Annotated in this window: 211 protein-coding genes, 2 tRNA genes, 6 pseudogenes, 1 riboswitch and 1 other annotated feature (2 of these 221 cut by a window edge); of the genes and pseudogenes, 195 read left to right on the forward strand and 24 right to left on the reverse strand. The window is 42.2% G+C overall.

The window, feature by feature from the left end; genetic code table 11:
• The 11 genes from glgB to budA all read left to right on the forward strand — a co-directional run.
• Positions 1 to 1,573, forward strand: the 3' portion of a protein-coding gene (gene glgB, locus I872_RS02400; protein ID WP_015604565.1) for a 1,4-alpha-glucan branching protein GlgB. The gene continues 341 nt to the left of window position 1, outside the view; the window shows 1,573 of its 1,914 coding nt (coding positions 342-1,914); the start codon falls outside the window, past its left edge; its stop codon occupies positions 1,571 to 1,573.
• A gap of 3 nt (positions 1,574 to 1,576) precedes the next feature.
• Positions 1,577 to 2,719, forward strand: coding sequence for a glucose-1-phosphate adenylyltransferase (locus I872_RS02405; RefSeq protein ID WP_015604566.1), 1,143 nt, complete (start codon positions 1,577 to 1,579; stop codon positions 2,717 to 2,719).
• Positions 2,709 to 3,848: a glucose-1-phosphate adenylyltransferase subunit GlgD gene (gene glgD, locus I872_RS02410; RefSeq protein ID WP_015604567.1), complete on the forward strand. Its 1,140-nt coding sequence runs from the start codon at positions 2,709 to 2,711 to the stop codon at positions 3,846 to 3,848. The genes I872_RS02405 and glgD overlap by 11 nt, the downstream gene beginning before the upstream one ends.
• Positions 3,845 to 5,275 (forward strand): glycogen synthase GlgA, encoded by a 1,431-nt coding sequence (gene glgA / locus I872_RS02415; RefSeq protein WP_015604568.1) that lies wholly within the window; start codon positions 3,845 to 3,847, stop codon positions 5,273 to 5,275. The genes glgD and glgA overlap by 4 nt, the downstream gene beginning before the upstream one ends.
• Before the next feature lie 302 nt (positions 5,276 to 5,577).
• Positions 5,578 to 6,078, forward strand: coding sequence for a phosphatase PAP2 family protein (locus tag I872_RS02420; protein ID WP_015604569.1), 501 nt, complete (start codon positions 5,578 to 5,580; stop codon positions 6,076 to 6,078).
• Between the two features lie 146 nt (positions 6,079 to 6,224).
• A complete protein-coding gene (gene manA / locus I872_RS02425) occupies positions 6,225 to 7,166 on the forward strand; it encodes a mannose-6-phosphate isomerase, class I (RefSeq protein WP_015604570.1) in 942 nt (313 codons plus the stop codon).
• A gap of 289 nt (positions 7,167 to 7,455) precedes the next feature.
• Complete coding sequence (locus I872_RS02430; protein ID WP_015604571.1) at positions 7,456 to 8,625, forward strand: AI-2E family transporter; 1,170 nt, start codon at positions 7,456 to 7,458, stop codon at positions 8,623 to 8,625.
• The gene (locus I872_RS02435) at positions 8,618 to 9,847 is read left to right on the forward strand and encodes a tetratricopeptide repeat protein (RefSeq protein WP_015604572.1); all 1,230 of its coding nucleotides are present in this window, start codon (positions 8,618 to 8,620) and stop codon (positions 9,845 to 9,847) included. Before I872_RS02430 ends, I872_RS02435 begins: the two co-directional genes overlap by 8 nt.
• A gap of 78 nt (positions 9,848 to 9,925) precedes the next feature.
• The gene (locus I872_RS02440; RefSeq protein WP_015604573.1) at positions 9,926 to 10,231 is read left to right on the forward strand and encodes a DUF4298 domain-containing protein; all 306 of its coding nucleotides are present in this window, start codon (positions 9,926 to 9,928) and stop codon (positions 10,229 to 10,231) included.
• 115 nt (positions 10,232 to 10,346) lie between these two features.
• Positions 10,347 to 11,096 carry a PHP domain-containing protein gene (locus I872_RS02445; protein WP_015604574.1) on the forward strand — a complete coding sequence of 250 codons (750 nt, stop codon included), beginning with the start codon at positions 10,347 to 10,349 and terminating at the stop codon, positions 11,094 to 11,096.
• Positions 11,097 to 11,211: 115 nt separating this feature from the next.
• On the forward strand, positions 11,212 to 11,931 hold the full coding sequence (gene budA / locus I872_RS02450) for an acetolactate decarboxylase (RefSeq protein WP_015604575.1): 720 nt from the start codon (positions 11,212 to 11,214) through the stop codon (positions 11,929 to 11,931).
• A 168-nt stretch (positions 11,932 to 12,099) separates the two neighbouring features.
• On the opposite strand, the gene fbpA is transcribed toward budA, so the two are convergent.
• Positions 12,100 to 13,749 (reverse strand): Rqc2 family fibronectin-binding protein FbpA, encoded by a 1,650-nt coding sequence (gene fbpA / locus I872_RS02455; protein ID WP_015604576.1) that lies wholly within the window; start codon positions 13,747 to 13,749, stop codon positions 12,100 to 12,102.
• Positions 13,750 to 14,279: 530 nt separating this feature from the next.
• On the opposite strand from fbpA, the gene trpX reads away from it, so the two are divergent.
• The 9 genes and pseudogenes from trpX to I872_RS02505 all read left to right on the forward strand — a co-directional run bounded on the left by trpX (position 14,280) and on the right by I872_RS02505 (position 23,829).
• The gene (gene trpX / locus I872_RS02465; protein WP_015604578.1) at positions 14,280 to 15,287 is read left to right on the forward strand and encodes a tryptophan ABC transporter substrate-binding protein; all 1,008 of its coding nucleotides are present in this window, start codon (positions 14,280 to 14,282) and stop codon (positions 15,285 to 15,287) included.
• 312 nt (positions 15,288 to 15,599) lie between these two features.
• The gene (gene pheS / locus I872_RS02470; RefSeq protein WP_015604579.1) at positions 15,600 to 16,646 is read left to right on the forward strand and encodes a phenylalanine--tRNA ligase subunit alpha; all 1,047 of its coding nucleotides are present in this window, start codon (positions 15,600 to 15,602) and stop codon (positions 16,644 to 16,646) included.
• A 166-nt stretch (positions 16,647 to 16,812) separates the two neighbouring features.
• A complete protein-coding gene (locus tag I872_RS02475) occupies positions 16,813 to 17,325 on the forward strand; it encodes a GNAT family N-acetyltransferase (RefSeq protein ID WP_015604580.1) in 513 nt (170 codons plus the stop codon).
• 141 nt (positions 17,326 to 17,466) lie between these two features.
• On the forward strand, positions 17,467 to 19,872 hold the full coding sequence (pheT, locus tag I872_RS02480) for a phenylalanine--tRNA ligase subunit beta (RefSeq protein WP_015604581.1): 2,406 nt from the start codon (positions 17,467 to 17,469) through the stop codon (positions 19,870 to 19,872).
• 113 nt (positions 19,873 to 19,985) lie between these two features.
• Positions 19,986 to 20,708, forward strand: a complete 723-nt coding sequence (locus I872_RS02485; protein ID WP_015604582.1) for a hypothetical protein — start codon at positions 19,986 to 19,988, stop codon at positions 20,706 to 20,708.
• 123 nt (positions 20,709 to 20,831) lie between these two features.
• The gene (locus tag I872_RS02490) at positions 20,832 to 21,224 is read left to right on the forward strand and encodes a YbgA family protein (RefSeq protein ID WP_015604583.1); all 393 of its coding nucleotides are present in this window, start codon (positions 20,832 to 20,834) and stop codon (positions 21,222 to 21,224) included.
• A 144-nt stretch (positions 21,225 to 21,368) separates the two neighbouring features.
• A pseudogene (locus tag I872_RS02495) lies at positions 21,369 to 21,838 on the forward strand (SP_0198 family lipoprotein).
• Positions 21,839 to 22,101: 263 nt separating this feature from the next.
• Positions 22,102 to 23,163, forward strand: a complete 1,062-nt coding sequence (locus tag I872_RS02500) for an ABC transporter permease (RefSeq protein WP_015604585.1) — start codon at positions 22,102 to 22,104, stop codon at positions 23,161 to 23,163.
• Positions 23,164 to 23,829, forward strand: coding sequence for an ABC transporter ATP-binding protein (locus I872_RS02505; RefSeq protein WP_015604586.1), 666 nt, complete (start codon positions 23,164 to 23,166; stop codon positions 23,827 to 23,829).
• Positions 23,830 to 24,123: 294 nt separating this feature from the next.
• On the opposite strand, the gene mnmE is transcribed toward I872_RS02505, so the two are convergent.
• The 3 genes from mnmE to I872_RS12165 all read right to left on the reverse strand — a co-directional run bounded on the left by mnmE (position 24,124) and on the right by I872_RS12165 (position 26,254).
• On the reverse strand, positions 24,124 to 25,497 hold the full coding sequence (mnmE, locus tag I872_RS02515; protein WP_015604588.1) for a tRNA uridine-5-carboxymethylaminomethyl(34) synthesis GTPase MnmE: 1,374 nt from the start codon (positions 25,495 to 25,497) through the stop codon (positions 24,124 to 24,126).
• A gap of 140 nt (positions 25,498 to 25,637) precedes the next feature.
• Positions 25,638 to 26,084 carry a hypothetical protein gene (locus I872_RS02520; RefSeq protein WP_015604589.1) on the reverse strand — a complete coding sequence of 149 codons (447 nt, stop codon included), beginning with the start codon at positions 26,082 to 26,084 and terminating at the stop codon, positions 25,638 to 25,640.
• Positions 26,045 to 26,254, reverse strand: a complete 210-nt coding sequence (locus I872_RS12165) for a hypothetical protein (RefSeq protein ID WP_234702203.1) — start codon at positions 26,252 to 26,254, stop codon at positions 26,045 to 26,047. Before I872_RS12165 ends, I872_RS02520 begins: the two co-directional genes overlap by 40 nt.
• A gap of 226 nt (positions 26,255 to 26,480) precedes the next feature.
• Here I872_RS12165 and rpiA point away from each other — a divergent pair, with 226 nt between their 5' ends.
• From rpiA to csm6, 16 genes and pseudogenes are all read left to right on the forward strand, one after another.
• Positions 26,481 to 27,158 (forward strand): ribose-5-phosphate isomerase RpiA, encoded by a 678-nt coding sequence (gene rpiA, locus I872_RS02525; RefSeq protein WP_015604590.1) that lies wholly within the window; start codon positions 26,481 to 26,483, stop codon positions 27,156 to 27,158.
• A gap of 13 nt (positions 27,159 to 27,171) precedes the next feature.
• Positions 27,172 to 28,383 carry a phosphopentomutase gene (locus I872_RS02530; RefSeq protein WP_015604591.1) on the forward strand — a complete coding sequence of 404 codons (1,212 nt, stop codon included), beginning with the start codon at positions 27,172 to 27,174 and terminating at the stop codon, positions 28,381 to 28,383.
• Positions 28,384 to 28,408: 25 nt separating this feature from the next.
• On the forward strand, positions 28,409 to 29,221 hold the full coding sequence (locus I872_RS02535) for a purine-nucleoside phosphorylase (RefSeq protein WP_015604592.1): 813 nt from the start codon (positions 28,409 to 28,411) through the stop codon (positions 29,219 to 29,221).
• Positions 29,222 to 29,223: 2 nt separating this feature from the next.
• Complete coding sequence (locus I872_RS02540) at positions 29,224 to 30,507, forward strand: chloride channel protein (RefSeq protein WP_015604593.1); 1,284 nt, start codon at positions 29,224 to 29,226, stop codon at positions 30,505 to 30,507.
• A gap of 481 nt (positions 30,508 to 30,988) precedes the next feature.
• On the forward strand, positions 30,989 to 31,696 hold the full coding sequence (gene deoD / locus I872_RS02545) for a purine-nucleoside phosphorylase (RefSeq protein ID WP_015604594.1): 708 nt from the start codon (positions 30,989 to 30,991) through the stop codon (positions 31,694 to 31,696).
• A 2-nt stretch (positions 31,697 to 31,698) separates the two neighbouring features.
• On the forward strand, positions 31,699 to 32,475 hold the full coding sequence (locus I872_RS02550) for a hypothetical protein (RefSeq protein WP_015604595.1): 777 nt from the start codon (positions 31,699 to 31,701) through the stop codon (positions 32,473 to 32,475).
• Positions 32,468 to 33,205, forward strand: coding sequence for an NAD-dependent protein deacylase (locus I872_RS02555; protein ID WP_015604596.1), 738 nt, complete (start codon positions 32,468 to 32,470; stop codon positions 33,203 to 33,205). Before I872_RS02550 ends, I872_RS02555 begins: the two co-directional genes overlap by 8 nt.
• Before the next feature lie 49 nt (positions 33,206 to 33,254).
• Positions 33,255 to 34,273, forward strand: a pseudogene (gene cas1 / locus I872_RS02560) (CRISPR-associated endonuclease Cas1).
• Positions 34,260 to 34,586 (forward strand): CRISPR-associated endonuclease Cas2, encoded by a 327-nt coding sequence (cas2, locus tag I872_RS02565; protein ID WP_015604598.1) that lies wholly within the window; start codon positions 34,260 to 34,262, stop codon positions 34,584 to 34,586. Before cas1 ends, cas2 begins: the two are co-directional and overlap by 14 nt.
• Positions 34,587 to 38,064: 3,478 nt before the next feature.
• Positions 38,065 to 38,799, forward strand: coding sequence for a CRISPR-associated endoribonuclease Cas6 (cas6, locus tag I872_RS02575; RefSeq protein WP_015604600.1), 735 nt, complete (start codon positions 38,065 to 38,067; stop codon positions 38,797 to 38,799).
• Positions 38,780 to 41,077 carry a type III-A CRISPR-associated protein Cas10/Csm1 gene (cas10, locus tag I872_RS02580; protein ID WP_015604601.1) on the forward strand — a complete coding sequence of 766 codons (2,298 nt, stop codon included), beginning with the start codon at positions 38,780 to 38,782 and terminating at the stop codon, positions 41,075 to 41,077. Before cas6 ends, cas10 begins: the two co-directional genes overlap by 20 nt.
• 130 nt (positions 41,078 to 41,207) lie before the next feature.
• Positions 41,208 to 41,597, forward strand: coding sequence for a type III-A CRISPR-associated protein Csm2 (csm2, locus tag I872_RS02585; RefSeq protein WP_041826870.1), 390 nt, complete (start codon positions 41,208 to 41,210; stop codon positions 41,595 to 41,597).
• A complete protein-coding gene (gene csm3, locus I872_RS02590) occupies positions 41,594 to 42,304 on the forward strand; it encodes a type III-A CRISPR-associated RAMP protein Csm3 (RefSeq protein WP_015604603.1) in 711 nt (236 codons plus the stop codon). Before csm2 ends, csm3 begins: the two co-directional genes overlap by 4 nt.
• An 11-nt stretch (positions 42,305 to 42,315) precedes the next feature.
• Entirely contained in the window at positions 42,316 to 43,224 is a 909-nt protein-coding gene (gene csm4 / locus I872_RS02595) for a type III-A CRISPR-associated RAMP protein Csm4 (RefSeq protein ID WP_015604604.1), read from the forward strand.
• The gene (csm5, locus tag I872_RS02600) at positions 43,221 to 44,339 is read left to right on the forward strand and encodes a type III-A CRISPR-associated RAMP protein Csm5 (protein WP_015604605.1); all 1,119 of its coding nucleotides are present in this window, start codon (positions 43,221 to 43,223) and stop codon (positions 44,337 to 44,339) included. Before csm4 ends, csm5 begins: the two co-directional genes overlap by 4 nt.
• 4 nt (positions 44,340 to 44,343) lie before the next feature.
• On the forward strand, positions 44,344 to 45,660 hold the full coding sequence (gene csm6, locus I872_RS02605) for a type III-A CRISPR-associated CARF protein Csm6 (protein WP_015604606.1): 1,317 nt from the start codon (positions 44,344 to 44,346) through the stop codon (positions 45,658 to 45,660).
• Between the two features lie 110 nt (positions 45,661 to 45,770).
• Here the strand turns inward: csm6 and I872_RS02610 are convergent, their stop codons facing one another.
• Positions 45,771 to 46,679 (reverse strand): LysR family transcriptional regulator, encoded by a 909-nt coding sequence (locus tag I872_RS02610; RefSeq protein ID WP_005589634.1) that lies wholly within the window; start codon positions 46,677 to 46,679, stop codon positions 45,771 to 45,773.
• A 111-nt stretch (positions 46,680 to 46,790) separates the two neighbouring features.
• Here I872_RS02610 and I872_RS02615 point away from each other — a divergent pair, with 111 nt between their 5' ends.
• The 12 genes from I872_RS02615 to nt5e all read left to right on the forward strand — a co-directional run bounded on the left by I872_RS02615 (position 46,791) and on the right by nt5e (position 59,820).
• On the forward strand, positions 46,791 to 47,606 hold the full coding sequence (locus I872_RS02615; protein ID WP_015604607.1) for a hypothetical protein: 816 nt from the start codon (positions 46,791 to 46,793) through the stop codon (positions 47,604 to 47,606).
• A gap of 162 nt (positions 47,607 to 47,768) precedes the next feature.
• Positions 47,769 to 48,614 carry a hypothetical protein gene (locus I872_RS02620; RefSeq protein ID WP_015604608.1) on the forward strand — a complete coding sequence of 282 codons (846 nt, stop codon included), beginning with the start codon at positions 47,769 to 47,771 and terminating at the stop codon, positions 48,612 to 48,614.
• Between the two features lie 27 nt (positions 48,615 to 48,641).
• Positions 48,642 to 49,607 carry a hypothetical protein gene (locus I872_RS02625; RefSeq protein WP_015604609.1) on the forward strand — a complete coding sequence of 322 codons (966 nt, stop codon included), beginning with the start codon at positions 48,642 to 48,644 and terminating at the stop codon, positions 49,605 to 49,607.
• A gap of 213 nt (positions 49,608 to 49,820) precedes the next feature.
• Positions 49,821 to 50,627, forward strand: a complete 807-nt coding sequence (locus I872_RS02630; protein ID WP_041826780.1) for a dihydroorotate dehydrogenase electron transfer subunit — start codon at positions 49,821 to 49,823, stop codon at positions 50,625 to 50,627.
• A 12-nt stretch (positions 50,628 to 50,639) separates the two neighbouring features.
• A complete protein-coding gene (locus I872_RS02635) occupies positions 50,640 to 51,578 on the forward strand; it encodes a dihydroorotate dehydrogenase (RefSeq protein ID WP_015604611.1) in 939 nt (312 codons plus the stop codon).
• Between the two features lie 204 nt (positions 51,579 to 51,782).
• Positions 51,783 to 52,475, forward strand: a complete 693-nt coding sequence (gene pyrF, locus I872_RS02640) for an orotidine-5'-phosphate decarboxylase (RefSeq protein ID WP_015604612.1) — start codon at positions 51,783 to 51,785, stop codon at positions 52,473 to 52,475.
• A gap of 68 nt (positions 52,476 to 52,543) precedes the next feature.
• Positions 52,544 to 53,173, forward strand: a complete 630-nt coding sequence (gene pyrE / locus I872_RS02645; protein ID WP_015604613.1) for an orotate phosphoribosyltransferase — start codon at positions 52,544 to 52,546, stop codon at positions 53,171 to 53,173.
• A gap of 112 nt (positions 53,174 to 53,285) precedes the next feature.
• A complete protein-coding gene (locus I872_RS02650; protein WP_015604614.1) occupies positions 53,286 to 54,812 on the forward strand; it encodes a glycosyltransferase family 39 protein in 1,527 nt (508 codons plus the stop codon).
• 59 nt (positions 54,813 to 54,871) lie between these two features.
• On the forward strand, positions 54,872 to 55,525 hold the full coding sequence (locus tag I872_RS02655) for a uracil-DNA glycosylase (protein WP_002897503.1): 654 nt from the start codon (positions 54,872 to 54,874) through the stop codon (positions 55,523 to 55,525).
• Between the two features lie 8 nt (positions 55,526 to 55,533).
• Entirely contained in the window at positions 55,534 to 55,998 is a 465-nt protein-coding gene (locus I872_RS02660; protein ID WP_002904550.1) for an NUDIX hydrolase, read from the forward strand.
• A gap of 12 nt (positions 55,999 to 56,010) precedes the next feature.
• Positions 56,011 to 57,279 carry a dihydroorotase gene (locus I872_RS02665; protein WP_015604615.1) on the forward strand — a complete coding sequence of 423 codons (1,269 nt, stop codon included), beginning with the start codon at positions 56,011 to 56,013 and terminating at the stop codon, positions 57,277 to 57,279.
• A gap of 291 nt (positions 57,280 to 57,570) precedes the next feature.
• Positions 57,571 to 59,820, forward strand: a complete 2,250-nt coding sequence (nt5e, locus tag I872_RS02670; protein ID WP_015604616.1) for a cell surface ecto-5'-nucleotidase Nt5e — start codon at positions 57,571 to 57,573, stop codon at positions 59,818 to 59,820.
• A gap of 179 nt (positions 59,821 to 59,999) precedes the next feature.
• Here nt5e and plsY read toward each other — a convergent pair whose 3' ends face one another.
• A complete protein-coding gene (plsY, locus tag I872_RS02675) occupies positions 60,000 to 60,644 on the reverse strand; it encodes a glycerol-3-phosphate 1-O-acyltransferase PlsY (RefSeq protein ID WP_041826781.1) in 645 nt (214 codons plus the stop codon).
• A 382-nt stretch (positions 60,645 to 61,026) separates the two neighbouring features.
• On the opposite strand from plsY, the gene parE reads away from it, so the two are divergent.
• From parE to I872_RS02770, 18 genes and pseudogenes are all read left to right on the forward strand, one after another.
• Positions 61,027 to 62,970 carry a DNA topoisomerase IV subunit B gene (gene parE, locus I872_RS02680; protein ID WP_015604618.1) on the forward strand — a complete coding sequence of 648 codons (1,944 nt, stop codon included), beginning with the start codon at positions 61,027 to 61,029 and terminating at the stop codon, positions 62,968 to 62,970.
• A 293-nt stretch (positions 62,971 to 63,263) separates the two neighbouring features.
• Positions 63,264 to 64,076 (forward strand): aminoglycoside 6-adenylyltransferase, encoded by an 813-nt coding sequence (locus I872_RS02685; protein WP_041826782.1) that lies wholly within the window; start codon positions 63,264 to 63,266, stop codon positions 64,074 to 64,076.
• Positions 64,077 to 64,861: 785 nt separating this feature from the next.
• Entirely contained in the window at positions 64,862 to 67,312 is a 2,451-nt protein-coding gene (parC, locus tag I872_RS02695; protein WP_015604621.1) for a DNA topoisomerase IV subunit A, read from the forward strand.
• Between the two features lie 140 nt (positions 67,313 to 67,452).
• Positions 67,453 to 68,478, forward strand: coding sequence for a branched-chain amino acid aminotransferase (locus I872_RS02700; RefSeq protein ID WP_015604622.1), 1,026 nt, complete (start codon positions 67,453 to 67,455; stop codon positions 68,476 to 68,478).
• A gap of 92 nt (positions 68,479 to 68,570) precedes the next feature.
• The gene (locus I872_RS02705) at positions 68,571 to 68,801 is read left to right on the forward strand and encodes a DUF2969 domain-containing protein (RefSeq protein WP_015604623.1); all 231 of its coding nucleotides are present in this window, start codon (positions 68,571 to 68,573) and stop codon (positions 68,799 to 68,801) included.
• A 50-nt stretch (positions 68,802 to 68,851) separates the two neighbouring features.
• Positions 68,852 to 68,932, forward strand: a tRNA-Tyr gene (locus I872_RS02710).
• 9 nt (positions 68,933 to 68,941) lie between these two features.
• Positions 68,942 to 69,013, forward strand: a tRNA-Gln gene (locus tag I872_RS02715).
• A 163-nt stretch (positions 69,014 to 69,176) separates the two neighbouring features.
• Positions 69,177 to 70,379: a 30S ribosomal protein S1 gene (rpsA, locus tag I872_RS02720; RefSeq protein ID WP_015604624.1), complete on the forward strand. Its 1,203-nt coding sequence runs from the start codon at positions 69,177 to 69,179 to the stop codon at positions 70,377 to 70,379.
• Between the two features lie 151 nt (positions 70,380 to 70,530).
• A complete protein-coding gene (locus tag I872_RS02725; protein WP_172456445.1) occupies positions 70,531 to 71,268 on the forward strand; it encodes a matrixin family metalloprotease in 738 nt (245 codons plus the stop codon).
• Between the two features lie 4 nt (positions 71,269 to 71,272).
• Positions 71,273 to 71,638, forward strand: coding sequence for a hypothetical protein (locus I872_RS02730; RefSeq protein WP_015604626.1), 366 nt, complete (start codon positions 71,273 to 71,275; stop codon positions 71,636 to 71,638).
• Between the two features lie 205 nt (positions 71,639 to 71,843).
• Complete coding sequence (locus I872_RS02735; RefSeq protein WP_015604627.1) at positions 71,844 to 73,739, forward strand: ABC-F family ATP-binding cassette domain-containing protein; 1,896 nt, start codon at positions 71,844 to 71,846, stop codon at positions 73,737 to 73,739.
• Positions 73,740 to 73,782: 43 nt separating this feature from the next.
• Positions 73,783 to 75,444, forward strand: coding sequence for a DUF2971 domain-containing protein (locus I872_RS02740; protein WP_148284581.1), 1,662 nt, complete (start codon positions 73,783 to 73,785; stop codon positions 75,442 to 75,444).
• Positions 75,445 to 75,737: 293 nt separating this feature from the next.
• Positions 75,738 to 76,601: an Rgg family transcriptional regulator gene (locus I872_RS02745; protein ID WP_015604629.1), complete on the forward strand. Its 864-nt coding sequence runs from the start codon at positions 75,738 to 75,740 to the stop codon at positions 76,599 to 76,601.
• Between the two features lie 78 nt (positions 76,602 to 76,679).
• Positions 76,680 to 77,891, forward strand: a complete 1,212-nt coding sequence (locus I872_RS02750; protein ID WP_015604630.1) for an MFS transporter — start codon at positions 76,680 to 76,682, stop codon at positions 77,889 to 77,891.
• Between the two features lie 410 nt (positions 77,892 to 78,301).
• Positions 78,302 to 78,706, forward strand: coding sequence for a PaaI family thioesterase (locus tag I872_RS02755; RefSeq protein WP_015604631.1), 405 nt, complete (start codon positions 78,302 to 78,304; stop codon positions 78,704 to 78,706).
• The gene (locus I872_RS02760; RefSeq protein ID WP_015604632.1) at positions 78,687 to 79,448 is read left to right on the forward strand and encodes an HAD family hydrolase; all 762 of its coding nucleotides are present in this window, start codon (positions 78,687 to 78,689) and stop codon (positions 79,446 to 79,448) included. The genes I872_RS02755 and I872_RS02760 overlap by 20 nt, the downstream gene beginning before the upstream one ends.
• A 161-nt stretch (positions 79,449 to 79,609) precedes the next feature.
• The gene (tpiA, locus tag I872_RS02765) at positions 79,610 to 80,368 is read left to right on the forward strand and encodes a triose-phosphate isomerase (protein ID WP_015604633.1); all 759 of its coding nucleotides are present in this window, start codon (positions 79,610 to 79,612) and stop codon (positions 80,366 to 80,368) included.
• A gap of 64 nt (positions 80,369 to 80,432) precedes the next feature.
• Positions 80,433 to 83,637: pseudogene (locus tag I872_RS02770) on the forward strand (GBS Bsp-like repeat-containing protein).
• 30 nt (positions 83,638 to 83,667) lie between these two features.
• Here I872_RS02770 and I872_RS02775 read toward each other — a convergent pair.
• Genes I872_RS02775 through I872_RS02790 form a run of 4 tightly spaced genes read right to left on the reverse strand, consistent with a single transcriptional unit; the run spans position 83,668 to position 88,245 of the window.
• Entirely contained in the window at positions 83,668 to 84,903 is a 1,236-nt protein-coding gene (locus I872_RS02775) for an aminoacyltransferase (protein ID WP_015604636.1), read from the reverse strand.
• Positions 84,904 to 84,917: 14 nt separating this feature from the next.
• Positions 84,918 to 86,132, reverse strand: coding sequence for an aminoacyltransferase (locus I872_RS02780; RefSeq protein ID WP_015604637.1), 1,215 nt, complete (start codon positions 86,130 to 86,132; stop codon positions 84,918 to 84,920).
• Complete coding sequence (yidA, locus tag I872_RS02785; RefSeq protein WP_015604638.1) at positions 86,132 to 86,941, reverse strand: sugar-phosphatase; 810 nt, start codon at positions 86,939 to 86,941, stop codon at positions 86,132 to 86,134. Before yidA ends, I872_RS02780 begins: the two co-directional genes overlap by 1 nt.
• Before the next feature lie 2 nt (positions 86,942 to 86,943).
• Positions 86,944 to 88,245, reverse strand: coding sequence for an HD domain-containing protein (locus I872_RS02790; protein WP_015604639.1), 1,302 nt, complete (start codon positions 88,243 to 88,245; stop codon positions 86,944 to 86,946).
• 117 nt (positions 88,246 to 88,362) lie between these two features.
• On the opposite strand from I872_RS02790, the gene I872_RS02795 reads away from it, so the two are divergent.
• From I872_RS02795 to ftsX, 5 genes are all read left to right on the forward strand, one after another.
• Positions 88,363 to 88,767: a YwiB family protein gene (locus I872_RS02795; RefSeq protein WP_015604640.1), complete on the forward strand. Its 405-nt coding sequence runs from the start codon at positions 88,363 to 88,365 to the stop codon at positions 88,765 to 88,767.
• Between the two features lie 191 nt (positions 88,768 to 88,958).
• Positions 88,959 to 91,655 carry a cation-translocating P-type ATPase gene (locus tag I872_RS02800; protein ID WP_015604641.1) on the forward strand — a complete coding sequence of 899 codons (2,697 nt, stop codon included), beginning with the start codon at positions 88,959 to 88,961 and terminating at the stop codon, positions 91,653 to 91,655.
• Between the two features lie 283 nt (positions 91,656 to 91,938).
• Positions 91,939 to 93,034 (forward strand): peptide chain release factor 2 gene (gene prfB, locus I872_RS02805; protein ID WP_111694517.1). Its coding sequence is split into 2 segments (ribosomal slippage): positions 91,939 to 92,010 and positions 92,012 to 93,034, totalling 1,095 coding nucleotides; the frame shifts between segments, so codons are not numbered across the junction.
• A gap of 54 nt (positions 93,035 to 93,088) precedes the next feature.
• Positions 93,089 to 93,781, forward strand: coding sequence for a cell division ATP-binding protein FtsE (gene ftsE / locus I872_RS02810; RefSeq protein WP_041826783.1), 693 nt, complete (start codon positions 93,089 to 93,091; stop codon positions 93,779 to 93,781).
• Positions 93,774 to 94,700 (forward strand): permease-like cell division protein FtsX, encoded by a 927-nt coding sequence (gene ftsX, locus I872_RS02815; protein ID WP_015604644.1) that lies wholly within the window; start codon positions 93,774 to 93,776, stop codon positions 94,698 to 94,700. The genes ftsE and ftsX overlap by 8 nt, the downstream gene beginning before the upstream one ends.
• Before the next feature lie 628 nt (positions 94,701 to 95,328).
• Here the strand turns inward: ftsX and I872_RS02820 are convergent.
• Positions 95,329 to 95,964, reverse strand: coding sequence for an MBL fold metallo-hydrolase (locus tag I872_RS02820; RefSeq protein ID WP_015604646.1), 636 nt, complete (start codon positions 95,962 to 95,964; stop codon positions 95,329 to 95,331).
• A gap of 132 nt (positions 95,965 to 96,096) precedes the next feature.
• Here I872_RS02820 and I872_RS02825 point away from each other — a divergent pair, with 132 nt between their 5' ends.
• The 11 genes from I872_RS02825 to I872_RS02875 all read left to right on the forward strand — a co-directional run bounded on the left by I872_RS02825 (position 96,097) and on the right by I872_RS02875 (position 109,241).
• Entirely contained in the window at positions 96,097 to 98,541 is a 2,445-nt protein-coding gene (locus tag I872_RS02825) for a bifunctional DnaQ family exonuclease/ATP-dependent helicase (RefSeq protein WP_015604647.1), read from the forward strand.
• 115 nt (positions 98,542 to 98,656) lie between these two features.
• Complete coding sequence (locus I872_RS02830; RefSeq protein WP_015604648.1) at positions 98,657 to 99,631, forward strand: YeiH family protein; 975 nt, start codon at positions 98,657 to 98,659, stop codon at positions 99,629 to 99,631.
• Positions 99,632 to 99,643: 12 nt separating this feature from the next.
• Complete coding sequence (locus I872_RS02835) at positions 99,644 to 100,876, forward strand: FtsW/RodA/SpoVE family cell cycle protein (protein ID WP_015604649.1); 1,233 nt, start codon at positions 99,644 to 99,646, stop codon at positions 100,874 to 100,876.
• Between the two features lie 36 nt (positions 100,877 to 100,912).
• Positions 100,913 to 101,485, forward strand: a complete 573-nt coding sequence (locus I872_RS02840) for a DJ-1 family glyoxalase III (protein WP_015604650.1) — start codon at positions 100,913 to 100,915, stop codon at positions 101,483 to 101,485.
• 98 nt (positions 101,486 to 101,583) lie between these two features.
• Positions 101,584 to 102,162, forward strand: coding sequence for an HAD-IA family hydrolase (locus I872_RS02845; protein ID WP_015604651.1), 579 nt, complete (start codon positions 101,584 to 101,586; stop codon positions 102,160 to 102,162).
• Between the two features lies 1 nt (position 102,163).
• The gene (gene gyrB / locus I872_RS02850) at positions 102,164 to 104,113 is read left to right on the forward strand and encodes a DNA topoisomerase (ATP-hydrolyzing) subunit B (RefSeq protein ID WP_015604652.1); all 1,950 of its coding nucleotides are present in this window, start codon (positions 102,164 to 102,166) and stop codon (positions 104,111 to 104,113) included.
• An 85-nt stretch (positions 104,114 to 104,198) separates the two neighbouring features.
• Positions 104,199 to 105,923, forward strand: a complete 1,725-nt coding sequence (ezrA, locus tag I872_RS02855; RefSeq protein ID WP_015604653.1) for a septation ring formation regulator EzrA — start codon at positions 104,199 to 104,201, stop codon at positions 105,921 to 105,923.
• A gap of 89 nt (positions 105,924 to 106,012) precedes the next feature.
• Entirely contained in the window at positions 106,013 to 106,681 is a 669-nt protein-coding gene (locus tag I872_RS02860) for a hypothetical protein (RefSeq protein WP_015604654.1), read from the forward strand.
• A gap of 123 nt (positions 106,682 to 106,804) precedes the next feature.
• A complete protein-coding gene (locus I872_RS02865; protein ID WP_051089034.1) occupies positions 106,805 to 107,419 on the forward strand; it encodes a hypothetical protein in 615 nt (204 codons plus the stop codon).
• Positions 107,420 to 107,454: 35 nt separating this feature from the next.
• The gene (serB, locus tag I872_RS02870; protein WP_015604656.1) at positions 107,455 to 108,102 is read left to right on the forward strand and encodes a phosphoserine phosphatase SerB; all 648 of its coding nucleotides are present in this window, start codon (positions 107,455 to 107,457) and stop codon (positions 108,100 to 108,102) included.
• 8 nt (positions 108,103 to 108,110) lie between these two features.
• Positions 108,111 to 109,241, forward strand: coding sequence for a glycerate kinase (locus tag I872_RS02875; protein WP_015604657.1), 1,131 nt, complete (start codon positions 108,111 to 108,113; stop codon positions 109,239 to 109,241).
• 122 nt (positions 109,242 to 109,363) lie between these two features.
• Here the strand turns inward: I872_RS02875 and I872_RS02880 are convergent, their stop codons facing one another.
• Both I872_RS02880 and I872_RS02885 read right to left on the reverse strand, forming a co-directional pair.
• The gene (locus tag I872_RS02880) at positions 109,364 to 109,723 is read right to left on the reverse strand and encodes a hypothetical protein (RefSeq protein WP_015604658.1); all 360 of its coding nucleotides are present in this window, start codon (positions 109,721 to 109,723) and stop codon (positions 109,364 to 109,366) included.
• Complete coding sequence (locus I872_RS02885) at positions 109,720 to 110,178, reverse strand: DUF1694 domain-containing protein (RefSeq protein WP_015604659.1); 459 nt, start codon at positions 110,176 to 110,178, stop codon at positions 109,720 to 109,722. The genes I872_RS02880 and I872_RS02885 overlap by 4 nt, the downstream gene beginning before the upstream one ends.
• Positions 110,179 to 110,362: 184 nt before the next feature.
• Between I872_RS02885 and eno the strand changes: the two genes are divergently transcribed.
• Positions 110,363 to 111,667, forward strand: coding sequence for a surface-displayed alpha-enolase (gene eno / locus I872_RS02890; RefSeq protein ID WP_015604660.1), 1,305 nt, complete (start codon positions 110,363 to 110,365; stop codon positions 111,665 to 111,667).
• Positions 111,668 to 111,817: 150 nt separating this feature from the next.
• Here the strand turns inward: eno and I872_RS02895 are convergent, their stop codons facing one another.
• Together I872_RS02895 and I872_RS10795 are read right to left on the reverse strand one after the other, a co-directional pair.
• Positions 111,818 to 112,981 carry a tyrosine-type recombinase/integrase gene (locus I872_RS02895; protein ID WP_015604661.1) on the reverse strand — a complete coding sequence of 388 codons (1,164 nt, stop codon included), beginning with the start codon at positions 112,979 to 112,981 and terminating at the stop codon, positions 111,818 to 111,820.
• A gap of 94 nt (positions 112,982 to 113,075) precedes the next feature.
• Positions 113,076 to 113,750, reverse strand: a complete 675-nt coding sequence (locus tag I872_RS10795) for a helix-turn-helix domain-containing protein (protein ID WP_015604662.1) — start codon at positions 113,748 to 113,750, stop codon at positions 113,076 to 113,078.
• Positions 113,751 to 113,920: 170 nt separating this feature from the next.
• On the opposite strand from I872_RS10795, the gene I872_RS02905 reads away from it, so the two are divergent.
• The 15 genes and pseudogenes from I872_RS02905 to I872_RS02960 all read left to right on the forward strand — a co-directional run bounded on the left by I872_RS02905 (position 113,921) and on the right by I872_RS02960 (position 122,136).
• Positions 113,921 to 114,109, forward strand: coding sequence for a hypothetical protein (locus tag I872_RS02905; protein ID WP_015604663.1), 189 nt, complete (start codon positions 113,921 to 113,923; stop codon positions 114,107 to 114,109).
• A gap of 234 nt (positions 114,110 to 114,343) precedes the next feature.
• A complete protein-coding gene (locus I872_RS02910; RefSeq protein WP_015604664.1) occupies positions 114,344 to 114,610 on the forward strand; it encodes a hypothetical protein in 267 nt (88 codons plus the stop codon).
• 73 nt (positions 114,611 to 114,683) lie between these two features.
• Complete coding sequence (locus I872_RS02915) at positions 114,684 to 115,115, forward strand: hypothetical protein (protein ID WP_015604665.1); 432 nt, start codon at positions 114,684 to 114,686, stop codon at positions 115,113 to 115,115.
• Positions 115,112 to 115,291, forward strand: a pseudogene (locus I872_RS12175) (hypothetical protein); the annotation flags it as partial. The gene I872_RS02915 and the pseudogene I872_RS12175, both read left to right, overlap by 4 nt.
• Before the next feature lie 101 nt (positions 115,292 to 115,392).
• A complete protein-coding gene (locus tag I872_RS11995) occupies positions 115,393 to 115,533 on the forward strand; it encodes a hypothetical protein (protein WP_167320506.1) in 141 nt (46 codons plus the stop codon).
• Between the two features lie 87 nt (positions 115,534 to 115,620).
• A complete protein-coding gene (locus tag I872_RS02920) occupies positions 115,621 to 116,343 on the forward strand; it encodes a DnaD domain protein (protein WP_231914051.1) in 723 nt (240 codons plus the stop codon).
• A gap of 15 nt (positions 116,344 to 116,358) precedes the next feature.
• Positions 116,359 to 117,183: an ATP-binding protein gene (locus I872_RS02925; RefSeq protein ID WP_015604667.1), complete on the forward strand. Its 825-nt coding sequence runs from the start codon at positions 116,359 to 116,361 to the stop codon at positions 117,181 to 117,183.
• Positions 117,184 to 117,488: 305 nt separating this feature from the next.
• Positions 117,489 to 117,935, forward strand: coding sequence for a hypothetical protein (locus I872_RS02930; protein ID WP_015604668.1), 447 nt, complete (start codon positions 117,489 to 117,491; stop codon positions 117,933 to 117,935).
• Between the two features lie 314 nt (positions 117,936 to 118,249).
• The gene (locus tag I872_RS12000) at positions 118,250 to 118,426 is read left to right on the forward strand and encodes a hypothetical protein (RefSeq protein WP_015604669.1); all 177 of its coding nucleotides are present in this window, start codon (positions 118,250 to 118,252) and stop codon (positions 118,424 to 118,426) included.
• Positions 118,427 to 118,504: 78 nt separating this feature from the next.
• Complete coding sequence (locus I872_RS02935; RefSeq protein ID WP_015604670.1) at positions 118,505 to 119,137, forward strand: hypothetical protein; 633 nt, start codon at positions 118,505 to 118,507, stop codon at positions 119,135 to 119,137.
• Between the two features lie 8 nt (positions 119,138 to 119,145).
• On the forward strand, positions 119,146 to 119,628 hold the full coding sequence (locus tag I872_RS02940) for a hypothetical protein (RefSeq protein ID WP_015604671.1): 483 nt from the start codon (positions 119,146 to 119,148) through the stop codon (positions 119,626 to 119,628).
• The gene (locus I872_RS02945; protein ID WP_015604672.1) at positions 119,609 to 120,019 is read left to right on the forward strand and encodes a hypothetical protein; all 411 of its coding nucleotides are present in this window, start codon (positions 119,609 to 119,611) and stop codon (positions 120,017 to 120,019) included. The genes I872_RS02940 and I872_RS02945 overlap by 20 nt, the downstream gene beginning before the upstream one ends.
• Positions 120,020 to 120,644: 625 nt before the next feature.
• Positions 120,645 to 121,010: a type II toxin-antitoxin system RelE/ParE family toxin gene (locus I872_RS02950; protein ID WP_015604673.1), complete on the forward strand. Its 366-nt coding sequence runs from the start codon at positions 120,645 to 120,647 to the stop codon at positions 121,008 to 121,010.
• Complete coding sequence (locus tag I872_RS02955) at positions 121,000 to 121,293, forward strand: helix-turn-helix domain-containing protein (protein ID WP_015604674.1); 294 nt, start codon at positions 121,000 to 121,002, stop codon at positions 121,291 to 121,293. The genes I872_RS02950 and I872_RS02955 overlap by 11 nt, the downstream gene beginning before the upstream one ends.
• A gap of 267 nt (positions 121,294 to 121,560) precedes the next feature.
• On the forward strand, positions 121,561 to 122,136 hold the full coding sequence (locus I872_RS02960; protein ID WP_015604675.1) for a hypothetical protein: 576 nt from the start codon (positions 121,561 to 121,563) through the stop codon (positions 122,134 to 122,136).
• 217 nt (positions 122,137 to 122,353) lie between these two features.
• Here I872_RS02960 and I872_RS02965 read toward each other — a convergent pair whose 3' ends face one another.
• On the reverse strand, positions 122,354 to 122,539 hold the full coding sequence (locus I872_RS02965; RefSeq protein ID WP_015604676.1) for a hypothetical protein: 186 nt from the start codon (positions 122,537 to 122,539) through the stop codon (positions 122,354 to 122,356).
• Between the two features lie 73 nt (positions 122,540 to 122,612).
• A complete protein-coding gene (locus I872_RS02970) occupies positions 122,613 to 123,623 on the reverse strand; it encodes a lactonase family protein (protein ID WP_015604677.1) in 1,011 nt (336 codons plus the stop codon).
• A gap of 239 nt (positions 123,624 to 123,862) precedes the next feature.
• On the opposite strand from I872_RS02970, the gene I872_RS02975 reads away from it, so the two are divergent.
• The 33 genes from I872_RS02975 (at position 123,863) to I872_RS03140 (ending at position 154,269) form a co-directional block, all read left to right on the forward strand.
• Positions 123,863 to 124,129, forward strand: a complete 267-nt coding sequence (locus I872_RS02975; RefSeq protein WP_015604678.1) for a hypothetical protein — start codon at positions 123,863 to 123,865, stop codon at positions 124,127 to 124,129.
• A gap of 28 nt (positions 124,130 to 124,157) precedes the next feature.
• The gene (locus I872_RS02980; RefSeq protein WP_015604679.1) at positions 124,158 to 125,423 is read left to right on the forward strand and encodes an efflux RND transporter periplasmic adaptor subunit; all 1,266 of its coding nucleotides are present in this window, start codon (positions 124,158 to 124,160) and stop codon (positions 125,421 to 125,423) included.
• Positions 125,410 to 126,084 carry an ABC transporter ATP-binding protein gene (locus I872_RS02985; RefSeq protein ID WP_015604680.1) on the forward strand — a complete coding sequence of 225 codons (675 nt, stop codon included), beginning with the start codon at positions 125,410 to 125,412 and terminating at the stop codon, positions 126,082 to 126,084. The genes I872_RS02980 and I872_RS02985 overlap by 14 nt, the downstream gene beginning before the upstream one ends.
• Before the next feature lie 74 nt (positions 126,085 to 126,158).
• Positions 126,159 to 127,313 (forward strand): ABC transporter permease, encoded by a 1,155-nt coding sequence (locus tag I872_RS02990; RefSeq protein ID WP_373279000.1) that lies wholly within the window; start codon positions 126,159 to 126,161, stop codon positions 127,311 to 127,313.
• Between the two features lie 21 nt (positions 127,314 to 127,334).
• Positions 127,335 to 127,991, forward strand: a complete 657-nt coding sequence (locus tag I872_RS02995) for a response regulator transcription factor (protein WP_015604682.1) — start codon at positions 127,335 to 127,337, stop codon at positions 127,989 to 127,991.
• Positions 127,988 to 129,391: a sensor histidine kinase gene (locus tag I872_RS03000; protein ID WP_015604683.1), complete on the forward strand. Its 1,404-nt coding sequence runs from the start codon at positions 127,988 to 127,990 to the stop codon at positions 129,389 to 129,391. The genes I872_RS02995 and I872_RS03000 overlap by 4 nt, the downstream gene beginning before the upstream one ends.
• A gap of 318 nt (positions 129,392 to 129,709) precedes the next feature.
• A complete protein-coding gene (locus tag I872_RS03005; protein ID WP_015604684.1) occupies positions 129,710 to 129,910 on the forward strand; it encodes a F0F1 ATP synthase subunit C in 201 nt (66 codons plus the stop codon).
• A 32-nt stretch (positions 129,911 to 129,942) separates the two neighbouring features.
• Positions 129,943 to 130,659: a F0F1 ATP synthase subunit A gene (gene atpB, locus I872_RS03010; RefSeq protein ID WP_015604685.1), complete on the forward strand. Its 717-nt coding sequence runs from the start codon at positions 129,943 to 129,945 to the stop codon at positions 130,657 to 130,659.
• An 18-nt stretch (positions 130,660 to 130,677) separates the two neighbouring features.
• Positions 130,678 to 131,172 carry a F0F1 ATP synthase subunit B gene (gene atpF / locus I872_RS03015; protein WP_015604686.1) on the forward strand — a complete coding sequence of 165 codons (495 nt, stop codon included), beginning with the start codon at positions 130,678 to 130,680 and terminating at the stop codon, positions 131,170 to 131,172.
• Positions 131,172 to 131,708, forward strand: coding sequence for a F0F1 ATP synthase subunit delta (locus I872_RS03020; RefSeq protein ID WP_015604687.1), 537 nt, complete (start codon positions 131,172 to 131,174; stop codon positions 131,706 to 131,708). The genes atpF and I872_RS03020 overlap by 1 nt, the downstream gene beginning before the upstream one ends.
• Positions 131,709 to 131,723: 15 nt before the next feature.
• Positions 131,724 to 133,229 carry a F0F1 ATP synthase subunit alpha gene (gene atpA / locus I872_RS03025; RefSeq protein WP_015604688.1) on the forward strand — a complete coding sequence of 502 codons (1,506 nt, stop codon included), beginning with the start codon at positions 131,724 to 131,726 and terminating at the stop codon, positions 133,227 to 133,229.
• Between the two features lie 15 nt (positions 133,230 to 133,244).
• Positions 133,245 to 134,123 carry a F0F1 ATP synthase subunit gamma gene (locus I872_RS03030; RefSeq protein WP_015604689.1) on the forward strand — a complete coding sequence of 293 codons (879 nt, stop codon included), beginning with the start codon at positions 133,245 to 133,247 and terminating at the stop codon, positions 134,121 to 134,123.
• A gap of 37 nt (positions 134,124 to 134,160) precedes the next feature.
• The gene (gene atpD, locus I872_RS03035) at positions 134,161 to 135,567 is read left to right on the forward strand and encodes a F0F1 ATP synthase subunit beta (protein ID WP_005589740.1); all 1,407 of its coding nucleotides are present in this window, start codon (positions 134,161 to 134,163) and stop codon (positions 135,565 to 135,567) included.
• 7 nt (positions 135,568 to 135,574) lie between these two features.
• Complete coding sequence (locus tag I872_RS03040) at positions 135,575 to 135,997, forward strand: F0F1 ATP synthase subunit epsilon (protein WP_095666415.1); 423 nt, start codon at positions 135,575 to 135,577, stop codon at positions 135,995 to 135,997.
• A gap of 241 nt (positions 135,998 to 136,238) precedes the next feature.
• Complete coding sequence (locus tag I872_RS03045) at positions 136,239 to 136,469, forward strand: DUF1146 family protein (protein ID WP_041826785.1); 231 nt, start codon at positions 136,239 to 136,241, stop codon at positions 136,467 to 136,469.
• A 68-nt stretch (positions 136,470 to 136,537) separates the two neighbouring features.
• Complete coding sequence (gene murA / locus I872_RS03050) at positions 136,538 to 137,818, forward strand: UDP-N-acetylglucosamine 1-carboxyvinyltransferase (protein WP_015604692.1); 1,281 nt, start codon at positions 136,538 to 136,540, stop codon at positions 137,816 to 137,818.
• Complete coding sequence (locus tag I872_RS03055) at positions 137,811 to 137,999, forward strand: DNA-directed RNA polymerase subunit beta (RefSeq protein WP_015604693.1); 189 nt, start codon at positions 137,811 to 137,813, stop codon at positions 137,997 to 137,999. The genes murA and I872_RS03055 overlap by 8 nt, the downstream gene beginning before the upstream one ends.
• 73 nt (positions 138,000 to 138,072) lie before the next feature.
• Positions 138,073 to 138,921, forward strand: coding sequence for a DNA/RNA non-specific endonuclease (locus tag I872_RS03060; RefSeq protein WP_015604694.1), 849 nt, complete (start codon positions 138,073 to 138,075; stop codon positions 138,919 to 138,921).
• 207 nt (positions 138,922 to 139,128) lie between these two features.
• Positions 139,129 to 140,088 (forward strand): ROK family glucokinase, encoded by a 960-nt coding sequence (locus I872_RS03065; RefSeq protein ID WP_015604695.1) that lies wholly within the window; start codon positions 139,129 to 139,131, stop codon positions 140,086 to 140,088.
• Positions 140,089 to 140,132: 44 nt separating this feature from the next.
• Positions 140,133 to 140,540 (forward strand): hypothetical protein, encoded by a 408-nt coding sequence (locus I872_RS03070; RefSeq protein WP_015604696.1) that lies wholly within the window; start codon positions 140,133 to 140,135, stop codon positions 140,538 to 140,540.
• An 83-nt stretch (positions 140,541 to 140,623) separates the two neighbouring features.
• Positions 140,624 to 141,463 (forward strand): thymidylate synthase, encoded by an 840-nt coding sequence (locus I872_RS03075; protein WP_015604697.1) that lies wholly within the window; start codon positions 140,624 to 140,626, stop codon positions 141,461 to 141,463.
• 135 nt (positions 141,464 to 141,598) lie between these two features.
• On the forward strand, positions 141,599 to 142,084 hold the full coding sequence (locus tag I872_RS03080; RefSeq protein ID WP_015604698.1) for a hypothetical protein: 486 nt from the start codon (positions 141,599 to 141,601) through the stop codon (positions 142,082 to 142,084).
• Between the two features lie 153 nt (positions 142,085 to 142,237).
• A complete protein-coding gene (locus I872_RS03085; RefSeq protein ID WP_015604699.1) occupies positions 142,238 to 142,750 on the forward strand; it encodes a dihydrofolate reductase in 513 nt (170 codons plus the stop codon).
• Between the two features lie 218 nt (positions 142,751 to 142,968).
• Positions 142,969 to 144,198 (forward strand): ATP-dependent Clp protease ATP-binding subunit ClpX, encoded by a 1,230-nt coding sequence (clpX, locus tag I872_RS03095; protein ID WP_015604700.1) that lies wholly within the window; start codon positions 142,969 to 142,971, stop codon positions 144,196 to 144,198.
• Between the two features lie 9 nt (positions 144,199 to 144,207).
• A complete protein-coding gene (gene yihA, locus I872_RS03100) occupies positions 144,208 to 144,795 on the forward strand; it encodes a ribosome biogenesis GTP-binding protein YihA/YsxC (protein WP_015604701.1) in 588 nt (195 codons plus the stop codon).
• 282 nt (positions 144,796 to 145,077) lie between these two features.
• Positions 145,078 to 145,776, forward strand: a complete 699-nt coding sequence (locus I872_RS03105) for a glucosaminidase domain-containing protein (RefSeq protein WP_015604702.1) — start codon at positions 145,078 to 145,080, stop codon at positions 145,774 to 145,776.
• 136 nt (positions 145,777 to 145,912) lie between these two features.
• Positions 145,913 to 146,860 (forward strand): homocysteine S-methyltransferase, encoded by a 948-nt coding sequence (gene mmuM, locus I872_RS03110; protein ID WP_015604703.1) that lies wholly within the window; start codon positions 145,913 to 145,915, stop codon positions 146,858 to 146,860.
• A 113-nt stretch (positions 146,861 to 146,973) separates the two neighbouring features.
• On the forward strand, positions 146,974 to 147,771 hold the full coding sequence (locus I872_RS03115) for a formate/nitrite transporter family protein (RefSeq protein WP_015604704.1): 798 nt from the start codon (positions 146,974 to 146,976) through the stop codon (positions 147,769 to 147,771).
• A gap of 127 nt (positions 147,772 to 147,898) precedes the next feature.
• The gene (locus I872_RS03120; protein ID WP_015604705.1) at positions 147,899 to 148,240 is read left to right on the forward strand and encodes a hypothetical protein; all 342 of its coding nucleotides are present in this window, start codon (positions 147,899 to 147,901) and stop codon (positions 148,238 to 148,240) included.
• A 58-nt stretch (positions 148,241 to 148,298) separates the two neighbouring features.
• Positions 148,299 to 148,433: a sequence feature (ribosomal protein L10 leader region), on the forward strand.
• Between the two features lie 38 nt (positions 148,434 to 148,471).
• Positions 148,472 to 148,972: a 50S ribosomal protein L10 gene (gene rplJ / locus I872_RS03125; protein WP_015604706.1), complete on the forward strand. Its 501-nt coding sequence runs from the start codon at positions 148,472 to 148,474 to the stop codon at positions 148,970 to 148,972.
• Between the two features lie 72 nt (positions 148,973 to 149,044).
• Entirely contained in the window at positions 149,045 to 149,410 is a 366-nt protein-coding gene (rplL, locus tag I872_RS03130) for a 50S ribosomal protein L7/L12 (RefSeq protein WP_001196967.1), read from the forward strand.
• Between the two features lie 1,340 nt (positions 149,411 to 150,750).
• Complete coding sequence (locus I872_RS03135; RefSeq protein ID WP_015604707.1) at positions 150,751 to 152,487, forward strand: ABC transporter ATP-binding protein; 1,737 nt, start codon at positions 150,751 to 150,753, stop codon at positions 152,485 to 152,487.
• Positions 152,488 to 152,496: 9 nt separating this feature from the next.
• Positions 152,497 to 154,269 (forward strand): ABC transporter ATP-binding protein, encoded by a 1,773-nt coding sequence (locus I872_RS03140; protein WP_015604708.1) that lies wholly within the window; start codon positions 152,497 to 152,499, stop codon positions 154,267 to 154,269.
• Between the two features lie 93 nt (positions 154,270 to 154,362).
• Here the strand turns inward: I872_RS03140 and I872_RS03145 are convergent, their stop codons facing one another.
• Both I872_RS03145 and I872_RS03150 read right to left on the reverse strand, forming a co-directional pair.
• Positions 154,363 to 155,046 carry a B3/B4 domain-containing protein gene (locus tag I872_RS03145; RefSeq protein WP_041826875.1) on the reverse strand — a complete coding sequence of 228 codons (684 nt, stop codon included), beginning with the start codon at positions 155,044 to 155,046 and terminating at the stop codon, positions 154,363 to 154,365.
• A 69-nt stretch (positions 155,047 to 155,115) separates the two neighbouring features.
• Positions 155,116 to 156,099 carry a YdcF family protein gene (locus I872_RS03150; protein ID WP_015604710.1) on the reverse strand — a complete coding sequence of 328 codons (984 nt, stop codon included), beginning with the start codon at positions 156,097 to 156,099 and terminating at the stop codon, positions 155,116 to 155,118.
• Between the two features lie 238 nt (positions 156,100 to 156,337).
• Here I872_RS03150 and brnQ point away from each other — a divergent pair, with 238 nt between their 5' ends.
• The 12 genes and pseudogenes from brnQ to sdbB all read left to right on the forward strand — a co-directional run bounded on the left by brnQ (position 156,338) and on the right by sdbB (position 168,985).
• Entirely contained in the window at positions 156,338 to 157,669 is a 1,332-nt protein-coding gene (brnQ, locus tag I872_RS03155) for a branched-chain amino acid transport system II carrier protein (RefSeq protein ID WP_015604711.1), read from the forward strand.
• 241 nt (positions 157,670 to 157,910) lie between these two features.
• Positions 157,911 to 160,114 (forward strand): annotated as a pseudogene (locus I872_RS03160) (SSURE domain-containing protein).
• A gap of 111 nt (positions 160,115 to 160,225) precedes the next feature.
• A complete protein-coding gene (locus tag I872_RS03165) occupies positions 160,226 to 160,891 on the forward strand; it encodes a response regulator transcription factor (protein ID WP_041826876.1) in 666 nt (221 codons plus the stop codon).
• Positions 160,888 to 161,922 carry a sensor histidine kinase gene (locus tag I872_RS03170; RefSeq protein ID WP_015604713.1) on the forward strand — a complete coding sequence of 345 codons (1,035 nt, stop codon included), beginning with the start codon at positions 160,888 to 160,890 and terminating at the stop codon, positions 161,920 to 161,922. The genes I872_RS03165 and I872_RS03170 overlap by 4 nt, the downstream gene beginning before the upstream one ends.
• A 142-nt stretch (positions 161,923 to 162,064) precedes the next feature.
• Positions 162,065 to 162,775, forward strand: coding sequence for a thiol-disulfide oxidoreductase-associated membrane protein CcdA2 (gene ccdA2 / locus I872_RS03175; RefSeq protein ID WP_015604714.1), 711 nt, complete (start codon positions 162,065 to 162,067; stop codon positions 162,773 to 162,775).
• 26 nt (positions 162,776 to 162,801) lie between these two features.
• Entirely contained in the window at positions 162,802 to 163,122 is a 321-nt protein-coding gene (locus I872_RS03180; protein WP_015604715.1) for a lipase chaperone, read from the forward strand.
• Between the two features lie 68 nt (positions 163,123 to 163,190).
• Positions 163,191 to 163,754 (forward strand): redoxin family protein, encoded by a 564-nt coding sequence (locus tag I872_RS03185; protein ID WP_015604716.1) that lies wholly within the window; start codon positions 163,191 to 163,193, stop codon positions 163,752 to 163,754.
• Between the two features lie 15 nt (positions 163,755 to 163,769).
• On the forward strand, positions 163,770 to 164,876 hold the full coding sequence (gene msrB / locus I872_RS03190; RefSeq protein ID WP_015604717.1) for a peptide-methionine (R)-S-oxide reductase MsrB: 1,107 nt from the start codon (positions 163,770 to 163,772) through the stop codon (positions 164,874 to 164,876).
• 59 nt (positions 164,877 to 164,935) lie between these two features.
• A complete protein-coding gene (locus I872_RS03195; protein WP_015604718.1) occupies positions 164,936 to 165,670 on the forward strand; it encodes a response regulator transcription factor in 735 nt (244 codons plus the stop codon).
• Positions 165,667 to 167,370, forward strand: a complete 1,704-nt coding sequence (locus tag I872_RS03200; protein ID WP_015604719.1) for a cache domain-containing sensor histidine kinase — start codon at positions 165,667 to 165,669, stop codon at positions 167,368 to 167,370. The genes I872_RS03195 and I872_RS03200 overlap by 4 nt, the downstream gene beginning before the upstream one ends.
• A 343-nt stretch (positions 167,371 to 167,713) precedes the next feature.
• The gene (gene ccdA2, locus I872_RS03205) at positions 167,714 to 168,421 is read left to right on the forward strand and encodes a thiol-disulfide oxidoreductase-associated membrane protein CcdA2 (protein WP_015604720.1); all 708 of its coding nucleotides are present in this window, start codon (positions 167,714 to 167,716) and stop codon (positions 168,419 to 168,421) included.
• 12 nt (positions 168,422 to 168,433) lie between these two features.
• On the forward strand, positions 168,434 to 168,985 hold the full coding sequence (sdbB, locus tag I872_RS03210) for a thiol-disulfide oxidoreductase-associated lipoprotein SdbB (RefSeq protein ID WP_015604721.1): 552 nt from the start codon (positions 168,434 to 168,436) through the stop codon (positions 168,983 to 168,985).
• Between the two features lie 336 nt (positions 168,986 to 169,321).
• Here sdbB and I872_RS03215 read toward each other — a convergent pair whose 3' ends face one another.
• From I872_RS03215 to I872_RS03225, 3 genes are read right to left on the reverse strand one after another with little or no spacing between them, the layout of a single operon-like run.
• The gene (locus I872_RS03215; protein WP_015604722.1) at positions 169,322 to 170,545 is read right to left on the reverse strand and encodes an NAD(P)H-dependent oxidoreductase; all 1,224 of its coding nucleotides are present in this window, start codon (positions 170,543 to 170,545) and stop codon (positions 169,322 to 169,324) included.
• Between the two features lie 22 nt (positions 170,546 to 170,567).
• Positions 170,568 to 171,176 carry an NADPH-dependent FMN reductase gene (locus I872_RS03220; RefSeq protein ID WP_015604723.1) on the reverse strand — a complete coding sequence of 203 codons (609 nt, stop codon included), beginning with the start codon at positions 171,174 to 171,176 and terminating at the stop codon, positions 170,568 to 170,570.
• 19 nt (positions 171,177 to 171,195) lie between these two features.
• Positions 171,196 to 172,125: an FAD:protein FMN transferase gene (locus tag I872_RS03225; RefSeq protein WP_015604724.1), complete on the reverse strand. Its 930-nt coding sequence runs from the start codon at positions 172,123 to 172,125 to the stop codon at positions 171,196 to 171,198.
• Between the two features lie 242 nt (positions 172,126 to 172,367).
• Here I872_RS03225 and nox point away from each other — a divergent pair, with 242 nt between their 5' ends.
• The 12 genes from nox to I872_RS03285 all read left to right on the forward strand — a co-directional run bounded on the left by nox (position 172,368) and on the right by I872_RS03285 (position 186,207).
• Positions 172,368 to 173,747 carry a H2O-forming NADH oxidase gene (gene nox / locus I872_RS03230; RefSeq protein ID WP_015604725.1) on the forward strand — a complete coding sequence of 460 codons (1,380 nt, stop codon included), beginning with the start codon at positions 172,368 to 172,370 and terminating at the stop codon, positions 173,745 to 173,747.
• A gap of 204 nt (positions 173,748 to 173,951) precedes the next feature.
• On the forward strand, positions 173,952 to 174,770 hold the full coding sequence (locus I872_RS03235) for a PrsW family intramembrane metalloprotease (RefSeq protein ID WP_015604726.1): 819 nt from the start codon (positions 173,952 to 173,954) through the stop codon (positions 174,768 to 174,770).
• A gap of 183 nt (positions 174,771 to 174,953) precedes the next feature.
• Positions 174,954 to 176,507: a ClC family H(+)/Cl(-) exchange transporter gene (locus I872_RS03240; protein ID WP_015604727.1), complete on the forward strand. Its 1,554-nt coding sequence runs from the start codon at positions 174,954 to 174,956 to the stop codon at positions 176,505 to 176,507.
• A gap of 125 nt (positions 176,508 to 176,632) precedes the next feature.
• Positions 176,633 to 177,505 carry an iron uptake system protein EfeO gene (gene efeO, locus I872_RS03245; protein WP_015604728.1) on the forward strand — a complete coding sequence of 291 codons (873 nt, stop codon included), beginning with the start codon at positions 176,633 to 176,635 and terminating at the stop codon, positions 177,503 to 177,505.
• Between the two features lie 4 nt (positions 177,506 to 177,509).
• Positions 177,510 to 178,718, forward strand: coding sequence for an iron uptake transporter deferrochelatase/peroxidase subunit (gene efeB / locus I872_RS03250; RefSeq protein WP_041826877.1), 1,209 nt, complete (start codon positions 177,510 to 177,512; stop codon positions 178,716 to 178,718).
• On the forward strand, positions 178,696 to 180,393 hold the full coding sequence (locus tag I872_RS03255; protein WP_041826787.1) for an FTR1 family iron permease: 1,698 nt from the start codon (positions 178,696 to 178,698) through the stop codon (positions 180,391 to 180,393). The genes efeB and I872_RS03255 overlap by 23 nt, the downstream gene beginning before the upstream one ends.
• Positions 180,386 to 181,093 (forward strand): twin-arginine translocase subunit TatC, encoded by a 708-nt coding sequence (gene tatC / locus I872_RS03260; RefSeq protein ID WP_015604731.1) that lies wholly within the window; start codon positions 180,386 to 180,388, stop codon positions 181,091 to 181,093. The genes I872_RS03255 and tatC overlap by 8 nt, the downstream gene beginning before the upstream one ends.
• Positions 181,093 to 181,278, forward strand: coding sequence for a twin-arginine translocase TatA/TatE family subunit (locus I872_RS03265; RefSeq protein WP_015604732.1), 186 nt, complete (start codon positions 181,093 to 181,095; stop codon positions 181,276 to 181,278). Before tatC ends, I872_RS03265 begins: the two co-directional genes overlap by 1 nt.
• A gap of 324 nt (positions 181,279 to 181,602) precedes the next feature.
• Complete coding sequence (gene guaC / locus I872_RS03270) at positions 181,603 to 182,586, forward strand: GMP reductase (protein WP_015604733.1); 984 nt, start codon at positions 181,603 to 181,605, stop codon at positions 182,584 to 182,586.
• Positions 182,581 to 182,678: riboswitch (purine riboswitch) on the forward strand. Its footprint overlaps the gene before it by 6 nt.
• 101 nt (positions 182,679 to 182,779) lie before the next feature.
• Entirely contained in the window at positions 182,780 to 183,361 is a 582-nt protein-coding gene (locus I872_RS03275; RefSeq protein ID WP_015604734.1) for a xanthine phosphoribosyltransferase, read from the forward strand.
• Position 183,362: 1 nt separating this feature from the next.
• A complete protein-coding gene (locus I872_RS03280; protein ID WP_015604735.1) occupies positions 183,363 to 184,628 on the forward strand; it encodes a nucleobase:cation symporter-2 family protein in 1,266 nt (421 codons plus the stop codon).
• 238 nt (positions 184,629 to 184,866) lie between these two features.
• The gene (locus I872_RS03285; RefSeq protein WP_015604736.1) at positions 184,867 to 186,207 is read left to right on the forward strand and encodes an MATE family efflux transporter; all 1,341 of its coding nucleotides are present in this window, start codon (positions 184,867 to 184,869) and stop codon (positions 186,205 to 186,207) included.
• A 206-nt stretch (positions 186,208 to 186,413) separates the two neighbouring features.
• Here the strand turns inward: I872_RS03285 and I872_RS03290 are convergent, their stop codons facing one another.
• Positions 186,414 to 186,596 (reverse strand): 4-oxalocrotonate tautomerase, encoded by a 183-nt coding sequence (locus tag I872_RS03290; protein ID WP_001117395.1) that lies wholly within the window; start codon positions 186,594 to 186,596, stop codon positions 186,414 to 186,416.
• A 167-nt stretch (positions 186,597 to 186,763) separates the two neighbouring features.
• Between I872_RS03290 and I872_RS03295 the strand changes: the two genes are divergently transcribed.
• The 38 genes and pseudogenes from I872_RS03295 (at position 186,764) to I872_RS03470 (ending at position 224,338) form a co-directional block, all read left to right on the forward strand.
• Complete coding sequence (locus I872_RS03295; protein ID WP_015604737.1) at positions 186,764 to 187,336, forward strand: thymidine kinase; 573 nt, start codon at positions 186,764 to 186,766, stop codon at positions 187,334 to 187,336.
• Positions 187,337 to 187,371: 35 nt separating this feature from the next.
• Positions 187,372 to 188,451 carry a peptide chain release factor 1 gene (gene prfA, locus I872_RS03300; RefSeq protein WP_015604738.1) on the forward strand — a complete coding sequence of 360 codons (1,080 nt, stop codon included), beginning with the start codon at positions 187,372 to 187,374 and terminating at the stop codon, positions 188,449 to 188,451.
• Positions 188,451 to 189,281, forward strand: coding sequence for a peptide chain release factor N(5)-glutamine methyltransferase (gene prmC / locus I872_RS03305; RefSeq protein WP_015604739.1), 831 nt, complete (start codon positions 188,451 to 188,453; stop codon positions 189,279 to 189,281). Before prfA ends, prmC begins: the two co-directional genes overlap by 1 nt.
• Positions 189,274 to 189,864: an L-threonylcarbamoyladenylate synthase gene (locus I872_RS03310; RefSeq protein WP_015604740.1), complete on the forward strand. Its 591-nt coding sequence runs from the start codon at positions 189,274 to 189,276 to the stop codon at positions 189,862 to 189,864. Before prmC ends, I872_RS03310 begins: the two co-directional genes overlap by 8 nt.
• Positions 189,865 to 189,911: 47 nt before the next feature.
• Positions 189,912 to 191,174, forward strand: a complete 1,263-nt coding sequence (gene glyA, locus I872_RS03315; protein WP_015604741.1) for a serine hydroxymethyltransferase — start codon at positions 189,912 to 189,914, stop codon at positions 191,172 to 191,174.
• A 1-nt stretch (position 191,175) separates the two neighbouring features.
• The gene (locus I872_RS03320) at positions 191,176 to 192,150 is read left to right on the forward strand and encodes a nucleoid-associated protein (RefSeq protein WP_015604742.1); all 975 of its coding nucleotides are present in this window, start codon (positions 191,176 to 191,178) and stop codon (positions 192,148 to 192,150) included.
• A complete protein-coding gene (locus I872_RS03325; protein WP_015604743.1) occupies positions 192,150 to 192,752 on the forward strand; it encodes a lysozyme family protein in 603 nt (200 codons plus the stop codon). Before I872_RS03320 ends, I872_RS03325 begins: the two co-directional genes overlap by 1 nt.
• A gap of 220 nt (positions 192,753 to 192,972) precedes the next feature.
• A complete protein-coding gene (locus tag I872_RS03330; protein ID WP_015604744.1) occupies positions 192,973 to 193,470 on the forward strand; it encodes a GAF domain-containing protein in 498 nt (165 codons plus the stop codon).
• Entirely contained in the window at positions 193,470 to 195,134 is a 1,665-nt protein-coding gene (dnaX, locus tag I872_RS03335; RefSeq protein WP_015604745.1) for a DNA polymerase III subunit gamma/tau, read from the forward strand. Before I872_RS03330 ends, dnaX begins: the two co-directional genes overlap by 1 nt.
• Positions 195,135 to 195,172: 38 nt before the next feature.
• Positions 195,173 to 195,364, forward strand: coding sequence for a DUF3272 family protein (locus tag I872_RS03340; protein WP_015604746.1), 192 nt, complete (start codon positions 195,173 to 195,175; stop codon positions 195,362 to 195,364).
• A gap of 212 nt (positions 195,365 to 195,576) precedes the next feature.
• The gene (gene aroA / locus I872_RS03345) at positions 195,577 to 196,860 is read left to right on the forward strand and encodes a 3-phosphoshikimate 1-carboxyvinyltransferase (RefSeq protein ID WP_015604747.1); all 1,284 of its coding nucleotides are present in this window, start codon (positions 195,577 to 195,579) and stop codon (positions 196,858 to 196,860) included.
• Complete coding sequence (locus I872_RS03350; RefSeq protein WP_015604748.1) at positions 196,853 to 197,329, forward strand: shikimate kinase; 477 nt, start codon at positions 196,853 to 196,855, stop codon at positions 197,327 to 197,329. The genes aroA and I872_RS03350 overlap by 8 nt, the downstream gene beginning before the upstream one ends.
• A complete protein-coding gene (pheA, locus tag I872_RS03355) occupies positions 197,326 to 198,174 on the forward strand; it encodes a prephenate dehydratase (RefSeq protein WP_015604749.1) in 849 nt (282 codons plus the stop codon). The genes I872_RS03350 and pheA overlap by 4 nt, the downstream gene beginning before the upstream one ends.
• Positions 198,171 to 199,646, forward strand: a complete 1,476-nt coding sequence (locus I872_RS03360; RefSeq protein ID WP_015604750.1) for an LCP family protein — start codon at positions 198,171 to 198,173, stop codon at positions 199,644 to 199,646. The genes pheA and I872_RS03360 overlap by 4 nt, the downstream gene beginning before the upstream one ends.
• A 182-nt stretch (positions 199,647 to 199,828) precedes the next feature.
• Positions 199,829 to 201,199 carry a 23S rRNA (uracil(1939)-C(5))-methyltransferase RlmD gene (rlmD, locus tag I872_RS03365; protein WP_015604751.1) on the forward strand — a complete coding sequence of 457 codons (1,371 nt, stop codon included), beginning with the start codon at positions 199,829 to 199,831 and terminating at the stop codon, positions 201,197 to 201,199.
• A gap of 350 nt (positions 201,200 to 201,549) precedes the next feature.
• Positions 201,550 to 201,660, forward strand: a pseudogene (locus I872_RS12470) (hypothetical protein); the annotation flags it as partial.
• 30 nt (positions 201,661 to 201,690) lie between these two features.
• Positions 201,691 to 201,942, forward strand: a complete 252-nt coding sequence (locus I872_RS12475) for a hypothetical protein (RefSeq protein WP_015604752.1) — start codon at positions 201,691 to 201,693, stop codon at positions 201,940 to 201,942.
• Between the two features lie 96 nt (positions 201,943 to 202,038).
• The gene (locus tag I872_RS03375) at positions 202,039 to 202,638 is read left to right on the forward strand and encodes a hypothetical protein (RefSeq protein ID WP_015604753.1); all 600 of its coding nucleotides are present in this window, start codon (positions 202,039 to 202,041) and stop codon (positions 202,636 to 202,638) included.
• Between the two features lie 205 nt (positions 202,639 to 202,843).
• On the forward strand, positions 202,844 to 203,527 hold the full coding sequence (locus I872_RS03380; protein WP_015604754.1) for a hypothetical protein: 684 nt from the start codon (positions 202,844 to 202,846) through the stop codon (positions 203,525 to 203,527).
• 300 nt (positions 203,528 to 203,827) lie between these two features.
• On the forward strand, positions 203,828 to 203,995 hold the full coding sequence (locus I872_RS03385; protein WP_006153932.1) for a hypothetical protein: 168 nt from the start codon (positions 203,828 to 203,830) through the stop codon (positions 203,993 to 203,995).
• A gap of 139 nt (positions 203,996 to 204,134) precedes the next feature.
• The gene (locus tag I872_RS03390; protein WP_015604755.1) at positions 204,135 to 205,796 is read left to right on the forward strand and encodes a hypothetical protein; all 1,662 of its coding nucleotides are present in this window, start codon (positions 204,135 to 204,137) and stop codon (positions 205,794 to 205,796) included.
• A 151-nt stretch (positions 205,797 to 205,947) separates the two neighbouring features.
• Positions 205,948 to 206,292 carry a hypothetical protein gene (locus I872_RS03395; protein ID WP_001127479.1) on the forward strand — a complete coding sequence of 115 codons (345 nt, stop codon included), beginning with the start codon at positions 205,948 to 205,950 and terminating at the stop codon, positions 206,290 to 206,292.
• 75 nt (positions 206,293 to 206,367) lie between these two features.
• Positions 206,368 to 207,651 carry a hypothetical protein gene (locus I872_RS03400; protein ID WP_015604756.1) on the forward strand — a complete coding sequence of 428 codons (1,284 nt, stop codon included), beginning with the start codon at positions 206,368 to 206,370 and terminating at the stop codon, positions 207,649 to 207,651.
• Positions 207,652 to 208,010: 359 nt separating this feature from the next.
• Positions 208,011 to 208,691 carry a hypothetical protein gene (locus tag I872_RS12180; protein ID WP_234702204.1) on the forward strand — a complete coding sequence of 227 codons (681 nt, stop codon included), beginning with the start codon at positions 208,011 to 208,013 and terminating at the stop codon, positions 208,689 to 208,691.
• A gap of 59 nt (positions 208,692 to 208,750) precedes the next feature.
• Positions 208,751 to 209,080, forward strand: a complete 330-nt coding sequence (locus I872_RS12185) for a hypothetical protein (protein ID WP_234702205.1) — start codon at positions 208,751 to 208,753, stop codon at positions 209,078 to 209,080.
• Between the two features lie 23 nt (positions 209,081 to 209,103).
• On the forward strand, positions 209,104 to 210,273 hold the full coding sequence (locus I872_RS03410; RefSeq protein WP_015604757.1) for a hypothetical protein: 1,170 nt from the start codon (positions 209,104 to 209,106) through the stop codon (positions 210,271 to 210,273).
• Positions 210,274 to 210,735: 462 nt separating this feature from the next.
• Positions 210,736 to 211,110: a hypothetical protein gene (locus I872_RS03415; RefSeq protein WP_015604758.1), complete on the forward strand. Its 375-nt coding sequence runs from the start codon at positions 210,736 to 210,738 to the stop codon at positions 211,108 to 211,110.
• Between the two features lie 240 nt (positions 211,111 to 211,350).
• Entirely contained in the window at positions 211,351 to 213,117 is a 1,767-nt protein-coding gene (locus I872_RS03420) for a glycoside hydrolase family 13 protein (protein WP_015604759.1), read from the forward strand.
• A 156-nt stretch (positions 213,118 to 213,273) separates the two neighbouring features.
• Entirely contained in the window at positions 213,274 to 213,585 is a 312-nt protein-coding gene (locus tag I872_RS03425) for a hypothetical protein (protein WP_015604760.1), read from the forward strand.
• Positions 213,586 to 213,885: 300 nt separating this feature from the next.
• Positions 213,886 to 214,785, forward strand: a complete 900-nt coding sequence (locus I872_RS03430) for a DUF4300 family protein (protein WP_015604761.1) — start codon at positions 213,886 to 213,888, stop codon at positions 214,783 to 214,785.
• Positions 214,786 to 214,986: 201 nt separating this feature from the next.
• A complete protein-coding gene (locus I872_RS03435; RefSeq protein WP_015604762.1) occupies positions 214,987 to 215,442 on the forward strand; it encodes a hypothetical protein in 456 nt (151 codons plus the stop codon).
• 134 nt (positions 215,443 to 215,576) lie between these two features.
• Positions 215,577 to 216,089, forward strand: coding sequence for a DUF6630 family protein (locus I872_RS03440; RefSeq protein ID WP_015604763.1), 513 nt, complete (start codon positions 215,577 to 215,579; stop codon positions 216,087 to 216,089).
• Positions 216,090 to 216,278: 189 nt separating this feature from the next.
• Entirely contained in the window at positions 216,279 to 217,706 is a 1,428-nt protein-coding gene (locus I872_RS03445) for an AcpB/EbpR/MafR family transcriptional regulator (protein ID WP_015604764.1), read from the forward strand.
• 157 nt (positions 217,707 to 217,863) lie between these two features.
• Complete coding sequence (glpK, locus tag I872_RS03450) at positions 217,864 to 219,372, forward strand: glycerol kinase GlpK (protein WP_002896985.1); 1,509 nt, start codon at positions 217,864 to 217,866, stop codon at positions 219,370 to 219,372.
• Positions 219,373 to 219,440: 68 nt separating this feature from the next.
• Complete coding sequence (glpO, locus tag I872_RS03455) at positions 219,441 to 221,267, forward strand: type 1 glycerol-3-phosphate oxidase (protein ID WP_015604765.1); 1,827 nt, start codon at positions 219,441 to 219,443, stop codon at positions 221,265 to 221,267.
• A gap of 68 nt (positions 221,268 to 221,335) precedes the next feature.
• Positions 221,336 to 222,040 (forward strand): MIP/aquaporin family protein, encoded by a 705-nt coding sequence (locus I872_RS03460; protein WP_015604766.1) that lies wholly within the window; start codon positions 221,336 to 221,338, stop codon positions 222,038 to 222,040.
• A gap of 190 nt (positions 222,041 to 222,230) precedes the next feature.
• Positions 222,231 to 223,268: a M42 family metallopeptidase gene (locus I872_RS03465; RefSeq protein ID WP_015604767.1), complete on the forward strand. Its 1,038-nt coding sequence runs from the start codon at positions 222,231 to 222,233 to the stop codon at positions 223,266 to 223,268.
• 155 nt (positions 223,269 to 223,423) lie between these two features.
• Positions 223,424 to 224,338, forward strand: coding sequence for an alpha/beta fold hydrolase (locus I872_RS03470; protein WP_231913982.1), 915 nt, complete (start codon positions 223,424 to 223,426; stop codon positions 224,336 to 224,338).
• 73 nt (positions 224,339 to 224,411) lie between these two features.
• On the opposite strand, the gene I872_RS03475 is transcribed toward I872_RS03470, so the two are convergent.
• On the reverse strand, positions 224,412 to 225,860 hold the full coding sequence (locus I872_RS03475; RefSeq protein WP_015604769.1) for an alpha-amylase: 1,449 nt from the start codon (positions 225,858 to 225,860) through the stop codon (positions 224,412 to 224,414).
• Positions 225,861 to 226,038: 178 nt separating this feature from the next.
• Between I872_RS03475 and I872_RS03480 the strand changes: the two genes are divergently transcribed.
• Both I872_RS03480 and I872_RS03485 read left to right on the forward strand, forming a co-directional pair.
• Positions 226,039 to 229,074, forward strand: a complete 3,036-nt coding sequence (locus I872_RS03480) for a CocE/NonD family hydrolase (RefSeq protein ID WP_015604770.1) — start codon at positions 226,039 to 226,041, stop codon at positions 229,072 to 229,074.
• A gap of 124 nt (positions 229,075 to 229,198) precedes the next feature.
• Positions 229,199 to 230,686, forward strand: partial view of a M20/M25/M40 family metallo-hydrolase gene (locus I872_RS03485; RefSeq protein WP_015604771.1) — the 5' portion only. It continues 129 nt past the right edge of the window; only the first 1,488 of its 1,617 coding nucleotides appear in the window; it begins with the start codon at positions 229,199 to 229,201; its stop codon lies beyond the right edge, outside the window.

A 230,686-nucleotide genomic window follows, 5' to 3' on the forward strand; every position in this document is an offset into this window, starting at 1 on the left:
TATTGTTCGGACTATTCCAGAGAAGAAGTGGCAAGATGGACTTTGGCTAGCTCGGAGAAAGCGTTGGGGCTTTTTCTCAAGACCGGTCAATATCTATGAAGTGCATGCTGGATCTTGGAAACGTAATCCTGACGGCAGTCCCTATTCTATGGCTCAGCTTAAGGAGGAATTGATTCCTTATCTGGTAGAAATGAACTATACACACGTTGAGTTCATGCCACTCATGGCGCATCCTTTGGGACTCAGCTGGGGCTACCAGCTCATGGGTTATTTTGCCTTTGAGCATACTTATGGAACGCCAGAGGAATTTCAGGATTTTGTCGAGGAATGTCACTTGAATAATATTGGTGTCATTGTGGACTGGGTTCCAGGTCACTTTACCATCAATGACGATGCCTTGGCCTACTATGATGGAACACCAACCTTTGAGTACCAGGATCATGACCGAGCTCACAACTATGGCTGGGGTGCCTTGAATTTTGACCTAGGAAAAAATGAAGTGCAATCCTTCTTGATTTCTAGCATCAAGTTCTGGATTGATTTCTACCATCTAGATGGGGTTCGTGTGGATGCGGTTAGCAATATGCTCTATCTAGACTACGATAGTGGTCCTTGGCAGCCAAACAAGGACGGCGGTAATCGTAACTATGAAGGCTACTATTTCTTGCAACGTTTGAACACAGTCATCAAGCTATTTCATCCAGATGTCATGATGATTGCTGAAGAGAGCTCGTCCGAAACCAAGATTACGGGTATGATAGAGATGGGCGGTTTGGGCTTTGACTTCAAGTGGAATATGGGTTGGATGAACGATATTCTCCGTTTCTACGAAGAAGACCCGATTTACCGCAAGTACGATTTCAATCTGGTGACTTTCAGCTTCATGTATTCATTTTCTGAAAATTTCCTCTTGCCTTTCTCTCACGACGAAGTCGTTCACGGTAAGAAGAGCATGATGCATAAGATGTGGGGTGACCGCTATAATCAATTTGCTGGTCTACGAAACCTCTTGACCTATCAAATCTGCCATCCAGGCAAGAAATTGCTCTTTATGGGTTCAGAATTTGGTCAATTCCTAGAGTGGAAGTCAGAAGAGCAGTTGGAATGGTCAAATCTGGACGATCATATGAATAAGAAGATGCAAACCTTCACTTCTGAGCTCAATGCCTTCTATAAAGACAATCGTCCGCTTTGGGAGATTGATTTGAGCTATGATGGCATCGAAATCATTGATGCCGACAATACCGATCAGAGCGTCCTTTCTTTTATCCGTAAGACGGAAAAAGGGGATATGCTAGTCTGTGTGTTCAATATGGTGCCAGTAGAGCGCAAAAACTTTACAATTGGTGTGCCAGTGGCAGCCGTTTATGAAGAAGTATGGAATACTGAATTAGAGAAATGGGGAGGTGTTTGGAAAGAACACAACGAAACAGTTCAGTCTCAAGAGGGACTATGGAAAGATTATCCGCAGACCTTGACCTTTACGCTACCAGCTTTGGGAGCAAGTATTTGGAAAATCAAGCGTCGTGTGAATGTTCGTAAAAATGCTAAAAAAGATTCCACAAAGGAGTAGGATATGAAGAATGAAATGCTAGCTTTGATTCTTGCCGGTGGGCAAGGAACTCGTCTTGGAAAGCTCACACAAAGTATTGCGAAACCAGCAGTACAGTTTGGTGGTCGTTATCGTATTATTGATTTCGCGCTGTCGAACTGTGCCAATTCTGGGATCAACAATGTCGGTGTGATTACCCAGTACCAACCACTTGCTTTGAACAGCCATATCGGGAACGGTTCAAGCTGGGGCTTGGATGGTATCAATACAGGTGTATCCATTCTTCAGCCTTACTCTGCTAGTGAAGGAAATCGTTGGTTTGAGGGAACTAGCCACGCTATTCTCCAAAATATAGACTATATCGATAGCATCAATCCTGAATATGTTTTAATCCTATCTGGAGACCATATCTACAAGATGGACTACGACGATATGCTCCAATCCCACAAGGATAACAGCGCTAGTTTGACGGTTGCTGTCTTGGATGTGCCTCTCAAGGAAGCTAGCCGTTTTGGTATCATGAATACTGATGCTAACAATCGGATCGTTGAATTTGAAGAAAAACCAGAAAATCCTAAATCAACCAAGGCTTCTATGGGTATCTATATCTTTGACTGGCAACGTCTCCGCAATATGCTGATTGCTGCTGAAAAGACCAATGTAGATATGTCCGACTTTGGTAAAAATGTTATCCCTAACTATCTTGAATCTGGCGAAAGCGTTTATGCTTATGAATTTAGTGGCTATTGGAAAGACGTTGGTACGATTGAGTCACTTTGGGAAGCGAACATGGAATACATTAGTCCAGAAAATGCTTTAGACAGTCGTGATCGTCAGTGGAAAATTTACTCACGCAACTTGATTTCACCACCAAACTACCTTGGTGCGAATGCTCATGTTGAAGATTCTTTGGTAGTTGATGGCTGTTTCGTAGATGGAACTGTTAAGCATTCTATCCTCTCAACAGGCGCTCAAGTTCGTGAAGGTGCAGAAGTCATTGATTCTGTGATTATGAGTGGCGCTGTTATCGGGCAGGGAGCTAAGATTAAACGTGCGATTATTGGTGAGGGCGCAGTCGTTTCTGATGGTGTAGAGATTGACGGAACAGATGAAGTGCAAGTAGTCGGATATAATGAAAAAGTGGGGGTACCAACAGATGAAGATTGATAAATATTCAGCGATTTTAGGAAATACGGTCGGTTTCCACGACATGTCAACCTTAACAGACCATCGTCCAGTTGCTAGTTTGCCATTTGGTGGGAAATACCGCTTGATTGACTTCCCCCTTTCTAGCCTTGCCAATGCTGGTGTTCGTAGCGTCTTTGGTATCTTCCAGCAAGACAATATCAGCTCTGTATTTGACCATATTCGTTCAGGTCGTGAGTGGGGCTTGTCTACACTTTTGAGCCACTACTATCTAGGCATTTACAATACTCGTGTAGAAAGCAGCACAGTTGGTAAGGAATATTATGAACAGTTATTGACTTACTTGAAGCGTTCAGGCTCTAACCAAACTGTAGCCCTCAACTGTGATGTGTTGATCAACATTGATCTTAATCAAGTTTTCCACTTGCATAATACAACCAAACAACCGATGACAGTGGTTTACAAGAAATTGCCATCTAAGGGCATTTCCGATGTGAATGCGGTTTTGCAAATCAGTGAAACGGATCATGTTATCGGTCATAAGCTGCATAGTGATAAAGACCAAGGCGAACTTTTCAACATGTCTACAGATATTTTTGTAGTAAATACGCCTTGGTTGATTGAAAAATTGGAAGAAGAAGCGCAAAAAGAATTCCCACAAAAACTGCGCTATGTTCTTCGGGACTTGGCAGCTGAAGTTGGAGCTTTTGCTTACGAATACACAGGCTATCTAGCAAATATCCACTCGGTTGGTTCCTACTATAAAGCTAACATTGACATGCTTGAACAGCAGAAATTCTATTCTCTCTTCTCACCAAATCAAAAGGTTTATACCAAGGTGAAAAACGAAGAGCCGACTTACTATGCTACAGGATCAAAAGTAAATCGCTCTCAGTTTGCATCAGGTAGTATCGTAGAAGGTGAAGTTGAAAACTCTGTTATTTCGCGGAATACAAGAATTTTAGCAGGTAGTAGTGTCAAAGACAGTCTCCTCTTCCCACGTGTTGTCGTTGGAAAAAATGCAGTGCTAGAATATGCAATTGCGGACAAGGGCGTTGAGATTGCTGAGGGAGTAGTCGTTCGAGGTACAGCTGAACATCCAGTTGTCCTGAAGAAAGGTCAAAAAGTTACAGAGGACATCGTTTCATGAAAATTTTATTTGTAGCAGCAGAAGGGGCACCTTTTTCCAAGACGGGTGGTTTGGGGGACGTTATCGGCGCCCTCCCCAAATCCTTGGTCAAAGCTGGCCATGAAGTTGGAGTCATTCTGCCATACTATGACATGACGGATGCTAAATTTGGTGATCAAGTTGAAGACCTCTTCTTCTTTGAAGTTAGTGTCGGCTGGCGTCGGGAGTATGTCGGTGTCAAAAAGATTGAGTTGGAAGGTGTCAGCTTCTACTTTATTGACAATCAGCATTATTTCTTCCGTGGGCATGTCTATGGCGATTTTGATGACGGCGAACGTTTTGCTTACTTCCAATTAGCAGCAATCGAACTGATGGAGCGCATTGACTTTATTCCAGATGTTCTCCATGCGCACGACTACCATACGGCCATGATTCCTTTCTTGGTCAAGGAAAAATATCGCTGGATTCAGGCCTATAATAATATCAAGACAGTGCTGACGATTCACAACTTAGAGTTTCAGGGACAGTTTTCGGACAGCATGCTCTGGGAACTCTTTGGTGTCGGCTATGAACGTTATGCGGACGGAACTCTCCGCTGGAACGACTGCCTCAACTGGATGAAGGCGGGCATTCTCTATGCGGATCGCGTGACAACTGTTTCACCAAGCTATGCCAACGAAATTCGGACGGCTGAGTTTGGTTGTGGTCTGGATCAGATTCTTCGGATGGAGTCTGGCAAGTTGGTCGGTATTGTCAATGGTATCGATACAGATATCTACAATCCAGAAACCGATAAATTGCTGGCTTACCACTTTAATAAAGATGATTTGACTGGGAAATTGGAAAACAAACGAGCTCTCCAATCGAAAGTAGGCTTGCCAGTTCGGGACGATGTTCCTGTCGTTGGTATCGTCTCTCGTTTGACACGTCAAAAAGGCTTTGATTTGGTGGTGGAAGAGTTGCATAATCTGCTTCAGGAAGATGTGCAAATTGTGCTACTTGGAACAGGTGATCCTGCATTTGAACGGGCCTTCGCTTGGTTTGGCCAGGCTTATCCTGAAAAATTATCTGCTAATATCCTTTTTGATGTTACTTTGGCTCAGGAAATCTATGCGGCTAGTGATATTTTCCTCATGCCGAGCCGCTTTGAACCTTGCGGTCTGTCTCAGATGATGTCCATGCGTTACGGTACTCTGCCACTGGTTCACGAGGTTGGTGGCCTGCGGGATACGGTTGAACCTTACAACGTCTATAGTGGACAGGGAACAGGTTTTAGCTTCAATAACTTCTCTGGTTATTGGCTAACCTGGACTTTCAAAGAAGCCCTCAATCTTTACTGGCATGACCGAGAAGCTTGGCGCAGTCTGCAAACTCAGGCTATGGAAAGAGATTTCTCTTGGGATACAGCCAGTCGAGCATATAGTGATTTATATGAGTCACTACTCTAGTATGTTGCATTAGAACAGTAATCCTCTCTTGTTTTTAACAAGAGAGGATTTGTCGGGTAAGTGGTCTTTCTTATGTTGACATCTTATCCAGACTGATGCTTTTCCCTAAAGGAAAGGAAGTTGATTCGTAAAAAAGGAAATCTGGAACTTGGAGAAACAATACTCTTCAGAAAAGATAAACAATAAGAGATTGGGGCTTGGGTCTCAGTCTCTTTTGCTATCCATCTACCATCTTATCTAGAAATATGCTATAGTAGAGAAAGTACGAAAATTCGACTTTTTGAAAAGCAGGGAAAGCAAGTATGAAAGACTACGAGATTTTTTATCAACAATTGACGGCTCCCTTTCGCAGTTGCCCTAGGATAGTGAAAGGGATGGCCCATTTTAATAGGGGGATGACTGTTTTTATGCCTCTGGTGTATGGAGTGGTCTTGATTGATGCCTTTCTGACAGAGGGTTGGAAAGGGTTGCTTGCTTTATTCTTCCTGCCAGCTATCGGATTTGGCCTGTTGACAGCGATTCGTAAACGGCTGAATCAAGCACGCCCTTACGAGAAATGGGCTATTCAACCCTTGCTGGCCAAGGATACATCAGGCAAGTCCATGCCCAGCCGCCATGTCTTTTCGGCGACAGTGATTTCCATGTGCCTACTCTACTTTTTCTGGCTGCCGGGGCTTATCTGCCTCTTGCTTTCAGCAGGGCTGGCTGCGGTGCGCGTGATTGGCGGGGTGCACTATCCAAAGGATGTGCTGGTCGGCTATCTTTGTGGCATTTGCTGGGGAGCTTTACTCTTTTTATTATAAAGGTCTGGCCAGAGCCAGATTTTTATGTAAAGTAAGGTAGGAGTAGACAAAGGGCCCGAGTCTATATTATAATATAAGCAGTTCCAAACTTTCATCGCCAAGGAATATGGGATTTTGGAAGATGAAAAATATGTAAGGAGACTATTATGTCAGAACCGTTATTTCTACAGTCTGTGATGCAGGAGAAAATTTGGGGCGGCACCAAGCTGCGCGATGTCTTTGGCTATGAAATTCCCAGCGACCATGTGGGCGAGTATTGGGCGATTTCGGCTCATCCTAACGGTGTCTCAACCGTCAAGAATGGCCGTTTTGCAGGTCAGAAGCTAGATGCGCTCTATGCCGAGCACCGTGAGCTCTTTGGCAATCGTCCAGAGCCTGTCTTTCCGCTTTTGACCAAGATTTTAGATGCCAATGACTGGCTCAGTGTTCAGGTCCATCCAGATGATGCCTATGGACTAGAGCACGAAGGCGAACTTGGCAAGACTGAGTGCTGGTATGTTATCGCTGCAGACGAAGGAGCAGAGATTATCTACGGTCACAATGCCCAGAGCAAAGAAGAGCTACGCCAGCAAATCGAGAGCAAGGACTGGGATCATCTTTTGACCAAAATTCCGGTCAAGGCTGGTGACTTTTTCTATGTGCCAAGTGGCACCATGCATGCTATTGGCTCAGGCATTCTGATTTTAGAAACTCAGCAGTCTAGTGATACCACTTATCGGGTCTATGACTTTGATCGCAAGGACGATGCTGGCAATCTTCGTGAGTTGCATTTGGAGCAATCTATTGATGTTTTGACTATTGGCGAGCCTGCTAATAGCCGTCCCGTTACCATTCAGACAGACGATTTGACTTCTACTCTTTTGGTAGCTAATGACTTCTTTGCTGTTTACAAGTGGGACATTGCTGGTTCTGTTGAGTTTAAAAAGACAGCAGCTTACAGTCTGTTCAGCGTTTTGGAAGGTGCTGGCGAGTTGACAGTGGATGGACTAGTGTATCCAATCGAAAAAGGCTCTCATTTCATCCTGCCGAGCGATGTCACAGAGTGGACCTTGTCTGGTGACTTACAACTGATTGTCAGCCATCCGTAGTGAGAAAAACAAATAAGAGTGGGACAGAAATCGGTAATTCGTTAGAATTCGATTTCGTCGTCCCACCTCCGCACAGTTGAGTAGGGCTCGACAATCCAAAGACAATTGAGAGGCTAGGACTTTTGTCCCAGTCTCATTTTTCTTTATTTTCGCAGAATGGATAGAGAAAACAGGACCTTAACTTTAATCGGTGAAAAAGTCCAATAAATAAGGCATTTCATCATGGTTGCTTGAAGATATTTTTTCTGAAAAATGTTACAATGAAATGGAATATCCAAAGGAGTCGAATATGGAACACAAAGAAAAAGATTTTAGTTTATCCTGGTTTTTTAGATGGTTCTTGGATAACAAGGCCATTACCGTATTTTTGGTGACTTTGCTCATCGGTTTGAACATTTTTATTCTCAGTAAAATTAATTTTATTTTTACACCGGTGATTGAGTTTATTGGTGTCATTATGTTGCCAGTGATTTTGGCTGGGCTGCTTTACTATCTGCTCAATCCCATTGTCGACTGGATGGAAAAGCGCAAGATTAGCCGTGTGGCTGGAATTACAATTGTCTTTGTCTTAATTGGTATCTTGATTGTGTGGGGCTTGGCGGTTGCTATTCCTAGCTTGCAGCATCAGATAGTGAGTTTTTCAAAAAATGTTCCCGCCTATCTCAAGCAAGCCAATAAAATGATTGAAGATGTTTTGACCAATCATATTTCAGATGATTTGAAGCCACAAATCGAGCAAGTTACGAATAAGCTATCGACTCAGATTACTTCATGGGCCAGCAATTTTTCATCTAAGGCAGTCAATTGGGCCAGTAATTTGATTAGTACGGCTTCGCAAATCATTGTGGCTATCATCATCATGCCTTTTATTCTTTTCTATTTGCTACGCGATGGGAAAAATCTCAAAGGCTATGTGGTTCAGTTCTTGCCAACGAAATTCCGCGAGTCATTTGGTCAGGTTATGACGGATGTCAATACCCAGCTGGCCAATTATGTTCGTGGTCAGGTGACCGTAGCGATTATTGTGGCCTTTATGTTTATGATTCTTTTCAAGATCATCGGCTTGCGTTACGGTGTGACTTTAGCCGTTGTGGCAGGAGTTTTGAACTTGGTACCTTATCTGGGAAGCTTCCTTGCCATGTTGCCGGCCTTGGTTCTTGGTTTGATTGCTGGTCCTATCATGCTGTTGAAAGTCATTATCGTCTTTATCGTGGAGCAGACTATTGAGGGGCGTTTCGTGTCTCCATTGATTTTGGGAAGTCAATTAAGCATCCATCCGATTACGATTTTATTTGTTTTGCTGACTTCAGGAACCATGTTTGGTATCTGGGGCGTCTTGCTGGGAATTCCAGCTTATGCGTCAGCCAAGGTTGCCATCACAGCGCTTTTTAAGTGGTACAAGAAGGTTAGCGGTTTGTATGAAGAAAGTGTTCAAGAATTAGGAGAAGGCAGTGAGTAAGAGTGAACAAATGTTAACAGCCCTGCAAAATCAGGATTTGGAATGGGCTGAGAAGTATTTTGAAGAGGCTTTAAGCCAAGATACCGATCAAGAGTTATTAGAATTAGCCGATTACTTGGAAAGTATCGGCTTTTTCCCTCAAGCTAAGCGTATTTATGAAAAATTGGCTCCGCTTTTCCCCGAGTCCTATATCAGTCTGGCAACGATCGCTGCTGACGATGGTGACTTGGAAGAAGCTTTTGCCTATTTAGAGGAAATTGACTCAGATAGTGAATGGTATGTGGCAGCTCTTTTGGCCAAGGCTGATCTCTATCAGCTAGAAGGATTGCCAGATGTAGCACGGGAGAAATTGCTGGAAGCTGCCAAACTGTCGGACGAACCTTTGGTGACTTTTGGTTTAGCAGAAATTGAGTTTGAATTAGAAAATTTTGCTCAGGCCATCAAGGAATATGCCCAGCTAGATAATCGCTCTATCTACGAGCAGACAGGCGTATCTACCTATCAGCGCATCGGCCTTTGCTATGCCAGTTTGGGGAAAATTGAAGCCGCTATTGAATTTTTGGAAAAGGCTGTGGAGCTGGAGTATGATGAAGAGACGGTCTATGAATTGGCAGCTATCTTGTATGAGCAAGAAGAGTACCAGAAGGCCAATCTGTACTTCAAGCAGCTGGATACGATTTCGCCAGATTTTGAAGGCTATGAGTATGCCTACGCGCAGTCTCTCCATGCGGAGCATAAGACTGAGGAAGCCTTGGCAATGGCAGAGCAAGGCTTGACCAAAAATCCTTTTGAGACTCGCCTTTTGCTCCTCGCTTCCCAATTATCTTACGAACTGCATGATGTGGAAAAATCTGAGAACTACCTGCTAGCAGCTCAGGAAAATGCAGATGATGTAGAGGAAATTGCTTTGCGCCTGACCAATCTCTATCTGGAGCAGGAGCGCTACGATGAGGTCTTAGCTTTTGAAGATCAGGAAGTGGACAATGTCTTAACCCGCTGGAATCTGGCGCGGGCTTATCAAGCCTTGGAAAATCTGGAAAAAGCTGGAGAGCTTTATCAGGAACTGGCAGTTGACTTGCAGGAAAATCCTGAATTTTTGGAAGAATATGTTTATCTCTTACGAGAATTAGGGCGTGTGGAAGAAGCAAAAATACAGGCTGGCAAGTACCTGCGTTTGGTTCCAGATGATACTGCTATGGCAGATTTGTACGAAAGTTTGTAGAAGTTTCTGTGAAGAATCTCTTGTGTTAGTAGCTTTCTGTGCGGACAAGATAGTTTGATTAAAGAAGGAGTAGAGATAATGTCCCAATTGAAAAGAATCCAAGAAATGGAAGAGCATTTGAATAAATACGCTCAGACGCTGGCTGCAGCTCAATCTGCTTTGGCTGAGCTGGAGGCCAGCCAGAAGCATTATATCCAGCTCCGAGATTATTACACCAGTCAAGCTTTCTTTGACGATTTGGAATTTTCCAATCGACCTGACTTTCCTGATGATGTGGCCTGCGGTGTCCTGAGCGAAGATGCTGTTTATGACCTGATGGGAGAGCACTTTGAGACGGCGTTGCAGCTGCTAGACCTATCCAGTGCCATGCTGAAAGAAAGGTAAGAGCACAGGATGAGTGGTAGCTGAGAAGTCAGAACTGTAGTAAAACCTAAACAAAGTTCGACCAACCATTGACAATTACTAAACTAATACGAGATTAGCAGAGAGGGGCTCCAGCATGCGTGACAACCATCTTCATACCTATTTTTCCTATGATTCTGAGGCGGATTTCTGTGACTATCTGGACTATTATGAGGGCGAGATTGTCACCACCGAGCACTATGATTTGTCCAATCCCTACCCCTACGAAGCTGCCTCGCCCCATGATGATGTGCCTGACTATGCGGCCTATTCAGCAAAAATAGCAGAGCTGAACCAGCAATATGGCAACCGCATCAAAAAGGGCATTGAAATTGGCTATTACGCCCCGCGTAAGGAGGATATTCTGGCTTTCCTAGCGGACAAGGATTATGATCTCAAGCTCCTGTCTGTTCATCACAATGGTAGTTTTGACTATCTGGAGGAGCCTGTCTTGCAGCAGGACAAGATGGAGCTGATTCCCCGCTACCTGATAGAGCTGGAAGAGGCTATCGAGTCTGTTCCGGCGGATGTCCTAGCCCATTTCGACTATGGTTTCCGCAAATTCGATCTGACATTGGAGGAGTTGAAAACTTTTGAATCAGAGCTGCGCCAGCTTTTTCAAAAAATGATTGACCATGACTTAGCCTTTGAACTCAACTGCAAGTCTATGTACCTTTACGACCACGAGGAACTTTATATATATGCACTCTCTCTGGTCAAAGAGCTGGGTGGTCAGCGCTTTTCAGTTGGCTCCGACGGCCACAAACTAGAGCATTTCCGCTTGCAGTTTGACCGCGTGGCTCAAATCCTCGCTGATGCCGGTATTGAGGAAAGTCAGTTGATTTAAGGTATCCCGTGTGGTTTTCCAATCCTCCATTAAACGCTTTTTTTGAAATTCAACCAGAATATGATATACTTAATTATCTTAGAAAATACAGAAATTTGTTGATATAGGAGAAAAAATGGCAGAGCCAGTGAAATTATTTCAGTATAATACCCTAGGAGCCTTGATGGCAGGACTTTATGGCGGGAGTATGACGATTGGGGAGCTCCTGAAATACGGCGATTTAGGCATTGGTACACTGGATTCCATCGATGGGGAATTGATCGTTCTTGATGGCAAGGCCTATCAGGCCAAGGGATCTGGCAATGTGCCTGAAGTTGTAGAAGTTTCAGATGATGTAACGGTGCCCTACGCTGCGGTTGTTCCCCACCAAGCGGAGGTCATTTTCCGCCAACGTTTCGAAATGACAGATGAAGAGCTGGAACAGCGAATTGAATCCTATTACGATGGGGAAAATCTATTTCGCTCCATCAAGATTCACGGGGACTTTGCTCACATGCATGTGCGAATGATTCCAAAATCGACCTCAGAGAAAAAGTTTGCTGAGGTGGCCGTGAGCCAGCCGGAGTACCATGCGGACAATGTTTCTGGAACCATTGTTGGCTTTTGGACACCTGAAATTTTTCACGGTGTCAGTGTAGCCGGCTATCATCTTCACTTTATTTCAGACGACCATACCTTTGGTGGTCACGTTATGGACTTTGTTATCAAGGAAGGGATTGTGGAGCTAGGTGCTGTCGATCAGTTGGATCAACGTTTCCCAGTTCAAGACCGTAAGTTCCTCTTTGCAAAATTCAATGTCGATGAAGTAAGATCAGATATGGACAAGGTTGAGTAGTCAATTACTGTGACCATTGTCTACTTCTGATAAAAAAAAAGAGGCTAGGAATCCGCGGTCCCAACCTCTGAAAGATAACTAGAATTTTTAATTTAGTAAGTTTGAGGAGCCTAGGCTCCTTTTTGTTTTTAATATCTGATAAAAACCATATTTTAAAAACTGACTAGCTTACATTTTCATGCTTTTGATTTTCTCTTCGTCTGGTGTGACGCGCAGGGTTTTCTGGCCTGTATAGGTGACAAATCCTGGCTTACCACCGGTTGGTTTGTTGAGTTTTCTGACTTCAATCATATCTACTTGGACCAGATTAGAGAGTCTGGCCTTGGAAAAGTAGGCCGCTAGCTCGGCAGCGTCTGTCTTGACTTCATCGCTGGGCTGAAGATTGCCTGTGATGACCACATGACTGCCTGGAATATCCTTGGCGTGAAACCAAAGCTCGTCTTTCTTAGCCATCTTAAACGTCAGTTCATCATTTTGCAGGTTGTTACGGCCGACTAGAATAATGGTTTGACCGTCAGTTGCCAAATATTTCTCCGGTTTCTGCCTTTTCTGGATTTTTTCTCTTTGTCGGCGGCGGATAAAGCCAGTCTGGATGAGTTCTTCGCGAATTTCTGCAATTTCAGTCAGGCTGGCCTGAGCAAGGGCGGTTTCCACGCTCTCTAGGTAGAGAATCGTAGACCGTGTCTCCTCAATCAAGCTGGTCAGGTGTTTGACAGCTTCCTTGAGCTTCTGGTAGCGTTTGAAATAGCGCTGGGCATTTTGATTGGGGGTCAGGGCCTTGTCAAGTGCGATGATAATCTTCTCACCCGTGTAGTAATTCTCCAGCTCCACCTGATCCTGATCGTTGGGCACCTGATGGAGAAAGGTGGTCAAGAGTTCCCCTTTTTGGCGGAATTCTTCTGCATTCTCCGTTGCTAGGAGCTCTTCCTCTTGCTTGCCCAGTTTTTTCCGGTTCTTTTCCAACTCATTTTCTACCCTGCGGATGAGTTCGCTGGCCTGCTGGTTGACCCGATCGCGCTCAGCCTTGTCCTTATAGAAAGTATCCAAAAGCTCGGATAGCGTGGACATTTGGGTCTTGCTGTCAGAAAATAGCAGAGCAGAGAAGGATTTTTCGGTCAGGCTAGGCTGAGTTGGACTAGCAAAAAATGTACGGAAGGTTTTGAGATTGTCAGCTGTCAGACGGTCACTGAGTTCGGTAGCTGTATCCCGACCCAAGCCCTGAAACATTTGCTGCAGGCGTTTGGGCTCTAAGTCCTCTGTCTGTAGGATTTGGAAGAGCTTTTCATCACCCACAGTGAAAGGATTGAGACTGCCATTTTGAGGCGGTGCGACATAAGTTGAGCCCGGTAGGATAGTTCGATAACTATTTTGAGAAAATCCGACGTGTTTAATAGCCTCAATAATCTTACTGCTAGCCTTGTCCAAGAGAATGATATTGCTGTGCTTGCCCATGATTTCGATGACCAGAGTCACAGCCACGCTATCGCCGATTTCATTCTTATTGGAAACGCTGATTTCCAAAATCCGGTCATTGTCTACCTGCTGGATTGCTTCAATGACAGCTCCCTGTAAGTATTTGCGCATGACCATGATAAAGGTATTGGGAACAGCTGGGTTTTCAAAAGTAGTCTCAGTCAGTTGAACGCGCCCAAAGACTGAGTGGGCTGAAAGGAGCAATTTGTGGCTTTGGCGATTGCTGCGAATCTGTAAAACCAGCTCCTGTTCAAAAGGTTGATTAATCTTTTGGATGCGGCCGCCCAGCAATTCGCGGCGGAGCTCCTCTGTCATGTGGTGTAAAAAAAATCCGTCGAAAGACATGCTTTTCTCCTTGAAAGTTGCTACAGAAAATTATAACAAAAAACCAAGCCAAAAGCTTCTAAAGTCTCACCAAAAAGAGATTTATTTTTTGTCAATAATTATCGATATAAACAAAAACCGAACATTTTATAAAAATTTTCAAAAAGCCTTGACATCCCTTAAGGAAAAATTTACAATATAGGAAATTAGAAAAGTAGTAGATGCATTTGTTTTTAGCGAGCTTGTGGTTGGTGGAAATGAGCAGCAAATCTTTACGAAATTGGGCTAATTGATAAATATGAATTTGAAACAATAAGAATTCGGTGCGCACACCTTACAGTGCAACTTGTTTGATGACAAGATAGAGATATGGGGAATACTAGCTATTTTTCCATAATTGAGGTGGCACCGCGATTTACGCCCTCACACAGAATACCTGTGTGAGGTTTTTTGTTGCTTATTATAAAAAATAAGGAGAATTGCCCATGTTTAAACGATGGCGTCCCTAGGGATTGAATAGAAAAAATGAAATAAAGAAATGGAGAAAGAACATGAAAAATAAACGTTTAATGACTATTTTGGGCCTCTTGGCTATTTTGGTAATTGGTGGGATGGCTTATTCCAGCTTGAGTGGAAAGAGCAACGGATCTAAGACTGGCGACGATAGTAAGACAGTCAAGGTTGGTGTCTTGCAGTATGTCAGCCACCCATCCCTTGATTTGATTTACAAGGGAATTCAAGATGGTCTAGCTGAGGAAGGCTACAAGGGTGACAAGATTAAGATTGACTTTATGAATGCCGAGGGAGATCAGAGCAAGGTTTCTACCATGAGTAAGCAGCTGGTGTCCAATGACAATGATGTGCTGATTGGGATTGCTACTCCATCTGCGCAAGGACTAGCTGCGGCTACTAAGGACAAACCTATCGTCATGGGAGCTATCACAGATCCAGTCGGAGCAAACCTAGTGAAAAATCTGGAAAAGCCAGGTGGTAATATCACTGGTGTCTCTGACCACAATCCAGCCAAGCGACAGATAGAGCTGATTAAAAAATTGACACCAAATGTAAAAACGATTGGTGCCCTCTATTCTAGCAGTGAAGACAACTCCAAAGCTCAGGTAGAAGAGTTCAAAAAATTGGCCGAAGAGGCAGGCTACAAAGTTGAGGAATATTCTGTTCCTTCAACCAATGAAATTGCTTCAACTATGAATGTCATGACTGGTAAGGTTGATGCTATCTGGACTCCAATTGACAATACTATTGCGTCAGCTTTTGCGACAGTTGTGTCCAGCAATAAAGAAGCTAAGAAACCGATTTATCCAAGTGCGACAGCCATGGTTGAAGAAGGTGGTCTTGCCTCTGTCGTTGTAGACCAGTATGACCTCGGTGTTGCGACTGGTAAAATGGCAGCTAAAGTCCTTAAAGGTGCTAAACCTGCTGACACTGCAGTAGATATTTTTGATAAAGGTAAATCTGTTATCAATACTAAGAATGCCAAAGAACTCGGTATCACTATACCAGAAGATGCTCTCAAAGAAGCAGGTCAGGTTATTAAATAGAAAGAAGGAAGTCTGTTCTTTGACAGGCTTCTTTTTCTGCTTGTAAAATCTGTAACTGAGCTTGCGAAATGTTTAGAAATTTGTTAGAATGAATTATAATTGAATAGCAATCCGCAAGACCAGTAACCTAGGGGAAGTTTGACAGGGAGGGGAGCCAGCGACTGAGAGCTCTCTAGATGAAAGCTAGGCGAATTCACTTGCTTTAGGATTGGTAATTAAGGTCTGGCTTGCCAGATAAAAAACGGATGGTACCGCGTGTCAACGCTCCGCTTCGGTGTGGGTGAGACCGCGGTTTTTATTTTTGGAGGAACTATGTCAACAATTGAAGAACGATTGCAGAGTCTGCGTGAGGAAACTTTAGCCCAATTGCAGACCATTACTCTGGAAAATGCTAAGGATATGCAGGAGCTGAAAGTATCTGTCCTAGGTAAAAAAGGGAGTCTTACTGAGATTCTTAAAGGGATGAAGGATGTTTCTGCTGAGATGCGCCCTATTATCGGGAAGCACGTCAATGAAGCGCGCGATGTGCTGAATGCAGCCTTTGAAGAAGCAGCTCAAATCTTGGAAGAACAGAAAGTAGCAGCCCAGCTGGCCAATGACGCCTTGGATGTGACCCTACCAGGTCGTAAGATTCCAGCTGGAAATCGCCATATTTTGACCCAGACGAGTGAAGAAATCGAAGATATCTTTATCGGTATGGGCTATCAGGTCGTGGATGGTTTTGAAGTTGAGTCAGACTACTACAACTTTGAGCGCATGAACCTGCCTAAAGACCATCCTGCTCGAGATATGCAGGATACCTTCTACATCACAGAAGAGATCCTCTTACGTACTCACACTTCTCCTGTTCAGGCTCGTGCCATGGATGCCCATGACTTTAGCCAAGGGCCGCTCAAGATGATCTCTCCGGGACGTGTTTTCCGTCGTGATACAGACGATGCGACTCACTCTCACCAGTTTCACCAGATTGAAGGTCTGGTCGTAGGGGAAAATATCTCTATGGCTGACTTGCAGGGAACTCTGCAGCTGATTGTGCAAAAAATGTTTGGTGCGGATCGTAAGATTCGTCTGCGTCCATCTTACTTCCCATTCACAGAGCCATCTGTCGAAGTGGACGTATCTTGCTTTAAGTGTGGTGGTGCCGGCTGTAATGTCTGCAAGAAGACTGGCTGGATCGAAATCATGGGAGCTGGAATGGTGCACCCAAGTGTCTTGAAAATGAGTGGCATCGACTCAGAGAAATATTCTGGCTTTGCCTTTGGTCTTGGCCAAGAACGGGTTGCCATGCTTCGCTACGGTATCAATGATATTCGTGGCTTCTACCAAGGCGATGTACGTTTTTCACAGCAGTTTAAGTAAGAAGCTTAGACTAAGACTCGATTTGAATAATCCCATCACGACAAGCCTGATTAGCAATGTTTGCGGACTTGAAATGCGCGGCAAAGATGCTCATCAGTTTACTTGCCTATAAGACAATTTTAGCTGGGAATATCGCTCTCAGCCGCTTCTGAGAAAGGAGTGCCCTATGTTAGTTAAAGTTCGGCCAGAGGATCTGGATATTTTGCGGGACTTGGAAGTGCAGACCTACCAAGAAACTTTTGGTCCTTTCATCAAGCAGGAAGACTTGGAGCATTATTTTGCCCATGAGCTGGCGCGTGAAAGGCTGGAGTTGGAGTTGGCAAATCCTGAGTCTGAGCATTATTTTGTACTGGACAAGGAAGAAAAAATCGCTGGTTTTCTCAAGTGTAACTGGGGTCAGGCTCAGACAGAGCAGGAGTTGGAAGATTCCTTTGAAATTCAACGGATTTATGTGCTTGCCTCCCATCAGGGCCTCGGCTTGGGCAAGGAAATGTTTGAATTTGCCCTAGAAGAAGCCCAAAAACGTGGTTTTAGCTGGGCTTGGCTGGGCGTTTGGGAAAGAAATTTCAAGGCGCAGAATTTTTACTTTAAATATGGCTTTGAAAGGTTTAGCCAGCATGAATATATCACTGGTGACACAGTCGATATTGACTGGCTTTTAAGGAAGAAATTAAGCTAAAAAGACGATAGTATCGCTGCTTATTGGGCTTTTAGTAAAAACAGAAATTTATAGAGAGGAATCAAATACGACCGAAGATAGAACGGGCTGGCTTTGTCTATGAAGTCAGAGTTAGGTCTGGTCGGTCGTAAAATCATAAATATGTTAGTTAGTTATAAATGGTTAAAAGAACTGGTTGATTTGGATGTGACGAGCGCCGAGCTGGCGGAGAAAATGTCCACAACTGGTATTGAAGTAGAAGGAGTCAGCTCGCCAGCTGAAGGTCTTTCGAAAATTGTTGTCGGAGAAGTTCTGAGCTGCGAGGATGTACCTGAAACCCACTTGCACCTCTGTCAGGTCAATGTCGGTGAAGAGGAGCCTCGCCAGATTGTCTGTGGCGCACCGAATGTTCGTGCTGGAATCAAGGTTATGGTAGCTGTACCAGGCGCTCGCATTGCGGATAATTATAAGATTAAAAAAGGGAAAATCCGTGGGCTAGAGTCACTGGGCATGATTTGTTCCTTGGGCGAGCTGGGCATTTCGGATTCTGTCGTGCCAAAGGAATTTGCGGATGGCATCCAAATTTTGCCAGAAGAAGCAGTGCCGGGTGAGGAAGTCTTCTCTTATCTAGACTTGGATGATGAGATTATCGAGCTTTCCATCACACCTAATCGGGCTGATGCTCTGTCTATGCGTGGGGTGGCGCACGAAGTAGCAGCTATCTACGATAAGCCTGTTCATTTTAAAGAATTTCCTTTGACTGAAGGGGATAAAGAGGCTGCGGCTAGCTTGTCTGTTGCTATTGAGAGCGAAAAAGCGCCGTTTTATGCAGCTCGCATTTTGGACAATGTGACCATTGCTCCGAGTCCTCAGTGGCTGCAAAATCTCCTCATGAATGAAGGGATTCGTCCGATTAATAATGTAGTGGATGTAACCAACTATATCTTGCTCTACTTTGGTCAGCCAATGCATGCCTTTGATTTGGACACATTTGAGGGTGACCAGATTGTCGTGCGGGAAGCGCGTGCTGGTGAAAAACTGGTGACGCTGGACGGCGAAGAGCGTGAACTGGAAGTCGGTGATTTGGTCATCACTGTGGCAGATAAGCCAGTGGCTTTGGCTGGTGTCATGGGTGGAGCAGCCACCGAAATCTCTGATAAGTCGACTCGTGTCGTTCTGGAAGCAGCTGTCTTTAATGGCAAGTCAATTCGTAAGACAAGCAGTCGTCTGGGCTTGCGTTCCGAGTCTTCTTCACGCTTTGAAAAAGGGATTAACCTTGCAACAGTAACCGAGGCTCTCGATGCTGCTGCGAGCATGATTGCTGACTTGGCAGGTGCAACTGTTCATGCTGGTATTGTCCAAGCAGGACAGTTAGATACGACTGACAAGCAGGTTTCGACTAGCCTTTCTGATGTCAACCGAGTTTTGGGAACAGATTTGACTTATGCGGATATTGAAGATATTTTCCGTCGTCTAGGCTTTGGCCTCAGTGGATCTGCGGACTTGTTCACAGTCAGCGTGCCTGCTCGTCGTTGGGATATTAGTATTCCAGCAGATCTTTACGAGGAAATTGCTCGTATTTATGGCTATGACCGTTTGCCGGTTTCCCTGCCTCAAGATGCTGGAACAGCTGGCGAATTGACGGCCACTCAGCAGCTACGTCGCAAGGTTCGGACGGTGGCTGAAGGAGCAGGTCTGACCGAGATTATTTCCTATGCCTTGACCACGCCAGAAAAAGCTGTCGAATTTACGCTTAATCCTACGAATCTGACTGAGCTTATGTGGCCTATGACAAGGGAGCGCAGTGTTCTTCGCCAAAATATGCTCTCAGGCATGCTGGATACTGTCAGCTACAATGTTGCTCGTAAAAATAAGGATTTAGCCCTTTATGAAATTGGGAAAATCTTTGAACAAACAGGCAATCCGAAGGAAGAATTGCCTAATGAAATCAATAGCTTTGCCTTTGCTTTAACTGGCTTGGTAAGTGAAAAGGATTTCCAAACGCCAGCGACTCCTGTGGACTTCTTCTACGCTAAGGGTGTGGTTGAAGCACTCTTTGACCGCTTGGGATTAGAAGCTGATTATCAAGCAACTGACCAGCTCAAGAGTCTGCACCCAGGTCGGACAGCGCTGATTTCGATCAAAGGTCAGCCAGTGGGGTATATTGGGCAGGTTCATCCAGTGACGGCCAAGGCTTATGATATCCCAGAAACCTATGTGGCGGAGCTCAATCTGACGGCTATTGAGGCGAGTCTTGAGCCAGAACAGCCTTTTGTAGAAATCACCAAATTCCCAGCTGTTACTCGCGATGTGGCACTCTTACTCAAAGCAGAAATCAGCCACAGACAGGTGGTGGAAGCGATTCAAGCTGCCGGAGTGAAACGTTTGACGGATATCAAGCTCTTCGATATCTTCTCAGGTGAAAAGCTGGGTGTTGGCCTCAAGTCTATGGCTTACACACTGACCTTCCAAAATCCAGAAGATAGCCTGACCGATGATGAAGTGGCTAAATACATGGAAAAAATCCAAAAATCCTTGGAAGAAAATGTCGGTGCAGAAGTACGCTAGTATATACAAAGAGAAGCAGTCCTTTGGGCTGCTTTTGGCTATAAAAGAGCTTTATAAAAGTCGTGATTTATGGTATTCTAGTCCCATAAAGATTTTACAGAAAGAATATTTTAATGGAATATAAAAGAAGTTATGCAGCTGAAATTGTAGCTATTATTATTGTTATTATTGGAGCCTTCATATTCATTGGGGTAATGCAATCACCAAATAGTAGTGGTAGGAACCATAGTGATAGCTTGGAACAGCTAGAATCTGAACGAAAAGAAGCAAGGTTGAATGAAAGCCCAATGACTATCGGAAAGGCTAGGACGATGCTTGGATCGATTTATGCACCTGAGAATGAAACACCAGAAGAGGAAGAAAAAAGGCTACAAGCTTTTGTAGATCTCTACAATAAACAATTAGAGTCCGAACAAGCTTCTATCCGAAGAGAAAAGGAAGCTGAACAAGAAATTCTCAATCAAAATAATGAATATGTGGGTCCAATTCTAATTGTTGCAGGTATTATAGTTACTATTTTAAGTATCTCGGCTTATAAGAAAGCTCATGAGCCCGCAGCTTTTGCTATTTCTGATGATAAGATCGATGTTAAACCCTCTGTTTTCCAAGATATAAATCAAATTGATTTAACAAATATTAAGCAAATCGAGTATGAAATTAGAACTTCTTATTCTAAAAATTCGAAAAGGATTTATCGAATGCTTTATTTTAAAGGTGAAAAGGGAAAAAAACTTGGAGAGATTGATTTGGATGAGCTTGTTGATGCTGATTTCAATACTATTTATAAAGAAATCAGTAAGCGAGCTCCGCATATTGAATGGATCTTTCCAGAGTAAGAGAAAGATTAATAGTCGATGAATCAACTCGCTTTTTGTCTCGCTAACTTTATTACTGGGAGCAAGCAATGTTGTAGATGGTTCTGAAGAATTCGAAAGTGAAGATTAGAAGGAAAAGTAATTATGGAAAATTTGAACCAAATCTCCCAATGTCAGACTCTTTGGGCTAAAAATAAATATTTAGTGCTCAGTCATTCTAGTAAGATTTATCTGGAAATCCGCCAATCTCTAAAAAGTGACTCGGTGGAAGCGGTACATGTTCAAGACTTGATTGACCAGGCGGTGTCCCTGCCTGAAAATCGCGGTCAGGTCTGCAATGCCTTTCAGCATATTTGGGGCTATTTTAAGAAAAAAGCCAGCCCAGCTGAAAAAGAAAACTTTATACTGCTTTTAGAGCGATACCAAGCAGGTCAGGTGGAGCAGGAGGTTTTGGTAGAAGCTGTGAAAGCTTTGCTTCGAAAGTACCCCAATTCCTATCTGCAGCATTCGACATTGCTATTTGGTGATGAGGCGTGAGACTCGGCTATCGAAGATGACTAGCGTTAATTCTCTAGAAGAAGCAATAGATTCTACATCTCCAGTCCAATAAGACTGGGGAATTTTTTATTTTGAGATAAAACATGCTATATGATGGACAAATAAAACAGATAAATGTAGAATATACATGTAAACTACAAATGTAGAAAAAGGAGGAGACGATATGACCATTTCAAAAAAGCCTTTACTGGAATATTATCATAACAGTCGCAGTTTTATTGACTGCTTGTTTAGGTAATGCTAATCAGGGAGGAAATATCAACTCATCACAAAATACCCAAAGCCAAACATCACAACCTGTGCAAGAACAGACTTCTTCCTCAAATGCAGGTCAGACCAGCAATTTAGATGGACGCTACCAAGCAACCGACCATGATGGTGACCAGCATGTCCTAGAAATCAATGGAAATGCTGGAACCTGGACTGAGACTGAGGTCGACGGCAGTAAGGAAATCAAACAGGTACAAGTAGATGCAGCGAACCAAAGACTGATTGTCGGTGACGATGTCAAAAGTTATCGTCAAAATGGCAATCAGCTGATTGTGGATGAACTGGATGATGATCCAGATACTTTGACCTTTAGCAAGCAATAAGCCGATTTTCAATCTGCTCTGGATAAGAGAAGGAGCAGGTCAGATCGCGGTCTAAACCTAGAGAAAAGAAACAAGGCAAGCTTCGGTATACGAACTGAAGTCCGTGCTTGTTTCTTTTTATTTTACGATTTTCTTTCACGGAATGTTTCTGACTTAGTGAATAAGTGATTTTCGCCTGAATCTAGTCACTATTGGTCTCATATGTTTTTCTAGCTTGCTTCTTTATGATATAATAGTCTTCAATATCTCAAAGGAGGATAGCCGTGTTTTTAGCATTTAAAGAGATTGTCTACAGTCGCGGACGCTATCGTTTAGTGGTTTCTGTAGTCTTTCTCATTACCTATATGGTTTTCTTTTTATCCAGTCTTTCTGTCGGCTTGGCTAGGCTCAATCGCTTGGCTCTGGACCAATGGCAGGCTGAATCAATCGTCTTGTCAGAGTATGCCAATAAGAATCTAGTTGCTTCGACTCTCAAGGAAGAGGAATATAGTAGCCTGCTTAAAGGAGACTCAATTGCGGCTTTGGGACAAACGTCAGCAGTGGCCAATTATGAAGATGGGACAGATAAACTCAATGCTCAGGTTTTTGGTCTCTCTTGGGATAGTTTTCTAGCGCCTGACATTATTGAGGGACGTCCTGCTGAGACTGCTTATGAAGTCATTGCGGATAAGCGCCTGCGTCAAAAAGGAGTGAAACTAGGCGACCAGCTTCAGCTCAATGGCAGTGAGCGCCTCTATCAGGTTGTTGGTTTTACAGAGGATAATAGCTTCTTTACGCAACCTGTAATTTTTATGGCTCTAGATGATTTCAGGGAATTAAAGTACGGCTCTAGTCAGGTTAAGAATATCAGCGCACTTGTAGTCAAAGATAGTCAAAAAATTGAAGAAACTGGGCTTAGTCAGCTCTCTATGAGTGATTTTATAGAAAATATCCCTGGCTATCAGCCTCAGGTTCTGACTTTTTCCTTTATGATTGGGTCCATGGTTCTGATTACCTTTTTAGTATTGGGGATTTTCATGTACATCATCACCATTCAGAAGACTCAACTTTACGGTATTATGCGTGCCCAAGGGATTGCCAGTGGGAAGATTATTGCTTCTATTTTCTGGCAGATTTTCATCCTGTCCACTCTGGGAATCAGCTTAGCTGTCATGGCTCTTTTGGGAACCCAGCTAGTCTTGCCGGCTTCCATGCCTTTTTACAGTGATTGGCGGGCTTATACTGGATTGATTGTTCTGATTGTTTTCATGTCGCTGGCTGGCGGACTCTTGTCCATTCATCGGGTTCTAAAAATTGACCCTATCACAGCGATCGGAGGCGAGTAAATGGCAATTATAGAACTAAAAGGTGTTACAAAAGAATATGGTCAAGGGCATACGCTAGTCCAAGCCCTGAAGCCAACTGATTTCCAACTGGAAGCAGGGCAGTTTGTAGCTATTATTGGGCCGTCAGGATCAGGGAAAACAACCTTTCTGACCTTGCTGGGGCATTTGCAAACTCCCTCAAAAGGCCAGATTCTCCTGCATGGGAAAGATACCTCCCAGCTCAAGGAAAAGGAACGTGCTGCTCTGCGTTTCAATGATTTCGGCTTTATTTTGCAGGCTTCCAATCTCATTCCTTTTTTGAAAATCGAAGACCAGTTCCAGCTGATTGACCGCTTATCTAAAAAGGAAAGAACAAATCTGGACAGTCTGATTGAACTGCTAGATCTAAAAGACACGCTTAAGCAGTATCCCAAAGAATTGTCCGGTGGGGAACGGCAGCGGGCTGCTATCGCCAGAGCGCTTTACAATAGCCCAGATATTATCTTGGCTGACGAGCCGACAGCTAGTCTGGATACGGAGCGGGCTAAGCGCGTGGTTCATCTGCTCAAAGAAGTGACCCAGAAATTCAACAAGAGCGTGGTCATGATTACCCATGATACCCGCCTGCTGGACGAGGTTGACAAGGTCTATGAAATGCAAGACGGAGTGCTGACTCAAGTCCGATGAAGATGTAGCCAAACAAAAAAATAGTTTGGGACAAGGAGAGTGCCACGATTCATGATCAGGCAAATTCTCAGCTAGATTGAATAGAGAAATAAACACGGTTCCATTTTTCAAGAACCGTGTTTCGTTTTCTTCATTTTTTGGTGATTTTCAGGATTTATTTTGGTAGTGCGGGCTTTGTGGAAGAGAACCTCCAAACAGCTACGTTGTTGGATGCGTTCTCTGACCTGTCCGTGCTTTCGACTTTCTAGGTATTCGCCTAGATTTTTTGCTTTGAAAAACTCTGTGATTCCCATATTATTTTCCTAGGCAGAATTGGCTGAAGAGTTGGGTGATAAGCTCGTCTGGTGCAGCGTCACCAGTGATTTCACCAAGGATTTCCCAAGTACGAGTCAGATCGACTTGGAGGAGATCTACCGGCATGCCCAGTTCCAATCCCTGATTGACGGCTTGCAGGCTTTCGACAGCCTTTTCGATGAGAGAGATGTGGCGGGCATTGGACAGATAGGTGGCGTCTTGTTCGACAATTCCAGCATTTTCAAAGAAGAGCTGATTGATGCGATCCTCGATTTTATCAATATTTTGGTTGTAAAGGACGGAAATCTTGATAGCATCTGCTGGTAGCTGGTCTAGTTCAATCCTCTCTTCAAGGTCAGTCTTGTTAAGCAGGACGATGCGATTGCTGTCTTGGCTGATTTCTAGCAACTGGCGGTCTTGATCTGTCAGTTGCTTGCTGGCATTGAGAACCAAGAGAACCAAGTCAGCTTCCTGCAAGGCTTTTTTAGAACGCTCAACGCCAATCTGCTCCACAAGATCATCCGTTTCCCGAATGCCTGCAGTGTCAATGAGCTTGAGCGGTACGCCGTTGATATTGACGTACTCCTCGATCACATCACGAGTTGTCCCCTCGATATCGGTCACAATGGCCTTGTCCTCACGCAGAAGATTGTTGAGGAGGCTGGATTTGCCAACATTAGGTCGACCGATGATAGCAGTAGAAATACCTTCGCGAAGAATCTTGCCTCGTCGCGCAGTTTTGAGAAGATGGGTAAGAAGTTGCTCAAATTCTAGCGTTTTTTCACGAATGATTTCCGTCGTTGCTTCCTCAACATCGTCGTACTCAGGATAGTCAATGTTGACCTCGACCTGAGCCAGTGTGTTGAGGATTTCCTGACGGGTGCTGTTGATAAGGTCGGAAAGAGAGCCATCCAACTGCTTGACAGCATTGTTCATTGCTTTATCGGTCTTGGCGCGGATGATGTCCATGACAGCCTCAGCCTGAGTCAAATCCACGCGCCCGTTGAGAAAGGCTCGCTTGGTAAATTCGCCAGGCTCGGCCATTCTAGCCCCCTCGCGGATAGCCAGCTGCAGGATTTCATTGGTCACCGCAATCCCACCGTGGGTATTGATCTCGATGATGTCCTCGCGCGTGAAGGTCTTGGGAGAACGCATAGCCCCGACCATGACCTCATCCAGAATCTCCTGATTTTGAGGGTCGATGATATGACCGTAGTTGAGTGTGTGGCTGGCAACTTTGTCTAGGTCCTTGCCTTTAAAGATTTTTTGGGCAATAGCAAAGCTGTCAGTCCCGCTTAGTCTGACGATGCCGATGGCTCCTTCCCCAAGAGGGGTCGAAATCGCAGCGATGGTATCAAATTCTCGTGTTATCATGTATATCCTTTCTGAAAATCTATTTTGCAAGCCTTCGACGTAAGTCTCCACCCAAAATCATTCAAATGATGGCTAGAGTTTCTTCTTTGATTTTACCAATATTCATAAAAGAAAAACAGCTGTCGGGTAGGGAATTTAGTTTATTCTAAACCTGTTCCTATCTTGCTAGTAAGTAGGAAAGAACCGTCTTCGTTTTTTGAAAAAGTTAGGATGACGGCTTGATATTTGCTTCCTTCTGGTAAGTAGGTGATGGTTTTTATTTCAGAGCCGCTGACAGTGGAAGTGGTTTCGTCAGTTGGTTTGCCGTGGTCGCGAATGACGTCGTCGTATTTTGTTCCGCCTGCACCTCTTTTCAAAATATCGCCCTCTTTGAGTGCATCAAATTCTGCTTTTGTCCATGTAAACTTCGTACTTTCTTCTTCTTTTTCTATTTTTCTTTCTGACGAATCAAAATAGGAACTATAAGAGTTTGTCAGAGTATCAAGTCCTTTTCCCACTTCATTAAACAACACATGGGAATAGAATGCTTGAGTAACAAGCGCGATGACTAAAGCGAAGAAGGAAATGATAGAACCAATAATAGCCAAAGTTTTCTGGCCTTTTGGGTTAATAACGAGACCGACAATACCAAGAACAAGAGCAATAGTACCGATAAAAAAGATAGATAATTGATGATTGGTATCCAGGAGCCAAGTAAAGCGATTGCTCCAAAGACAATGGCTAAAATACCTAGAACTTTATTTTCTTGTTGCATCATAACAACCTCCTCAAATTTTCTATAACTTACTACCTGAAATATGTATTTCTTTTAGTAATTTGCCTATCTTCATTGTAACGCAAAATAGAACTAGGAGCAAGATTTTAAGGAGATTTTCGTGAAATGGAGCACTGTTTAAACGCGAAGAACCGTTTAAAGAGCTGAAAACACTTTCAAATTTCAAAGAATTGTGATATACTAAACATAGTTGATTTGAGGAGGTGCTATGGAAACTCTAAAGAAACTAGCAGGCATCAAGGCTGCTGAATTTGTCGAAGACGGGATGGTGGTCGGTCTGGGAACAGGTTCGACTGCTTACTATTTTGTCGAGGAAATTGGTCGACGTATCAAAGAGGAAGGCTTGCAGATTACTGCAGTCACCACCTCTAGCGTGACCAGTAAGCAAGCAGAAGGCTTGGGCATTCCGCTGAAATCCATCGATGAAGTGGATCAGGTCGATGTGACCGTTGATGGAGCTGATGAAGTGGATCCTCAGTTCAACGGCATCAAAGGCGGAGGCGGAGCCCTGCTGATGGAGAAGGTTGTTGCGACACCTACCAAGGACTACATCTGGGTGGTTGATGAAAGCAAATTGGTTCAAAAGCTAGGTGCTTTCAAGCTGCCAGTCGAAGTAGTGCAATATGGTGCAGAGCAAGTTTTCCATCGCTTTTCTGAGGCAGGCTACAAGCCAAGTTTCCGTGAAAAAAATGGCCAACGTTTTATCACGGATATGCAGAATTTCATTATTGATCTAGATTTAGGTGTAATCGAAAATCCAGTCGAATTTGGCCGAGAATTAGATCATATCGTAGGCGTTGTTGAGCACGGCCTTTTCACCCAAATGGTCAACAGGGTGATCGTCGCCGGTCAAGGTGGTGTAAACATTTTAGAAACAGATAACTAGAAAAGAGGGTTTCATGTCAAAATTTAATCGTATTCACTTAGTCGTTATGGACTCAGTCGGCATTGGGGCAGCACCAGATGCTAACAATTTTGTTAATGCAGGGGTGCCAGATGGAGCTTCCGATACTCTGGGACATATTTCCAAAGCAGTCGGCCTAGATGTGCCAAATATGGCTAAGCTAGGCTTGGGCAATATCGAGCGTGAGCAAGCCTTGAAAACTGTCCCAGCTGAGGAAAATCCAAGTGGTTACTATACTAAATTAGAAGAAGTTTCTTTAGGTAAAGACACGATGACAGGCCACTGGGAAATCATGGGTCTGAACATTACCGAGCCTTTTGATACTTTCTGGAATGGCTTCCCAGAGGAAATCTTGACTAAAATTGAAGAATTTTCTGGCCGCAAAGTTATTCGTGAGGCTAACAAACCTTATTCTGGCACGGCAGTTATTGACGACTTCGGGCCTCGTCAGATGGAAACTGGCGAATTGATTATCTATACTTCTGCAGATCCAGTGCTTCAAATCGCAGCTCATGAGGAGATTATTCCTTTAGATGAGCTCTATCGTATTTGCGAATACGCTCGCTCTATCACTTTGGATCGGCCAGCACTTCTAGGCCGTATCATCGCTCGCCCTTATGTAGGTGAGCCTGGTAACTTCACTCGTACAGCCAATCGCCATGACTATGCAGTCTCTCCATTTGAGCCAACTGTTTTGGACAAGCTCAATGAAGCCGGCATTGATACTTATTCTGTTGGTAAGATTAACGACATCTTCAATGGTGCAGGTATCAACCACGACATGGGCCACAACCAGTCCAATAATCATGGTGTAGACAATTTGGTTAAGGCTATCCAGTCTGAGGACTTCAAGTATGGCTTCTCATTTACCAACTTGGTAGACTTCGATGCTCTTTATGGTCACCGTCGCGATCCGCATGGCTATCGTGACTGTCTGCAGGAGTTTGACGCTCGCTTGCCAGAAATCATTGAAAACATGCGTGAGGATGATTTGCTCATGATTACCGCTGACCATGGAAATGATCCGACCTATGCCGGAACGGACCACACTCGTGAGTACATTCCGCTCTTGGTCTTTGGTAAATCCCTCAAGGGGAATGGTCACTTGCCTGTCGGACATTTTGCGGACATTTCAGCAACCGTTGCGGATAATTTCGGTGTCGACAAGGCTATGATTGGTGAAAGCTTCTTGGATAAATTGGTCTAAGCATAAGAGAGTGAGGGAAATATTTATGACAACATTATCTGAAAAAATCAAAGCAACAGCAGCCTTCTTGAAAGAAAAAGGGATGACAGAACCTGAATTTGGTCTGATCTTGGGATCTGGTTTGGGAGAGTTGGCTTCTGAAATTGAAAATGCCGTTAGTCTTGACTATGCGGACATTCCAAACTGGGGCCGCTCAACTGTTGTTGGCCACGCTGGTAAATTAGTCTATGGAGATTTGGCAGGGCGCAAAGTCTTGGCACTGCAAGGTCGTTTCCATTTCTACGAAGGAAATCCATTGGAAATCGTTACCTTCCCAGTTCGTGTGATGAAGGCTCTCGGTGCGACAGGTGTTATTGTTACCAATGCTGCTGGTGGTATCGGTTATGGCCCTGGTACTTTGATGGCTATCTCAGACCATATCAACTTTACGGGTCAAAATCCTTTGATTGGTGAAAACTTGGATGAATTTGGTCCACGTTTCCCAGATATGTCTAAATCTTACACTCCAGAATATCGTGCAACTGCTCATCAAGTCGCTGATAAGCTTGGTATTAAACTGGATGATGGTGTCTATATCGGTGTTACCGGTCCAACTTACGAAACGCCAGCAGAAATCCGTGCTTATAAGACGCTTGGAGCAGATGCAGTTGGCATGTCTACTGTTCCCGAAGTGATCGTGGCTGCCCACTCAGGCTTGAAAGTCCTTGGAATTTCATGCATTACCAATCATGCTGCTGGGTTCCAAGAAGAACTCAACCATGAAGAAGTGGTTGAAGTAACAGAGCGTGTCAAAGGTGATTTCAAACGACTGCTTAAAGCGATTCTTGCTGAATTGTAATCATGTTAATAGAATTGAGGAGAATTTTTCGAAAAATCCCTTATAATTTTAGATTATTCATAGCAGTAATTCTGCAAGGAATAGTTTCGGGTTTATCTGGTATATTTCTCCATTATCTTTTAGAGCTGGTTGAAGAGATTGCTTTCGGTCAGTCAGAGCATAATACTGGATTCTTGACAGATGGGGTTGCCTCATCACGGATAGGCTTCAGTTTAATAATTGTGGGTATCAGTTCTGCCTTGGTCTGGTATTTCTTGCAAAGAAAAGCAAAGATTTTTTCCATCAAAGTGCAGATGAAGGATGAAACATCACAATACAAGCTTCATTTTTTAAAACAACTAGTTCATTCAATTTGGCAGATTATTGCGGTTGGAGGAGGGGCACCTATCGGTAAGTCAGCTGCGCCACGGGAGATTGGAGCTTTATTTGCAAGACCTATTGCCAACATTTTTTCTCTCTCCGTGAAGGACCAAGTTTTTCTCATTGCCTGTGGAGCTGGTGCGGGTTTAGCGGCTGTCTATCAGGTTCCGTTAACGAGTGTGTTTTTCGTTTTTGAAACCTTGGGGATTGCTTTATCCCTCAAACGATTTTTCTTGGTCGGTTTGACTACCTACGTGTCTACCTATACAGCAGGCCTAGTTATTTCAGATCATGCTCTCTACCAGATTCCATCCATCACATGGTCACTAAGGGAAATGTGGATTATCCCCTTATTACTTCTTTTTCTAACACCTTTGGCTTGGCTTTTTGGTTGCCTAAACAAAGAAGCATCTTCAAATAGAATAAAAGATAAACGGATACTCCTCACTCTTCCCTTAGCTTTTCTTTTCCTTGTTGGTCTGGTAAGTCATTTGCCACATCTACTTGGAAATGGGCGCATGATGGCTCAGGAAATTTTAAATGGTAGCAGTGGTGAGACAGTGCTTCTCATGTTTTTCCTAAAAGCAGTGGTCGTTCTTATTATCCTTTGGGCAGGGGCCTATGGTGGTACTCTTACGCCATCTTTTGCCTTGGGGATGGCTGGAGCTGCTCTCTTGGGCATGAATCTAGGTGATGGCAACCATCCATCTATCTTACTTTTAGGTTCGGTTTGCTTTTTGTCTGTGACCTTGAGGGCTCCCCTGTCTGCAACCGGATTAGTAATAGGCTTTACTGGTCTGGGTTTAGATTCTCTTCCTTATCTATTAGTAACGGCTTTCTTAGCTCATGAATTTGCAAAAGCGTTAGACCGTTTTCCTTGGGCTAACCTATTACGGCGAAAGTTAAAGAATAGAGCAATAAGGTAGGGAACGACAGTTTCTTCTGGTCAGGGCTTTAACTTAGAAGATAGAAAATACTATCAATTTATCAATAACTGTTTGAAACAAAGAAAAGAAGACTCATCGGGGTCTTGATTGAGTCTGATTTTGCCTAACATATAAAATTAAAAAAAGAAAAGTAGAGTGAGGTGTTCAGATGTGAACACGAGCGGGAAACTTTTCTAAAAACACAGAAAGGAAGGGCTTCTGAGTTTAAATTGAACTCGGGCTAGAGGCTTTGTAAAAAAGATAAATCCTCCTAGATGCCTTGCATCTTTGTCGGATTTCCTATTTTTGCTTGGTTCTCTATCGCTATCCTGAATCTTAAAAAAAAGAAAGGTAGAGCGTGTGTTCAAATTTGAACACGAGCGGAAAACTCGGAAAATAGATAATCTGACTGAGAAATCAGGATTTCTCGTCAGATTCCTAATTTTCAGTCGTTTTCTTGTCGCTCTTTGTATCATAAATTATGTCTATCCATATTGCTGCTAAACAAGGTGAGATTGCTGATAAAATTCTCTTGCCAGGCGATCCGCTTCGTGCCAAGTTTATTGCGGAGAATTTCCTAGAAGATGCCGTTTGCTTTAACGAAGTGCGGAACATGTTCGGCTACACTGGAACTTATAAAGGCCAGCGTGTTTCTGTTATGGGGACAGGGATGGGAATGCCCTCAATCTCTATCTATGCGCGTGAGCTGATTGTGGACTACGGTGTGAAAAAGCTGATCCGTGTCGGAACAGCGGGCTCACTGAATGCTGATGTTCACGTCCGTGAATTAGTACTGGCTCAGGCGGCTGCAACTAACTCCAACATTATTCGTAATGACTGGCCACAGTATGATTTTCCACAAATTGCCAGCTTTGATTTGCTGGACAAGGCTTATCATATTGCTAAAGACTTGGGCATGACAACCCATGTCGGAAATGTTTTGTCGTCAGATGTTTTCTATTCGAACTATTTTGAGAAAAATATCGAGCTGGGCAAATGGGGTGTGAAAGCTGTTGAAATGGAAGCTGCAGCCCTTTACTATCTGGCTGCCCAGCACCAAGTAGATGCCCTAGCTATCATGACCATTTCTGATAGCTTGGTCAATCCTGACGAGGATACGACAGCAGAGGAACGACAAAATACCTTCACCGATATGATGAAGGTTGGTCTGGAAACCTTGATCGATTAAGCATGAATCTAGATTTAAAAGAGGAAATTCTCTTTGCGATTTCCCGTTATGACTATGCTTATGCCTATAAACTGGCACAGAAGTTGATGGGAAGTTCCTCGATTGTAACCAGCCTATTGGCTATTCTGGCAGAGCGCAGAGAGCTCAATATTCTGCCAGCCATGGATGAAGAGTTGAAGACTGCCTTGCAGACGCAAAGCGGTTTTCAGCTTTTTTGTCATACCGATTTGGCTGACGAGCAGCTGGCCAACTATCTCTACGATTTGGAAGCCAAGCTGCGCAATGAGCAGATTATCGACTTTGTTCGAGCGGTCAGTCCAGCGATTTATCGGATTTTCATGCGCTTAATCAAGCTGGAAATTCCTGATATTGACCACTTTATCCATAATTCCCGTGAAGCCAGCTATGACCGTTGGAAGTTTGAGCGGATGCGGGAGTCAGACTATACTGTCTTGCAACTTTTTCATGCAGAAAGCACGGTCAATTCATCCAGTCTGACAGAGTTGATTCTGCATTTGGATTTGCCGGAGTCTGTTAAGGAAGAGGTCAGACAGCTGCGGGAGTTGGAGAAATCAGTCCGAAATCCGCTAGCACATCTGATTAAGCCCTTTGATGAGGCAGAATTATATCGGACAACGGGCTTTTCATCCCAGTATTTTATGGATATTTTGGTGGATTTGGCGCGCTTCACAGGGATTGTCTACGATCGGGAACATTTTTATTTTGATGAGGCAAATCGCTTGGTTAGAGCTTTATTGACAGGAGAGGAAAATGGATAAAATACAGCAGTTGCAAGACATGATTGACCAAAGTCAGCATATCGTTTTTTTCGGTGGGGCGGGTGTCTCGACCGAGTCTAATATCCCTGACTTTCGCAGTTCGGATGGGATTTACAGTGTCAAGCTGGGTCGGCATTTTACGGCAGAGCAGCTGGTTTCGCATACCATGTTTGAGCGCTATCCACAGGAGTTTTTCGACTTTTACAAGAAATACCTGCTTTATCCAGATGCCAAGCCCAATGCGGCTCACGCCTATCTGGCTCATCTGGAGAAGACCGGCAAGCTCAAGGCTGTAGTGACGCAAAATATTGATAGCCTGCACGAAATAGCTGGTTCAAAAAATGTCCTCAAATTGCACGGTAGTGCGGATAGAAATTTCTGTCTAGATTGTCAGCGATTTTACGATTTGGAGGCATTTCTAGCTCTGCCTGGAACGGTGCCCTACTGCCCTGACTGCGGCGGCATGATCAAGCCTGATGTGACCCTCTATGAAGAGTCTTTGGATATGGAGACTTTCCAGCAAGCTGCGCAGGCCATTCATCAAGCCGACCTGCTAATCATCGGGGGCACCTCCTTGGTGGTCTATCCCGCAGCCAGTCTCATCCAGTACTTTGCTGGCAAGCATCTGGTCGTCATCAACAAGACCAGCATTCCACAGGACAAACAAGCTGACCTCGTCATCGAAGGCAAGATCGGAGAAGTGTTTGCGCAGTTGAGGCAGAGTGAGTAAAAGAGTTTTTCAATGGGAAAGTTTATTTGTGAGAGATGGTTAAGATTTTATGGCTGATTTATATATTCAACATTCGTCTTATAGCTTGTCGGTGAGGGAGCAGCGTGTGCTTGTGCGAAATGAGGAGCACGTCTTGCTGAAAGAGATTTCCTTCAATCTGATTGACAATATCTTGGTCTTTGGCAATGCACAGCTGTCTACTCAGCTACAGAAAGCCTTGGCCACTAGAGCTATTTTGTGTTCTATTTCTCGAGCAAGGGCGAGTTTCTATTTTCCTTTGATTCATTTAGGAAGGAAGATTTTGAAAAGCAGCGCAGTCAGGCTCGGGCTTCTTTTGATGCGGACTTTTGGTTGGGAATCGCTCGGAAAATCGCTGCCGCTAAGATAGGCAATCAGCTCAACCTGCTCCAGGCTTTTGACGAAAATGCTCTGCTGGATCAGGAGGATGTCAAACGCTTTAGAGATGGGCTGGTGCATATCGAGCAAGCTAGAAGCATTGCAGAGATTATGGGAATCGAAGGGCGACTGGCTAAATCATACTTTTATCTCTTGAACCTACTGGTCATTGATGGTTTTCATTTTTCTGGTCGGAGTCGTAGGCCAGCTCTGGACAAGTTTAATACCCTGCTAAACTTTGGTTACTCTATTCTTTATTCTTGCTTTATGGGCTTGATTCGCAAGAATGGTCTGAGCTTGGGCTTTGGCGTGATGCATCAGCCACATGACCATCATGCTGTCTTGGCGAGTGATTTGATGGAGGAATGGCGGCCGGTGATTGTGGATGATACGGTGCTGGGGCTGGTCAATCGTCAGGAAATTCTTGAAGAGCATTTCGTTGAGAAGGAAGATGGTATCTTTTTGACACCTGAAGGAATCGAGATCTTTTCTCGGGCTATGAGGGAGAGGATCTTGGAGATTCATCACTATGTCGAGCTGGACAAGAATCGCTACACTTTTCTATATGCGGCGGATCAGCAAATCAAATCCTTGATCCGAAGCTTTGAAGCCTTGGATCCAGCAGAGTATGTGTCTAGCTATACAGGAGGAGGGAAAGATGGTCTTCTTTAATCTTGATGATGATGAAAAAGAGTTTGCCAGAAAGAAAACAAAATTTTGTCTGGTTATTTACGATATCGTCAGCAATAAGCGGCGCTTGAAGCTGGCAAAGCTTTTGGAAGGCTATGGCGTGAGGGTTCAGCGCTCCTGCTTTGAGCTGGCTCTTGAGAAGCTGGACTTTGACTGCCTGGTGAGAGAGCTGAGAACCTTTTATCAGGCAGAAGAAGGGGACAATATCATTATCTATCTGGGGCATAAGGAAGAGAGGATTGTTTTTAATCCTTATGCTAGCGCGGAGTTGCTAGAGGATATTTTGTTCTTTTAAGCTGTTATTTCTGGGCTAGACATGGTATAATGGACTTAGGTTTTAGCTAGTTTCTAAGGGGTACAAGATGTGGTGGGGCTCTTTTGAGGCTTTATACAAGATATGCCGTTAGACCCCCCCAATCCTCGCGAGGGGACGGAAACTTATTGTTTTTAATCTCATAAAAATCTAAATAAAGTTAGACCCCCCCAATCCTCGAGAGGGGACGGAAACGATTTTGAGTTTAGGAATGCGTATGCCCCATCGATTCGTTAGAACCCCCCAAATCCTCGAGAGGGGACGGAAACCTATTTGTGTCCTTATCTGTAACCTTATTACGGTTCGTTAGAACCCCCCCAATCCTCGCGAGGGAACGGAAACTTATAATGCTTGTGGCTCTTAGGAAGGAACTTCCGTTAGAACCCCCCTAATCCTCGAGAGGGTACGGAAACGATCCTATGTCAACTACATCAAAATAATATACGCGTTAGAACCCCCCTAATCCTCGCGAGGGAACGGAAACTTGTTTTGCATTGGTGTGTGGAAATAAAGATCCATACGTTAGCCCCCAAAAAAATCCTTGAGAGGGAACGGAAACAAATCTTAAGTTTTTCAATTTACTTGAAATTCCCATTGGTTAGCCCCCCCTAATCCTCGAGAGGGGACGGAAACTTTCGCACGATGTCGCTTATGTGGTTGATGTGTTCGTTAGAGCTCCCCAATCCTCGCGAGGGAACGGAAACTTGTTTTGCATTGGTGTGTGGAAATAAAGATCCATTCGTTAGATCCCCCAAAAATCCTCGCGAGGGGATGGAAACCTGCATCTTCTTCTGTCCAGACCAGCTGGTATGTTAGCCCCCAAAGAATCCTCGCGAGGGGACGTAAACCTACCGTTCTGCGGCGCTATCCCAGTGAGGTACTGGTTAGAACCCTCCATATCCTCGAGAGGGGACGGAAACCCAACAGGGGCTTTACCTTGATTTGCTGGGTCTAATGTTAGCTCCCCCCAAAATCCTCGCGAGGGAACGGAAACTTGCGATTCCCATGTTTTAAAACAAACATTTTTTTAGTTAGAATCTCCCAAATCCTCGCGAGGGGACGGAAACTGTCATCATTTTATAAATATAAGAGTCGCTCATTTCGTTAGAACCCCCATAATCCTCGCGAGGGGACGGAAACATAAGTTTATAGGTTATCATCGAATTAAAGAACTTGAGCTAGACTCTTCCACATACCTCGCGAGGGTACGGAAACTCGTCGATACGACTCTGAATGTCCATATCAAGATTTTGTTAGACCCCCAAGAATCCTCGCGAGGGTACGGAAACAAAAAATCCACTAGTGAAGCGATAGGAGTTTGGGATGAGTTAGACCCCCCCCCCTAATCCTCGAGAGGGGACGGAAACCCCAATTGGCTCTTTAGTTTCAATCTCAAGGATTGTGTTAGAACCCCCAAATCCTCGCGAGGGGACGGAAACTTAAAATACTCCTTCGTCCAGCTGTACACTGTATCAGTTAGACCCCCCCTAATCCTCGAGAGGGGACGGAAATGGTTCTAAAACCTCGCATTGAGCAATATCTTCTGTGTTAGATCTGCCCTAAATCTTGCGAGGGGACGGAAACGAAGTAACGAAGCCTAATACATTATCAGGACCCTTTGTTAGACCCCCCCTAATCCTCGAGAGGGGACGGAAACGTTTCACCGCTTCTTCTTATCCGGTGTTTTAGTTAGAACCCTCCATATCCTCGAGAGGGTACGGAAACTTGACGATGACAGGGCGCTTTTGGACATCACGGTACGTTAGATCCCCCCTAAACCTCGAGAGGGGACGGAAACGCCATGCCAGCATCTTTAATAAAATCAATCATTGTTAGACCCCTCCATATCCTCGAGAGGGAACGGAAACATAAGTTTTATAGGTTATCATCGAATTAAAGAACTTGGTTAGACCCCCCACAATCCTCGCGAGGGTACGGAAACTCACGCTCCCAATCTAAAATCACGCGCATTTGTGTTAGAGCCCCCTAATCCTCGAGAGGGGACGGAAACAGAAGAGTGCCGGATTTACAGAAATGGTCGATAATGTTAGACCCCCCACAATCCTCGCGAGGGGACGGAAACGAAATCAAGTGCACTCAAATCATCAGCTCCTTTAGTTAGAGCCCCCCATAATCCTCGCGAGGGGACGGAAACATACTTGAAGATTCAACAATAGCGAACCTACGGCCGTTAGAACCCTCCATATCCTCGAGAGGGGACGGAAACCTAGCAATTTCGATTGCCAGTTTTGATTGGATGTTTGTTAGATTCCCTCTAAACCTCGCGAGGGTACGGAAACGCAACATCCATGTCGTCAAAGTGCGATCGATAGCCAAGTTAGAGCCCCCCAAATCCTCGAGAGGGAACGGAAACATAGGGTCAAATGGTGCTACTAAGTGTTTACGTTTGGTTAGAACTCCCATAACCCTCGCGAGGGTACGGAAACGATTCACCCCACGAAATTTTGAAATAGATACCTGCTGTTAGAATCCCCTTAATCCTCGCGAGGGTACGGAAACAGCTCTGGATTTTCGTAGATGTTACCGATGATTTCGTTAGAACTCCCTAATCCTCGAGAGGGTACGGAAACTTTTTCAAACTACTACTAGCGTTTGCTAGCTATCTAAGTTAGAACCCCCAAAATCCTCGAGAGGGAACGGAAACGATAAATGTACCAATCAGGTAGACCAAGAAAATATGTTAGATCCCCCCCAATCCTCGAGAGGGTACGGAAACAGAAAATCAGTTAAGGTTCGACTTTCGTATTTTGTTAGACCCCCCTAAACCTCGAGAGGGGACGGAAACTCTAAAATTTCAATATCATGTATCATAGTCTCACCTATATGTTAGACCCCCAAAAATCCTCGAGAGGGAACGGAAACTGAATCCTCCTAAATAAAATTTTCAAGCAAAAGGTTAGAACCCTCCATATCCTCGCGAGGGTACGGAAACTACCATCGATCATCCCAAAATGATCCTTGTCAGCGTTAGATCCCACACAATCCTCGAGAGGGGACGGAAACTAAAATCTTTTTACCATATCGTTTAACAGCCTTTTGTTAGATCCCCCCTAATCCTCGCGAGGGGACGGAAACTCTTTTCAAACAGTTCTTCCCAAATTGTAGATTTGTTAGACCCCCCCTAATCCTCGAGAGGGGACGGAAACTTGTGATTCCCATGTTTTAAAACAAACATTTTTTTAGTTAGAATCCCCCAAATCCTCGAGAGGGTACAGAGTGGCTGGGGGCTTTTTTACTTTCCCTCAGCTTCTTGCTTCGCCAAGAAAGAAGGATCTTGACTGCTTAAGCTTTTTTTAAACGCTTCAAAAACATTGACAACGCTTTCAAAATTTTATATAATAAGCTGAGTAGATAATAATCGTTCTAAAGGGCGCCATGAAATCGGTGAAAGATTCTTTTGCCTTTTTCGGGCGCTTTTGCAGTATAGAGAGGAGACCGTGTGAAGAAAGTAGAGTTACATTTATCAAAGACAAGACTAAAAGACGAAGAATTGGTCAGTAAGCTTCAGGGCTTTTTGATGGCGCAGATTTCGCCAGACTTTGCGACCTTTCTCCATGAGCAGGAGACCAATCCCTACTCGATGAATCTGAGTTCCACGCGCGATGAGTCGGTGTGGGTTGTCAATTTGCTTTCAGAAGAGGCGGAACGGCAAATGCTAGCTCCTTTATTAAACTTGGAAACCATCAAGCTAGATAGCTATGCTGAGGAAATCCTTGTCAAAAAGGTGGAAATCCACTCCTTGTCCCAGCAGACCTTGCTGGATATTTACCAAGATGATGATGCTTCCCACCTGATACGGGTGCATTTTTATACGCCAACGACCTTTAAGCGACAGGGGCAGTTTGTGCTATTTCCAGACACGCGTCTGATCTTTCAAAGTTTGATGCAAAAATACAGTCGACTGGTGGAAGGAAGAGTGGAAATCGAAGAGGAGACCCTGCAGTTTTTAGCAGACCATAGCCAAATCACCAGCTATCATCTAAAAAGTCATTATTTTCCAATTCATGGACGAAAATACCCCGCCTTTGAAGGCAGGGTGACGATACAGGTAAAGGGAGCATCCACACTAAAAGCTTATGCCCAGATGCTCCTGAGATTCGGTGAATATGCCGGAGTCGGCACAAAGTGTAGCCTAGGAATGGGAGGAATGAGAATTGAAGAAAGAAAAGATTGATTTGATTTACTGTGCCTTGTTTCACAATCTTGGCCGTATTGTCAGTCGCTCACTTGGCCAGTCTGATGATATAGGCTTAGGAAAAGCATGGTTAAAGAAACAACTTCCTCAGCTGAATTTGTATGAAGATAGCAGAGCAGGAAAGATCGTTAGCTTAGCAGATCGTATTGCAAGTGGTTTACCAGATGATAGAAAGGTTATGTCAGATAAACTTTTCTACCCTCAAGCAGATATTTTTAATGCTTTCAAAGAGGACAAGGGTTCTCGTTATCAGAAATTTGAAGTTCTGACAGATGATAGTGAACTCAATATTGCCAGCCACGAAGCAGATGATATTAGTCAGGATTGCTATGAGGAACTGCTGAATATTTTGAAAGAAAAACTGCAAGAACTTCCCTTAAGGGAAGAAAGCTTGCCATCCTTTTTCAATCTTTGGCGGATTTTGTTTTCGAAAGTACCTCTACTTCCTGGCGACAAGGAGCTGGGAGATCTCTCTCTGGCAGAGCATAGTAGATTAACAGTTGCTTTTGCTACTGCGATTTTTGATTATCTGAAAAGTCAAGACCAATATACTCTACTAGATGATGAATCCAAATTTTATAGAGAATCAGCCTTCTTGCTAGCTAGTTTTGATTTGTCTGGCATTCAGGACTTTATCTACAATATCGCCAGCAAAGGGGCTGCTAAGCAACTCAAGGCTCGCAGTCTTTATCTGGAATTTATGAGTGAAAATATTGTGGATAGTCTCTTGGAGAAGTTGGCTCTATCACGCGCCAATGCCCTTTATGTCGGTGGTGGCCATGCCTATTTTGTTTTACCCAATACAGAAGCTACAGTGGCAGCTTTGGAGCAGTTTGAAATAGATTTTAACAGTTTCCTACTGAAGCATTTTCAGACGGGTCTCTATGTTGCTTTTGGTTGGGCACCATTTGCCGCAGAACAGATTATGAAATACCGTTATGGCTCGGTTGCCAGCTATCTACAACACTATCGCGAGATCTACCAAGAGACTAGCCGGATGATTTCTGAAAAGAAAATCTCTCGCTACGATGCAACTATCCTGCGAGAGCTCAATAAGGGTGGTAAACAGTCTGAACGGGAGTGTGAAATTTGCCATGCAGTTGGGGAGATTGAGATGTTGCGGATAGGTAGTGAGGATGTACAAAATCTTTGTCCTATTTGTCGTGAGCTTAGAGGCTTTGCTGCTAAAATTCATACTTTTGACGATACTGAAAATCCTGAAAGGGAAGACTACTATTATTTCCAAATTGTAGAGGGAGAAGAAGGACTGCCGATTGGCCCTGAAGCTGTATTGCTGGCTGTTGATGAAGATGATATTTCCACCTCTAGTCGTTTATATGTGAAAAATAAATTTTCTACGAATAATGCTGCTATTCATGTCTTTATAGGAGACCGTCAGGCAGCGAATATTGAAGACTATGCAGGTCTATCTCAAAAAGAAATCGAAGGAACTGAGGGAGTAGCTAAGGGAATTAAGCGGCTGGCCGTTTTGCGTTTGGATGTAGACAATCTAGGTGCAGCTTTTATGGCTGGATTTTCTAAGCAGGAAGGTGGAAGCTATAATACTCTTGCTCGCTCTGCTGTATTTTCTCAGCAGATGAGTCTTTTCTTTAAGTTTCACATTAACCAATTTGCAAAGGATAAGAATTTGACGATTATCTATGCAGGTGGTGATGATGTATTTGCGATTGGCAGCTGGCAGGATGTTATAGATTTTGCGGTGGATATTAGGCAGAAATTTATTGCTTTTACAAATGGGAAGCTGACCTTATCTGCAGGTGTTGGGCTTTATCCAGACAAAACTCCGATTCATCTGATGGCTTTGGATGCTGGACAACTTGAAGAGGCCGCCAAGGAAAATGGTAAAGATAGTATTTCTCTTTTCAATGAACGGTACACTTTCAAGTTTGATGACTTTATTAATGAGATTTACAAAGGGAAATTGAAGGATATTCGGAAATATTTCTCTGGTCAGAAGGAGCGGGGTATCAATTTTCTCTATCGCTTGGTTGAACTTTTGCAACTTAATGACAAAGAAATGTATAAGTCACACGGATCTTCTGATGATAGAAGGATGAATGTTGCCCGCTTAGCCTACCTACTGGCGCGAATGGAAGATGAAGCCAACAAAGAGGAGAAGGAACATTTCAGAGAATTCAAAAATGCTTTTTGGAATTGGTATAAGAGTAGCAGTAAAACACAGAGAGAAGCAGAGTTAGCTCTCATCTACTATCTATATGAGATTAGAAAGGTATAAAAAGATGGCACCGTACGAAAAAAATAAAAATAACCAAAATAACGGTGGAAAGAAATTTCCAAACAATCGTAATCAAGATAGATATGGTAATCAAAATAATGAACAAAAATATTTCAAGCTTGAGCCACCTATTTTGACGGATGATTATGTCGATAAGGCTGAGAAGGTTATTCGTAAGTTGGATAATTCAGGGAAATACGAAAAAGGACCAAGTAAGGGCAAGATGAAATTTAAATTAACCAGTACACAAATTCGTAATTTAGCAGCTTTGACCAGTAATCTTTTTGACGAAAGTAAATCCAAAAATGATATTGAAGAGTTAAGAGAAAAAATTTCCTATTTGAGGATTCAGTTTGTTTACCAATCTGGAAGAGAACCAGCTGTAGAAGATTTTGTTAAAAAAGCAGGTTTATTAGAAGCGTTGACAGAAATTCAAGATATACCGAGTTTGCAGCGCTTCTGTCGATATATGGAAGCTTTGATTGCATATTTTAAATTCAACGGAGGAAGAGATCAATGACCTATTCAAAAGTAAAAATTTCAGGAATTATTGAGCTGAAAAGCGGACTTCATATTGGGACCAGTAATGCCTTTGCAGCTATTGGTGCTACCAATAATCCCATTATCAAAGACCCCCTTACGAATCTTCCCTATATTCCTGGATCCACTTTAAAAGGAAAAATGCGCAGCTTACTTTATCGGACAGACTATAATAACAATACAAGTGATAAGTTAAGTAAAGATAGTTTGGAAATTAGCCGTCTCTTCGGAAATTCAGAAACTTATAAAATTGGTCGCTTGGTTTTTCGAGATGCCTTTCTAAACAACAAAGAAGAGCTAGGTAAAAGAGTATCTACTTACACAGAAGTTAAGTTTGAAAATACTATCAATCGCATTACAGCTGAAGCAACTCCACGACAAGTTGAGCGAGCTATTCGTGAAAGTCAATTTGCTTTTGAGATTATCTATTCTATCCAGGAGAAAGAACTCACTGAGGTAGAAAAGGACATGGAAATTCTCAAAGCTGGTTTTGAATTGTTGGAATGGGATTACTTAGGCGGTTCTGGTAGTCGTGGCTATGGTAAAGTGTGTTTTAAAGACTTTGAGGTTAAGACTGTCTTTGGTGAATTTGATAAAGATAGGATTATAGAAGCTCTGAAGCCATATACTAAGGATGAGTCCGATGGTGGAGAAAGTGCAGAGAATCCAGATTCGGATATTAAGTAAGGAGGTCTGCTATGGCCTATCAACTCTATAAATTAGATTTTAAGTCTGCGCATTTTGGCGAAGGTCATTTGGATGATTCGGTCATGACTTTCACGGCAGCCCGTCTTTACTCCGCCTTAGTGCTTGAAGCTATTAAGATGGGGGTCTTAGATAAGTTTGAAGCTTTATCTCAACAGGAGGATTTTGTGCTGACTGATGCTTTCCCCTATAATGAAGTTCCCTATCTCCCCAAGCCTATCGGCTATCCATTATTAGATAAAGTCAACCGAAGTGAAGATATTATCAAACAGCGGGAAGAAGCTAAAAAAGTAAAGAAGTTAGCTTTTATTAAGCTGGGGGATTTTGACTGCTTTCTATCTGGAAATAGTATCATCGGTGAATATCTGGCTACAAAATCAGTTAACACAAAAAACCAGCCCTTCCAAGATGGAAATCTTTATCAAGTTGCTTCAGTTCACTTTGACAAAAGCAGTCTGTATTTCATCGCCAATCAATCTGATTTGTTGGATCGTTTGTTGGAAAGTCTTCAGTTTAGTGGTATCGGAGGAAAGCGCAGCAGTGGTTACGGTAGTTTTACTCTGGATAAAACAGTTCAACAACCGCTTGATTTTTTTAAAAGATTAACTGTTAAATATACAGGGAAAGTAATGACTTTGACAACTTCTTTGCCAGTGGATAGTGATTTGGAAATAGCAATGAATGAGGGGCGTTACTTACTGAAAAAGGGAAGTGGCTTTGCATTTAGTGAGAAAATAGAGTCTAATTATCGTAAGCAGAATCTTTACACTTTTAAGGCAGGTTCAACCTTTTCCAAAACGTATAATGGTCAAATCTGTGATGTCAGGCCAAGTAATGAGTTTCCTCATCCAGTCTGGCATTATGCTAAACCTTTATTTTATATATTGGAGGAATCCAAATGAAGACAGAATATAGGAAATTTAAGTTGACCCTGTGTACATTGGGACCAGTGCATATTGGGAGTGGTCAGCTTCGTACCGCTCGTGAGTATATCCTTGAAGGGGACGAATATTATTTTCCAGATATGACGCTGCTTTATGACGAACTTATCAAACAAGGAATTGATGAAAAATTTGAAAAATTTTTAATTAACTCGGATAATAAAACCAATCGAATAAGTGATTTTCTAGCTGAGCATGGCATAACAAAACGTGATTTTGGGGGGTATAGACTTAAAGCAACAGGACTTGAAAAGCCTAAAGGAGACTATGCAACCCGAAATCAGGAAACGACAGATCCAGGAGAAATCAATGGTGTTCATCAATTTATGAGAGATTGTTACGGTAACCCTTATATCCCGGGCAGCTCTCTTAAAGGTGCTATTCGCACTATTTTGATGAATACGCATTGGCACTCAACGAATTTTAAGCAGGAAAATAAAAAAGGCAAAATCGTTGAAAATAAGAAAGCGATTCCTTGGGGACCAACTCGACGGCAGAGACATAAAGAATTAGAACCTTTTGATGATATTTTTAATGAGATTCGTGTCTCAGACAGTCAGACTCTGACAAATGATGATTTAATTCTTGTTCAAAAGTGGGATTTTACTCCAGATGATACAAAGCCGCATTCACTGAGTATATATCGTGAAGCTCTGAGACCTGGAACTAAGATGGAATTTGAAATCATTACTGCTTCAGGTTTTAAAGATGGAAGAGCCGGTGAGCTCGTTGCTTCTCTTGGAGAATATGCACAAAAATTTTACTTTGGAGTGACAGAAGATGAAGCCTATGAAGGCTACGAAGCTTTCTTTCTAAAGAAATTTCCTAATCATTTAATTCAGAACAATCTATCCTATCCCCTCTATCTAGGTGGTGGAAGTGGTGCTTGGACCAAAACAGTTTTTAGGCAGGCGGATGGCGAAGTTCAACAACGACATGAGAAAATGTCTGGACGAGGAGCTCTAAAATTGACAAAGGCGCCTTTTTTAACCGTTGATGGTGAAATAGAATTAATTAATAATGCAGAGAATTTCTATGAAATGGGCAAAACCTGTTTTACGATTATGGAGGAGTAACAAGATGAAGACATTAATCACATTTATTAGTCAGTATGATCCGATTGGTGTTGAATTTGTGGATACAAAACAAGATAATGTAGATGGTCGTCAAAAAAGATTTAGACCTGAATTCGGACAGGAATTAACTTTAGATTCAGTTGAAAACTATGAAAAAGATGGCTATGGATTAAAGATATCAGATGGTGCTGCTCTTTTTATTATAAAAAATGAATTACCTGACAAAATTATTGTGATATATAGTGATGAGATGAAGGTAAAGCAGAAAAACTTTGAAGCAGCTGTTCAAGCTGTTTACGATGGAAAAGAATCTCCAGTGATACAGAATGAGCATGTAAAAGAAGGGATTCACAAATTTGATACAATGTATAAATTCGTGGAAGAAATTCTTAACAGAGAAGATATGTCACAAGGGGATTATATTTTAAATGTGACGAGTGGAACTCCCCAGTGTCAGGCTGCTATGTATGCTATCAATTTTGTCAAGGATTACCATACAAGGCTTGCTCGGGTGAATTCTCCAAGAAGTGAGAAGACAAATCAATCAAACCAAGGAGCTCCCTGGTTTGAAACAGATACTTTTAAATATTTTTTGGAAAAACAAGCCTTAGATAGTAAAGACAATCGTCAGTTGGGGATTGAAAAAGGAGAGAAGTTCAAAAATAATTTACTACAGCGGACTTATAAAGATTTCATTTTGAAGTATGAATACAAAGCGGCGTTAGATATCTTAAAGGCAAATCGCGATATCATTTCCAACGAACAAGATTGGGAAGATTCAAAAAATATATTAGAAAACATGATTAGTGTTTTTCAAAAACAGAGAGTTCTTGAAGATCTTGCAGCTGATGCTAATTTGCAATATGATGACACAGATGAGTTTCAAAAAGTGTTAAACTATTATCTGATGATTGATATTCTAAACCGTAAAGGTCAAGTGACTGATGTGCTAGTCAAGGCAAAATCCTTTGCGGAGTTTATCTTAAAATCTGTGATTGAAAGAAGACATCCAGATTTAGAAGTAATTAAAAAGAATAAGAGAATTAATATCTTTGATATGATTAAAATTCTCAACCATTATCATGAATATTCTGAATTTGAAACTTCAATTTCAAAAATTATAGCTGTAAATAATCAAAGGAATAAAGTTGCTCACGGACTGGCTGAGATTTCAGTGGAGCAAGAGGACTTGGACGAATTGGTGAAAAGTTTGAAGGAGCTCATCATTACTGCATATTCTGATATAAATGCCTCTTTATATCAGAAATATTTTGATTATTATGATATAAAGAATCGAGAGTTAATCAGCTGTATTAAATAGACTCCCAACCTTCCCTAACGCTTTCCCCTATCTGATAGACCTGAAGGGAAACCAAGTCTGAAAAATAGAAAAAAACACCTGAAAAAGGTTTTTCGGGTGTTTTTTGCAGTTTATTTATCAAACTGTACTTCTTCAATCAGGTACTCGATAAAGCGCTCGCCCATCTTGGACAGGCTGGCTTTTTCGTGCTGGATATAGACCAGCTCGATCGGGTCATCGATGTCCAGTGGGATGGAGACGATATTATCACCGTTGAGGTTGCTGTTGAGAATACCAGTCGCAATCGTGTAGCCATCCAGACCGATCAAAAGGTTAAAGAGGGTCGCACGGTCGCTGACAACGATGGACTTTTTATGGTGCTCCTGTGAGAGAATTTCCTCAGAAAAGTAGAAGGAGTTGTGAGTACCTTGGTCATAGCTGAGATAAGGGAAATCTTCCAAGTCTGACAGTTGTACCAGCTTTTTCTTGGCTAACGGATTGGACTTGCTGACAAAGATATGGGGCTGAGCTGTGAAGAGGTGGGTCGCAATCAGATGGCTATCATCCAGCATTTTAGAGAGGACATCACGGTTATAGCTGTTGAGGAAGAGGACACCGATCTCGCTGCGGAAGTTTTTTACGTCGTCAATGATTTCCCAAGTCCGAGTTTCCCGCAGAAAGAGTTCGTATTTCTCCATATCGCTTTTTTTAAGCAGGGAGACAAAGGCATTGACCACAAAGGCATAGTGCTGGGCAGAGACGCTGAAAAGCTCGCGGTGGGCGACAGGATTTTTGTATCGCTCCTCTAGAAGCTGAGTCTGCTCAACTACCTGACGAGCATAGGAAAGAAACTCCATGCCGTCTTTAGTCAAGGTAATTCCTTTGGGATTGCGAATGAAAATCTCGATGCCCATTTCATTTTCCAAATCTCGCACAGCGTTGGACAAGCTAGGCTGGGTGATAAAAAGTTGCTTGGCAGCCTCGTTCATGCTGCCTGTCTCGACGATTTTGATAATGTAGTGTAACTGTTGAATTCTCATAGGTCTATTTTATCACAAATTGGGGATTTTTTCTTGACAAATCAGGAAGATTAGCAAATGTTTGCTTGCCAAACTTGCCTGTGCTAAAATGAAAGAAATAAGGAGGGCGATATGGCCAAAGATGCTGACTATAAGAAGCGTTCAGTAGGACTACCCATTGCTATTTTTATAGTATTTTTGACAACTTGCTTAATGATTCCACTTGGGAAGGTGACGATCATGTGGGGGCTTAACTCTGCTTATGAGGAACTTGGGCGAAGCAGTGTGTCTTCATCTGTTCGTCAAAAATCACCAGAGGAGCTTGAGCTAGAGAAGAAAGTTGTTGATAGAGAAAACTCTCGTTTTAAATGGACAACTGATGACATCATCAATCTGCAAATTAAGGATACTGCAGCTGGTCAAAACGGAGCTTCTCTGGACCAAGTCCTTGAAAAGCATGGCAAGGCTTCAAGCTTTTTTTATACTGAGAGCAATGGGAATATTGAATTAAGCTATGTCAGTGAGGGTATTCAAGGCCGTCATAGTAGTTTAAGATTGACATATGAAAAAGATGGAGCAGGCTATTATCTCATTGCTAAGAAAGCGAATATTCTTGATGAGGCTTATCCAAGTTTGCCACAGGAGCATAGTCCTCATCTTTGGACAAAGGACGAAGTAGCCAGTTTACAAGTCCGTGACGAGAGTACAGGTAATCTTGGTATGTCCTATGAAGAAATCATTCAATTATTTGGTCTCCCTCGAGAATCAGAAGTGTTTATTTCGCGCTTGGATGCGGCAGATAGCCAGCATATTGGCTTGGAACTCAAATACTTAACATCAGATCAAGTCTATGATAATGAATGGGTTCATTTAATTTTACACCGTCAAGAAGATGGCGTCTTTCGGTTGACGACAGTTACTAGTCATATCGATAGAACAGAAAGATAGGGAGATTGATGCCCTCATTTGGTAGCCCAAGTAAGCCGACAGGATATTCTGAATGGTGGAGAGTCTGGCACTTTCTCAAATATATACAAACAGATTCAAGTCCATTTTGCAATTTCAATCTATTCGTGATATGATGATTTTTTAGACTGATAAGGAGTAGTTATGAAGAGACAAGAAGATTCGTTTGAAGATCTTGCTTTCGAGTTAGAAAAGCAAACCTATAAGTCCAAGATTTTACCATTCATGCTAGTAGCTATTGTTGTATTTTCTATCATTGGAACGGTTTTTTTGACGCTTTCTCTGTCAGAAAAAAGCAAAGCCAAGCAGACGCCAATTCTGTCTAGCCAGATTAGTTCATCATCAAATAGTTTGGAAGATGAGAAAGCTGAAGCAGAACAATTCGCTAAAAGTCTTATCGTCCCTCCAGAAAAAAGCGATCCCTTTCTTTGGACAGTTGAAAAGGCAGTCGCGCTTCCCATGAATAAATACAAGGGCGGAGCCGTCTTGGAAGATGTTTTAAAAGAATTTGGGAAACCAGTTCAAGGTGGGGCCTGGATTGAATTTTTGCCGAATCACGAAGTTCAAAAGCGTATTCATCTTATCTGGGAATCGAACAATAGTAGTCTGGGCTATGTATCTTTAACCTTTGCTGAATTTGATGGTGTCTATAAGGTCATTTCAAAACACCATTTTAGCCTTCCAAGTGATAAAATTCAGGTGGATAACAATCCTAAAAGATCCTTTTTATGGACACAAGAATACGTAGATAGTCTTGTTATTGATACTAAAGAAGGAACATACAAAGGTACACCATATGATGAGATTGTTTTAAAAGTTGGCTTACCACTATATCAGAAGATTACTGGAGACGACAATCAACTGAAGATGCAGGTTGATTATGTTAATCCACATTATTGGCAAAACCCAGAGCAATTGAAAAGAGTTAATTTAGAATTCTACAAGCAAGTAGATGGTAGATGGCGTTTGGTGTCTAAAGAAAGTAAGTAAAATAAATCGATAAGAAAGAGGAGGAAAATGAGGAGAAGTAGCAAGAAAAAACGTGATCTTCATTCGTTTAGAGAGATCAAAAGAGACCTTTATCGTCAACAAAAGCTAAAAAGGGAAGAGCTCAGCACAATGACGATGCAAGAGGAGAGAAAAAGGCTTGCCTTGGCCTATCTCCTTCTTTGTTTGGCGATCTCATTTGCTTTGTTCTTTGGCTTCTATTATTTATCGCAAAAGGTTCCTAACAAAGCTGAACTGAAGTACAAATATGACGATAAATCCTCGTCAGTTAGTGGAGACAGCTCAGCTAGTCAGCAAGGTGATGACGAATCAAAATTGACCCAAGAACAAAAGGAGCTGAAAAAGAAAATTGTTGAGGAAGATGAAGAGAAGTTTGCTTTTAATTGGACATTAGATAATTTTGTAGAGCTCAAGGTGGAAAATGGGGGGACTAATAGCCCAACTTTAGAAGAAGTCATTGCGAAATATGGTAAGGGTTCAGCTGTGAGTTTTGGTACAAAAGGATTGACACTAACTTATAAGACAAGAATTATAGATGTTCCTAGATATGGCTCATCGGGACATCCTCAGGAGATTCGTTTGAGCTTTTATGATCCTGATTCAAATGGAAAGACCTACTATTTGATAAATAAAAGTGCAGTATATTTAGATGACAGTAGATATCCTTCAGCGACGAAAGATGAATTTGTCTTTAAGTGGAAGCAAGAAGATATGGATACATTAAAAATAGGTGATAGCCAGCATGGCAAAGGCGGGATGACTTATCAAGAGGTTGTTGAGCGTTTTGGACTTCCTTCAGAACTTAATATTTATGGAAGTGGCATGAGCAATAGCCCCTTATCACTACAGGCCAATTATAGAAACTTTCGAAATATAGAACGAAAATATGATTCAGTAACCTTGACTTTCAAGAGGCAGGAAGATGGCAGTTTTTATCTGGCAAATGCAAATAGTGAATTTGACAAGAGCTGGTAAGACTGTAATTCCTTGGAGAAAATTTGAAAGTTCTAATGTTTTTTCTATCTTGACAATCCTTATCGCTAACGATATAATGTTTACAATTTAACCTTTAATCAAGCCCAGTGAGGCTGCAAGGTAGGAAAAACGGTATAAGAGGCAATTTGACTGCCTTGTTTTTTGCGAAACCTTGCCGTGGCGAGGTTTTTTCTTGTAGAAAGTGAGGTTGTCATGGTTAGTGACAGTTGTAAAAAGAGATTTGGCAAGATTATGCTGGAGCAAATGGAGCTCTTGGAGCAGGTAGAAATTGCGCCTCAGATTTTTTCGATGCGGCTGAGAGGCCGGATGGTGAGCCAGATGCAGGTCGGGCAATTCCTGCATATCCGAGTACCAGATGATAGCAAGCTGCTACGGCGTCCGATTTCCATATCGGAGATTGATCGGGAGAAAAATATCTGCCGGATTATCTATCGGGTCGAAGGTGGCGGGACGGCCATTTTCTCTCAGCTTCCTGTTGGTAGTTACCTCGATGTCATGGGGCCTCAAGGAAATGGCTTTGATTTGTCTCCAGTAGAAAAGGGCGACAAGGTCTTGATTATTGGTGGTGGTATCGGTGTGCCTCCTCTCTTGCAAACGGCCAAAGAACTCCATGCTAAGGGTGCCCACGTTACAGCAGTATTAGGCTTTGCCAATCAATCTGCTGTTATTTTGGAAGAAGAATTTCGTGAGTGTAGTCAGCTGTTTATCACTACAGATGATGGCACTTATGGTCAAAAGGGCTATGTATCAACCATTGTCGACGAGTTGACAGAAGAGTTTGCTGCGGTTTATTCTTGTGGGGCGCCTGGTATGCTCCAATATGTGGATCGGAAATTTCACGATCATCCTCATGCCTATCTATCAATGGAGTCTCGCATGGCTTGTGGCATGGGCGCCTGCTATGCCTGCGTCGTTCATGTAGCAGGTCAGGATGAAGCTGTTAATAAGCGGGTCTGCGAAGACGGTCCAGTTTTTGAGACTGGGACTATCGTGCTTTAGGAGGATAAGGAAATGGCTGAAAATCGTTTGAAAATTTCTCTGCCAGGATTAGAGCTGAAAAATCCAATCATTCCAGCTTCAGGCTGTTTTGGTTTTGGTCAAGAATATGCCAAATATTATGATTTGGATCTATTGGGCTCAATCATGATTAAGGCGACGACGCAACATCCCCGCTTTGGCAATCCAACGCCCCGTGTGGCCGAAACGCCAGCTGGTATGCTCAATGCTATCGGCCTCCAAAATCCAGGTGTTGATGCCGTTTTGTCCGAAAAACTTCCTTGGCTGGCTCAGCACTATCCAGACTTGCCGATTATTGCCAATGTGGCCGGTTTCTCCAACGAAGAATATGCTTATGTATCTGGAAAAATCTCCCAAGCTCCCAATGTCAAAGCGATTGAGCTCAATATTTCCTGCCCCAATGTAGACCACGGCAATGCGGGGCTTTTAATCGGGCAAGTCCCTGAGCTAGCCTATGAAGCAGTAAAATCAGCAGTTGCTGCCTCCCAAGTCCCAGTCTATGTCAAATTGACCCCCAGCGTAGCAGATATTACCCAAGTGGCCAAAGCAGCAGAAGATGCGGGCGCGAGTGGACTAACCATGATCAATACCTTGGTGGGAATGCGTTTCGATTTAAAAACGAAGCGGCCCATCATCGCCAATGGAACGGGAGGCATGTCTGGTCCTGCTGTCTTTCCTGTGGCGCTCAAGCTGATTCGTCAGGTTGCTCAGTTCACCAAACTGCCAATCATTGGCATGGGCGGAGTTGACTCAGCAGAGGCGGCGCTGGAGATGTTTATCGCCGGTGCGTCAGCTATCGGCGTTGGAACGGCGAATTTTACCGATCCGTATGCCTGCCCTAACATTATAGAAAACTTGCCGCAAGCCATGGATAAATATGGCATTGAAAGCCTAGAAAGCTTGAGAAAAGATGTCAGAGAAAATTTACTTTAAGCTCTATTTTCTCTTGACAAACTTCCCAGTAAATTATAGAATGTTTAAGATAAAACCTTTAAAGAAGTCCAGAGAGGCTCTAAGGCGTATACGTTTAAAATGGCAGATTCTGCCACATTTTCGTGTAACCTTGCTCTCGGGCAAGGTTTTTTCTATGATTGTAATCATCTTTATAGTAAGTAACAAGCAAGGAGAACCTACCTCATGCGTGAAGAACGTCCTATTATCGCCCTAGACTTTCCATCTTTTGATGATGTCAAGAACTTTCTGGAGCATTTCCCTGAAGATGAAAAACTGTATGTCAAAATCGGCATGGAATTCTTTTATGCCATCGGTCCAGAAATTGTGCATTATCTGAAAGGCTTGGGACATAGTATTTTCCTCGATTTGAAATTGCACGACATTCCTAATACGGTGCGTTCAGCTATGTCTGTTTTGGGAACATTTGGGATTGATATGGTGACAGTTCATGCGGCTGGCGGCGTTGAGATGATGCGGGAAGCTAAAAAGGTTCTCGGTGACAATGCGAAGCTGGTAGCGGTAACCCAGTTGACTTCGACCAGTGAAGAAGACATGCGCGACTGCCAAAATATCCAAACAACCGTGCAAGAATCCGTTGTCAATTATGCCCGCAAGGCCAAGGAAGCTGGGCTGGATGGGGTTGTTTGCTCAGCCTTGGAAGTTGAGCTGATTAAGGAAGCTACGGCCGACGATTTCCTTTGCGTGACGCCAGGTATCCGGCCAGCAGGTGCTGAAATCGGTGACCAAAAGCGGGTCATGACGCCGCAGGAAGCCCACCAGATTGGCAGTAATTATATTGTGGTTGGCCGTCCGATTATTCAAGCTGAAAATCCTTGGGATGCCTATCACGAGATTAAGAAACAGTGGAACAGCTAAGTAAGAATTTCAAATGAAACCGTCATAGGAAACGAATAGCTTAAAAACAGATGTATAAGGAGTAAAAAATGACTTTAGCCAACGATATTGCACGCGACTTGTTGAAAATCAAAGCGGTTTACTTGAAACCAGAGGAGCCTTTTACTTGGGCTTCTGGGATTAAATCACCGATTTACACAGATAACCGAGTGACTCTGGCCTACCCAAAAACTCGGACTTTGATTGAAAATGGCTTTGTCGAAAAAATCCGTGCGGAATTTCCAGATGTGGAAGTGATTGCAGGTACGGCAACGGCGGGTATTCCTCACGGTGCTATCATTGCCGACAAGATGAATCTGCCTTTTGCTTATATCCGCAGCAAACCAAAGGATCACGGGGCGGGAAATCAGATTGAAGGTCGAGTGGCTCCTGGTCAAAAGATGGTTGTGATTGAAGATTTGATTTCCACTGGTGGCTCTGTCTTGGATGCTATTGCGGCAGCTAAGCGTGAAGGAGCAGATGTAATCGGTGCTGCAGCTATCTTCACCTACGAATTGCCAAAGGCGGATAAGAACTTTTCGGATGCAGGCGTGAAGTTGGTGACCTTGTCAAACTACACAGAGCTTATCCACTTGGCTGAGCAAGAAGGCTACATCAATGCAGAAGGATTGGCTTTGCTGAAGAAGTTCAAAGACGATCAAGAAAACTGGCAAAATTAAGAAGGTACGAGGAGGCAGGACTAGCATGTTCCTGTCTCTTTTTTAGGATTTACTTGGCCTCTGCTCACTTTTTAAAATAGCAAAAAGTGCCTGATTTTGTTATAATAAAGCCATGTCTAAGATTTATCATATCACTTTTTTGATTCTACAAAAAATCATGCTGGTATTGAGTCTTCATTGGCTGTTTACAGCTATTTTTCATGTGTCGCAGTTAAGTAGCTTGGCTCTGATTTTGTTTGGAGTCTTGGCAATCCTAGCGAATCGCTATCGGTTTCAGCTTAAAAAGTCTTATCATTTTCTCATGAGGCACAAGCTTGCCATTGCTTTAGCAGCTCTCCTTTTTCAGCTCATCATGCTCCTATCGGCTGAGCTTTTGATTCGACGGGATGCGGCAGTGGTTTTCACAGGGGCTTTCAAGTACCTGAAGGAGTCCTCTATTTCCAGCTATCTAACGCGCAATCCTAATAATCTGCCCCTCTTTCTCTATGAGCGCTTTTTCTTTAATCTTTTTGGTGAAGCAGCTCTCTGGATTATGCAGGGGCTCAATCTTTTTTACGTCAATATTGCGTCTTGGATCCTCTACAAAGGCTGTCAGCGATACTTTTCGCAGGCTACAGGAGATGCGATTTTTAGCCTTTATATGGCCTTGGTCGGATTTTCGCCTTACTACATCTCCATGTACACGGACATTCCCCCCTTGCCTTTGATTAGTCTACAGATTTTTCTGGCTCTGAGTTTGTTGGAAAATAAGGGGAATAGTCGCCAAATCATTTCTAGAAGCCTTTTATTAGGAATTCTGACCAGTCTTGCCTTTTTGATTCGTCCGACAGTGATGATTCTGCTGATTGCTGTTTTTGGAGTTTTATTTTTGAGACAAAACTGGAAAAAGTTTTTCTTGACTGCTGCGTTCTTTGCTCTAAGCTTTTCGGCAGGCTACCTTCCACTTCATTATGGTCTGGCTCACCAGACAGAAGTGCCGATCATCCAAGGCCAAGGACTGGCCAAAGGGCCACTACTTTTCATCAATCTGGGCCTAACCAATATCGGTCACGATCAGGAAGACATGAAGGAGGGGTTGTTGCAATATGTGGAACCCGACAAGCGGGCTGACTACAATAATGGCATGTTTGCCAGGGAAAATGTCATCAAAGAAATCAAACGCCGCTTGAAAGAATACACTCCGCTGACCTTTCTACAACACCTGTATTATAAACACTCTTTGACAGTTGCTGAAGGAAACTTGGGTTGGCTCTATCGCAGTGTTGAAAATGAAAAAACACCTTATATTTCACCGCTTTATGAGTTCACAAAAGACAATGCATTCGCCCAGTTTATCCGTGATTTCTTCCTCAATTCTGATAAGGATAGTTTTCGATTTTATTCGCTGATCAAGCAAGCGGTTTGGATTGTCATGGCTTTGGGGCTGGTCTTTGCCCTCTGGAAATACCGACCAAACGATTCCTTGAATTTCTTAAGCTTGGCAGTCTTTGGCGGCCTACTCTTTTTGCAAATTTTTGAGGGAGGCAAGACCCGTTATCTGATTCAGTTTTTGCCACAGATTTTGATTCTGTCAGCTGTGGGATTGACTCAATATCCGCTAGACTTGACTCGCATGAAATTTTGGGAAAAGAAGGTCTAACTAGACTTGTCAGCTTAGTTGCCCGTAAGTATGGAATGTAAAATAAAAAGGAGACATATATGCAGCATTCAGCTTGGCACGCTTTGATTAAGGAGCAGCTGCCGGAAGGTTATTTTGCAAAAATCAATCATTTTTTAGACGAAGTGTATGCTTCTGGGACCATTTACCCACCTCGGGAAAAGGTGTTTAATGCCATTCAGACGACAGATTTAGCAGATGTTAAGGTGGTTATTTTGGGGCAGGATCCCTACCATGGGCCGAGACAGGCGCAGGGCTTGAGTTTTTCGGTTCCTGATGACATTCCAGCTCCGCCTTCTTTGCAGAATATTCTTAAAGAACTGGCAGACGATATCGGAGTGAAGGAGTCGCATGATTTGACTTCTTGGGCCCAGCAAGGAGTTCTCTTGCTCAATGCTGGTCTGACAGTGCCTGCTGGGCAGGCCAATGCGCATGCTGGCTTAATCTGGGAGCCCTTTACGGATGCTATTATCAAGGTCGTTAATGCAAAGTCAGATCCAGTTGTCTTTATCCTATGGGGGTCTTACGCTCGCAAGAAAAAAGCCTTGATTAGTAATTCCCAACATTTGATTATCGAGTCAGCTCACCCAAGTCCGCTGTCTGCCTACCGTGGTTTCTTTGGCAGCAAACCTTTTTCACGTACCAATGATTTCTTAGTAGCTAAGGGCTTGGAGCCAATCGATTGGTTAGCTTAGGAGGTAGTATGGTTCAGTTAGCAACAATTTGTTATATCGATAATGGGCGGGAATTTCTCATGCTGCACCGCAACAAAAAGCCCAATGATGTTCATGCTGGGAAATGGATTGGTGTCGGTGGCAAGCTGGAGCGGGGAGAAACCCCGCAGGAGTGTGCTGCACGCGAAATTCTAGAGGAAACAGGTCTAAAGGCAAAGCCTGTCCTAAAAGGCGTTATCACTTTTCCTGAGTTTACTCCCGACTTGGACTGGTACACCTATGTTTTCAAGGTGACGGAGTTTGAAGGAGAGTTGATTGATTGCAATGAAGGGACGCTGGAATGGGTGCCTTACGATCAGGTGCTTTCAAAACCGACTTGGGAAGGAGATCATACCTTTGTTGAATGGCTGCTGGAGGATAAGCCCTTCTTTTCAGCCAAATTTGTTTATGATGGTGATAAACTGCTCGACACGCAGGTTGATTTTTACGAATAAAGGAGATACAAAATGCTACTAATCAAGAATGGCCGTGTTATGGATCCTAAGTCTGGTCTGGATCAAGTGTGTGATGTGCTGGTGGAGGGCAAGAAAATTGTCAAAATCGGTCAAAATCTGGAAGCGGCTGATGCCCAAGTCCTAGATGCTAGTGGTTTGGTCGTTGCCCCCGGTCTGGTTGACATTCACGTTCACTTCCGAGAGCCGGGTCAGACCCATAAAGAAGACATTCATACAGGAGCTTTGGCAGCGGCAGCGGGCGGCTTCACAACGGTTGTTATGATGGCCAATACCAATCCGACCATTTCTACAGTTGAAACCCTGCAGGAAGTGCTGGAGTCAGCCAGTCGTGAAAATATCCATATCAAGTCCGTCGCGACCATTACAGAGAATTTTGATGGTCAGCATCTGACAGATTTCCAAGGTCTTTTGGCTGCTGGTGCCGTTGGCTTCTCAGATGACGGAATTCCCCTGACCAACGCTGGGATTGTCCGCCAAGCCCTGATAGAAGCACGTAAAAACGATACTTTTATCAGCTTGCACGAGGAAGACCCAAATCTCAACGGTATCCTCGGCTTCAATGAACATATCGCCAAAGAACATTTCAATTTCTGCGGGGCGACAGGTGTAGCAGAGTACAGCATGATTGCCCGCGATGTTATGATTGCTTATGATGCCAAGGCTCATGTGCATATCCAGCATTTGTCTAAGGCAGAAAGTGTCAAGGTTGTCGAGTTTGCCCAAAAACTAGGCGCTCAAGTCACTGCTGAAGCAGCACCTCAGCACTTCTCTAAGACAGAAGCTCTGCTATTGACCAAGGGTAGCAGTGCTAAGATGAATCCGCCTCTGCGCTTAGAATCGGATCGTCTGGCCGTTATCGAAGGGCTGAAGTCTGGCGTTATTTCTGTCATTGCGACGGACCACGCACCGCACCATGCCGACGAGAAAAATGTTGCGGATATTACCAAGGCGCCGTCTGGTATGACTGGTCTTGAGACCTCGCTTTCTCTAGGGCTGACCTATCTGGTGGAAGCAGGGCATCTTAGCCTCATGGAGCTCTTAGAGAAGATGACGGTCAATCCAGCTAGTCTCTACGATTTTAATGCTGGTTTTCTGGCTGAAGCAGGTCCGGCTGACATCACTATTTTTGATCCTAAAGCTGACCGTCTGGTTTCCGACCATTTTGCCTCCAAGGCAGCCAATTCACCTTTTGTTGGCGAAGAGCTCAAAGGCCAAGTCAAATATACCATCTGCGATGGAGAAATCGTCTTCCAAGCATAAGCAGACATTCATATAAAATATGAGAGTGGGACAGAAATCGGTAATTCGTTAGAATTCGATTTCGTCGTCCCACCTCCGCACAGTTGAGTAGGGCTGTAAAAGCTAATGAAATCAGCGTAGTATAGCCCACTCAACCACTGCGTCTTGCTCGACAAACCAAAGACAATTGAGAGGCTAGGACTTTTGTCCCAGCCTCTTTTTTATCAGAAGAAAGATTAAGCTGAAATAGCATTCCCTTTTTACAGAAAAACAGTATAATAGTAGAAAAAACATAGACTGGAGCTTTTATTTATGAAAAAGAAGCATCTTATTTTACCTGTTTTGTCTACGGTTCTGTTGGCACCTGCCTTTTTGGACCATCAAGTTGCTGCGGATGAGGTTCAGCCAGCAACTGCTGTAGCAAATGTGAGTGACTCAGCTCAAAAATCAACCGAAACAGATTTGGCGCAAGCAGGTGGAGTTTCTGCCGATGAAGCTAGCGTAAATGCGGCCATCGCAGCTAATGCTCAAGATGTATCAGGAGCGTCTGACGCAAGCTTGCCTGAAGCTACCATTCTTCATACAAACGATGTGCACGGTCGTATCGTCGAAGAAAAAGGTGTTATCGGAGATGCCAAACTTGCAACAGTTATCAAGGAAGAACGAGCTAAAAATCCTCAAACACTGGTTGTAGATGCAGGAGATGCTTTCCAAGGTCTGCCAATTTCTAACAGCTCCAAAGGGGAAGAACGCGCGAAGATTCTCAATGAAATCGGCTATGATGCCATGGCAGTTGGAAACCATGAATTTGACTTTGGTTTGGATGAAGCCAAAAAATATAAAGAAATCCTCAATTTCCCACTCCTCAGCGCTAATACTTATGCCAACAATGCTCGTGTCTTCCAAGCATCAACTATTGTTGACAAGGATAAGAATGTAGAAGGTGATGAATTTGTCGTGATCGGGGTGACCACTCCTGAGACAGCTACAAAAACTCACCCTAAAAACATTCAAGGTGTGACTTTCGCGGATCCAATCACAGAGGTTAACCGAGTGATTGACGAAGTTGAAGCGCGTGCAGCAGCTGAAGGCAAGACTTACAAAAACTATGTGGTTCTGGCCCACTTGGGTGTGGATACGACGACACCAGTTGAATGGCGCGGTTCTACCTTGGCTGAAGCACTTTCTAAAAATGCCAAACTGAAGGGCAAGCGGGTTACAGTGATTGACGGCCATTCTCACACAGTAGAGTCCACTACTTACGGTGAAAATGTGACCTACAACCAGACTGGTAGTTATTTGCACAATATCGGTAAAGTTACCTTTAAGGCCAACCAACTTCTGGGCAATCCTCAGCAAATCCCAGCTGAAACAGCTAAAAAAGCGACTCCAGACCCAGTTGTAGCAGAGATGGTCAAGAAGATCAAGGAAAAATACGATGCAGAAAATGCCAAGGTAATCGTAGCCAATAGCCCTGTTGAGCTTAACGGTGACCGTGAAAATGTCCGCGTTCGAGAAACTAATCTGGGAAATGTGGTAGCAGATGCCCTTTACAAATATGGACAAACAGGCTTTGCCAACAAAACAGACTTGGCTGTGACCAACGGTGGTGGCCTACGGGAAACCATTGCCAAGGACAAGCCAATCACTAAGGGAAATGTTATCGCCGTATTGCCATTTGGAAATACCATTTCTCAAATCAAGGTAACAGGTCAGAATATCGCAGATATGTTCGCCAAATCCTTGGGCTCAATCCTGCAAGAAAAAGATGGAAAACCTGTCTTGGATGAGAATGGTCAACCATTGCTAGAGCCAAGTGGCGGTTTCTTGCAAGTTTCTGGTGCTAAAGTTTACTATGATACAACTCTGCCAGCAGAGAAACGGATTCTCCGCATTGAAATCAAAAACAAAGAAACAGGTGCTTATGAAGCCCTTGACTTGGCTAAGACCTATTACCTGACAACCAATGACTTCCTAGCAGCTGGTGGTGATGGTTATACCATGCTGGGTGGTGCGCGTGAGGAAGGGCCATCTATGGACGTGGCCTTTGCAGAATATCTGGAAAGTGCAGATTTGACAGCCTATGCAGCAATCAATCCAAATTCTCGCACGATTTCTATGTCTGCTAGCAAGGATACAGATGGAGATGGTTACACAGATATCGAGGAAATCCAGCAGGGCACTGATCCAAAAGATGCCACTTCTAAGCCTGGACAAAGCAATCCAGCAAACCCAATCAATCCGACTAACCCAGTAAATCCTACCAACCCAACTAATCCAACAACACCAAGCAATCCAGTAGTTCCTAGCCAACCTAATCATCCAGTTGTGCCTGAGACAAAACCACAAGAACAACCTTCTGTTGAGAAACCAAATACAGCTCAGCCAGCAGCAAATAAGGCAACTTATCAAGCTCCAGCACAGGTTCGTCCGACAGAAGTAGCAAGCAAACAAGGAACTCTTCCGAAAACAGGAAGCAAGAATCCTGTCCTTCTTTCTATGTTTGGCTTGGTATTCGGAATGCTGGGTGCAGCAGGTCTGAAAAAAACTCAAAAAGATTAAAAAAATGAGGCTGGGACAAAAGTCCTAGCCTCTCAATTGTCTTTGGATTGTCGAGCAAGACGCAGTGGTTGAGTGGACTCTACTACGCTGATTTCATCAGCATTTACAACCCTACTCAACTGTGCGGAGGTGGGACGACGAAATCGAATTCTAACGAATTATCGATTTCTGTCCCACTCTCATTTTTTTGGATTTTGTTTGGTTAGGTTAATACCCCAAGGGATCAGGTTTTCGGTTTTATTTCGAATCCGCTGGATATTGTCTCGATGACGAAGGATGATAATAGCTGCTAAGAGAATGATAATCAGGGTAAAAAGGAAATCATAGCTTGGTAAGAGAAAGCCTGAAGCAGGGAAAATTAGGGCGGACAGGATGGCCACGATTGCTGAAACCACGCTGGCTAGAGAAATCATACTTCCCAGATAGAGAGTCGTCACAAAGACAACTATCAGGTAGACAAAGAAAGCGGGTGAGAAGGCTAGAACAGCTCCAGCACTGGTCGCAACGGCTTTGCCTCCCTTAAATCCTGCAAAGATTGGATAGGTATGACCAATCACAGCCAAGAGGCCAAAAATCAGTGGTGAAATCCCTTCAATATGCAGGAAAAGCGGTAGCAGGGTTGCCAGTGTCCCTTTGAAAAAGTCAATGACAAAAGTGGCGCTGCCGGCCGTCTTACCCAAGATCCGGAAAGTATTGGTCGTGCCAGTATTGCCACTGCCATATTCGCGGAGGTTCTTTTTAAAGAAAATCTGCCCAATCCACAGACCTGTCGGAATGGAGCCCAATAAATATGCTAGTAATAATCCAAGTATCGTGTTCATCATGATTTTATTATACCATGATTTGGAACTTGGACAAAGAACTATGATAAGAATATTTTTAGAGAATTGTCTAGTCTGACGCTTGTGGCTAGCTTGCCTTTCTCCAAAATCATTTGAAATCCAGATTCTATCGAGGCTGGGACAAAAGTCCTAGCCTCTCAATTATCTTTGGATTGCCGAGCAAGACGCAGTTGTTGAGTGGGCTCTATTACGCTGATTTCATCAGCTTTTACAGTCCTACTCAACTGTGCGGAGGTGGGACGACGAAATCGAATTCTAACGAATTACCGATTTCTGTCCCACTCTCATTTTTTAGAAAAAACTTTGCAAAATTTACCAAAAACCTGTAAGATAATAAGGATGACTATCATGCAGGAGGTTCCTTGTGGCAAAAAAGGAAATCAATATTAACAATTATAATGACGATGCCATTCAGGTATTAGAAGGGTTGGATGCGGTCCGCAAACGTCCAGGGATGTATATTGGATCGACCGACGGAGCGGGACTCCACCATCTGGTTTGGGAGATTGTGGACAATGCAGTCGATGAAGCCCTGTCAGGCTTTGGTGACCGAATCGAGGTTACGATAAACAATGACGGCAGTCTAACCGTTGCTGACCACGGACGCGGGATGCCAGTCGGCATGCACGCTATGGGCATTCCCACGGTCGAGGTCATCTTCACAGTTCTCCACGCTGGCGGTAAGTTCGGCCAAGGGGGCTATAAGACTTCAGGCGGTCTCCACGGTGTGGGTTCCTCTGTTGTCAATGCCCTGTCTAGCTGGCTGGAAGTGGAAATCACGCGGGACGGGACTGTTTACAAGCAACGCTTTGAAAATGGCGGAAAACCAGTCACCACGCTCAAGAAAATCGGAACGGCACCTAAGTCTAAGTCTGGAACCAAAGTGACCTTTATGCCGGACGATACAATTTTTTCAACGACAGACTTCAAGTACAACACCATTGCGGAGCGGCTTAAGGAATCAGCCTTCCTGCTCAAGAATGTTCGCCTGTCGCTGACCGATGCACGGACTGGCGAAGAAGTAGAGTTCCACTATGAGAACGGGGTTGAAGACTTTGTCAGCTATCTCAATGAAGACAAGGAAACCCTGACTCCCGTCCTCTATTTCGAGGGCGAGGAGAGCGGCTTCCAAGTTCAGGTGGCCCTCCAGTACAACGACGGCTACTCGGACAATATCCTGTCCTTTGTCAATAATGTCCGCACCAAGGACGGCGGTACCCACGAGACGGGGCTCAAGACCGCTATTACCAAGGCTATGAACGACTATGCCAGAAAGACAGGCCTGCTCAAGGAAAAGGACAAAAATCTGGAAGGTTCGGACTACCGCGAGGGTCTGGCTGCTGTCCTGTCTATCCTCGTTCCAGAAGAACACCTCCAGTTTGAAGGCCAGACCAAGGACAAGTTGGGCAGTCCTTTGGCTCGCCCTGCCGTGGACTCCATCGTCTCTGACAAGCTGACCTTCTTCCTCTTGGAAAATGGTGAGCTGGCTTCTAACCTCATCCGCAAGGCTATCAAGGCCAGAGATGCCAGGGAAGCAGCCCGCAAGGCGCGTGACGAAAGCCGCAATGGCAAGAAAAATAAAAAAGACAAGGGCTTGCTCTCTGGTAAGCTGACTCCGGCCCAGTCCAAGAACCCAGCCAAGAACGAACTCTATCTGGTCGAGGGAGACTCTGCCGGTGGCTCTGCCAAGCAAGGCCGTGACCGTAAGTTCCAAGCCATCCTGCCCCTACGCGGTAAGGTCATCAACACCGCCAAGGCTAAGATGGCCGACATTCTCAAGAACGAGGAAATCAACACCATGATCTACACGATTGGAGCGGGTGTCGGGTCAGACTTTACCCTTGAGGATGCCAACTATGACAAGATCATCATCATGACCGATGCGGACACCGACGGTGCCCATATCCAGACCTTGCTGCTGACCTTTTTCTATCGCTATATGCGTCCGCTGGTCGAGGCTGGCCGCGTCTATATTGCCCTGCCGCCTCTCTACAAGATGTCCAAGGGCAAGGGTAAGAGCGAAGTTGTTGAGTATGCCTGGACCGATGGCGAGCTGGACGATCTGCGCCGTAAGTTTGGTAAGGGAGCCATGCTTCAGCGCTACAAGGGGCTTGGTGAAATGAACGCCGACCAACTCTGGGAGACCACTATGAATCCTGAAACCCGCACCCTCATCCGTGTCACCATCGAAGACCTGGCCCGCGCTGAACGCCGTGTCAATGTCCTCATGGGCGACAAGGTCGAACCACGCCGCAAGTGGATCGAGGATAATGTCAAGTTTACGCTTGAGGAGAGTGGAGTGTTTTAATACCTAGTTATTGAGATTTGCTAGATTATAAGTTTATCAGACTTGGAAAGGGTAGAAAATGATTATTAGACCTGCAAATATGAAAGATTGTCCAGTTATTTACGCCCTTTATCAAAGTGAAAAATTATTTTCTTTTACATCCTTACTCAATCTCCCTTCGCAAAAAAGTCATGCAGAAGCTAGGCATGGAATTTGTCAAAGAATTTGATAATGAAAAAGTTCTAGCTGACAGTCCCCTTTGTAGACATGTCCTCTACAGAATCAAGAGTTTCAACTAAAAGGCAGGTATTCCCATGAGAACTGAAACCGAAATGTTTGATGTGATTTTGCAAACCGCAAAAGTGCTACAGGTTGACGCTGTCGCTATGTCCGGTTCGCGGACAAATCCAAATGCTCCCAAGGACGAGTTCCAAGACTATGATGTAGTCTACATTGTGGAGGATTTGGATGGCCTGTTGGCTGACCTTGCTTGGTTGGAAGAATTTGGCAAGCGCATCATCGAGCAGCATAATATACTTGACCATCGCCGCCTCTATCTCATGCTCTTTGAAGATGGCAATCGGATCGATTTGACCCTCTGCCCCAAGGAGCACATCAAAGAGTGGGTGGATAGCGAAGCGGATTTCACGGTGCTGGATGACCCGCAGGGGCTGTTTGCCCCTTATGCACCGACGACTAAGCGCTATTGGACGGCACCAGCCAGTGCGACTGACTTTGACAAATCTTGCAATGAATTTTGGTGGGTGTCAGCTTATGTAGTCAAGGGCATTCATAGAAATCACCTGGTCTATGCGACGGATCATCTGTATGGTATCTGCCAGCAGGAATTGCTTAAGCTGTTAGCTTGGCAAGTAGCAGCAGATAAGGGGACGGTCGATGTTGGTAAGAACTACAAATACCTCTTTCAGTATTTTCCTTCTGAGAAAGAAAAGGAATTTACAGCCTTGCTTGACTTTTCTGACCAGAAAAAAATTACTAAGTCTCTCTTTGCTACCATGGACTTTTTCCACAAAGAAGCCCAAGCCTTCTCTCTCAAAACCGGCTTCCACTATGACAAAGAAACTGCAGAGAAGATGATGGAGTATGCTGAGGAGAGGTTGAAATAGTTTCAGATACACTTACAAGATGAACAAATGCTTTAGTTTATAATAGCTATTGAGGTGAAATAGTATGTTGGATTTTATGTTTGGAATATTTTCTATGTTATTCCCATTTCTTCAGATTGTGTCCATAATCTTATCAATATATATTGCCTTACAAAATAACAAACTTGGCAAAAGATTTTATGGTTTATTTTTTCCTGTAATTATCACTATATGGAATATTTGGTTATTTTCCATAGATCGGACAGATATGTTTGATGATGCTTTAAGGTTTTATTTTTTTCTAATTGATTTTGGTTTACCTATGCTTATTTCTTCCACGCTTTATCACTCAATACGCATATATTATTTATACAAATCAATCAAGTGGCGAGTCTTCCCTATAAGTATCTGTTATTTATTCGGTTTAATTTTTCATTATCTTAATACAATGCATTGGGAGGAGCTATTTCGAGGGCAAAAGTTTGTATTTGATATCTTGCTGATATCGACTGCTATAATTTCTTATTTACCTTGTCTATATTTGTACATACTTCAAAGAAGAAAGAACAATCTATAGGGAATAGTTGCTTTTGGATAATCTAAATAAGTGTTTGTGAATGATTTAAATAGTATCTAAAAATATTTTTCTTAAGTACCAATATTAATGTAAAAATCTACTCTACATTCTTTGAAAGGAGTTGAACACGCCCTAAATACTGTGTGAAAAAGATAAATTCTCTTGTGAGCATCGCTCACTACAAGAATTTCCTATTTTCACTTTGTATTTTACGGGCTCTGTATCCTATATGAGTAATATTCAAAACATGTCCCTTGAGGACATCATGGGAGAGCGCTTTGGTCGCTACTCCAAATACATCATTCAGGAGCGGGCTCTGCCGGACATTCGCGATGGCTTGAAGCCCGTGCAGCGCCGTATTCTTTATTCCATGAATAAGGACGGCAACACCTTTGACAAGGGCTACCGCAAGTCTGCCAAGTCAGTCGGGAACATCATGGGGAATTTCCACCCTCACGGTGACAGCTCCATCTACGATGCCATGGTCCGCATGTCTCAGGACTGGAAAAACCGTGAGATTCTCGTCGAGATGCATGGGAACAACGGCTCTATGGATGGTGATCCACCAGCGGCTATGCGTTATACCGAGGCGCGGCTGTCTGAGATGGCTGGCTATCTTTTGCAGGATATTGAGAAAAATACCGTTCCTTTTGCTTGGAACTTCGACGATACCGAGAAGGAGCCGACTGTTCTGCCAGCTGCCTTTCCGAACCTCTTGGTTAATGGAGCAACTGGGATTTCCGCTGGTTATGCGACTGATATTCCACCTCATAACCTAGCCGAAGTCATTGACGCGGTTATTTATATGATTGACCATCCGTCTGCCAAGGTGGACAAACTCATGGAGTTTCTGCCTGGTCCAGACTTCCCAACAGGAGCTATTGTCCAAGGCCGAGATGAGATCAAGAAAGCCTACGAGACTGGCAAAGGTCGCGTCGTGGTGCGCTCCAGAACTGAGATTGAAAAGCTGAAGGGCGGAAAAGAGCAAATCGTCATCACCGAGATTCCTTACGAGATTAATAAAGCGGTCTTGGTCAAGAAGATTGACGATGTACGGGTCAATAACAAGGTGGCTGGCATTGCTGAAGTGCGGGACGAATCAGACCGGGACGGTCTTCGCATTGCCATCGAGCTCAAGAAAGACGCTAATACTGAGCTGATTCTCAACTATCTCTTTAAGTACACCGACTTACAAGTTAATTACAACTTCAACATGGTGGCGATTGACAATTTCACGCCGCGTTTGGTAGGGATTGTGCCAATCTTAACCAGCTACATTGCCCACCGCAAGGAGATCATTTTGGCTCGCAGCCGTTTTGACAAGGCTAAGGCTGAGAAACGGCTCCATATCGTGGAAGGATTAATTCGGGTGCTTTCCATCTTGGACGAGGTGATTGCCCTGATTCGTGCTTCAGAAAACAAAGCTGACGCCAAGGAAAATCTGAAAGTCAGCTATGATTTCACCGAGGAGCAGGCTGAGGCGATCGTCACTCTCCAACTCTACCGTTTGACAAATACAGACGTAGTTGTGCTGGAAGAGGAAGAAGCAGAGCTACGCGAGAAAATTGCCATGCTGGCAGCCATTATCGGTGATGAGCGAACTATGTATAATCTTATGAAGCGTGAGCTCCGCGATGTCAAGAAGAAGTTTGGCAATCCGCGTCTCAGTGAGTTGCAGGATACGGCAAACGCCATTGAGATTGATACAGCTAGTCTGATTGTCGAGGAAGAGACCTATGTCAGCGTGACACGTTCTGGTTATATCAAGCGGACAAGTCCGCGTTCCTTCTCTGCTTCGACCTTAGAGGAGATGGGCAAGCGTGATGATGACCGCCTGATTTTCCTCAGTCCAGCTAAGACGACTCAGCATCTATTGATTTTCACCAGCCTAGGAAATGTCATTTACCGGCCTGTTCATGAGCTGTCAGACATCCGCTGGAAAGAAATTGGAGAACACCTCAGCCAGACCATCAGCAACTTTGATACCAAAGAAGAGGTTATCTATACAGAATTGCTGGACAACTTTGAGGAGGGCACTTACTTTGCAGCGACCAAGCTCGGTCAAATCAAGCGTGTAGAGCGCAAGGAATTCAGTCCTTGGCGGACCTATAAGTCCAAGTCACTTAAATTTGCCAAGCTGAAAAATGAAGACGACCAGGTCATTGCTCTGGCGCCGATTAAGCTGGATGATGTTATGCTCGTGACTAAGAATGGCTATGCACTGCGCTTCAATATTGAGGAAGTACCAGTCATCGGAGCTAAGGCAGCTGGGGTTAAAGCTATCAACCTCAAGAAAGATGATGTCCTAGCGGCAGCCTTTATCGCCAATACAGACTCGCTTTACATCCTGACTCAGCGCGGTTCGCTCAAACGTATGGCAGTAGCAGATATTCCTGTTACCAGTCGGGCAAATCGCGGTCTTCAGGTTCTGAGAGAGCTTAAGACCAAGCCGCATCGTGTCTTCGCAGCTGGTCCAGTTTATGGAGAAGCAGCAGACTTTGACCTCTTCACAACAGAAGCTGAAGTTAGCGAAAAGCAGATTTTGCAGGTGCTTTCTAATAAAGGAACGACCTATGAAATCAATCTAGCTGACCTCAGCCTGTCTGAGAGAACTAGCAATGGCAGCTTCATTTCTGATACCATTTCAGACGAAGAAGTCTTCTCGGCTTATATCAAGTAATCAACAAGCCAGTTCACACGAACTGGTTTGTTTTAAAAATAAATTTTCAGAAAATTGAAAATAATGATTGAATTTTTCAGAAAAAGGTGTACAATAGGGAGTATCTATAAATTGAAAGATAAGAAAAAGAGGAAAAGACTATGACAGTAAATCTTGATTGGGAAAATCTTGGCTTTTCATATATGAAATTGCCCTATCGCTATATCGCTTATTATCGGAATGGTCAGTGGGAGGAAGGCAAGCTGACAGAAGATGCGACCCTGCATATTTCTGAGTCTTCACCAAGTCTTCACTATGGCCAGCAGGCTTTTGAGGGACTGAAGGCTTATCGGACTAAGGACGGCAGTGTCCAGCTTTTCCGTCCAGACGAAAATGCTAAGCGTCTGCAACGCACTTGCGATCGTCTCTTGATGCCACAAGTTTCAACTGAAATGTTTGTGGAAGCGTGTAAGGCTGTTGTCCGCGCCAATCAAGAATATGTACCGCCATATGGAACAGGGGGAACTCTCTACCTTCGTCCCCTTTTGATTGGTATCGGAGATATCATCGGGGTAAAACCAGCAGAGGAGTACATTTTTACGATTTTTGCTATGCCAGTCGGAAACTACTTCAAGGGTGGTTTGGTTCCAACCAACTTTTTGATCCAAGACGAATATGACCGAGCAGCTCCCCACGGTACAGGTGCAGCTAAGGTGGGTGGTAACTATGCAGCTAGCCTTTTACCAGGTAAGATGGCGAAGTCTCGTAACTTTTCAGATGTGATCTACCTAGATCCGTCAACTCATACCAAGATTGAAGAAGTTGGATCAGCCAATTTCTTTGGAATCACCAAGGACAATGAATTTGTGACACCGCTGAGTCCATCTATTCTGCCATCCATTACCAAATATTCTTTACTTTACTTGGCAGAGCACCGCTTGGGCTTGACGCCAATTGAAGGTGATGTTCCGATTGATAACTTAGATCGCTTTGTCGAAGCAGGAGCCTGTGGCACCGCGGCTGTTATCTCACCAATTGGAGGAATCCAGCATGGCGATGATTTCCATGTGTTCTATAGCGAGACAGAAGTCGGGCCAGTGACCCGCAAACTCTACGATGAGCTGACTGGTATCCAATTTGGTGATGTGGAAGCTCCAGAAGGTTGGATTGTAAAAGTAGACGAATAACCCAAGAGCCCTTTGAGGCTCTTTTTATTGAGGAAATCACTTGCCAGCTTAGCTATTTTTGTGTAAAATAGAAACTTGAAAGAGGTAGAAGAATGAGTAAAAAAGATAAAAAAATTGAGATTCAGATTGCAGATAGTAAGGTGAAGCTTGGCGCTGATCAATTTGATGGCTACACCCTTTCTATAGGGAAAAAGGTCATTGGCGAGATTGCCGAATTTGACGGCCAATTTGCTATTGTCAAAAATGGCAATGTTGAAAGTTTATATAAAAAGCTTGAAAAAGCGGTGGAAACTTTGATTGAAACCTACAATTTAGGAAAATAAGGGCTTGCGCTTTTATTAGATTAATGATATAATTGATATCGTTGATTGTCGGAGAGATAGCGAAGAGGCTAAACGCGGCGGACTGTAAATCCGCTCCTTCGGGTTCGGGGGTTCGAATCCCTCTCTCTCCATTTGATCATTGGGGTATAGCCAAGCGGTAAGGCAAGGGACTTTGACTCCCTCATGCGTTGGTTCGAATCCAGCTACCCCAGTTCTTAGGTAATATATCAGATAAAGGATAAAATATCGTCGGATATTTTATTTCTTTATAGGGTGGAAAACGTTAAAGATACATCAAATGTCGTTTGCGGGTGCTTAGGAAAATAATTATAAGTATGTCAAGTAATATACTTGATTGTTGGAGGATTTTTTTAGATGAATGAATTTGAAGATTTGCTAAACAGTGTTAGCCAAGTCGAACCAGGTGATGTCGTTACTGCTGAAGTATTGACAGTGGATGCTAACCAAGCTAATGTTGCCATTGCTGGTACTGGTGTTGAAGGGGTTTTGACTCTGCGTGAGTTGACAAATGATCGTGATGCTGACATCAATGACTTTGTAAAACCAGGTGACACACTTGAATTGCTTGTTCTTCGTCAAGTAGTAGGTAAAGATACAGACACAGTTACTTACCTAGTATCTAAAAAACGTTTAGAAGCTCGCAAAGCATGGGACAAATTGGTTGGTCGTGAAGAAGAAGTCGTTACTGTTAAGGGCACTCGTGCTGTTAAAGGTGGACTTTCTGTTGAGTTTGAAGGACTTCGTGGATTTATTCCAGCTTCAATGCTCGATACTCGTTTCGTTCGCAACACTGAACGTTTTGTAGGTCAAGAATTTGACGCTAAGATTAAAGAAGTAGATCCAAAAGAAAACCGCTTCATCCTTTCACGTCGTGAAGTTGTAGAAGCAGAAGCTGCTGCAGCACGTGCAGAAGTATTTGGTAAATTGAATGTTGGTGATGTTGTAACTGGTAAAGTTGCTCGTATCACAAGCTTCGGTGCTTTCATTGACCTTGGTGGTGTTGATGGTTTGGTTCACTTGACTGAACTTTCTCACGAACGTAACGTTTCACCAAAATCTGTTGTTTCAGTTGGTGACGAAATCGAAGTGAAAGTTCTTGATTTGAACGAAGAAGAAGGCCGCGTGTCTCTTTCACTTAAAGCTACAACCCCTGGACCATGGGATGGTGTTGAACAAAAACTTGCTGCTGGCGATGTAGTTGAAGGCACAGTAAAACGTTTGACTGACTTCGGTGCTTTCGTTGAAGTATTGCCAGGTATCGACGGGCTTGTTCACATCTCACAAATTTCACACAAACGTGTTGAAAATCCAAAAGATGCTCTTAAAGTTGGTCAAGAAGTAACTGTTAAAGTTCTTGAAGTGAATGCTGCTGCTGAGCGTGTATCACTTTCTATCAAGGCTCTTGAAGAGCGTCCAGCCCAAGAAGAAGGCCAAAAAGAAGAAAAACGTCAATCTCGTCCACGTCGTCCACGTCGTCAAGAAAAACGTGACTTCGAGCTTCCAGAAACTCAAACTGGTTTCTCAATGGCTGATCTTTTCGGTGATATCGAATTGTAATTTACTTAAGAAGAGGCTGAGTTTCTCAGCTTCTTTTTTCGTCTTTTCAAGTGGGAGTTTGCATTCGAGTCATTTATTGTGATACTTGCTCTTTATGCATATTCAGTTTTATTTAAGCGAAAGATGCTAGACTAAATCTCTCGTGCATTTTATGAGAAAGGAGCTTGCCGTGAAGTTTATTTTCAATTCTATTAGATTTATAGTTCGCTTGCTTTGGCGGCTCATCTGGGGGCTTATTTGGTCTGTGGCACTCAGTTTTCTTGTTCTTGTAGGTGTTTTTTATTTTACTACTTCGACAGAGACGGGGGCAGAGGGATTATCGCAGGCTCTTCGAACTACTGTTACTCAAGTGGATCAATTTTTAACGCATCAAGGACTTTCCACTGGTCTTCAGACTAGTGAGGGAATTCAGCCCCATCAGCTGACAGATGAGCATAAAGGGACGGGAGCTCGCTGGGAGAAGGCTGGTGCTACGGTATATATCGATACCACGAATGCAACTTTACGTTCAGCCTATCAGGAGGCCATTAGTTCTTGGAACCAGACAGGAGCTTTCACCTTTCAAATCATCAATGACAAAGAAGAAGCGGATATCGTTGCGATGGAAATGAATGATGGCAATGTCAGTGCAGCTGGCGAGGCAGAGTCCAAGAACAACCTGCTGACCAATCGTTTCACCCATGTGACTGTTCGCCTCAATAGTTACTACTTGTTGGACAGACGCTATGGTTATTCTCATGAGCGGATTGTCAATACAGCAGCGCACGAATTGGGCCATGCTATCGGATTAGACCATAATGAGGAGGAATCAGTGATGCAGTCGGCAGGCTCATTTTATAGTATTCAGCCAGCAGATATCCAGGCTGTAAAAGACTTGTATCAATCATAAAGGTATGCTAAAAACGATTTTTAATTTTGTTAGACGCTTCCCAGAGCAAGTTTTCCTCTTTCTTTTTAACTCAGGAATTTTTGCTTGGCTGTGGAAAAGCGGCAGCGATATTGCTAACCAGCTAGGCGTGACAGCGGCTTGGGAAACTCATATTCCAGCGCCCATTCAGGCCTTCTTTGGAGAGAATGTTGAGACAGTTCAAGGATTTTTCCAACATTCAGCCATTATGTGGTTGATTGGTTCCATGATGATTCTATGGATCGTTCGTTTTGTTAAAGGGATGATAAAGCTAAGTCTTTTTGTTTTAATTATTTTGCTGGGCATCTATCTGATTTTGCAGAATCAATCTATTCTCAATAGTTTTATGTAGAGAGGCTGGGACAAAAGTCCTAGCCTCTCAATTGTCTTTGGATTGTCGAGTAAGACGCAGTGGTTGAGTGGGCTCTACTAGGGTGATTTCATCAGCTTTTACAGCCCTACTCAACTGTCCCACTCTCTTTTTCTTTTGGGGAGCTGAGTTCGCTTTCTCTTGAATTCTGATAGCTGTACTTCTGGAAATCTGCTATAATGGTCTTATGATTATTTTACAAGCAAACAAGATTGAACGCTCTTTTGCAGGGGAGCTACTTTTTGATAATATCAACCTGCAGGTGGATGAGAGTGACCGGATTGCACTGGTCGGTAAAAATGGAGCTGGCAAGTCAACCTTGCTCAAGATTTTGGTGGGCGAGGAAGAGCCGACGTCTGGTCAAATCAATAAGAAACGATACCTGTCCCTGTCCTATCTGGCTCAGGACAGCCGCTTCGAATCGGAGAATACTATCTACGACGAGATGCTGCTGGTCTTTGATAGCCTGCGCCAGCAAGAAAAACGCTTGCGGCAGATGGAGCTGCAAATGGGAGAATTGTCAGGGGAAGACCTGACTGCTCTCATGACCCAGTATGACCAGCTGTCAGAGGATTTTCGCCAAAAGGGTGGTTTTACCTACGAGGCCGATATTCGAGCTATTTTGAATGGTTTCAAGTTTGACCAGTCCATGTGGCAGATGAAGATTTCTGAGCTTTCAGGTGGGCAGAATACCCGCCTAGCCCTGGCCAAGATGCTGTTGGAGAAGCCAGAGCTGCTGGTCTTGGATGAGCCAACTAACCACTTGGATATCGAGACCATTGCCTGGCTAGAGACTTACTTAGTCAACTACAGCGGTGCTCTGATTATCGTTAGCCATGACCGCTATTTCCTAGACAAGGTAGCAACCATCACGCTGGATTTGACCAAGCATTCCTTGGATCGCTATGTGGGCAATTACTCTAGCTTTGTGGTCCAAAAGGAGCAGAAGCTGGCCACTGAAGCCAAGAACTATGAAAAGCAGCAGAAGGAAATCGCTGCGCTGGAGGACTTTGTTAATCGCAATCTAGTTCGGGCTTCCACTACCAAGCGGGCTCAGTCTCGTCGTAAGCAGCTGGAAAAGATGGAGCGTTTGGAGAGGCCGGAGACCGGCAATCGCTCGGCCAATATGACCTTCAAATCCGATAAGGTTTCGGGAAATGTTGTTCTGACCTTGGAAGATGCGGCTATTGGCTACGGAGAGGAAGTCCTGTCGGAGCCGATTAACCTTGATATTCGCAAGTTTAATGCGGTAGCTATTGTCGGGCCAAATGGGATTGGAAAGACGACCTTGATTAAGTCACTAATCGGTCAAGTGCCCTTTATTCGAGGCAAGGAGCAGCTGGGAGCTAATGTGGAAGTGGGTTACTATGACCAAACCCAGAGCAAACTGACTCCCAGCAATACAGTTCTTGATGAGCTATGGAATGACTTCAAGCTAACGCCAGAGGTCGACATTCGCAATCGCTTAGGCGCTTTCCTCTTCTCGGGGGACGATGTCAAGAAATCGGTCGGCATGTTATCAGGTGGAGAGCGGGCGCGTCTGCTTCTAGCCAAGCTGTCTATGGAAAACAACAACTTCCTCATCCTGGACGAGCCGACCAACCATCTGGACATTGACAGCAAGGAAGTACTGGAAAATGCCCTGATTGACTTTGACGGCACCCTGCTCTTTGTCAGCCATGACCGTTACTTTATCAATCGCGTGGCTACTCAGATTATTGAGCTCTCTGAGACAGGCTCTACCCTTTATCTGGGTGATTATGACTACTATCTGGAGAAAAAGGCAGAGCAGGAAGCCATGCAGGAGGAGACAGAGCAGGCCAGTCCTGACAAGCCAGCACCTGCCAATGACTATCAGCTTCAAAAGGAAAACCAGAAAGAACAGCGCCGGCTTGCCCGCCGCCTAGAACAACTGGAAGCGCAAATCGAGGATTTGGACAGCCAGATCAGTCAGCTTCAGGAAGCCATGCAGGCCACTAATGACGCCGCCGAACTCATGGAGAGCCAGCAGCAAATCGAACAGCTGACCACCGCCCAAGAAGAAGCCATGCTAGAATGGGAAGAACTAGCGGAGAAGGTGTAGGAATAGAAAGGAATAGATACTATGTTTAAGATTGCTTGGGATAATGCATCATATTATAAAATTTATAAAAAGTGAGAAAGCTCCGAATACGTTTGTGTTCTACACAGAAGGATGGGATGATTATCGTTATAAAATAACTTATATAGTATGTTTCTATAATCAAGATTTAGAGGAGACTCTTTTAGGATATTATAGAATTTACAATCCAGAGGTCGAGGAGAAGTCTGTACCAAAGCGGATTTCCATTCTGATAGACCAAGATTTAGATAATGACAGTTTTTATAGTTACGATAATGATTATAATATTGTAAGTATAAAAGATACATATTATTCATTGGCTTGGAGTAGTAATTTTTATCAAGAATTATATAAACTCGGAGCAGAATACTATGAAAAATTTTTGAAGATATTTCGAGATTTAACAGTTATAGACTTACCTGATGATATAAAAGAAAACGTGGGTGTAAAAAAAGCTCTGTTAAGAAATAATGACATAACAAATAGTGAAGAGATTATAGAGCTAAATCAACAACTTAAGAAGATTGATGAAAGATTAAATATTGGGAATTGGGTATCTGTTATTGTAGAAGAATTAAAAGATGATCAACTAGATGATGAGAAAATAGAATCTTTTTCTAAAATTATTGAAGTTTATGATTTTGATTATGATTTATATTTTGATTCATTGAGTGAGTTAGTTAGAGTTTGTATAGAAAAATATCATATGCCGAACTTTGATAAAATCTACAAATTAATAAAGTTATTACTTGATAAGACTGATTTTGAACAATTAAAGTCAGAATTGGAAGTTAGTAAAAATGATGATTTAAGAAAAATAAAAACTAGTGTTATGAAAATTAAGGATACATTAAAATACCCTAAAACTTCAAACGATGACAGTTCTGTTCACTCTCCAAACGATGACAGTTCTGTTCACTCTCCAAACGATGACAGTTTTGTTCACTATACTTCCCTAAAAACCTTAAAATTTTTACTTTATAAATCTGATGAGAATAAAAGCTATCCTAAATTACGGCTAAGCAATGCTAGACAGATGAATGATCCGAATGAAGGATACACATTGTTTAATCTCATAGGAATTGAAAAAAAGGATCTACCTATAACTGATTATGATAGCTCGCCGTTCTTCTTTGCTTCTATGACAAAAATTGGGAAAGATCAAAAGCTAGATGATAGTCTTCCAATGTGGAAACAATACGGTGATGATGCGAAGGGAATTAATTTAACTTATCATTCAGATTATATAAAAAGTTTAATAGATGAGGGAATAGAAATTTATGAAGTTTGTTATAAAATTGAGGAAAATTCACTAGAAGAGGAAATCAAGACAATAAAATCAGCATTAGACAACATTAGAACGTATGAGGACAGCGACAGAAAAAAATTCTTCTCTATGGCCTTGAAATTAATAGATGTCATTCGTTATTTATTTAAAGAGGCGGATTATAGCTATGAAAAAGAGTATAGGATTATTAAATCTTATGAAGGTAAGAATAAAGAAATTATTACTAGCGATAGTTCCAATAGTGTGATTCCTGGTCTATATGTCTATATTGATAAACAACTAAAATACTCCAAAATTAAACTAGGTCCTAAATGCGATGATATTGATTTTGTTGCTCCATATATCAAACACATTGATGGGGAAATTGAGGTAACTCGATCCGAGATTTCATATCGTTAATCATTTATTTCTATCAGGAAATTTCTCTGGACAGCATGCGCAATGTCTATTTTTTCAAGGAAAAGAAAGCATTCTTCATGTAATCTAAGTTCTTTTAGAGCAAAGTCAGCCCGTCAGATTTTCTGAAAAGCTATTTTGGAGCAAAATGGCTCTATCAGATTTTCGGCCGATAAAATTTTAACGAAATGAGGCTCTTCCGAAAGTAGAATCCGAACAAGGGGTGATGAAGGTAATTTTGAAAGAGCTACTTAGGGAAGCGAAACAGCAATTAAAGAAATTAAAGTGGTAAACAAATGGAAGATTTAGGCAAAGTTTTTCGCGATTTTCGTTTAAATGGACAGTATTCTTTGAAGGAAGCGGCGGGTCAGGTTTGCTCGACCTCTCAGCTGTCTCGTTTTGAGCTGGGTGAGTCGGACATGACCCTCTCGAAATTTTTAGATCTTTTGGATAATATTCATGTGACTCTTGAAAATTTTATGGACAAGGCTCGGAATTTCCAGCAGCATGAGCACGTGGCCATGATGAGTCAGATTATCCCTCTTTACTACTCAAATGACATCAAGGGATTTCAAGACTTGCAAGCGGAGCAGTTGGAAAAGGCCAAGGATAGCAACGCACCTCTTTACTATGAGCTGAATTGGATTTTGATGCAGGGCTTGATTTGTCAGCGAGACAGTCAGTTTCGCATGAGGCAAGAGGATTTAGATAAGGTGGCCGATTATCTCTTTCAAGTGGAAGATTGGACTATGTATGAGCTTATCCTCTTTGGAAATCTCTATAGTTTCTATGATGTGGACTACGTCTACCGTCTGGGCAAGGAAGTCATGGAGCGGGAGAGCTACTATAAAGAGATCGGTCGCCATAAGAAATTAGTCTTGATTATAGCGCTCAATTGTTACCAGCATTGTTTGGAAAGTTGTTCTTTTGATAAGGCTAGTTATTTTGAGGCTTATGTAGAGAAAATCATTGGCAAGGGCATCAAACTCTATGAACGCAATGTGTTCCTCTATCTAAAAGGTTTTGCAGCTTATCAGAAGGGGCAGAAGAAGCAGGGAATCAAGCAAATGCAGGAAGCCATGCATATCTTTGAAGTGCTGAATTTACCAGAGCAAGTTGCCTATTATCAAGAGCATTTCGAGAAGTTTGTAAAAGTGTAATTTCCCAAATATGGGAAAAACAAAGAACCTCCCTCTATTTCTGATACAATAGTTTCAGAAATGGAAGGAGGTGTTTTTATGAATCGACATGCTGCACAGCTGATTACACGGGCTGCTATTAATAAAATTGGAAATATGCTCTATGACTATGGAAACAGCATCTGGCTTGCTTCTTTGGGAGCTCTGGGACAAACGGTCTTGGGCATTTACCAGATATCGGAGCTAATTACTTCCATCTTATTCAATCCTTTTGGGGGAGCTATTACGGACCGCTTTTCCAGACGTAAGGTGCTGATGGTAACGGACTTGATTTGTGCTGGACTTTGTCTGCTGATTTCCTTTATCTCTAATGACCGACTCATGATTGGAGCACTAATTTTTGCCAATGTGGTTCAGGCTATAGCCTTTGCCTTTTCTCGACCAGCTAATAAGTCCTACATCACTGAAATTGTGGACAAGGAAGACATTGTGGCCTACAATTCTCATCTGGAGCTGGCCTTGCAGGTTATCAGTGTCTCAGCTCCAGTTCTGTCTTTTATCGTGATGCAGTATGCAAATCTGCGCGTGACCCTTCAGCTAGATGCCCTTAGCTTTTTTCTGGCTTTTTCCTTGGTTTATTTTCTGCCCAATCATGAGCCAAGCAAGCAGAAGTCTCCCATCAATCTTGGAAATATCCTGAGAGATATCAAGGAAGGTTTAGTTTATATCCGTCAGCAAAAAGAAATTTTCTTTCTGCTCTTGGTAGCTTCTGCAGTTAACTTTTTCTTTGCGGCTTTTAATTATCTGTTGCCTTTCACTAATCAGCTCTATGATAAGACAGGCTCTTATGCGACTATTCTGAGTTTGGGCGCTATTGGCTCAATCATAGGAGCCATTCTAGCCAGCAAGGTCAAGGCCAGTATGGGAAATCTTCTTCTAGCCCTGTTATTGACAGGTGTTGGAGTCGCAGTCATGGGCGTCTCTGCCTTGCTACCGGTTCATCCATATTTCTCCTATTCTGGTAATCTAATCTGCGAACTCTTTATGACTGTGTTCAATATTCATTTCTTTAGTCAGGTTCAGACCAAAGTGGAGCAGCAGTACCTAGGCCGCGTTTTCTCGACTATTTACACGCTGGCAATTCTTTTCATGCCTCCTGCGACTTTCCTGATGACGCTGCTACCGAGTGTCCACACCCTTTCCTTTCTCCTGATTGGTCTGGGGGTAATAGGATTGGCTCTCATTTCCTTCTGTTATCAAAAGAAAATAGAAAAAACTAGGAGAGTGGGACAGAAATCGGTAATTCGTTAGAATTCGATTTCGTCGTCCCACCTCCGCACAGTTGAGTAGGGCTGTAAAAGCTGATGAAATCAGCGTAATAGAGCCCACTCAACCACTGCGTCTTGCTCGACAATCCAAAGACAATTGAGAGGCTAGGACTTTTGTCCCAGCCTCTATTTTGATCTTTTGTCTTGCATGTTTTCAGCTTATTCTTTTAACCAAAAAGCTGGGTTCTAATGAGAATTTTTAAAGTCATTACTAGCCTAATTTGGCTTAGAACTTTATTTCTAAGCTACCATCCCAATCGGCTGAGAAATTAGTAGTGCAAGGTATTTGAATAGCTGGTGGAAAAAATTTTCCATTAGAATATGATTATAATCATTGTTCCTTTCTAGCAAAAGTAGTATGATGAAGTAAAAGTAAAATAAACGGAGTGAGGAATGAAAGATTTTCATTTTGATGCGATTTCAGCATTTGAGAACTATAAAATTGAGGAGGCCAAGGACGGCCATGTTTTAGTAACGACAGAGGTCGTCCCCTCTTCTTTGAATTACTATGGCAATGCGCATGGAGGCTACCTATTTACCTTGTGCGATCAGATTAGTGGTTTGGTCATCATTTCCCAAGGTGCTGACGCCGTGACCCTACAATCCTCCATCAACTATCTCAAAGCGGCTAAGCTTGGTGATATCCTAAGTATCACGGGGAAATGTGTCCATGCTGGCCGAACGACTAGAGTGGTAGATGTGGATATTACCAATCAAGACGGTAGAAATGTATGTAAGGCGACCTTTACCATGTTTGTCACTGGAGAAAGGGGAGAAAATGCGCAAGTTAGAATATAAACATTATCTTTTTGACTTTTATGGAACCCTGGTGGATATCAGGACTGCCGAAGATGATCCGACTTTATGGCTGTATCTTTCCCACATCTATGCAGCTTATGGAGCAGATTATCAGCCAGAAGACTTGAAAAAGAAATATGGGCAATTGGTAGTAGAGCAGGAAAACAAGATAGCTCAAGAGAAAAGCGTTGCCTATCCAGAGGTTGATTTGGTGGCGGTTTTCATTCAGCTTTTGCAGGAAGCACCATCTAAGCATGAAACCCAGACTCCGCTTCCAGATGTGCAGGCTTGGGGAGAGCAGTTGGCTGTGACTTTTCGGAGTTTGTCTCGTCGTCAGCTCTATGCTTATCCGAATACCCTCAAAGTTTTAAAGGCCATTAAGGACCAGGGAGGCGATATTATATTGCTATCCAATGCTCAAAAGGCTTTTACAATGCCAGAAATTGAATTGACGGGTTGTGCTCCCTATCTGGATAAAGTTTATATTTCTTCTGATTATCAGATCAAAAAACCACAAGCAGAATGGTTAGAGCTTGTGTTGGAAGAGAATCAGCTCAATCCAGAAGATACGGTGATGGTTGGCAATGATTTTTCTACGGATATGGCTATTGCTCAAACTGTTGGGATTGATGGAGTGTTGCTGAACACTTTCCCATACTCGGATGCAGAGATAAACAAGCTCAATAAAATGCAGTCCAGGGTCATTACAGATATAGGAGAACTGCTGGAAAATAGGAAGTAAAAGATGCCTTGGAGGTCTTTAAACAGTTTATTCACAGACCAAAACTGTGGATAACTCAGAGAAACATTACGATTTGATAGAAAAATTGTGGATAACCTTTATTAATTTGCTTTCTTATGATATAATAGCCCATATAAATAAAAATAGAAGAGGTATGTGAAATGTCACGTAAACCATTTATTGCCGGTAACTGGAAAATGAACAAAAATCCAGAAGAAGCAAAAGCATTCGTTGAAGCCGTAGCATCAAAACTTCCTTCATCAGACCTTGTTGAAGCGGGTATCGCAGCTCCAGCTCTTGACTTGACAACTGTTCTTGCTGCTGCAAAAGGTTCAAATCTTAAAGTTGCTGCTCAAAACTGCTACTTTGAAAATGCGGGTGCTTTCACTGGTGAAACTAGCCCACAAGTTTTGAAAGAAATTGGTACAGACTACGTTGTTATCGGTCACTCAGAACGCCGTGACTACTTCCATGAAACTGACGAAGATATCAACAAAAAAGCAAAAGCAATCTTTGCAAACGGTATGCTTCCAATCATCTGTTGTGGTGAAAGCCTTGAAACTTATGAAGCTGGTAAAGCAGCTGAATTCGTAGGCGCTCAAGTATCTGCTGCTTTGGCTGGCTTGACAGCTGAACAAGTTGCTGCATCAGTTATCGCTTATGAACCAATCTGGGCTATCGGTACTGGTAAATCAGCTTCACAAGATGACGCACAAAAAATGTGTAAAGTTGTTCGTGACGTTGTAGCTGCTGACTTTGGCCAAGAAGTTGCTGACAAAGTTCGCGTTCAATACGGTGGTTCAGTTAAACCTGAAAATGTTGCAGAATACATGGCTTGTCCAGATGTGGACGGAGCTCTTGTTGGTGGGGCATCACTTGAAGCAGAAAGCTTCCTAGCTCTTCTTGATTTTGTGAAATAAGAATAACAATAAATGGCTTGTCGCCTTAAAGGTGGCAAGCTTTTTAAAAGTTTGGAGAAAAAAGGTGAAATCAAAGGAACTTATCTATTTAGCCAGTACAGCTATATTGCTAGCAGCAACGGCTAACGTGGTACAGGCAGAAGAAAATACGCCGACAACCACAGACCCTGAAGTAGCTAAAGCAGAACTTCAAGTAAAAAATGATCATCAACCTCAGCAGGGAGCCTTAGCAGAAGTGGTGTCTACCGATCAACAGGTAAAACAAGAAACCTCGGTACGTAAAAGCTGAAGCTAGTCCAGTATACAAGGCACCAGAAAATACTGGCACCTGCTGCTAGTCTGGTCAAGGAGAATGTACCAGAAAATAAAATCAAGTGAACAAGCAAAATCAGCTGCTTCTGAAGAGATTAAGAATCCAGTAAAGGTTGAGCAGACTTCCCCAGCGATCAGCGCCAGTCCTGGTTCCAAAAAAGGCGGCACTTCTTTTTATAATGTGGCTTCTTCAGCAGGACAAACAGCGCGTGGCAATTCAGAAGCAGAAATCAAGGGCTCTACCTTTGTTGGATGTGAGTAGTCATAACGGCCATATCAGCGTAGAAGACTATCGCCAATTAGCATCCAAAGGTGTCGGCGGTGTCGTCGTTAAACTGACAGAAGGCACCCACTATACTAATCCTTTCGCTGAGTCTCAGGTTCGGAATGCGCAAGCAGCTGGTTTGCAAGTATCAACCTATGCCTTCTCGCACTATACAAGTGATGCAGAAGCGAGAGCAGAGGCCCGTTACTATGCTGCCTTTGCTAATAAACTGTCCTTGCCTAAAAATACAGTCATGGTCAATGACATGGAAGACTCTAAAATAGCAAACGGGGATCAACCAGCATACTCAGGCTTGGGCAGATGAAATGCGCAAGCAGGGATATGACAAATCTGATGTATTATACGAGCGCTAGCTGGGTTGACCAGAATAACCTACGCCACAAAGGTTCAATCAATACATCTCTTTTTGGCCTTGATAATTTTTGGATTGCTCAGTACCCAGCACCTAAGCTAAGTGCAAATGATGCTAAAAGTTTGAAGTATAATAGCAGAGCAGGAGCTTGGCAATTTACTTCTCAAGCACAATTGTTGCCAGGTAAGCATGTTTTCGACCAGAGTATTGACTATTCTGGAAGATTTACAGCTAGAGCTACTTTGGTTAAACAACCGCTGACAGGTAAGATTAGCATTCAAAATAATAATACCAAAAACTGGCACATTTGATGTCGTTGTTTCCGAAGTTTCCGCACCGCATGGAGTTCAGGAAGTTAAACTTCCAACTTGGTCCAGTGAGCGTGGGCAAGATGATATTGTTTGGTACACTGCGACGAAGCAAGCCAACGGAACTTATAAGCTGACAGTTAATGCTGCCAACCATAAAGGTTCTACGGGCGAATACAATGTTCACTTGTATTACGTTCAAGGTGACGGTAAGTTGGTCGGCGTCGGTGGTACAACGACTAAGGTTTCAGTTGCTAAACCAGAAGGTAAGCTGACTATTGCCAACAACGATCCAAAGACCGGCACTTTCGATGTGATCGTGTCTGAAGTTTTTAGTCCACAAGGCGTTCGTGAAGTCTTGCTTCCGACTTGGTCAAATGATCAAGGTCAAGATGACATCATCTGGCACAAGGCACAGAAACAGTCAGACGGAACTTATAAATTTACTGTCCGTTCCAGCGAGCATAAGAATTCTGTTGGCGACTACAGTGTCCACTTGTACTATATCCAAAACGACGGCAAGATGGTCGGCGTCGGAGGTACAACGACTAAGGTTTCAGTTGCTAAACCAGAAGGCAAGCTGACGATTGCCAACAACGATCCAAAGACCGGTACATTCGATGTGATCGTGTCCGAGGTTTCTAGCCCACAAGGCGTTCGTGAAGTCTTGCTTCCGACTTGGTCAAATGAGAATGGTCAGGATGATTTGATTTGGCACAAGGCACAAAAACAGTCAGATGGTACTTATAAATTCACCGTCCGTGCCGGCGAGCACAAGAATTCTGTTGGTGACTACAGTGTCCACTTGTACTATATCCAAAACGACGGCAAGATGGTCGGCGTCGGAGGTACAACGACTAAAGTCACTCGAGCTTCAGTTGCTAAGCCAGAAGGCAAGCTGACGATTGCCAACAACGATCCAAAGACCGGAACGTTCGATGTGATCGTGTCCGAGGTTTCTAGCCCGCAAGGTGTTCGTGAAGTGCTGCTTCCAACTTGGTCCAATGAGAATGGTCAGGATGATTTGATATGGCACAAGGCGCAGAAACAGTCAGACGGTACATATAAATTCACCGTCCGTGCCAGCGAGCACAAGAATTCCGTTGGTGACTACAGTGTCCACTTGTACTTTGTTCAAAATGACGGCAAGATGGTCGGTGTCGGCGGTACAACTACTAAGGTTTCCATTGCGACAGGGGAGAAACCACAAGGAAAAATCAGTATCCAAAATAAAAACAATGAAACTGGTGAATTTGATATCGTCGTTTCTGGTGTTGTAGCTCCAGAAGGGGTCAAAGAAGTCTACCTTCCAACGTGGTCCAGTGAAAACGGACAAGATGATATTAAGTGGTACACAGCAGAACGCCAAGCAGATGGTACTTATCGCAAGCATGTTTATGCGAGAGATCATAAAAATAGTCAAGGCGAGTACAATGTACATCTATATTACTTGAACAATCGTAATCAGCTGCAAGGAGCTGGTGGAGAAAAGACCACGATTTCTATTACGCGTCCTCAGGCGCCTAGCAACCAGCGGGATCGTGTGCTTGCAGCAGCGGCTGCTCTAGTCGGTGTCAAGGGAGGCAGTGCTGAGCACCATCGTCTGGTCAATGACTATAATAGCGTTAGACCGTTACCGGTTGGTTATGCTGTGAAGAATTCAGATGACTGGTGCGATATTTTTACGACAGTTATTTTCCAAAGAGAAGGCTTGAGCGATCTCATCGGTCGCGAATGCGGTGTTGAGCGCCATATTCACATCTTTAAACGTCTAGGTATCTGGAATGAAGATGGTAATTCTACACCTAAAGCCGGCGATATTATCACCTTTAACTGGGACAAAGATACCCAGCAAAATGATGGATGGGCTGATCATATCGGTATTGTCGAAAAAGTCGAAAATGGCATCATTCATACGATTGAAGGTAACAGTAACAACGAAGTTAAACGCAATACTTACCGCATCGGTCATGGCAATATCCGTGGTTTTGCATCACCTCGTTATAGATAAACACAAAAAACCAAGGGAAACCTTGGTTTTTTAACGTCTTAGAATTTTCTTTATGAGCTGAAGCAGCTTAAATTTGAGAGGGTTAGGATAATAACGGAAAGTCCCCATTTTTCGGACGATGAAGCCGTTGAAGTTCTGCTTGAAGCGCAGAACACCGTCAGAACCGTCGAAAATTCCCATAATGCCGAGGAAATTGTAAAATGGGATACCTCTCTTGATGCTTTCGGTCATAACGTATTCCTGCAGCAGGGCTGGAGCGTAGAATTTGTTAAATTCAGGATAGGAGCCGCTGAAGAGGTAGGTTGTTTCCTGGGGAGTATAGATAAAGAGGCTGGCAGCTAGGATCTGATCTTGGTCGCCGTATTTTTCAATCAGTTCTTGGGCTTCAGCTTTGCGGGTTTCAAAGCTGTCAAACTGACTGGAAAACTCTCGCAGCTGATTTTGCTTCTTTTCAGATTGAGGATTGTTTTTCAAGTCAGCCTGCAGTTTCTGAATTTTCTGCCTCAGTTTTTCTTGATCTTTTTGTAAGTTCTGAAGATAGTCCTTGAAGTTGAGACTGGCTGTCATAAAGTCCGCCTGCTGACCAAAGCTATCATAAAAATCTTGATAGTAGTCTAGTGGCTTATCATCGTATTCCCGTCGGTCAGAAGTAGCAGCTGTGATGTCTTTGAAAATGCTGAGTTGGTCACGTTCCAGCCTTTTTAGCTTGATACCAAAGGTATTAGCCTTTTTGACAGTCGCCTTGCCATTTTTACTGAAGGATTTGAGCAAGTCTTTCTCTGTCAGACCAACTAAGTCTTTGACATAATGCCAATCAGGCTCCCCGCCTGGATAGCCTGTCTGTAAGCCGTCAAAGGCAAAGCCCAAGTCCGTCAGTTGCTGGATAAGCTCGACTTTTTCATCAGATGTGGGCTGGCCATTGCTGTCAAAGGTCTGGTACGTCTCGTAGGGCTTGATGATGAGCTCTAAGGCGCCTTCTTTTTTAGCGTAAGCCTGCAAGGATTGATAGAAGGGAGTCAGGTATTGAGCATCAGTAGAGACAGGGCCGCAGTTGATTTCCATATGGAGGCCGCCAGTCATAGGCATGCTGTAGAGGACAGCTGACACCACTACCTGTCCCTGCGGGTCAGTGTAGCCGACATATCGGGTACTGAAGCCACGCTTGCTCAGCAGCTCTGCCATTTCCACGGTCTGCATAAAAGAGCGTTGGGAGCTAGCTGAGGTATGCTGGATGAATTCTTCTTGGCTGAGAAGTTTGAAGGTCATAGGCTTCCTTTCTTTTAATGCTTGCTGCGCAGTTTCTTTCTGAGAGTGTAGGCCAGATTGGAGAGGTGGTAAAGAGGATTGGTCGGCAAGTTAAACTCACCAGCAAATTCCTCAATGGTCGGATTGAACTTGGATTTAAAACTGTAGAGACCACCCTTGAGGTCATTTTCGATTCCGCCCATATTTTGCCAATCAGCTCCACGCTCAAAAGCATGTTTGGCCGTTTCGTACCAAGTGATGATGGCAGGCTGGTAACGACGGTACTCCTCGTCCATTCCGGCATAGATATTTTCAGAGGTCTTGCCGTATTCTAGGACCAGCGTGCCAGACAGGGGAACGACAGCAGCACCTTGGCTGATTTTGTCCTGCAGAAAGTCAATCTCTTCCTGGAGGCGTTTCTGTTCTTGCTGGTTATTCTCAATCTTGCCGGGTTTGGTTTTCTCGGTAAATTTCTCTGCTTCTTTAAGTGCCTTAGTCAGCTGAGCCTGCAAGTCTTCCAAGCGTGCCTTTAGATTAATGCTGGACAAGGTGATGTAGGAGTGCTCAGGATAAGTATCCAAGAGTTTTTGGTAATAGTCTTTGCCGCGTAGGTGGATGTTTTTTCTGTTTTCTGTCTTCTTCATTAAAGCTGAAAAGTCATCCAGCAATTCTGCTCCGCCAAATTGGATTTGAATGCCTTTGTTACGGGCTGTACGAATAGCCTGTCGAGTACTCTTAGAAAGCAACTCTTCGCTGAAATCTTCTTTATGGATATTGGCCTGCAAGCGAGGCTGAATGGTTTCGTCCAGAGACTCAGTCCGTCCGACCCAGACAGCTCCTGCTTGCTGTAACTGTTGAATCAGCTCAATCGTCTCTGCTTTGTCTTGCAATTCACCGCCCATCTTGCTCTCTGCCAAAAAGAGGCTGGGATCAAACTTGACAAAAAGCGCTTTTTTCTCCTTGGCAAATTTCTTGAGCGACGCCAAAACAAAGGTCAGCAGCTCCTTGTCACTATAGTCCATGATAGGACCGCGCGGGATATAAAGCATGGTCATCCCCAAAGGCAGTGGTTTGATTAGGATACTGGCTGCAGCAACCAAGTGGCCGTCTTTATAGAAGCCCAAGCGCTCATTTCCCCAGTTGTCCTTGATTTGAGCCCAGGCTGCGCTCTGCAGGAGATTGGTCTGCGGATGAGCCATGACAAAATCATCGTGTTCCTGAGCTGAAATTCCAATTTTGTAGCTGTACATTATTTTAAAACCCACTCTCTAATAGCGTGTGCTACGCCGGATTCTTCGTTCGATTTGGTGATATATTTGGCGATTTTCTTGAGTTCTTCCTTACCGTTTTCCATGACAACAGGAGAGCCGACAGCTTCCAGCATGGCGCGGTCATTTTCTTCATCACCGATAGCCATGGTCTGCTCCTTGCTCAAGCCCAGTTTTTCAGCCAGATGGAGGATAGCAGCTCCTTTATTGACAGTTTTTTTGACAATTTCTAGATAGAAAGGAGCTGATTTGACCAGTGTATATTTTTCGGCTAATTCCGGTGGCAGCTTGGCAATGGCTGCATCCAAAATTTCCGGCTCATCAATATACATGCACTTAACGATTTCTTTATTGATCATTTCTTCAGGTGTGCGGTAGAAGATAGGCATGCTGACAAGATTGGACTCGTAAACAGTGTACTTGCCGATGTTGCGATTGGCAGTATAAATGCCGTCCTTGGTGATGGCATGCATGTGGACACCTAATTTTCGCCCAAGCAGTTCGATATCCAGATAGTCGTCATAGGTCAGTGTTTCTTTGATTAATTCTTGACCTGTGACAGTATCCTGCACCAGTCCACCATTGAAAGTAACGACATAGTTGTCGGGCTGATTAAGCTCAAGTTCCTCGAGAAGTTTTTGAACACCCGCAATAGGACGGCCGGTTGCAATGACGATCTTGACGCCAGCAGCCTTGGCATCCTGAACAGCGCTGAAGACTTCAGGAGTGATTTCTTTTTGGTTATTTAAAAGGGTGCCGTCAATGTCAACGGCAACTAATTTGATAGACATATTTATTCTCCGTAGGTAAATTGGTCGTTTTTGATATAGTGCATAAAGGTCTGGTTCTTCTCGCTGAACAGTCCTGTATCTGCCAGCATTTCCTTAGGGAAGTAGAAACGATTATCGCCCTGTCTGGTCCCAGCTAGCGAATGGACGATAGGAGACAGGTTAGACAGTTCTGCTAATCTACCATCTTTTTGCAGGATTTCAATCTGGGTCCGAGGTTTTTCAACGTCAGGCCGGTAGAAATCATAAGGTAAATCAAAATTACGATGAATAGCAGTATAGTAATCAGGGTCAAAACCAACCTGTCCAACAAGGTCTCGCATGATATCCAAATGCGCTTCGTTTTCCTGAGAGAAGACGATAGACTTGAAGACCTTGCGGTTGATAAAACGCTGAGCCAAGTCAGATAAAATCTTGTCTGGACTTGTCATCCAAACTTGGAAATAGGTATTCATAACACCATCATCCAAGGCCAGATAATCCTGCAGGGTCACTCTGTTTTCAAAGAATGGAATGAGGTTGGGCGATGACAGAGCAAAATAATCCTTCTGAGCCGGATAGAGAAACTTAGCCCGCTTGAGCAGATTTTGCAGTAAGACTTCCATAGCTCTGCTAGCTGGGTGGAAATAGACCTGCATGTACATCTGGTAGCGGCTGACCACATAGTCCTCCACCGCGTGCATACCATTGCGCTTGAAGGCAATTCCCTTTTCTACAGGACAGATCACTCGTAGAATCCGAGTCAAATCGAACTGCCCGTAAGAAGCTCCAGTGAAAAAGGAATCTCGCAAGAGATAGTCCATCCGATCCACATCAATCTGGCTGGAAATCAGCTGGACCACCTGTTTATTAGGATAGGTATGATTGATGACGCTAGCCACCTTTTCGGGGAAATCTGGCGAAACCTGCACCAAGGCTTGATGAATCTCTGTCTCAGGACTGGTGATGATTTGCCGTGTGATGTCCTCATGATTGGTATCAAAGAGGCGCTCAAAAGTATGTGAATAGGCGCCATGCCCCAAGTCATGCAGAAGAGCAGCCGTCATAGTCAGTAGACTTTCGTGGCTGTCCCAGATCTCGCTGTATTTTTCATTGAAAATTTTGGTGATGCGTCGGGCAATCTCATAAGCTCCCAGACAATGCGAAAAACGGCTGTGCTCTCCGCCGTGAAAAGTATAGCCAGAAGTGCCCAGCTGTTTGATGCGACGCAGCCGTTGAAATTCTTTGGTATTGATTAAATCATAAATGACCTGATGATCCACATGCACATAATTATGGACGGGATCACGAAATACTTTTTCAACCATAGTCCTATTATATCATAAATGCTCAGTGGGCGAAATTCAAAGCCTGAAGTAGAAAGGAAGAATTCTCAAGAAATTTTTGGTAAAATAGAAGAAAGAAACAAGGAATGTGAGAAAATAATGAAAATTAGAATGAGAAATCAAATCAAATTAGATGAGCAAATGGAGTTGATTGACCAAGTCTACGATGTAGAATGGACACAAAAAGGAAGCAATCACTATTTGGTTTATCAGAGCGAGGAGCAGGAAAAGGTTGTTCTAAAGTTTAATGAAGACAAGCTGACCATGACCCGCTTTTCTGAGCCTAAAACCATTCTTCATTTTATCAAGAATGGTCAGCATTTAGTATCCATCCCTACTCCGCTGGGAGCTCAACAGTTTGTGACGGACACTCAGCATTATCACTTAGATGTAGACAATCAGGCTTTGGAACTTCACTATGATTTGAAAAGAGCCGACGACGATCAGCTTTTTGCTTCCTATCAAATGAAAATCGAATGGAAGGAAGAAAAGTTTGAAAAATAACAGCTCTGCCTTGAAAAATACAAAAATTTTGGTATAATAAATACACTCAAGGGAGTAGCTAACGGTTTTACCGTTACAAGGTCGTCAATACGAAAGAAATTTCCGGCCTTGTATGAAATAGCGAGACTTGTTAATAAACAGGTCTCTTTTTTGTTTATTTTGAAAGAGGCCCATAAAAAGGAGGAGACATTTTGTCAAAAGAACAAAAGCGCCAAGCTTTTTATACGCAAAGTCCTGAGGAAGTTTTGCAAGCAATGGAAGCTTCCGAACAAGGGTTGACCAGCAGCCAAGCCCAGCAACGTTTGGCGGACTACGGTCGCAATGAATTGGAAGAAGGGGAGAAAAAGACTCTCTTGATGAAATTCATTGAGCAGTTCAAGGATTTGATGATTATCATCTTGTTGGTAGCGGCTGTCTTGTCTGTCGTGACATCAGGTGGTGAGGATATTGCAGATGCTATCATTATCCTAGCTGTGGTCATCATCAATGCTATTTTCGGTGTCTATCAGGAAGGCAAGGCTGAAGAAGCTATTGCGGCTCTCAAATCTATGTCCAGCCCGGCTGCGCGTGTCCTGCGTGATGGCCATGTCACAGAAGTAGATTCTAAGGACTTGGTACCTGGTGATATCGTCCGGCTGGAAGCCGGCGATGTTGTACCGGCAGATATGCGATTTTTGGAAGCTAATTCCCTGAAAATCGAAGAAGCCGCTTTGACAGGGGAGTCTGTGCCAGTTGAGAAAGATTTGACTGTTGCAGTAGCTGCTGATGCTGGTATTGGCGACCGGGTCAATATGGCCTTCCAAAACTCAAATGTGACCTATGGTCGTGGGGTTGGTGTTGTTGTCAATACAGGGATGTACACCGAAGTCGGTCATATTGCAGGCATGTTGCAAGATGCAGATGAAACTGACACACCGCTCAAGCAAAACCTCAATAGCCTGTCGAAGGTTCTAACCTATGCAATCCTAGTGATTGCTGCGGTGACCTTTGTAGTCGGTGTTTTCATTCAAGGAAAAGATCCACTTGGTGAACTGATGACCTCAGTTGCTCTTGCGGTTGCGGCGATTCCAGAAGGTCTGCCAGCTATCGTTACTATCGTTTTAGCTTTGGGAACACAGGTTCTGGCTAAGCGTAATTCGATTGTCCGTAAGCTTCCAGCTGTTGAGACTTTGGGATCAACTGAGATTATCGCTTCAGATAAGACTGGTACCCTGACCATGAATAAGATGACGGTCGAAAAAGTCTTTTACGACGGGGCCCTGAATGAAGCTGGACAAGATATTGAACTTGGCTTGGAACTGCCGCTCTTACGTTCAGTTGTTTTGGCCAATGATACCAAGATTGACCAGGAAGGCAAGCTGATCGGTGATCCAACGGAAACAGCCTTCATCCAGTATGCTTTGGACAAGGGCTATGATGTCAAAGGATTTTTAGAGAAATATCCTCGTGTGGCTGAGCTGCCATTTGATTCAGATCGTAAGCTCATGTCTACCGTTCACCCATTGCCAGACGGTAAATTCCTCGTGGCAGTGAAGGGAGCGCCAGATCAACTCTTGAAACGCTGTGTTGCCCGTGATAAGGCTGGAGATGTTGCAGCGATTGATGACGCTACTTTACAGTTGATCAAGTCTAATAACTCAGAGATGGCTCACCAAGCTCTGCGCGTGCTGGCTGGTGCTTACAAGATTATCGATGCAGTTCCGACTGACTTGACATCTGAAAATCTAGAAAATGATTTAATCTTTACTGGTTTAATCGGTATGATTGACCCAGAACGTGCAGAAGCAGCAGAAGCCGTTCGTGTAGCCAAGGAAGCAGGTATTCGTCCGATTATGATTACCGGTGACCATCAGGATACAGCTGAAGCTATCGCTAAGCGCTTGGGTATCATCGAAGAAGGAGATACTGAAGACCATGTCCTGACTGGTGCAGAGCTCAATGAGCTTTCTGATGCGGAATTTGAAAAAGTAGTTGGTCAATACTCTGTTTACGCGCGTGTATCTCCAGAACACAAGGTACGGATTGTCAAAGCTTGGCAAAACAAAGGTAAGGTCGTTGCCATGACAGGTGATGGTGTCAATGACGCACCAGCTCTGAAGACAGCTGATATCGGTATCGGTATGGGCATTACAGGTACAGAGGTTTCTAAAGGGGCTTCAGATATCATTTTAGCAGATGATAATTTTGCGACCATTATCGTAGCTGTTGAAGAGGGAAGAAAAATATTTTCTAATATTCAAAAGACTATTCAATACCTACTTTCAGCTAATATAGCAGAAGTATTAACGATATTTTTTGCAACCTTATTTGGTTGGGATGTCTTGCAGCCGGTTCATCTGCTTTGGATTAACTTGGTAACAGATACCTTCCCAGCTATCGCCTTGGGAGTTGAGCCTGCTGAGCCAGGTGTCATGACTCACAAGCCTCGTGGTCGTAAGTCTAGCTTCTTCTCTGGTGGTGTCATGAGTTCCATCATCTATCAAGGACTGCTGCAAGGTGCTCTCGTTCTGTCTGTCTATGGCTATGCTATTGCTAATCCTGTTCATATCGGCGATGTAAAAGCGATCCATGCGGATGCCCTTACCATGGCCTTTGCGACTCTTGGACTTATTCAGCTCTTCCATGCTTACAATGTGAAATCTGTTTACCAATCTATCTTTACAGTTGGACCGTTTAAGTCTAAGACCTTTAACTGGTCTATTCTGGTTTCTTTCATTCTATTGGTTTCAACCATTGTGATTGATCCACTTGAAAAGATTTTCCATGTGACCAAGTTAGATGTGACCCAATGGGCTGTTGTCCTGATCGGCAGTTTCTCTATGATTATCATTGTTGAAATTGTTAAGTTCATCCAACGTAAATTGGGTATGGACAAAAATGCTATTTAGCAACAAAAAGTCATCTACGGATGGCTTTTTTGCGTAAATACGACGTTGGTGGCGGTGTGGATTTGACCAAAAACCAGTTCATTTTCGTGGAGAAAGGCTGGGAAGTCTCGAAAAAATCCTAGCACCCCATGTCATTATATTACTTTTTTAACAATTCCATGACAAGGGGTTCCTATTCTTGCCTATCCATTAAAAATTGTATAAAATGAAGGAGCTTCATTATCCGATTAGGCAAATGCCTGAAAATGTGTTATAATAAAACGATATATGAAAAGAGGTATTTATGGACATTTCAGAAATTCGTCAAAAGATTGACGCAAATCGTGAAAAATTAGCTTCTTTCAGGGGGTCTCTTTGACTTAGAGGGCTTGGAAGAAGAAATTGCCATCTTAGAAAATAAGATGACAGAGCCTGACTTTTGGGATGATAATATTGCAGCTCAAAAGACATCCCAGGAGCTCAATGAACTCAAGCAAACCTATGAGAATTTCCATCAGATGACCGAGCTTTTTGATGAATCGGAAATCTTGCTTGATTTTCTGGCTGAGGATGACTCAGTTCAAGAAGAGTTGGAAGAAAAGTTAACCGAGCTTGAGAAGATGATGACTAGCTATGAGATGACTCTCTTGCTGTCGGAGCCTTATGATAATAACAACGCCATTCTCGAAATTCACCCAGGTTCTGGTGGAACAGAAGCTCAGGATTGGGGCGATATGCTGCTGCGGATGTACACGCGCTACGGCAATGCCAAGGGCTTCAAAGTAGAAGTCTTGGACTATCAGGCTGGCGATGAGGCTGGTATTAAGTCAGTGACTCTTTCCTTTGAAGGGGCGCATGCTTATGGTCTACTTAAGTCAGAAATGGGTGTTCACCGCTTGGTTCGAATTTCACCATTTGACTCGGCTAAACGTCGTCATACTTCCTTTACTTCAGTAGAGGTCATGCCAGAGTTGGACGATACGATTGAAGTAGAAGTCCGTGATGATGACATTAAGATGGATACTTTCCGTTCAGGTGGAGCCGGCGGACAGAACGTCAATAAGGTATCAACTGGTGTGCGATTGACCCATATTCCGACAGGAATTGTCGTACAGTCTACTGTTGACCGGACCCAGTATGGCAACCGTGACCGAGCTATGAAAATGCTGCAGGCTAAGCTCTATCAGTTGGAGCAAGAGAAAAAAGCAGCAGAAGTCGACTCGCTCAAGGGAGATAAAAAAGAGATTTCTTGGGGCAGTCAGATTCGTTCTTATGTCTTTACTCCTTATACAATGGTCAAAGATCATCGAACTAGCTATGAAGTAGCTCAGGTGGATAAGGTCATGGACGGAGACTTAGATGGCTTTATTGATGCCTATTTAAAATGGAGACTCAACTAAAAACAGAGTGAAATCGCTAGATAAAAACTCTGATGAAAGGAATTGTACTAATTCATGTCAATGATTGAAATGAAAGACGTTGTTAAAAAGTATGACAACGGGACAACTGCTCTACGTGGTGTATCTATACGTATCGAACCAGGTGAATTTGCCTATATTGTAGGTCCATCAGGAGCAGGTAAATCAACCTTTATTAGACTCCTCTATCGTGAAATTAAAATCGATAAAGGGAGCCTTGCTGTAGCAGGTTTTAACTTGGGAAAAATCAAGAAACGGGATATTCCAATGCTGCGCCGTAGAGTTGGTGTGGTTTTCCAAGACTATAAACTACTTCCTAAGAAGACCGTTTATGAGAATATTGCCTACGCTATGGAAGTTATTGGTGAGCGTCGTGGAAATATCAAGAAACGCGTTATGGAAGTTTTGGATCTGGTTGGCCTTAAGCACAAGGTTCGTTCCTTCCCGAATGAGTTATCAGGGGGAGAACAGCAGCGGATTGCGATTGCGCGTGCCATTGTCAACAATCCTCAGGTCTTGATTGCTGACGAGCCGACTGGTAACTTGGACCCAGATAATTCATGGGAAATCATGAATTTGCTGGAGCGCATTAACCTGCAAGGAACTACAGTCCTGATGGCGACTCACAATAGTCAGATTGTAAATACCCTACGTCACCGCGTCATTGCTATTGAAAATGGCCGTGTGGTACGTGATGAAGCGGAAGGAGTATACGGATACGATGATTAGAAGATTTTTTCGTCATTTGATTGAGTCGCTTAAGAGTCTTATGCGGAATGGTTGGATGACTGTAGCGGCTGTCAGCTCGGTTATGATTACCTTGAGCTTAGTAGCTGTTTTTGCTTCAGTAATTTTAAATACAGCCAAGTTGGCAAATGATGTTTCCAATAATGTCCGCGTTATGGTATACATGCGTAAGGATGTTTTCGATAATAGCGAAACGATTGTAAAAGAAGGCAAAACAGTTCAGAATGAAGACTATCACAAGGTCTATGATGCTCTGACTTCTATGAAAAATGTAGAGAAGGTTACTTTTTCTAGTAACAAAGAGCAGTATAATAAGCTGACAGAGACCATGGGTAGTGAGTGGGATGTTTTTGATGAAGAAAATAATCCTCTCTACGATGCTTATATTGTTGAGACCAAGGCACCTAAGTATGTAGAATCTGTTACAAAAGATGCTCGTAAAATTGAAGGTGTATCAGAGGTTCAAAATGGGGGTACCAATACCAAAAATCTCTTTGCGTTTTCTAATTTCATCCAAACGTGGGGATTGATTGGGACAGCGCTTCTGATTTTCATTGCTATCCTTCTCATTTCCAATACTATTCGGATTACCATTATTTCCCGAAGTCGTGAGATTCAAATTATGCGCTTGGTTGGTGCCAAGAATAGCTATATCCGCGGACCATTCCTGTTTGAAGGAGCATGGATAGGCTTGTTAGGAGCAACAGTTCCGTCAATTGTAGTGTATTTGGCATATGGTATAGCCTACCAGACTATGAATAAGAGCTTGGTAGGTCAAGGACTTTCTATGATTGATCCGAAAGTCTTTAGTCCGATTATGATAGCAGCACTCTTTGTGTTGGGAATTCTTATCGGATCATTGGGATCTATCATCTCCATGAGACGCTTCTTGAAGATTTAATAAAAAAACAGCCTACAAAGGCTGTTCGGATTGAAGAGGTTGGGACAAAAGTCCTAGCCTCTTCAATTGTTTTTGGATTGTCGAGCAAGACGCAGTGGTTGAGTGGGCTCTACTACGCTGATTTCATCAGCTTTTACAGCCCTACTCAACTGTGCGGAGGTAGGACGACGAAATCGAATTCTAACGAATTACCGATTTCTGTCCCTCTCTCTTTTTATTGCATTAAAAATATAAATTATTGTTATTGCTTTGTTTTTGAGAGACCAAGGCTGATTATGATGAGGGTAAAAAAGAATGCAGACAAGAGGCCTTTTGTGGTACTGTTTAGAAAAGGCTTGTCAAAAACATAAAAAATATAAGCAGAAAAACCTAATCCAAGGAGAGTTATCATAGCTGAAATAGCCAGCAGAATTAACAAAATTTTCTTTTATCCATGATGAAGACCATCCTTTCTTTTCTATGAACCAAGTATATCATATTAAGCAAAAAGCGACAAGACATGGAAGTCAGGTGGCTGAATAATTTTCTGCCCTTTTTCTAGAGCCTTCTCTTTCCATTCTTATATAGAAATAGTCATTTAGCAGCTAATTAAAAATGAGGCGGTCTTGTTATCTGCCTCATTATTAGTTTATTGGAAAAATGGATTGAAATTCTTTTCGTGGCCAATCGTTGTGTCATTTCCATGGCCGGGATAGACACGATAGTCTTTGGGCAAGACAAGTAATTCTTCACGAATACCAGTAAGGAGCTGGTCCATGCTACCAGTCGGCAGATCTGTACGGCCGATGGTTTCACGGAAGAGAGCATCACCAGTCAGAACGACCTGATCTTCTGGGAAAATAATGGAAACTCCTCCGATAGAATGACCAGGTGTCTGCACAGCATAGAAATGAAAGTCGTCCAGTTGGTAGTCCTCGTGATAGTTGAAAAAATGTTCAGCAGGTCTGAGAATGACGTCTTCCAAATCTGAATGGCGGTCAAGACCGGATAGATTGTCTGTCGGTGTATAAAGCCAGCTTGCTTCGCTCTCCGCTACATAGACAGGTGGATTGGCAAAGTTATCTCGGACCTTATCCAGACTCATAATATGATCGTAATGCGTGTGAGTCAGCAAAATAGCTGTGATGGGCTTAGCAATTTCTTCTAATTTTCGTTGGATCTTCCGCCAGTCGCTGCCGGGGTCAACTACGATGACATGATGGTCATTTTCAAGGATATAAGTATTTTCAAAAGCGATGAGATTGACAATTTTGTGAACTTTCATTGGGCTTCCTTTGCGTATGTTTTCTCAATAAAGAGTGTAACAAAAAAGCAGAAATTTTGCACAAAATTTATTTTGAGGCTCAGCTTATTTTCAGATGTTTCAGGCTAGCATTTGTGATATAATCATAGCAGTATGACACAATCGAACTATAAATATGCTGTTATCGACTTGGAGGCTACAAGTGCGAACAGCAATGCAAAAATTATTCAAATCGGCATTGTCATCATTGAAAACGGGGTGATTTGCCAAACGTATGAAACAGATGTGAATCCGCACGAGGCTCTGGATGAGCACATTAAACAGCTGACAGGCTTGGATGATCAGCGCTTGCGCCAAGCTCCTGATTTCTCACAGGTTGCTCGTGTGGTTTATGAGCTGATTGAGGATGCGATTTTTGTCGCCCATAATGTCAAGTTTGATGCCAATCTATTGGCAGAAGCTCTCTTTTGGGAAGGCTTTGACCTGCTGACTCCGAGAGTGGATACGGTGGAACTGGCTCAGGTTTTCTATCCGACTTTTGATAAATATGCCTTAGGAAATCTGTGCGAGCTTCTGGAAATTCCTCTGGAAAATGCTCACACCGCTTTGGCAGATGCTCAGGCGACAGCTCAGCTATTTCTAAAAATCCAGAAAAAGATGACTGGACTGCCAAAAGCTTTGTTAGAAAAAGTGCTGGAATTTTCCGATAGTCTCATCTATGAGTCGCGGCTAGCTATAGAAGAGATTTTTCAGTCGATGCCAGACTATTCTGGACAGGTTTTGCAGGAGACGCACGGTATCTTTTTGAAAAAGCCGAGCATCCTGCCGCCTGAAAAGAAACTTTCGCAGGACTTTCTGACCAACCTTTATCTGCTGGGGCTGGACGAGCGTCCTGACCAGCTGACATTTGCGCAGTATGTGACTGAGGCGCTTAGTCAGACGGCACCTAGTTTTTTGGAGGCCCAGACAGGACTTGGCAAGACCTTTGGCTATTTATTGCCCATTTTGGCTCATGGTCGGGAAAGAGTCTTGGTGACCGTTCCGACGAAGATTTTACAGGACCAGCTGATGCAAAAGGAAGGCCGACTCTTGGAGGAAGTCTTTCACATCTCGTTCCATAATCTCAAAAGTCCCGAAAATTATCTGAAATTAGATTATTTTTATCAAAGTCTCTCGGTCTTGGATGATAATCGACTTGTTAATCGTTGTAAAATGCAGCTTTTGGTTTGGCTGACAGAGACGGGGACGGGTGATTTAAATGAAATCGGTCAGGCTTATCGTTTCGAGTCTTACTTTAGCCAGATACGCCATGATGGGAAATTAAGTAAGCATTCGCTCTTTTATGAAGAGGATTTTTGGCGACTGGGGCAGGTCAAGGCAGCTAGCAGTCGTGTCGTGATTACCAATCATGCTTATCTTTTGACGCGCCTTGAAGATGACCAGTCTTTGCTGGACAATCGGATGTTGGTAGTGGACGAGGCTCAGAAAATGTTTTTTGCCTTGGAAAGTTTTTCGCAGGCCAGTATCAATTTGACCAAGCAATTGCAAACTATCAGTCAGGCTCTGCAGACAGAAAAACAGATTTTACAAGAACGCCTTTTGCAAAGCATCCAATTTGAATTGGCGGATGCTGCTGAAAAGCATCGGGGCAAGACCAGTGAATTGGACTCACAGAAGATAGCCAAGTTACGTCAGGATGTGTCTGAGCTGGATGAGAGCTTGCTGCCAGAGCTCAGGGAATTGTTTTCAACCAAGTACCAATACTACTGGCTAACGGAAGAACAATTTGCAGATCATCGGGTGACAAGGCTTCATGCTGGGCGCTCAGAGCTTATGAGATTTAAGGATTTCCTGCCTGAGACAGTTAAGGTGATCTTGGTTTCCTCTACTTTGGAGATTAGTTCCAAGGTGAATTTGCCTCAGTTACTAGGTTTTGAGGATTATCATTTTTATAAACTTCCTCAGCAAAAGAAGCCCCTGCAGAAACTTTTCTTAAATCTGGATTTTCCAGATGTAGTGGAATTATCAACGCAGGAATATGCTGAGAGGATTGTTTCAAGCTTGGAGAGTTTAGCTCCACTGAATTTGCCAATGGTGGTTCTCTTTACCTCAAAGGATTTATTGCTGGCTACTTCAGACCAGCTGAGCTTGCCGCATTTGGCCCAGTATAAGAACGGCGAGCCAGCCAATATCAAGCGTCGTTTTGACAAGGGAGAGGCCTCTATCTTGCTGGGAGCAGGAAGTTTCTGGGAAGGAGCGGATTTTGCTCAGCAAGAGCAAATTATTCAGATCATCACGCGGATTCCTTTTGATAATCCCAAAGATTTCTTTGTGCAGAAAATCAATCATCATCTGAAGGCAGAAGGCAAAAACCCTTTTTACGATTATCAGTTGCCGTCAGCTATTTTACGATTGAAGCAGGCCATGGGGCGAACCCGTCGCAATGAATACCAGAAGTCGGCTGTCATTCTTTTGGACAAGCGTATTTCAACCAAGCGCTACGGTCGGCAAATCCAGCAAAATCTAAAGCAGTTGGCATCTTTAGAAATGCTTTCTCAGGGGGATATTTTAAAGGAATTAAGAGAATTTTTCGACTAAAACTGCTTGAAAACAGTCAATTTTATCTGGCTGTTTTTCTAAATGATTGCAAATTTTCTCGGCTACTGATGCCAAAAATCTGCTATAATGAAAAGACTAGGAAGAAGGTTATGACGTGAAAAAGAATCTATCAGGAATTGCTCTATCGTTTGCGATAGCAGCTAGTTCCATTTGTTTAGGGACTTGGTTTCCGCTGATTGGATCCAGTGTGTTTGCCATTGTCTTAGGAATTTTGCTTAGTAATTTATGGAAATTGCCAGACTCCTTTCAGTCGGGCTTGACCTATTCAGGAAAGAAACTACTTCAATATTCTATTATTTTTTTAGGCTTTTCCATGTCAATCGGCAAGGTCTCTGCAACGGGTTTGTCTTCTTTGAAGATTAGTATTTTGACTATTTTGATTGCTTTCTTGGCGGCCTATGCAGCTGGGAAGTTCTTCAAGATGAGACGTGTTTTAACCATTTTGATTGGCTTTGGAACGGCAATCTGTGGTGGTTCAGCTATTGCAGCAGCTTCGCCCATTTTAGAAGCAGAAGAAGAGGACATCGCTTTGTCTATTTCAACGATTTTCTTTTTCAATATTTTAGCTGTGTTTATCTTTCCTTTTCTGGGGCATCTCCTGCAAATGTCTGATGCCTATTTTGGGACTTGGGCAGGGACTGCCATCAATGATACTTCGTCAGTCGTCGCAGCAGGTTATACTTACAGTCAAGCGGCGGGCGATTTGGCAACTATTGTCAAACTAAGCCGAGCCTTGATGATTGTACCCGCCTGTCTTATCTTTGCAGCTTATCGATATGTCCGAGATAAGCGATCAGCGCAAAAAGTAGATCTAAAGAAGATTTTTCCCTGGTTTATTTTGTGGTTTGTTTTAGCTTCTGTGGTGAGCAGTTTGGGAATTTTCCCGTCAAATCTAGTTCCTTATACGAAACTTTTATCCCAATGGCTGATGGCCATGGCTTTGGCTGGAATCGGAGCCAAGGTCTCTTTCAAACAGTTCAAGGAAGCTGGAGCTTGGCCTTTATTAACCGGAGCTTTTGCTTGGTTCTGTGTCGCAATCTCTAGCTTGATTATCCAATATTTTTTGTAAGAAAGGAGAATTATGCCTTTACAGCAAAGAACCTTTGAGTCGCGGATTGATTACAGCCTGCTTTTACCAGTCTTGCTCTTGTTATCAATCGGAGTTACGGCTATTTATATAGCGGTTAGTCACGATTATCCAAATAATGCTTTGCAGATAGTTGGTCAGCAAGTAGTTTGGATTTTATTAGGCTTTCTGATTAGCTTTATCGTTATGTTTTTTAACACTAAGTTTCTTTGGAAAATGACGCCTTTTCTGTATGTTTTAGGCTTAGGACTTATGGTTCTTCCGCTTGTATTTTATAGTGAGAGCTTAGTGGCTTCTACAGGGGCGAAAAACTGGGTAGCTATTCATGGCGTCACTCTCTTTCAGCCATCTGAATTTATGAAAATTTCATATATTTTGATGCTGTCGCGAGTTGTAGTGAAGTTTCTGCAGCAAAATAAGAACTATGAGCGAACCATTGCTTTAGATCTCTTTTTGATTGTAAAATTAGCATTATACACCTTGCCAGTCTTGTTTCTTTTGGCCTTGCAGAGTGATTTAGGAACAGCCCTAGTATTTGCTGCGATTTACTGCGGCATTGTTCTCTTATCTGGTGTTTCGTGGAAGATTATTCTACCGGTTTTCTTGACAGTATCCCTTCTTTTTACTGTCTTTATGTTGATCTTTATTTCAAATGGTGGCCGTGCTTTTCTCCATGGTTTAGGGATGCCGACGTACCAGATCAATCGAATCTCAGCCTGGCTCCATCCTTTTGAATATGCTCAGACAGTAACCTATCAGCAGGCACAGGGACAGATTGCTATTGGAAGTGGTGGTTTGTTAGGTCAAGGATTTAATGTCTCAAATCTGCTGGTACCTGTCCGTGAAAGTGATATGATTTTCACTGTAATTGCAGAGGATTTTGGTTTTCTTGGTTCGAGTTTGGTGATTGTTATTTATCTGTTCTTGATTCATCGTATGCTTCAGATTACTATCAAGTCCAACAATCAGTTCTATACCTATATCTCGACCGGTCTCATTATGATGCTGCTCTTTCATATTTTTGAAAATATTGGTGCTGTGACTGGGATTTTGCCTTTGACAGGGATTCCACTCCCCTTCATTTCCCAAGGGGGGTCCTCCATCGTCAGCAATCTCATCGGAATCGGACTCCTACTGTCTGTCTCTTATCAAAATAGCCTAGAAGAGGAGAAGCATGCGGTGACTCCGCTTGTTCGTAAAAAAGTTGTACTTAGAAAAATAAAATAAGAAATGGATACCTCGTATCCTAGAAAGGTGTTTTACATGAAAAAAGTAGCTCTTATGTTAGCCAATGGCTTTGAAGAAATAGAAGCTCTCACCGTTGTCGATGTCTTGCGTCGTGCAGGCTTTATTTGTGATATGATTGGCTTTGAGGAGGCTGTGACCGGCTCTCACCAGATTACTGTCAAAGCCGATCAAGTCTGGAATAGGGATTTATCTGCTTATGATATGGTCGTTCTTCCGGGCGGTATGCCAGGATCAACAAATCTGCGTGATGACGACCGCCTGATGGAAGTTTTGCAGGAATTTCAAGCAGAAGGTAAATTTGTCGCAGCGATCTGTGCGGCTCCTATTGCCCTTGACCGCGCAGGGCTCCTGAATGGCAAGAACTTCACTTGCTACGATGGGGTGGAAGGCAACATTGAGAACGGTAGTTATCAGAAGCAGACCGTTGTCGTAGATGGAAAGCTGATCACCAGCCGTGGCCCATCCACAGCTTTGCCTTTTGCCTATGAGTTGGTTCATCAGCTCGGAGGAGATGCGGATCAGTTAGCAAGTTCTATGCTTTTTAAAGATGTTTTTGAGAGAATAAAAATTCACTCGATTTTCGGGTGAATTTTTTCTGTCTAAGTTGGATGAAAAATCTATGAAAATATGCTATTTCATCATAAATAAAAGCCCCTTTTTTTCAAAAATATGGTATAATAAAGGGTATGAATTATCAAGATTACATCTGGGATTTGGGTGGGACTCTCTTGGATAATTATGAGACTTCAACCGCAGCTTTTGTCCATACCTTGCAGGACTTTGGTCTGACTGCGAGTCATGATGAAGTTTATAAGGCTCTCAAGGTTTCGACAGAGTATGCAGTCCGCCAGTTTGCCCCTAGAAACAAGGAATTTTTAAAGGCTTATAAGGCGAACGAGGCCAAGGAATTAGAGCATCCGATTTTATTTGACGGTGCATCCGAATTATTGGCGCAAATTATCCAGCAAGGTGGCAGAAACTTTCTGATTTCTCACCGAGATGATCAGGTGTTAGAGATTTTGCAGAAGCCGCAGATTGATCCTTATTTTACAGAAGTAGTGACGGCTACTAATGGTTTTAAACGTAAGCCAGATCCTGAGTCTATGCTGTATTTAAAAGACAAGTACCAGATTGAGTCTGGGCTGGTTATCGGAGATCGGCCGATTGATATCGAAGCTGGTCAGGCGGCAGGCTTTAGCTGCTATCTCTTTGATAACATGAAAAATCTTGAAGAATTTGTAGATATTGAACTAGAAAAGGAATAACATGACAGAAGAAAAGCAACAAGACATACAAGCGCAAGAATATGACGCCAGTCAGATTCAGGTCTTGGAGGGCTTAGAAGCCGTTCGGATGCGCCCTGGTATGTATATCGGTTCAACCTCTAAGGAAGGTCTGCACCACTTAGTATGGGAAATTGTTGACAATTCGATTGATGAAGCCTTGGCTGGCTTTGCCACTCACATTCAAGTCTTTATCGAAAAAGATAATTCGATTACAGTTGTTGATGATGGTCGAGGCATTCCGGTTGATATTCAGGAGAAAACAGGCCGTCCAGCTGTGGAAACCGTCTTTACTGTCCTTCACGCAGGAGGAAAATTCGGCGGTGGCGGATACAAGGTCTCAGGAGGTCTGCACGGTGTGGGCTCTTCCGTTGTAAATGCCCTGTCTACTCAGCTGGATGTCCGCGTTTATAAAAATGGCCAGATTCATTACCAAGAATATAGCCGCGGTCAAGTCGTCGCTGACCTAGAAGTCATCGGTGAGACAGACCGTACTGGTACGACAGTTCACTTTACACCAGACCCAGAGATTTTTACTGAAACAGTAGAATTCGACTTTGAAAAGCTCAACAAACGGGTGCAGGAATTGGCCTTCCTCAATCGTGGTCTCAGAATTTCCATCACAGATAAGCGAGATGGAATGGAGCAGGTCAAGGATTACCACTATGAGGGTGGGATTGCCAGCTATGTCCAATACATCAATGAAAACAAGGATGTCATCTTTGACACGCCGATTTATACTGATGGCGAAATGGACGATATTACAGTTGAAGTAGCCATGCAGTACACGACTGGCTATCATGAAACAGTCATGAGCTTTGCCAATAACATCCACACCCACGAGGGTGGAACGCATGAGCAAGGTTTTCGGACTGCCCTGACACGGGTCATCAATGACTACGCCAAGAAAAACAAGCTTCTCAAAGAAAACGAAGATAATCTGACTGGGGAAGATGTCCGTGAAGGATTGACAGCTGTCATCTCTGTCAAACACCCTAACCCTCAGTTTGAAGGTCAGACCAAGACCAAGCTGGGCAATAGCGAAGTGGTTAAGATTACCAATCGACTCTTCAGCGAAGCTTTCTCAGATTTCCTTTTGGAAAATCCTGCGGTGGCTCGGAAAATCGTCGAAAAGGGAATTTTGGCTTCCAAGGCGAGAATTGCTGCCAAGCGAGCTCGGGAAGTAACCCGCAAGAAGTCTGGCTTGGAAATTTCCAACCTGCCAGGTAAATTGGCTGATTGCTCGTCCAATAATCCAGAGGAAACAGAACTCTTCATCGTGGAGGGAGACTCAGCGGGTGGTTCAGCTAAGTCTGGCCGTAATCGTGAATTTCAGGCTATTTTGCCGATTCGCGGTAAAATTCTCAACGTTGAAAAAGCCAGCATGGATAAGATTCTGGCTAATGAAGAAATTCGCAGTCTTTTCACTGCTATGGGAACAGGCTTTGGAGCTGACTTTGATGTCAGCAAGGCTCGTTATCAAAAATTAGTCATCATGACCGATGCGGATGTGGACGGAGCCCACATCCGAACTCTGCTCTTGACTTTGATTTACCGCTATATGAAGCCGGTTCTGGAAGCAGGCTATGTCTATATCGCCCAACCACCCATCTATGGTGTCAAGGTCGGAAGTGAGATTAAAGAATACATCCAACCTGGTGCGAATCAAGAAGAAGAATTGCAAGCTGCTCTAGCTCGCTATAGCGAAGGCCGCTCTAAGCCGACGATTCAGCGTTATAAAGGTTTGGGAGAAATGGATGACCATCAGTTGTGGGAAACGACCATGAATCCAGAACATCGCTTAATGGCGCGAGTTTCTGTCGATGATGCTGCAGAAGCCGACAAGATTTTTGATATGTTGATGGGGGATCGAGTAGAGCCTCGTCGTGACTTTATCGAAAAAAATGCAGTATATAGCACACTTGATGTCTAAAAAGTTAGAAAAAACAACCATTACAAATAAATTTGTGATATAATCAATATGTTTGCTTTTTAGTAAAAGAATGAAGGAGTTTTATATGTCTAATGGACTGATTATTCTCATTATTGTAGTAGCGGCACTATTAATTTTAGGCTATTTTACTGCTATCTATATGAGAAAACGAAATGAAGCGAAGCTTCGAAGTTTGGAGGAGAAAAAAGAGGAACTTTACAATCTTCCCGTGAATGATGAAGTTGAAGAAGTTAAAAACTTACACTTGATTGGGCAAAGTCAAGTGACTTTCCGCGAATGGAATCAAAAATGGGTAGATCTCTCTTTAAATTCATTTGCTGATATCGAGAACAATCTCTTTGAGGCAGAGGGCTACAATAATTCTTTCCGTTTCCTCAAGGCCAAGCATGCTATCGAAAAGATTGAAAGTCAAATTGATTTAATCAGTGAGGACATTCATGCCATTCGTCAGGCTTTGGAAGATCTTAAAAAACAAGAGTCTAAGAATAGCGGACGGGTTCTGCACGCCTTGGATCTATTTGAAGAATTGCAACATACTGTGGCTAGCAATCCTGATGCTTATGGTCAAGCACTTGCAGAAATTGAGAAGCAGATGGAAAACATTGAGTCTGATTTCTCTCAATTTGTTACCCTCAATTCTTCTGGGGATCCTGTAGAAGCAGCGGAAATCTTGGACAAGACCGAGAATCGTATCCTAGCTTTGACGCAGATTGTCGAAAAAGTTCCAGCAATTGTGGAAGACTTAACTAAGAAGTTGCCAGATCAATTAGAAGACTTGGAATCAGGTCACCGTAAGTTATTAGAGACCAATTATCATTTCATCGAAACGGATTTGGAAGCACGTTTCCAACAACTTCATGCTAGTTTGAAGCGAAATGAAGAAAATCTTGCGGCTTTGGAATTGGATAATGCTTTGTATGAAAATGAGCAAGCTCAAGAGGAAATGGATGCTCTTTATGCTATCTTCACTCGAGAAATTGAAGCTCACAAGATGGTTGAAAAGTTAGTCAACTACCTTCCAAATTACTTGGCTCATACTAAAGAAAATAATCAACAGCTGCAAAATGAAATGGAACGCTTGTCGCATTCATTCTTATTGTCAGAACCTGAGATTAGCCATATTAGAGATTTAAAATCTGAGCTATCTGCTCAAGAAGAAGTCGTTCTGACTGCTCTCGAAGATGCAGCTGAGATGAAAAAGCCATTCTCACTTGTTAAGGAAGAGTTGGAATCCATTCAAGCTCGTTTGAGAGAAATCGAAGATGAACAAGTTGAACTTGGTGAGCAACTAGATAAGATTGAAAAAGACGATGCCAATGCTCGTCAAAAAGTTACGATTTATGCCAATAAATTGCATACAATTAAGCGATTTATGGAAAAACGCAATTTACCAGGTATTCCAGAGTCCTTCTTAACCATTTTCTTTGGTGCAAGTGACTATATCGAAGAGCTTGCAAGAGAGTTGGAAGCACCTCGTGTGAATATTGACTCAGTTAACCGTTGGTTGGAAATCTTGGCAAATGCCATGAATGATTTGGAAGAGGAGACTTATCGAATTGTTCAAAATTCCACATTGACAGAGCAGTTGTTGCAGTATTCTAATCGTTATCGTTCATTTGATGACAATGTGCAGGCGGCCTTCAATGAATCCCTTCATGCTTTTGAAGTTGAATTTGATTACGCAAAATCTTTGGAAATTATTTCAAAAGCCTTGGATGTTGTCGAACCTGGAGTTTCAGCCCGTTTCATCAATTCATACGAAAAAACACGCGAAAATATTCGCTTTTAAGAAAGTTCCTTCGGGAACTTTTTTCCATTCTCAGCAAAAAGTGTCTTATGTTATAATAGAGAGACAGATTAAAGTAGAAAGTCTAAAAAATGAAAAAGATTAAAAAATATATTACTCTCATTTTTCTTGGAGGTGTAGCAGTTTTATCGATAGCATTGATAAATGGCTGGCGTTTGGATGATTACACTGTCCCAAAAAACAGAACAAGGGAACAGTATGATTTTGAAGGCACTTTTGAGCCAATGTTTAAGTTTTTAGAACAAGACAAGAAGGACTTTACGGGATTAAAGGCTTATATTTGTGATGTTTATATAAAAGTCGGAGATCAAGTAAAAGATTATCAGATTGATTTAGATATTACTGAATCAGCTATTAAGGGTGATTATACAATAACACATGGTGACACTAAAGAGAAAGTTCCTGTTACCTATTCTAATGGTAAACTAAGTTATGGCTCGGAGATAAATCCTTTATTTGATGAAGAGATTCTTAACTTAGTTGTTCAAAGAGCTCATTTCGCTTCCTTGGATGTGAAAGAGACTTTTAAGAGTGCAGAAACAGAGCTTCGTGATATTATCTATGAACCAGAAAATTCCTCTGACCTCTATAAATATCTTAAAAATAAGTACGATATGCCAGATGATACGACCTGTCGAATAAGAGTTAGCTATTCTAGTTATACAATTTATGGTGTTACAATCCAGATGAAATCGAGTGAAAAGTCTGTTCAAATAAGATCAACTGTATTAAAAAAATAGGGAGGATAATCAATGAATGGAATTGAAAAAAGTAATCGACGAGTTAAAATGTCTGATTAGGTAGGGAGCAAAGAATGAAAAACAGAACTGGTTATTAGGGATAGTGATAGCAGGGCTGCTCCTATTTTTGTCGTATCACTACATGGATGTGATTTTGGCGGCGAAACTATTCCAAAAAACAGAACAAGAGAACAGTATGATTTTGAAGGCACATTTGAACCAATGTTTAAATTTTTGGAGCAAGAAAAGAAGGATTTTACAGGGCTAGAAGCGTATCAAAGTAGTATTTATATAACAATTGGAGACGACGTAAAGAATTATGAAGTTGACTTAGATACTACTATAGTTGACATTAAAGGTAAGTATAAAATAACAGCTGGGGATAACAAAGAAACGGTTCCTGTAATATACTCTAATGGGGAATTACAGTACGAATCAGAGATAGAACCCTTATTTGATGAGGAGATTCTTAATCTAGTGCTTAAAAGAGATTATTTCGCTTCCTTGGATGTGAAAGAAACCTTTAAGAGTGCAGAAACAGAGCTTCGTGAAATTATTTACCAGCCAGAGAATCACTCTGAACTATTTAAAACTTTAAAAAATAAGTATGATTTACCAGAAGGCACTAACTGTCGAGTAAGAATTAAACACTCCAGTGGAAGTATTTATCAGATTTCTGTCCAAATGAAATCGATGGATAAGTCAGTTCAAATAGATTTAATGATATTTAAACAATAGGGTGGATAATCGATAAGTAGGAAGGAGTTAAGACAATGAAAACAGTCAAAGGTTTGTTAGTCATGGATGTAGATAGCACTCTAATTATGGAAGAGGGCATTGATTTGTTGGGCGAGGAAGCTGGAGTTGGGCAGCAAGTGGCTGCTATCACTGAGCGAGCTATGCGCGGGGAATTGGATTTCGAGGCAGCTTTGCGAGAGAGAGTTTCACTTTTAGCAGGGCTTCCAGAAACTATCTTTTCTCGGATAGCTGACAAGATTCATTTCACGCCTGGTGCTAAAAAATTAGTAGATGAGCTGCATGCGCGTGGTTACAAGATTGGCTTGGTTTCAGGTGGTTTTCATGAAACGGTGGATAGGCTGGCTGAGCAGCTAGGAATTGACTATGTAAAGGCCAATCGCTTAGAAATAGAGAATGGCTTCCTGACGGGTTATGTTCTGGGAGACATTGTTAGTAAAGATACTAAAGTTCAGATGCTGAAAGCATGGGCTCAAGAAAATAATTTGGAATTAAATCAAACCATTGCTATTGGGGATGGAGCCAATGATTTGCCTATGATTCAAACAGCAGGCATCGGAATTGCTTTTAATGCCAAGCCAATTGTAAGAGAGCAAGCGCCCTATCAAATCAATGTTTATGACCTCTATCAAGTAATTGACATTTTAGATGCGAAGGAAAAATAGGAGGCGTTATGCATATCTTGTTAGCACCAGATTCTTTTAAGGAAAGTTTGTCTGCCGTTCAGGTGGCAGAAGCCTTGAAAGAAGGTTTTTCCCAAGCCTTGCCAGAGGCGACTTTTGATTTGCTGCCTATTGGAGATGGCGGTGAGGGGACTGTGGCTTCCTTGATTTCTGCTATGAAGCTAAAAGAGTTTTGCCACTGGGTAACTGGACCTTTTGGCCAGCCAGTCGAAATGAAATATGCTAGACAAGACCAGCTAGCCCTTTTTGAAATGGCAGATTTAGTGGGACTGGCTTTAATTCCTAGAGAAAAACGCAATCCTTTAGGCTTGGAAACCAGAGGGCTGGGGGAGCTGATTCTTCATTTGGCCGAAAATGGAGTCAGGAAGATTCTGGTCGGTGTTGGAGGCTCGGCGACGAATGATGGGGGGATAGGTCTGGCAGCCAGTTTGGGTTATGAATTTTTTGATGAAAACAATCATCGACTACGACCGATCGGTTCCTCTTTAGGGAGAGTTGCTCGAATTTCTGCGGAACGTGTTCCAACTTGCTTGGATGATATAGAAATTGAGATTTTGACAGATGTTTCCAATCCTTTATGTGGTCAGCAGGGAGCAACGCAGGTCTTTGGACGACAGAAAGGCTTGTCTGAATGGCTTCTTTCATCTGTGGATCAGGAAATGAGGAAGTTCTATGAACTGGCCAATCCACAGATTTTTACCCAAGCTGGTGCTGGTGCAGGAGGGGGCATGGCAGCAGGGCTGGTCACATTTGCTAAGGGGAAAGTCGTGTCAGGAATTGACACCTGTCTGGATTTGCTGGATTTTGATCGCAGGGTTAAAGAAGCGGATTTAGTTGTTGTTGGTGAGGGGCGCATGGATAAGCAGTCTTTGGCAGGAAAGGCTCCAGTTGGAGTAGCAAGGCGGACGCCAAAAGAGATCCCTGTTCTTGCGATCTGTGGTAGTTTAGCAGCTGATTTGCCCCCATTTCCTAGGGAAAATATCCAGGCAGCTTTTCCAATTATTTCCCAAGTTGCGGATTTGGATGAAACCTTAGCCCAGGCGAGGGAAAATCTGGTTCGTACTGCTCGCAATATTGGCAATCTATTAGCCATCAAAAAAAGACTGGGACAAAAGTCCTAGCCTCTCAATTGTCTTTGGATTGTCGAGCAAGACGCAGTGGTTGAGTGGGCTCTACTAGGCTGATTTCATCAGCTTTTACAGCCCTACTAAACCGTGCGGAGGTGGGACGACGAAATTGAATTCTAACGAATTACCGATCTCTGTCCCCCTCTCTTTTTCAGTAAGTATTCGATTTCTTTGACGATTAATCCGTTTGCAAATTCAAATAGATCGAAGGAAAGGTCTCCGTGGTCATTGACCAAAATTGTTAGAATCCGACTTTGCTCGGCATTAGTGTGATAGTATTGGCAACTAAACTGGGCGGAACTGTCCTGATAAGCCTCCTTTATCCTGTGGAGGTAGCCTTCTTTTCCCTGAATGATTTCTGGGGATTCTCCATGCAGCTCCCAGATGACATACTCGTCTAAAAAAGTTTGATAAATGTCCCAGTCACGCTGATTTTCCGCCTCGAAAAAGGTAAATAATTTCTCTAAATTTGTCATTTATGAAACATTTTTTTCCAAAGGGAAGTTTTCTTGCGGGGAGATGGTTTACTCTCTGCTGGATGGAGGACGTCGGCAAATTGCTTGCTCAAATCCTTGTCTTCCACGGTCACAGGACGATCACTATGGATAACCAAACCGAAAGGAGAGGATTGGCAAAAAGCAGAGACGATGGTGGCCTCGCAGCCTAAGTCTTTGGCGGTTTTTAGGTAGAAAACCTGCTGGCTGGATATGACTTCAGGCGATATTTTGACTGTGACAGGATAGTAGCTTTTAGTGATCTTCTCAACTATTTCTTTAAAATGCTGCTTTAGGAGAGTAGAATTTGCATCAGAAATAGAGCAGTAGCCAATTACCCGCTCTTCAAAAGTTTCCAGAAATTTGCGCTGTTCATCAGGATTGAGCTTAGCATTTCCCTGAGATTTTTCCATGATAATATTATTTAGATCTGTCATATTTCTAGTATATCATAAATAAAGGATTTCTGATTTACAAACTGTAAAGAAAGAGACAGAATATAACCGATTGCATCTTAAGATTTGTGATTTTTCACGCAAAGATATTGTTTTTCCTTGAAAAAAAAGCGCTTTTGAGGTATCATAGACTAGTAAATAATTTTAAACAATAAGGAGAGTCAAAATGTCAATTATTACTGATGTTTACGCTCGCGAAGTCCTCGACTCACGCGGTAACCCAACACTTGAAGTAGAAGTTTATACTGAATCAGGTGCTTTCGGACGTGGTATGGTTCCTTCAGGAGCTTCTACTGGTGAACACGAAGCAGTTGAACTTCGTGATGGTGACAAATCTCGTTACGGCGGTCTTGGTACACAAAAAGCAGTTGACAACGTGAACAACGTTATCGCTGAAGCTATTATCGGTTACGATGTACGTGACCAACAAGCTATCGACCGTGCAATGATCGCTTTGGACGGTACTCCAAACAAAGGTAAATTGGGTGCGAACGCAATCCTTGGTGTGTCTATCGCTGTAGCTCGTGCTGCTGCTGACTACCTTGAAATCCCACTTTACAGCTACCTTGGTGGATTCAACACTAAAGTTCTTCCAACTCCAATGATGAACATCATCAATGGTGGTTCTCACTCAGACGCTCCAATCGCTTTCCAAGAATTCATGATCGTACCTGCTGGTGCACCATCATTCAAAGAAGCTCTTCGTTGGGGTGCTGAAATCTTCCACGCTCTTAAGAAAATCCTTAAATCTCGTGGTTTGGAAACTGCTGTTGGTGACGAAGGTGGATTTGCTCCTCGTTTCGAAGGAACTGAAGATGGCGTAGAAACTATCATTGCTGCGATCGAAGCTGCTGGTTATGTTCCAGGTAAAGACGTATTTATCGGATTTGACTGTGCTTCATCAGAATTCTACGATAAAGAACGTAAAGTATACGACTACACTAAATTCGAAGGTGAAGGAGCTGCTGTACGTACTGCTGCAGAACAAATCGACTACCTTGAAGAATTGGTAAACAAATACCCAATCATCACTATCGAAGATGGTATGGACGAAAACGACTGGGATGGTTGGAAAGCTCTTACTGAACGTCTTGGTGGTAAAGTTCAATTGGTTGGTGACGACTTCTTCGTAACAAACACTTCTTACCTTGAAAAAGGTATCGCAGAAGGCGCTGCTAACTCAATCCTTATCAAAGTTAACCAAATCGGTACTCTTACTGAAACATTCGACGCTATTGAAATGGCGAAAGAAGCTGGTTACACTGCCGTTGTATCACACCGTTCAGGTGAAACTGAAGATTCAACAATCGCTGACATCGCAGTTGCAACTAACGCAGGTCAAATCAAGACTGGTTCACTTTCACGTACAGACCGTATTGCTAAATACAACCAATTGCTTCGTATCGAAGATCAACTTGGTGAAGTTGCTGAATACCGTGGATTGAAATCATTCTACAACTTGAAAAAATAATCTCTTTATGGGATTAGGGGCTGTAAAGCCTTGATATTAAGCACTTTGGGGCACTTTCCCTTAGTGCTTTTTTGATATTACTACCCTTTTACTACCCTACTAATTTTGGTATAGTAAGAGGGTAGCCCGAAAATGGGTCACCCTTATTATTTATAAATTGCTGATAGCTGTTTCATAATTTGAGACAGCTTTTTTTGCGTTTTCTTGGTTAGTATGCCAATAAGTATTTTCAGTGATCATCAAATTAGAATGACCTAATCTGTACTGAACATCTTTCGGGCTAGCTTGAGCATAGAGCATCATAGTAGTATGTGTATGGCGGAAACCATGAAATGATACGTTAGTTACTCCTGCAGCCTTAAAATGCTTATTAAGGCGCTTTCGTAAGTTACAAGCATAGGCATATTTTTCTGTAAATACAGAGAATACAACCGTTTCAGATCGGCCTAGTTGCCATGATTGAATTTGTTGACGGTTTTTGTATTGTTTCAGTAAAAGTAACGTGGCGTTGTCTATTGGTATATCACGATAACCAGCATTTGATTTAGGAGAGTTTATTTCTTGATAGCGATTTAGTGTCTTATTGATACTTATAACACCGCTTTCTAGGTCAATATCAGACCATTCAAGAGCTAGAGCCTCACTTATTCGGCATCCAGTGGCCAGTAAAGTCTTATACAGGACAACATCAAATAAGTTCTCATAATTTGATTGATCCAGAGTGTCTAAATAATCGAGAAACGGTTTTAATTCTTTGTTGTCTAAGTATTTGACAGCAGCCTTTTCTTTTTGCTGTTTGCGTGGAACGATGACATCATTAGCTGGGTTGTATTGTATTACCTGGATAGTTACGCCATATTTCAAAATACGCTTATTCATGTTATGGAGCAAGGAGTAGTTAGCAAATGCCCCTTTTTCGGCTTTATTTGCCTTGTCAGCCCATTTGTTTACTTGCTGCTGAAGAATAGGCGTAGTGAGTTTAGAGAGCTTATAATCGCCAAATACGGGCAATAAATGTACTCTAACCACCCCCTCCATAGATTGTCGAGTATTTGGCTTAACTGTATTCTTATAACTATCCCACCAAACTTTTACAAGCTCATTGTATGTTGTAATTGTCGGCTTGTCTTTAACTGTATATCCGTTAGCAGCAAAAGCATTGATAGCATCACGCGCTTTTGCTTTAACTCCCTTTTTAGTGGTTGCTGTAACAGTTGTACGGGCTTTTTTGCCCGTTAGTTGGTCAACGCCTATATAAACACTAGCATAATAAACTCTTTGGCCATTCTTTTTGATTTTTTCTTTGATATTCATGTATTTGTACCTTTCTTTCCATCAGCAGGCAAGGCGCGTGATTTTGTTAGGTATTTATACATGATAAGGGATGGAGTGGTTTTGGGATTTCTTTTTAGTTGTTGTCTCCCATACTTTCGTGATTCTTTTCTGCAAAAGGTTTCAAGATAGAAATTATTCCATCTATACCAATATCTATCTTTAGTTCTTTGAGATAGACATCAAGCATCATTTCATTTTCAGGTTTTTCGTATCGATCATCAAGCAAGATACTGTAATTCTGTATATAATCATCTTCATATTGATGAAAATCTTTATTTAAAGCATCTTTAAATAGTTTTCCTTTGAGATTATTAGAGTTACTTAGATCCATAGATATCAATAGCTTATAGATAGATTTTATTTCTGTATCTGAAAGTAACATGTGATTGGTTTTAATATATTGCACAAAACGTTTAAAGTATAATTGTTCTTCATCTTCTTTGTCTCTTGATTTTGAACTGGTTAAAATTACCCCCCAATTTGCATATTGATCGTTAATTTGTTCATCATCATATTGTTTTGGGTTTTCAGTGAAACCTAAGAGATACCCTACCGATACTCCAAAATAGTTAGCTAAAATTTTCCAAGTCTCTGAGTTTCTAGGCTGGCGTTTACCATTCTCATAGTACATTAGTTGACTAGGTGAAAGAGAAAATTGATAGTTTTCTTTCAATTCAGTACTAAGTTTTCCCAGCGAAACACCTTGCTTTTGTCGCAATTCTTTCAATCTATTTGATTGACTTCCCATAAGTAGTAACTCCCTCCAAGTGGTTTGTTTAGCTAGAGTATATCATACATTTGAAATTATTGGAAGAAAAATTCTCAAAAATAGAATAAAAACCCTTGATATTCTCAAAAAAGGAATATATAATTAACTTGTTCTTGAAATGAGAATGTAAAATTAATAGGAGGTTGACAATGATTATCACCGATACACAAGCTAAAGCTATACGGCGAAAGATTGCTGATAAGCAGTTGAAACAATATGAATTTGCTAAAGAAATAGGCGTAGCAAGTCGTACAGTGCCTAAAATAGTAGCTGGTAACTATAAAGCACCAAAGCGAATTTATGCTGCGGTCATGGAATGGCTAGCAAAAGACTACTAAATTAATATGAGAAAGGAATAGGCTCACAGAGCAAACAAAAAGCCATGTACAGGCGACCAAACCAACGTACACGGCTAAGGAAAAATAACAAAACTCAAGCAAAGGCAAGGCGCGTGGTTTTGTTAGGTATTTAGCAAGGGGAAGCGCCCCCTTTGTAAATAATCTCCTCTTATTTTATCAAAATTAGAGGAAAATGACAACTTAATTTATAAAAAGGAAAAGTGGAGGATATAAATGGAAATTCTGTCTAAAGAAATACAGTTACAGGGTTTACAACTTCTTAAACAGACTCTTGAAACTTTAGTTGAGCTAGAAAAACAACGATCTAGTAAGTTAGATTTAATTTCTCGTAAAGAATTAATGGATTTGCTAAGTGTAAGTGCTACAACCCTTGATAGCTGGGAAAAATTAGGTCTTCGGCGGTATCAGACCCCAATGGATGGAGCTAAGAAAGTATTCTACCGTCCGTCAGATGTGTATATATTTTTAGCAATAAAATAGGAGTTATGAAATAAACAAGAATCAAAAAATAATCTAAAAAATAGCAATAAACATAGAAACAGAGGTAAATATCATGAATACATATTTTGAAAATTTTGAAAAAGAGCTAAAACTAGTTGATGAAAAGCTAGATATTTTATCGGAGTGGCATCTAGCAAAAGATCATAGGGGAGCAACAGAGATTACTGAGGATTGTAGATCAGCAATCAGTCAGCTATGGTTTCAGTTTTACAAATTATCAAAAGTCTATAAAAAGCAAGAGGCAAGTCATGAGGATTTCTTTAATAGAAATGTTGAGAATTTGCTTGGGGAATTAAAAAAATATGACGATGAATGCACGGAAAGACACGGCCAGGCTCCTGACTGGTTGCTATTCAATTTCTTAGATCGAGCAATAAAAGAAAACAATTTAAGTAATGGGATTGATCATGCAACAGCTTCGACGTGGATGTACTTACGTAGTTTAGTAGCTGCTGATCTACAAAAAAGAGGGTTATTAAAATAAACGAGCTAGATTTAACCAATACACAGGCGCTTATCTTTTCCGTGTTATTGCTTGGCTTGAAGCTGTATCTAAACCACCGAGATCGCCAAAAAAGCGCCCAAATTGAGCGAGAAAGCAAACAGACGATACCAAAACCTAGCGAGAGTTTAAACCTTGACTATGGGCGTTATATTCAAGCGAAACAATATGATCAGATACCTAAAAATGGAGCTAAAAAGATTTTTTATCGGCCTAGTGATGTTTATCTATTTTTAGTGGTGAAGTAGGAGGATAGAGTATGGAAATAGTAATTTTTGATTCAGCAAAAGAATTGGACCTTGATGCATTTTATAGTGAGTATCTAGATGTGTTATTTATTTCAAACCAGGTAGACGAAGAAACACGCGCAGCAATCATAGAGTGTTATAAGAAACAGTAGGAAGCTGATAAATTAGAATAAGGAGGGGACAATGGCAAAAACAAAGTCTATTTTTGGCTAAAAATTGATAAGAAATTTTTTGATAATATCTTTATCAAGAGACTAAAGACGGTACCTGGTGGGTACACTATGACAGTGATTTATATTAGGCTCATGCTAGAGAGCTTGGAAAGTGACTGTATTTTATACTATGAGGGCTACTTTAACAATCTCAAGGAAGAGTTAGCCCTAAAACTAGATGTATCAGAAGATGACATAGATATGACTATGGCGTACTTTACAAAATGTGGTTTAATTCAGATTGACGAAGATAAAAACGCAGAACTGCCACAGGCTAAAGCTATGGTTATGAGTGAAACAAACTGGGCGAGTTATAAACGTGAACAACGAAAAAAAGGAAAATTGGAAGAAGTCCAACCATCTTTGACATTTTCCAACTCATGTCCAACAGAGATAGAGATAGAGAAAGAGTTAGAGAAAGAGTTAGAAGAAGAGATAGAGAAAAAATTTCCTACTGCTGAAATCTCTAACTACTACCAAACCCGTATAGGGATTATAGACGGACAACAGTATCAGATATTGACCGACTATCTCACGCTTGACGGTATGGAGCTAGAGGTTATCAAGACTGCCATAGACAAGGCTGCAGATAACAGCAAGCGATCTTTTAGCTATATCAATTCAATACTCAAGAACTGGAGACAGAACGGTATTAAAACCATGGTACAAGTTGAAGATGAACAGAGACAGTTTCAGCAAAAGAAACAAGGTCAGTCTGATGACGTTATTCAAGACCCGTTTATCTACTGACGGAGAGGAGAAACAATGGAATTACTGAATACAGACCAGCTAAACGAAAAAATAAAGGTCACTGATGAGCTTTGCCCAACTCATCAGATTAACCTGGTACAGTTCCAAAAGCCAGATGGTTATACATCGCCTTACTGTATGGAATGTACTAAGGAGAACATTAAACGAACGGAGTTAGAGGGCGTAGAAAAAGCCCTAGGGCATGATCTGGACTATTCAACCTATGATGTGCTAGCGCGTGAAAGTACGGTGTCAAATGAGCTAAGAGAGGCCTCTTTTAGCACTTTCAAAGCTGAGACAAAAGAGGAACATGAGGCCAAGGAGTTTGCTATTAAGCAAGCTAAACAGTACCTAAACGGTATGACAGGAAACACGCTGATTATGGGCAATCCTGGCACTGGCAAAAGCCATTTATGCTATTCCATGGCCAAAGCCATCAACGAGGGTTATAAGGCTAAGAATGAGCCTAAGAGCATCCTCTTTGTCAGCATTGCTGAAATCGTCACGCGCATTCAGTCAGGCTGGCAGTATAGGCAGAGTGATTTTACAGAGTATGATGCCTTGAAGCTGCTGACTGAGGTTGACTATCTCTTTATTGACGATTTAGGTACAGAAAGCGTTATGAATAGCCGAAAAGATGAGGCTAATAACTGGGTACAGACCTTTCTTTTCAAGATTTTTGATAAGCGGGAAACAACTATCATCAACACTAATCACAACGGCAAAGAGCTGGCCAAGATTTATAACGACAAGCTAGTCAGTCGAATTGGGAAACGATCAGAGGGGAATGTATATAACATGATAGACATCGAAGACAAGAGGATGAAGCGGAATTTTTAGCCATACGGAGGGCACCATCCCTTAAAACTGGGTAGAGAAAAGTATTAGGAGCTGGTATTGGCATTAGTGAAAACTAAACCACCCTGAGAAAACCACATACAGCTAGGCAGTCATTTTGGCACAGATTTACATGACCACGGGGCGACCAGGTAAGTTTGGGGCGGTTATCCGCTGGGGACAGTCTAGGCTTGCAAAAAAACAGTATAAGAAACTATGTAAGAAATAAGTCTTTTTATCACGGAAAAGCATGCTCATTGGCATAGCAATTACACAGAAAAAAATCAAAAAAAACAGAGGTAAAAAACATGGAACAATATTTTAAAGATTTTGAAGAACGGTTACGCATTGCAGAGGAAAAACTGGACATACTAAGTGAATGGCATTTAGTAAAAAAACACAAAGGAGCGACTGAAATCACTGAACAGTGCAGACTTGCTATCACTGCCTTATGGTTTGAATTTGATAAGCTAGCAGAGGCTTACAGAGAACAGGAAACCGATCATGAGAATTTCTTAAATGCAAACGTGGATAACTTGCTGGGAGAGCTGAAGAAACATGATGAGTTTTTAGCCACAAATTCCCTTAACTTAGGGCACCCTCGCCCCCACTGGCTTTTATTCAATTATCTTAATGCAGCGGTAAGAAGTTTCACAGATCCTGAAGAACTGGTGCTAGACGACACCGGCAATATTTGGCAATATCTGCGCGATTTGATTATAAAAGACTTAAAAGAAAAGGAACTACTCAAATGAGCGAGCTACTAGGCGCAATTTTAACACTACTACTTTTCTTTCTAGCTGGCGTATGTGCTGAGCTGTTTCACTCCTGGGCTATCGCTTACAGACACCGAGGATATATCACCAAACGGCAACTCAGAAAGATGGAAAAATGGCTTGAAACAATGGAGGCGAGAAGATGAACCAAGGATGAACCAAGGGAATTTATCAAAAATTGGCTTTTGGGATATTAAAAGGGTAGTATTTTAGATGTAGAAATAAGAAGAGCTAGTATTAACAAGCGCTTAAGAGATACTGGATTACAATAGTTTAGAATAATGAGGTTTAAAATGTTAGAAAATAGCGATAAAACAATTCTTGAAATTTTAGAGCAAGGCTTTATAATTTTTTCGAAAAATGGTATAATAAACAAAGCTGAGTTACCGAAACATGGTAGTGTCACAATTAAAACACAAGATGGTCAACCAATATTTTTGGAAATTCAGAAAAAAGAAAAAATAAGCTGACTAGAAAAACTAGAGGCGAGATAACTGAGTCTAATACTCTTTTGTCTCGTCTTTTTAATTGTCATAAGGAGATAAAATATGTCATTTACAACCATCAAAGAAGAGATTAAGATTTTTGGAAAACGTAAGTACCAATTAATGAAAGACTATGTAGAACTTGATGAAGAAATGAATAAGAAGTTAGCTGCTGGGACAATTGGAACAAAAACAGCTCAAGATCAGTTAGATCAGGCATACAATAATTCTAAAAAAGAGTCGCAGCATAGACGTGACGAACTCGCTGATAAGATTGAAGTAGAATACGAGAAAGAACTAAAAACTCTGAAAGAAAGTGTACAGAGTGTTACAGCTGATGATGTGGCAGAACTGTCCCTGTTAGCTAGTACAAAGGAAATCACAAAGGAAGAACTGGAGGGGTATTTTGTCAAGTATGCAAATAAGCCGTTAGCATTGAAAAAAATACGGGAAATTGCGAACGAAAAACCCGATCTGCTGATGATTGATTTTGAGCGATTTGATACTGAACAAAGATTGTATAATCTCCGTCAGCGCCTGAAACAAGAAGTTTATTTCATTGATGGTAATTACTTGGTAAATGGTGATAAAATTGCACTGGCAGGCGCTAGCATGACAATCAATGATACTATGGAACATTTAGACCAGCTTGTTGATGAATATATGACTGGTGTAGAGCTGAAGAAAAATATCTAAATAAAAGTATGACAAACACTAAAAATCTAATACCAGTTACCAAACGAACAAGACAAGAACAAATAGCAATCAGTCGTAAAGGTGGCAAGGTATCGGGAGAAGCAAGGAGAAAGAAAGCTCATTTAAGAAAGACCTTAGATGAGCTTTTAATCATGGATGTCTCAGATGAGCGACTAAAACAAAAGTTAGAAGAGATGGGACTACACGCTGATAATCAAACCTTGCTGTGTGTGATTATGCTTGAAAAAGCTATTAAAGGTAATGTAAGAGCTGCTGAATGGATTGCTAACATCATAGGGGCGTATAAGAAAGATAAACTGGATATCCAAGAGCAAAAGGAGCGTATCAAGTTTCTTAGACATCAGAATAAGAAACAAGAGACTCTTATTGGTGAAATAGAGCAGCCTTTGATAATCGTAGATAAATGGGCTAGTGAGTACGACGCAGTAGAGATTGATTTAGGAGATATAGATGACAAAGAAGAAAATTGAGCGCATTTCTGTTATACACAGAGAAAAGATTTTATGGCTCAAGTGGTATTTTATGCGCGATAAAGAAAAACCTAAGTACAGTATTCTTGAACGTAAAATGTTTGATGCTGCTAAAAATCAAGATATGCTAGCTTATCAAAAATACGCGACTATTAAGCAGATAACAGATATTAGGGTACAGACAAGCGAAGATGACGTTTTAGAGGCAGTAAAAGAGGTTTATGTCTATAATCGCATGAATGTTATTGGAGCTTGTCAGCGAATACTATTTGTGAGTCAGTCGCCAGCTTATACCAAATTGAATAAGTGGTTTGATACCTATTCTGATCTGTATTTTAGTATTATACCACTATCTAATATATCTACTTATCATGAGCTAGTAAGAAATTGATTTCATTGCTAAAGTCAATAGAATATGAGATAATAAGATTTGGATAAGTAGGGCAGTGGTTTGAAGAAGGAATACGCTCTCTCGTAGAGAAATGGCGGTGCAAATCCGTCCGACTACTTATTTAGCCCCAGATATGGGGTTTTTATTGTATGGATTAAAATGAGAACTCTAATATAGTGAGTTGCTTGATAACATCGAAAAACTGATTAAAATAGTGTAAAATCCCCCATTTTTTACACATATAAAATGAAATCATGAGTAATATACTTGTGATTTTTTTTGCTGGAAACGAAAGACAGAGGCGCTTTGCAGATGAGTAGATAAAGACAGGGAAGGGTTATTAATCAGCAATTAAAGCTGGTTATAGTGATAGTTAAGCTAATAACCCTATTGCTGAACTGTTGGGAAATGTTGGGATAAAAGAGTACATAAACAAACAAATGCAAGAGCTGCATAAGACTAATACCTCGCAAGTAGAAGGATCTTTATCCATTCTATCAGATGTTGCAAGAGGCAAGAGAGAATTAAAACGAGGAAAAGCATTCGGAAAAAGAATTTAATGACTAAAAGTATTTACAAATAATAACTTTTGAGTTATAATTCTTCTTAGAGAGAGGTGCTAATAGTGCATAATATCTATTTTTACAAGGATAAGAACGGTAATGAGCCTGTTTTAGATTATATGCGAGAGCTTGCCAGTAAAAAGGGAAAAGATAGTAGAATTAAACTCAATAAAATCAATGATTATATTGAGTTGTTAAGCCAGCATGGAACACGCGCAGGTGAGCCATATATTAAGCATTTAGATGCTGAAATTTGGGAACTTAGACCACTAAGGGATAGGGTTTTATTTGTTGCTTGGATTGATGGCAGTTTCGTTTTATTGCATCATTTTATGAAAAAGACACAGAAGACTCCAAAGAGAGAAATTGAACAAGCCAAGCGTGAATTAGAAGATTTAAAAGAAAGAGGGCTAGATAATGAAAAATAGTGCGATCGGCAGCAATTGGAAAGATGTTAGAGCTGAGCTTTTTAGCAAAGAGGAGATTTTAGAAAGTGATATGCGCGTGGCTATCATGAGCGAGCTTATCGAGGCCAGAAATGAGAAGGGAATAAGCCAAAAGAAATTGGAGGAATTAAGTGGTGTAAGTCAGCCTGTCATTGCTAGAATGGAAACAGGTAAGACAAGCCCGCAACTGGACACGGTGCTAAAAGTATTAGCAAGTCTGGGAAAAACTTTAGCAGTGGTACCTTTAGAACATGAACAGGCATAGAAAAATAGCACCATTAAATGGGTGCTATCTCCTTGCCTGCTGAACTCATAAATATAGTACCTTTTTTGTTACCCTTTAATAATTTCTAACTTGTTTGTACGTTGGTTATTTTGACAAAATAAGTAGAAATAAAATTTATAAATAGGCGTAATTTATTGTAATATATAATAGGGAAATAACTTGAAAAAATAATTCATTCTAATGGAATGAAGTAAATCCCTTGAGGTTCACTCAAGGGATTTTTAATAAATAAGGGGAGAATTTGGGATGCTTTATTTTATTCTGTATATTCTAAGCAGAGAGTGGCTAGCTCTATCTATTTTATTGCTAGGACTCTTTTTAGCTTATAGACGGAAATCATGGTCTCTGGCACTTTTGGCAGTTCTTTTATTTCTTACAATCACCAGTATATGCTTGTATCCTCAGTTTAGTCCATGGATTGCTTTTCCCTTTTTGTTTCTCGCTTTCTATTTATTGGTCAAAAGATATAGGTGGCTTCTTTATCCTGCTCTTGCTTTAGGCTTGTTGCTATTGGCAGTTTCTCCTATTATTGGCTATATTTTTAGAGTTTATGTTCCAGTGACCCATTATGCCTATCTTGAGGAAAAAGGGCAGACAGTAGTGGTTCGGGAAGATTATTATGGAGCATTTTTTAGTGAGAGCGATATAGCGATTATGACTTATGTAAATGGTCAACTTGCTTATACAAATAGGATAGTTTATGAGAAGGTTGACTTACATGATTTTAATAAGGACAAAGATGTCGATAAGGATGTTTTTCTTGCTCAAGCCTTGACAAGGGAGCGATTGGAAGAATTAGAGAATTTTATGAATCGGAAATAGACTAAATAAAGCTCGATGAATCAAAATGAGGCTAGGACAAAAGTCCTAGCCTCTCAATTGTCTTTGGAGTGTCGAGAAAGACGCAGTGGTTGAGTGGTCTCTACTAGGCTGATTTCATCAGCTTTTACGCCCTACTCAACTGTGCGGAGGTGGGACGACGAAATCGAATTCTAACGAATTACCGATTTCTGTCCAACTCTCATTTTTGATTCAGATTTTAGAAAAGAGACTTAACTTTGTTGATGACGTCATCGAGTCCTTTTGAATTTGCGACCAAATCTTTAGCCTTATCTAAGTATTCGCCCAGCTCATCCTTGTGGTCTTCGACAAACTTCTTAGCTGCATCAAAATCTTTCTTTTCGATCAATTCTTTTACTTGGTTAAACAATTCAACTGGATTCATCTTGAATGCTCCTTTGATAATTTTCTTTTGATACTATTTAATCAAATATCTAGGTTTAAAGCAAGATTTTTGCTCATCGGAAGGTTACGCAGACTGCTTCTGGCACATAGAAATCATGAGAAATTTCTGTTAATCGGCCTGTTTCAGGATCGCGTTTGAAAACAGTTGCATTGTCCGAGTCTTGGTGAACAGCGATGAGGTAGTTTTGGTCAGGTGTGATGTTGAAATCGCGTGGATTGTTGCCCTTTGTTGGAGTGATTTCAAGGAGCTGTAAACTTCCATCAGCTAGAATTTGATACACAGCTATTGAGTCATGGCCACGGTTAGAGCCATAGAGGAATTTACCGTCTGCTGAAAGGCGGATGGCCGCAGTTCCGTTAAAATCTTTAAATCCTTCTGGGAGAGTTGAGACGGTCTGCATGTGTTCAAACTGACCAACGCCATCGTAAATCAATACTTCGATGGTAGAGTTTAATTCGCAGATAAGGTAGGCGATTTTGTAGTGGTTATGAAAGACAAGGTGGCGTGCCCCAGCCCCAGCAGCACATGCGTAAGTAGCTAATTTGTTTAATTGCCCAGCTTCTGTCACATCGTAGGTGGTGACTTGGTCTGTTCCGAGGTCACAGGTAATCAGATATTGATCAGGTGTCAAGTCAGTGTAGTGGACATGGGCAGAGGCTTGATTGGCATGAGGTCCTTGACCGACATGAGTGTCTGAATCAGCCAGTTTTAGGCTGCCATCTTCTTGCTGCTTGTAGACCAGCACTTGCCCCTTGTGGTAATTTGCTCCGTAAACGAGTCCTCTCTCCTCATCTACAGCGACATAGCAAAGCGGAGCGCCTTCTTCAACCACATGATTGAGCAGCTGCCCCTCTTGGTCATAGGCAGCAATCCCACCTTGCCCATCTTTTGCGCCAACAGTGTATAGATGACCAGCTTGGTCAAAGGCTAGGTAAGTTGGGCTTGGTTCTTCGGCTACTAATTCTAAGTTTGAGAGTTCTCCCTTTTCAGTATCAAAATCCGCCTTATAAATTCCTTTGGAATCTCGTCGGGTATATGTTCCAAAATAAACTGTTTGAGTCATGTCTCCACCTCATTCTTTTAAAGTCAATCTATTATACCACAAAATGACTTGAGAAGCTGTTGACGCAAGAAAAGCCTGTATTTTAATGGAAAAGGCTGAATTATTTTCAAAAAACAGACAAAAAACAGATGGTGGGTAGGAAGGGGATAGACCACTTTGATAGAATGGAATTGTTCAAAAAAACAAATACGATCAGGAAAGCTCAAAATTCCTGTTTTCTAAAACAAAGGAGAAATCAAATGAACACAAAAAAATTCGCTATGCTTGTAACTCTTATCGGAATGTCTGGCTTCTTTTTAGCTGCATGTGGTTCTAAGAATGCTGACAATCAAGAAGTTATCGATGGCAAACAAGTGGACTTCAAGAAAGATGCCGTAGATCAAAAAACGAAAACGGTAGACGGCAAGGAAGTGACAGAGTACACTATGCCAGACGGAAATGTAATTCAAATCCCAGCAGATGGTGAAGAATTACCAACAGATGAATCTGAATCAACTGATAAATAAACGTTAGAACCTGTAGGTTGGAGGCAATATGTTTGAAAGAAAAAAAATGAATCGTAAAACCATAATATTGGGCAGCACGGTCATTCTCGCTTGTGCTGGGCTGGGAGGCTATGTACTTCTCAATCAGGTTAATCAAAAACAGGCCATGCAAATGGTTGATAATAAGATTGATTCTCTGACGGTCCAGGATGCTGTCAATAACAGTAAAAAAACAAGCCTGGTTTTATCTGGAGAAGTAGTTGCTAACAATAGCAGTAAGGTCAAAATTGACCCATCTAAAGGTGAAGTTAAAGAAGTATTTGTCAAAAATGGCGATACTGTTACGCAAGGGCAGCCCCTCTTTTCCTATGTTACCTCTCAGGAATTGACAGCCCAGTCTGCTCAGTATGATGCTCAAGCTAAGGCTAACGGCATTACGACTGCTCAAACCAGCGCATCAATCAAATGGGAAACTTATAACCGTAAGCTGGCTAGTCTTAATGCACTTCGGAATAAATACAATTCTAGTAAGGATGAGTCTCTCTTGGATCAGATAAAATCTGCTGAAGATGAGCTGGCTCAAGCGCTCAGTGACGCAAAGACTGCTGACAATGAAGTAACGAATGCTCAGATTGAGGCTGAAAAGGCTCAGGTGACCGCTCAGACGGAATCAGACCGTATGAAATATGATACCGTGACAGCTGATACAGCGGGAACTATTACCTCTATGAACGAAGACTTACCGACTCAGTCCAAGGCTAAAAAGGAAGAAGAAACCTTTATCGAAATCATGGATAAGTCTAAGACTTTGGTAAAAGGGACTGTCAGCGAATTTGACCGTGAGAAGCTGAGCGTGGGTCAGAGAGTAGATATCGTAGACCGCAAGGATCCTAAGAAGCGCTGGAGTGGCACCGTCACTCAGGTCGGCACCTTGACAACTGCAAATGCTGGAAATAGCAATGGTGGAAATAAACAACAGGAAAACCCCAACCAAGGTAAGTTCCCTTATACTGTCGAGCTGGATCAGGGTGGTGAAATGCCACTTGTAGGCTCCCATTCTTATGTCAATGTCGTAGAAAATGCTCCTGAAGCCGGCAAGGTTGTTGTTAATAAAGCCTATACTTTCAGTAAAAATGGCAAGACCTATGTCTGGAAGGTAGAGGGCAAAAAGGTGAAAATGAAGGAAGTTAAGACCAAGAAAGTTTCTGACCGTTTGGTAGAGATTACAGAAGGTCTGACTATGCAGGATACCATTTCGACACCTAGAGAAGGCATGAAAGACGGGATGGAGGTAGGACAGAATGTTAAAGCTTAAGAACATCCACAAATCTTATCAACAGGGCAGTCAGGAATTTCCGATTTTGAAAGGAATTGATTTGCATGTGAAAGAGGGGGATTTTCTAGCGATTATGGGGCCGTCTGGGTCAGGTAAGTCCACTTTGATGAACATTATCGGATGTTTGGACAAGGCTAGCGCAGGTTCTTATCATATCGAAGGGACTGACGTCTCTGACCTGTCCGACAACCAACTATCTGATTTGCGTAATCAGAAAATTGGCTTTGTTTTCCAGAATTTCAACCTCATGCCCAAGCTGACAGCCTGTCAAAATGTTGAACTGCCTCTGACTTACATGAAAGTTCCTAAAAAAGAGAGACGTGAGCGCGCCTTGGAAATGCTACGACTGGTCGGCCTGGAAGAAAGAAGTGACTTCAAGCCTATGGAACTGTCCGGTGGTCAAAAGCAACGGGTAGCTATTGCGCGTGCTCTTGTGACCAATCCCAGCTTTATCTTGGGAGACGAGCCGACTGGGGCGCTGGATACTAAGACCAGTGTTCAGATTATGGAGCTATTCAAGCAATTTAATGAACAAGGCAAGACCATTGTCATCATTACCCACGAGCCGGAAGTGGCTCAACTTTGCAAGCAAACAGTTGTCTTGCGGGACGGTAATATAGAGACTCGGACATTAGGATAGAAGGGGGCTATATGGAAGATATTTTTGTAGCTCTAAATTCAATCCTGTCCCACAAAATGCGCTCTATGCTGACCATGCTGGGGATTATCATCGGGATTGGCGCTATTATTGCTATCTTTTCCATCATTGAAGGAAATACAGAAAATACCAAGCGTCAGTTGATCGGTGGTACTAATAATACCATTAAGGTTGTCTACGACAAGAAGAGTTCGATTGACCCTTCTATTCCAGAGAAATCCCAAGCGCAGAAGCCTTCATACATTCCCTTCATGGGAGAGGATGTCTTATCCAAAATCAAGGAAATTCCTGGCGTTAAAAATGCTTTGATGACTTATGGTACGGACGAAAAGATTTATTATCTTAGTCAAAAGTCATCTGGCAAGGTTCAGGCGGTTTCTCAGTCGGTAGCTGACATCAAGCAGCAACGGCTGTTGGAAGGTGAGGGCTTTGACTCTGAAGCCTTCAAAAATCAAGAGCAAGTAACCTACCTAGAAAAGACTCTTTATGATACTCTCTTTCCTAAGGGAGATGGTATCGGTAAATATGTAGAAGTTATGGGCAATCCTTTTAAAGTTATTGGCGTCTTTGAGTCGACTGAGCAGAGTGGCCTAACTTCTGGTTCGGAAAAGGTGGCCTATATTCCTCTGCAACAATGGCACCGGATTTTTGATACCATCAATGTTAGTCCAGAAGTAACTGTTCAAACCCACAAAGCCGATGATTTGAAGAAGGTAGCCAAGAAAGTTAGTGATTATCTCAATCAGCAGATGCCCCAGTCAGACTATATGTTTGGTGTGCTAAATCTGCAAGAATTTGAGCGTCAATTGGATAACCTTAACCAGTCTAACTTTGTCTTGCTAGCAGGTATTGCCAGCATCTCCCTTTTAGTCGGAGGTATTGGGGTTATGAATATCATGCTGGTTTCAGTGACAGAGCGGACGCGTGAAATCGGGATTAAAAAGGCTCTAGGAGCGCGGCGCAAGATCATTCTCAAGCAGTTCCTGATCGAAGCGGTCATCCTGACTCTGATGGGAGGAATTATTGGAGTGGTAGCGGGTATCGCCTCTGGCTTTGCTATTACCCAGTCTTTGGCCTACCCATATATTTTATCTCTGTTTTCGGTCTTTGTAAGTTTGCTCTTTTGTTGTATAATAGGAGTAGTATTTGGGCTCCTGCCGGCTGTGAAAGCATCCAAGCTGGATCCAATTGAAGCCCTGCGATTTGAATAAATAAAGGAGAATCAAGCATATATGCACAAGATTTTAGTAGTGGAAGACGATACTACGATCAATCAAGTCATTTGTGAATTTTTAAAAGAAAGTAACTATGCAGTTACACCAGTCTTTGATGGAGGCGAGGCTTTGCTTCAATTTGAAGCAGAGTCTTTTGACTTAGTTATTTTAGACATGATGTTGCCAACCATGAGTGGACTGGATGTCCTCAAGGAAATTCGCAAGACTTCTCAGATTCCGGTCATGATCCTGACAGCGCTAGATGATGAGTACACTCAGCTAGTCAGCTTTAACCACCTCATCAGCGACTATGTGACCAAGCCTTTCTCACCACTGATCTTAGTCAAACGGATTGAGAATATTCTGCGACGAAATACGGTTGCTTCAGAGATTACTGTCGGTGAATTGACCGTCTCTATCGATGATTGTACAGTTTATTGGCAGGAAGAAAAGATGCCTCTGACCAAGAAAGAGTACGAAATCTTGCAGGCTCTAGCCAAGAGAAAGGATCACTTAGTGACCCGCGATCAGCTCATGAATACCATCTGGGGCTATAGCGAGCTAGATAGTCGGGTGCTGGATAATCATATCAAGAATATTCGTAAGAAAATTCCAGGTATTCCTCTGAAAACCATCACGGGTATGGGCTATCAGCTTGGAGGAGAAGACACGTGAAGATTGTCAAAAAGAACTTCCTCTTGACGACTTTCATCATCTTTGTCGTTGTGACGATCGTTTTATCCACCCTCTATTTCGCCATGCCGGTTTATTACCAGCAGGTCAAGGGGGGAGAAGCTCAGCGCGAGTTTGCTCAGGTAGCCAAGCAGGTCAAGGGAAAGTCCAGCCAAGAAATCAGTGAGCTTTTGAGTAATTATAGCAAAAAAAGCAATCAGATCTGGTTCACCTTGCTGGCAAAAGACAATACAATTCTTTACCCAGCACTCGAAACGAATGGAGAAAGCTCTCTCCAGCTGACAATTGTTCCGACCATTGCCAATAGCAATTATGAGAGTAAGACCCTGTCAGAAAGTTTTCGGACATCGGATGGCAAAGAAGTAGTCCTGCGAGGGGAATATTCCCTGCAACCCGTTTCGGATGCCAGTCGGATTTTGCTCAATCTCTATCCCTTTGTATTATTCTTGTCGCTGAGTCTGGGTGGCCTTGCCGCCTATCTCTATAGTCGGACCTCCAGTCAACGAATTAAGGATATCTCTTCTAGCACCCGGCAAATGACTAGCCTCCTTCCAGACGTTTCCTGTCAGGTGAAAGGGCATGACGAGATTGCTGATTTGGCTCAGGATATCAATCACTTATATGCCAATCTCTTAACTAGTATGGAAGCCCTGCGCTTGGAAAATGAAAAAGTTGCAGAAAGCGAGCGCGAAAAGGCAGAATTTCTCCGAATGACTTCCCACGAACTCAAGACACCCATCACTAGCATGATGGGAATGATTGATGGGATGATTTATGGAGTGGGCGATTTTAAAGATCGGGACAAATACCTGCAGAAGTGCCGCGAAATATTGGAAGAGCAATCAGGCTTAGTCCAGTCCATCCTAGCCATTTCAAAACTGGAAATGACCATGGAAACAGAGCGAGAAATCTTCTCTCTCAAAGAGCTGCTTGAAGCAAATATCAGTACATACAAGGTTCTGGCGGACCTCAAGCACTATCATTTTAATGTCCAACTCTCAGAAGCAAAAGTCCGAGGTAATAAGACTTATTTACTAAAGGCTATTAAAAATCTGATTGACAATGCCTTCCATTATACAGTGGAAGGTGGAGAAATCTTGGTTCGCTTAGAAAATGGAATCTTAATTGTAGAAAATGAAGCTGAGCGAGTGCTGGATGAGTCACAGATTCAGCAGATTTTCCAGCCATTTTATCGACCAGACTACAGTCGCAATCGCAAGGATGGCGGTACTGGACTGGGACTCTTTATCGTGCAGCAAATTTTAGAAAAGCACCATCTCACTTATCGCTTTGAAGCAGTTGAAAATAGATGGATGCGCTTCACAATTTTTTTACCTCAAACGGAACAGATGAGAGTGGGACAGAAATCGGTAATTCGTTAGAATTCGATTTCGTCGTCCCACCTCCGCAAAGTTGAGTAGGACTGTAAAAGCTGATGAAATCAGCGTAATAGAGCCCACTCAACCACTGCGTCTTGCTCAACAATCCAAAGACAATTGAGAGGCTAGGACTTTTGTCCCAGCCTCTTTTGCTTGGATTTTTATAGGATAAATGTTTGAAAAGCACCTTTATGAAAATTTTATTTTAAATTTAAAGAAAAAGTGTGAAAAACGCTTACAATATCACAAAATAATTGACTATTACCTTTATTAGGAGTAAACTAATGGGGTACATTTAAAAATATAAAAGGAGAATTCATCATGAATTTAACATTTTTCGGACTTTGTCTTGCCTGTATGGGTGTATCTATTTCAGAAGGAATGATTATGAGTAATCTTTTCAAAGCATCTGCCCGTCAACCTGAAATTATTGATCAACTACGTAGCCTCTTAATTCTCGGTGTTGCTTTTGTAGAAGGTACCTTCTTTGTAACCTTGGCCATGGCCTTCGTCATTAAATAGCCCACTCTATTTAGAGAAGGAGGTGTCAAACTATGGAAGAAAGTGTGAATCCAACCTTAAATATTGGACCAATATCCTTTGATTTGACCCTACTTGCCATGTCTCTTGTAACTGTTTTGACGGTCTTTGCCTTTGTCTACTGGGCAAGTCGCAAAATGACCCTTCGTCCAAAGGGCAAACAAAATGCTCTTGAGATGATCTATGATTTTGTCATTAGCTTTACCAAGGGTAACATTGGAGAGCATTATATGAAGAATTATTCTTTATTTTTGTTTTCTCTTTTTATGTTTATTTTGGTGGCCAATAATATTGGGTTGATGGCAAAAGTCCAAACAACAAACGGTTATAATTTGTGGACTTCCCCAACGGCTAACCTCGGCTACGACTTATCTCTCTCCTTTATGATCACCTTGATCGCACATATAGAAGGGGTTCGTCGTCGAGGCTTTAAGGAATATTTGAAGGCTTTTGCAACACCAGGCTTTATGACCCCGATGAACCTCTTGGAAGAAGTGACTAATTTTGCTTCCTTAGCGATTCGGATTTACGGGAACATTTTTGCTGGTGAAGTATTGGCAGGTTTGCTTTTAACCTTGTCTCAACAAGCCTTTTATTGGTATCCAGCAGCCTTTATCGGAAACATGTTATGGACGGCCTTTTCGATTTTCATTTCATGTATCCAAGCTTATGTATTTACCATGTTGTCTTCGATGTACATTGGTAAAAAAATAAATGGTGAGGAAGAGTAAGTAGAGGAGTAGTAGAAGATGGATTTAACTATTGGTACCATTATTGGTGACTTTATTCTCATCGCTGGTTCCTTCCTTTTATTAATTTTTTTAGTAAAGAAGTTTGCCTGGGGCAATATTACCAGTATCTTAGAAGAACGTTCTAAAAAGATTACGGATGATATTGACGGGGCTGAGTCAGCCCGCAAAAAGGCTGAGGAACTTGCGCAAAAACGTGAGAATGAATTAGCAGGAAGTCGTCAGGAAGCAACGACGATTATCGAACATGCTAAGGAAACAGCTCAAAAAAATAAGGCTGGAATTTTAGCGGATGCAGCTGAAGAAGCTGGACGTTTGAAAGCAAAAGCCAATCAGGAAATTGCACAAAGCAAGGCAGAGGCCTTGAACAGCATTAAAAACGATGTGGCTGACCTAACAGTAAGTCTCGCAAGTAAGATCTTGAGCCAGCAGCTTGATACAGAGGCACACAGCGAGCTCATTGATCGTTATATTGATAAATTAGGAGATGCTTAATGGACAAAAAGCACTATGCGGTAATTGAAAAATATGCCTTGCCTTTTGTTCAATTAGTATTTGAAAAGGGTCAGCAACAGGATGTTTTTGATAAACTAAGCCAGATTAAGGCTGTGTTTGTGGAAACAAATCTTGCTGACTTTTTATCACATATTGGCGTTGATGAGGGAGAGAAGGAGAAGGCTCTTCGACTTTTCCAAAACTCAGATTCACAGCTGATTGATAACTTTATCGAAGTCGTTATTCTCAATCATCGGGCAGATTTATTCTACGACATGTTGGTAGAAATTCAGCATCAGATTGAGAAAGAAAGCAATGAATTTGAAGTGACAGTTAAATCTGTTCAAGCCTTGACAGAAAGTCAAAAAGACAGATTGAAACCAATTCTCGAGCAAAAAATGGGCCTCAAGGTTCGTTCCTTCAAGCAGGAATTGGATACCAGCCTGATTGGTGGCTTCGTCATTTCAGCCAATAATAAGACAATTGATGCAAGTATAAAACGTCAATTACAACTCGTAAAAGAAAATTTGAAATAGAAAGTGGTGTGAATTTTGGCGATTAACGCACAAGAAATCAGCGCTTTAATTAAGCAACAAATTGAAAATTTCCAGCCAAATTTTGACGTCACAGAAACTGGGGTCGTCACTTACATTGGTGATGGAATCGCTCGTGCCCACGGTCTTGATAATGCCATGAGTGGCGAGCTCTTGATTTTTGAAAATGGTTCTTATGGTATGGCCCAAAACTTGGAGTCAACCGATGTCGGGATCATTATCTTGGGTGATTTTACAGATATTCGTGAGGGCGATACGATTCGTCGCACGGGTAAAATCATGGAAGTTCCTGTTGGAGATGCTTTGATTGGTCGTGTCGTAGATCCGCTCGGTCGTCCTGTTGACGGTTTGGGTGAGCTTGCTACGACTAAAACGCGTCCTGTGGAAGCGCCAGCTCCAGGAGTTATGGAACGGAAATCCGTTTCTGAGCCATTACAAACAGGTCTAAAAGCCATTGACGCACTGGTACCGATCGGTCGTGGCCAACGGGAATTGATTATCGGTGACCGTCAGACTGGTAAGACCAGTATTGCCATTGATGCGATCCTCAACCAAAAAGGGCAAGATATGATCTGTATCTATGTTGCCATTGGTCAGAAGGAATCTACTGTCCGTACACAGGTGGAAACTCTTCGCCAGTACGGAGCCTTGGATTATACTATCGTGGTAACAGCGTCAGCTTCTCAACCTTCTCCTTTGCTTTTCTTGGCGCCTTATGCCGGTGTAGCAATGGCTGAAGAATTTATGTACAATGGCAAGCACGTCCTCATCGTTTATGATGATTTGTCTAAACAAGCGGTAGCTTACCGTGAACTTTCTCTCTTGCTTCGCCGTCCGCCAGGTCGTGAAGCCTTCCCAGGGGATGTTTTCTACCTTCACAGCCGCTTGCTTGAGCGTTCGGCTAAGGTTTCTGATGAGTTAGGTGGTGGTTCAATCACCGCATTGCCATTCATCGAAACGCAGGCAGGAGATATCTCAGCCTATATCGCGACCAATGTGATTTCAATCACGGATGGTCAGATTTTCCTCAGCGATAGCCTCTTTAATGCAGGTATTCGCCCAGCCATTGATGCTGGTTCTTCCGTATCTCGGGTAGGTGGATCTGCACAAATCAAGGCCATGAAGAAAGTTGCAGGAACTCTTCGTATCGACCTCGCTTCTTATCGTGAGCTAGAAGCCTTTACCAAGTTCGGTAGTGACTTGGATGCAGCCACTCAGGCTAAACTTAACCGTGGACGCCGTACAGTAGAAGTATTGAAACAGCCAGTTCATGAGCCACTGCCAGTTGAAAAACAGGTTGTGATCCTCTATGCGCTGACTCACGGCTTCCTTGATGCAGTACCAGTAGATGATATTCTTCAGTTTGAAGCAGAGCTTTTCGCTTACTTTGATGCTCATCATGAAGACATTTATGAAACAATTCGTCAGACAAAAGATTTGCCGAGTGAAGAAGTGATGGACGCCGCTATTACTGAATTTATCAATCAGTCTAACTTCAAATAAGAATAGAGGTGTCAGATGGCAGTTTCATTAAATGATATCAAAAATAAAATTGCATCCACAAAAAACACCAGTCAAATCACCAATGCTATGCAGATGGTTTCTGCATCTAAGTTAGGAAAATCCGAAGAAGCAGCAAAGAACTTTCAAGTCTATGCTTCTAAGGTTCGGAAACTCTTGACCGACCTTTTGCATGGTCATGAGACAGAAAATGTTAGTCATCATCCCTTACTCAAGAGCAGACCAGTTCAGAAAACAGCTTATATTGTTATTACATCTGATCGGGGTTTGGTCGGTGGCTATAACGCAACCATCCTCAAATCAATGATGGAATTGATTTCTGAATACCACGAAAAGGATGACTATGTCATTATTTCGATCGGTGGAATGGGAGCTGATTTCTTCCGAGCACGGGGCATTCAGCCAATTTATGAATTGCGCGGCTTAGCTAATCATCCGAGTTTTGATGAAGTTCGGAAAATCATTTCCAAGACCATTGAAATGTATCAGAATGAGCTTTTTGATGAACTTTATGTGTGTTATAACCACCATGTCAACAGTCTGACCAGTCAGATGCGGGTAGAGCAGATGTTGCCAATCGTCGATTTGGATCCTAGTGAAGCGGATGAGAATTATATCCTCAATCTAGAATTAGAATCCAGTCGAAATGCGATTTTAGATCAGCTCTTGCCTCAGTTTGCTGAAAGTATGATTTACGGAGCCATTATTGACGCAAAAACTGCTGAAAATGCTGCTGGTATGACAGCCATGCAGACAGCAACGGATAACGCTAAAAAAGTTATCAATGATTTGACCATTCAGTATAACCGTGCTAGACAAGCAGCTATCACGCAGGAAATTACTGAAATTGTGGCGGGTGCAAGTGCACTGGAATAGTGTCACAGAAAATAAATATTATAAAGAGGAGAAAAGAATGAGCTCAGGCAAAATTACTCAGGTTATCGGACCGGTTGTAGACGTAGCGTTTGCAGCTGGCGACAAGCTACCTGAGATCAATAATGCACTTGTAGTCTATAAAAATGACGAAAAAAAATCAAAAATCGTCCTTGAAGTAGCTCTTGAGCTTGGTGATGGAGTGGTTCGGACCATCGCTATGGAATCAACAGATGGGTTGACTCGTGGCATGGAAGTGCTAGATACTGGTCGTCCAATTTCTGTACCAGTTGGAAAAGAAACACTTGGTCGCGTCTTTAACGTTTTGGGAGATACCATTGACTTGGATGCTCCTTTTGCGGATGATGCAGAGCGCCAGCCAATCCATAAGAAAGCTCCAACCTTTGATGAGTTGTCTACTTCATCAGAGATCTTAGAAACAGGTATCAAGGTTATCGACCTTTTAGCACCTTATCTGAAAGGTGGTAAAGTCGGACTCTTCGGTGGTGCCGGAGTTGGTAAGACCGTCCTGATTCAGGAATTGATTCATAACATTGCCCAAGAACACGGTGGTATTTCTGTATTTACTGGCGTTGGGGAACGTACCCGTGAAGGAAATGACCTTTACTGGGAAATGAAGGAGTCTGGCGTTATCGAGAAAACAGCCATGGTCTTCGGTCAGATGAATGAGCCACCAGGAGCGCGTATGCGGGTTGCTTTGACTGGTTTGACGATTGCAGAATACTTCCGTGATGTGGAAGGTCAAGATGTTTTGCTCTTCATTGACAATATCTTCCGTTTTACGCAAGCAGGTTCTGAAGTTTCTGCCCTTTTGGGTCGGATGCCGTCAGCCGTTGGTTACCAACCAACGCTTGCGACAGAAATGGGACAATTGCAAGAACGTATCACATCGACTAAGAAGGGTTCTGTAACTTCGATCCAGGCCATCTACGTGCCAGCCGATGACTACACTGACCCAGCACCAGCAACGGCTTTTGCCCACTTGGATTCTACAACCAACTTAGAACGTAAATTGGTTCAATTGGGGATTTATCCAGCCGTGGATCCGCTCGCTTCAAGCTCTCGGGCTCTTTCTCCTGAGATTGTTGGTGAAGAGCACTATGCAGTTGCTGCTGAAGTCAAACGCGTTCTTCAACGTTATCATGAATTGCAGGATATCATTGCCATCCTAGGTATGGATGAGTTGTCAGATGAAGAAAAGACTTTGGTTGCGCGTGCGCGCCGGATTCAATTCTTCCTGTCTCAAAACTTCAACGTTGCGGAGCAATTCACTGGCCAGCCAGGATCTTATGTGCCTGTAGCTGAAACAGTTCGTGGCTTTAAAGAAATCCTCGAAGGCAAGTACGATAAGTTACCAGAAGATGCCTTCCGTGGTGTCGGTTCGATTGAGGATGTCATCGCTAAAGCTGAAAAAATGGGATTCTAAGAGGTGAATGATGGCTCAAATGACAGTACAAATCGTTACACCGGATGGTCTGATTTATGACCACCGTGCTGCATTTGTTTCCGTAAAAACGATTGACGGAGAACTGGGGATTTTGCCTCGCCATATCAATACAATTGCTGTTTTGGAAGTAGATCAGGTCAAGGTACGCAGAATTGATGATGACAAGCATATTGACTGGATTGCAGTCAACGGTGGCATCATAGAAATTGCTGATAATGTGATTACCATTATCGCTGACTCAGCAGAGCGTGAGCGTGATATTGATATCAGCCGTGCCGAGCGGGCCAAACTGCGGGCTGAGAAAGAAATCGAAGAAGCTCAAGACAAGCATTTGATTGACCAAGAGCGCCGTGCTAAAATCGCCCTCCAGCGTGCCATCAACCGTATTAACGTTGGAACAAGAATGTAATAAGTAAGAGGCTGGGACAAAAGTCCTAGCCTCATTTTTTCTTTGGATTGTCGAGCAAGACGCAGTGGTTGAGTGGCCTCTACCACGCTGATTTCATCAGCTTTTACAGCCCTACTCAACTGTGCGGAGGTGGGACGACGAAATCGGATTCTAACGAATTACCGATTTCTGTCCCACTCTCTTTTATTGTCTCGTGTTTCTTTCCGCATGAAATAGTTTTTCTTATGGTATAATAAGAACTATGATAGAATTAATGTTTCGATTATGCAGTCACCTGCTCTTTATTTTTGTTTCTTTTCACCTTTTGGCGACAGTGGTCAGTTGGGAAAGATTTCTAAAAGTAAATGCCGATAATGCAATCAAAATTCGTTTTTTGATTTTGTTGCTGAGTATTGCTTTGGGCTATATGACTAGCCTGTTTTTTATTGGTATTTATGACATGAGTCGGGCAATTTTTAATGGAGCTTTATAAGGTCAGATTCTTGATTTTATGGTATGATAGTAAGGATGAATTTTTAAGGTTTGGAGTAACTAGTTAGTATGGAAAAAATTATTATTCAAGGTGGAAATAATCGTCTGGTTGGTCGAGTGAGGATTGAAGGAGCTAAAAATGCAGTGTTGCCACTGCTAGCTGCAACGGTCTTGGCCAGTGAAGGCAAAACGACACTCAAGAATGTGCCAGTCCTTTCGGATGTTTTTACCATGAACAATGTTGTTCGTGGCTTGAATACACAGGTAGACTTTAACAAAGATGAAAATACCGTAGTTGTAGATGCAACTCAACCATTGACCGAAGAAGCTCCCTACAAATATGTCAGCAAAATGCGGGCTTCGATTGTTGTATTGGGTCCTATTCTTGCTCGAAATGGCCATGCAAAAGTATCCATGCCGGGTGGTTGTACGATTGGTAGCCGTCCGATCGACCTTCATTTGAAGGGCTTGGAGGCGATGGGCGCTCAGATTACGCAGACTGCGGGTTATATTGAGGCCAAGGCAGACCGCTTGATGGGAGCCCATATCTACATGGACTTCCCAAGTGTTGGCGCGACACAGAATATTATGATGGCGGCAACTTTGGCTCAAGGCACCACTGTTATCGAAAATGCTGCCCGAGAGCCTGAGATTGTTGATTTGGCTTTATTGTTAAATAAAATGGGCGCTAAAGTCAGAGGGGCAGGAACGGAGAATATAACAATCATCGGTGTTGAAAAACTTCATGGAGCTGAGCATAATGTCGTGCAAGACCGTATCGAAGCTGGAACCTTTATGGTTGCTGCTGCCATGACAGGCGGTGACTTGCTGATTGAAGATGCGATTTGGGAGCACAACCGTCCGCTTTTATCAAAAATGCAAGAAATGGGCGTGGAAGTGATCGAAGAAGACGAAGGGATCCGTGTCCGCTCGGATGTTTCAAAGTTAAAAGCTGTTTCTGTCAAGACCTTGCCATATCCAGGTTTCCCAACCGATATGCAGGCTCAGTTTACTGCCTTGATGGCGATAGCCCAAGGAGAATCTGTTATGGTTGAGACGGTCTTTGAAAATCGCTTCCAGCACTTAGAAGAGATGCGACGGATGGGACTTCACTCCGACATTATGCGGGATACCGCTCGGATTTGGGGTGGTGGCAGCCTGCAGGGAGCAGAAGTTATGTCGACAGATCTCCGAGCTAGCGCGACCTTGATTTTGATGGGCTTGATTGCTGAAGGGGAGACAAAAGTCAGCAAGTTAGTTCATTTGGATCGTGGCTACTATAAATTTCATGAAAAGCTGGCAGCTCTTGGTGCCAGCGTCAAACGCGTAAAGGAAGAAGATGATGAGTGAAAATTGGAAATACTTATCTAGACAGCTAGGCATCGTTGTCTTGGTGCTGATAGTCGCTTTTATCATTTTTTGTCTTGGTCTGGTCATTGGATATGGTGTGATTGGAAATGCAGATAATCCTTGGTCTATCTTATCACCAGATACCTGGAAAGAGCTTATTTCTAAGTTTACTGGTCAATGATCTGCCGAGAGTGTTCGTTAATTTACCGACTGTGCAGAATCTTTGCACAGTCCTTTTAAATGGATAGGAAAATATGCCAAAAAGAAAGAAATTACAAAAAAAGGGCACTAAATCTACTCAGACTGTAGCTGGTCTTCTGGTTGCTCTGACTTTATCACTGGGAGCCTACTTTTTTGGAAACGCCAATCAGTCACCATCAGTAAACACACCTGCAGTTGTCAGCCAAAATAAGGATACCAGTACACCAGATCAGGCATTGGCTGAGAGTGTTCTCACAGACTCAGTGCGTTCGCAACTTGGTGGAAAAATCGAGTGGAATAGGGCTGGATCCTTCATTATCAATGAAAATCAAACAAACTTAGACGCTAAAGTTTCGAGTGTCCCTTATGCGGATAATAAAACGAAGATGGTTCAGGGACAGACGGTTCCAACAGTCGCCAATGCCTTGCTTGCCAAATCGACCCGCCAGTATAAATCACGAGAAGAAACGGGAAATGGATCCACTTCTTGGGTTCCTGCCGGTTGGCACCAAGTCAAACATCTATCAGGTGAATACAACCATGCAGTAGATCGCGGGCATCTCTTGGCTTACTCTCTCGTCGGTGGCTTAAAGGGCTTTGATGCTTCCACTAGCAATCCAGCCAATATCGCAGTCCAAACAGCCTGGGCCAATCAGGCCAATAAAGACAACTCGACGGGACAGAATTACTATGAAACTCAAGTTCGTCGTGCTTTGGACCAGAATAAGCGAGTCCGCTATCGTGTCACTTTGATCTATGCTTCGGAAAATGATCTGGTGCCATCTGGCTCGCATTTAGAAGCCAAGTCCAGCGATGGAAGTTTGGAATTCAATGTCTTCGTTCCCAATGTCCAGTCAGGAATTGTCCTTGATTATCGTACTGGCAAAGTGACCCTTATATAAATGTGGTTTACATAATATGATTCATTTGAAGTCAGCAGCTAAGCTGGCTTTAAGGCCTTCAATAGCCTTCCCGGTGCCTTAAGAGGTGCCGGTTTTGCTTTGTATTGAAATGAGCATAAACTAAAAGCAAAAAATACCGTGCAAACCTTTTCTATGCTGAAAAAATTTGCTATAATGAAAGGGAGAACGAATACAGAGGAGAATATCATGTCAAAAAAAATTATTGGGATTGATTTAGGCGGAACTTCTATCAAATTTGCTATTTTGACGCAAGAGGGCGAAATCCAAGAAAAATGGTCTATTAAAACTAATATTTTGGACGAGGGAAGCCATATTGTAGACGAGATGATTGAGTCTATCCAGCATCGCTTGGAGCTCTTAAATCTATCAGCAGAGAACTTTATCGGAATTGGAATGGGCTCACCGGGTGTGGTTGACCGTGAGAAAGGAACTGTTATCGGTGCCTACAACCTGAACTGGAAAACCCTTCAACCAATCAAAGAAAAAATGGAAAAAGCCTTGGGTATTCCATTCTTCATCGATAATGATGCCAACGTAGCTGCGCTTGGTGAGCGTTGGATGGGTGCTGGTGACAACCAACCAGACGTTGTCTTTATGACGCTTGGTACTGGTGTTGGTGGCGGTATCGTTGCAGAAGGTAAACTTCTTCACGGTGTAGCTGGTGCAGCAGGTGAGTTGGGCCACATCACTGTTGACTTCGACCAACCAATCGCTTGTACCTGTGGTAAAAAAGGCTGTCTTGAGACAGTGGCTTCAGCAACAGGGATTGTCAACTTGACTCGTCGATACGCTGATGAATACGAAGGCGATGCAACCTTGAAACGCTTGATTGACGACGGTGAAGAAGTGACAGCTAAAACTGTTTTTGATTTAGCAAAAGAAGGCGACGACCTTGCCTTGATCGTTTACCGTAACTTCTCTCGCTACTTAGGAATTGCTTGCGCCAATATCGGTTCTATCCTTAATCCATCAACTATTGTTATCGGTGGTGGAGTATCAGCAGCAGGAGAATTCCTTCTGCAAGGTGTTCAGAAGGTTTATGATGAAAATACCTTCCCACAAGTGCGTACATCAACTAAATTGGCTCTTGCAACTCTCGGAAACGATGCCGGAGTTATCGGAGCAGCTTCGCTGGTACTTCAGTAGTTCTAACCATCTCCTCTCTTAGCAAAGCTATAAGGAGGGCTAAAATGAAGAGAAAAATTGCTTATTTTCTAGTATTACTTCCCATCTTCCTTTTGATTTTATCCGCTTGCAAATCAAAGACAGAAGGTTTTCTGACCATATTGAATAGTCAGAATCAGCAGATTTATCAGACAAGAAATACCAAGACCTTGGATGAATTTGCAGATATTCTAGATCTAGTAGAGTCTGAGGAAGATAATGAAGATGCCTGGGTTGATTTGCCTGATGATGCAGAGGTTAATTATATCTACGATATTAGTGGCAGAAAGGGAGGAAGTGGTGTCAAATTTACGACCTACAAAAACTACCCCTATGTTACCATCTCAAATATTCCTGCTGTGTCAGATATTACCTTGAGATTGTCAGAAAAAGATGTGAATAAGCTCAATCATCCAGATGAATGGGTCAAATAAACTTTTCTCCTGCTAAACTTGGCAGGAGAATTTTTTTGAAAAATCTGCTATACTAAAGAAAATTTAAGGATTCAGGAGACATTATGACTAAAGCAGATACGATTTTTAAAGAGAATATTAAAAAAATTATGGAGCAAGGTGTTTTTTCTGAAAATGCCCGTCCACGTTATAAGGATGGAAATGTGGCTAACTCCAAATATATCACTGGTTCTTTTGCAGAATACGATTTGAGCAAGGGCGAGTTCCCGATCACAACTCTGCGCCCTATTGCCATCAAGTCTGCCATCAAGGAAGTCCTTTGGATCTATCAAGACCAGTCTAATAGTCTGGACCTGCTCAATGATAAATACAATGTTCACTACTGGAATGACTGGGAAGTTGGCGATACGGGTACGATTGGTCAGCGCTACGGAGCTGTTGTCAAGAAGCACAATATTATCCATAAAATTCTCCAACAGCTGAAAGCCAACCCTTGGAACCGCCGCAATATCATCTCGCTCTGGGATTATGAAGCTTTCGAAGAAACAGATGGCCTGCTGCCATGCGCTTTTCAAACCATGTTTGACGTTCGGCGTATAGATGGAGACATTTATCTGGATGCGACTCTGACCCAGCGCTCAAATGATATGCTAGTGGCTCACCACATCAACGCTATGCAATATGTAGCTCTGCAGATGATGATTGCCAAGCATTTCGGTTGGAAAGTCGGCAAGTTCTTTTACTTTGTCAATAACCTGCACATCTATGACAATCAGTTCGAGCAGGCGGAGGAGCTATTGCGTCGGGAACCTAGCAACTGCCAACCACGGCTCGTTTTAAATGTGCCAGACGGAAGCAATTTCTTTGATATCAAAGCAGAGGACTTTGAGCTCTTAGACTACGATCCAGTCAAACCTCAGCTGAAGTTTGATTTAGCGATTTAATTATATTTTTCCTACTGAGTGAAGGTCAGCGGGGATTTTAAATTTCCGAGAGCAAATAATTGAAATATATTTTATAAGTGCTATAATGACAATAGATATATGTGTTTCGCTAGTGCCTATCTCGGAGGTATTGATATGGAAGCAAATTTTTTAACACATAGAAGCAGGAGAAAACTCTTTAGTCTGGGCATTTGTTCATGTTTGCTTGGCTTATCGGTTTCTGTGACACCGATGGCTGTTGTGGGTGCGGATGAAGTCCAGCAGGCAGAGTCCCAACTTGAGCAAATTGCGGATTCTTCAGTGGAAGAAGATGATTTTCTACAGCTTGTAGACCAAGGTTCGGATGGGGCAAATCAGGGAAAGAAATCCTATACGATTGACTTGCTTTGTCATGGAAAAGGCCCTAAAAACAAAGGGACCGAGCAAAGCAATGCTGAGGATTCAACTGAAGGTAAGTCAGTCAAAAGAGAGGGATGCGATATTGATCCCTTAGCGGATAAAAAAGAGGCCGCCACTGCTGAGCCTAAGAAGACAGACTCAATCCTCTTGAATGTCTCCTTGTTTGGCCTTGTGGCTGCTGTTGTGGGATTTGTCTTTGTCAAAAAGATGAAGAAAGAGTAATTTGCCTAGTAAACGAATAGTCGATAATCTTTTAGGTTATCGATTTTTTATCTGGATCAGCTGGCAAAAATAAATAGATAGAAGTGATGGTCCAAACAAGTCTTTTTTAATAAATTTTGATAGAATAGAAATATCAATGTGAAGGATAGAGAAATGACAAAAAAGATTGTGGCGATTTGGGCACAAGATCAAAATGGTCTGATTGGCAAAGACCAAAGCTTGCCATGGCATTTACCAGCAGAGTTGAAACATTTCAAGGAAATCACGACTGGGCATGCGATTTTAATGGGGCGAGTGACTTTTGATGGGATGCATCGGCGCGTGCTGCCAAATAGACAGACTCTGATTTTGACACGTGATAGGAATTATCAGATTGAAGATGAGCGTGTTTTGGTATTTCATGAGCTTTCAGCAGTATTGAAATGGTACCAAGAGCAAGAGAAGAATCTTTATATTATCGGTGGCGGTCAAATTTTTTCTTTATTTGAGCATGAATTGGATGAGGTGATTAAGACAGAAATCCATGCTAGCTTAGAAGGCGATACTTATTTCCCAGCAGACTTTGATTTGACACAGTTTGCTGAAGTAAGCAGTCGTTTTCGGCCAAAAGATGAAAAAAATGAGTATGATTTCACCGTAAAAATCCTCAAAAGAAAGGGTTCATAGGAATGGAAAGAAGTGTTTTTGGTTTTTTTACGGCCTTTTTGTGCGCGATTTGTCTGATTTGTTCCTTTCAGACTTTTCGTAAAAAACGTTTTGGATTAGCTATTTTATTTTTGTTAAATGCTTTTACGAATCTTGTTAATTCCATCCATGCTTTTTACATGACCCTCTTTTAAGATGTATGTAATTAATGAAATAGAAAATTAGAATGGGAGTAAAAAATGCCTACAAATCGTAATAATGAGATGATGGTATATTGTTCTTTCTGTGGAAAGAATCAGGACGAAGTCCAAAAAATTATTGCGGGCAACAATGCCTTTATCTGTAATGAATGTGTCGAGTTGGCGCAGGAAATTATCCGAGAAGAATTAGCTGAGGAAGTTCTAGCTGATCTTTCTGAAGTACCAAAACCGCAAGAATTGCTCAATATCTTGAACCACTATGTGATCGGTCAGGATCGTGCTAAGCGAGCTTTGGCTGTTGCTGTTTACAATCACTACAAGCGGATCAATTTTCATGATAGCCGCGAAGAGGATGATGTGGAGCTGCAAAAATCCAACATCCTCATGATTGGTCCAACTGGATCTGGGAAAACCTTCCTGGCTCAGACCTTGGCGCGCAGTCTCAATGTTCCTTTTGCTATCGCGGATGCTACTGCTTTAACTGAGGCTGGCTATGTCGGTGAAGACGTGGAAAATATCTTGCTCAAGCTCTTACAGGCAGCTGACTTTAATATCGAGCGAGCAGAACGTGGCATCATCTATGTGGATGAAATCGATAAGATTGCTAAGAAGAGTGAAAATGTTTCTATCACTCGTGATGTTTCAGGTGAGGGTGTTCAGCAAGCCTTGCTGAAGATTATCGAAGGAACAGTTGCTAGCGTGCCTCCTCAGGGTGGTCGTAAGCATCCACAGCAAGAAATGATTCAGGTTGATACCAAGAACATTCTCTTTATCGTTGGTGGTGCTTTTGACGGTATCGAAGAAATTGTTAAACAACGTCTTGGTGAGAAGATTATCGGTTTCGGTCAAAATAATAAGGCAATTGATGAAGGTGCGTCTTATATGCAAGCCATTGTTGCTGACGATATTCAAAAATTTGGAATTATTCCTGAGTTGATCGGTCGTTTGCCAGTTTTTGCAGCCCTAGAGCAGCTGACTGTTGATGATTTGGTTCGCATTTTGAATGAACCGAGAAATGCGCTAGTGAAGCAATATCAAACCTTGCTTTCTTATGATGATGTTGAACTTGAATTTGACGAGGAAGCCCTGCAAGCTATTGCTAGGAAAGCCATCGAACGCAAGACAGGTGCGCGTGGCCTTCGTTCAATTATTGAAGAAACCATGATGGATGTCATGTTTGAAGTGCCGAGTCAGGAAAATGTCAAGCTGGTTCGTATCACGAAGGAAGCAGTGGACGGCACAGACAAGCCAATCTTGGAAACTGCCTAGGGGAAGCTTATGGAAATCAATACACATAATGCTGAGATTTTACTGAGTGCAGCCAATAAATCGCATTACCCGCAGGATGATATCCCGGAAATCGCCTTGGCGGGTCGCTCCAATGTTGGTAAATCTAGTTTTATCAATACTCTGCTCAATCGTAAGAATCTAGCACGGACTTCAGGCAAGCCTGGTAAAACGCAACTATTGAACTTTTTCAATATCGATGATAAGCTCCGTTTTGTGGATGTTCCTGGTTACGGCTATGCCAAGGTTTCGAAAACAGAGCGTGCTAAATGGGGCAAAATGATTGAGGAATACCTGACCAGTCGGGACAATCTGCGAGCGGTCGTAAGTCTGGTAGACCTGCGTCATGACCCTAGTGCGGATGATGTACAGATGTACGAGTTTCTCAAATACTATGAAATTCCTGTCATCATCGTGGCTACCAAGGCGGATAAAATTCCACGTGGTAAATGGAACAAACACGAAAGTGCCATTAAGAAAAAGTTGGATTTTGACAAGACTGACGATTTTATTATCTTTTCTTCAGTTGATAAAACTGGTCTTGATCAAGCTTGGGATGCGATTTTGGGCAAAATTTAGATAGCAGATGATAAGGGAAATGAGATAGTTGAACTTTCAAAGTTTAAATATCCTAACCTGATTCCGTATGGATTGGAGTCAGGTTATTTTCATATTTAGCTAGAGCTATATAACTTAATGATAACGCCAAACAAGGAAATTTTACTTGTAACAAGCGTGGTTTGTGAGACTTATATTTGTTAAAAATCTAAAAATGTCATATACTTGTAATTTATTGCTAATGTTATTTTGTTCTTAGTATGTTACAATAGTAGAATAAATATCTTACTCAGGAGAAGGACTGTGAAAAAGAGAATTTCAAAAGAAAGAAAAAAACTTTTGACAGGTTTGGCAGTGATGGCCTCAACTGTTGTCGTTGGTCTCGCTTTGTCAAATCAAGTCAAGCCAGCAAGTGCAAATGATGCTGTTCAGCAACCATTGAGCCAAACAGAATATTTCATTTCACAAATCAGTGAGCCAGCTCGCCAGTTGGCCCAAGACAATGATCTGTACGCTTCTGTAATGATTGCACAAGCTATTTTAGAAAGTGGCTATGGCCAGTCTGGTCTGTCAGGATATCCTCACTATAATATTTTTGGTGTTAAAGGGGCGTATAACGGTCAGTCAGCGACGATGGAGACCTTGGAAGAAGACGGTCAGGGGAATACCTACGCAATCAATGATCAATTCCGCTCTTACTCAAGCTACGCTGAATCACTTCAGGATTATGTCTATGTCTTGAGACAAAGTCATTTTGCAGGGGCCTGGAAGAGCAATGCCCCGACTTATCAAGACGCGACAGCTGCCTTGACTGGTGTGTATGCGACGGATAGTAACTACTATGCGAAATTGAACTATCTGATTGAAGCTTATAATCTGACTCAGTTTGATTCACCTAGCTATCAGACAGGAGCCTCTAATATGGTTTACAATCCTTATCGTGGACAATACACGACTCAAGATGTTCTGGAAACAGACCAAGCATGGGCATCACATAACTAGATAAGAAAAAGAGATTGTAATAATCTCTTTTTTGCGTTTTACTAATGAAGTAGACGATCATTTCAAATAAGCAGACTTATTTATCTTTAGCAAAACTGACTAAGCTGTTATTTTAGAAAGAGCTTGAGGAGCAAGAATGGGAGCATTTAAAGACTTACTTGAAAAGCAAGACATAATAATTCTAGATGGTGCTTTGGGAACAGAGTTGGAGAGGCAGGGCTATGATGTTTCTGGTCGGCTTTGGTCAGCCAAGTACTTGCTTGAGAATCCTCAGATTATCCAAGACCTGCATGAGGACTATGTTCGGGCGGGCAGTGATATTATCACCACTTCCAGTTATCAGGCCAGCATTCCAGCTTTTGTCGAAGAAGGATTGAGTTTAGATAAGGCTCATGAAATCTTCAAAAAAACAGTCCTTTTGGCACAGGCAGCAGTTAAAAATGTCTGGGGGAGATTATCGCTAGATGAACAGAAGCAGCGCTCTTATCCTTTGACAGCTGGATCGGTCGGGCCTTATGCTGCTTACCTGGCTGATGGTTCGGAGTACACAGGATCCTATCGCTTGAGTGAGGAGGAATTTAAAGACTTTCATCGTCCGCGCATTCAAGACTTGCTGAACGCGGGCTGTGATTTATTGGCACTTGAAACAATTCCTAACGGAGCAGAAACAGAGGCGCTTGTTCACTTGTTAGCAGAAGAATTTCCGCAGGTGGAAGCCTATTTATCTTTTACTGCTCAAACGGCATCAGCGATTTCAGATGGAACACTAATAGAAGAAGTTGGGCGCTTGGCTCAGTCGAGTCCACAAGTATTGGCTGTCGGTTTTAACTGCACAGCTCCACATTTGATTGCTCCTTTATTAGAAAAGTTAAAACAGGTGTGCGATAAGCCCTTACTAGCCTATCCAAATTCTGGAGAGGTCTATAATGGGGTGACGAATACTTGGCAGGACAATCCTGAGCAGCAGCTCTGTTTAACTGATTACAGCCATCTTTGGAAGAAGCAGGGCGTTCAGCTTTTTGGTGGTTGCTGTCGAACTCGGCCAGAAGATATAAGGCGGCTAGCAGGCGAACTAAGAACTTGAAATATAGCAATCCAATTTCAAGTTCAAATTTAGAAAAAAACTTACAGAAAACGCTTTCGAAAAATAAAAGTTTGTGATATACTGTACATAGTTTAACTTAGAGGAGAATTATTATGGTCGAATCGACATTTATTCCAAAAATAGAAGCAGCTTGTCGTAAGAAAGAAGGCTTGTTCGACACAAGCAAAGGGAAGTATGCTGTCCGCTCTATCTTTGCGGGGGCCTTTCTGACTTTCAGTACAGGAGCAGGAGCTATTGCAGCAGACCTGACAAATAAGATTGTCCCAGGAACGGGTCGCTTTCTCTTTCCTTTTATCTTTGCTTGGGGATTGGCCTACATCGTCTTTTTGAATGCTGAGCTGGTGACTTCCAACATGATGTTTTTGACAGCTGGTACTTTCTTGAAGAAGATTGACTGGAAAAAAGCATTGATTATTTTGTTCTATTGTACTTTCTTTAACTTGATTGGGGCTCTGATTGCTGGGTGGCTCTTTGCTAATTCGGCGGCTTATGCGGGACTTAGCAAGGAAAGTTTCATTGCTGGTGTTGTGCAGATGAAGCTTGCCCGTTCAAATGAACTTATTTTACTTGAGGGAATACTCGCCAATGTATTTGTTAATATTGCGATTCTTTCCTTCGTCTTGGTGAAAGATAGTACAGCTAAGCTTTTCTTGGTTATTTCAGCTATTTATATGTTTGTTTTCTTAACCAACGAACACTTGGCAGCTAACTTTGCTTCTTTTGCTATCGTCAAATTTAGCTCAGCTGCATCAGAGGTGGCAAATTTTGGTATTGGAAATATCCTGCGTCACTGGGCTGTGACCTTCGTAGGGAACTTGATTGGTGGTGGTCTTCTGATCGGTCTGCCATACGCTTGGTTCAATAAAAAAGAAGAACATTATGTAGATTAAAATGTAGCCCTAGGGCTACATTTTTTGTAAGAAGTGATGCTCTGATTCCCGTCTAGATCTGTCTAAATTGACAAACATATAAAATTTGTTAAACTTTATTAATATTTTTATATTTAAGGAGATCTTGATGAATAAACTTACTATTCAAGCACCAGATGGCAGCAATGTTAAGACTTTGTCACCAATGTACTCTATTACAACCTTGCTATTTAACTTTTTCGTTCCTCTCTTTCGTAAAGACTGGAAATACTTTGGGATCATGCTTGGCTCACTGTTTGTATTTGCTGTGATTGCAACGCTTCTTATCCCAGATGATTTCTTGAGACCTGTAGGAACTGCCTACAACTTATTTTGGGCCTTTTTCTATAATCGTCTTTGGATAAAAGACCGAGTTTTCACTGATGGCTGGGTGCCTGCTGACGATGCTAGTAAAGCCTTGCTTGACAAGACTTTTCCTAAAAATGCATAAAAAGTAAAAAGATTGCACAAAAAGCTTGCAATCTTTTTTTTCTTTTGCTATAATTATCAATGGTTTGAAAAAACTGCCTAAGACAGTAGGGGAGCTCGACTCATAAAAATCCTACCGAGGACAAAACGTATCATGTAAAAGAAGCGTATTGTACTTTCGTGTCTAGGTTTGGGCGCGTTTTTCTTTTGGGAAAATGTCCCAAGCAAAATAATTACGGAGGTGAAACACTAAATGAGTGAAGCAATTATTGCTAAAAAAGCGGAATTAGTTGACGTAGTAGCTGAGAAAATGAAAGCTGCTGCATCAATCGTTGTTGTGGACGCTCGTGGTTTGACAGTTGAGCAAGATACAGTTCTTCGTCGTGAGCTTCGTGGAAGCGAAGTTGAGTACAAAGTCATTAAAAACTCAATCTTACGTCGTGCAGCTGAAAAAGCTGGTCTTGAAGATCTTGCATCAGTATTTGTTGGACCATCTGCAGTAGCATTTTCTAACGAAGATGTTATCGCACCAGCGAAAATCTTGAACGATTTTGCTAAAACTGCTGACGCACTTGAAATCAAAGGTGGTGCTATCGAAGGCGCTGTCGCATCAAAAGAAGAAATCGTTGCACTTGCAACTCTTCCAAACCGCGAAGGACTTCTTTCTATGCTCCTTTCTGTACTTCAAGCGCCAGTTCGCAACGTTGCACTTGCTGTCAAAGCAGTTGCAGACAACAAAGAAAACGCAGCTTAATCCTAAGCTACGCAGCCTAGCCCTCGGCTAGAAATAAATTATAAAATATAAACTTATTTGGAGGAAATAACAATGGCATTGAACATTGAAAACATTATTGCTGAAATTAAAGAAGCTTCAATCCTTGAATTGAACGATCTTGTAAAAGCTATCGAAGAGGAATTTGGTGTAACTGCGGCTGCTCCTGTAGCTGTAGCTGCTGCTGGTGGTGCTGAAGAAGCTGCTAAAGATTCATTCGACGTTGAATTGACAGCTGCAGGCGACAAGAAAGTCGGCGTTATCAAAGTTGTACGTGAAATCACAGGTCTTGGACTTAAAGAAGCTAAAGAACTTGTTGATGGTGCACCAGCTCTTGTTAAAGAAGGCGTTGCAGCAGCAGAAGCTGAAGAAATTAAAGCTAAATTGGAAGAAGCTGGAGCTTCAGTTACTCTTAAATAATAAGGGTACGCAATTACATTGCGAAATCCCAGCGTAGCAAGGTTTTGAGCAATGTCAAAAAGCGAAATAGGGTGGTAAATGATTTCATTCCCCACCAAGAGCCCACTAAACGAAAGTTTGGTGGGCTCTTTGATTTTTTGTGAATTGTAGTGAGTTAGGGAAATCTATCCTTGCTTTGATGAGTCTATAGATGGTTTTTTTCATTGAAAATGAAAGAGTAAGAGTCGATAGAATCATTATGCTCACTGAGGTCTTGAGAGTAGAAGAGAACCTTTTGTACAATCTCATGATCTGTCAAAGGTAAACAATTAAATAGGCTTCATAATTCCTATAGTGATTTTGCCCACTATATAATTTTTAGAAGCTAATATTTTTTGTCTAACTTTTGGGTGCATTTCAGGCAGGACAATCCTGTATTGCTGGAGGCCCTCAAGCTTAATTGATTTGCGCAACTGGGGGGCTATCGTAGGTGGCTTTGTACCTTTTCGTTATGGCTGGTATTATATCCTATATTATGAATTATCTAAATTGGTTAGATTTTTTCTTACTGATAACTCCAATAATGTGTCTATTTAAATTTGAAGATAAGTGGAGTTAGCAACATTTGACACTTCATTAGGTTATTAGCTCTTTTAATAGTAATGTATTTTAAAAAGTTTTGAGCATGTTACATAGAGGCTAGGCAAAACCCCACTTCTAACTATCAAAAAAACGAGTATTCCATAGTTGAAGATACTCGTTTTCTTATGTCATGGTTTATAATTAAAATAAAATGAATGGTTACAAATCATGAAAAAATACGTTTCGTGATGAAAATCGTACATTTAAAGACTTTGCAGTAAAAATCTCTTTTGTTCTGCTATACTGAACTTGTCAGGGTTACAATCTGACAAAAAATATCTATTATATAGGAGGTACTCATGATGAATACAATGGTGAAACAATTTGAAGTAATTCTTAAATAATAAGGGTACGCAATTACATTGCGGAATCCCAGTGTAGCAAGGTTTTGAGCAATGTCAAAAGGCGAAATAGGGTGGAGAATGATTTCATTTTCCACTAAGAGTCTGGGTCAATAGTCTCTTGGCCACAAAAAAACTGAGACAAAATAGTTCTCGGGTTCTTTTTTGTAATTGTTTTTTTATTAGGGCGTAAGAAATCATTCTAAGTGCTATATTCTTAAAGCATCATATGAGTTGAAAGAAAAGATATCAGTGTCAGTCTTTACGATTTTTCATATTTCTGCTATAATATTCTTAATAAAGCGTGCATTTGCGCGCTCTTTTCTGTATAAAAGTACTCTTCAGTGCTTTTTTATTATTATAGAAAATGGAGGGATTATGCTTTACATTTGGTCATATTTAAAACGCTACCCCAAGTGGCTGGTGCTGGATTTTGTGGCGGCCATCTTTTTTGTAGTGGTCAATCTAGGGCTGCCAACGGTTTTGGCGCGTATGATTGACGAAGGGATTAACCAGGGTGATCAGGAACGCCTGTATTTCTGGGGCTTTATCATGCTGCTGGTTATTATTCTTGGGATTTTGGGGCGGATCGTCCTTTCCTATGCTGCTGGGAAATTAACGACCAGCATGGTGCGAGATATGCGGAATGATCTCTATGACAAGCTGCAGGAGTATTCCCATCATGAGTACGAGCAGATTGGCGTTTCTTCGCTGGTGACGCGTATTACCAGTGATGCCTTTGTCCTTATGCAGTTTGCTGAGCAAACTCTCAAGATGGGAGCTATCACGCCTATCATGATGCTGTCGTCCATCCTCATGATTTTCTTGACCAGTCCGTCCATGGCTTGGATTGTGGCGATTTCAGTGCCTTTTTTGGCAATCGTAGTCTGGTATGTGGCGGTCAAGACGCGTCCCCTGTCTGAAAAGCAGCAGAAGACACTGGACAAGATCAACCAGTATGCTCGGGAAAATCTGACTGGTCTGCGGGTCATTCGAGCCTTTGCCCGTGAGGAATTTCAGGAAGAGCGCTTCGCTAATGAAAATGAAATCTATGCGGACAATTCCAACCGTCTCTTTAAATTGACGGGTTTGACAGAGCCTCTCTTTGTGCAGATTATCATTGCCATGATTGTGGCCATTGTCTGGTTTTCCCTGAAACCACTAGGCAGCGGCGAGTTGAAAATCGGGGATTTGGTCGCCTTTATCGAGTACAGTTTCCATGCCCTTCTGTCCTTCCTGCTCCTGTCCAGTCTCTTTACCATGTATCCACGGACGGCGGTCTCTAGCGAGCGACTGAAGGAAGTCATGGATATGCCGATTTCCATCGATCCAAATGAGAATGGGATCACGGAAACTGCGACTCATGGCTATCTGGAATTTGACAACGTGACCTTTGCCTATCCAGGTGAGACGGAAAATCCTGTCCTGCATAATATTTCTTTCAAGGCCAAGCCGGGGGAAACGATCGCCTTTATCGGCTCCACAGGTTCTGGTAAGTCTTCCTTAGTTCAGCTGATTCCGCGTTTCTATGATGTGACCTTGGGTAAGATTTTGGTGGATGGTGTGGATGTCCGCGCTTATAATCTAAAAGCTCTCCGTCAGAAGATTGGTTTTATCCCGCAGAAAGCTCTGCTATTTACTGGGACGATCGCTGAAAATATCCGCTATGGTAAGGAAGATGCTAGCTCTGAGGAGCTCAATCAAGCAGCAGATGTGGCTCAGGCTCGCGACTTTATCGAAAGCAGAGAAGAGCGTTACGAGACCCATTTGGCTGAAGGTGGAAGCAATCTATCTGGTGGTCAAAAGCAACGCCTGTCCATTGCGCGTGCGGTTGTCAAGGAGCCGGATATTTATATCTTTGACGATTCCTTCTCGGCTCTGGACTACAAAACGGATGCGACTTTGCGCCGCCGACTCAAGGAAGTGACTCAGGATGCAACGGTTCTCATCGTGGCTCAGCGAGTCGGCACCATTATGGATGCGGATCAAATCATTGTCTTAGACAAGGGTGAAATCGTGGGTCGCGGCCGGCATGAGGAACTGATGGAAAATAATGCCATCTATCGCGAAATTGCCAATTCCCAGCTCAACAGCCAATCACTAACAGAAGAATAGGAGGAAGAGATGAAAGAAAATAGTTTTGTCCGCTTATGGGGCTATCTAAAAGTCTATAAAGCAGCCGTGCTTCTTGCAGTCTTCCTAAAGATTGTCAGCGTGGTCATGAGTGTCCTAGAGCCTTTTGTCCTAGGGCTTGCTATCACTGAGCTGACGCAAAATCTGCTGGATATGGCCAAGGGAGTACCCGGTGCAGCCATCAATAGCAGCTATGTGGCTTGGATCATGCTGCTCTACTTTATTCGTGCCCTCTTTTATGAGATTGGTTCCTATTTCTCTAACTATTTCATGACCAATGCTGTGCAGAGCACCGTTCGCGACATGCGCAATGAGCTTAGTCATAAGATCAATCAAATTCCTGTTTCGTACTTTGACAAGCACCAATTTGGTGATTTGATTGGGCACTTTACCAGCGATGTGGAGACCGTCTCAAATGCTCTCCAACAAAGCTTTTTGCAGGTGGTCAATGCCGTCATGACCCTGATTTTGGTCATCGGGATGGTTTTGTATCTGAATCTCCAGCTGGCCTTGATCGTTATCGTCAGCATTCCTCTGACCTACTTGGGAGCAAGAATTATCCTCAAAAAATCCCAGCCTTACTTTAAGCAGCAGGCGGATGTGTTGGGCGCTATGAATGGATTCGTTCAGGAAAATCTGTCAGGCTTCAATGTTCTCAAGCTTTATGGTCGGGAAGAAACTTCGGCTGAAGATTTTCGAGCTATTACTCAAAATCTACAGGAAGTCGGCTTTAAAGCCAGCTTTATCTCAGGGCTCATGATGCCCGTCCTTAATGCGATTTCTGATTTAACCTATCTCATCGTCGCTCTGGTAGGCGGTTTACAGGTTATTGCTGGTCAATTGACTATCGGGAATATGCAAGCCTTTGTCCAGTACGTCTGGCAGGTCAATCAGCCTATCCAAAACCTTACCCAGCTGGCTGGTCAGCTCCAGAGTGCTAAGTCTTCGTTGGATCGGATTTTCCAGATTTTGGATGAGCCAGATGAAGTCATGGACAATACTGTCCAGCTAGACAAGGACTTGACTGGTCAAGTCAGCTTCAAAGATGTAGACTTCCAATATGTGGCAGACAAGCCGCTGATTCGCAACTTTAATCTGGAAGTCCAGCCGGGTGAAATGGTGGCTATTGTCGGTCCGACTGGAGCTGGTAAGACGACTCTGATCAACCTGCTCATGCGTTTCTACGATGTGACTAAAGGCTCTATCAGCGTGGACGGTCACGATATTCGCCAGCTATCGCGTCAAGATTATCGCAAGCAATTTGGTATGGTTCTGCAGGACGCTTGGCTTTATGAAGGAACTATCAAGGAAAATCTTCGCTTTGGTAACCTTGATGCTACCGATGAGGAGATTATGGAAGCAGCCAAATCAGCTAATGTGGATCACTTTATCCGCACCTTACCAGGTGGCTACAATATGGAAATGAATCAGGAATCTAGCAATATCTCGCTAGGTCAAAAGCAACTCCTGACGATCGCACGGGCTCTTTTGGCTGATCCTAAGATTCTGATTTTGGATGAGGCGACTTCGTCAGTTGACACTCGTTTGGAGCTCTTGATTCAGAAAGCCATGAAAACTCTTATGCAGGGGCGGACGAGCTTTGTCATTGCGCACCGCTTGTCTACTATCCAAGAAGCGGATAAGATTTTGGTGCTCAAGGATGGACAAATCATTGAGCAGGGCAATCATGAGTCGCTGCTGGCCGACAAGGGATTCTATCATGACTTGTATATGAGCCAATTTTCGGATAAGAAAGAAATTTAGATATATATATAAAAGGAAACTCAGCTGAGTTTCCTTTTTGAATAATCATTTTGATGTAGTTTTAAACCAAAAGCTTGTCGGGTGAAAACTTGCTTAAAGATCGTCTACTTGAATGACATGGGTTTCAAATTCGAGATTTGGCATGGCTGCCGCTAAATCTTGGTGAATGCGTTCGAGGGCGTCTAGTCGCATTTGGACAGATGTATGGGCATTTCCTTGGATAATGAAAATGGCATTTTTGGTGCTATCATCAAATTTATAAAGGTCGCTGTCACGAACATCAAGCCAAGCAAGGATACCTTTTTCATCTCGATAGACATAGTCAGTCGGAGCTACATGCTTTTCTTTGGATAAGATAGGGAGGAAAATATCGTCCTTCTGACTGACAGTAAACTCAATCTCATCACCGATTTTATCAAGGTCATGCCCACCGATAGCCAGAAGAGAATGCAAGGATTCCACATTATAAATATCAATGACACTGTTAATCCTTGGAATGGAGCCGCGGTGTTGGATGTTGCGGATCAGAGCTGGTACTGTTGGCGGGTTCTTTTTAATACTGCGCCCCACTTTCTGCAGTAAATCACAGTAGCCTTGGATGGTCGGATGGTCAGTGATTTCTGCTAGATTGCAATTCAAAGCCCAGTTTTCGGCTTCCTTCTGTTTCTGGAGAAAGGCTTCTGATAAAGCTGCTTGAGGATCAACGTTTCTAGCAATGCCAAGGACCACACTCTTAATGCCAAGTTCTGCTAAACTTTTATCAATGGTAAATTTCATCATAGACGGACCTCCATTTTTTACCTTGATTATACTATTTTCTAAGAATTTTTACAATGAAAATAATGTCTAAAATAGGAAGAAAAGGTAGCGAAGCAGCAGACTTCCGATGATAAAAGCATGCCATTTCCAGTAGATACGGATTAAGCCAGCAGTTTCTCGGATCCAAGCTGAGGGAAGAAAATAGAAGGCTGTGCGAGAACCAATACTGCGGCCTTTGAGACCAACCTGTTTCATGTAGATGCCAGCACGTAGCGCGTGGAAAGAATTTGTGACAAGGACAACCCGATCTTGCTCTAGTCCCTGTGCTAACATAAGCTGCTTACTGAATGTGAGATTTTCAAATGTTGTGCGAGATCTATTTTCAAGGAGAATACTGTCAGCTGGGACTCCTTTTTCCATCAAATATCTTGCCATGGCCTCTGCTTCGGAAATTAACTCGTCATCTCCTTGACCGCCAGAAACAATGATGACTGGCTTCCGATTAAACTTCTCATAGATGGCTAGCCCTTTATCCAAGCGTTGAGCCAGCAGGGGAGGCACCTTGTCTCCAAACAATCCTGAGCCGAGGATAATGATAGTTTGGGGCTCTTTCTTGACTGGAAAGATATTTAAAAAGAAGGCGTAGATGATATAGGAAAGATAGAGAAAGGTTCCGTAAAATAGGAGCAGATCAGCGAAGGAAATCAAATTTGCTAGAAATGACCGTGGAGCGAAAAAATGCAACAGACCCACCCCCACGATAGCTAGGCCGTAGAGAAGCGATAGTAGATTGGCCAATCTAAGCCCCTCTAGCTGCACCATTTTGCGACCATTAAAAAACAAATAAACAGTAGAAGCGAAAACACTAAAGGGTATTGCCAAAAACAAGATAATAGCTGGTGTATAGCCAATAAATCGCTCAAGACTAACAATCGTAAGCCCTGCTAAAACAATTCCCATCATCATAAGAGTGAAGGTCAGGAGATAAGCATTGAATAAACTTCTGGGTTCTCGATAACATAATAGAGCAAATATAGCAGCAGGGATAAGCCAGACTAGATGAAGTACCATAATAAAACCTCGCAAATGGACTTTAACCAGTATAACATAAATATATCCAATAAAAAAGATATTTAATATGAAATAAATCGAATCACAAAAAGAAGGTCTTGAGTTGTTTCGAAATAAATCGCATCAAATCTACCTAATCCTTCCAATACTAAGAAAATGTAATTTTCATTTCAAAAATCTTGCAATGAAAGGTATTTATCTGTATAATGGAAAAATCTTAAAAAGACTGGAGATGATGATGTTAAAAAAAGGATCCCTAACTGGCCTGCTTTTATTTGGAATGTTTTTCGGAGCCGGTAACCTGATTTTCCCACCTCAGCTGGGCTTGGAATCTGGTCAAAATTTTGGGCCAGCTATTGGAGGCTTTGTCCTATCAGGTGTCGGTATTGCTATTCTAACCTTGATTATAGGTACTTTGAATCCCAAGGGTTATATTGATGAAATTTCGAAAAAGATTGCCCCTTGGTTTGCGGTTGCTTACTTGGTAGCCCTCTACCTTTCAATTGGTCCCTTCTTTGCCATTCCTCGGACGGCGACCACTGCCTTTTCTGTCGGAATTGAGCCTATGTTGCCTGCAGGTTCTCATACTATTTGGCTTTTTGGCTTCACGCTGGTCTATTTCGCTTTGGCCTATCTGATTGCCCTCAATCCCTCAAAAATTCTTGATAATATAGGCCGTTATTTGACGCCAATTTTCGCCCTCTTGATTGTAGTTTTGGTTGTACTAGGTGCTATTAAATATGGGGCTGCGGCTCCTCAAGAAGCAACAGCGGAATATACTGCTTCAGCTTTCGGAGCAGGCTTTCTTCAGGGCTACAATACTCTGGATGCTTTGGCTTCAGTTGCCTTTAGTGTGGTCGCTGTGACGACACTCAACCAGCTCGGTTTCAAGAATAAAAAAGAATATATTTCTACCATTTGGATCGTGGGTATCCTTGTGGCGCTGGGCTTTAGCGTTCTTTATATCGGTTTGGCCTTCCTTGGAAATCACTTCCCACTTGATCTAGCGAATTTGCCGAAAGGTGCAAACGTAGGGGCTTCTGTTTTGTCTTCTGCAACTCAGGCTATCTTTGGTCCAATGGCTCAAATTTTCCTAGCGATTATGGTAACGGTGACCTGTTTTACAACTACAGCAGGACTCATTGTCTCAACTGGCGAATTTTTCCACAATACCTTCCCCAAAGTATCTTATAAGGTTTATGCGACCATTTTTACGCTAGTTGGTTTCGCTATTGCAAATCTTGGTTTGAATGCTATTATCCAGTATTCAGTTCCAGTTTTGGAGATTCTTTATCCTATTACTATCACAATTGTCATGATTGTCATGGTTAATCGCTTTTTACCACTATCTAAACCAGGAATGCAGTTGACCATAGCAGTGGTGACGCTAATTGCTTTTGCTAGCATTTTGGGACGACAATTCAAGCTAACTGCAATTCTCAATCTAGTAAATGCTCTGCCATTTGCTCAAGCTTCTCTACCTTGGTTGCTGCCGGCTGTGGTTGGAATCTTGCTCTCGCTCCTTTTGCCAAACAAGCAAAAAAGTGAAGCATTTGAATTTGAAGCATAAGAATTAAAATTCATCACGAAAGTGATGGATTTTTTTGATTTATTATCAATTGTAGTAGGTGATCGATGATGATGCCTAGGAATATTTGATGAAGTACTCTAATCTGCTTTTTGATGAGTGATAAGACGATATAAGCATTTTATAAGAGGGATTTAAGAAAAATTTTAATTTTTTCTTATTCCTTTTTAATCTTAGGGGATTATACTAGAGTCAACAAAAAAATAAACCAAAGGAGAATCTTATGAAATTCATTCCAAATCAAAAGTATACTCGTTGGTCAATCCGTCGTTTAAGCGTGGGTGTGGCTTCCGTCGTGGTTGCTAGTGGTTTCTTTTTACTAGTTGGGCAACCAAACACTGTGAATGCAGATGTTCTCACTTCAACTCCTGCTCAAGTTCTTCAAGTAGATTCATCATCAGTAGAAAAGAATGAGTTGCCAGAGACAGTTCTGAAAGAAGCTGTAGATTCAGCTCTTCCTGCAAATCAGACGACTCCAACTACAAAGGAAGTAGTCGATGAGACTAATTCTTCAGACAAGTCTAGCCTAGCTTCTAAGGAAGAAGTTGCAAAACTAAAAGAAGAAGAGTCTGTGTCGGAAGTTAACGAACCAAAAGAAGAGAAGGTTATGTCGGAAGTTAACAAACCAAAAGAAGTAGCTAAGCCAGTGGCAAATCCTGATGCAGTTTCAAAACAAGACCGTGAAGCGACTACTCCTCAATCAGTAACAACTCCAGAGGAAGTTAAAAAAGGCGTTACTGAGAATACTAAAGATACAGTAGACGTTCCAGCTAGCTACCTAGAAAAAGCGAATGTTCCAGGTCCATTCTTGGCGGGTGTTAACCAAGTCATCCCGTATGAAGCTTTCGGTGGCGACGGTATGTTGACGCGTCTCTTGCTCAAGTCTTCTGATAAAGCACCATGGTCTGATAATGGCACAGCGAATAATCCAGCTCTCTTGCCGCTTGAAGGTTTGGCCAAAGGTCAATACTTCTACGAAGTAGACTTGAACGGCAATACGACAGGTAAAGACGGACAAGCCCTTCTCGACCAACTTCGTGCTAACGGAACTCACAGTTACCAAGCTACTGTCAAGGTTTATGGCGCCAAAGACGGCAAACCAGATTTAAGCAATCTTGTTGCGACAAAAAATGTGACGGTTGACATGAATGGTCTTATTTCAAAAGAAGCAGTTAAAGATTCAGTCACTAAAAATATTAAAGACCATATTGACGTTCCAGCCAGCTACCTAGAAAAAGCGAATGTTCCTGGTCCATTCTTGGCGGGTGTTAACCAAGTCATCCCGTATGAAGCTTTCGGTGGCGACGGTATGTTGACGCGTCTCTTGCTCAAGTCTTCTGATAAAGCACCATGGTCTGATAATGGCACAGCGAATAATCCAGCTCTCTTGCCGCTTGAAGGCTTGGCTAAAGGCCAATATTTCTACGAAGTGGATTTGAATGGCAACACGACAGGTAAAGACGGACAAGTCCTTCTCGACCAACTTCGCACTAACGGACCTCACAGTTACCAAGCTACTGTCAAAGTTTATGGTGCCAAAGATGGCAAACCAGATTTAAGCAATCTTGTTGCGACAAAAAATGTGACGGTTGACATGAATGCTCTTATTTCAAAAGAAGCAGTTAAAGATTCAGTCACTAAAAATATCAAAGACCATATTGACGTTCCAGCCAGCTACCTAGAAAAAGCGAATGTTCCTGGTCCATTCTTGGCGGGTGTTAACCAAGTCATCCCGTATGAAGCTTTCGGTGGCGACGGCATGTTGACGCGTCTCTTGCTCAAATCTTCTGACAAGGCACCTTGGTCCGACAATGGCATAGCTAAAAACCCAGCTCTCTTACCGCTTGAAGGCTTGGCAAAGGTCAATACTTCTACGAAGTAGATTTGAACGGCAACACGACAGGTAAAGATGGACAAGCCCTTCTCGACCAACTTCGCACTAACGGACCTCACAGTTACCAAGCTACTGTCAAAGTTTATGGTGCCAAAGACGGCAAACCAGATTTAAGCAATCTTGTTGCGATTCGTCAAGTAACGATTCAACTTCGTGGAAAAGAAATGGCAGCAACACCATCTCAAGAAGGTCAAATGAATAAGAAACCTTCTACAACACCATCTCAAGAAGGCCAAATGAATAAGAAGCCTTCTGCAACACCATCTCAAGAAGGTCAGATGAATAAGAAGCCTTCTGCAACAGATTCTATGAGTACAGCCAAGGGTACGAAGGAAGTGGATATTCGCATGACTGATGTGAAGGGGGAACACCCAACTTCTAAGCCGATGGCAGATACGATGAAAAAAAATGATAAGCCTACGTTACCAAAAACTGGTGAAGCTAAAACAGCCACAGCTACCATTGGTTTCTTTGGACTAGCCTTGGCAGGAATTCTTAGCCTTCTAGGTTTGAAAGCAAAACAAGAAGATTAAGGTTCAAATCATTTAAAATTACTAAAAATAGTGTTATACTAAAGCCAGTATAACACTGTTTTTATCAGGAGATTGGCAAATGGGAAAGACAATTTACTCGTTGATGATGAGATGGATATTCTAGATATCCAAAAGCGCTATCTTGTGCAGGCTGGCTATCAGGTTTTAGTGGCTCGAGATGGCGTGGAGGGATTAGATCTTTTTAAAAAGAAATCTGTTGACCTGATCATCACAGATATCATGATGCCAAATATGGACGGTTATGACTTTATCAGTGAGGTTCAGTCTATCGCACCTGATCAACCTTTTCTCTTTACAACGGCTAAGACCAGCGAGCAGGATAAGATTTATGGCTTGAGCTTGGGGGCGGATGACTTTATCTCTAAGCCTTTCAGTCCGCGCGAGCTGGTTCTAAGAGTCAATAATATCTTGCGTCGTATTCAGCGTGGGGACGAGACAGAACAAATTGAGCTCGGTGATTTGGTGATGAATCATGTGGTTCATGAGGTTCGCATCGGGAAGCATTTTTTGGAATTAACAGTGAAGTCCTTTGAACTGCTCTGGATTTTAGCTAGCAATCCTGAGAGAGTTTTTTCAAAGACGGAGCTTTACGAGAAGGTGTGGCAGGAAGACTATGTAGATGACACCAATACCCTTAATGTTCATATCCATGCACTCAGACAAGAATTGACCAAGTATGCCAGTTCAGACACTCCTGCCATCAAAACTGTCTGGGGTCTTGGGTATAAAATGGAAAGGCCACGAGGTATAAAATGAAATTAAAAAGTTATATTCTAGTAGGATATCTGATTTCTAGTCTATTAACCATTTTGCTCGTGTTCTGGGCAGTTCAGCGAATGTTGATCGTGAAAAGTGAGATTGATTTTCTAGTTGGAATGACCTTGATTGCTAGTTTTATTGGAGCAGCAGTCAGTCTCATTCTCTTATCGCCAGTATTTTCTTCCCTTCGGCATCTGAAAAAACAAGCCCAGGATATAGCCAGCAAGGATTTTGGAACAGAGATTGAAGCCAAGGGACCTATTGAATTTCAGGAGTTGGGTCAGGCTTTTAATGATATGTCTCATAACTTGCAAGAAACGTTTGCATCACTTGATGAAAGTGAGCGCGAAAAGGGAATGATGATTGCCCAGCTTTCTCACGATATTAAAACTCCCATCACCTCTATTCAAGCGACTGTGGAGGGTATTTTGGATGGAGTGATCAAGGAAGAGGAGCAGATTCATTATTTAACAACCATTAGTCGTCAGACAGAGCGTTTAAATAAACTAGTGGAAGAATTGGATGTTTTGACTCTTAATGCCCAGCCTCGATCAGAATCAGATGGAGAAGCCGAAATAGTCTTTATAGACCAGCTATTGATTGAGGCCATGAGTGAATTTCAGCTCTTGATTGAGCAGGAAGAGCGGGACATTTACATTCAAGTGTCTCCTGAGTCTGCAAAAATTAAGAGTCATTATGACAAACTTTCCCGTATCTTGGTCAACTTGCTAAATAATGCTTTTAAGTATTCAGACCCAGGAACTAAAATTGAGGTTACGGCTCAATTAACTGAGCAAGTCTTGACAATCAGTGTGAAAGATGAAGGACAGGGCATTGCTCCCGAGGATTTGGATAAGATTTTTAAACGCCTCTACCGTGTGGAAACTTCACGTAATATGAAGACAGGAGGCCATGGTCTGGGGCTTGCGATTGCGCGTGAGTTGGCTCATCAGCTGGGTGGAGAAATTACAGTCGAAAGCCAGTATGGCCTAGGAAGCACCTTTACATTTGCTCTCAACTTAACATAAATCCTCAGTAAGTAGTGAACGCTTTTAACTCATAGTGTGGAAAAGATAAAACCAAATTCAAGTTTTTTCAAATCTATCTCCCTATTTTTAGGGGGATTTTTATTTTATACTATAGTCAGAAAATGATCGAGAGGTTTTTGAAATGGCTACAAGTTTTTTGTTCTTTATTTCAGTTTTTCTGGCAGGGATTCTTTCCTTTTTCTCCCCTTGTATCTTACCGCTGATGCCGGTTTATGTGGGAATCTTATTAGATGAAGATCAGCCGAGGACGTTCAAGTTTCTAGGACGAGAGGTTTCTTGGTATGGGATGGTCAAAACACTCTGTTTTATAGCGGGATTGTCGACTGTATTTTTAGTCTTGGGCTATGGTGCTGGTGCTCTAGGGCAGGTCCTATATGCCCCTTGGTTTCGCTATCTTTTGGGTGGAATTGTCATATTATTGGGAATCCACCAAACGGGCGTCATCAATATCCAGCAGCTGCAAAAGCAAAAAAGCATCCAGTTTAAACAGAATAGTAAACGGAGTGACTTGCTTAATGCCTTTATTTTAGGGATTACTTTTAGCTTTGGTTGGACACCCTGTGTAGGGCCTGTTCTGAGCTCTGTATTAGCGATTGCTGCTTCTGGAGGAGATGGCGCTCTTCAGGGAGGCTTGCTTATGTTGGTTTATACACTTGGCTTAGCCCTTCCTTTTCTAGCCATGGCTTTAGCTTCTGGCTGGGTATTACAGCGCTTTGCAAAACTCAAACCTTATATGGGAACACTTAAGAAAGTTGGCGGAGTTCTCATCATTCTTATGGGAATTCTACTTATGCTCGGAAATCTAAATGCTTTAGCGTCACTATTTGGATAAAATTATATAATTAAAGGAGAACTATCATGAAAAAAATCGCTACTCTTACAATGGCTACTCTTAGTATCTTTGCCTTGGCTGCTTGCTCCAGTCAAAAGTCAAATTCAGACATGAAAAAGATGGATGACAGTAGCATGATGAAGAAGGATGATATGAAAAAAGATGACATGAAGAAGGAGAATATGAAAGACTCTAGCATGTCTGATGATAAAATGAAAAAGGATGATATGAAGGACTCGTCTATGATGTCCGACAGTAAGTCTGATATGAAAGATGACATGAAATCTAGTGATTCAAGCATGAAGGATGAAATGAAAGATTCATCTGAAATGTCATCTGATAAATAAAATTATCAATAAGGCTGGAAGTCGTCAATTTTGTCGGCTTTCTCCTTGTTTGGAGAGGAAAGAATACTATGAGAAAACTGTCTCTATTAACCGCAGGTCTGTTTTGTGTAGGATTATTGGGAGCTTGCTCAAATCAGCAAATGAATTCGGAAGCTTCTAAAAATGATAAAAGTTCCATGACTAGTAAGGCAAATTCTAATCAAGCTACAAAGATGGCCAAGGACTTTAGTCTGCAAGGAGTGGACGGCAAGACCTACAAGCTGTCTGATTTCAAAGGCAAGAAAGTCTATCTAAAGTTTTGGGCTTCTTGGTGCTCTATCTGTCTATCCACACTTGGAGATACCAATGATTTGGCTAAGGAGCAGTCTGGAAAAGATTATGTTGTCCTGTCGGTAGTGTCTCCGACTTTTAACGGAGAAAAGTCTGCTGATGATTTCAAGGAATGGTACAAGTCTTTGGATTACAAGAACATGCCAGTTCTTATGGATACCAAGGGAGAATTACTGAAAGAATACGGTATTCGCTCTTATCCATCTGCTCTCTTTATCAATAGTGACGGTTCACTTGCTAAAACTCATGTGGGCTACATGAGTAAGGAAGATATTGAGAAAACACTAAAGGAAATCAAGTAGAAAGGAGTAATGAGCATGGAAGGCAAATGGAAGATTTTTCTGGTTTTAATTGGTTTGCTTGTCTGCTTTGGGCTGTTTTATGTGATTTCGGGCAATGGTAAGCAATCATCTCCTGAGCAGATCAAGAAAGCCTCTATGAGCAAGACAGAAGTGACTAAACAAAAGCAAGAAGACGTCAAGGAAGAAGATAAGCGGGAGATCTATCTGGCTGGCGGTTGTTTCTGGGGAGTAGAAGAGTATTTCTCTAGAGTACCAGGTGTCATTGATGCTGAGTCTGGCTATGCAAATGGTAAGAGCGACACAACCAAGTATGAATTAGTCTCCCAAACTGGTCATGCTGAGACGGTAAAAATTACCTATAACGTTAAAAAGATATCTCTCAAAGAAATCTTACTTCATTATTTCCGCATTATTGATCCAACTTCTAAAAACAAGCAAGGGAATGATCGGGGTACCCAGTATCGTACAGGTGTTTACTATAAGGACGAAGCGGATTTAGATACCATAAATCAGGTCTTTGATGAGGTTGCTAAGAAATATGATAAGCCTTTGGCTGTTGAAAAAGAGTCTCTGAAAAACTTTATCAAGGCAGAAGATTATCATCAGGATTACCTAAAAAAGAATCCTAATGGATATTGCCATATCGACGTCAATCAAGCTGCTTACCCTGTTATCGAAGCTAGTCGCTATCCTAAGCCTAGCGACGAAGAGATTAAAGCCAAACTCTCGCCAGAAGAATACGCAGTTACGCAAAAGAATGACACAGAGCGCGCCTTTTCTAATCGCTATTGGGATAAGTTCGAAGCAGGTATCTACGTGGATGTGGTGACGGGAGAGCCTCTCTTTTCATCAAAGGATAAGTTTGACTCAGGCTGTGGTTGGCCGAGTTTCACCCGCCCTATCAGTCCAGATGTTGCGACGTACAAAGAGGACAAGAGTTTCAACATGACTCGGACGGAAGTTCGCAGTCGGGTTGGAAATTCCCATCTGGGCCATGTTTTTACAGATGGTCCTAAGGACAAGGGCGGCTTGCGCTACTGCATCAATAGTCTGTCAATTAAGTTCATTCCAAAAGCTGAGATGGAAGAGAAGGGCTACGGTTATCTCTTGGATTATGTTTAAGAGCATTTTGATTGAAAATTTGCTATAATAAATCCAGTATAAATAAGGAGTTGAATCTTGTGTATTCAATTATGATTGTAGAGGATGAGTATCTGGTAAGACAGGGGATTGCGTCCTTGGTAGACTATGAACAGTTTGGTATGCAAGTCATTGCCCAGGCTGAAAATGGAAGAGAAGCTTGGCAGAAATTTCAGGAAAATCCTGCTGACATCCTGCTGACCGATATCAATATGCCACAGATGAACGGTCTCGAACTGGCAAAGCTAGTCAGAGATCAGGTTCCTACTTGCCATATCGTTTTTCTGACGGGCTATGATGATTTTGACTATGCTCGGACGGCCATTAAGCTAGGTGCAGATGACTATCTTCTCAAGCCGTTTTCCAAAGATGATGTTGAGGAAATGTTGGCCAAGTTGCAGACCAAGCTTGATAAGGAGCGTAAAAAGGCCCAGATTCAAAGTTTGGTCGATCAAGGACAGCACTCTGAGTTGGAAGAGGCTATTCATGTGCGTCTAGCTGATTCAGAATTAAGTCTGAAAAGTTTGGCTTTCCAATTAGGGTTTAGTCCGTCCTATCTCAGCGTTCTTATCAAAAAAGAATTAGGCTTGCCCTTTCAAGATTATTTGATTCAAGAGCGGATGAAAAAAGCAAAACTCTTACTCTTAACCACAGATTTGAAGATTTATGAAATAGCAGAGCAGGTAGGTTTTGACGATATGAACTATTTTTCTCAGCGCTTCAAGCAGGTGGTTGGGCTGACACCCCGGCAGTTTAAAAAAGGAGAGGAGAAATGAAACGGTATCCGCTTCTTATCCAGTTGATTGTCTATATTTTTCTGCTGGTTCTTTTACTCTTGGGGGGTGTTGGGAGTCTTTACTATCAGACTAGCTCGGGGACTATTCGGCAGCTGACAGAGCGGACGACGCGTAATAGTATGGAGCAAAGCGGGCAGTTCATTGCTTCCTATTTGCAGAAATTAAAGCAAACCACCTCCGCACTAAGCAAGGAAGAAACGATTCGGAAGTTTGCTCAGAATCAAGAAAGCAGCGAAACGTCAGTTCAGTCTTTGATGAAAACCATCATTGAGACAGATCCGGATTTAGTGTCGGCAGTATTGGTTACCAAGGACGGGCGCGTGGTATCGACAGATACTCAAATCAGCATGCAGACATCTTCTGATATGATGAATGAAAAATGGTATCAGGAAGCTGTTCATACCAAAGCCATGCCTGTCTTGACTCCTGCTCGCAAAGAGTCCCTGTCATCTGAGAAGGAGAAGTGGGTTGTTTCCGTCACTCAGGAAGTAGTGGATGAAGCAGGGCAGAATCTCGGTGTTGTACGTTTGGATATCGGCTATAACAGTCTCAAAGCCTATCTGGATCGGCTTCAGCTAGGGAAGAAAGGCTTTAGCTTTATTGTCAACAGCCAGCATGAATTTGTCTATCATCCTAAGAAGAGTGTTTATTCCTCTAGTCAGGAAATGAAAGCTATGCAGCCCTATATCTCGGTCAAGGACGGTTACGCAGACCAGAAGCGGGCTTTTGTCTACCAGATTGATATTGCGGACAGCGATTGGACTTTAATTGGCGTCGCCTCATTAGAGCAATTACAGATGCTTCAGTCACAGATGCTTTATTCTTTTGTAGGAATGGGCGTTTTAGCACTCCTGCTGTGCTTGACTGGTATTTGGTTTGTTCTGCGTTTGTGGATTAAGCCTCTGCAGAATCTGCAGACTGTCATTCTGAAGATTGGGGCAGGTGACTCAAATCTGCGAGCGGAAGCAAAGGGTTCTCCAGAGTTGGTTGACTTGGCTCAGCAGTTCAATAAAATGCTGGACCAAATTGAACAGCTGATGGAAGCTGTCAAGACTGAAGAACAAAATGTCCGTCGCTATGAGCTTCGAGCTCTCTCAGCCCAAATCAACCCCCATTTCCTTTATAATACCTTAGATACCATTGTCTGGATGGCTGAATTTAACGACAGCAAGCGTGTTGTTGAGGTAACAAAATCACTCGCTCAGTATTTCCGCTTGGCGCTTAATCAAGGGCATGAACAGATTTCTCTTAGAGATGAGATTGATCACGTTCGTCAGTATCTCTTTATCCAGAAGCAGCGCTATGGCGACAAGCTCCAATATGAGATTGAAGAGGATGAATCTATAGCTGATTATAAACTGCCCAAGCTGGTACTTCAGCCTTTGGTCGAAAATGCCATCTACCATGGCATCAAGGAAATTGACCGACAGGGCATGATTCGGGTGACGTCGGAAGTAGAAGAAGGACAACTGAGACTGTCTATCTATGATAACGGCCGAGGCTTTGATGTCAACGCCTCTATGGATGCGACTCTCCTTCGCTTAGGTGGGGTTGGTCTGAAAAATGTCGATCAACGCTTGAGATTGCAGTTCGAAGAAGAATACCATATGGAAATCCAGTCCGAACCAGATAAATTTACCCAGATTAGTCTTTATTTGCCGCTAGATTCAGATGATTAAGTTCGCTAACCTTCAATACTCAAGAGGCTGGGACAAAAGTCCTAGCCTCATTTTTTCTTTGGATTGTCGAACAAGACGCAGTGGTTGAGTGGGCTCTACTACGCTGATTTCATCAGCTTTTACAGCCCTACTCAACTGTGCGGAGGTGGGACAACGAAATTGAATTCTATCGAATTACCGATTTCTGTCCCACTCTCTTTTTGCTGTTTAGAAACGAAATAGGACTTTCACAGATGAAGTCTCCGATAAATTATACAAGAATGATGATAGTGTAGCAAAATGTGGAAAATTTTAAATCGTTTGTTATAATAATATTGACAAACACATCTTAAAGGAGGTTGGGATGGAGTCTAGTTTATTTTTTGTTTCGGTCTTTTTGGCTGGAGTTCTCTCATTTTTTTCACCCTGCATCTTTCCCTTGTTGCCAGTTTACATAGGGATATTGCTGGATGAAGAAGAACCTAGAGAAGTCAAGTTTTTAGGCAGAAAGATCGCTTGGACTGGTCTGATCAAGACCCTCTGTTTCATTGCTGGAATTTCCTTGGTTTTCTTTCTATTAGGCTTCGGTGCGGGATTTCTAGGTGGAGTGATTTACGATGAGAAATTCCGTTATCTAATGGGGATTATCATCATTTTGCTAGGAATTCACCAGATGGAGCTGATTAATATCAGGCAGTTACAATTCCAGAAAAATGTGGAATTTAAGAAGAACAGTCGTCGGAATGATTTTCTGTCAGCCTTTTTGCTTGGTATTAGTTTCAGTTTTGGTTGGACGCCTTGTATTGGCCCTGTCCTTAGTTCGGTTCTGGCTCTAGCTGCCTCTGGCGGAAATGGAGCTATCCAAGGAGCGCTCCTAACATTGGTTTATACTTTGGGAATGGCCTTACCATTTCTCATCTTAGCTCTAGCTTCTAGCTTCGTTATGCGCTATTTTTCAAGAATCAAACCCTATATGGGGCTAATGAAAAAAATTGGAGGAGCCTTAATCATTTTTATGGGAATCCTTCTCATGCTCGGGCAGTTAAATGCTTTATCAGGAATTTTTGGATAAAAGGAGAAAAAGATGAAAAAAATTCTTTCGCTAGTTGTTGCTTCGATAGCTTTTCTGACACTATCAGCTTGTTCATCTGATGAAAAGGGGATGGATAGTCAAAGTCAGTCCAATACAAGTGTCCAATCGCTGGTTGCAGTTGGCCAGGAGGCACCGGACTTCACTCTTCAGTCGATGGATGGAAAAACTGTCAAGCTTTCTGATTACCGTGGGAAAAAAGTCTATCTGAAGTTCTGGGCTTCTTGGTGCGGACCTTGTAAGCGAAGCATGCCAGAATTGGTCGAGTTAGCTGGTAAAAAAGACCGTGATTTTGAAATATTGTCTATTGTAGCACCGGGTCTCCAAGGAGAGAAGTCTGTTGAGGACTTCCCAAAATGGTATCAAGAACAAGGATATAAGGATGTGCCCGTTCTATTTGACACGTCTGGTGCAATCTTCCAAGCCTATCAGGTTCGCAGTATTCCAACCGAAATCCTCATTGATAGCCAAGGAAAAATTGGTAAAATTCAATTTGGAGCAATCAGCAACGAAGAAGCAGAAAAAGCTTTTAAAGAAATGAAATAAAGTAAAAATAGAGTCGGACAGAAATCGATAATTCGTTAGAATTCGATTTTGTCGTCCCACCTCCGCACAGTTGAGGAGGGCTGTAAAAGCTGATGAAATCAGCCTAGTAGAGCCCACTCAACCACTGCGTCTTGCTCGACAATCCAAAGACAATTGAGGAATTTGGGACAAAAGTACCGACCTCAAATATAAAAAGACGAACAAAACTAGTTTTCTGGTAATCAGAATTCTGCTTTGTTCGCTTTTCGCATTTAATTATAGATTTGAAGGGATTAATAATTAAGATTTTTAAAAATTGAAATCTTTTTGTCCCAAACTCCTTTTATTTTGTTTTGATTAGGCACTAGCACCAGAAGTAGCATCGGCATTTTCACCGCCGTGGCCACCCGTATCTGAAGCGCCAGAAGAAGCATCAGCGGCTGCAGGTGCAAATGGTCCGCTTCCTCCGACCAAGCGTTGGCCAGTTGTTTGCAAATACCAGTCAAGCCAAGGTTGGAAGTTGAAGACGATTTCGTTGATACCAGCGTAAGAGCCATCAGGATAGTACATAGCTTGATAGTTGTGGGTGTTGATAACCCCTGCTGGTGAACCTGGAACGATTGTACGAACGTACTCTTGATCACCATTACGAAGAACACCAACTACCCATTCTACGTTCTTCATGCGGGCAGCAGGAAGAGAGTTATGTAGAGTTGAGAGACGGCCACCTGATTGAGATGGGACACGTTTAGCAAACATAGTGTCTGGATCTTGATGAACGTTGTTATAGTAAAGGAACTGGTTGTTATCATCGGCATAAGTCAACTCGAACGGCATAGCTTTTAAGAACATGTCGATTTGGTTAACTGTCAAGATACCATGGTCAAGTTTGACATAAGTATCGCCAGAAACAGCACCAACAGCTTTTGCTGCTTTTTCTACCCATTCTGGATCATCAGGATCAACTTCTGTGATGGTTGTTGCGATTGGTTTACCACAATCCAAGTCTTCTGGTTCAATTGGTTTTGGTTTTTTCAATTTTGAGACTACCTCAACATATTTAACAAAGTTATCTAAGCAAGATTCAAGGAATTTAACAGTTCCTTCGTTTGTGATGTTGCCTGCATTGTCAAAAGCTTCTTTCGCTTTACCAAGAAGGAATTCATTTCCTGGTAAAGTATAAGCATTGACACCTGGAGCATCCAAGATTTTACGCAAATGCACTTGGGCACGAGATGTTCCTTGGTCGTAGTAGGAAGCTCCCACAATCATGACAGGCTTGCTTTCAAATGGGTGAACTTCATAAGAGAGCCATTCAAGGACGCTCTTGAGAGCTGCTGTAATGGTATGGTTGTGCTCAGGAGTAGCAATGATGACACCATCAGCACGCGTGATGCGGTTGTACAAAAGGCGTAGCTGGAAGGATTCGTCCCATTTTTCATCTTGATTAAAGAGTGGAACTTCATCAATTTCCAAAACTTCTAATTCAAATTTCAGTTTAAATTGTTTTCTGATAAATTCTAGTAATTTACGGTTGTATGATTGGTCTGCATTTGAGCCGACAAGTCCAACAAATTTCATGTGATTCTTTCCCTTCTAATTCTTACAAATTTTCCCAGTCAAAGTTTTCTGCTTCTTGTTGAAGAAGTGCTTGGGCGCTTGATAATTTTTCTGTAATTTTAACAAACAGACGGAAGTCGTCAAAAAGAGCGTCTAATTTTTGAATGGTTTCAAGGTCAATCAAGTCCCCATTTTTATCAAAGGCTTGAAGTGAGTGAGAAAGTAGGAATTCAGAGCTTGGCATAACAGAAGCCTTGAGCTCTGGAGAATCCAAAATTTGACGGAGTTGCAGTTGGGCACGAGACGATCCTAGTGTTCCATAAGAAGCCCCTGTAATCATCACTGGTTTTCTAAGTAAAGGGTAGATACCGTAAGACAACCAAGCCAAGGCGCTCATGAGAGCAGCTGGGATGGAGTGGTCATATTCAGGTGTTCCGATGATGACACCATCCGCTGCTTCAATTTTCGCAGCGATTTCTTTAACGATTTCTGGCACTTGCATATCTGCCGGTTTGTTGAAAATAGGAATATCCTTGATTTCAATCAACTCGATTTCCGCTTTATCAGCGAAATGCTTTTGCATGTATTGAAGGAGTTGGCGGTTGGTTGATTTCTTTGAATTTGTACCAACTAGACCGATGAATTTTAACATAGTAGGTTCCTTTCTGAATTTAGGATAAGATTTCTGGGCTGAGACCAGATGAATAAAAAATTTGATGATTTTCTGTAATAACGAAGGCTTCGATTCCATTTTCTTGCTCGACTTTTTCTAAGATAGAAGTAGGACTTTCCCCAAATAAACGGGTTGTCCATATTTCACCATCGACTGATTTTGATGAAACAATCGTGAGACTAGCTAGCTGATTGTCGATCGGATAACCTGTGGTGCGGTCAAAAATATGATGATAGACCCTGCCGTCAACTTGCAGTTTTCTTTCATATATCCCTGAGGTCACGACAGACTGATCTTGAATGGACAGAAGAGCTAGGTCGTTTCCCCGTGGCAAGCTTGGATTTTGAATGCCAATCCACCAGCAACGATTATTTTTTTCATTTAGACCAATGGTTAAGATATTTCCACCAAGATTGATGAGGGCAGAGGTGACACCTTGTCTTCTTAGAAAAGCAGCGATTTTATCTGCGATATAGCCTTTGGCAAGGGCGCCTAAGTCGATTTTCATGCCTTCCATTGTTAAAAAAACACTGGAGGTAGCTGCATCTAACTCGATACACTCAGGGTCAGTGAGTGCCAGCGCTTGCTTGATTTCTTTGGGACTGGGAACTTTCGCATCCGCAAAGCCTATCCGCCAAGTTTGAACCAAGGGACCTAAGGTAATATTGAGATGACTGTCTGGAGCGAGACTATGCTTTTTTCCCAACTCAATCAACTCAAACAGATCAGGATGGACGCAAACGGCATGTTTACCAGCAGCGTGATTGATTTTCATGAGCTCAGAGCTGTCATCATTTGCACTAAAACGCTTTTCGTACAATCTAAGAAGTGAAAACACTTGATCCAGAAGACTGTCAGCATCTTCATGGAGAATCGAAATAGTAATAGTTGATCCCATTAAATGGATGGATCTAGACTTAAGATCCACTTTTATCACAACCTTCCCTATTAAATTTCCTAATCGTCTCTATTAGTATACCAAAAAGATACCGTTTTCACAATTGTAAATATATATTATTTTCAGAAAAATTGAAATTTTTTGCTTAAATTTATGGAGAAATCGAATTTATTTGCCATATTTTTAAAAATTCTGAGCATATATCTTGTAAACGCTAACAGAAACATGATATACTAGTTTGGTAAATTAAATTTTAAAGGTGGAATTATTCTATGAGTAAAATTGTTGTAGTTGGTGCTAACCATGCGGGTACTGCATGTATCAACACTATGTTGGATAACTTTGGTCATGAAAATGAAGTCGTTGTATTTGACCAAAACTCAAATATTTCATTCCTAGGTTGTGGAATGGCGCTTTGGATCGGTGAGCAAATCGACGGTGCTGAAGGCTTGTTCTACTCTGATAAAGAAAAATTGGAAGCAAAAGGTGCTAAAGTTTACATGAACTCACCTGTTCTTTCAATCGACTATGACAACAAAGTTGTTACAGCAGAAGTTGAAGGAAAAGAGCACAAAGAATCTTATGATAAATTGATCTTTGCGACTGGATCTACTCCAATCTTGCCTCCAATCGAAGGTGTTGAAATTGTCAAAGGTAACCGCGAATTCAAGACAACTCTTGAAAATGTTCAATTTGTTAAGTTGTACCAAAATGCTGAAGAAGTTATCAACAAACTTGCTGACAAGAGCAAACACCTTGAGCGTATCGCTGTTGTTGGTGGTGGTTACATCGGTGTTGAGCTTGCTGAAGCCTTTGAACGTCTTGGAAAAGAAGTTGTACTTGTTGACATCGTAGACACTGTGTTGAACGGCTACTACGATAAAGACTTCACTCAAATGATGGCGAAGAACTTGGAAGACCATAACATCCGCTTGGCTCTTGGTCAAACAGTTAAAGCAATCCAAGGTGATGGCAAAGTTGAACGCTTGGTAACGGACAAAGAAACATTTGATGTGGACATGGTTGTTCTTGCAGTTGGTTTCCGTCCTAACACAGCTCTTGCTGATGGTAAGATTGAACTCTTCCGCAACGGTGCCTTCCTTGTAGATAAGAAACAAGAAACATCAATCCCAGGTGTTTACGCAGTAGGTGACTGTGCGACTGTTTATGACAACGCTCGTAAAGACACTAGCTACATCGCACTTGCTTCAAACGCTGTTCGTACTGGTATCGTTGGTGCTTACAACGCTTGTGGACATGAATTGGAAGGAATCGGTGTACAAGGATCAAACGGTATCTCAATCTATGGACTTCACATGGTTTCAACTGGTTTGACTCTTGAAAAGGCTAAAGCTGCTGGTTACAACGCAACTGAAACAGGCTTTAACGACCTTCAAAAACCAGAATTTATGAAACATGACAACCACGAAGTTGCCATCAAGATTGTCTTTGATAAAGACAGCCGTGAAATTCTTGGAGCTCAAATGGTATCACGTGATTCTGCTATCAGCATGGGAATCCACATGTTCTCACTTGCTATCCAAGAGCATGTCACAATTGATAAATTGGCATTGACAGACCTATTCTTCTTGCCACACTTCAACAAACCATACAACTACATCACAATGGCTGCACTTACAGCTGAAAAATAAGACATGAAAGTCCCGATGAGGGACTTTTTTTGTTACTTGCTTTATCAAGTTGAATTGTCAATACAATACAGAATGAGGCATATATATTATATGTTTATCAACTAGTACAATAATTAATAATCATTCTAATGAGTCTTAAAATTAGTTCTATTTTAGATTTTTTTGTTATACTAAGATGAAAATAAAATTTTAGAAAGTTGCTATATGAAGAAAAATATTGTTCTTTTCACTTTTCTCCTTCTGAGCGCGATTGGCTTGGAATACGAGACACAAGCTTATACCACTGGCAGTATGTCAGGTTCTGGTTATGGAATTGTCGGACTGTCAGCCCTCTTGGCGCTACTTTATATCATCCCAGCTCTGCTTTTGATTCGCAGTTTGGGTAAAAAATGGCAGACGCCTGCATCTAGCCTAGGTGTAGCTCTGTTGGGTGGTCTTTTCATTTCTGGCTGGACTTCTGGCTTGGCCAATACCTATATCCACGAGTGGGTCAGCACGAGCTTTCCAAATACCGTGATTAGTTATCTGGAAAATGCCCTCGCTGCTCCTCTGGTTGAAGAACCGCTCAAGCTCTTAGCAGTTGCCTTCGCTGTCTATCTAGTGCCAGTCAAAAAACTTAAAGGCTTTTTACTATTGGGAATTACAGCTGGCATAGGTTTTCAGATTAGTGAGGACTTTTCTTACATCCTTTCTGACCTGCCTGAAGGCTTCTCCTTCACTATCTCTGGTATCTTAGGCCGTATCACTGGTGGGGTAGCTTCTCACTGGCTCTACACTGCTTTGACCACTATCGGCTTAGCCCTGATGTTCCGATTTGCCAAGGCGCAAAAGGCCTACTTTAAAGCTGGACTATTTTATTTCTTATCAGCTTTTGTCCTCCATTTCCTATGGAATTCTCCATTGACTTCTATTGAAACGGATATCCCAGTCATCGTTCCTGCCATGACTGCTGTGGCTGTCTTCATTTTCTACCAAGCTTATCGAACAGCTCACAAGATTGATCAGGAAGACTTGTCAATTTAAACATGTAACGACCTTCAAGGTCGTTTTTTTATGGTCAAACCGTATTTTTGGCATTATTTTTAAATCTGATAAAGTTTCTGTTAAAAGTTTTACATTCAAAAGCAAAATGTTCATGGCTATCGCCTTGTTTCTGGCCTATATTTTGTGCTAAAATGTTGCTATAAGGTCTTTGGGAGAGAAATGATGATAAAACAAAAAGAACAAATTTCTGATACGAAAAAAGAATTTAATTTTATGTCCAGCTCCATTATTTCCCAAGTGTCCAGGGGGATTCTGGTGGGCATTTTTGCTGGGGTAGTAGTGGGAGCATTTCGTTTTTTGATTGAGAAAAGTTTCCACTTGATTCAGGCGGCTTATGTGAGGGGCAGGAGCGAGTGGATTTGGCTGGTGGGCTTACTTTTCTTGTATGCTTTTATTGTCTTTATAAATGCTAGACTGGTGGCTTCGGAAAAGGACATAAAAGGTTCGGGGATTCCGCAAGTTGAGGCCGAGTTGAAAGGCTTGATGTCACTTTCTTGGTGGAGCATTCTCTGGAAAAAATTTCTAGTCGGTATTTTGGCGATTTCCAGCGGTTTGATGCTGGGGCGTGAAGGTCCGAGTATTCAGTTAGGGGCGATGAGCGGCAAAGGTATCTCTAAGTGGTTGAACTTGAGTCCAGTGGAAGAACGGGCCTTGATTGCCAGCGGTGCAGCTGCGGGTTTGGCAGCGGCCTTTAATGCACCGATTGCAGGTTTGCTCTTTGTCGTTGAGGAAGTGTACCATCATTTCTCTCGCTTCTTTTGGGTTTCAACCTTGGCGGCAAGTTTGGTGGCAAATTTCATTTCCCTGTCAATATTCGGCCTGACTCCTGTTTTGGATATGCCGGATAATATTCCTTTCATGGGGTTGGAGCAGTACTGGATTTATATTTTAATGGGTCTGTTTTTAGGCTTGGCTGGCTTTGTCTATGAAAAAGCAGTCCTCAATATTCATCTGGTTTATGAAGCTCTGGGAAAATTTTTTAGGCTGCCGAAAAATTATTATCCGATTTTTGCCTTTGTCTTGATCGTTCCGATTGGTTATTTTCTGCCTCATCTACTGGGCGGTGGGAACCAGCTGATTTTGTCTTTGACGAGTGCTCATTACACAGTTGGAACCTTGATTCTCTTTTTCTTACTCCGTTTTGTATGGAGCATGATTAGTTATGGCAGTGGCCTTCCTGGTGGTATTTTCCTGCCCATTCTGGCTTTGGGTTCTTTACTAGGCGCGGCAATTGGAGCTCTCTGTGTAGAAGCTGGTTTCATCACGCAGGAACAATTTCCAATTTTTATCATTTTGGGAATGAGTGGGTATTTTGGCGCTATTTCCAAAGCTCCATTAACAGCTATGATTCTCGTGACGGAGATGGTGGGAGACATTCGTAACCTAATGCCACTGGGCTTGGTTACTCTGATGGCTTATATTGCCATGGATCTGCTAAAGGGAGCGCCTGTTTATGAAGCTATGCTTGAAAAAATGCTGCCTCATCGGATTGAAGATGACGGTGAGACAACCTTAATTGAAATTCCTGTTTCAGAAAAAATTGCAGGGCGACAAGTGCATGAGTTGGAGTTGCCACACGGCGTTTTAATTACCATGAATATCCATAAGGGCAAGACTCAGACGGTCAACGGAGCCAGTCGTCTCTACCTAGGAGATACGATTTATGTAGTCGTTAAGAAAACAGAAATTGGCAAAATTAAAGATATCTTGCTTTGAAATGCTCATTTTTTACTCAGAAAGGAAAGTTTTATTATAATTATCTGACAATTTATTGAAATATGAGAAATAAATTGTTATAATTTATATGAATTCGCCCTTTTAGGGAAAATAAAGGAGTCAAGATGAAAAAACTTGGAATTGTCTTATTGTCAACAGCTATCTTACTGACTGGCTGTGCTGCTAATCAAAAATCGAATACAAGTGCCAGCAGTTCGGAAGCTAAAACAAGTCTATCGGCCTCTGACCAGAAAGCTTTGGATAAGGCAACAACAGAGTATAAGGCTTTTGTACAGAAAGAAATCGATCAATTATTGACGGATACGGAGAAATTCAGAGATACGCTCAAAGAAGGCAAGCTTGACGAAGCCAAGAAAATGTATCCGCTAATTCGCATGAGCTACGAGCGTTCAGAGCCGATTGCCGAAAGCTTCGGAGAGTCTGATGTGAAAATTGATTTCCGCTTAGCTGACTATGTGGATGAAAACAAGACCGAAGAAGGCTGGTCAGGCTTCCACCAAATTGAAAAAATTCTGTGGGAAAGTAACACAACGGCGGGGACAGAGAAATATGCAGATCAGCTGGTCAATGACATTAAAGAATTAAAGGCTAAAATTGCGACTGTTGAGGTTACGCCAGACATCATGCTGACTGGTGCAGTTGACCTGCTCAACGAAGTAGCGACCAGCAAGATTACTGGTGAAGAAGAAATCTTTTCCCATACGGATCTATATGATTTCCGTGCCAATATTCAAGGGGCAGAAAAGATTTTTGAACTCTTTAAACCTTTGATTGAGAAGAAAGATGAAAAACTGGTAAAAAGTATAGAAACTGAGTTCAAGAATGTCAATAGTCTGCTAGACAAGCAGATGACGGACTCTGAAAATTATAAACTTTATACCGAATTGAGCAAGGAAGATACCAAAGAGCTAGGAGAAGCTGTCACAAAACTGGGCGAACCTCTCTCGCAAATGGGAATCATCCTAGATGGGAAGTAAGAAGATGACCAAGGACGAAAAATGGTTTAATAAAAAAATGGATCGTCGGGAATTTCTTAAAAAAGCAGGGATTGGAGGTGCAGGCTTAGCGCTGGGTGTCTCCAGTGCATCTGCTTTTTTCGCTAATCAAGCGAAGGAAGACAAGAAATTTGCTGACGGTAAGGAAGAAATCAGTTTTTACGGTGAGCATCAAGCTGGTATCACGACAGCTATGCAGAAGAATATCTATTTTGTCATTCTGGATTTGCATACGACGGATCGGGAGACCGTTATCCAGATGTTCAAGGACTGGACAGCTTATAGTGAAAAGTTGGTCAATGGAGAGATGGTCAAAAAAGATGGTTCTAATGCTCTCTTGCCTCCTACGGATACTGGAGAAACGGTCGGCCTCAACCCTTATCGACTGACCTTGACCTTTGGAGTCTCCGCCTCTTTCCTGAAAAAAATGGGCTTGGAGGATAAAAAGCCAAAAGAATTTCGCGATATGCCTCCTTTCCCCAAGGAACAACTAAAAGAGAAATATACTGGCGGTGATATTGTCATTCAAGCTTGTGCGGATGATGAACAGGTGGCTTTTCATGCTGTTCGCAATTTGGTTCGTAAAGCGCGAAATGCTATTACCATGAAATGGAGTCAGGCTGGTTTTGCTGCTATAGGCGATCGTTTGTCTACTCCCCGCAATCTATTTGGTTTTAAAGACGGCACGGCCAATGTCACCAAGGAGAAAGATTTTGACAAGGTGGTTTGGTGTGACAGCAAGGACTGGATGAAGGGTGGCTCTTATATGGCTGTCCGTCGAATCCAGATGTTTCTTGAGACTTGGGATCGGACCAATTTGCAAGAGCAGGAAAACACCTTTGGTCGTTATAAGGAGAGCGGAGCGCCCTTTGGCAAGAAGAATGAATTTGATGAGGTAGACTTGGACTTGCTTCCAGTTGATGCACATGTGCGACTGGCCAAAGAAGTGGACAAGCCCCTCTATCGCCGTTCCTATTCTTATTCGGATGGGATTGATGAAACAACCGGTCAATTTGATACAGGCCTCCTTTTTATCTCTTTCCAAAAGGATCCCGACAGTTTTATCAAGGTGCAGACCAATCTTGGAGCACAGGATAAGATGAATGAATATGTCACCCATGTGGGCAGTGGCCTGTTTGCTTGCTTCGGCGGTGTCAAAAAAGGAGAATATCTTGGTCAGAAATTATTTGAATAAAGTCCTGTTTTTGCTCCTGACTCTCTTGCTCTTAGCTCAGCCTGTATCAGCTGAGGATTCTTATAGCAGTCTCTTTATCAAGATTACGGATGCTAGCACTGCTGTTCAAAAGGGTGATCAAGCCAGTGCCAAACAATTGCTGGAGGAAATCCAGACTGAATTTGAGGCTTTAAACAACCATGACTCAGCTGCAGGGAAGGAAGTCAGCAAGGCATTGACTATCTCGGGCGATGTAACAGAGGACAAGTTGACCAAGGTTTCAGCCGCCCTTTTAGCTTTTGAAAAGGAGCAGAATCCCGTTGATCTAGAAGCGGAAAAAACCAAGCTGGTCAATAAACTAGAATCAAAATTTCAAGCTCTTCAGGCAGCGATTGAGAGCAAGGATCTTGAAAAGATTCGGGAAGCCTATAAAAAAATGAATTCGACTTGGACCGCCAATGAAGGCGTAGTGCGGGATCATGGTACGGCTCATTATGGCAAGGTAGAAACGGCCATTTCCTTTTTACGGAGTGCCATCGAGACAGAGCCAACGGATTTTGAAGCCATTCAAACTTCCTATGATGACCTGACAGCAGCCATTGATAGCTTTGTCAAGGGAGAAGAAGCGACAGCTAGCAGTGAAAATCTTACGCTGGCAGATGGTATAGGCCTGCTAAAAAAGGCTCTGCTTGCATTCCAAAAAGGGGACGAAAAGCAGGGCAAGGCTGCCATGAAGAAATTTATCACGATTTGGCCAAGTGTTGAAGGAGATGTCAGCACTAAAAATCCTTCCCTCTATACTAAAGTAGAAAGCCAGTCGCCTGTCATCATGGTGAAGGGCAAGGATAAGGAGTATCAAGACCAGCTCGCGTCCTTAATTAGTGAGCTAGAACAGATTGACACCAGCGGATCTTATACTTTCTTTGATGCCATGCTGATTTTGTTGCGTGAGGGCGTTGAGGCTCTTTTGATTGTGATGGCACTTGTCACGACACTCAAGGCCTCCAAGATGAAAAAAGGTCTCAAATGGGTTTATACTGGTGCTGGCTTGGGCGTACTAGCCAGTGCGGCCATTGCCATTTTGCTACAGACTCTTTTTCCAGCCGTTGCCTCTGGCTCCAATCGTGAAATCATTGAGGGGGCAGTGGGGATTTTTGCGGTTGTTATGATGATTTTGGTCGGCATTTGGCTCCACAGTAAGTCCTCTGTCAAGAAGTGGAATGACTTCATGGAAAGTCAGATGCAGGCAGTGACAGCCAGTGGTAGTTTTATTTCCATGTTTGCCCTGAGCTTTCTCGCTGTTTTCCGTGAAGGAGCAGAGACCATCTTGTTCTATGCAGGCATTTTACCGCGCATTACTGTGCTAGACTTCTTTTTGGGATTGGGACTTGCTATTTTGGTTTTAGTCTTGCTCGCAATTCTAATGACCAAGGCCAGCAGTTTCATTCGGCCTCATAGGATTTTCTTTGGTCTGACCTGGTTGATCTATGCCTTGGCCTTTAAGATGCTGGGTGTCAGCATTCATGCCCTGCAATTAACAGCCATTTTTCCTAGTCACTTGATTTCTCATCTTCCAACCATTGATTGGCTGGGGATTTATCCGAGCCTAGAAGTACTTCTAAGTCAAGCCATCTTTCTTGTCGTTGTTCTTTATGTGACCTTTAGAAATCGGCAAAAGGAGCGAGCAGATGTCTAGTAAGGAACAGACTGTTGTTGAACACTTGACGGAATTTAGATGGCGTTTCATAGCTGTTTTAATCTGGTTCGGTTTGATTTTTCTGGTCAGTCTGCTTTTTGCAGCGGATATTTACAAATGGTTGACCGCTTCTTTTGAGCAGAAGCTGATTGTATTGGGACCAGACGACATACTTTGGATTTATATTAGCCTGGCTAGTCTTGTGGCTTTCTCACTGACGCTCCCCTTTATGGTCTATCAGATTTGGGAATTTATCCGACCTGCTCTTAGAAATAGTGAAGTAAAGGCGATTTTTGCTTACATACCAGCTACATTTTTCAGCTTTGTCTTGGGTTTGGTCTTTGGTTTTTACTTTGTCAGCCCTGCTATTTTGCGAGTTTTGCTCTCTTTAGGAGATGGTTTATTTGCCATCCAGATGACTGCGCAGAACTACTTGTCCTTTCTATTTCACACGACCATTCCGATTGCTTGCTTGTTTGAATTGCCTGTCATAGTGGCCTTTCTGACATCAATCGGTTTGCTCAAACCGCAATTTTTGATAAAATATAGACGCTATGCTTATTTCGTTTTATTAGTATTAGCAGTAATCTTGACGCCGGCTGATTTCATCAGTGACTTGTCAATGACAGTGCCGCTGATTTTGCTGTATGAAGTCAGTATCCTACTGAGTAAAATGATTGAGAAAAGGAGAACATCGTAATGGGAATTTTAAAAGACATTGGACTACCAGGGCTTATCGTTATCGTTCTAGGAGCCTTGCTGATTTTTGGACCAAAACGTCTGCCAGAGCTGGGGCAGTCGATTGGAAAAATGTTTTCAGAGTTTAAAAAGGCAGTCGATGGAGGAGCAGAAGATTCTAACTTAGAAAAAGATAAGAAAGATTAGAGAGTGGGACAGAAATCGGTAATTCGTTAGAATTCGATTTCGTCGTCCCACCTCCGCACAGTTGAGTAGGGCTGTAAAAGCTGATGAAATCAGCGTAGTAGAGCCCACTCAACCACTGCGTCTTGCTCGACAATCCAAAGACAATTGAGAGGCTAGGACTTTGTCCCAGTCTCTTCTTAATTTCCGAACTTTATGGTCTAATCCAGCCAAAAATTTTACAGAATCTGTACTTTATGATATACTTTTTATGGAAACGTCTGGATAGATGTAGCGATGCTGAACGGCATAGGTAGGTCATTTTTAAGTATTGATAAGGAGTTTTCCATGCTCAATGATTTTCAAGTTTTTGACTATGAGGATATTCAACTAATTCCAGCAAAATGTATTGTGAAAAGCCGTTCAGAGGCTGACACCAGTGTGAAATTTGGTAAGCACACGTTTCGGATGCCAGTCGTTCCGTCTAATATGCAGACAATTATTGATGAATCTGTCGCTGAAGAGCTTGCTCGAGGAGGCTATTTTTACATTATGCACCGTTTTGATGAAGCAGGTCGCAAACCATTCGTCGAACGAATGCACGAGAAAGGTCTGATTGCATCGATCTCAGTCGGTGTGAAAGACTATGAGTATGACTTCGTTAGCATCCTCAAAGATGATGCACCTGAATACATTACCATCGATATTGCGCATGGACACTCAGACAGTGTGATTCAAATGATCCAACACATCAAGAAAGAATTACCAGAGACCTTTGTCATTGCTGGAAATGTCGGAACTCCAGAAGCTGTGCGGGAGCTGGAAAATGCTGGCGTAGATGCAACTAAAGTCGGTATTGGCCCAGGCAAAGTTTGCATTACCAAAGTCAAGACAGGTTTTGGTACAGGCGGCTGGCAGTTGTCTGCGCTTCGTTGGTGTTCAAAGGTTGCCCGCAAGCCTATTATTGCGGACGGAGGGATTCGAACGCACGGGGATATTGCCAAATCGATCCGCTTTGGAGCCAGCATGGTCATGATTGGTTCGCTCTTTGCCGGACACATTGAAAGCCCGGGTGAAACCATTGAAGTAGATGGTGATAAGTTTAAAGAATACTATGGTTCTGCATCCGAGTATCAAAAAGGTGCTTATAAAAATGTCGAAGGCAAGAAGATTTTGCTGCCGGCTAAGGGCCACTTGCAAGACACGCTGACCGAAATGGAGCAGGATTTGCAGAGCTCGATTTCCTATGCTGGAGGTCGCGATTTGCATAGCCTGACCCGCGTGGACTATGTCATCGTCAAAAACTCCATCTGGAATGGCGATGCCCATTAATTAAATAGAATAACTTATTTATCTTGCTAATGATTGGGGCAAGGTCTCTACAAGATGCCAAACATCTAACAATAAGTGAGTCTAATGACTTTCTGCTACTTTTAGTATCAGGCGATTTGTCATTAAAAGAAAGGACTTGCTTATCGTGGCAGGTCCTTTCATCATTGACCCAAGATAAGTTAATAGGAGATACATGAAAACATTACAAGAAAGAATTTTGAGGGATGGCAACGTTTTGGGAGAAAATATTCTCAAAGTTGACTCTTTCCTGACTCATCAGGTCGATTTTTCGCTTATGAAAGAAATCGGGCAAGTATTTGCTGAACATTTCAGAGATGCAGGCATTACAAAGGTTGTGACGATTGAGGCTTCGGGGATTGCACCAGCTATCTACACAGCAGAAGCTTTGGGTGTTCCAATGATTTTTGCTAAAAAGTCTAAGAACATCACCATGACTGAAGGGATTTTAACGGCGGAAGTATATTCCTTTACCAAGCAGGTCACTTCGACTGTCTCCATCGCTGGCAAGTTTTTGGAGTCAAGTGACAAGGTCCTGGTTGTTGATGATTTCTTGGCAAATGGTCAGGCAGCCAAGGGCTTGATTAAGATCATTGAAGAAGCAGGCGCTGAGGTGGCAGCCGTTGGAATTGTGATTGAGAAATCCTTCCAAGATGGTCGCAGCTTGCTAGAGGCTCAAGGACAAACAGTTCTTTCCTTGGCTCGAATTGACAGATTTGAAAATGGAAAAGTTGTATTTAGAGAGGCAGATCTATAAGATGAACTATAATGAAGAAAAACATTCACAGGCAGCCATTTTAGGTTTGCAGCATTTGTTGGCTATGTATTCCGGATCCATTCTGGTTCCAATTATGATTGCTGGGGCTTTGGGATATTCGGCTGAGCAGTTGACTTATCTGATTTCGACTGATATTTTTATGTGTGGTATTGCAACTCTTTTGCAACTCCAATTAAATAAATATTTTGGTATTGGTCTGCCGGTCGTGCTGGGAGTGGCCTTCCAATCCGTTGCTCCTTTGATTATCATTGGGCAGAGTCACGGTAGTGGTGCCATGTTTGGTGCCTTGATTGCATCAGGGATTTATGTTGTTCTGATCGCTGGGATTTTCTCAAAAATCGCTAATCTGTTTCCATCAGTTGTGACTGGTTCGGTCATTACGACCATTGGGTTGACCTTGATTCCAGTTGCCATTGGCAATATGGGAAATAACGTAGACAAGCCGACTGCCCAAAGTCTGATTCTAGCAGCTGTGACGGTTCTGATTATTCTTTTGATTAACATTTTTACCAAAGGTTTTATCAAATCCATCTCTATTTTGATTGGTTTGATTGTCGGTACGGGCATTGCTGGAGCCATGGGATTGGTGGATTTGACGCCAGTCGCACAGGCTCCGCTGGTCCATGTGCCAACCCCTTTCTATTTCGGAGCACCAAAGTTTGAATTTTCTTCTATCGTGATGATGTGTATCATTGCAACGGTTTCTCTAGTGGAGTCAACGGGTGTATACTTAGCTCTTTCTGACATTACCAAAGATAAAATTGACAGCACCCGATTACGAAATGGTTACCGAGCAGAAGGACTTGCGGTGCTGCTGGGTGGTGTCTTCAATACCTTCCCTTACACAGGGTTTTCTCAAAATGTGGGCTTGGTCAAATTATCTGGTATCAAGACGCGGTTGCCGATTTACTATGCGGCTGGTTTCTTGATTCTTCTCGGTCTTCTGCCAAAATTTGGAGCCTTGGCACAGATTATTCCAAGTCCAGTTCTTGGTGGTGCCATGCTGGTTATGTTTGGTTTTGTATCCGTTCAGGGGATGCAAATCTTAGCGCGTGTTGACTTTGAGCACAGTGAGCATAATTTCCTCATTGCAGCGATTTCTATCTCAGCTGGTGTCGGACTCAATGGTAGCAGCCTTTTCAACAGTCTACCGACCAGTCTTCAGATGTTCTTCTCAAACGGAATTGTCATGGCTAGTTTGATTGCCATTGTCCTAAACGCTATCCTAAATCGCAAAAATAAATAAGAAAGAGAGTAGGACAGAAATCGGTAATTCGTTAGAATTCGATTTCGTCGTCCCACCTCCGCATAGTTGAGTAGGGCTGTAAAAGCTGATGAAATCAGCCTAGTAGAGTCCACTCAACCACTGCGCCTTGCTCGACACTCCAAAGACAATTGAGAGGCTAGGACTTTTGTCCCAGCCTCTTTTGACTATTGAGCTGGCTTGTAGTATAGTAAAAGAAGATTAAAAAAAGGAATTTAACATGTATCAGACTTATCATTTGAAACAACGCCTGAGCTTGTTTGTTTCAATTTTTCTTCCCATCTTGATTTACCAGCTGGCAAATTTCTCGGCTTCCTTTGTTGACACGACCATGACGGGCCAATACGATACCTTGCATCTGGCAGGCGTCTCTATGGCGACCAGTCTGTGGGGTTCATTTTTCTCCTTTCTGACGGGGATTGTGTCTGCCTTGGTTCCGATTATCGGTCACCATTTAGGACAGGGGAAAGATGAAAAAATTGCTTCAGATTTTTATCAGTTCATCTATCTTTCTTTGGCTCTATCGCTGATTTTATTTGCGCTGGTATTTTTAGGCGCCCCTTTGGTTTTGCAGCGTCTAGGCTTAGACCCTTTGGTAAAAGATGTGGCCCAGCATTATCTTTGCTACTTGTCCATCGGTATCATTCCCTTCTTGCTCTTTAGCGTTATTCGCTCTCTCTTGGATGCTTTGGGGCTGACTCGGCTTTCTATGTATTTGATGCTCTTGCTCTTACCCTTGAATGCCAGCTTCAATTATGTTTTGATTTATGGAGCATTTGGTTTTCCAGAAATGGGCGGAGCTGGTGCGGGACTGGGAACTTCTTTAGCTTATTGGGTCTTATTAGTCATATCACTATTACTGGCCATCAAACATCCTAAAGTCCGCCAGTACCAACTCTGGAAAATTCGTCCCTTGAGCAAAGCTGGTTTGGCTGAAGGTTTTCGCTTAGGCTTGCCAATAGGAGGGACAGTTTTTGCGGAAGTTGTTATCTTTTCAATCGTCGGTCTAGTAATGTCAAAATTTTCTTCTTTGATTATTGCTAGCCATCAGGCTGCCATGAACTTTTCTACTCTTATGTATGCTTTTCCTATGAGTATTTCCACGGCTATGGCCATCATTGTCTCTTATGAGCTAGGGGCTGAAAGACTTGACGATGTGAAGAAATACTGCACTTTGGGTAGAATTGTGGCATCCATTTTTGCGGTCTTTACCTTGATTTTTCTCTATATTTTTCGAGATAAGGTTGCTAGTCTTTATGGCTCTGATCCAGAGTTTATTCGTCTGACCTCAGTCTTTCTGACTTTTAGCCTCTTTTTCCAATTGGCTGATACAATTGCCGCTCCTTTGCAGGGAATTTTGCGGGGCTATAAGGATACTCAAGCTCCATTTTACTTGGGGCTGCTGGCTTACTGGGGCGTTTCCTTACCTCTGGGCTTGTTTTTAGATTATGCTACGGACTTGGGACCCTATGGTTATTGGATTGGACTGATTGCAAGCTTGGTTGTGAGCGCAATCCTTTACCAACTACGATTGAATTATATCCAAAAGAAGCGCCGCTGAGAGTTTTCATCATAAAATTAAAAGAGGCTGGGACAAAAGTCCTAGCCTCTCAATTGTCTTTGGATGTCAAGTAAGACGCAGTGGTTGAGTGGGCTCTACTAGGCTGATTTCATCAGTATTTACAGCCTTACTCAACTGTGCGGAGATGGGACGGCGAAATCGAATTCTAACGAATTACCGATTTCTGTCCCACTCTCCTTTTGATTTTATTTTGTTCGCATTTCACCTTGAGGGAAGTAAGTGCCTTCTGGCATGTCGTTGATGATGACATGGACAGCAGACTGAGGTGCGCCAGTATTTCTGACAACGGCTTCTGTGATTTCCTTGGCTAAAGCCTTCTTTTGTTCTAAGGTACGTCCTTCAAATAAATCAATTCTGACAAATGGCATATGATTTCTCCTTTTCTTTTGCTAATCTTATTTTATCATAAATTAGGTTTTAAAGAGAGGTGAATTGTGGTAAAATAATAGGAAGTACAGTCGGTCTTTTCAGCAGAGTCTATGGATAAAGCTGGAAGTCCTAGAAAGACAATACTTAGAGAGAATGTAGATATAAAATGGCTCAGTTATATTATAAATATGGCACAATGAATTCGGGCAAGACGATTGAAATTTTGAAAGTGGCCCACAACTACGAAGAGCAGGGGAAAAGCGTGGTTATCATGACCTCGGCTGTTGATACACGTGATGGCCTTGGTGTTGTTTCCAGCCGCATCGGCATGAAGCGAGCTGCGATGGCAATCGAGGACCAGACAGATATTTTTGGCTATATTCAAAGCCTGCCTGAAAAGCCATACTGCGTTTTGATTGATGAGGCTCAGTTTTTGAAACGCCATCATGTCTATGATTTGGCTAGAGTGGTGGATGAGCTGGGTGTTCCAGTCATGGCTTTTGGTCTGAAAAATGACTTTCGCAATGAACTGTTTGAAGGCTCCAAGCACCTCTTGCTCTTGGCTGATAAGATTGACGAAATCAAGACCATTTGCCAATATTGCTCTAAAAAGGCAACCATGGTTTTGCGGACGGATAACGGGAAACCTGTCTATGATGGCGAACAGATTAAAATCGGTGGCCATGAGACCTATATTTCTGTATGCCGCAAGCATTATTTCAATCCACCCATTAAGTAGAATGAATTAGAAAATCAAGGAGATAGAATACAAATATGAATATTTATGACCAGTTACAGGCAGTGGAAGACCGCTATGAAGAGCTTGGAGAATTGCTCAGTGACCCAGATGTGGTATCAGATACCAAGCGTTTCATGGAATTATCAAAGGAAGAAGCAAGTAGCCGTGATACGGTAACAGCCTACCGCGAATACAAGCAAGTTCTTCAAAATATTATCGATGCTGAAGAGATGATTAAGGAGTCTGGTGGCGATGCTGACTTGGAAGAAATGGCCAAGCAAGAACTCAAGGATGCCAAGGCTGAAAAAGAAGCATACGAAGAAAAGCTCAAAATCTTGCTTCTTCCAAAGGATCCAAACGATGACAAGAACATCATCCTTGAAATCCGTGGAGCAGCTGGTGGAGATGAAGCAGCACTTTTTGCTGGTGACCTTCTAACTATGTACCAAAAGTATGCGGAAGCTCAAGGCTGGCGCTTTGAAGTCATGGAAGCTTCTATGAACGGTGTCGGTGGTTTCAAAGAAGTAGTTGCTATGGTTTCGGGGCAATCCGTTTACTCTAAACTCAAGTATGAGTCTGGCGCCCACCGTGTACAACGGGTCCCTGTGACAGAAAGCCAAGGCCGTGTTCATACATCGACAGCCACAGTTCTCGTCATGCCAGAAGTCGAAGAAGTAGAATACGATATTGATCCAAAAGACCTTCGTGTCGACATCTACCACGCATCTGGTGCTGGTGGACAGAACGTCAATAAGGTTGCGACTGCTGTTCGTATCGTTCACTTGCCAACCAATATCAAGGTTGAGATGCAGGAAGAGCGTACCCAGCAGAAGAACCGTGAGAAGGCTATGAAGATTATTCGTGCGCGTGTGGCTGACCACTTTGCGCAGATTGCTCAAGACGAGCAAGATGCTGAGCGTAAGTCAACCATCGGTACTGGTGACCGTTCAGAACGGATTCGTACTTATAACTTCCCGCAAAACCGTGTCACGGACCACCGTATCGGCTTGACTCTGCAAAAATTAGATACGATCTTGTCAGGTAAATTGGACGAAGTTGTGGATGCCTTGGTACTCTATGACCAAACGCAAAAACTAGAAGAGCTGAATAAATAATGACATTAGCTCAATATTTGGCTGAGTTAGAGCAGGAGCTGGTAGCAGCGGGAGAGGAAGCGGAAAGCCTGTCTTTCGTTTATCGGGCACTCAATGACCTCTCCTTTACTGATTTTGTTCTCAAGCTTCAGGCAGAGGTTAGTCAGGAAGACCGTGACCATCTAAAAGCGATTCAAGAGCAACTGCTTGCTCATAAGCCAGCCCAGTATATTATTGGAAACAGTGATTTTCACGGCTTGACTCTCAAGGTAGATGAGCGGGTATTGATTCCAAGGCCTGAGACGGAGGAGCTGGTGGAGCTGATTTTGTCGGAGAATCCTGAAAAACCTCTGTCTGTCTTGGATATCGGAACGGGGAGCGGGGCCATCGCTCTGGCACTGGCAAATAGTCGTCCGGACTGGCAGATTACTGCTTCTGATCTCTCTCAAGATGCTCTTGCCTTGGCAGCAGAAAACGCTCAGTCCTGTGGCCTCAATCTTACTTTTGTCCAATCTGATTGCTTGAAAGCTATCAATGGGACATTTGACATCATTGTCTCCAACCCGCCCTATATTTCAGAAGCGGATAAGGACGAAGTCGGTCTCAACGTTCTAGTTTCTGAGCCTCACATGGCCCTCTTCGCGGAGGAGGATGGCTATGCCGTCTATCGGAAAATAGCCGAGCAGGCAGAGGAGCATCTCACAGAAAAAGGAAAGATCTATCTGGAAATTGGTTACAAGCAAGGAGTCGGCGTCAAGGAATTATTTAAAAAATACTTCCCGCAAAAGCGAATCCGAGTCTTGCAGGATCAATTTGGCAAAGATAGAATGGTGGCTATGGACAATGGATAAGATAGAAAAGACTCTAGCAACAGGTGGAGCGGTCGTCCTGCCTACGGAAACGGTGTATGGCCTCTTTGCCCAAGCTTTGAACGAAGAGGCAGTCGAACGAGTCTACGAATTAAAAAGAAGACCTCGTGACAAGGCTCTCAATCTCAATGTGGCTAGCTTGGAAGAAGTTTACCGTTTTTCTAAGAACCAGCCTAGCTATCTGGAGCAAGTCTATCAAGCCTTTCTACCTGGACCACTGACGATTATCCTCCAAGCCAATGACCGAGTGCCTGCTTGGATTAACTCTGGTATGGAAACCGTAGGCTTTCGGATTCCCAAGCATCCAGTTACGCTGGACTTGATTCGCAAGTACGGACCCTTGATAGGTCCATCCGCCAATCTTTCTGGAAAAGCTAGTGGAACTGATTTCCAGCAGATTATGCTGGATTTTCAAGAGCAAGTCTCGGGAGTAGAAGATGATGCATCCTTGACAGGTCAGGATTCGACCATTCTGGATTTGTCTGGAGAAAAGGCACGTATTTTGCGCCAAGGAGCCATTACCCGCGAGGATATTCTCGCCCAAGTAAGTGATATAACATTTTAACTTTTAGGAGCCTAGCGCCCTATTTTCTCAAAAGAAGGAGACACTTTATGATTTTTGACCAAGAAGACTACAAAGCATTTGACAAAGAACTCTGGGATGCCATTGCCAATGAGGAAGAGCGTCAGCAACATAATATCGAGCTGATCGCTTCAGAAAATGTCGTTTCTAAAGCTGTTATGGCGGCTCAAGGTTCAATTTTGACCAATAAATACGCTGAGGGCTACCCAGGTCGTCGCTATTATGGTGGAACAGATGTAGTGGATGTAGTGGAGAGTTTGGCAATTGAGCGCGCTAAGGAAATCTTTGGTGCTAAATTCGCCAATGTTCAACCTCACTCAGGCAGTCAGGCCAATTGCGCAGCTTATATGGCTTTGATTGAGCCGGGTGATACAGTGATGGGCATGGATTTGTCTGCAGGTGGTCACTTGACCCATGGTGCTCCAGTAAGCTTCTCTGGCCAAACCTACAATTTTGTGTCCTATAGCGTTAACCCAGAAACAGAATTACTGGACTTTGATGCCATCCTCAAGCAAGCTAAGGAAGTACAGCCTAAGTTGATTGTAGCAGGTGCTTCAGCCTACTCTCATATTATCGACTTTTCAAAATTCCGTGAAATCGCGGATGCGGTCGGTGCCAAGCTTATGGTCGATATGGCTCACATCGCTGGTTTGGTTGCTGCTGGTCTCCATCCGAGCCCTGTGCCTTATGCGGACATCACAACTACGACGACCCACAAGACTTTGCGCGGCCCTCGTGGAGGCTTGATTTTGACAAATGATGAAGAATTGGCTAAGAAAATTAACTCAGCTATCTTCCCAGGAATTCAGGGTGGACCATTGGAACACGTCATTGCGGCCAAAGCTGTAGCTTTTAAAGAAGTGCTGGATCCAGCTTTCAAGGTTTATGCTCAGCAGATTTTGGACAATGCTCAAGCCATGGCGCAAGTCTTCCGTCAGCATGACAAGTTCCGCGTGATTTCTGACGGTACTGAAAATCACCTTTTCTTAGTAGATGTTACTAAGGTCGTAGAAAATGGGAAAGTGGCGCAAAATCTCTTGGATGAAGTCAATATTACCCTCAATAAAAACTCCATCCCTTACGAGACCTTGTCACCATTTAAAACCAGCGGCATTCGTATTGGTACAGCGGCTATTGCAGCTCGAGGCTTTGGTGTCTCAGAAAGTATCAAGGTAGCTGAGCTCATTATCAAAGCTCTGGAAAACGCTGAAAACGAAGCGGTGCTCAATCAAGTTCGGGCGGAAGTTCGCGAATTGACGGACGCTTTTCCGCTCTATGAAGGTTTGAACTAAGATGGACATTTATGTAAAGAAGGCCATCATTCATCAATTCAACCCAGCTGATACGGACTTGCTGTTGGCGGATAAGTTTCTTAATATCACTCCCAAGATTGAAGAATACTTGCGCAAGAAAATCGAGCGAGTTTATTCTGATGAGGCTAAAACAGGCATTTTCGATCCTGAAAATGTCTTTTTAGCCCAACTTTCGGACGACTTATTGGAAACATCCGTGACAGTGGCCAAGCTTTGGCAGGAAGAGTTTTCGGTCAGTGAGAACCAGAAAACCAACGATTTGATTTTCGTTCAGTTTGAGAAAGAAGGGGTGGAGCACTTTGCTTTTCTGCGGATTGCTCTGCGGGAAACCCTGACTCACTTGGGTGGCGAGGTTGACAATCCTATCAAGCTGACACAGAACAATCTGCCTGGCTTTGGTACGGGTGCGGACGAGGCTCTGGTCATCAATCTCCAGTCTCGCAAGTACCATCTGATTGAAAAGCGCATCAAGTACAATGGTGCCTTTCTCAACTATTTTTCTGACAATCTCTTGCAGGTTAGTCCTAAGATTTCACCAAAAAAATCCATAAAAACGCTGGAAAAAACGGCTCAAAAGATTGCTGAAAGTTTTAACAAAGACGATTTTCAGTTCCAGTCCAAGGTCAAATCCAGCATTTTCAAAAATCTGGAAGAAAATGATGAGTTGTCACCAGAGAAGTTGGCGGACGAGCTGTTTGACAGCAATCTGACTGCCCGACTTACCTTTATCGACCAGGTCAAGGAAACTGTACCAGAGCCAATCAAGTTTGACGAGATTGACAGCAGTCGCCAGAAAAAGAAGTTCGAAAATCAAAAATTGTCCCTCTCTAATGGAATAGAGCTGATCGTTCCAAATAATGTCTATCAGGATGCTGAATCCGTGGAATTTATCCTGAATGATAACGGAACTTATTCTATTCTCATCAAAAATATCGAGGATATTCAAAGTAAATAATGTTTAAATTTATCAGAAGATTGATTTTGCTCATCATTCTGGCTGCCATCGCGATAAAAGGCTATCAAGTCCATCGTGATGTTAAGCAGGTTATGACCTATCAAAGCTTGGTTAGAGAAGTGCTGGACGAGCAGGACACAGCGGCTAATGAAGAGCTGGTTCTGGCTATGATTTACACCGAAACCAAGGGAAGAAAGAGCGACCTCATGCAGTCTAGTGAGAGTGCAACAGGCGAAATCAATTCGATTACAGACAATAAAGAAAGTGTTCGGCAAGGTATTCAGACTTTATCGGACAATCTAGAGTTGGCCAGCGAGAAAAAAGTGGATGTCTGGACGGCAGTTCAGGCCTACAATTTCGGTCAGGCCTATATCGACTATGTTGCGCAAAATGGCGGCGAGAATACGCTCGAGCTTGCAAAAAAATACTCAAAAGAAGTGGTTGCTCCGAGTCTTGGCAATGTGACTGGAAAAACCTATTCATACTATAATGTACTTTCCATTTTTTACGGGCCCAAGCTTTATATTAATGGTGGAAATTACTACTATTCGCGTCAGGTACGACTAAATATGTACCTTATCCGCTTTATGGGGTGGCTGTAAAAAGATGAGTTGAGCATGACTTGCGTTTCTATAGCATCAGGGGCTGGGATGGATAATCTCAGCCTCTTATATTTTGAGCAGGAAAGATGAAGCTTAGGACTATCCTTTGTGGCGGTCAGAATAAGAAAATGTTTTTCAACTTGAAGCTCGGACTAGAAAAGAAGCTAAAAAAATTTTATTTTTTCTTCTGTAGGACGTGCTTTTTGATATAATAGAAAGTATGAATAAAAGGGAAAAAATTTCAAATTATCAACTATTACTGGCTCAGCTGGAAGCCTTGTTGGAGGGTGAGACCAACGCTTTGGCCAATCTATCCAATGCTAGCGCCCTGCTCAATCAAGCCCTGCCTAATTCTGTTTTTACTGGTTTCTATCTTTTTGATGGGAGCGAGCTGATTTTAGGGCCTTTTCAGGGCGATGTTTCCTGTGTCCATATTGCGCTAGGCAAGGGTGTCTGTGGTGAATCTGCGGAGAAAAAGCAGACGATTATCGTGGATGATGTGACCCAGCATGCCAACTATATCTCCTGCGATAGCCGGGCTAAGAGCGAAATTGTGGTGCCCATGGTAAAAGAAGGCCGACTGCTTGGAGTGTTGGATTTGGACTCAGCCTTGACGGGGGATTATGATGATGTAGACCAGGAATATCTGGAAAAATTTGTCCAGATTTTGCTTGAAAAAACGACTTGGAATTTTGAAATGTTTGGAGAAAAAGCCTAATGTATCAAGCTTTATATCGAAAGTACCGCAGTCAGACCTTTGGTCAGCTGGTGGGGCAGCAGGTAGTAGCCACTACTCTGCGGCAGGCTGTGGAGCAAGGTAAAATCAGCCATGCCTATCTCTTTTCTGGCCCACGTGGGACAGGGAAGACCAGTGTTGCCAAGATTTTTGCCAAGGCTATGAACTGTCCGAAGCAAAAGGACGGCGAGCCCTGCAATGACTGCTATATCTGTCAGGCTATCACTGAGGGGAGCCTTGAAGACGTTATCGAAATTGACGCAGCTTCTAATAATGGAGTTGATGAGATTCGTGATATTCGGGACAAGTCAACCTATGCGCCTAGTCTGGCCAAGCATAAGGTCTATATCATTGACGAGGTGCACATGCTCTCGACTGGGGCTTTTAATGCCTTGCTCAAGACTTTGGAAGAGCCGACAGAAAACGTGGTCTTTATCCTAGCAACGACAGAGCTGCATAAGATTCCAGCGACCATTCTTTCCCGCGTCCAGCGTTTTGAGTTTAAGTCTATCAAGACACAGGACATTATTGGTCATATCAAGTGGATTTTGGAGCAGGAAGGAATTGACTTTGAGCAAGAAGGTGTGCAGATTATTGCTCGTCGAGCTGAGGGCGGGATGCGAGATGCCTTGTCTATCCTCGATCAGGCTCTTAGCTTGACTCAGGAAAATCGTTTGACTACGGACATTGCTGAGGAAATCACAGGCTCTATCAGTTTGGGAGCCTTGGATGCCTACGTAGCTGCCTTGATTGCTCATGATGCAGTAGCAGCCTTGGATAATCTCAATCTTATTTTTGGTAGCGGCAAAAACATGGCCCGCTTCGTGACGGATCTCCTGCAATATCTGCGTGATTTGCTTATTGTCAAAACTGGCGGAGAGAATACTCATGCCAGCGAGCTCTTTCTGGAAAATCTTAAGACACCGCAGGATACTCTCTTTGCTATGATTGATATGGCGACCAAGAGTCTAGCAGACATCAAGAATAGCCTGCAACCTAAGATTTATACAGAAATGATGACCATTCGACTAGCAGAGGAACAAGCAAGCTTAGATCAGCTTCCTGATAACTTGGCAGAAGAACTGTCTAATCTCAAGCAGGAAATCCAGCAGCTCAAGCAGCAATTAGCCAATGTCGGCAGTCAGCCAGCTCCAGCAACTAAGAAATCAGAGGCACGACCTCAAAAAGCTAAGACCTATCGAGTAGACCGCAATAAGGTCAATGCCATCTTGGAAGAAGCGGTGGAAAATCCTGACTTGGCTCGCAGCAATTTGACTAAGCTGCAAAATGCTTGGGGTGAAATCATCGAGAGCCTGGCAGGAGCTGACAGGGCACTGCTCATTGGTTCGCAGCCAGTTGCAGCCAATGAGAACCATGCTATTTTAGCTTTTGAGTCTCATTTCAATGCTGAGCAAACCATGAAAAGAGAAAATCTCAACACTATGTTTGGGAATCTGCTCAGCAATGCTGCTGGCTTTTCACCAGATATTCTGGCTATTTCTCTCGAGGACTGGACTCAGATTCGGGCAGAATTTTCAGCTAGAAGTCGTAGTAATAAAGCAGAAGCAGCTGAAAAGCAGGAAGAAAGTTTGATACCAGAAGGCTTTGATTTTCTAGCAGAAAAAATCACTGTTCAAGATGATTGAATTTAGATTTTTATGATTTTTCATGCTATAATGGAAGAATGAATAGACGACAATTTATAGTAATGGCGGCTTTTACAGCCCTAGAAACATATTTTTTTAATGAAGCAATCATGTCTGAGCACTATCTGATGGCTATTTTCTGGGCCATTTTGATTGGTCGCAATCTGCAGATTAGCTATGTCATGGGGCGGATTATGGATGAGATTGATAAGCATTTAGGACACAAATAATGGGTAAATCAGAGATTGACTAGAGCAAGAATCTAGCCCTCTCGTGTTTTTGACAAGGAATAAAGGGAGGCTGAGAGACGATTGTCGCAGCCTCTTTTATCATGTAGGAGAGACAAAAAAGACTAAGAAGTGGGAATGAATACAATAAATTTTTAGAAAATTGCTATTTTTATGATAAAATAGAAGTTAGTAGCAAATTGAAAGGGGCATCTATGAAGTTAAGAACAAAGGCAAAAGGTTTGAATGGTCGTATCCGTGTACCGGGCGACAAATCAATCAGTCACCGTTCGATTATGTTCGGGAGCTTGGCCAAGGGCCTTACAGTGGTTCACGATATTTTGCGAGGTGAAGATGTCCTTTCTACAATGCAGGTCTTTCGTGATTTAGGTGTCAAGATTGAAGATGACGGAAAGACTGTCAAAATCCATGGTGTTGGTTTTGATGGCCTCAAGGCGCCGAACAATAAATTAGATATGGGCAATTCAGGAACCTCCATCCGCTTGATCTCAGGTGTCTTGGCAGGTCAGGACTTTGCAGCAGAGATGTTTGGGGATGATAGTTTGTCCAAACGTCCGATGGATCGGGTAACCCTGCCTCTTAGTCAAATGGGTGTGGATATTTGGGGGCAGACAGAACGAGATTTACCGCCTCTTCACATCCATGGCCGAAAAGATTTAAAGCCTATTCATTATCAGTTGCCAGTGGCTTCCGCTCAGGTCAAGTCGGCCTTGATTTTTGCAGCCTTGCAGGCTCAAGGTGAGTCGGTCATTATTGAAAAGGAAATCACCCGTAACCATACAGAAGATATGATTGTCCAATTTGGTGGTCAAATTGAGGTCAAGGGTAAGGAAATTCGTGTGCAGGGTGGTCAGACCTTTACTGGACAAGAAGTGAGAGTGCCGGGTGATATCTCCAGCGCAGCCTTCTGGCTGGTTGCAGGCTTGATTATGCCCCAGTCCAAAATCGTCCTTGAAAATGTTGGAATCAATGAAACTCGGACGGGGATTCTTGATGTTATCAAGGCAATGGGCGGCAAGATGACCCTTTCTAATATAGATGAAGTGGCCAAATCCGCCACGATTACCGTTGAGACTTCTGAGCTGAAGGGAACGGAGATTAGCGGAGAGATTATTCCGCGCTTGATAGACGAGCTTCCGATTATCGCCCTTTTAGCCACCCAAGCTGAAGGCAGAACGGTGATCCGAGATGCCGAGGAGTTAAAGGTCAAAGAAACCGATCGAATTCAGGTTGTCGCAGATGCTTTAAATAGCATGGGAGCAGCCATTACCCCTACAGCAGATGGCATGATTATTGATGGGAAAACGCCTCTTCATGGTGCAACCATCAATACATTCGGTGACCATCGTATTGGAATGATGGCAGCCATTGCGGCTCTATTAGTTTCGGATGGTCAGGTGGAGCTGGAGCGGGCAGAGGCTATCAATACCAGCTATCCTAGCTTCTTCTCAGACTTGGAGGGCTTAGTGAATGGCTAAGATTTTACTTGGCTTCATGGGAGCAGGAAAATCAACAATTGCGAGAGCCTTGTCAGCAGATTTTCTGGATATGGATGAGCTGATTGTCCAAAAAATCGGCATGCCCATCCAAGAGTATTTTGCTAAATACGGCGAGCCAGCCTTTAGAAAAATTGAAGCTGAAGTCTTGGCTGAGTGTATTCACCAGGATGTCGTCCTTTCTACGGGAGGCGGTGTTGTCTTGAGTGCAGAAAATCGTGATTTATTATCCGAAAATGCCCAAAATATTTATCTGAAAGCTGACTTTGAGACCCTCTTTCGTCGGATTAAGCAAGATCAGGAAAATCAGCGCCCCTTGTATCTGACCAAGAGCAAGGCAGATTTGCAGGAGATTTTTGAAGAAAGGCAGGCTCTCTATGAGGCGGTCGCGACACAAACAATTGACGTGGTAGGAAAAACGCCACAAGAAATTATTGAGGAAATTCAATGAGAGTTGCATTTTTAGGACCCAAGGGTTCCTTTTCCCATCATGTTGCCCAAGAAGCCTTTCCCCAAGCAGACTTGGTACCTTATCAAAATATCACAGAAGTGATGAAGGCTTATGAAGGGAAAGAGGTGGATTATTCGGTTGTTCCCGTGGAAAATTCGATTGAAGGAAGCGTCCATGAGACCTTGGATTATCTTTTCCATCAAGCTGAGATTCAAGCAGTGGCAGAGATTGTTCAGCCCATTAAGCAGCAGTTATTGGCGACTAGCTTAGATAAGCCCATTGAGAAAATCTTTTCTCATCCTCAGGCGCTTGCTCAAGGGAAGGGCTATATTCGCCAGCATTATCCAGAAGCAGCGATTGAAATTACAGCTAGTACAGCCTATGCGGCTCGTTTTGTGGCTGAGCATTCTGACCAACCTTTCGCCGCTATTGCACCGCGGACTGCGGCAGTCGAGTATGGTCTGCAAGTGGTGGCCCAAGATATTCAGGAAATGGAGGAAAATTTTACTCGTTTCTGGATTTTAGGACAGACCACTCCCACTCTTAGGCTTGAAAAGCAAGAGGAAAAACAGAGTTTGGCTTTGACTTTGCCAGATAATCTGCCCGGTGCCTTGTATAAGGCCTTATCAACCTTTGCTTGGCGTGGCATTGACCTGACAAAGATTGAAAGCCGCCCTCTTAAAACAGCCCTAGGGGAATATTTCTTTATTATTGATATTGATAATGAACGGAAAGAATTAGTGGATTTTGCTTACCAAGAGCTTGCTACACTTGGTATCACCTTTAAAATTCTAGGCAGTTATCCCGTTTTTCTGATTCAGGATTATAGATTGGAGCAGATATGAGCAGAACAGAAAATCTGAGTCGACACGAACAGCTGCGACTAGATTATCTCCATACAAATTACTACTATCTGAATGCAAATGAGAAGGAGGAGTATAATTACCTCCGCCAAAAGGCAAAAGGTCGGTCGGACATTGCGCAACAGACATCTAGAAAGGCGTCTGCAAAGGCAACGGTGCAAGCTTCCTCAGAAGATTCGAGGACAGATTCATCAGGCTTGTTACCTAAGTACCCAGGAAAAGGTGCTTTTAGAAGAAAACAAAAGCAAGCACCTACTTCTTCGCAAGAAGAACAGGCTAAAAAGGCGAGCATACAGGCTTCTTCAGAGTCTATGAGGACAGATTCATCGGGCTTGCTACCGGAATACCCAGGGAAAAACTCTCTCAGCAGAAGTCAAAAGAACTCCCGTCCATCCTCGAAGCAAGAAAAAAAGAAGCCAAGCTCCAAAACGTATACAAGATTTAATCTTAAGCGCGTGCTTATGTGGTTCTTTATTTTTGTGATTTTGGTTGTATCTGGTATGCTCTTCATGTTCTTCAAAGGCTTAAATACATCGAGGCCAGGAAATCTTAAAGCAGCTGATGTTGAGTACTTTGATGGTCATGATACTCGAGATGGCATCAATATCCTTGTTTTGGGAACCGATGGACGAATCGGAGATAAGTCAACGGAGACTCGCACGGATTCGATTATGGTCCTGAACGTCGGCAATAAAGATCATAAAATGAAATTAGTCAGCTTTATGCGTGATACACTGATTCATATCGATGGCGTCAGCAATTCCTACACGGAGCCAACAGATGATGATTATTACGATCAAAAGTTGAACGCTGCCTATACTTTGGGTGAGCAAGACAATCACCGTGGAGCTGAAGCAGTGCGTCAGGCTTTGAAGGATAACTTCGATCTTGATATTAAATACTATGCTCTAGTGGACTTTAACACCTTTGCGACTGCGATTGATACCCTCTTTCCAAATGGTGTATTTATGGATGCTCAGTTTTCGACTATTGATGGTGAAAAAGTCACGGAAGTGGAAGTTCCAGATGATTTGAACATGAAAGATGGAGTCGTTCCTACTCAAATCATCAAGGTTGGCCGCCAGCACATGGATGGACGGACGCTCTTAAACTATGCCCGCTTCCGTAAGGATGATGAGGGTGACTTTGGTCGTACCCGTCGCCAGCAAGAAGTCTTGACGGCTGTCATGCAGCAGATAAAGGATCCTACCAAGCTCTTTACGGGCTCTGAAGCAATCGGAAAGGTCTTTGCCTTGACTTCAACCAATGTGCCCCAGAGTTTTCTCTGGACCCAGGGCTTGTCCTTGGTGCTTGATTCACGCAATGGGATAGAGCGCCTCACTATACCAGAACTAGGTGACTGGACAGATACCTATGATATGTATGGTGGTCAAGGACTCTTGATTGATTTTGAAGCCTATAAAGAAAGATTACAACAAATGGGCTTAAGATAGGGCTCTTATGATATAATGGGAAGTGGCAGATTTTGTCTCTTCCTTTTCTTTTTGGAAAATAGCAGAGCAGAAATGTGAACATCTTTTCCAATAGGAAGAAAGAAATAAACAGTAGAAAATCCTTTGATTCCCTGCTTTAGTATCATTGCAGTTGAGCGCAAGATTGATTAGAAAGTAAAAAAATGTTAAAAAAGAACGATATTATTGAAGTAGAAATTGTGGATCTGAGTCATGAGGGAGCGGGTGTAGCCAAGGTAGACGGCCGCGTCTTTTTCATTGAAAATGCCCTGCCGAGTGAAGTGATTCGCATGCGCGTCCTCAAGGTCAATAAAAAAATCGGCTTCGGCCGAGTTGAGGAATTTATGAAAAAGTCTGACCAGCGCAATGAGCATGTCGATTTAGCCTATTTGCGGACTGGAATTGCTGATTTAGGACACTTGGCATACCCAGCCCAGCTGGCTTTTAAAGGCAAGCAGGTGCAGGACTGCCTTTATAAAATCGCGGGTATTTCGGACGTAGAAGTGCTGGAGACACTGGGCATGGATCAGCCGCTGGCCTACCGCAATAAGGCTCAGGTGCCAGTTCGCCGTGTCAATGGACAGCTGGAAACCGGCTTTTTCCGAAAAAATTCTCATGATCTCCTGCCGATTGAGAACTTTTATATTCAGGATCCAGTTATTGACCAAGTCATTGTTTTTGTACGCGATTTGCTGCGCCGTTTCGACCTCAAGCCTTACGATGAAAAGGAAGGTACTGGCCTGATTCGCAATCTGGTTGTTCGCCGTGGCCATTATTCTGGTGAAATCATGGTGATTTTGGTGACCAGTCGGCCTAAGATTTTCCGAGTGGATCAACTAATTGAGCGTTTGACAGAGGCTTTCCCAGCTATCAAGTCCATCATGCAAAATATCAACGACCAGCCGGGCAATGCCATTTTCGGTCGGGAGTTTCGGACACTCTACGGCCAAGACTTTATCACTGACAGCATGCTGGGCAAGCAGTTCCAGATTGCTGCGCCAGCCTTTTACCAAGTCAATACTGAGATGGCAGAGAAGCTGTATCAGACGGCCTTTGACTTTGCTGATTTTAAAAAAGAGGATATTGTGCTGGATGCCTACTCGGGTATAGGCACCATTGGTCTGTCGCTGGCTGACCGAGTCCAGCAGGTCTATGGAGTCGAGGTCATTCCTGAGGCCGTGGAAAATAGTCAGCGCAACGCAGAGCTCAACGGTATCAGCAATGCCAGCTATGTTTGCGCCCCTGCAGAACAAGCCATCCAAACTTGGCTGAACCAGGGAATCAAGGCGAATGTCATCCTAGTCGATCCGCCGCGCAAGGGCTTGACGGAAAGCTTTATCACTTCTAGTGTTAGCATGGATCCCCAGCGGATTGTCTATATCTCCTGCAATCCTGCCACTATGGCGCGTGATATCAAACTCTATCAAGAACTGGGCTACGAACTAAAGAAAGTCCAGCCAGTTGACCTCTTTCCGCAGACGCATCATGTTGAGGCGGTATCATTGCTTGTACGAGCTGAGTCATCAGCGAAGTAGAAGTAGATGTTCCGTCTATGCGATAGCTGTCGTAGAGTAAGGAGTTTACGACGAAACGCTACGGGAACAGCGAACCGTCGAGTGTGTAGGATTGATGGTGAAATTGTAAAAACTTTGTAACGAAAGGGATAATGAAAAGCTTTGATTGCAATGCTTTTTCTTATGTGCTAGGGAAGTATCGGAGTGAGAAAATTTTTGGAGTGAGTAGAAGTGATAGCTAGAAATTATCTAATCCTATTTCCATTTACTCTGTGAGTAGGTATTTGTTTTCATTGAAAAGGGGTTTTAGATGAAAGAAACATAACTAGCGGCCATGAATAAATTATTGAAATGCTTCTTTTACTACAAAGATTCTCTGTTCCGAATGTGTTTCAGTATTTGGTAGAAAAAATTGGACTACAAGTCGAGGTAAACGGAAGGTTTGGCAGTGTAACAATCGATATAGGATCAAAGGCCAGATTGGATGTTTAAACAATCATATAGATGAAGAAATGCTTGAGAAAGCCTTTATGAAAGCAGTTGGACTGCTACAAGAACATAGATCTGATGTTGTAGCTAAGTGGCAAAAGCTTGAGCAAGGAACAAATCTTCTCTATAAGCACTATGCCAAGCAGATGTATCAGATACTAGATTTAGATAAATTTGATGGAGTTATCATGAATCAAGTTCTCGACCGCATCAGTATTTCAGAAGCTGGACATATTGTAGTAACTTTCCTTGAAGGAACTGAGGTAGATTTATAAGAGACTGTGACTGGGAAGTTGCAGTCTTTTTAGGGGTTTAATGGTATAATGAGATTATAAATGTGGATATTGTTTAAATTCTCTGGAGGACACATAATGTTGAATTTAGTAAAAGGTCACCAAGTTAGCTTGGTAGAAAAACTGTTTGAATCATTTACAAAGTTAACTGAACATAATTTGATGGCGAATGTACACGCAGAAAAAATATTAGAGGTTTTTCAACACTTTATTGCGATTCATGACGAGCCTTTGTTTTTTATTTTGGAATTGCCTGTCAGTATTGATAGAGAAAAAGTGATAGCAAAGAATATTATCAAGGAATCCCATAAGGATGTTTATTATATTGATGGTTGTTCAAGAGAGGAATGCCTAGCACTGTTGATTAGATACGGTGATTTGCTTGTTAATGATGGACTAAGTAAGTTTGGATTTGGTGGGCACCAAAGTCATGATGAGATTATGCTTGATAGCTATAATGTTTTGACAATTTATAGTAAAGAACTATCGAAGTTTAATGATTTTTTTGAACCTCATAATATTCAATTTGTAGAAGAACTAGTAACGGCTTGGGAAACTTTTTCTGAGACCTCACCAGGAATCTCCGAAAGCTATGAAAGTAATGGAAAAACTGTTTATGATTTGCCTATAGAATTAGCTGAATGGGGAATATATTTAACTGAAACTCGAACAGAATAGGTATAACTATAGATTAGAAAAAGAATATTTCAATTCCTCTAATACCCCCAATTCAACTTTAGTAAATTTCTAAAAGGAACAGAAGTAAATCTGTGTGTAACTGCAACAAGTAAGTTGCAGTTTTTTGTTTTGAATAATGATATAATAGGTTAAGAAAATAATGAAAACGCTATATATTTGAAAGTTGATTAGGAAAGTAGGAATTATGGAAACAATCGATATGATTATTAAATCATCAACTGAATTTTATAACGATTTAAAAGCTGATGAACATGACAGATATCGTTCATGGGAACATTGCTATTCACATTTTATGACAGCTCGAAAAGAGAATGATGTGAATCTTGATTACCTGAGTTTACAACTTGCATTTTATTTAGCAAGTTGGGGGATGTATCGAGGTTCTTCATTTCTATTACAAAAGGATTATAGAGTACACATCCCTGTTGTGAGTGAGATTTTAAGCAACAAATATGATTCTCTAGCAGGAATAGAATGTAAAAATTTTAGAAATGAAAGTAATCAAAAATTGCTAAAGGAAATTAATGAATTTATTGCTAATTATTATGATGGAATCAGGCGTGAAGTAAAAGGTTCAGCACTAAAAAATAACTTATCAGAAACACTAATCACAAAGATACTGATGGGCACACTCGGTTGTGTTCCGGCATATGATAGATATTTTGTTTCTGGGGTAAGATCACAAAAGATTGCAAGTGGAACCTATAACATTAAATCTATTTTACAACTAGTAGATTTTTATGAAAAAAACATAGAACAATTAGATTCAGTTCAAAAGAATTTTATTGTTGCTGATATGCTGTATCCTCAAATGAAAATACTTGATATGGGATTTTGGCAGATTGGTTTTGACTTAGATAATAAATAACTATTTATGTCTAAATCTGGAGCTAATTTATGGATTTACTTTTAAATGGTGTGTTTTACCTTAAGAAACAAAAACAATAATAGTGAAATAGAGTTTAATATGTAAGCTGGGACTTGAGATAAACCTTTCTTAGAATTATGATGATTACCTTCAGATACAGTGTATTACATTATATAAAGAATTGACAAATTTAAATCTCTGAAGTATACTAAAGTAGTCCAGTGGAAACATTGGATAGGGCAACAATATACCCACCTATATATTTTTTTTGGCTTTCAAGCCTGAAAGGAGGTGTGTGCTATGAACTTAACTGTCTTAATTGACTGGAAGTTCGTTGTTGCCCTTGGCACAGCTGCGGTTGGAACCATTTTCGCTTTGAATATGGATTCTTCAGCAGCTGAGCGTGTTTCAATCCATGCGATTGAAGCTACTAAGGAGTTTGCAGTTGCTACTAAAAGCAACTGTTAACTCCTATATACTTGGAGAAGCACATAATCTTAGGATTTGATGTCTTTTTTATTTATAAAAATATTCAAGGTTAGAAAAATAATAGAAAAAAATTGACCGTTCATATATATATAAAGAAGAAATTGATAAAAATATAAATATGCTAAAGCATTTTATAGAATCTTGGGTGAAATCTCAGTCTATCCGGAATGAAGAACTTTTTCAATTTGCTGATGATGATTTCTATTTTTATCGTTTCACAGTAGAAAGACAGGAAAAAGCTGCTAAAATATTACTAACTAACATCCTTTGGAGGGTACTGAAGGAGTATAATATACCTGTAGAATATTCACATGATGCTCCATTTATTTTTATAATTAAAGAAAATCATGAACGAATAGGATATAGGTTAGTAGATTTCCTTGAAGATGAAGATATCAATAGTATTCTTAAATCTAGTCATGTCGATAAAGCGATTATCCTTAGAACTTCAAAAGGTAAGCAAACAAATAAATTAATTGAGCTAGAGAATCAACAATATAAAGATACAAATGTAAATATAAGAGCATTATCTATTCATGAATTTTATTTAAAACAATTTGGTGAAGAAGAATATAAAGCGTTTATTGATTCTATTGATAATTACCTAAACATTACAAAGGAAATCACAGGTTATAAATCTGTTAAATTTCTTTCTAAAATGAATCTGGCTTCAATAAAAATTTTTGCACAGAAAAAGCTTAGAGATTGGGATTATTTGAATTACAGGTATCAGATTATTAATGCAAGTGATAAGAAAGTCCAGAACTATTTATATCTCACTCAAAAAGATATTATTTTTGAAAATCTGGATGATATGCATAAATCATATATTTTCGATAAATTATATGAAACAATGGTAAGTTCGAACGAATATGCTACAAGTTTTATAACATCGGAATGGCTTTATGATTCGTTTAAGGGTAAAAAGAACTTTGATTACACCTCTGTCGTAAGTGGATACTTAAAGTCTATTGAACAGTTATTGTATAAGATTGTTATGCTCAATATTGATAACGATTGTAAAATAGCTATGAAACGAGATATGTTGAAAAAAGCTTTCAGACAGAATATCCCAGTTTTTGAGCTGATTGATAACAAATTTAATAAAGTTCCCGAAAATAAGCAGGGAAACAATTATAGGTTCACAAACTATCCATATATCGAATTTACGGAACATCAAAAAGTATTCATGGATAGTTCTATTGGAACTTTTGAGTATTTTTTAAGATGTAATAAGCATATTTTTTCAAATCCGGATAATGCAAAAACAGTTACTGACATGATTAGTTGTTTTAGAATTGAATGTCGAAACGGTTTCTTTCATACTCATAATTTAAATGATTGGGATTTAGTTGAAAAAATACGTAGAAATGCAATCTACCTTTATTTCGTTTTATTGGGATCATGTATTATTCCAGAAGAGAGGAAACATGAGTTAAATCTTATTCACCATGATCAATTTGATGAACTTTGTAAAAAAATCCGAGAATTTAAGAAGTATAATATATATTTTGAATTTGAATATGACGATGGTATAAAACATAATCTAGTATATGATATTCATAATAACACTATTGAATTTAATGATGATGGTGTAGAACATTATGATGGTCTTTTATTCTATAAAGTAGACGAATTTCAAGATTCCCTTAAAAAGATTGATAAAGGTGAGTTAGAAGATAAAAAGCTTTATTTAACTAGAGATAATTTACCGAAAAAGATTTTTGGAATTCATAGAAAACATCGTAACTTTGAATTTGAAGAGATTGTTTTTGATTAACAATAATTTTAATTGAATAGATAATTAGCTTTCAGAGTATTGTGTGCCACATATTAATTTTATTATTAAGGAAAGCGACTAGATAGCAGCCCATCAAGATATTTTAGATTAGATGATATTGCATTTGAAATTATAACAAAGGAGTACTAACATGCCGAAATATACCGACGAAGATATTAGAAAATTAAATAAAATCACATTAAAAATTGCTGGTGATTATTTAGGTATAAGTTCACAGGCAGTTGCTATAGGTCTTAGAAATAATCTTCTTCCAATTGGTTTTGCTATTCATAACGAAGAAAGAGATAGACGTTTCACTGAGAGTTGGTCATATCATATTATCGCTGAAAGAATGATTTCTTACAACCACGGAAAACTATCAGAGATCCGTGTTGAGAATATTGAAACTAGTTTAGATAAAATTATAGAGGAATTTAACGGTTTAAAACAAGATTTACTTTTTATATTAAGCGAAAATGCAGAAGTGAAGAATTAGAAGTTTTTGAATTTGCATTTTCGCTTGGTAAATATAAAAATGGTGATGTAAAGTATAAAGGTAAAGGTGTTTCAAATGAGGATGATAAAGACCTTCTCTAGAGAAGAACTCTATGAAGAAATCTGGGAGATAAGTGCAAAACAAGTTTCATTGAAATATGATTTAAGCTATTCAGACTTACTCAAGAAATGCAAAGAATTTGAAATCCCAATTCCAAAGGGTAGTTATTGGTATCGTAAGAATACTGGACAAGATTTAAGTGAACTTATTGTTCCATTACCACAAAATGACGTAAATGAAGTTAATATTGATAGAAAAAGCCTAAAGAACAATAGAATAAAACCTGCTAAACATAAAGAGGAGAGTTCGGAAGATAAAAATAAAGATACTGTTAAACTTGATACAACTAGTATAAGAAGTTCGTTATCATTTTTAGAGGACGATAAAATAGAGCGTATTATTGAAGCAGTTTCAAACCTAAACCAGTCTCCAAATAAGAGATTACATAAATCTGTAGCTAATCTAAGAGATAAAATCACAGAGTGGAATAAGAGGGAAAAAGCTGCTTCCTATCCTTACTTTGATTCTAGACACAGATATAATGATTTAAAAGAACCTAAATTTGTAAAAAATATTTCACTAAATTCTCTTCCACGTTTATATCGCTTTTTAGATACACTAGTTACTGTTATTGAAAGAATCGGTGATAATGTAACTCCAAATTGGGATATTCAAATTGACAAGGATATTGTTCGTTTTGAAGTTATAGAATCAACAGACAAAGTAAGTCATGAATTAACAAAAGAAGAAGCTAAAGAACTAGCAGAGTACAATGATAGCGTTAAGTTTAATAGATATGCTTTTAAACCAAGAATAAAGAAGTATGACTATATACCAAATGGAAAATTTCGTTTTAAGATAATAGATGGTAAATACATTAAAGATACTAAAGAATTCACACTTGAACAATCAATCCCAGAAATAATTGTTTTAATTTACCAAGAGTATTATAAGGTTAAGAACTTACGTCTTGAACGTGAAGAGAGAGAAAGACTATACGAAGAAGAACAAGAACGAAAAAGAAAATTACAAAATAGAATCGAAGAAGAGAAGAAACGGACAATGTCTCTTCTTAATATGCTAGAAGATTTTCAAATAGCAAATGATTTAAGATTGATGGCTGATAAACTGGAGATAGCAGGGAAACTTAGTAAAGATGAAATTGACTGGATTAGATCCAAAGCTGACTGGATAGACCCAATAGTTTCTTCAACAGACGAATTATTAGGAACCAGAAATCATGAAAATTCTAGAGAACAAAAAGAACAATATCTGAGTGAGAAAAGGTACTACTGGTAAATTTGTGTTTTTAGTTTTTTCACAGAGTGTAGTGTTATTAGAGTAAATGATTAACTAAATTATTAATAAATCATTTTACACATTTATTATAAATAGGTCTTTAATACAAGACAGTATATACTTTCGTTCTATAATTTAGAAGTTTTCTTGCACTATGTTTAGTCACTATCACTGCTTGTTAAATTCTAAAATCTTTCTATAAATTAAAATAGTAAGATTTTTTGAAAACAAAATTTTTATTGTTCAGGAACAATTTGTATCAAAGTGGTTGTTCAAGTTGAACTTCTTAATGGCTAAGGTCTTTTTATAGTTTTAGTGGTATAATAAACAATATGAATAAGCTGTTTTTGGGGGACAAAATGATTGATAGTATTAAAGTGAAGAAAGTTGAAATAGACTCTAAAAAAATTCCGTTAGACAGCTCAACAAACCTCTCTGAAAAGATAAAATTGGGACAAAATACTACACCAATTTCTGTTTTGGCTGATACCTTTAGTAGCTTTCAAGCAACTGTAAATGCTAACATTATTTCAGAATTAATTGCAACTTCAAATGTATTAAGTTCAGCTAAATTAGTAAATTTTGCTAATTTGACGACTCCTTTAGTAAGTCTGCCTTCATTAATTCAAGTGGAAAAAAGCGCTATTAATGTCATGTCAGAAGTGGTTGCGTCGTACAATAAAACGTTATCAACTACACACTTGCAAGCAATTCAAAACATTGCAGATTCTGCAAAAAATTTAATTGCTAGCTATCAAATTGATTATTCAAAGATTTTTAGTGGCATCAATGAACTTTTAAAATCACTGCCTTCGATTTATACAAAAGAAGAAATTGAGCAGATTATTTCTCGAGTTCAACTGCTGGCAGAAAATGGATGGGTTATTTATTTTCGTGATAGAAGTGTTTATCAACGTTTACTTGCTGAGGAATGGAATACCTTGGAGGACGAATGGATAGAGCTGCTTAGGGATAAACTAAAAATGAGGATTTTATTATTGACTTACAAAATTCGCCGTGTTATTCAGCTCCTCTTGTAAAATCAATGGTTGATTGCTACTTTAATCGAAACTTTTATGCAGCATATACTCTGGGAAGTTTGGCAATTGATGGTGCACTAAATAGAATTTCAGAAATGACTTCATTAGAGAAAAAAATACCAGTAGGTCACCGAGCAATTAAAGAAATTGATAGTATATTTATTGATAAGTCGTTTAGCGATGTAGGACTGATGCACTGGCTGTATAGTTTCTTCAAAGATACTAATAGATTTACACTTGATGAACCAAATCGTCATATGATTAGTCATGGTCGGTGGGAGAAAGAAATCGAAGAACAAGAGTTTTTGAAGTTATTTAATGCAATGTTGTATATTTGTGATGAGTATGATTATTGGGAAGAAGTTATTCGTTATGAACAAGACAACTAAGTATTTTGGGAGGTTAAACACCTATGCTTGAAATATATCCTTTTATTCAGGAGCTAGTTAAGTGTGAAACGACCATACAGAAAATAGAAGTTTTCAATAGATGGAACCTTCATGAGTGTAGAGTTTTTCTATTTGATGAAGAAAAGTCAAATTTTGGTAACATAGGCAAATCATTTAGCTATGGAAAGTTTAATCTGATTGGTTTGGGAGATTACCAAAAAATTTGGGTTATTGATAAAAATACTGTGAATGCTAAGGATAATTTCTTACCCGTTGCCAGAATTATCAATTATGACCTAAACATTTTTACCTACATACATGATTTATATAGAGGGAGAAATGTCCCTGATAAGGAGAATTTAATTAAGTTTTTACACGAGATTAAATCGTTGCGTCTAACAAATAATATTTCAACTGCTTTAATGGAAAGATATACCACCCCACTAAATCGTGAATTATTAGCCAAAATGATTGAAAGTTATGTTTATTTTGATAGCACTGATTTTGAAGTTTTTCAATCTAATGTGCCTCAGACTCTAAAACCAGATAAATATATTTGGATGAAAGAAATCTGGGAAGATGCAGAAAACTACCTAAGCAATGATGAGGTGATACAACAGTATGAGGCAGTGTGTTGCTATATATTGAAAGCATTCATTTTGAAAAATACAAAAAATCTTTCTACAAAAGTTAAAGTCGCTGAGTTTAAACGCTATTGTTTTGAGGATTTATGCGTATTTTTAGAATTGGAAATGACTTTATTAATACTTTTTTTGAAAAATGATAGTGCTGTTCAAGAAATATTTAAAAAGTTGCAGCTAGGGGCTAAGAATTTAATTGATAAAATACATAATACAGCATGGGATATTTTTCATATAAGACTATTGGAACAAAGTACTTTATTCAATTGTATTGAAAACTCAGATGTGATTTATCTCCATTATTTCGCAACTGCGGATTCTGGGGTGGCTGAGGTATTGCGAGTCAATCCGATTAAAATGCTGGTTTATTATAATGAAAAACTTATACCTATACGTCGATATGATGCAGTAGATTTCTTCACTCAAGATGAATTAGATTTTTATACTACTGCAGAAAAAATTACATTACGTGCGACGAAAGTTCAGAGTATTGATTTCTGTTCTATAAAGCAAGGCTTGGTCAGTGAGTTAGGGGATTTCCTTACTAAATAAATTTTAATAGTTCCGTTCTATAGTATTATTCCAAAATCACTTTTACATACTTTCGTTCTATAATATAGATGCTTGCTAGCACCACATGTTGAGGCGGTATCACTGCTTGTACGAGCTGAGGCATCAGCAAAGTAGAAGTCGATAATTTGCTCATGCTTCGATAGCTGTCGTAGAGTGAGGAGTGTACGACAAGGCGATACAGTAACAGCGAACTGCTGAGTGTGTAAGTTTGTTAGAAAAAAGAGACCAAATTGCCCAGATTAAAAAGAAAAGTGTAAAAAAAGCTCTATAGGATATTTTTACAAGAAAATAGAGGTTTAACACAGGTTAAGAAGCAGGAGTTAGGGCTATCAAATTTAAAAATTTTATAAGAGTGTATTATAAATTTATAGGAATATTAGTGAAACGAAGCTGGATTTGTAACTAAAAATCTTTGTATTTTACGAAGGGAGATGTTGATTTATGTTTGCAATATTAGGTGCAGTATTATTTGGAATTATAGCAATTATGACCGTTCTTGTTGCTTGCGGTCTGCCTTTGGGCGAATTTACAATGGGTGGACAACATAAAATCTTACCTAAGAAATTTAGAATTGCGGCAGTCATTTCGGTAGCTATCCAAATTTTTGCCATGATCATTATTTTGCAAGCCGGAGGTTTTATTCCCTTGTGGCTGTCTTTTAAGGTTACTAAATATATTTGTTTATTCTTTGCCGCTTACCTATCCTTGAATACGATTATGAACATGATTTCAAAAAGTAAGAAAGAAAAATATGTAATGACTCCGATTTCACTTATAGCCGGAATATGTTTTTGGATAACAGCATTGCAGATGTAGCATGTAGAAAATGATGTTGAACTCAGATAGTTAATAGCATGAACTTTTACATAGAATTTTAAAGAATATATTGTGTTATGTTTTGGAAAGAACATTATAAGCCTTGACTTCAAGGCTTTTTACCATATATCCAAACAACACCTTGCAATCGTTTTTTTAAAGTGATATACTAGGACTACGTTTTGAAATCGTTTGCATAGGATTGCGATGAGTCTATAAAGAGAAATCTAGGAGAGAAATATGGAATTGTCAGCTATTTACCACAGGCCAGAGTCGGAGTATGCTTATCTTTATAAAGATAAGACAATGCACATTCGCATTCGGACGAAAAGGGGAGATATTGAGAATATTACCTTGCACTATGGAGATCCTTTTATTTTCATGGAGGATCATTATGAGGACAGCAAGGAAATGGTCAAAGTCACCTCCGATGCTTTGTTTGATTATTGGCAGGTGGGGGTTTCAGTCGGCTATGCACGACTTCAGTATCTCTTTGAGATTAAGGATAAGCAAGGCCAGAGTATCTTGTATGGCGATAAGGGTTGTGTTGAAAACACGCTAGAAAACCTTCATTACGAAGGAAATGGCTTTAAGCTTCCTTATATCCATGAGATTGATGCTTGTCATGTTCCGGACTGGGTGTCAAAAACGGTATGGTACCAGATTTTCCCAGAGCGTTTTGCAAATGGAAACCCTGCTCTTTCGCCAGAAGGAGCTCTAGCTTGGGATTCGTCGATTACTCCTAAAAGTGAGGATTTCTTTGGTGGTGATTTACAAGGCATTATTGACCATCTAGATAACTTGCAAGATTTGGGTATTACAGGACTTTATCTCTGTCCAATCTTTGAGTCGCCGAGCAATCACAAGTACAATACGACGGATTATTTCGAAATTGACCGTCATTTTGGAGACAAGGAAACCTTCCGTCAACTGGTGGAGCAAGCCCATCAGAGAGGCATGAAAATCATGCTGGACGCTGTTTTTAACCATATCGGAGACCAATCTCCACAGTGGCAGGATGTCCTCAAAAACGGTGAAAATTCTGTTTATAAAGACTGGTTCCATGTTCAAGAGTTCCCGGTGACAAGGGATAAGCTTACAAATCCAAGAAAGCTCCCTTACCATACCTTTGCTTTTGAGAGCTATATGCCCAAGCTAAATACAGCCAATCCTCAAGTGAGGGACTATTTGTTGAGCGTTGCGACCTACTGGATTGAAGAGTTTGATATCGATGCTTGGCGCTTGGATGTGGCCAACGAAGTCGACCACCAATTTTGGAGAGATTTCCGTAAAGCTGTCTTGGCTAAAAAGCCTGACCTTTATATCCTAGGAGAGGTCTGGCATACGTCTCAGCCTTGGCTAAATGGCGATGAATTCCACGCGGTCATGAACTATCCTCTCTCTGATAGTATCAAGGATTATTTCTTGCGTGGGGTCAAGAAGACCAATCAATTTATCGATGAGATCAATGGTCAATCTATGTATTATAGACAACAGATTTCAGAAGTGATGTTCAATCTTCTGGATTCGCACGATACGGAGCGCATTTTGGCTACAGCAAAAGGAAACGTCCAACTAGTCAAGTCTGCCCTAGCCTGCCTCTTTTTACAAAGGGGAACACCGTGTTTCTACTATGGAACCGAGTTAGAGTTAGATGGAGGACCAGACCCAGATTGTCGTCGTGTTATGCCTTGGGAACGTGTTTCCGATAGCAATGATATGCTTCATTTCATGAAGAAATTGATTCATCTTCGCAAGAGTGTCTCAGACATTATCCAACATGGAACCTATAACCTGAAAGAAATCAAGCCAGATGTGCTATCTCTGACTTGGGATTATGATGGACAAGTTCTTCGAGCAATCTTTAATCAATCCAAAGAGAATTACTTGTTAGATAGCAATTCTGCAACTTTAGCAAGTCATTGCCAAATATCGGACGGGCAGCTTCATATCTTACCAAAAGGTTTCGTAATCTTTGCGGAAGTTTTGGAAACTGCTGCAAATTAATTTTTGGAAATCTGACTTAAAGATTTGTCAAAGTTATTCAGCTTTCAAAAAATCCAATCTAAAAGCAACCTGTTCAAGTTATATATTTGTAGTTTTTAGGGCTTAGGTGTATAATGAGTCCTTAGCAAGTAACTTACTAGAAAAGAGGAGTTCAGAATGGAATTAAAAGATTTTACCGAAAAAGAGCAGGAGCAGATCAAAGAGGGGCTTAGTACAGCCGTCATTAGCGATAAGGAAGCGGCTAAAAAGATTTTGGATCTTGTGCCACAAGAATGGCTTAAGCGAATTCCCTTCCTTGTGAGAGGGCATGCTACGACCAAGACGGTTGAGCGAGTTGCCAAGCAATATCCAGAACTTTACGCTGTGGCTAAGCAAGCAGGAGAACTTCCTGAAAAGGAGCGTGAGGAATTGCGCGCTATCATGACAGCTATCTTCGAAGAAAAGATGAACAAGCACAAGATTAAGTAGACTTACCAGTTTAGAGCGAGTCCCTTCTTTAAGTTGGCTACTCTAGATTATTCATCTATTCATAAATCAAAGTGACTGCAGTTGATAAAAGTGCAGTCATTTTTTTGCTTAGGGAAATAGCTTCGTTGAGGTGTGTGTTTGTTTTATAAAGATGTACTTTTAGTTTAGATGTGATTTCAAGAACAAGGAAGTTTCTGTTCAAATTGGCTTTTTTCTTTCTGTTTTTCAGTATTTCTTGATATAATAACAAGAGGAATTATTTGAAGATGAATATGGGAAAAATGTAAAAAGGACGAAAGAATGAAGAATGTAAAAAAGATTATGTTGATGAGTGCCTGTACTTTGGCAATTCTTGGCTTAGCTGCATGTGGGAAGGCACAAAAGCAATCAAATGGCAGTCAAGAGAATCCAACAGTTGGTCAGACTAGCTCGGAAAAATACCCCTGGAAGGCGACTTATTCAAATCTAAATAGTAAAAAGAGTCTTGAAGAAGTCAAAAATTTGCTGGCTGCCGACTTGGATAAAGACAGTGTCGAACACTTTGTCAATCTAGTCAATGATTACAATGGTCTTGTTGGCTCGACTGGATTAAGGGGCGATTTCACTAAATTTACCAAAACAGAATATGACGTAGAAAAAATCAATCCTCTCTGGCAGGCAAAGAAGGGCGATTTTATCGGGACAAATTGTCGGATTAATACTTACACTTTGTTGAAAAATAGCATCGACATCCCTCAAATAGCAAAGGATGACGAACTCTTGTTCATAGATAATGATTCGATTGACAAGGGCAAGCTCTTTGATGCCAAGGATAAGGAAGAATTTAATATCCTGTTTTCAAGAGTCAAGACTGAAGCGACTCAAGATGTAAAAGTCCATGCTAAGAAGATGGAGGAATACTTCAAACAGTTCAAGTTTAACGAAAAGGCTCGGATGCTTTCCGTCATCGTCCACGACAATCTTGACGGTGATTCTCTCTTTGTGGGGCATGTCGGCGTCTTGGTTCCAGATAAAGACGGCTATCTGTTTGTCGAAAAGCTGACCTTTGAAGAGCCATACCAGGCTATCAAGTTTGCAACCAAGGAAGATGTCTACAAATACTTGCAGACAAAATATAAGGACTACACAGGAGAAGGACTGGCCAAGCCCTTTATCATGGATAATGATAAGTGGGTAGAGGGAAATAAAATTTCGAGCTAGCTAAGGGAAGGACGTAAAATGAATAAAAAACAGACATATTTTCGATTGCCCTTGTTCTTATCGGTTTTCTATTTGTGGAATCAAGTATCTATATCATACCCTATATTGAAGGATTAAAAGAATTAGAAATAGCTGTTTTTGTAAGTGGAATTCTTACTTTACTAGGTGTCATCATCTTATTAGCAAAGACTAAGAGGCATAATGATTAAAGAGCAGTACTTACAAATAAAAGATTTAGAAATTATTTTATTGGAATTTATTGGTCATAAAATAAAAGAATTGTCTGTCTTCAAAGCATTATCTGAGGATTTGAACTATCTTAATAGAGAAAAGCTAGACATGGTTGATTCATCCGAAATTCATGATAGCGAAGGTTTTACTATTGTAGACTTGCAGCAAAATGGTAGGGAATTGTTTATTCGCTTTGAAATGGACTTTCAACTAATGGACTGGACATCTGCTAGAAATGACTATGCAGCCTATATCCAAGCGAGTCTTGTTGGAAGTTGTCGAGTTGACTTGAAGGCAAAGCTTGCTTTTTCTGACAAGAATGTAAATGCTCTCACTAAAGCTCAATTATTGGAATATGGCGAAAAATTGATTTCGGATTTAGAATTCCACTACCGAGATATTGAAGGTTCTGAACACTATGGATGATGAAACATTCTTAAATGAATAAGCGATAATTGCCTAAATGATCAGTCCCGTGACTAATATTAGTCGGGATTATAGATAAAATTCTTTTCAATAAAGTTAAAAATATGTCCTTATGGACAAGAAAGGAGTCAGTTATGACAAATGAACTGAACAAAGAAATTTTTATGAGCATGGTTGAACTGCTTACAGAGGACAGCTCTGTCCGTTCTGCTATAGAAGCTTGTCTTGCCTCACCGTGGGACTACTTTGATGAAAATCTTGAAAGGTATGACGATCGTGGGATAGAAGATGACGAAGAGGAAGATACCATTGTTTGGCTAGGAATTGTGGATGAGTTAATTGAGAGTGGTGACGCCATTGAACTGGATTGGAATTCAATATTAGAAGACTTCACCTATTTCATGAAAGAATTGGCAGAGCAAAAGAATCTCCCCTTGCAAGATGACTGGCTAGATGAGGATGGAGACATTCCATCATGGTGCAAGGTTTTGGATGAAAAATGGGAGGAAGCAGGCTACTGCCTCGGAGCAATGGATATTGATAGTGACAGCTATGTCATCTTTGTCTGCCGCAGAGAGACTTTGGCTGAACTGACTCAATTAGGTCAAAAGGTTGGGTTCCGTTTTGATTTTGCAAAGAATATGTAAAATATCATGCTTAAAAGGGTGAAGCAAGCCTGATGATACAAAGGAAGCCTGAGACGGCTGGGGAAATCATCCCGCTGGTCAGGTTTCCTTTTTGTTAGTCATAGATGGATGTAGCAGATGAAGCAGATTGCTTCGTTCTTTTTTTCTTTTTGTGTTAAGCTAAGATTAGCAAACTGAAAGGGTTCTCGGATGTATCTAGCAGACTTAATGGAAAAGAGTGAAGCGGGGCAGTTTATTGTCCTGTCTTATTTACAGCAGCATTCTACATCTAGTTTGAAGGCCGTCATGTCGGAAACAGGATTTTCGAAAGCAACCTTGACCAAGTACATTAGCTTGATTAACGACAAGGCCGCAGACCATCATGCAGCCTTATCCATCCAGCTTCAGGACGAAACGCTCAGTCTGTCCATCGGTTCTGATACCAAAGGTCGCGACATTCGCAGACTCTTTTTGGGGAATGCTATCAAATACCAGATTTTAAACTACTTGCTCTATCATCAGCAGTTTTTAGCCCATCAATTAGCCCAGGAACTGATGATCAGTGAAGCAACACTCGGCCGTCACATATCCGGTCTAAATCAGATTTTATCAGAGTTTGAGCTATCTATCCAAAATGGCCGCTTAAAAGGGCCTGAGCACCAGATCCGCTATTTTTATTTCTGCCTCTTTCGCAAGGTCTGGTCCAGCCAAGATTGGGAAAAAGAACTTCAAAAATCAGAAAGAAGGCAGGAAGTTGCCGTCTTAGAAGAACTCTGCGGAGCCCAACTCTCTCAAGGGCAGCGATTGGACTTGGCTCTTTGGGCACATATCACCCAACAGCGCCTAAGAGTCAATGCCTGTCAATTTCAAAACATTGAGCAGAAAATGCAGGGCTATTTTGAAAATATCTTCTATCAACGCTTGCATCGCCGGACAAATGATTTCTTTGCTGGTCAGCACATTACTCTGAGCCAAGAAGATGGGGAAATGATGATTTTCTTTTCATTTCTGCTTTCCCATCGGATTCTGCCTCTACACACCATGGAGTATATTCTGGGCTTTGGAGGTGAAATTGCCAGTCTGATTACGCAACTCATTCAAGAGATGAAGGGCCAGGACTTGCTAGGTGACTATATTGAAGACCAGGTGACCTACGAACTCAGTCAGCTCTGCGCCCGCGTCTTTCTTTTCCGAGGCTACCTCTTGCAAGACAAATACAAGCATGACTTGGAACTTCGCCACCCATATTTATGGAGCGAATACGATTACCGACAAGTAGCAGACACTATTTTTAGCAAACTGCCTATTTTCCAGCAGGGAACATCTCTGGATAAAAAGGTTTTGTGGGAATGGCTCCAGCTGATGGAGTACATTGCTGAAAACGACGGTCAAGTCATCAAGATAGGCATGGACTTGATAGATAGCTTTATCGTTGTTTCCAGGATGACAGCCATTTTAAGGCGGTACTTAGAGTACAATCGCTTTATTACGATTGAATCCTACGACCTTACCAGAAATTATGACCTCATCATCACCAACAATCCTATTCATCAGGCCCAGCAGGTTCCTATCTATTATTTAAAAAATGACTTGGATTTGGAAGATTTAGCACAAATCCGTCACATGATATTTCATTAAGAAACTTGGAGAAATCCAGGTTTCTTTGTGATTTTCGCACAATCTCCTCAGATTTTTTTAAAATTTAAAAAAAGTTGATAAAAAAGAAAGCGTTTTATTTTATATACTAGTTACTGTAGAGGAAACATCCTCAAGATTTTTACTAGGAGGACAGTTCATGTCACAAGAAAAATACATCATGGCCATCGACCAAGGAACAACTAGTTCACGCGCCATCATCTTTAATAAAAAAGGAGAAAAAGTTAGCTCCAGTCAAAAAGAATTTACTCAGATTTTCCCTCAAGCTGGATGGGTTGAGCACAATGCCAATGAAATTTGGAACTCAGTGCAGTCCGTTATCGCCGGTGCCTTCATCGAAAGTGGAGTCAAACCTAACCAAATCGAAGCTATCGGAATCACCAACCAGCGTGAAACAACTGTCGTCTGGGATAAAAATACAGGTCTTCCTATCTACAATGCTATCGTTTGGCAATCTCGTCAGACAGCTCCTCTGGCTGAACAGCTGAAAAGCCAAGGCTATGTGGAAAAATTCCATGAAAAGACTGGTTTGATTATTGACGCTTACTTCTCTGCTACCAAGGTTCGCTGGATTTTGGACCATGTAGAGGGAGCACAAGAAAGAGCTGAAAAGGGTGAATTGCTCTTTGGTACTATTGATACCTGGCTGGTTTGGAAATTGACTGACGGCGCGGCTCACGTGACTGACTACTCAAATGCAGCCCGTACCATGCTCTATAACATCAAGGAACTCAAATGGGACGATGAGATTTTGGAAATCCTCAACATTCCAAAGGCTATGCTTCCAGAAGTTCGATCTAACTCAGAAATCTATGGCAAGACTGCTCCATTCCATTTCTATGGCGGAGAAGTACCAATCTCTGGTATGGCTGGTGACCAACAGGCGGCTCTCTTTGGACAGTTAGCTTTTGAGCCTGGTATGGTTAAGAATACTTATGGAACTGGTTCTTTCATCATCATGAACACTGGTGAAGAGATGCAGCTGTCTGAAAATAACCTCTTGACAACCATTGGCTACGGCATCAACGGAAAAGTTTACTATGCCTTAGAAGGTTCTATTTTCATTGCCGGAAGTGCTATTCAATGGCTACGCGACGGTCTTCGGATGGTTGAAAATTCACCTGAATCTGAAAAATATGCCCTCGATTCTCACAACAATGACGAAGTCTATGTCGTACCTGCCTTTACAGGTCTGGGCGCTCCCTACTGGGATCAAAATGCACGTGGATCTGTCTTTGGCTTGACCCGTGGAACCAGCAAGGAAGACTTTATCAAGGCTACTCTACAATCCATCGCTTACCAAGTACGCGACATCATCGATACTATGCAGGTAGACGCCAAGACTGCTATTCAAGTCCTCAAAGTCGATGGCGGTGCTGCTATGAACAATTTCCTCATGCAGTTCCAGGCTGACATTTTGGGAATCGATATTGCCCGCGCTAAAAACTTAGAAACAACTGCTCTCGGTGCAGCCTTCTTGGCAGGACTGTCAGTAGGCTACTGGAAAGACTTGGACGAACTCCGCACTCTCAATGAAACTGGAGAACTCTTTGAACCATCTATGAATGAATCCCGCAAGGAACAACTCTACAAAGGATGGAAAAAAGCCGTTAAAGCAACCCAAGTCTTTGCAGAAATCGACGACTGATACTGATTCATATTTTGATAATCAAGTCAATAGAAGCATGAAACGACTAAGTTAGAAAGTGTGTAATTATGGAATTTTCAAAGAAAACACGTGAATTATCGATAAAAAAAATGCAGGAACGCACCTTGGACCTCCTGATTATTGGCGGCGGGATTACCGGTGCTGGGGTAGCCTTGCAAGCGGCAGCTAGTGGCCTGGAGACCGGTCTGATTGAAATGCAAGACTTTGCAGAAGGGACTTCTAGCCGTTCTACCAAATTGGTCCATGGTGGCCTTCGTTACCTCAAGCAATTCGACGTAGAGGTGGTCTCAGATACAGTTTCTGAGCGTGCTGTGGTTCAGCAAATTGCCCCCCATATTCCAAAACCAGATCCTATGCTCCTTCCAGTCTATGAAGAAGATGGCGCTACTTTCAGCCTCTTCCGTCTCAAAGTAGCTATGGACCTCTATGACCTCTTGGCTGGTGTTAACAACACTCCTGCTGCCAACAAGGTCTTGAGCAAGGAAGAAGTCTTAGAACGGGAACCTGAACTCAAGAAGGAAGGCCTGGTCGGCGGCGGTGTCTATCTTGACTTCCGCAACAATGACGCTCGACTCGTGATTGAAAATATCAAACGCGCCAACCAAGACGGCGCCCTGATTGCCAACCATGTCAAGGCAGAAGGCTTCCTCTTTGACGAAGCTGGAAAGATTACAGGCGTTGTTGCGCGTGACCTCTTGACAGATGAAGTCTTTGAAATCAAGGCTCGCCTAGTCATCAATACAACTGGACCTTGGAGCGACAAGGTGCGCAATCTGTCAAATGATGGTGAGCAATATTCTCAAATGCGTCCAACCAAGGGAGTTCACTTGGTAGTTGACTCTAGCAAGCTCAAGGTTTCTCAGCCAGTCTACTTTGACACAGGCTTGGGAGACGGCCGGATGGTCTTTGTCCTTCCGCGTGAAAATAAAACCTACTTTGGTACGACAGACACCGACTACACTGGCGACTTAGAGCATCCAAAAGTAACACAAGAAGATGTGGATTACCTCTTGGGCATTGTCAATAATCGCTTCCCAGAAGCCAACATCACGATTGACGACATCGAAAGCAGCTGGGCAGGTTTGCGTCCTCTGATTGCAGGAAACAGCGCTTCTGACTACAATGGTGGAAACAACGGTACCATTAGCGATGAAAGCTTCAATGCACTGATTGCGACCGTTGAAAGCTATTTGGCTAAAGAAAAATCCCGTGAGGATGTTGAAGCGGCTGTTACGCAACTCGAAAGCAGCACGTCTGAAAAACACTTGGATCCATCTGCCGTGTCTCGCGGTTCCAGCCTGGAACGTGATAACAATGGCCTCTTGACCCTTGCTGGCGGTAAGATTACGGACTATCGTAAAATGGCGGAAGGCGCTATGGAGCGTGTGGTTGAAATCCTCAAAGCAGAATTTGACCGCAGCTTCAAGCTCATCAACTCGAAGACATACCCTGTTTCAGGCGGAGAGCTCAATCCAGCAAATGTGGATTCCGAAATCGAAGCCTTTGCGCAACTCGGTGTATCACGTGGCTTAGACAGCAAAGAAGCCTTCTATCTTGCAAACCTTTACGGCTCCAATGCTCCTAAGGTCTTTGCCCTCGCACACAGCATCGAGCAAGCACCAGGTCTCAGCTTAGCCGATACCTTGTCACTGCATTACGCTATGCGTAACGAATTAGCACTCAGCCCAGTCGACTTCCTGCTTCGCCGGACAAATCACATGCTCTTTATGCGAGATGGTTTAGACGCTATTGTTGAGCCTGTCCTGGATGAAATGGGACGATTCTACGACTGGACAGAAGCAGAAAAAGCAGCTTATCGAAAAGACGTTCAAGCTGCCCTTGCAAATAACGATTTAGAAGAATTAAAAAAATAGAAAGTACGAGAAGAGGCGGTAGGCAAAACAACTGTCTGCCTCCCCTTCTTTTAAATGGAGTAACATAAATGATGAAAGAAATATTTGGCGAATTTTTAGGAACACTGCTCTTGCTCCTTCTGGGAAATGGAGTGGTCGCTGGTGTGGTTCTTCCCAAAACCAAGAGTCACAATTCAGGTTGGATTGTGATTACCATGGGATGGGGGATTGCCGTTGCCATCGCTGCTTTTGTATCTGGCAACCTTGGCCCAGCCCATCTGAACCCTGCCCTAACTATCGGAGTAGCTCTGAAAGGTGATTTGCCTTGGGCATCTGTTCTTCCTTACATCCTTGCTCAATTTGCAGGTGCTATGGTCGGACAGTTCCTCGTCTTCCTACAGTTCAAACCTCACTATCTAGCTGAAGAAAATCCGGCTAACGTTCTGGGTTCATTCAGCACAGGACCAGCTATCAAAGATACCTTCTCTAACCTGATTAGTGAAATCCTTGGAACTTTTGTTCTTGTACTCACTATCTTCGCTCTAGGACTTTATAAGCTGCAAGCAGGCATTGGCACTTTTGCAGTTGGAACACTGATTGTCGGAATTGGTCTCTCACTTGGTGGAACAACAGGCTATGCCCTCAACCCTGCTCGTGACTTAGGACCTCGCATCATGCACAGTCTCCTTCCGATTCCAAACAAAGGTGATGGCGATTGGAGCTATGCTTGGATTCCGGTTGTCGGACCAATCATTGGTGCCGTCCTTGCGGTAGTAGTCTTCTCCCTATTTTAGAATAAAATAAAGCATCCTCTTCTCTAAGATTGATACATGCTTGGAGAAGAGGATTTTTGTATAGATTTTCCAATTTCATCGAAGATTTTGCTAAACCAATCTAAAATCAGGAGGAAAGAGCCAGTCAGGACGATATTTGACAGCGGATTTATGCTATAATTGACAGTATAAATGATCTAAAGGAGTTATGATGAATCAAACTGTTCAATATTTACAAGAATTAACGGCTATCCCTTCTCCAACAGGCTTTACAGCTGAGGTGGCGGACTATTTGGTACAAACGCTGGAAGGCTTGGGCTATGAGCCTGTTCGGACCAATAAAGGCGGCGTTCATGTCGTGGTTAAGGGAGAAAATGATGCTCAACATCGTGTCGTGACGGCCCATGTGGATACTCTGGGAGCTATTGTGCGTGCGGTCAAGCCAGACGGTCGTCTCAAGCTGGATCGAATTGGCGGTTTCCCTTGGAACATGATTGAAGGAGAAAACTGTCTAGTCCATGTGGCCAGCAGTGGCAAGACTATCAGCGGTACTATCCTAGTTCACCAGACTTCCTGCCATGTCTATAAGGACGCTGGGACGGTTGAGCGAACTCAGGACAATATGGAAGTTCGTTTGGATGAAAAGGTGACAAGTGAGAAAGAAACTCGCGATTTAGGAATCGAAGTCGGTGATTTTATTTCCTTTGACCCCCGTACCACAGTTACCGAGTCAGGCTTTATCAAGTCCCGCTTTCTGGATGACAAGGTCAGCGCGGCTATTTTGATCAATCTTTTGCGCGTTTATAAAGAGGAAAATATTCAGCTTCCGGTGACGACTCATTTTGCCTTCAGTGTCTTTGAAGAGGTTGGTCATGGGGCTAATTCCAGCCTGCCTGAGCAAGCGGTAGAGTATTTAGCGGTTGATATGGGTGCGATGGGTGACGACCAGCAGACAGATGAGTACACAGTTTCCATCTGTGTTAAGGACGCTTCAGGCCCTTATCACTATGGCTTCCGCCAGCATTTGGTAAATTTAGCCAAGGAGCAGGACATTCCTTACAAATTGGACATCTATCCATTTTACGGATCAGACGCCTCTGCAGCCATGAGTGCAGGCGCAGAAGTCAAGCATGCTCTGCTAGGTGCTGGTATCGAATCCAGCCACTCTTACGAGCGCACGCATATTGATTCAGTTGTCGCGGCAGAGCGCATGGTGAATGCTTATCTGAGAAGTGGCTTGGTGGAGTAAAAGTAGAGCATTTAGCTTTGAATAAAAGGCAGAAATTTGAGTATCCTGTGGGAAGCAGAATGGCTGTTCTTGTTTAATCGGTTTAGTTTTCGTAGGTGCTTAAAGATATTTGGAAAGTTATGATGTTCAGGTATTTTAAGAAATTTTTTCTGTGTTTGCTTTTTACAATCATCAGTGTTCTGGTCTTAATCTTTACTTATCATCAAATCTGCCTGACTAAAGAGCAAAAATTACTTGATAATCCCTCAGGTCGACTGGTTCAAGTAGATGGCAAGAAAATGAATGTCTATGTAACTGGTCAAGGAGAGCAGACGCTGGTCTTTTTGGCGGGTGGTGGCACAACTTCACCCATTCTTGACTTTAGGACCCTCTATTCAAGATTGGAAAAAGATTATCGCATAGTTGTGGTCGAACGGTTAGGTTATGGCTTCAGCGATGACAGCCAAGGAGATAGTAGAGACATTGACACGGTACTTGCCCAGACGAGGCAGGCTTTAAGAAAGGCTGAAATCACTGGCCCATATACTTTGGTAGCTCACTCTATGGCTGGGCTAGAAGCGCTTCATTGGATTGCAAAATATCCAGAAGAAGTCCAAGGCATTATCGGACTGGATATGGCTTTACCGAGTTCTTACACTGATCTGAGTCTCTATCCTTTAGCTTATAAAGGCTTACAAATGGCTGCTAATTTAGGCTTAAGCCGGGTATTTTATGATGCTGACAAGCAAGTTCCCGCTCTTGCGTCTGGTGATTTGACAGTAGAAGAAAAGCAGGTATACAAGGCTCTTTTCTATCGTCGTCCATTGGCAAATGCTGTTTATGAAGAGGTCACCCAGGTCAAGCAAAATGCTGAGCTAGTTTCGAGGGAAAAGCTTCCTGAACGACCGTTCTTGCTCTTTTCTTCAAATGGCCAAGGGACTGGCTATAGTCAGGGAGAATGGCAGAGCTTCCAGAAGGATTTTGCAGCAGCGCATTCACAGACAGAGCTAATTCTACTAGACTACCCTCATTATGTGCATGATTACGCCAGTGATGAGTTGGCAGGAAAAATAAAGCAGTTTTTAAAATAGTAAGTTTTATATGAGCTTGAAATACTAAAAAAACGAGAAGGAAATTTATCCCTCTCGTTTTTGAATATACAGATTATTTGACAGACCAGACACTGACTGACTTTTCCTCCACTGGAAATTCTCCCCAGCCTTCTTCGTCAATGGTCACGATTTGAGAGCTCTTGCCCAGATAATCGCTGAATTCTCTACCAGCCCATTGTGAGCCGACCAGCATACGTTTGCTGCTGGCTTGGTCATTGCTGACAACAACAGCGATTGGTTGACCGTCGTCCTTGCCTTGGCGAGTCCAGCCGATACAGTTGGCATCGTCAAAGTAGTCAGTTTGCTCGCCGTAAGCGAGATTGAGGCGGACATCCAAGAGCTTGTCCAGCACGTCTTGGAAGCTCTCTTGGGCAAATTCTCCACTAATACCATAGTAGTCACCATAAAAGACGCAAGGCAGTCCCTCCTCTCGAAGTAGGATAAGAGCATAGGCCGCTGGCTTGAACCATTCTTCGACGGTGGACTCCAGAGCTTGTCCTCGCTGGGTGTCGTGATTGTCCACGAAGGTCACGGCTGATTCAGGATGATTCTTGGCAAGCGTCTGATCAAAAATCGTCCGTAGGTCAAAGTCTGACCCAGCTATACTAGCATCAAAGAAATTATGGTGGAGCTTGACGTCAACCAGATCAAAGCGGTATTCGATATTTTTTAGATAGTCGTTATTAGCCGTCTCATCGCTGTTCCAAAATTCCCCAAAAACATAGAAATCCTCACCGTATTTTGCAGTTATATCGCGGATAAAATTTCTCATAAAGAAGGAGTCAATGTGCTTGACAGCATCTAAACGAAATCCTTGAACGCCAGTTGTTTCGATAAACCAGTAGGCCCAGTCGTAGAGATTTTGGATGACTTCTGGGTGCTTGAAGTCAATATCGGCATACATGAGATAGTCATAGTTTCCGTTTTCATTGTCCACTAGCTCATCATCCGCCCAGCCTTTATTGTCTCCTTGGATGAGATAAATACCGGACTTGTTGTTTTGGGCATCATAGTCCGTACCAGTGAAGTGGTACCAATGCCATTCAAAGTCATTGTAGTTCTTATTGCGGCCTGGGAAAGTAAAATGCATCCACGCTTCTATTTCAAATGGTTTTGAGATTTCTATGTTTCGGTCGTTGGGATCCACTTCAACGACAGTAAAGCGCTCTTTGTAATCCGCAGCAGCTTTGTGATTAAGAACTACATCAGCCATGGGTTCAATGCCATTGGCTTTGAGAGTTTGGATAGCATTTAGGTAGTCTTCCTTAAAACCATATTTGGTGCGGACAGTTCCTTTTTGGTCAAACTCACCTAGGTCGAAGAGATCATAAACTCCGTAGCCGACATCATTGGAGCTCGTTGCTTTAAAAGCTGGTGGCATCCAAATTTTGCGAATGCCTTTTGATGCTAGATGAGGAGCATCCTCCGCCAAGCGATTCCAATGTTGTCCATCATTTGGTAAGTACCATTCAAAATATTGCATCAATGTTTGATTTTCCATACGAGATACCTCAGATTCTTAGGATGGGTCTATTTTACCAAAAGAAGAATGATGACACAAACGTTTGTGCAAATTAATCTGATATTTTTGGATAATAAGCCAAAAGTAGTATTGAAATCAAAGCGCTTACATAGTATAATGGACAGATAATAAACTTAAAAAAGGAAAGGAGTTCTTTATGAAAAAGAAAGGACTAATGAGGTTACTCTTATCAGTCTTGCTATTTGCTCCTTTGGCATTAGGCCAGGTTGTTCAAGCCGACGAGGCGAGTCAGGCGAATGTCGAAAGCAAGGAGATTCTTCATACAGAAGCTGTTGAAAAGCCTTCTGAGCCTGTCTCTTCAGTCCAGCAGCCAGCGGTTTTAGAGGTTGAAAGCAAGGAATCGTCGGATTCTTCAAGGCCAGAAAAGCAAGAAGGAGAGTTGGTCACTGCTGAAAAACCAGCTGCGAGCTCTGAAAGAGCTGCTTCGTCACTGGAGTCTCCGCCTTTAGCTTGGGCTCAAGATGCTAGCTTAGTGCCTTCTTCTGTGCCTGCTACTGCCAAAGGACAAGACCTGTCTGCTTATACGGGGAGCCTTTCAAATCCAGCTTTAGCTGATAAGGAACTGACCCTGCAGGAAGCAGTCGATGAGCTACTGAAATGGGCAGCTGTCAACGAATCTCAGTTAGGTACCAGTGCCCAAGATAGGGTGAATCTAGCTAAGAGCATGGGAATGATTGACAAAGAGGCTGATTTGACAGCTCGTGTACAAGGAAGCAATCTGCAGACTATGTATGCTGTTGCCAAGCGCCTGCATGATGCCTATCGTGCGGAAAAGAAAGCACCGCTCTTTTTGAATGGTCGGGCGCAGCCAATTTTCCCATACAGCAGTGGAGCTAAGGAAGATAAAGACTATTCGTATGAGAAAAGCGATATCGTCCGTTTTCCTGTTTATGTTGAGACAGATCATGATACGGATGGAGACGGAAAACGAGACCTCGTCAAGGCTATCGTACAACTTCCTAAAGCAGTAGCCCAAGGCGATTTTAAGGCTTCGACAATTTTAGAAGCTCGTCCTTACGTCGCAGGGACTTTGGACGAAAACTATGTGACCTTGGAAAGTCTCAATCTGCCGACAAACGGTTCTTATGATATGAAGAGTTTGCACAATAAGCCTGCTAAGCGCCAACCAGTCTCTAGCATGAGCAGTATTGATGCGGCGAAGAAGGCCAAAGCGTCAGATTGGTACTACTATAGCCCTTATGAAGGGATTTATGATTACGAGAATTTGAACTGGTATGATTACTTCCTAGTGCGTGGCTATGCCTTTGTTTCCAGTGCTGGTCTGGGTACTAAGGGTTCAGAAGGTTTCAATACAACTGGATCTGATTTGGAAGTAGAAGCCTTTAAAAATATTGTCGAATGGGTCAACGGTAAACGGACCGCCTACACAGACAAAACTAGCAATATTGAAATCAAGGCTGACTGGGCCAATGGCAAAGTTGGCATGACTGGTCTATCTTGGGCCGGTACGACAACTTTTGGTGTGGCAACAACGGGTGTAGAAGGCCTGAGAACCATCGTTCCAGCCGCAGGAATTGCTAGCTGGTATGATTATTTCAATAGCCAAGGAACAGCCTACAGCAATCCGCCATACAGCGATCTGTCTTGGCTATCACTCTACGTTTCAACTCGGATGCTTGATAAAGACGATTGGGCTTCAATCTGGAACAAGTATGCTGACTACATCAATCAGCTAAACAAGGACCAAAAAGCTCACGGTCGCAATTATAGCCAAGTTTGGCGGGAACGCGATTATACCCTAAATTCAGGAAAGATAAAGACTAGTGCCCTGCTGGTACATGGCTTAAATGATCACAATGTCAAAACCAAACAGTTTGAGCTTATGTATGATGTCTTGAAAAAAGCGGGACAAAATGTAAAACTCTATCTCCACCAAGGAGACCATGTCCATCCAGCAGCTATCTCTCGAGGTTATGGCATCAAAGCCAACAATCAAGATTTCTACGACTTGCTCAATACTTGGTTCTCTCATTATCTTTACGATGTCAAGAACGATGTTGGCAAGCTTCCTGCTGTTTTGGCACAAAATAACTACGATCCAAATAAATGGACGAGCTATGACAATTGGAAAAGCACTAATCGTTTGATTTTGACAGCTAAGTCCAAACGTCTAGAAGAAACCATTTCCAGTGACTATGCGGCTGCTGGGATTGACACTAGCAAGCGAGATGAAACTGTCAGTCAAGGATCTTCTAAGGCTAACATGACCTTTATGACAGAAGTCAAAGAAGATACGACTATCAAAGGCCATATTCCAGTACACTTTAAGGCAGCTTTAGCCAAGGGAAGTGGCAGAAATCTGCAGGTCAATGCGCTCTTGGTAGATGTATCAGACCAAGAGTTTGATGTGGTTGGAAATGGTGATACCAGCGATGACAGCAAGGCTGGTGACTTCTGGATGGGTAGCAATCTCAGCAATCTGGATGTTAAAAATTTTGCGACAACCAAAACTAAGTACAAGGTCATTGCTAAGGGCTGGCTAAACTTAGCCAATCCAGAATCAGGCTATACACCGTCTAGTTCAGAAAAGAGTATTAAGCCAAAAGTCGGCCAATTCCATGATTATACCATGTATTTGCAGCCGAATCTTTACACGGTGAAAAAAGGTCACAAGCTAGCTCTGGTCTTCAATACTTATGACCCTAGCGACTTGACGATTAAGCGTCAGTATGCAGTGACTTTCAAAACGGATTCCATTAGTGCGCTCGTACCAACTGTGGAAGCTAGTCGTTCTCAAAAAGCTGATTATGTAGCGAATTCTATTGATACAGAATACGCTAACTTACCTGAAATTCTTGGTGAAAAGCTAGTTGCACCAGAAATCAGAGAAGTTCCAGAATATATCTTTGATAGACAGGAGCCGCAACAAGAAGCTCCGTCAGTCGATTTGAGGGGTGGACGTAAAGAACATGTGAAAGGCGCGACGGACCATGTGCAGCAATTGGGTAGTCAGAAAGTGGTGCCTCAGGTGCAGCAATTGCCTAGTCAACCAGAAGCGTCTCAAGTGGAGCAGGTAGCCGTTCAACAAGCTCCAGCTTCCTTGCCAAAAACTGGTAGCCATTCAGAAAAAGGAATGTTCTATCTAGGCTTGGTGCTTCTTGTCAGCACATTCGGCATGTCTGGCCTCGTTAAGAAATATTCACATCGTTAGTCATTACAAGATAAAAGCAGCCAAACATTCCTGACTAGGTAAAGATTGGCTGCTTTTGCCTTATCGTCTTTCAGCTGGCCTTGGCCTGCAAGTCAGAAGTGCCAGCAATATAGAGGTAGAAAGAATGAAACAGTATATTCAAGATATTTTTGACCAAAGTATGGCGATTGAAAGTTTTACCCATACTAGTTCTGAGCGGAAGATTGAAGCCTTTCTTCAGGAACGGATAGGGGAGATTCCTTATTTTCAGGAGCATCCAGAACAGTTTGGCTGCTATCAGATTCCAAATGATTTTTATAACCGCAGTGTCAACTGGGCTCTGGTTAAGCGAGATACAGCTGACACCGTTATTCTTTTTCATCATCATGATACGGTGGACATTGAGGACTTTGGCAGTCTCAAAGACTGGGCTTTTGATAATCAGTCCCTTAAAGAAAAATTACCCTCCATTTCTTCAGATTCAGATCTTTTAGCGGATATTGCGTCGGACAAATGGCAGTTCGGTCGGGGCTCTTGCGACATGAAGGCGGCTCTGGCCTTGCAGCTGGGAGTAGTGGAGAGATATAGTCAGACACAGTCTGGTCAGGCCAATTTGCTCTATCTGTCGGTCGGAGATGAGGAGTCCTATTCTCAAGGCATGCGGGCAGCAACAGCCTTGCTTGCTGAATTAAAGGAGCGCTTCCACCTTCATTATCTTCTGGCCGTGGATTCTGAGCCTTTTGAGAGTCAGTCAGCGGAGGAAAAGGTGCTTCATGTAGGAACAGTTGGAAAGTTGATGCCAGTTGTCGTGACTCGAGGGCATCCTTTCGCATATAGAAAGAGCCACTCGAAGGGGATCAATGCCCTGTCCTTGCTAGCCAAGGTTGCTGAAAAAATTGACCTTAATCCGGCTCTGTCTGACATGGCCTATGGCGAACGCTCGCCCCTGCCATCTTGGTCCTATCTGCGCGATTTGAAGGAAAATTACGATGTGTCAACAGTGCTGCGTGCTGCAGGCTATTTCAGCGTCCTTTATCTAGAAAAGAGTCCAACAGAGCTGTTGGCGACCATAAAGAATCTTAGTCAGGAAGCAGTGGATGGCTTTTATCAAAACTACTGTCAGTTGCAGAAAGTTTATGAAGAAAGCAAGCTTGTACCAAAACCACGCGTGCTGACCTATCAGGAATTACTGCAAGAATGCCAAGAAAAAATCGGTTTTGAAGAAACTTTGCAGCAGATTTATGAAGAAGCCCAGCAAGCCTTGCAAGAAGGCGCATCCTATCAGGAAATCAGCATTCAAAATATCCAGAAGGTTCTAGATTTCTACGACCGTAAGGAAGCTTTGGTTGTCTTAGCAATCGCACCGCCTTATTATCCATCCATGAATTGTCGCCGTTTGTCAGACAGTCCGATTAGGATTGACAAGGTCATTCAACTTTATCGAGATTATCTGGACAAGGAAGTTGGCTGTCAACTCCAAGTGGACGAATTTTTCATGGGAATTTGTGACCTTAGCTACTGTGCCTTGGAGAAGCCTGCCGCTGAATACCAAGATTTGATTGCCAGTATGCCTGTACCTGAGAATCTCTATCATCTGGATTTCCCAGAAATTGCGGTCAATCATATCCCTGGT

This window comes from Streptococcus cristatus AS 1.3089 (assembly GCF_000385925.1).
GTDB classification, from domain to species: Bacteria; Bacillota; Bacilli; order Lactobacillales; family Streptococcaceae; genus Streptococcus; species Streptococcus cristatus_B.

Coding starts and splice junctions, on each gene's coding strand:
- I872_RS02405 (WP_015604566.1), top strand. CDS start 1,577: ATGAAGAATGAAATGCTAGCTTTGATTCTTGCCGGTGGGCAAGGAACT.
- glgD (WP_015604567.1), top strand. CDS start 2,709: ATGAAGATTGATAAATATTCAGCGATTTTAGGAAATACGGTCGGTTTC.
- glgA (WP_015604568.1), top strand. CDS start 3,845: ATGAAAATTTTATTTGTAGCAGCAGAAGGGGCACCTTTTTCCAAGACG.
- I872_RS02420 (WP_015604569.1), top strand. CDS start 5,578: ATGAAAGACTACGAGATTTTTTATCAACAATTGACGGCTCCCTTTCGC.
- manA (WP_015604570.1), top strand. CDS start 6,225: ATGTCAGAACCGTTATTTCTACAGTCTGTGATGCAGGAGAAAATTTGG.
- I872_RS02430 (WP_015604571.1), top strand. CDS start 7,456: ATGGAACACAAAGAAAAAGATTTTAGTTTATCCTGGTTTTTTAGATGG.
- I872_RS02440 (WP_015604573.1), top strand. CDS start 9,926: ATGTCCCAATTGAAAAGAATCCAAGAAATGGAAGAGCATTTGAATAAA.
- I872_RS02445 (WP_015604574.1), top strand. CDS start 10,347: ATGCGTGACAACCATCTTCATACCTATTTTTCCTATGATTCTGAGGCG.
- budA (WP_015604575.1), top strand. CDS start 11,212: ATGGCAGAGCCAGTGAAATTATTTCAGTATAATACCCTAGGAGCCTTG.
- fbpA (WP_015604576.1), bottom strand. CDS start 13,749: ATGTCTTTCGACGGATTTTTTTTACACCACATGACAGAGGAGCTCCGC.
- trpX (WP_015604578.1), top strand. CDS start 14,280: ATGAAAAATAAACGTTTAATGACTATTTTGGGCCTCTTGGCTATTTTG.
- pheS (WP_015604579.1), top strand. CDS start 15,600: ATGTCAACAATTGAAGAACGATTGCAGAGTCTGCGTGAGGAAACTTTA.
- I872_RS02475 (WP_015604580.1), top strand. CDS start 16,813: ATGTTAGTTAAAGTTCGGCCAGAGGATCTGGATATTTTGCGGGACTTG.
- pheT (WP_015604581.1), top strand. CDS start 17,467: ATGTTAGTTAGTTATAAATGGTTAAAAGAACTGGTTGATTTGGATGTG.
- I872_RS02485 (WP_015604582.1), top strand. CDS start 19,986: ATGGAATATAAAAGAAGTTATGCAGCTGAAATTGTAGCTATTATTATT.
- I872_RS02490 (WP_015604583.1), top strand. CDS start 20,832: ATGGAAAATTTGAACCAAATCTCCCAATGTCAGACTCTTTGGGCTAAA.
- I872_RS02505 (WP_015604586.1), top strand. CDS start 23,164: ATGGCAATTATAGAACTAAAAGGTGTTACAAAAGAATATGGTCAAGGG.
- mnmE (WP_015604588.1), bottom strand. CDS start 25,497: ATGATAACACGAGAATTTGATACCATCGCTGCGATTTCGACCCCTCTT.
- I872_RS12165 (WP_234702203.1), bottom strand. CDS start 26,254: ATGATGCAACAAGAAAATAAAGTTCTAGGTATTTTAGCCATTGTCTTT.
- rpiA (WP_015604590.1), top strand. CDS start 26,481: ATGGAAACTCTAAAGAAACTAGCAGGCATCAAGGCTGCTGAATTTGTC.
- I872_RS02530 (WP_015604591.1), top strand. CDS start 27,172: ATGTCAAAATTTAATCGTATTCACTTAGTCGTTATGGACTCAGTCGGC.
- I872_RS02535 (WP_015604592.1), top strand. CDS start 28,409: ATGACAACATTATCTGAAAAAATCAAAGCAACAGCAGCCTTCTTGAAA.
- I872_RS02540 (WP_015604593.1), top strand. CDS start 29,224: ATGTTAATAGAATTGAGGAGAATTTTTCGAAAAATCCCTTATAATTTT.
- deoD (WP_015604594.1), top strand. CDS start 30,989: ATGTCTATCCATATTGCTGCTAAACAAGGTGAGATTGCTGATAAAATT.
- I872_RS02550 (WP_015604595.1), top strand. CDS start 31,699: ATGAATCTAGATTTAAAAGAGGAAATTCTCTTTGCGATTTCCCGTTAT.
- I872_RS02555 (WP_015604596.1), top strand. CDS start 32,468: ATGGATAAAATACAGCAGTTGCAAGACATGATTGACCAAAGTCAGCAT.
- cas2 (WP_015604598.1), top strand. CDS start 34,260: ATGGTCTTCTTTAATCTTGATGATGATGAAAAAGAGTTTGCCAGAAAG.
- csm3 (WP_015604603.1), top strand. CDS start 41,594: ATGACCTATTCAAAAGTAAAAATTTCAGGAATTATTGAGCTGAAAAGC.
- csm4 (WP_015604604.1), top strand. CDS start 42,316: ATGGCCTATCAACTCTATAAATTAGATTTTAAGTCTGCGCATTTTGGC.
- csm5 (WP_015604605.1), top strand. CDS start 43,221: ATGAAGACAGAATATAGGAAATTTAAGTTGACCCTGTGTACATTGGGA.
- csm6 (WP_015604606.1), top strand. CDS start 44,344: ATGAAGACATTAATCACATTTATTAGTCAGTATGATCCGATTGGTGTT.
- I872_RS02610 (WP_005589634.1), bottom strand. CDS start 46,679: ATGAGAATTCAACAGTTACACTACATTATCAAAATCGTCGAGACAGGC.
- I872_RS02615 (WP_015604607.1), top strand. CDS start 46,791: ATGGCCAAAGATGCTGACTATAAGAAGCGTTCAGTAGGACTACCCATT.
- I872_RS02620 (WP_015604608.1), top strand. CDS start 47,769: ATGAAGAGACAAGAAGATTCGTTTGAAGATCTTGCTTTCGAGTTAGAA.
- I872_RS02625 (WP_015604609.1), top strand. CDS start 48,642: ATGAGGAGAAGTAGCAAGAAAAAACGTGATCTTCATTCGTTTAGAGAG.
- I872_RS02630 (WP_041826780.1), top strand. CDS start 49,821: ATGGTTAGTGACAGTTGTAAAAAGAGATTTGGCAAGATTATGCTGGAG.
- I872_RS02635 (WP_015604611.1), top strand. CDS start 50,640: ATGGCTGAAAATCGTTTGAAAATTTCTCTGCCAGGATTAGAGCTGAAA.
- pyrF (WP_015604612.1), top strand. CDS start 51,783: ATGCGTGAAGAACGTCCTATTATCGCCCTAGACTTTCCATCTTTTGAT.
- pyrE (WP_015604613.1), top strand. CDS start 52,544: ATGACTTTAGCCAACGATATTGCACGCGACTTGTTGAAAATCAAAGCG.
- I872_RS02650 (WP_015604614.1), top strand. CDS start 53,286: ATGTCTAAGATTTATCATATCACTTTTTTGATTCTACAAAAAATCATG.
- I872_RS02655 (WP_002897503.1), top strand. CDS start 54,872: ATGCAGCATTCAGCTTGGCACGCTTTGATTAAGGAGCAGCTGCCGGAA.
- I872_RS02660 (WP_002904550.1), top strand. CDS start 55,534: ATGGTTCAGTTAGCAACAATTTGTTATATCGATAATGGGCGGGAATTT.
- I872_RS02665 (WP_015604615.1), top strand. CDS start 56,011: ATGCTACTAATCAAGAATGGCCGTGTTATGGATCCTAAGTCTGGTCTG.
- nt5e (WP_015604616.1), top strand. CDS start 57,571: ATGAAAAAGAAGCATCTTATTTTACCTGTTTTGTCTACGGTTCTGTTG.
- plsY (WP_041826781.1), bottom strand. CDS start 60,644: ATGATGAACACGATACTTGGATTATTACTAGCATATTTATTGGGCTCC.
- I872_RS02685 (WP_041826782.1), top strand. CDS start 63,264: ATGAGAACTGAAACCGAAATGTTTGATGTGATTTTGCAAACCGCAAAA.
- parC (WP_015604621.1), top strand. CDS start 64,862: ATGAGTAATATTCAAAACATGTCCCTTGAGGACATCATGGGAGAGCGC.
- I872_RS02700 (WP_015604622.1), top strand. CDS start 67,453: ATGACAGTAAATCTTGATTGGGAAAATCTTGGCTTTTCATATATGAAA.
- I872_RS02705 (WP_015604623.1), top strand. CDS start 68,571: ATGAGTAAAAAAGATAAAAAAATTGAGATTCAGATTGCAGATAGTAAG.
- rpsA (WP_015604624.1), top strand. CDS start 69,177: ATGAATGAATTTGAAGATTTGCTAAACAGTGTTAGCCAAGTCGAACCA.
- I872_RS02725 (WP_172456445.1), top strand. CDS start 70,531: ATGAGAAAGGAGCTTGCCGTGAAGTTTATTTTCAATTCTATTAGATTT.
- I872_RS02730 (WP_015604626.1), top strand. CDS start 71,273: ATGCTAAAAACGATTTTTAATTTTGTTAGACGCTTCCCAGAGCAAGTT.
- I872_RS02735 (WP_015604627.1), top strand. CDS start 71,844: ATGATTATTTTACAAGCAAACAAGATTGAACGCTCTTTTGCAGGGGAG.
- I872_RS02740 (WP_148284581.1), top strand. CDS start 73,783: ATGCATCATATTATAAAATTTATAAAAAGTGAGAAAGCTCCGAATACG.
- I872_RS02745 (WP_015604629.1), top strand. CDS start 75,738: ATGGAAGATTTAGGCAAAGTTTTTCGCGATTTTCGTTTAAATGGACAG.
- I872_RS02750 (WP_015604630.1), top strand. CDS start 76,680: ATGAATCGACATGCTGCACAGCTGATTACACGGGCTGCTATTAATAAA.
- I872_RS02755 (WP_015604631.1), top strand. CDS start 78,302: ATGAAAGATTTTCATTTTGATGCGATTTCAGCATTTGAGAACTATAAA.
- I872_RS02760 (WP_015604632.1), top strand. CDS start 78,687: ATGCGCAAGTTAGAATATAAACATTATCTTTTTGACTTTTATGGAACC.
- tpiA (WP_015604633.1), top strand. CDS start 79,610: ATGTCACGTAAACCATTTATTGCCGGTAACTGGAAAATGAACAAAAAT.
- I872_RS02775 (WP_015604636.1), bottom strand. CDS start 84,903: ATGACCTTCAAACTTCTCAGCCAAGAAGAATTCATCCAGCATACCTCA.
- I872_RS02780 (WP_015604637.1), bottom strand. CDS start 86,132: ATGTACAGCTACAAAATTGGAATTTCAGCTCAGGAACACGATGATTTT.
- yidA (WP_015604638.1), bottom strand. CDS start 86,941: ATGTCTATCAAATTAGTTGCCGTTGACATTGACGGCACCCTTTTAAAT.
- I872_RS02790 (WP_015604639.1), bottom strand. CDS start 88,245: ATGGTTGAAAAAGTATTTCGTGATCCCGTCCATAATTATGTGCATGTG.
- I872_RS02795 (WP_015604640.1), top strand. CDS start 88,363: ATGAAAATTAGAATGAGAAATCAAATCAAATTAGATGAGCAAATGGAG.
- ftsE (WP_041826783.1), top strand. CDS start 93,089: ATGTCAATGATTGAAATGAAAGACGTTGTTAAAAAGTATGACAACGGG.
- ftsX (WP_015604644.1), top strand. CDS start 93,774: ATGATTAGAAGATTTTTTCGTCATTTGATTGAGTCGCTTAAGAGTCTT.
- I872_RS02820 (WP_015604646.1), bottom strand. CDS start 95,964: ATGAAAGTTCACAAAATTGTCAATCTCATCGCTTTTGAAAATACTTAT.
- I872_RS02825 (WP_015604647.1), top strand. CDS start 96,097: ATGACACAATCGAACTATAAATATGCTGTTATCGACTTGGAGGCTACA.
- I872_RS02835 (WP_015604649.1), top strand. CDS start 99,644: ATGCCTTTACAGCAAAGAACCTTTGAGTCGCGGATTGATTACAGCCTG.
- I872_RS02840 (WP_015604650.1), top strand. CDS start 100,913: ATGAAAAAAGTAGCTCTTATGTTAGCCAATGGCTTTGAAGAAATAGAA.
- I872_RS02845 (WP_015604651.1), top strand. CDS start 101,584: ATGAATTATCAAGATTACATCTGGGATTTGGGTGGGACTCTCTTGGAT.
- gyrB (WP_015604652.1), top strand. CDS start 102,164: ATGACAGAAGAAAAGCAACAAGACATACAAGCGCAAGAATATGACGCC.
- ezrA (WP_015604653.1), top strand. CDS start 104,199: ATGTCTAATGGACTGATTATTCTCATTATTGTAGTAGCGGCACTATTA.
- I872_RS02860 (WP_015604654.1), top strand. CDS start 106,013: ATGAAAAAGATTAAAAAATATATTACTCTCATTTTTCTTGGAGGTGTA.
- serB (WP_015604656.1), top strand. CDS start 107,455: ATGAAAACAGTCAAAGGTTTGTTAGTCATGGATGTAGATAGCACTCTA.
- I872_RS02875 (WP_015604657.1), top strand. CDS start 108,111: ATGCATATCTTGTTAGCACCAGATTCTTTTAAGGAAAGTTTGTCTGCC.
- I872_RS02880 (WP_015604658.1), bottom strand. CDS start 109,723: ATGACAAATTTAGAGAAATTATTTACCTTTTTCGAGGCGGAAAATCAG.
- I872_RS02885 (WP_015604659.1), bottom strand. CDS start 110,178: ATGACAGATCTAAATAATATTATCATGGAAAAATCTCAGGGAAATGCT.
- eno (WP_015604660.1), top strand. CDS start 110,363: ATGTCAATTATTACTGATGTTTACGCTCGCGAAGTCCTCGACTCACGC.
- I872_RS02895 (WP_015604661.1), bottom strand. CDS start 112,981: ATGAATATCAAAGAAAAAATCAAAAAGAATGGCCAAAGAGTTTATTAT.
- I872_RS10795 (WP_015604662.1), bottom strand. CDS start 113,750: ATGGGAAGTCAATCAAATAGATTGAAAGAATTGCGACAAAAGCAAGGT.
- I872_RS02905 (WP_015604663.1), top strand. CDS start 113,921: ATGATTATCACCGATACACAAGCTAAAGCTATACGGCGAAAGATTGCT.
- I872_RS02910 (WP_015604664.1), top strand. CDS start 114,344: ATGGAAATTCTGTCTAAAGAAATACAGTTACAGGGTTTACAACTTCTT.
- I872_RS02915 (WP_015604665.1), top strand. CDS start 114,684: ATGAATACATATTTTGAAAATTTTGAAAAAGAGCTAAAACTAGTTGAT.
- I872_RS11995 (WP_167320506.1), top strand. CDS start 115,393: ATGGAAATAGTAATTTTTGATTCAGCAAAAGAATTGGACCTTGATGCA.
- I872_RS02925 (WP_015604667.1), top strand. CDS start 116,359: ATGGAATTACTGAATACAGACCAGCTAAACGAAAAAATAAAGGTCACT.
- I872_RS02930 (WP_015604668.1), top strand. CDS start 117,489: ATGGAACAATATTTTAAAGATTTTGAAGAACGGTTACGCATTGCAGAG.
- I872_RS12000 (WP_015604669.1), top strand. CDS start 118,250: ATGTTAGAAAATAGCGATAAAACAATTCTTGAAATTTTAGAGCAAGGC.
- I872_RS02935 (WP_015604670.1), top strand. CDS start 118,505: ATGTCATTTACAACCATCAAAGAAGAGATTAAGATTTTTGGAAAACGT.
- I872_RS02940 (WP_015604671.1), top strand. CDS start 119,146: ATGACAAACACTAAAAATCTAATACCAGTTACCAAACGAACAAGACAA.
- I872_RS02945 (WP_015604672.1), top strand. CDS start 119,609: ATGACAAAGAAGAAAATTGAGCGCATTTCTGTTATACACAGAGAAAAG.
- I872_RS02955 (WP_015604674.1), top strand. CDS start 121,000: ATGAAAAATAGTGCGATCGGCAGCAATTGGAAAGATGTTAGAGCTGAG.
- I872_RS02960 (WP_015604675.1), top strand. CDS start 121,561: ATGCTTTATTTTATTCTGTATATTCTAAGCAGAGAGTGGCTAGCTCTA.
- I872_RS02965 (WP_015604676.1), bottom strand. CDS start 122,539: ATGAATCCAGTTGAATTGTTTAACCAAGTAAAAGAATTGATCGAAAAG.
- I872_RS02970 (WP_015604677.1), bottom strand. CDS start 123,623: ATGACTCAAACAGTTTATTTTGGAACATATACCCGACGAGATTCCAAA.
- I872_RS02975 (WP_015604678.1), top strand. CDS start 123,863: ATGAACACAAAAAAATTCGCTATGCTTGTAACTCTTATCGGAATGTCT.
- I872_RS02980 (WP_015604679.1), top strand. CDS start 124,158: ATGTTTGAAAGAAAAAAAATGAATCGTAAAACCATAATATTGGGCAGC.
- I872_RS02985 (WP_015604680.1), top strand. CDS start 125,410: ATGTTAAAGCTTAAGAACATCCACAAATCTTATCAACAGGGCAGTCAG.
- I872_RS02990 (WP_373279000.1), top strand. CDS start 126,159: ATGCTGGGGATTATCATCGGGATTGGCGCTATTATTGCTATCTTTTCC.
- I872_RS02995 (WP_015604682.1), top strand. CDS start 127,335: ATGCACAAGATTTTAGTAGTGGAAGACGATACTACGATCAATCAAGTC.
- I872_RS03005 (WP_015604684.1), top strand. CDS start 129,710: ATGAATTTAACATTTTTCGGACTTTGTCTTGCCTGTATGGGTGTATCT.
- atpB (WP_015604685.1), top strand. CDS start 129,943: ATGGAAGAAAGTGTGAATCCAACCTTAAATATTGGACCAATATCCTTT.
- atpF (WP_015604686.1), top strand. CDS start 130,678: ATGGATTTAACTATTGGTACCATTATTGGTGACTTTATTCTCATCGCT.
- I872_RS03020 (WP_015604687.1), top strand. CDS start 131,172: ATGGACAAAAAGCACTATGCGGTAATTGAAAAATATGCCTTGCCTTTT.
- I872_RS03030 (WP_015604689.1), top strand. CDS start 133,245: ATGGCAGTTTCATTAAATGATATCAAAAATAAAATTGCATCCACAAAA.
- atpD (WP_005589740.1), top strand. CDS start 134,161: ATGAGCTCAGGCAAAATTACTCAGGTTATCGGACCGGTTGTAGACGTA.
- I872_RS03040 (WP_095666415.1), top strand. CDS start 135,575: ATGATGGCTCAAATGACAGTACAAATCGTTACACCGGATGGTCTGATT.
- I872_RS03045 (WP_041826785.1), top strand. CDS start 136,239: ATGATAGAATTAATGTTTCGATTATGCAGTCACCTGCTCTTTATTTTT.
- murA (WP_015604692.1), top strand. CDS start 136,538: ATGGAAAAAATTATTATTCAAGGTGGAAATAATCGTCTGGTTGGTCGA.
- I872_RS03055 (WP_015604693.1), top strand. CDS start 137,811: ATGAGTGAAAATTGGAAATACTTATCTAGACAGCTAGGCATCGTTGTC.
- I872_RS03060 (WP_015604694.1), top strand. CDS start 138,073: ATGCCAAAAAGAAAGAAATTACAAAAAAAGGGCACTAAATCTACTCAG.
- I872_RS03065 (WP_015604695.1), top strand. CDS start 139,129: ATGTCAAAAAAAATTATTGGGATTGATTTAGGCGGAACTTCTATCAAA.
- I872_RS03070 (WP_015604696.1), top strand. CDS start 140,133: ATGAAGAGAAAAATTGCTTATTTTCTAGTATTACTTCCCATCTTCCTT.
- I872_RS03075 (WP_015604697.1), top strand. CDS start 140,624: ATGACTAAAGCAGATACGATTTTTAAAGAGAATATTAAAAAAATTATG.
- I872_RS03080 (WP_015604698.1), top strand. CDS start 141,599: ATGGAAGCAAATTTTTTAACACATAGAAGCAGGAGAAAACTCTTTAGT.
- I872_RS03085 (WP_015604699.1), top strand. CDS start 142,238: ATGACAAAAAAGATTGTGGCGATTTGGGCACAAGATCAAAATGGTCTG.
- clpX (WP_015604700.1), top strand. CDS start 142,969: ATGCCTACAAATCGTAATAATGAGATGATGGTATATTGTTCTTTCTGT.
- yihA (WP_015604701.1), top strand. CDS start 144,208: ATGGAAATCAATACACATAATGCTGAGATTTTACTGAGTGCAGCCAAT.
- mmuM (WP_015604703.1), top strand. CDS start 145,913: ATGGGAGCATTTAAAGACTTACTTGAAAAGCAAGACATAATAATTCTA.
- I872_RS03115 (WP_015604704.1), top strand. CDS start 146,974: ATGGTCGAATCGACATTTATTCCAAAAATAGAAGCAGCTTGTCGTAAG.
- I872_RS03120 (WP_015604705.1), top strand. CDS start 147,899: ATGAATAAACTTACTATTCAAGCACCAGATGGCAGCAATGTTAAGACT.
- rplJ (WP_015604706.1), top strand. CDS start 148,472: ATGAGTGAAGCAATTATTGCTAAAAAAGCGGAATTAGTTGACGTAGTA.
- rplL (WP_001196967.1), top strand. CDS start 149,045: ATGGCATTGAACATTGAAAACATTATTGCTGAAATTAAAGAAGCTTCA.
- I872_RS03135 (WP_015604707.1), top strand. CDS start 150,751: ATGCTTTACATTTGGTCATATTTAAAACGCTACCCCAAGTGGCTGGTG.
- I872_RS03140 (WP_015604708.1), top strand. CDS start 152,497: ATGAAAGAAAATAGTTTTGTCCGCTTATGGGGCTATCTAAAAGTCTAT.
- I872_RS03145 (WP_041826875.1), bottom strand. CDS start 155,046: ATGAAATTTACCATTGATAAAAGTTTAGCAGAACTTGGCATTAAGAGT.
- I872_RS03150 (WP_015604710.1), bottom strand. CDS start 156,099: ATGGTACTTCATCTAGTCTGGCTTATCCCTGCTGCTATATTTGCTCTA.
- brnQ (WP_015604711.1), top strand. CDS start 156,338: ATGTTAAAAAAAGGATCCCTAACTGGCCTGCTTTTATTTGGAATGTTT.
- I872_RS03165 (WP_041826876.1), top strand. CDS start 160,226: ATGGATATTCTAGATATCCAAAAGCGCTATCTTGTGCAGGCTGGCTAT.
- I872_RS03170 (WP_015604713.1), top strand. CDS start 160,888: ATGAAATTAAAAAGTTATATTCTAGTAGGATATCTGATTTCTAGTCTA.
- ccdA2 (WP_015604714.1), top strand. CDS start 162,065: ATGGCTACAAGTTTTTTGTTCTTTATTTCAGTTTTTCTGGCAGGGATT.
- I872_RS03180 (WP_015604715.1), top strand. CDS start 162,802: ATGAAAAAAATCGCTACTCTTACAATGGCTACTCTTAGTATCTTTGCC.
- I872_RS03185 (WP_015604716.1), top strand. CDS start 163,191: ATGAGAAAACTGTCTCTATTAACCGCAGGTCTGTTTTGTGTAGGATTA.
- msrB (WP_015604717.1), top strand. CDS start 163,770: ATGGAAGGCAAATGGAAGATTTTTCTGGTTTTAATTGGTTTGCTTGTC.
- I872_RS03200 (WP_015604719.1), top strand. CDS start 165,667: ATGAAACGGTATCCGCTTCTTATCCAGTTGATTGTCTATATTTTTCTG.
- ccdA2 (WP_015604720.1), top strand. CDS start 167,714: ATGGAGTCTAGTTTATTTTTTGTTTCGGTCTTTTTGGCTGGAGTTCTC.
- sdbB (WP_015604721.1), top strand. CDS start 168,434: ATGAAAAAAATTCTTTCGCTAGTTGTTGCTTCGATAGCTTTTCTGACA.
- I872_RS03215 (WP_015604722.1), bottom strand. CDS start 170,545: ATGAAATTTGTTGGACTTGTCGGCTCAAATGCAGACCAATCATACAAC.
- I872_RS03220 (WP_015604723.1), bottom strand. CDS start 171,176: ATGTTAAAATTCATCGGTCTAGTTGGTACAAATTCAAAGAAATCAACC.
- nox (WP_015604725.1), top strand. CDS start 172,368: ATGAGTAAAATTGTTGTAGTTGGTGCTAACCATGCGGGTACTGCATGT.
- I872_RS03235 (WP_015604726.1), top strand. CDS start 173,952: ATGAAGAAAAATATTGTTCTTTTCACTTTTCTCCTTCTGAGCGCGATT.
- I872_RS03240 (WP_015604727.1), top strand. CDS start 174,954: ATGATAAAACAAAAAGAACAAATTTCTGATACGAAAAAAGAATTTAAT.
- efeO (WP_015604728.1), top strand. CDS start 176,633: ATGAAAAAACTTGGAATTGTCTTATTGTCAACAGCTATCTTACTGACT.
- efeB (WP_041826877.1), top strand. CDS start 177,510: ATGACCAAGGACGAAAAATGGTTTAATAAAAAAATGGATCGTCGGGAA.
- tatC (WP_015604731.1), top strand. CDS start 180,386: ATGTCTAGTAAGGAACAGACTGTTGTTGAACACTTGACGGAATTTAGA.
- I872_RS03265 (WP_015604732.1), top strand. CDS start 181,093: ATGGGAATTTTAAAAGACATTGGACTACCAGGGCTTATCGTTATCGTT.
- guaC (WP_015604733.1), top strand. CDS start 181,603: ATGCTCAATGATTTTCAAGTTTTTGACTATGAGGATATTCAACTAATT.
- I872_RS03275 (WP_015604734.1), top strand. CDS start 182,780: ATGAAAACATTACAAGAAAGAATTTTGAGGGATGGCAACGTTTTGGGA.
- I872_RS03280 (WP_015604735.1), top strand. CDS start 183,363: ATGAACTATAATGAAGAAAAACATTCACAGGCAGCCATTTTAGGTTTG.
- I872_RS03285 (WP_015604736.1), top strand. CDS start 184,867: ATGTATCAGACTTATCATTTGAAACAACGCCTGAGCTTGTTTGTTTCA.
- I872_RS03290 (WP_001117395.1), bottom strand. CDS start 186,596: ATGCCATTTGTCAGAATTGATTTATTTGAAGGACGTACCTTAGAACAA.
- I872_RS03295 (WP_015604737.1), top strand. CDS start 186,764: ATGGCTCAGTTATATTATAAATATGGCACAATGAATTCGGGCAAGACG.
- prfA (WP_015604738.1), top strand. CDS start 187,372: ATGAATATTTATGACCAGTTACAGGCAGTGGAAGACCGCTATGAAGAG.
- prmC (WP_015604739.1), top strand. CDS start 188,451: ATGACATTAGCTCAATATTTGGCTGAGTTAGAGCAGGAGCTGGTAGCA.
- I872_RS03310 (WP_015604740.1), top strand. CDS start 189,274: ATGGATAAGATAGAAAAGACTCTAGCAACAGGTGGAGCGGTCGTCCTG.
- glyA (WP_015604741.1), top strand. CDS start 189,912: ATGATTTTTGACCAAGAAGACTACAAAGCATTTGACAAAGAACTCTGG.
- I872_RS03320 (WP_015604742.1), top strand. CDS start 191,176: ATGGACATTTATGTAAAGAAGGCCATCATTCATCAATTCAACCCAGCT.
- I872_RS03325 (WP_015604743.1), top strand. CDS start 192,150: ATGTTTAAATTTATCAGAAGATTGATTTTGCTCATCATTCTGGCTGCC.
- I872_RS03330 (WP_015604744.1), top strand. CDS start 192,973: ATGAATAAAAGGGAAAAAATTTCAAATTATCAACTATTACTGGCTCAG.
- dnaX (WP_015604745.1), top strand. CDS start 193,470: ATGTATCAAGCTTTATATCGAAAGTACCGCAGTCAGACCTTTGGTCAG.
- I872_RS03340 (WP_015604746.1), top strand. CDS start 195,173: ATGAATAGACGACAATTTATAGTAATGGCGGCTTTTACAGCCCTAGAA.
- aroA (WP_015604747.1), top strand. CDS start 195,577: ATGAAGTTAAGAACAAAGGCAAAAGGTTTGAATGGTCGTATCCGTGTA.
- I872_RS03350 (WP_015604748.1), top strand. CDS start 196,853: ATGGCTAAGATTTTACTTGGCTTCATGGGAGCAGGAAAATCAACAATT.
- pheA (WP_015604749.1), top strand. CDS start 197,326: ATGAGAGTTGCATTTTTAGGACCCAAGGGTTCCTTTTCCCATCATGTT.
- I872_RS03360 (WP_015604750.1), top strand. CDS start 198,171: ATGAGCAGAACAGAAAATCTGAGTCGACACGAACAGCTGCGACTAGAT.
- rlmD (WP_015604751.1), top strand. CDS start 199,829: ATGTTAAAAAAGAACGATATTATTGAAGTAGAAATTGTGGATCTGAGT.
- I872_RS12475 (WP_015604752.1), top strand. CDS start 201,691: ATGCTTGAGAAAGCCTTTATGAAAGCAGTTGGACTGCTACAAGAACAT.
- I872_RS03375 (WP_015604753.1), top strand. CDS start 202,039: ATGTTGAATTTAGTAAAAGGTCACCAAGTTAGCTTGGTAGAAAAACTG.
- I872_RS03380 (WP_015604754.1), top strand. CDS start 202,844: ATGGAAACAATCGATATGATTATTAAATCATCAACTGAATTTTATAAC.
- I872_RS03385 (WP_006153932.1), top strand. CDS start 203,828: ATGAACTTAACTGTCTTAATTGACTGGAAGTTCGTTGTTGCCCTTGGC.
- I872_RS03390 (WP_015604755.1), top strand. CDS start 204,135: ATGCTAAAGCATTTTATAGAATCTTGGGTGAAATCTCAGTCTATCCGG.
- I872_RS03395 (WP_001127479.1), top strand. CDS start 205,948: ATGCCGAAATATACCGACGAAGATATTAGAAAATTAAATAAAATCACA.
- I872_RS03400 (WP_015604756.1), top strand. CDS start 206,368: ATGAGGATGATAAAGACCTTCTCTAGAGAAGAACTCTATGAAGAAATC.
- I872_RS12180 (WP_234702204.1), top strand. CDS start 208,011: ATGATTGATAGTATTAAAGTGAAGAAAGTTGAAATAGACTCTAAAAAA.
- I872_RS03410 (WP_015604757.1), top strand. CDS start 209,104: ATGCTTGAAATATATCCTTTTATTCAGGAGCTAGTTAAGTGTGAAACG.
- I872_RS03415 (WP_015604758.1), top strand. CDS start 210,736: ATGTTTGCAATATTAGGTGCAGTATTATTTGGAATTATAGCAATTATG.
- I872_RS03420 (WP_015604759.1), top strand. CDS start 211,351: ATGGAATTGTCAGCTATTTACCACAGGCCAGAGTCGGAGTATGCTTAT.
- I872_RS03425 (WP_015604760.1), top strand. CDS start 213,274: ATGGAATTAAAAGATTTTACCGAAAAAGAGCAGGAGCAGATCAAAGAG.
- I872_RS03430 (WP_015604761.1), top strand. CDS start 213,886: ATGAAGAATGTAAAAAAGATTATGTTGATGAGTGCCTGTACTTTGGCA.
- I872_RS03435 (WP_015604762.1), top strand. CDS start 214,987: ATGATTAAAGAGCAGTACTTACAAATAAAAGATTTAGAAATTATTTTA.
- I872_RS03440 (WP_015604763.1), top strand. CDS start 215,577: ATGACAAATGAACTGAACAAAGAAATTTTTATGAGCATGGTTGAACTG.
- I872_RS03445 (WP_015604764.1), top strand. CDS start 216,279: ATGTATCTAGCAGACTTAATGGAAAAGAGTGAAGCGGGGCAGTTTATT.
- glpK (WP_002896985.1), top strand. CDS start 217,864: ATGTCACAAGAAAAATACATCATGGCCATCGACCAAGGAACAACTAGT.
- glpO (WP_015604765.1), top strand. CDS start 219,441: ATGGAATTTTCAAAGAAAACACGTGAATTATCGATAAAAAAAATGCAG.
- I872_RS03460 (WP_015604766.1), top strand. CDS start 221,336: ATGATGAAAGAAATATTTGGCGAATTTTTAGGAACACTGCTCTTGCTC.
- I872_RS03465 (WP_015604767.1), top strand. CDS start 222,231: ATGAATCAAACTGTTCAATATTTACAAGAATTAACGGCTATCCCTTCT.
- I872_RS03475 (WP_015604769.1), bottom strand. CDS start 225,860: ATGGAAAATCAAACATTGATGCAATATTTTGAATGGTACTTACCAAAT.
- I872_RS03480 (WP_015604770.1), top strand. CDS start 226,039: ATGAAAAAGAAAGGACTAATGAGGTTACTCTTATCAGTCTTGCTATTT.